Source organism: Mucilaginibacter sp. PAMC 26640 (genome assembly GCA_001596135.1).
GTDB lineage: Bacteria > Bacteroidota > Bacteroidia > Sphingobacteriales > Sphingobacteriaceae > Mucilaginibacter.
Genome location: CP014773.1, coordinates 5,132,761 through 5,363,446 on the forward strand (window position 1 = coordinate 5,132,761; position 230,686 = coordinate 5,363,446).

A 230,686-nucleotide genomic window follows, 5' to 3' on the forward strand; every position below is an offset into this window, starting at 1 on the left:
ATCATGTGCGTAATGAGCCGGATTACAAAGCTATGCGCCTAAATGGCCAATGTTTTGTTTGCGGTGACTATTTAATGAACGGATCCATCAATGCAGCGATGAAAAGCGGCAGGCTTGCAGCAGAAGCCATAATAAACACCAGGAGATAATGACAGATCAGTTAACTTTTAACGATGAACTATTAGACACAAAACGACTATCGGGCGATTTGCAGGCCGATGAGTTCATACGATATGTTTTTGAGGATGATGCGCGGAAGCTCCATCTGCAGCAATGGATGTCCGGCAAATCTGGAGGCGAACATTTTGATTTGTTGAAGTCCAGTTTTCCAGGTTTCGCTTTTATAGAAAAGGCCCGCGATTTGCCTTCCTGGGCGCAAGAGGGGCTAATGAAATCGGGCGCTGTTTTTTTTGCCAGACATGCTGAGATCATTATGAGTTTGCTTGGCTTATTATCACTGCCTTATTGTTACACCGCCTCCAACGGCGCCATGGTACTATATCTGTCAGAACTGATTCGAAAGCAAACCACAAAAAGGCTTTACGATACCGCTGTGTTTGTATGGGAAGTAATGGGTCCGGATGCATTTGGACAGGATGGGAATGCTTATGAAGAGATCTTAAAAGTACGTATCATGCATGCGGCGGTGCGCTATTATACGCTTAAAAGCGGCAAATGGAACGAAGCTTGGGGCCTACCTGTCAACCAGGAAGATATGGCCGGCACTAATCTGTCTTTTTCGCTTATCGTAATCCGGGGGCTGCGTATGCTTGGATACACGGTTAGCCACGCTGATCAAACGGCCTTTATGCACATCTGGGCAGTTGTTGGGTTCCTAAGCGGACTTGATGATACATTGATTCCCGAAAACCCTAAAATGGCGCAACAGATGGATGCCATTATTAAAAAAAGGCAGTTTAAAGTTTCTACACACGGGCAGGAGCTTACCCGCTCGCTAACAGATCATATCTTGTCTGTAAATAAAAGTAAAGCTACCGCAAATGATATATTGGGTTTAATGCGTTACCTGCTCGGAGCGGAAATTGCCGATATGCTCCTGATCGACGCGCCTGAATTGCCAGGTTATAAACTTACCCTAATTAAAACGCTGAACCTATTGAAAAGCTTTAAACCAAATGGTGATAGCAGAACCAATTATCGGACGGCTTACGCTGCCTTCAAATTGCAGAATCCTGAATACGCAAAAAGAAACTAGATTTGTGCGAGAAGCCGGTACCTGTAAATAAAAAAATATGAAATCATATCAACTCATTCACCAGTTAATAACCCTTGTAGAAGAACTTGAAACAGAAAACCAGGGGCAGGAAGCTTCTATGCAAGATTTTACTGGCTTTTTGCTAAATAAAGTAGGCGACGCTTCGGCACAAAGTATTAATAAGGAGGTGAGGTTTGGTGATAATGACGGCACAGCTTTGAATCTTGCATTTCAATTGGACAATAATATTGGACGGCTCTTTGTATTTATGAGCCGTTACGCTAAATCATATATTAAACGAGCTTTGGAAGGTACTCCCTTGCAAACCGCAGAGGACTTTACCGCATTAGCTATTTTACTTACGCACACCCACTTATCTAAAAGTGAATTGATTAACCATAACTTGCAGGAAAAAACGTCTGGTACCGAAGTGATCAGGCGCTTGATAGCTGCCGGGTTGGTAACGCAGTGGGACGACGTGAAGGACAAGAGAAGTAAACACATAGCTATTACCATTGAGGGTAAACAATTGCTGTATCAGGTATTTGAACACACAAACTATGTAGGTAAAATCATTACGGGCAAGTTAACCACTGCTGAGAAATTTACGCTGCAATATTTACTGCAAAAACTTGAAAACTTTCACCTGGAGCACTACGAAAAGAAAACTATCACTACAAAAGACGACCTTAAAATATTAGCAGAGGCTAACCTCGCAAGTTGAAAAATCAAACATCCTTAAGAATATGAATAATAATTGTACAAATATATTGAATTATTAAAAATATAGTTCAATATTATACTATATTTGATAGCTAGCAAAAGGCATTGGCCCCTAGCGAGATTTGTAAACCAACTGGCACTCTATACATATTTATCTATACTTTGCCGGTAAATTATGAATCTGACGAGTATCTACTGTAATTTCTGATCCTTCTTTTTTCTATCCCGGCATCACATTCACGCCACTTATTAAATACACCTTTTGTTGGTCGAGTAAAGGCAACAATATCATTCTTATTATAATTGCGTAAACCCTTTAACTAGTATTATGATGCTTACAATTTCCGTCTATGCCCAGCTAACCATAGCCGCCTCTATAGCTTATGTTTGGATTTTTCGTTATGATAATATTGTGAAAGAATTCGAGCAATACGGCATATCAAGCTTAGTGCGCAATATGGTTGGCGCCGCCAAAATAGCTTTATCTACCCTTTTAGTAGCCGGCATCTGGTACCCTGCATTGGTTTTGATACCCGCGCTGTTGATGGCTGGTTTAATGGCATGCGCACAGGCAGCTCATTTTAAAGTTAAAAACCCGTTGCTCAAGTTTATTCCTTCAGCAATTCTGTTGCTATTATCGCTATTTGTAGCCTGGGTTCATTCGGGCTTAATCTAGTTTCAATGGTATTAACTGTTTTAATTGTAATTTCCGCGGTTGCCTTCTTATTTTATGGCTTCTCCTTTTTCATCAACTCGGGTATGAAAGAAGAATTTGAACGCTATGGGCTAACCAAATTCAGGAAACTCACGGGCTGCCTTCAGTTACTTGGCGGGGCCGGGCTTTTGGCCGGTCTCATCTGTCAGCCCATTTTGGTACTGGCTTCTGGGGGGCTTTTTTTATTAATGCTGATAGGCTTTGGAGTAAGGGTAAAAATGAAAGATGGCTTTCTAGAATCCCTGCCTTCATTTATATTTATGCTTTTGAACGGGTATATTTGTTATGTGGTGCTGTTCAATTGATCGCTGCCATACCGGGGTATCCATAGATGTATTTGGCAGGTCTGATACCACCAGCTGATAATCATTTTTTAAAACTTTCTAGAGACCCTTTTCTCCGTTACCTGCAAATGTAAGATCAACTTCACAATTAATTGATTCTCGGGTATCCCTAAACCTGTGTCGGTCACCTTAAACTAAACACTCATTCTTCATAAATTAGTATCTATTTTATCTGGATAGCGTGTATAAAATTAATGCTGTGTTCATTAAAAGCAGAGCCGGCTGCATGATGGTAGTTATGTTTTGTAGCTTATCATTGCGGATAGCGCGCCTGTTTTGAGCCACATAAATGATGTCGTGATTTTGCAAAACCGACACGGGACTGGCCAATGAAGATACATCCCTTAGATTTACCACATAGGTTTGCGGATTTATGCTGCTGCCGCGAACTATTTTTATTTGCCGCTCATCGGCTTTGTCAGTAAGGCCCCCGGCCTGGCCTAAGATCTCTACGAGCGAATTTCGATCATTAACTAATTGATAGTTACCCGGCGAACGTACTTCACCAAACACCGTCACTTTTAAATTGATGAGTTTCACCTCTATAATAGGGTCTTTAATAACGCTTTTCCGATAAAGGTCTTCAATTTTCGCCGCTGCCTCTTCACGTGTCAGCCCCCCAACCACTATCCTGCCCAGCATTGGTAAGGCCACAGTGCCATTGCGCTGAACTTGGTAGCCTTGCCCCCCGGCAGCTTCTGATCCCGACGATCGCACACTGTTACCAGTACTTACTACATCATCTATAATGTATTTCATGCTTTGTAAATTGCGTATTTGCAATATATCCTGGGCTTGAATTTTATAGTCTATCGCAGCATCACCACCAGGCAGGTTATTTGTTTTACTACTTGAACCCTCAAATAAAACCTGGTTTTGTTTATATGAGCAAGCCCCCAAAAACATTGACAGCATCAGTAAGCCAATTATAATCTTGTTGACCTTAACTATAGCTTTTACAATCATCTATACAAGTTTAACGGAGTGAGATTTCTGTTTTTCCTAAATTGAACCTTTGTTGCTTTTGTGGCATACGCTTACAAACGATAGCTTCAAAATGACTGGCGTATGCATTTACAATATTTTCAACACTATAAATCTCCTTGATCTTGATACGATTGTTGAGCAGCAGTTTGTCGTAATCGCCGCTGTTTTTATGAGCAGTGAGCAGGTGACCGGCCACATCATTAGCTGTAGAAAAATATAACGCATCTGTACCGAGCACTGCAGAATTGAATTTATTTTGATGGGAGCATATTAAACTATTGCTTGCCATAGATTCCAGCAAAGAAGGATTAGTCCCCCCAACTGTATGCCCATGAAAATATAGGTTAGCGTAATATCTCAAATTGTTAAGCGTATCCATGTTATAAATGCCTTTGTGAAACATGATCTGGTTATAGCTTTTAAATTTGTTTTTTAAATAATTGGTAAATGCATTGTTAGCACAGCCTATAACTAAAAAAGGGCGGTTCAGCCCGGCCTTCACTACACCATCCAAAATAATTTCGATACTATTCTCCGGTTCCATGCGCGCAACGAGCATGTCGTAGTTAAATGCATTCAGTTCGTAGTCGGCAAGAATATCTGCGCAAGGTTTTTCAAATAATTCAGCACCGTACGGAATGTAATTAGCTTGCTTACCATATTTAATTTCCAGGTATCGCTTTATCTCTGGCGAATCGGCTATCAGATGATCACTGTATTTAACACCGAGCTTTTCTGCCTGACGCAAAAAACGTTGTACCGGTTTTGAATATTTAGTGCGGGTCCATTCAAGGCCATCCATATTAGTGGTTATCACTGCATTTTGTGGCATAAGCCATCCCCACACCGAACTACTGCAATAGCCAAGTTGTAGCACAACATCAACATTCCTTTTCCGAAGATCGCGGATGCAGTTTAAATCGTAAATGAACTGTCCGGCAGTTCCAATTTTATCTTCCGGATCAAATTGATGGCAAATCTCTACCCCCTGAAAACTATTTCCCTTGTAAGGATGGGTATGCGAATTATACACTACCACCTCGTAACCCTTTTTAACTAAACCTACCGCTAAGTATTCGGCACATTGCTCAAAGCCTCCGTAATGGTTTGGAATCCCTCTCGTTCCGATAATGGCTATTCGCATAATTTGAGAATTTTACTAGTATTTAAACACTGATTAATTTGATATGTATGTTATACTCAAAGCTTCAATTAATCGGGGTAACGCTTGCATTGACATGTTTAAATTAGCTATAAATCGAAGTAGACCAGCACTTTTTAGCTGTTTTGAACAGAGTGAACAGGCAAATAGAGAGGGAATAAAAAGGATGGTCGAGTGAATAGAAATGCACAAAAATTTTATGTTAATTCGATATGCAAATTTTGATTTAAACGAAAATACTTTATGCTTTTTAAGAAATGCCAGAGAGCCTAGCGTATGCCTTTTATACAAAGCATTAAGTTTTAATAGGGCTTTGTAATAAAGAAGGTTTAAATAATAATCTGTCTATCTATAATTTTCAAACCAATGAGTAAAGTATTAAAACTGATCCGGAGGGTAAACTTTAAGACTATAATTTTCAATTTCAAATACTTTCCCTTTAAAACAGCGGTTAAGCTACCGGTTTTAATATCACAAAATGTTTTCTTACATCAGCTTAAGGGCCGTGTAATCATCAACGGCCCAATCACGACAGCACAGGTACAAATCGGCTATGGTAAAGTCGGCATATCGGATTTTAAACGCTCGAGGGCAGTTTGGCAAGTTTATGGTGATGTAGTTTTTAATGGCCGGGCATTTATTATGCACGGCTGTAAACTTAATGTAGGCGCAGAGGCTACGCTTACCTTTGGCGATAGTTTCAATATGAGCACGGAATGTGCCATAGTAGCCGAGAAAAAAATAACCATCGGTAACAACAGCGGCATATCCTGGGAAAGCCTGGTTATGGACACAGATTTTCACCATATATTTAATGAAAAAGGGCAGAAATTCAATTACCCAAAGGAAGTCGTTATTGGTGACAACGTTTGGGTTGGCTGCAGGTGTACCATTTTAAAGGGAGCTGTTATTCCAAATGGGAGTATTGTTGCAGCAGGCTCACTTGTGACTAAAAAACTGGTAGGCGAAAAAAGCATCTTCGGCGGTAACCCTATCCAGGTGCTCAAAAATAATATTACCTGGAAATATTAGATCTATATAACTGGAAGTATTGCGTCCGCCAGATTGTAATTAAGAAATTGGTTCCGATCGGCTATTTTTTTTGCGGGCACCCCTCCTACCACCGTATAGGCCGCTACATCCCTGGTAACAACTGCCCCAGCGGCTACTACCGCCCCCTCCCCAATCGTAACCCCGGGTAAAATAATAGCGCGGGAGCACAGCCAAACGTAATCTTTTATAACTACGGGGCTGCCAACCGCAGCAAAACCGGCGTCGTTGTAATCATGGTGGAGCGTCCAGATCATTACTTCATTGCTGAGATTTACATTATCACCAATGGTTAAACCCATCCGAGCATCCAGCAAGGCATTATGACCGATCACAGTACTGTTACCAATGATTAATTTAGAGGGGCGGCGCACCTCAAAACCACGGTACACCCCGGCGTTTTTTCCAATGTTGGCTTTTAATAACCGAAGCAGAGCAATTCGAATACTATGAAATGGCAGTTTTCCAATAAATCCACAGATTATATAAAAACACGCCCCTATAATTTTTTCGCTTTGTTTTGTCATGAGAACTCTTCGCTGTTTAAAATATAACTCCTGCTTTTTATAAAACGGCCAGGAACGCCGCCAATGATTGCGTTAGCAGGCACAGACTTGGTGACTACACTACCAGCGGCTATCACACTACCCTCGCCGATCGTAACACCTGCTAAAATGGTCACGTTAGCACCCAACCAGCAATTATTATTGATGATAACGGCTTTCCGCGAAACACCCTGATCTTTAATGGCTACTGCCAGATCTCCAAAATTGTGATTCTCCGAAAAGATCTTAACTCCCGGGCCGATAATTACATTATTACCAATTTCAATACCGCCCTGCCCGGCCAGGTAAGCATTACAATTGATACCAGTATTATCGCCGATGATGATACCCTTACCCTTTTGTGCAATTACACCGGTACAAATCAGCGTACAGTTGCGCGCTATCGAAACATTATCTTTAAACATGATCCCATCCTCCGAAAGCGCATTTATATAGGTATTATCTTCCAGTATCAGATTTTTGCCGACGCTGATCAAGTATGTATGCTTGGTAACCACATTGTTGCCAATGAAAATTAATCCATTCGTGCTTTTAAAAAAAAAGCGCCGCAATTGGCCACGAAATAATTGAAAAAACCGGCCAGATGTTATAACGGCCAAATCGCGAAAGCTATAAATGCTTTCCCATCTATAATCTGGCTTACTTTTAAGCTTTGCTATAATTTTTGCGATTATCATAAGCATTTTTTACTAGCGCGAAGATCTCTCCGGCAGCTTTATTCCACGTAAAATTTTTACTGTGCGCTATACCGGCGGTAACCTTTTCCGTGTAATAGCACTGGTCATTTAACAGCAAGTTTATTTTAGCTGCAATATCTGATGGATCATCCGGGTTTACATATATTGCTGCATTGCCGCAAACCTCCGGCATTGCGGTACGCTCGGCTACTACAACAGGCACGCCGCATTGCATGGCCTCCAGTGGCGGCAAACCAAATCCCTCAGCATATGATGGGAAACAAAAAACGGTGGCGTTGGCGTAGATGAGATACAAATCAGCTTCGGGAACGTGGCCTGTAAATACAACTCTGTTTTTCAAATGGTAGCTCTGTATTAAACCGAGCAGTTTTGCAGTCAATGCACTTTCTTCGCCTACCACCATCAATTTTATGCTGGTGTCATTTAAATAGCACATGGCTTTAATTAGCGTAAAAAGGTTTTTGCGGATGTTTACCCGCCCTACAAAAAGCAGATACTTTTCCGGCAAATGGTATTTAATTGTCGTGATGTCCGCCTGCGCCTCAGGGTAATCTGCCAGCGGTTTAAATTTCTCGCTGATGCCATGGTATACTACAGCAATCGTTTTTTTCCGGGCGACAAAATGTTCCACCATGCGTTTTTTTTCACTTTCAGATATGGTGATAATCAGGTTGGCTTTGCTGGCACTGCTTTTCATATTGTTAAAATACCGCACCTCTGTTTTGGTATAATACTGGGGATAATCCAAAAAAAGCATATCGTGGATATAGGCGATCTTAAATAGTTTACGGGGCCAAAAACTGGTAAAATTTTGAAACAACACAGCATCAAGGCCGTGCATGCTGGCAGCAAAAGGTACCAGGAACATGTTCGACAACATATTGGGAACTACTGGCATGAAGATCATTTTGACATCTGCGGGAAAATAATTGAGTGCCTGTTTTTTATGCGGAGTTATTAAGATCAAGTAAAGATCAATTCCATTATGATTTCGAATCATTTGGTCAACTAAGTTTTTCACCACCATATTTCCGCTAGGTGGTCCATCAAAGTACCACTTGGCATCAATCCCCAGTTTGATGGAATCGGCTTTGTCTTTCATACTACAAGGCATTTTCTATTTGCGCCAATCCGGTTTGCCCTTTATGTGCATGGTGATTTATTATAGCCTGTTTGTATATATTATCAAGTTGCTCAAGCCTCCTGTCCCATTTAAATTTGCCAGCCTTTAATAGCGTATTATGCGCCATCACTTTTAGTAAATCAGTATTTGTTACCAAATGTGTTATGGCAGCAGCCATTTTTGATATCATGACCGAATTTTCGGCCACCCCGATCTTTACGCCGCTACAATCACCAATGGCATCAGCCATTCCGAAATGATTGATCGCTAAAGTTGGCACTCCAAAACTCATTGCCTCATATAATACATTAGGGTTATCTTCTGCTATGCTGGTTATGATATGCAGATGGGCTGCCTGCATTATCCGGAGTGCGGTTGTCCGGTCGGTTTGGCCACACCAAACAATATTTTGACTAATATTAAGATTTACCGATAGCGTTTTGAGCGACTCTGTTAAAGGGCCGCTGCCAATTATCGTTAGAACCCAGTTATTGGGTAATACCTTCGCCAGTGCACGCAGGCATAATTGTAAGTTTTTACGTTCGTTATGTGTGCCGCACCAAACCAGGCGCACCTGTTTATTAATGTTAACAAACTTTTCTTCGGCAAAACGGGCATCTGGCAGCAGCCAGGTTTCTGGTAAATGGATGCTTGCCCTCCCCATCTTTTCTTTGATGACTGCCTGGCCGTGTTTGGTTGCCGCAATTAAAACGTCGGCGTTTTCAAATGCTTTTTTAATGCGAGCCGAATATTTAAGCTGCAAATAATTAATGGCATTTTTAGCCGCAAATGCGAGTTTGGTAAAAAATGGTTTGCCCGCCATTAGTCTGCTATCTACTCTCATCATACCACCAATAGGGCCCCAAACGAGCGGCTTATCCAGTTGCCATAAAAATCCCGGTTCTCTGAATCCTATTGGGCCCAGTTGATGCACCACATCGATATCGATGGTTTCTAAAAGCTTCTGCGCCGCTAAAAGTGCTTGCTTTTGCCACAAGTAGTAGGCAAAATAAAAAAACCAGCCCGCCCCTGCTTTATTCAGCAAGTTTATTGTTTTAGCAATTCGTCCGCCGCCCACCTCAATAAATTTGACAGCCGGATTCGGGTTTTCTGAGATATATTTCCGCAGCGTTTGTGTATCTCCCATATGATCATCAGACATGCCATAGAGTACCCAAACATCGTGGTTCAGGGCAAGGTAGTTGACAGTATTCCATGCCGCTGCATACTCCGACCCTCTATATGGAGAAATAGCATATGCTGATAGAAGGATCTTCTTTCTCATTTATTTGGGAGGATTTGATTTGACCGGTTGAATACATCCTTATAAAAAAAATTCCAGCGAATAATATCCATGCGTTTATACAATAAAGAAACCAGGAAAGCCGGGTAACTTAAGTTACGACGCATAACCGACAGTTCTTCCTGGTGCATGCTGTCTACATCGGCGCTTGCGCCGCCGGCTCGCATGTAAGCAATAAGCGCATCCACATATTTGATTTTATACCCGGCCCGTTTCATGCGTAAAAACATGTCAAAGTCCATCGCTATCTTAAAAAAACAATCATATTGCCCAATCTGCTGGTAAACCTCACGTCTTACAAAGCAGGTAGGGTGCATAACGTACATACCAAAGTTGAGCCGGTTTACGCTGCTCCTTTTGATGCGCTGATAACCGTTGCCCGCTATCAACATAATGTTTCCGCAACAAATATTATCGCCGGGGTTAACAGCGCCCATCATTAGCTCAACGGCATTGGGCGCATACCAGTCGTCGCCATTAATCATTCCTATCCATTGGCCGGTAGCCCTCGCAATACCCCTGTTAAAGCCATCGGCAATACCTTGGTCAGGCTCACTTACAACCTGGGCAATCTTATTTTTATATTTATTGATCACATTCAGCGTACCGTCGGTAGATCCCCCGTCGATGATCACATATTCAATATTCGGATAGGTTTGATTGATAACACTACGAATAGTGGTTTCAATGGTATGTACCGCATTATAAACCGTTGTAACAATGGTGACTTTGGCTGGTATGCTATTTTGAGTATCCATAAAAGTTAAAAATTATCCCGGCAATAATTGGGTGGCTTTCTCCTGAGCCTTACTTAACTTAAAAAGCAATGATTTGTAGTTAAGATAACAGTAACCAAGGGTAATCATGAGGATGCTCATTTCCACGCTAAAAAAAGCGCTTACTACATAGTTTGTGAATAACAAGCTCAGGATACAACCTATAGCTATGGACGCAAAAAATCTGATGATAGGCCTGCCGCTTGTGTCTGCATAAGCCTTCCAATTGGTGATGATGAGTCCAAAAAAAACAAGCAGATAAATAAGTACACCGGTTAATCCTGTTTTAACTAGTATATACATCCAACCGTTATGCAATACCGGGATGTATTGAAAATCGGTATCTTTACCTAAGCGTATAAAAACCTTGAGGTCTATCAGCTTACCCAAACCACCAAAAACCTTTTCGGCTGTGCTGCCCTCCAGGTATCCGCGCAGGGCCATAAAAGATTCATACCCCCTGTAACGGGTATTGATATCCTGTTCTGTTTGATAATCGTTAATGCTCATCTCAGAAAAGGAGCTGAAAATCTTGGTCATGAAGGTACTGGAGGAATCTACTTTGAATGCATCAGCCGGAACAATGCTGAAAAGAAAAAAACACATAAATAGTGCAGGTGCAATCCATAGCTTTTTTACTTTATCGGCAACAATCAAAAAAACGAAGCAGCAGGTAATCACCAGGTAGGTACGCGAAGCAAACATATAGACGCCGAATAGATTGATTGCGGTTAAAACATTGAACCACTTACGGCTGTACAAGGTGATGTTAAATTTATGGCTAAGCAGTAAAATGGCTAGCGCCAAAGGCGGTGCAGGCGTACCCACAATGCCAATTGCATAATGAGCAGAGTAAGGATCAATAAGTGTGCTTGGGCCTACAAAATAGATAGACACAGCCGTTACCAGCAGCGAAGTGATAACACCGGCTACGATTATCGTTTTTAGGAAATCAGCAATAGCTAAGCGGCATGCCAAGACTATACCGCATAAAACAAACAGCACCGGCAGCGAGAAATAGTAAAAGTCTTTCATGATGTTGTAGTTCTGGTTACGATAGCCTACAACCAGGCCCAGCAATACCGGCAAAAGCAAAACAGCAAATAATCCGGCCGTTCTTATGGCTTTAAAGTGGTGATAAAGTGGCATTACTATAATTACAAGTACAATTGCAAGCACTAAAATTTGTATGTGAAAAAACGATGCCAATACAAGCACCAGCAGCATTAAAGGATATTTGCTGGATGTGCTCATGCCTGTAAAATTTGTTTGGGAGTTATGCTGTAGCTCTCTCTGATGCAGCGGGCGGGATTGCCGCACCAGATTTGCCCATCGGGCACACTCCGGCTCACTACCGATCCTGCCCCTACAATAGCATTTACGCCAATAGTTACGCCCTTTAAAATGGTGCAGTGGGCACCAATAAAGGCTCCCTCTTTAATTATAACCGGTCTGGTTTTAACGCCGGTTTTAGTTTCCGGATAACTGTTGCGATAGTGTGGGTTGAGCGAATGAAAATCGGTATCGTAAATAACCGTATTACCACCAATTTTTACATTTTTACCAATACTTATGTGGTTATGGCAAATAATAGCGGTAGCGCTGATGCCTACATTATCATCTATAGAAAGCAACGCGTTTTTGGCTACAATAAAATAGCAGGGCTGCTGCCGCCCGAGCATGTTAAAATACTTACCGCCTTGAAATGTAAACCCTTTCCCAATTTCAAACCGCCCCTGTAAATTGACGTTTACTACAGGTATGCCGTAACCCGTAAAATCGTTATTGAATTGTACGCCGTTAAGGTGAAACTTTAAAAAGGTGATCACCCACGAATAGCTTCTTGCCATTCTGTAGAAAACCACTCTCAGCGCCTTGTAAAATTTCCTGATCATATGCATAAGCTTTCATTACTGTATTCATATTCAACAAAATCTTCTATATCCCAAAAGCGGGAAATATGCTGCGCTATCCAGTCGGGGTCCTTCTCCCACCACTTAAATTGAAGCAGGTAATCTACCTGGTCATCGTTAAATCGCTTTTTAATTACCTTAGCCGGGTTGCCCCCTACAATTTCATACGGGCCAACGTTTTTTACGACTACCGAATTGGCTGCAATAATTGCCCCGTCGGCTATCGTAACGCCATCTATAATTATAGCGTTGGCCCCTATCCAAACGTCGTTTCCAATGCTTACCTCCTTATAGTTCTTAAAAACCGCCTTGTTCGCAAAATTTCTTACAAAATTGCCCTGGTTATTAAAAGTCGTGGGGTGCGTACTTACAAATACTGATGAGGGGTGCATCCCCGGCGCTATTTTAACATTTGGGCCTACCGAGCAATATTTGCCCATTTTGGTATGCATAATATAGGTGTAGCTGTTGGTATAACTAAAATCGCCCATTTCTGAGTTGATCAGAACGCAGTGCTCGCCTATCCAGTTATAACTCCCGAAAGCACAATTATTCACCACGCTTAGGTAACCGATGCGTAAATGTTTACCCCAGTATTTCAATTGCAATGCACACTTCAGTTTCACCCAGCTCGCGTGCTGCCCTAAAGGATTTTTAAATAAAGATCTGTCGAGGTAGGCTTTCATATACGCTATGCATTAAAGATTCCCTGAGCTTTACCACTTACTATCTTGTTAGCCTGAATAGAGAAAATAGCGCCCATAACAATAAAAAGCAAAGTGTTGGAAATTATCACTCCAGCTAATCCAATCAGCTTTCCAAGCCAAATGGCTAACGGTATATTAACCAGCGCGCTGCCCAAAACCAGGTATAACTGCAAACGAATTTTACCAATACCATTCAACAGGTACACGTGGATGGTTTGCCAGATAGAAGCAATAGTGTAAACGCACATAGCAATTGACAGGCTTAGCGGAACGCTCACTTGTTTGCCAAGCCATAACCGATATAAAAAGGGCGAAAAGGCCAGCATGAGTAAAGTTGCGCAGCTTAAAGCAGCCCAAACTTTATTTATTTTATGCAGAGTTGCTTTTATCCAGTTATAATCCTGCCTGGTATAAGCCTCTGTAAAAGCACTCCAAAACGGAGTAATAATAATTGTAAACAGCATCAGGATCACCGAAAACAGCTTATAGGCCACATTAAAGGTTGTTACGTGTTGTGGGCCAAACAGCTGGGTAATCACTATGTTATCTGTCTCGTACAGCACGAGGGCGCCTAACTGTATCAACAGAAAAGCGCTGCCGGCCCCAAGCATTTCCCTTGCATAGCCAAGGTTTACAGCACGCCAGGAAGGCGCAATAATTTTATAACTCCCATTGTAAAACCAAATACTTGCTATACTTAAAACCATTATTGGCGCACCGGCCATTACCAGCAGCAGGTAGGTAAGCGCTCCTTGCGTTACCCTGGTCAAAATAAAAATAGCGACCAGCATAATGGCCTGCCCTATAACATTAAGCAAAGCGCAAATGGCTGGCTGCTGGCTGGCTGTTAAAACAATATTGATAAGCTGCACAACAAATTGGAGGCAAAAGAAACCAAACATAATCAGTGCTAACCGGCCAAGACCCGCGCTTTGCGGAGCATTTAATATTTGCTGCCAGTTGATGTAAGCGTTCAAAAGGCTAAACAGCAAAAAAAGCGCAATAGAAATACCGCTCAATAAAACGTAAGTGGTACTAATATAGCTCCGGGCACGATCATTGTCTCCGAGTGCTATGGCTGCCGCCAGCTTATTCTTGAGGCCGTTACCCATTCCTATATCAAAAAATGCTGCCCATGCTATTACCGAACTCAGTGTGATCCAGATACCATATTGGGCCGGGCTTACATATTTGATAGTGAGTGGTACCAGTGCAAGCGATATAACCACACTGCCACCCTTTAGCAATAATGATCTTAAAATATTCTTCTTTACGTTAACAGACCGGCGGTGCCCGCTATTTAAAAAATTATAAAAATTGGTTTGTAGTGTGCTTATCATGACCGTTGCAATTTATCGGCTACCCGGCCTCAATTTGTTCATTACCGATGTGAACACATTAGTACTGCTCTTTTCCTCTTCCATTGCATACCCATACTTACCATAGCCATGCCCATAACCGGTTATATTATTTTTGCTGGTCTCTATACCATTAACAACCAGGTATAATTGTTTTACTTTTTTGGCTTTGTGTAGGTCGTTTACAATTCCCAGCTGCGATTTATAGGTGTAATTTTGTCTTACAACGTAACAGGTAATATCTGCATATTCTTCGATCAGTAACGCGTCAGAAACCAGGCCCACCGGTGCAGAATCAATGATGATATAATCAAATCTCTCCCGTAGTTCGTCAATCAATATTTTAATGCGGTCGCTCATCAGCAACTCTGCCGGGTTAGGTGGAATTGGGCCGGATGAAATAAAAAAGAAATTTTCATTGAAAGTAGATGGTTTGATTAATTCATCGAAACAATCTTTATCAGGCGATATCACAAAATTGGTAAAGCCATACTCTTCATTTAAACCCAGATTATACAACAATTTGGGCTTGCGCAGATCAAGTTCCAGCAGCACAACCTTTTTGCCGGATAGCGCAATAGAGTTTCCCAGGTTTAATGAAATAAAGGATTTTCCCTCACCACTCATGCTCGAAGTGAACAGTATCACATTAGATTTACTCTTATCTGTTACATATTTTAAACTGGTACGCAGTGCGCGGATCTCTTCTAAAATAATGGAGTGCGCACCATTATTTGCGAGCAGTTTACGGCTGTTATTTTGCAGTCCCCGGCTAATCTCACCTAATAATGGCACATCTGTATGCCTGTCAATATCGGCTTTAGTATTGATGCGGGTATTGAGCAATTCTTTGATACAAAGGGCTGTAACAGCCAGGAACAATCCTGCAAAACAGCCAATAAGGTATATAGTGGTTTTTTTGGGTGCGTAGGGAGATTCATCACTTTCAGCATTATCCAGAATGCTGCAATTAGAAATGGTAGCAGTCTGCGCAATTGCAGTTTCTTCGCGCTTTTGTAAAAGAAACAAGTACAGTTCCTGTTTAAGCGTTTGCTGGCGCGAATAATCCAGATAGATCCGCTCTTTAACGGGCGCTTCGGACACATTGCCGGCGATTACAGAATTTTGCTTTTTAATAGTGGATTGCGAAACCTGCAGACTGCTGCGATAGTTTTTCAAACTGGTTAGTAAAGATTTTCGGCTTAGTTCTATTTGCTCGTCCAGGTTTTTAATAACCGGGCTGGTTTCCAGTAAGTTTAGCTTTAGCTGCTCTTTGCGCAATAGCATTTCATTATACGCATTAATGGCCGTACCAAATGATACATCTTTAATAACCAGCGATGTAGGTACCATTTGGGGGTTACTCCCATCATTAACATACTTATACAGGTTATTCACTACATCCAGTTGCACCTGGTTACCATTTAATTTATCCTGGTAATCTTCGGCACCCGCAACCAGGGCCTTTGATTGTGCTCCAATGTCAGAGATCTTATTTCTCACTTTATATTGCTCCAGGTTCTTTTCAACCTTGTTTAATTCAGAACCTACAACCACCAGCCGGTTATCAATAAACTTCATGGTGCTGTCTGCAATCCGGATCTTTTTAGCCAGGTTGTTCGCCAAATATATTTCCATCATCTTTTGCAGGATCTGCTCACCCTTTTTGGGGTTATTATAACTCAATTGCAGGTCTATCACTGTTGTCTGCTTATCGTTCAATCCAACACTATAACTGTCTGCCAGGGCCTTTTCGGCTTTCTTCATAGTTTCAACAGCCAGCTTATAATCGCCTGTTGGCATAAACCTGCTTGTTTTACGAAGAGTAAGGGTGTAATTATTAAGTTTTAAAGGGCTGTCAAAAACTCCCTCAACATCAAAATCTTCTTTATTTGCTGATAAGCGAAACTTTTCATCATTCAGTATAGTCACTTTGTAAATACCGGATGCTGTCGGGTCTTCGTTTTTGCTAAGAGCGACTGTAAATGGAGCCATATCGTAGAGCTCGACGTCTTTGTAGGTGCTGGAATTGTAAATATGAACATTGAGCTGTAGTGCCGAAATGACCTTCTTGAGCAGGCTGCTCGATTTCAGGATCTTCACTTCATTATCCGCATTACTTTTGATGCTAAGCAGCGACGAGAGATCGGCATTATTTCCATTTACCAGGGATTTTGCCGGGCTGTTTTTATCATCTTCAACAATCACTTTACTTTGTACGTTCCACTTGTTTGGCAAGCTTTGTACATAAATGAAAGTAGTAAAAAGGCATATGGTTACACTAATTGCGAATACGTACCAATAATTTAGGCCGATAGCTAATATGCTTCTTAAATCGCCGGCGCTTTCTGCCTTTTTGTAGGTAAAATCAAGCTTATCCGCTAAAATATCCACTTTATTCATAAGCTAATAGATGTATAAATACCGGCCACACGGGTTTTTAAATGGTATCTAATTTTGCCCCAATTTTCAGTTTTGGAAAGTTAGGGAGCTTAAAGAGGTTTGTAGCTATCTGAACAGGTTTTGAATAAACTGAACATATTTGCGCCGAATGAACAGAATAGCTTTCGCACCTTGAAGTGGCCACAGCTTGAATGTGCTGAATCAGAAGAAGGCTAATAATTGCCGGTTTTAAGACCAATAAAACTGATGGCGCGGCAGCAGAATTTAAATCTGCTAACCGCGCCATCTACTTATCCAGTGATATATAAATTGTAAAGTATAAAATCAAATCCACCGCATTTCGGGTGCGAAACCCTCAATCACTGCGTATCGGTACTTTAAATATTGATTACTATCTATGATCCCATTGGTTCAAACTACCGCAATCTGAAAGGATAGTCAGCTTTTGACAAATACCAAAAGGATGCTCAGCAATTAGCGCCACCAGTGATCAGTTAGGCATGGTTACACTTTGAAACAACTGCACCTGGCAAAGGTAACAGACTACTGCTTCCATTTCCAATTCAATATTTCCGGCATATCCTTACCATGCATTCGGATATAATCTTTATGTTCGATCAATTTATCCTGCAGGTGCTGTTTAAGGTAAACCCCTTTACTGCCGGTTTGCGGTATACGGTCGATGACATCGATAACCAGATGAAACCGGTCCATTTGATTTAGCACGGTCATATCAAATGATGTGGTGATGGTACCCTCCTCGTTATAACCACGCACATGCATATTCACATTATTCGCACGATTATAGGTTAAACGGTGCACTAAATATGGGTAACCGTGAAAGGCAAAGATCACCGGCTTATCGGTAGTAAACAATTCATTGTAATCCTTATCAGAAAGCCCATGTGTATGTTCTGAACTTTTTTGCAGTTTGAAAAGGTCCACCACATTGATCACCCTGATCTTTAATTCGGGCATATGCTCATGTAATATGGATACTGCTGCGAGGGTTTCCAGGGTTGGCACATCACCGCAGCAGGCCATCACAACGTCCGGTTCATGATCCTGATCATTACTGGCGAAGTTCCATATACTGATGCCGCGCGTGCAGTGATCAACTGCTTCGGTCATATTAAGCCATTGTGGCGCGGCATGTTTAGCTGCTACAATTACGTTAACATAGTGGTAGCTGCGCAGGCAATGATCCATTACAGAAAGCAGGCAGTTAGCATCAGGCGGTAAATAAACCCGTACGATCGCCGCTTTTTTATTAACTACATGGTCGATAAATCCCGGGTCCTGGTGGGTAAAGCCATTATGATCCTGCCGCCACACGGTTGAGGTAAGCAATATATTTAATGAAGCGATCTTTCTCCTCCAGGGCAACTCTGCGCTTGTTTTCAACCATTTTGCATGCTGGTTAAACATGGAATCTACAATATGAATAAATGCCTCATAACAGTTGAAAAGGCCATGCCTGCCGGTCAGCAGATAACCTTCCAGCCAGCCCTCACACTGATGTTCGCTCAGCATTTCCATAACGCTGCCTTGGGGAGCCAAAAATTCATCGTGGGCCGCTACCGGGGCATCCCACTGGCGGCTGGAAGCCTCAAACACAGCATCCAGCCTGTTAGATACGGTTTCGTCCGGGCCAAAAATGCGAAAGTTCCTCTTCTCCTGGTTGTCTTTGATCACATCGCGCAGGAATCTGCCGCAAACATAGGTGTCGCCTTCGCCATTAACCCCGGGAGATGTTACATTGACTGCATAATTCCTAAAATCGGGCATACGCAGGTTGCGTAACAGTTGGCCGCCGTTGGCATGCGGATTAGCACCCATGCGGCGGTTGCCTTTAGGAGCCAGTTCAGCCAGTTCTTCTCTTAGTTTTCCATTTTCGTCAAAAAGCTCTTCCGGCTTATAGCTTTTTAGCCAATCTTCCAATAACTGCAGGTGTTCGGGCGGTGCCGATGCTGAGACAGAAAGCGGGATCTGGTGCGACCGGAAATTGCCTTCAATCTGGTAACCGTCAACTACTTTAGGGCCAGTCCAGCCTTTGGGCGACCGGAGGATGATCATTGGCCAGCACGGCCGCGCATTATTTTGATGTTCGGCTTCATATCTAATCTGTTTGATCCTGTCAACGGCATAATCAAGTGCCTTAGCCATATCCTGGTGCATTTTCTCCGGCTCATCTCCCTCCACAAATATGGGGTTCCAGCCGTAGCCGCTGAATAACTGGTACAGCTCCTCATGCGGTATACGGGCTAATATAGTTGGGTTAGAGATTTTATAACCGTTAAGGTGTAAAATGGGCAGAACAGTTCCATCGGTCAGCGGATTTAGAAATTTGTTGGAGTGCCAAGCCGTAGCCAATGGACCCGTTTCCGCTTCGCCATCACCCACTACACAGGCCACTATCAGGTCCGGATTATCCATCACGGCACCAAAGGAGTGGCTCAAAGAATAACCCAACTCTCCACCTTCATGAATGGAGCCCGGAACCTGCGGTGAAGCATGGCTGGAGATGCCACCCGGGTGAGAGAACTGGGTGAAAAGTTTTTTTAATCCGTCTTCATCCTGTGAAATATGCGGATAAACTTCGGTATAACTACCTTCCAGGTAAGTGCCCGCTACCACAGCTGGTCCACCATGCCCCGGCCCTGAAACGTATAGCATATTCAGGTTATACTTATTGATAATTCTATTGAGATGTGTGTAGATAAAATTCTGTCCGGGGGTGGTTCCCCAATGCCCAAGCAGCATATTTTTAACGTGTTCCAGTTTCAGCGGTTCTTTTAACAGCGGATTATCGCGCAGATAAAGCTGCCCTACTGAGAGATAATTAGCAGCACGCCAGTAAGCATCCATTTTCTGCAGCAGGTCCTGCGCTACGGTTTCGGTTTCTATGTTAATTAATTCAGTCTCCATCTTATTGATTTATAATAATTTGATTTAAAACCTGATGCGCCGCTTTGGCTATCATTAATTCTTCATTTGTGGGCAACACCCTAAGGCGTACCCGGCTAGTCTTCAATGAAATCGTTTGTTGCCCTGTATCGTTGGCTTGCTGGTTCAATTCGATACCCAGGAAGTTCATATTGCTGCAGATGTGTTCCCGTATAACCGGTGAATTTTCACCGATGCCCCCGGTAAAAACTAAAATATCCAAACCGCCCATAGCTGCCGCCAGCGCGCCAATTTGCTTTTTAGCATGGTAACAGAATATTTTAATGGCTTCCGCCGCTGTGCTATCCGTAATTTCGCGGGCTAACAGTTCCTGCATATCACCGGTGCCGGCAATAGCAATGAGGCCCGATCTTTTACTCAGCAACTCATCCAGTTCATTAATGCTCAACCCATATTGTTTGAGCAGGAACAGGATCACCCCCGGGTCCAGGTCACCTGAACGGGTAGCCATAACCAATCCGCCGATAGGGCTCATCCCCATCGTTGTGTCCATGCTTTTACCGTTTTGCACGGCGGCCATGCTTGCACCGTTACCCAAGTGCGCTATAATGATCTTTTTGCTGGCATTGTCAGCATCTTCTTCAGTAAGCTTTTGCATCACGTAGGCATAAGATAAACCATGAAAGCCATATTTGATCAACCCTTTGCCCTGGTAGGCTTCCGGAAGCGGGTAATGCTTAATGCTGGTTGGCAGATCTTTATGAAAGGCGGTATCAAAGCAAGCAATTTGCGGGATATTTGGGAATGCCGACCGGAAGGCTTCGATAGCACTTAGCTCGCCGGGCAAATGATTGGGGGCCAGGTAAACAAATTCGCGAAGACTTTTCAAAAGCCCGGCTGTGATCAATTCCGGTTCGCGGTGATCCGGACCGCCCTGTACCAGCCGGTGACCAATCGCAGTCAAATTAAATACAAAATGGCCCTCGCTCATTAAAGCAACCAACTCCTTAACCGCACCAGGCAAGTTTGTATATTTCTGTTCCTTGTTTTCAAGCGAGTGCCCCTGGCTGTTACTAATTTTTAAATGGCCGGAAGCTTCTCCTATCCCGCTCATCGTGCCGGTCATTTTCAACTCAAACGCCCCAAAATCATAGATGCTGAATTTGAGACTGGAAGACCCGCAATTGATTACTAAAATATGGTTGTTAGCGGGGTTTGTCATTAAAACAAACCTAAGGCCGGGCTTCCCATTTTTAAATGACCAGCACCGTAACGGATAGTGACGCTTATCATTAATTCACTTCGGCTGTAACAAATAAGCTTTCAATTGCTTATAGTGATGAGCATCATTAATTACCCTGCACCTCATCAGCTAAAACAATCACCATCTTTGCTGATATTTGCCTCGGCGATCAAACAGTCAGGTCCTCACCAATTATGGAAAACACCGCGCTTTTAATTGCCATGATACAAAATGCAATAGATGGTATCATTACCATCGATGATAAAGGCATAATAGAGTTGATCAATCCTGCCGCCTGCACACTATTTGATTACGAGCCGGATGAAGTTATTGGGCAAAATGTAAGGATGCTGATGCCCGACCCGGACAAAGACCAGCTGGATAATTTCATCTTCCGATACCAGGATACAGGCCAGTCCAACACGAAAAGAACCGGCCAGGAGGTATTGGGTTTAAGGAAGGATGGTACGATTTTCCCCTTTCGTTTAGGCTTAAGCGAAGTGCAATTTTCCGGGCGGCAAATTTACACCGGTTTTATTCATGACCTCACCAATGAAAAGGAAGCCCAGCGGCAGCTTACCAAATACGCAGCGCATTTAGAAGAGCAGGTAGAGCAACGCACAATTTCCCTTAAAAAAAGCGTACAGGCTTTAGAAACTGCGCAGAGCGAAATGAGTGTATTGCTGGGTAAAGAAAAAGAATTGAGCTTGTTAAAAAGCCGCTTTGTATCCATGGCTTCCCACGAATTCAGGACACCATTAACCTCTGTTAAGCTATCCGCATCGCTTATCGAAAAATATGCAGAGCCACTTAAATGCGAGCACGTTACCAAGCACGTGGGTAAAATAAAAAAAGCGGTTGGCAACCTTACTACCATATTGAACGATTTTCTTTCACTCGAAAAACTGGAAGCCGGTAAAGAAGAAGTGTCGTATACAGATTTCGACCTGGTCAAATTTTCTGAAGAAATTGTGGAAGAAATGCAGGTGATAGCTAAAAAAAATCAGAATATAATTTATTTACATGAAGGTGTTAACAGCATGGTTCGGCTCGATCAAAATTTGCTAAAAAACTGCATCAATAATCTCATCACCAATGCGATCAAATATTCGGGCGAAAACAGTTTCATAGATTTCAATACCGAGATCAATACAGATCATTGTATTATCACGGTAAAAGACAATGGTATCGGCATTCCGGAAGTTGATCAGAAACACCTGTTTGAAGCCTTTTTTAGGGCGCATAATACAGGAACTATCCCCGGAACAGGCCTGGGCCTCAACATCGTAACCCGGTATGCAGGTTTGATGAACGGGTCGGTCAACTTTAAAAGCGAAGTTGGGCAGGGTACATTATTTACAATTTCATTCCCAAATCATGAGTAAAACATTGCTGATTATTGAAGACAATGACGACATCCGCGATAACGTGGTGGAAATACTGGGTTTGGCAGGATTCAATGTTTATGAAGCATCTAACGGCAAAGCGGGCTTGCACCTTGCAAAACAGCACAAACCCGACCTGATACTTTGCGACATTATGATGCCGGAACTTGATGGATACATGGTTTTAAACCTATTGCATGAGAATCCAGAGACAGCCAGGATACCTTTCATCTTTCTGACGGCCAGGGCGGAACCACTTGACCTGCGCAAAGGCATAGAGATGGGTGCCGACGATTACCTCACCAAGCCTTTTGATGACTTAGAATTACTTAACGCGATAGATACCCGTTTTAAAAAGCAGGTTGAAAAGGAAAAAAATTAGAGCAAAGGAATTACCCTTATTAATGACCGACATAAAAACTGATCAATATCATGTTTCCAGGCAACCGAACACCGGTCTTACCAGCTAGATTAAGGCTAATTTTATACAACTAAATATAATACATATGAAGGTGGTTGCTTATAGTGTACGGGCATTTGAAACTGAATATTTTGCTAAAGCAAATAATAAGAAACATGACATCACACTTATAGCTAACCCGCTGGGACTTGATACGGTTCACTATGCAGAAGGGAAAGAGGCCATCATCATGCCGGAAGGCAGCATTCCAACAGAAGAAGTAACACGTAAATTATGTGAGATGGGAATCAAATTCATCATTAACCGTGGCACAAGTGATAATCCTGCAGACTTGCAGCTGATAGCAGAGCAAACAATAATAAACCTGGATATGGCCAATGAACATAACCGGCTTCTGCCGGTTTCATAAGTGTCACCCTATATTTAACTAAAATCAATTATGAAAACCATTGCAAATGTACAGCCGGTAAGCGCTGAAAAATTGTTCGACCTTTTAAAGAAAGAATTCCCGGATTATATCAATTCCAGTTTAGATTCCAGCCTGGCAATAGATTTTGCTCACGTGTATGACATCATCAATGTTATATTTCCGGAAGTAGAAGGGGGCGTTACTTTAACAATTACCGTTTCTGAAGATGAGATAATCGTTTCTGGTAACACAGAAAATATTGCTTATAATATTACATTGCTGGAAGAACAGCTCATTAATTTTGTCACGGAGAAATGCAGTTAAAGCCCGACCCGGTTGAGCTGCTCATCGCCTAAGTTAATAACCGTTAAGCGGACAACAGGAAAATAACACCAATAACTGCCGTTATTGGTGTTATTTATTTGAAGGAAACCCATTGTATTGCTTTTAAATGGTTATTTTCTGCATCACTATATTTGATAAACAAATCATTCACCATGAGTCCGCTAGCACGAAAAATGACTCCCAAATCCTAATTATGCCGAAACCACAAGCAGTGGGATAGCAACGCGGCTCACCATACGTTTTGTATGGCTGCCGTTGAAAAGGGAATCGAAAAAGCCATGCTGGCGGTGAAGCATTGCAAGCATATCTACCTGGCCATGTTCACAAAGCCATTTTAACCCTTTTTCAGTATTTTCACTGGTTACTACCCGATAAAAAATGTTGGGATAGTTTGCTTTATTGGAAAGATCGGTAAGATAGTTATCCATATGCTTTTTTAACGCTGGCGATGGCTCTTCGTCAGGCTGTTTATGCGCAATAAGGATTTCCGCGTTTAATGTTCTGGCCAGCGGAATGATTTTATGGATTTCCTCCAGATCCTTCTCCGCATTTGACATATCTACTGCAAAAGCGATCTTCTTAATTGGCATAAATTTGGCAGCCTGCGGAATAAGCAACAGCGATTTTAAGGAATTATCAATCATTTTACTACAATGGTCCCCTAAAAGAAAAGCACTCAGGCTGTCGCTTCCATGGGTAGCCATAACCACCAGTTCTGTATGCTGGGTCTTCACAATATCATTCACTACATCGGTTAACATACCAGCTTGCTCTATGTAGGTAATAGCAGGATGAAATTTATCGGAGTGATCATGCTGCTGCATACTTGTTTTTAGTTTTTTCAACTCAACTTCGCTATTGCGAAGCAACACGGTCGTTTCTTCCATTGGCCAAACCACCAGTCCGGCCTGCGGTGCCTCCGCCGGAATGATCACTGCATTGCAGAGCACTACATCTGCCTTTAACTGCTGGGCCAGCTGGTAGCCATATTCGGCGGCATGCGTTGCATTGGCCGAAAAATCTGTAGGGATAAGGATTTTTTTCATGATGTAAAATTGGCGCATTTGGATGGCAGGCGTAATGCCGGAGATCAGCCCAATTTATGCTCTTCGTCATTTTTGCGCCCGTGCAGGTTGCGCATATTTGTATCCATCCTCAACCGCTTGCTATGAAAACGCTGAAATTCAATTTTAATCACCCCTTTAAAGGCCGGGCCTGCCTGCTTCAGTTGGATACCACTGCGCCAAAAAAACAAATAATTCAGATTGACAATGACGGTTTGCTGGAAATTCCCATTGAAGAATGCCAGACCGGTAAATGGAGACTGATGCTGGATTGGCAATATGATGACAATTACTTTTGTTACCAGCAAAACTTCGAGTTTAACGATATTTAACTTCAATTCACTAAGCCAATGTTAAACCAGTGATTAAAAATATTTTACTGGTTAATAGTTGTACATTTGATATGCCCCTTTCCTGTAAGGTTCGATATCGCTTTTCTTAAACTCTAAAAAATCCTTTATTATGCAGAATATCGTTCCTCATCACATAATTGCCATTGGCGCATCTGCCGGCGGTATGGACGAGATCAATTTGTTTTTTGATCATACTCCTCTGGATGGGGTTGCTTATGTCATCGTCCAGCATTTATCCCCTGATTTTAAAAGCCGAATGGTAGAGCTTTTAGGCAAGCACAGCAAGCTGGAAGTTTTAGAAGCTGAAGATGGCTCTGAAATTAAGAGCAATCAGGTGTACCTTATTCCCAATGATAAATTCATGACCATTGAAGGCGGGCGTTTACGGTTAACCAATAAAGCAAAGGTTAAGGCCCCGCATTTAACAATAAATGCCTTTTTCAATTCACTGGCAGTGGATTGTGGAACTAAGGCGATCGGCGTAATTCTGTCCGGTTTAGGGTCTGATGGTACTGAAGGGGTTAAAAACATAAAGAAAGCCGGCGGCATGGTAATTGCCCGTAACCCGGAAACTACGGATTTTAGCAGCATGCCATCTCACGCGATAGCAACAGGCCTGGTTGATTTTATATTGGAACCTGCTGCGATGCCGGACACGATAGAAGATTATGTAAACAAAGAATTGACGGTAGATAAAGATGACCAAAATGATGAAAAATACATCAAGAAGATTGTAGACCTCATTAAAGAAAGGTCAACATTGGATTTTTCTGATTACAAACTACCAACCATTCTAAGACGAACCAAACGGCGGGCAGACCATGGAAATTTCTCGTCGCTGGAAAAATACCTGTTTTTTTTAAAGTCGAATACCGAAGAAGTGGAAGCCTTGGCGAAGGAATTTCTGATCAGTGTGACATCTTTTTTTAGAGACAAGGAAGCCTTCACTTTTATTGAAAAGAAAATAATACCGGTTGTATTAGCGCAAATAACACCGGGTGAAGAACTAAAAATGTGGGTGGCAGGCTGTGCGACAGGTGAAGAAGCCTATTCTATGGCTATTTTAGTTGCCGAACAACTTAGCGGGAAATATAAAGATATCGTTGTTAAGATCTTTGCGACAGATATTGACAGCGCAGCTATGGACTTTGCCGGTAAAGGCATTTACAACAAGGACATCGCGAAGCATGTTTCTGAAGCAAGGCTGAAAAAGTATTTCAATAAAGAAGGCGAATGTTACCGGGTTAACCCGGAGATCCGCAACATGGTGATTTTTGCCCAGCATGATCTGGTGAAAAACCCGCCTTATTGTAATATGAACTTTATAAGCTGCCGCAACCTGCTCATTTATATGAGCCCGGTTTTGCAGAAAAAAATCTTTTCCATGATGCTGTTCGGCTTAAAAATGAACGGCTACTTGTTCCTTGGATCCAGTGAAAACCCCATGCCAATAATTAAAAACCTGGAAGTAGTTCAAAAAAAATGGAAAATCTATAAAAATTTAAAAGCAAGGCGTGAAGTAAGCTTTGATGCCTTCACACTGCCGGAGTTACTTGACAGCAAGCGGATACCCGCTATACAACGGGAGGAAAATACCCTAAGTACTAATAACACCGTTTCTGAAGCTATGAATACGCAGTTGGCCGAGCAGCAGGATTACCTGGCCGTGTGTATAGATGAACACAATTTAGTTGTAAAATCTTACGGTAATACCAAATATCTGCTTAAGCAACATTTCAATTTAAACCTTGCAGAACTATTGCCTAAACCGCTTGCCGTTGCATTTAATGCGCTAAAGCAGAAAGTTGGCCAAACGGGTAAACCGGCCACGTTAACTGGTATAAAGATCAAACACGAAAGCTTGACGGTTAAGGTAACGCTGGTAATCAGTCTGCTTAAAGTGAACAAAAATGAGCAAAAACTACTCCTAGTAACCATTCGCCAGGATGAGCAGCAAGAAACCCCTATTGCCGATGATGCTATTTTTGATGAAAAGATATACCATGACAAATACACCCTGAATTTAGAAGAGGAACTGAAAGAACTACAGGTGAAACTGCATTCGGCATATGAAAGACTGGACGCTTCCAACGAAAATATGCAGTCGTTTAACGAGGAACTGATCTCCGCTAACGAGGAAATGCAAAGTACCAATGAGGAGATGCAATCGGTTAACGAAGAATTGCATACCATTAATGCCGACTATCAGCTAAAAAATAAAGAATTACTGGAGATCAATGACGACCTGAACAATTATTTCAGAAGCAATATTAATGGGCAATTATTTATTAACAATGATTTGTTGCTAATGAAATTTTCGCCGGGCACGGTAAAACAGATCAACTTGCTGGAAACCGATATTGGAAGGCCGCTAAGCAATATCTCCACCAATATTAAATTCGAAACTATTATTGAGGACATTAAGCAGGTTTTGGCCGAAGGCACGGTTATAACTAAGGAGATAGAGACCAATAATGGGAAGTGGTACCAGATCATGACGATGCCTTACGTGCAAATGGTTGATGAAAAAAGAAATGGGGCGATAGTTACCTTTAACGATATTACAGAATTAAAAGCCACCCAGGTAGAATTGAACCGTAAGAACAAAAGCCTGGAACGCATAAACGGCGATCTGGATAACTTTGTACACACAGCCTCACATGATTTGCTGGCACCGTTAGCCAACATTGAGACCAGCATTGGGGTAATGAACCTGATTAAAGTAACAGACCCGGGGCTATCCAAGTTCATCACGATCATAAATTCATCCGTTAAAAAATTCCGTACACTTATCAACGATATTTCGGTTGTAGCCCGAATTGAGGGCGATATGCTAAGCATGGAAATGGTGGATGTAGAAGAAATTATAGCTAATATTGAATGGAGCCTTGAAAGCAGGATTCAGCAAAGCGGTGCAGTGATCACTAAAAATCTGGAAATTAAAAAGGTAATGTTCTCAAAAAAGAATCTGAGAAGTATCCTTTACAACCTGATAGCTAACGGCATTAAATTCACTAACGGAAGCAGCCCGCTCATCCACATCGCTATCTTTAGGGATGCGGATCACATTACGCTTACCGTTAACGATAATGGCCTTGGCATAGCAAAAAACCAGGTGGACATTATTTTCAGCATGTACGGAAGGTTAAATAAAGAAGTTGAAGGCCAAGGCATTGGCCTGTACCTGGCTAAAAAAATTATAAATGCAGCCGACGGCAATATGACCGTTGAAAGTGAAGTAGGAATAGGAAGCACTTTCACGATATGCCTTCCAATACCGGTATTAGTAACAGATTAGGCTGTGAATTTCTCATTCGGTTATGATTGATAAACCGGCTAATGTCTCAAATTATAATGATATACTGGCAGCTTGCTCCCGGCGAAAATTGATCAAGGTGATAGAGAATACGAGAAGCAATAAAACCCTGCTGGTACATTTTGATTTCAGGAAATAAATCGCCCGCCTGAGATCAATTAAACCAATGGATAATTTGCCACACCGCAGCTAAGAATATCTTTCTGTTGCCACATGGTAGGCAGGATCTTCCAATATATTTACTTCGATCACATTACCAGCATTTTTAAGCAGCAAACGGCAATCTTCACTCAAGTGTTTCAGGTGCAACTTTTTCCCGGCCAGGCGATATCGTTCAGTCAGCTTGCTTAATGCGTCGATACCGGACATATCCGAAACCCGGCTCTCCTTAAAATCGATCACCACTTCCTCAGGGTCTGTCAACACGTCGAACTTTTCTACAAACGCGGTGACCGAACCAAAGAATAAAGGGCCAAAGATCTCGTAATGCTTAACACCAGTAACGTCTATAAATTTCCTTGCCCTTATGCGTTTCGCACTTTCCCAGGCGAATACTAAGGCTGATATAATTACGCCTATCAAAACGGCTAATGCCAGGTTATGCAGCCAAATGGTGATCAAAGCAACCAGTATCCCCACAAACACATCCTGTTTTGGCATTTTATTAATAATGCGAAAGCTGATCCATTCGAAAGTCCCGAAAGCTACCATCATCATTACGCCGGTTAATGCCGCCATTGGAATGCGCTCAATAATAGGCGCACCAAATAAGATAATGACTAATATTGTTAGCGAAGCGATGATCCCTGATAATCTGGCGCGGGCCCCCGCGGATAGGTTAACCAGGGTTTGCGCTATCATAGGGCAGCCACCCATTCCAAAAAAGAACCCGTTCAGGATATTGGCGCTGCCCTGGGCAATCGCTTCACGGTTGCCGTTACCGCGGGTAGCCGTCATTTCATCCACCAGGTTAAGCGTTAGTAACCCTTCCGTCAAACCAACACCGGCCATAATCAAGGCATAAGGAAAAATGGTTGTTAATGTATCCAGGTTAAGCGGGACAGACGGTATGTGGAATGGTGGGAAACTACCGCTTACCTCGGCAATATCCCTTACAATTTTGGTAGGAATTCCAAACCCAAGCACGATCAGGAATACGACGATAATAGCAACCAGAGATGGCGGTACCGCCTTGGTGATACGTGGCAATACAACTACGATACCGATGGTCAGCGCAACTAAACCCGCCATAATATAAAGCGGCGGACCTGACAACCAGGTTTCATGGCCACCCACCACGGTTTTAAACTGCTCGAGTTGCGCCACAAAAATAATAACAGCCAAACCGTTAACAAAACCATACATGACCGGCTGTGGCACAAGCCGTATGAATTTGCCCAGTTTAAACAAGCCAACTACTATTTGGATTAGGCCGGCCAAGGCTACCGCAGCAAATACATATTCAAGGCCGTTTGATTTCATCAGGGCGATCAATACAACAACAGTCGCACCTGCACCACCAGAAATCAACCCGGGCCGGCCACCAAATACGGAGGTAATTAAACCCATTATAAATGCGGCGTACAAACCAACCAGTGGCGGGAATCCGGCGAGGATGGCAAATGATAATGATTCAGGCATCATTGTCATGGCAACGGTTAAACCGGCTAATATTTCGTTTTTGTAATTGATTTTTTGAGAAAAGTCGAATAAATTAAGATATACCTTCATAGAATGACTGATGGAAGAACAAGAATAAAATTTAAAAAAATAAGGATACAGGCGCCATAAAGAATCATGGCGCTAAAAGTTCATTCCTTAAATATCAGGGTGGTGTAACGGGTGAAGATGAAATAATGCAAATCATTCTTCTGCGAAAATAAGAAAAAACTGCTTTAGTGGCAAATCATTAAAATGCAGCCGCTAATATTTATAGTATTTTAAAAAATGCTTACACACGATAAAAAAGTATTTCGCCTTTCAAAGTTCGTGAAAAGGCGTTGCTAAATCAATTGATTATTACAGGTGTCTGTTAGGACTTTAAAACATTTTGCTAACGGATAGAGAGTCTATACTTCTAACTCTGGCAGGCGCACCTGCCGCTGCCTTATTATCTGGAGGCTTACTGGCACTATTTTTCAATAAGTTACACAATTTAATTTTAACGGGTCACAAAAAGGTGACCGATATATTTTGATATTAAACGTACTATTCATGTCGTTTAAAGAACGAAAATTAACGTATGCAACGAGACCATTTAATCATTTAATGCTTTTATAAAAGTGCTTGGTTAAATTCTTTTCTTAAACAAATAGTTTAACTTAGAAGAATTATGATCTAATTCATATCGCATAGAGAACCATAAGGCAAAGTCAATTTCCTGTTTTGGGGTTGGCCTGTATCTTTCCTCCGAAATTATACAGCGGAATAATGGCAAGATATGGGTAAAAAGCTAAATTGATAAAGGTTCAACATTTTGCTTTCGCCTGCCACTTGATAAGTGCTTATACCTTCTACTTTAAAAATTATTTTATGGCTATATCAAGAAAACAAGATCAGATAAAGAAAGTGGTAGTTGTAGGAACGTCCGCAGGGGGGTTAAATGCCGTAAAATCGTTAGTTAGCCAGTTGCAGGAAAAGTTTGAAGCGCCAATATTGATCGTTCAGCATATTTCAGCTGATGCTACAGGGAATGTACTTTTAAACGCGCTGAATAAATTGGGTAGCCTAAAATGTGAACATGCGGTGAGCGGCACCAGTCTTCAAAATGGTCATATATATCTGGCACCTTCTGATCATCACATAATGATCGATGACGATGAAAAAATCTTAGTTACCAAAGGGGCGCAGGAAAACCGGTCAAGGCCAGCTATCGACCCACTTTTTCGTTCCGCCGCCGCAGTTTTTGCTAATAAGGTTATAGGCATACTTTTGACGGGCTATTTAGATGACGGTACAGCGGGTATGATAGCTATTAAAAGATGTGGCGGAACATGTATAGTTCAAGATCCTGCAGATGCTGAATATCCTGATATGCCCAACAACGCATTAAACCAAACAAAGGTTGACTACTGTTTGCCCCTTATGGAAATGGGCGGCCTACTCTACCAGCTTCTTTCTAAGAAAAGTGGTAAAAGCAAACCTATTCCCAAAGACATCTTAATAGAAACAAAAATCGCAAAAAGGGTATTGAGCGATCTGCCTTCAGTAAATGCTTTAGGCGAACAAGTGCCTTTCAATTGTCCTGGTTGTGGCGGAGTATTATGGAAAATAGATGAGAGTTCTGCGCTGCGTTACCGCTGCCATACCGGGCATGCCTATACCTCCGCATCTTTGCTTGCAGAGCAAACCATGAAAATAGAGGAAACGATGTGGACAGCGCTCAGGATGTTTGAAGAACGCAAAAACCTGCTCACGACCGTAGCTAAAGATCAACGGGGAGCTACTGCAAAATCATCATTAGAAAGGGCAAATATGTCTCAGGTTCATATTGACCGTATCAAAGCTATTCTCCTTGCAGGTGATAAAGAACCAACAAACAACATGCCCATTTAGACATTTAAAGGTTTACTTTCAGATCATTTATATCACGCCTGATACAGAAGAGATATTACACTTTTAAAATAATCTACACCAAAAGTTTTTTCAAAAAAATCAAGGACAGGACAAACTTGTGCAATATTTTTTAAGCCCGTCAGTCCATTTTAATTTCTGATACTATCTACACAACTCAACGGTTTACGTCCTATGGAATTGCATGATCAAGGTCCCGGAATATCCAACATTATTATTAGAGGAGTTAAACCGCGGTTTACTGATTCCTTCATAATCCGGGCCTTTTGCCATTTATTGTAGTTTCTTTGCTTACCTTATTTACATTTCATATTATTTACGATTTGAAATTTCAGGCAATTCCTCATCGGGCACAGTAAACCAAAACGTAGTTCCTTTACCTAATTCGCTTTCTACCCCCATCTCACCGCCATGTAATCTAATAATTTCAGCAGATATATATAGACCAAGCCCTAAACCTGATGCGTGGTTGTTATCTTTCGCTACTCTAAAATATCGGTCGAAAAGGTTACTTAAATTCTCAGGTCCAATTCCCTTGCCTTTGTCGCTGACTGATATTTTAGTCATTCCTTTTGGATGTTGCACATTTATGGTAATCTCTAAGGATTCGGATGCGTGTTTTACAGCATTATTAACCAAGTTTACAAGTACCTGGTCAATTTTCTCCCTGTCTGCAAATATGGAATAAGAAATACTACTCAGGTAATTGATATGATATTTTCCCTCCAAACGAATGTGGCTGCAACATTCATCAACCAATTCCTTCACATTAAATGTCGCTTTTTTTAAAGACAATTGCCCCTGCTCTATTTTTGTAGAACTCAACAAATCATTCACGAGGCAATTTAGCTTAATAACATTTCTTTCTGCAGTTTCTGTCATTTTAATAAGCCGTTCCGTTACTGTTGTTTCTGTCTGTAACATCCGGCTCATCAACTGCAGATTTGCCTTAAGGCTGGTGATAGGTGTTTTGAGTTCGTGGCTCGCCACACTTATAAATTCTTCTTTATGCACTTTTAACTGATGTTGCTCTGACACGTCAACAATAATTGTGTATCCAAGAAGTCCGGATTCATCCGGAAAAAGAATAGATGTTACCTGGCACCAGATCATCGTCCCATCCTTTTTGATTAGCCGGGTTTCTAAAGAAAAAAACGGAGTTTCTTTGTGCCAAAGTTGCTCCTGAAGAGCCTGCCAATGTGATTTATCTGCCGATGGGGAATAATCAAGGATATGCGCACCAATGATCTCTTCCTTGGTGTCATATCCCAGTAGTTTGACCAGGGCCATATTAACCTCAAGGATGTTTAAGTCGGGGGAGATCACCTTACTGGCTAATCTCGAACACTCAAAAATTGTTCTGAATAAGTTTTGACTGTTTCCGACTTTAAGCCGTTCGGTTTCAAGCGTCAATTCGATGTTTTTTTTCTTTAACGATTCTATAGTATCCATTGCCATGAGTACTATCCTTAAGTTCCGCTATGTGAATTTAGCAGATGTGGATGATCGCTCCGTTAAATAAGCTTAAAAAGGTGGGATTGTTTCAACTAGTTTGCGTGTCAGGATCAAAGAGTACTATGCGCTTTTTTTTATTGAAGATGTGTTAAATTGTAGATTATAAAGAAGTGAGGTTTACTATCGGCACAAGCGGCGTAAATACGGTTTTGTAATTAAATTCACATCATGATCATGTTGGTACGGGCTTTGATAACCCTTAAGCAATTATTGCCGTTCAACTATCAACCATATCAAAAATGAGAATACTTTTATTTTATGCTATTTTATTAATAGCCACCCCTTTTTATACAAAGGCGCAATCTACTGTCGATATAGTTCAAACCCTTGAAGAAAAATATAATTGGTCAAGGGCTAAGGTTATAGAAGAGAGCATTACTATCAATGGGCCAGCGGAGATGTTTACCAGGATTATGTCTGATAAGCGCTCCTTCGACATTTCAACATTTTCTTACTTAAGTTCCTACTTAGGTAAATATTTCGATAAGGTCTATGGTACTGATATATTAAACTCAGCAGAAAAAACTTCTGTAAATACAACAGCTCAACAAAAAGCTGCGTGTGCAAAAGAAATTGCCAAAATCTCTGGCAAATTGCATATCACATTAAATGCACGTAGTACAAAATTAACAGATAATAGCTACGAACTCAGCATGACGACTTTGACAACGATTGGAGAGTTTTTAAACCCTGAACGAGGCGTAGGGGTTGCAGCAGGATGGAGACCGATTGCGAATAAAGTTGCAATAACCATTAATACACTGAATAAAACCGGGCAGCCTATAGTTAGGTGGAGCAAGGATTTGAGCAATTGTACAATTGATTTGCTTGTAGGCGGCGACACTAATTATTCAAGTGTGATTATAGATGGTTTGAAAAAGGGCGGAAAAATGTAGTACATCTATCCTTGTGTGCTGATGATAAACTTCTGTGGATATCCCGCAAACGCTTCGCTAAGTTATGTTGCGCGCATGAGACCAAGGGTCGTTCGTTGACTCAACTTCTCAGCAATACGATTAAGCTATATTACAACCAAAAACCTATTATTTTGCTATCACTGCCGAATATTTTGCTGCTGAGAAGTATTTACGTACTGAGTGCTGCGTCTCCCACAGATTTGATTTGAACTATATCTTTTAAAAGAGTCACTTAAGTTATATATCGACTATAAATCAACAATTACTACAGGTATCCGTTAACTACACAAACTAATACCGTTCATGAAAAATATATTTGTCTTCGCTTTATTTACGCTTTCTTTATTTTCAGCAACAAGCACGTATGCACAAACTGATGAAAACAGAATAAAAATTCAATTAACAGTTCCTTTTAAAGGGAAAAATATTATAACAGATTTAAACGGCATAACTACGTCCCTATCCCGGACTTACGAAGATACGCCAGCCATAAAATCAGATAGGGATTCTACACTAAGCAAGATAGCCGGTTACAATCCAGCGCCACTCTACCTGACTATGGATGCCAAAAAAATCAACGAAGAATTACTGAGCGTGTTTGCCAAAAAACAAAACAAATTCGACGGTACGATTACCATTGTTGACACCTATGGCAAAAACCCGACAAGAATTATCAAGTTTAAACAAGCAAGCTTGTATAGCTATACAGACAATGTAGCTGCGGGCGGATACGGAGAAACATATGGCTCGGCAGCCATATCAATAAGCTGCCAAGAGGTTTCAGTAAATGGTATAATCATCGAGCAATAATATAAAGTCGAAACGTGAGCACGGTGGAGTACTTATTGCGCCTTAAAGTATCAATTTAAATGGCATATTGATTACTTCTTATTAATATTATGCTGAGTTGATCACTGGTACTTTTAAAAATGCTTAAACCGCTCCCAATTTACTTTTTCCTGTTACTTCTATTTTGCTTCATGTCCTGCCGTAGAGACAGGGTCATCAATACTTCCTTTTATTATTGGAAAACAGTTTACTATACCAATAAAACGGAACAAAAATATTTTGGCGCGCTCGACTGCAAAAAATTTTACGTGCGAATCATGGACGTAAACTACGGCGATAACGGTATTGTGCCTGTATCGCCGGTTACCTTTAAAACAGTTCTGCCAGATTCTGTACAGCTTATTCCAGTTGTATTTATTGTTAATGATGTACTTAAAAATCAAACTAACAAGCAACTGGACGACCTTGCCCGGAAGATCATCTACTATGTAAACGGCCGGATCAAACCGTCAGGCAAGACATCTTATAGCGAACTACAGCTTGACTGCGACTGGACACGCACAACCCGCGATAGCTACTTTTACCTGCTTAAGCGCATCAGAACTGACTCAGGCCTTAAAAACAAAAAACTATCTGCCACATTGCGCCTGCATCAACTTAAAAATCAAAAAAGCAGTGGCATACCACCGGTAGACCGCGTAATGCTTATGTGTTATAACATGGGCAACCTGCGCAAATATGGCCATCAAAATTCTATACTGGAACAAAGCGAACTGGAAAAATATGCGGGTAATAACTTAAGCGAATATCCTATGCCGATTGATATTGGACTACCTATTTTTAGCTGGGCAGTAGTTTTTAGGCAAAGGCAATAGGCAGGCATTGCCAAGAGATTACAAAGTGAAAGCTTCACCGACAGCCAAATTTTTAAAGCAAGCGGCAGCAACTTTTACACGTTGCAAAAAGACCTGCCTCAATATGGTTTACTACGCGGTGACGAAATTAGATGGGAAAACCTATCGGCGGATCAGTTACTGTCTACCGCCAACTATATTCAAAAATTCATATCGTCAGACACTGTAAATATCATCTATTTTCACCTAAACGAACAGACACTTAAACAATACACCTATGAAGACCTGGAAAAAACTGCTGCAGTATTCCGTTAGCATTACAGGCTTGTGCCTGATGAGTGTGGCTATCATAATGGCTTGCTCTGATGAGCCCGATCCTTACGATTACTATACTTCTTTTTTTCATCCCGATATTCAGGGTAAAAAAGATTTCGGTGCTTTTTATTTTACAGATTACCAGTTCACCTACGGCAATGACGAACCGGCAAGCGAAGCTGCCATCAACGCTGCCGAGTGGACGCAATATTTAGGGGGTCAGGTTAAAGCTGATGATGTAGAAAAAATCATGTATCACCTGGATACAGCAGGCAAAGAAAGAGCTTATCATTTTTTTGACCAAGACCCGCCGATAGCAGATAGTTTAGCCAGAAGCAACTTTTTATGGAGCCTGAAAGATCCGGCACACGCTTCCGCCAGAAAGTATTACCAGTTTGCCGTTCAGGCAGAGCTTTTAGGGCAATCTAACTATAACTACTGGGAACCTGCGCCGTTAGACACTGCCGGACTAAAAGAGGAAGCGGCAAAAGCGGTACAATCTGCAGTGGAAGAGAACGACAGTTTCTTGAAGTTGCGCTACTTTTACCAGGCACAGAAACTTAACCATTACGCAGGCAACTATGTAGAAGCGAAAAATATCTACGAACAGCACATTGCTAAAAACTCATCGTCCAGCCATGTAATGGGGTGGGCATTGGCGTTGAAAGCGGGAGAAGAGCGCCGCCTGGGTGATACCATTCAAGCGGCTTTTCTGTTCTCTAAAGTTTTTGCCCAGTATCCCGAGCGCAGGCTGCAAGCCTACCGCAATTATCACTACATCAATGCGCCATTTAACGACGTATTAAACTTAGCCCAAACCCCAGAGGAAAAAGCAAACCTATATGCTATTAAAGGTTTTGCCAATCCAGAAATTGAAACAGATGATCTTGAACAAGTTTACAATAACGCGCCTGCATCATCATTAATAGGCGTGCTGCTGGTACGGGAAATTAATAAACTGGAGCAATACTACCTTACCCCGGCACTTAATAACAATAACGATCAGTTTTACAGCAACCAATCACCAGTGAAAAATGAGGTTTTGGGGCAAAAAACAGTTGTTGGTAAAGGGCTTTTGTGGGCCGGGCTGGTTATTTTACTCTTTGGGATAATTGTGCTTGTCATAGGGTTTAACAAACAACCTGATAAGCCAGTTATTAAGATAGCAGGTGGCATCCTAACACTGGTGGGTGCTGTTTGCATGGTATGGTTTTTTACACACAAACCAAATAGCATAACACAAGCGCAGCAACTACCACAAGGCAGCTTTTTTGTTGCCATGCCCGACAGTGTTAAGACGAAATATGAAGCGCATATCAAAAAGCTTAGCAGCTTTTGCCAAAAGCTTACGAATGATGCTAAGTACAATGAGCCACAAATAGGGGCTCTGACAAACGCCTACCTATACTTTATGCAGAATAAACCAAAAGATGGCCTTGCTGCACTGAAAGAATTGGATGGTCAAAATCTTAATGCAAAATTTGGCGATCAAAAGCAGATCGTGAACCTTCTGTTATCCGCCCAACGCATAAAACAATTCAAAGCGGTTGAGGAAGCGTCTTTACTGCCATCCTTACAATGGCTTCGTGAAAAGGTAATAGCAGGCGGTAAACCCAAAACTGATGTGTACCCACCTACACCAAACGATAACAACCAATTTGCCATTACTCAGCGCAATTTTTATAACTATGTACTGGCTCCGGCTTACCTGCGTCAGGGCGATACTGCCCGTGCCGCCCTGACTATGTTAAACAGTAATAATAACAACATGGCCAGCAATAGTTGGTATATCGACAGAGACTTGCCCGACTTTTGGTTTAACTATCTGCATTCTGCCCAGCTTAAGCAAATTATCAATTGGAAAACACATCCCCCAGCAGACAAATATCTTTCATTTTTAAGCAGCGGCCTAAACCGTGTAAACACTGATAACCTGAATGAACTTTTAGGCACCATCGCCTTGCGGGAACATAATTACACGGAAGCTAAAACAGCGTTTAGTCGCATCAATAACAGAAAAATCATCAACGCTTCTTACAACGGAGACGATAATTATGGTAGTGGTGATAGCTTCCAGGGAGATCCATTTCTGGCCGAGATCAATGATTATCCTAAATATTTTGCAGGGCAGCGATACACAAAACTGACCTTTGCGCAACGAATGGCAGACCTGGAGAGCCAAATAAAAAAAGAGCCGAAAAATGCCGATGCCTATTATCAAATGGCTAATGGTTTATATAATACTTCTACTTACGGCAACTCATGGGGCCTTATTGCATACACATGGTCATCTTATGATTTTGGCCGCAAGCCGCTTTATTATTTTGACGGTGATTATATCAGGGCAGCAAAAGCAAAAGAGTATTACCTAAAAGCCCGTCAATTAACTACAGATAGGGAATTTAAAGCCAGATGTACCTTTATGGCGGCCAAGTGTGAGCAAAAAGAGCACGTGGCGCCATCTTTTATGGACAGCTATGATACTTATGAGAAACGACAAAAATTATATCTAAAACAGCTTAAGCAAAACAGCTACTTTAAAGAGATGCAACAGTATAAAACAACTACATTTTATCAGACTGCAGTAAACGAGTGTAGTTATCTGAGTGATTTTGTCAGATCGAATTAAAAAAATTAAACACAGCTTATTATTAACTACATATGGAATGGTTATTCAAAAACAAAATATTTAAACTTAACAAGCGGATAGCATTATGGCTTCTTGTTCTATGTTCGTCTGTAACAGCAGATGCGCAGAACGGCACTTACGAAAAGAAAGCTTCCCAAGGTGCATATGGAATAATTTCCTTCCAGAAAAATGGCAACCAGGTAACAGCAGAGATTTTTACCTGGTGGAATACAAAATCGGCCCAAACAGGCAGCTATTATGGAAAAGGTGTATTGAAGAACAACACGATTGTGTTACATAGTGACGAAAATGATCCTGAATGCAAAGTAACACTCAGTATTGTTCAAGGCAAAATTAAAGCATTATTTAATAGCTGCAGTACCGACCATTTAACGGACGACTTTAACGGCTTTTATAACAAGATCACTGATGCTGTGACCGGCGATTATGTAGTTACAGCGCCCAAAGCTTACTTCTATAGAAGCCCCAATTTAATCAGCAAACTTAAAACCTATGTACTTAAAGGCGATAAAGTAAGACTGGATATTGACAGAGTTGGTGCCAGCAAGCAAAATTGGCTATATGTATATTTCACCAATAAGGCAGGAAAGGAAACAGCCGGATTTATGCCAATGTCCAATCTTAGCAGGTTGGAATAATAGCCTCATCGTAAACTGCCTGTAATTGGCAAAGGTTTTTGGTTAACCTTATTAGATAAGGAAGTAGTTATAGCGTATTCATGAAGAGATCATTATCTGTTTGCAAAGCGTAAATACCCTGTTACTCCATTACACGGGTAACTCTGCCCTCGTAAACAAGTAAGCAACCTTAAAAAGATCCATAATTAATTAATATCGTTTATAAGTAACTATTCTGTACGGCCTAACTGATAATTATGCACCAGCTTACCGGCATCGTTTACCACCATAACGCCATGTACATAGTCAGCCTCCTCGTCTTTCCTGTATTCGATAGCGTACCCCTGTTTACATTTCGCTACCTGAGATAAATAAAATTTATCAGGTGGCAAGGCCCACAAAACTTTCCCTGTTTTAATATCTATCTTTTGAATACTCATGGGCGGATCCGGTGCAGCCGTGGTGTTAACTACAATAATAACGTTATCCTGATCCTGATAAATAATAGCAGGACTAAAGTATTTTCTGCCAGGGGTAACATTGCGTTTTACGAATTGCCCGGTCTCTTTAAGGTATTTTACCTCTAATAGCTGATTAGGCTTATCGTCATCGAAGTAATCGCCCATATAACCAAATTCAAAGTAACGACTGGTATTGTAGATCTGTTTCCAAATTGCATCAGCCTCTGCCTGATTGTTTGCCAACCTCTTAACGGAGGGGAAATAAAAAAAGGTTTCACCCTCATTATTCATCACGTCGATCATTGGCTTATAATAGTTGAATTCAAGTTTAGCCACTCCGGAACTTAATTCAGGATAATCTTTAAACGTGCTTTTAGTAACATCAGTAAGGCGATTGTTCCGGGTATCTAATTGTAACAATATGGTATTGCAGCCAATGGCGTATATCACATCGGGTGAGTAGATCTTAAATGTAAGCGAACAACGGTTATTCCGCATGGTTTCGTCGGTCATGATCCGATCGGCTATCAGTTTACCATCCATCGCATTGTTGAACTGTGCATGCAGCTCTTGTTCAGACGTATTGTTGCCTTTAGCAATATAGTCAACGCCCATGCGCAAATAAACAGGGTCGCCGGTGGCTGTGTTTGCGTAAACAAAGCTGCTATAGTATGACCGAGGGGTTTTGTAAGTAGCGTAGGTATTGGTGGCGTTTCTTTTTGGTTGCAACAGCATCGTCACTACATAAACAATTGCTATAAAAGCGATTACCCCAATAAGTACATAAACCGGCAATTTGGGGCTTACCGGAGGCGCGGAGCTTTGCAATGGGGGCACCTGCTCGTGATGGTGATAAATATGCGTATCATCACTATCCAGGAAATATTCTGTTTGGCAGTTTTGGCACCGGTAGAAATCGGGCTTTAATTCTTGCTTGAATGTACTGCCACATTTAGGGCATTGTATCGCTTTAATGTCTTTGGCCATTTAGTTAGCTAAACATTGGGAGGTGTTTTCTGTTTGAACGATAACTACATCGAGATGCGTTTTATATCTATTATCTTACTTTTTACAATTATGCCGGGTGTTGGCATTTTTGCCAGTGCGCAAGCACCTGAAAATTGGTACAGTTACCACGATGCAAAAAAAGATCTTTACGGTTTTAAGGATACCAAAGGATCGATCAAAGTTCCGGCACGCTTTAATGGGCTTACCCGGGCTGCCACCTTCCGAAACATTATCGCTGTTAGGGATGATAACAACAACAAGTCTTATTACCTTTTAAAAAACGGGCGAAAATTAGGGGCGGACAGTTTGTACGTATGGGATATGACCTACGATTGCGAGCAGGAAGAAACCATTAGGTTTAGGGACCAGGTTACAGATAAGGTAGGTTTTTTTGGCAAAAATGGCAGAATCGTTTTCCCGGCCGTTTATAATGATGCAAGGCCTTTTTACAACGGGCTTGCCTTGGTGGTGCATGACGGTAAACGTATTTGTGCCGATGGTACGCCATATAAAGCCGGTACATGCGAGCATTGGAGCTGGGAAGGCAAAACAGCGCTTATTAACATGAAAGGTGAAATAGTGGCCGACAATATAGATCTGATGGCTACCGATCATTTAAACTGGTATTCGTGCAAGATTACTGACATCCCGGCCGATACAGCCCTGCATACCTCGTTTAAGGCTAAAAACGATAAGTATTACACCTTTATCAGTTATCAAAAAGAATTTGAAAAGTGGTTTTACAAACAATTTTTAACCGGGTCGCAAACAGAGACGTTGGCATCGTATTGCTTTGATGAACTTGTGGTAGAAGGCCTATGGAAACAAACCGTTAGAAAGCAATACAACAAAGTAGCCTTTACGAAGCAGTATGGTGCTGTGTTGCGCAAAAAAATGGTTGCGATTAAGCAAAGAAAAGTGGAAGCGTTTATAGTGAGTGAAGCACTTAACCCTTACATCTATGAAGGTAAAAATTTTAAAGCTTTTTACACAGATTGTGGTGATGCTAACGAGGCAAGATTTCCATCGTTTGATGTGATAACCAACCATTTTACTGCTAGTCGTCAGCTAAATTACCAGGAGCACTTTTCGTTTTTAAGAACAACTACAGGTTACAAAATTATAGCTGTGTCGCTAAAATCCCTTAAGTAGTTTGTTTACATAGTTTCCAGCACATACTTATCCCATAGCTTACCTGCATATACTTTGAAACTGGTGGGTGACTTCTTAAAATCATCGCTGGTAATTACACCGCCATCGTGCTGAATAGCTTTGCCAACTTTAATTGTGCCAATACCTCTTTTGGCATATTTGGTAATTCCTTCATGCATAATGATCTTCATTTCGCTTGGGCTTATATCGCCCCGGCAGCTTAGCCGGTAGGCCACCCATACCTCGGCTTTTCCGTCTTTATCCAGGTCGGTAATGGTTAAAGAGCCCGGGATAAAGTTTGCTACCATATCTAAGTTGCAATCGGTGATCATATCATGTAGCTGCCATAATAGTAAAGGTGCTACTCCATCTTTTAACTGGTACACATAACCATAAAGATGAGCTTGTTTAAAGTCATCATCACCATTTTGCGGCTGTTCCCCGGTTTGTGTAGTTAAAGCTAAGTAATTGCCGGCATTATCCTGATATTTGATAGCCTGCACCGGTTTGCCCAAAAAACGTATATTTTTTGGCAAGCTTGCCCCCGCCACCTTTTGCGTTTTAATTTGGCCGTTAACGCAGGCACTGATAAAAAGGAATGTTAAAAAAAGAAGAGTACGCATGTTTTGATAGATTAATTACAATAGTGATAATACATTTAGTGCATACAACCAAACCAAATATAGGTGCGCTTGGCATAAGCATCGGGGTATAGTTTATTGATCTGAGCTAACTGGGCTTTCATATCCGCCGATTTAACATATGTTATGGCAGCAACTACAACGTAGAAATCTTTCGCAAACCCTTTGTAAGCATTGCTGTACTCAATAGAAATGTAGTTGTCATTAGAGGCGCTTCCATCTCCGCGTGCCTGGTAGCAAGGGTAACCCAAATCATCTCCTCCACCGCTTCCAATGCAATCGGCCTTACTCATAGTTAAGCCGATCATCTTGTTAGGTGTAAGCCCTCTTAGATCCAGTTTTTTATATAAGCGGGTAGCTGCTTGTTTGGCTGCAGCTAATGCAGTTTTATAATCTTTGGTGCTTCTTAATATAATGATGTCTTTTGGCACTTCGGTGTTAAAATTTTCCTGCGCAGATGTTTCCGTTAGGCAGCACATTAGCATAAGGAAACTCATTATGAAAAACGGGGTGATTTTATTAAACGTCATGATTTATATATTTGATTATTTCCACCATTGGCGCTTTTCTTCGGCTATGGCAGCTTTATTTGCAGGGCGTAAACCGTTGGGTATGGCATCCACAAAACTTTTCCATCCGTATTTTTCATACTCAGGCGGAACAGTAATTCCGTCAACATCGCTAAGATCCGAACCTGGAATATTGTAATCGCCGTACTGTAGTTTTTGCGCCGCTTTGGTAGTGTGATTGACAATGTTGCCTGTAAAATAGTTATTACTGTAACCATCTATCCCAAAATCCAGTGTATCGTACAAAAGCTGGTTTTGCGTATTGATGCAGAAATCGGTAGTTAGCTCGCCGTTAATAGTTCCGCTTCCGGGGGCAGGGGCCTCGGTAAGCACCACACGGCATACCAGCTTTCCACGTTTATAACCTTTGTAAGAATCAGGTGCATGAGGGTTGTTTTCGCCCGCCTTAAATATGCCGGCTTGTGATACCATTATGCTACCCGTAAATGGCCGTATCTGATTACCAATACGTGTTTTACCTTGTACCTGGTAACGGTACGGGTTTTCCGGATCTTTAACAACGGAGGTGTAATGAATATAAAACCGCTGATTGTTTTTTCCAAGTGTACCGTACGGCTCGGGGAATAGCTCGGATTGTTTAAGGCTAATTAATTTCAGGCGTTCTGCCCGCCATAACGGGGCCAGATTGTAACTTTTTATACTGCCATAAAAGTTAACGGTGCCGGCAGGCTGTGCATTTGTCGTGTTATTGGTTATCACCGTAACAACTATAACGCAAACCAAAGTTAGGAGCAAGCGCGTGAATCTTTTTATCATTGGTGATCTATTTATTTTTCTTTGTAGATATTGAATTTTGCGAAGGGCACCTTACCAAAGTTTTTAACTGTTTCAATATCTGATGTTACCTTATCGGGATTGGTGGCATCGAAATATTCATGGCCGTCTTTATGTAAAAACCAGCCAAGATCGGCTGGGGCGTACTTAAACGTTACAATGCGCGACCAGCGTTGGGCAGCACCGCCATAATGCTCAACAGAAAAATAACCGTTTTTAATTGTAACTCCTGTAAAAGGGTCGCCCATTTGCCCGCCGCAGTCTACGTAATAAACTGCGTTATCGCTCCGGGCAGCCAGCTTATACGTTTCATTGGCTCGGCCTAAAAATAATAGTAGCGGTCTTTTTTCGGGGTGGTTAATTACATCAGAGGTTTTTTCTTCGCCCTTTTTGTAGAGCACCATAGCAACATCAGGGTATGTATCGCGGTTCAGGTTGCCTTTGGTAAGGCTAAGTGCTATGTAGCCTTTAGGAATAAAACCTTTAAGATTAGCCGGAACAGCTACGGCTAACTTTGGTGTTTGGGCTGCACTTGGCAAACTCCAAACTATAAGCAGAAGTGAAAAAAGATGTTTAATACTTTTCAAAACACATTGGTTGACGCAGTTGTGGCACTATTAAAACAATTATTTCTTAAATAGTTTTCGCTGTAAACTGCAAATAAGCCAAACCACATTAAAGCTTTGCTGTTGATAACTGCAAATAAACTTTATATACAATGTCGTTAAAGAGCCTTTCAAAAACCCGCTGGCTGATTGAACCAAACAGCGTTTCGATATATCCTTATGGCGTATTTTATATTTTTACGATCGTCATCGCAATTCTATTCACCGGGTTACTATTAGTTTATATCAAATATCAAAACACAACTATCAGCGAGTCGCTCCCGTTCGTGCTTTTATTGTTGCTAATTATAGCGCTGTTTTGGGGTTTTGCTGCTACTCAAATCGAATTTGATAATAGTAAAGGGCGCATGCGCAAATTGTTGATGGGCTTTATTCCTGTTACTACCTTGCCATTTAGCAAGCTCCAGGGCATTAATGCAGTAAGCAACATGGCGGGAAGTTACAATTACCGCCTGTTTAAGAAAGATGCCAGGTACGGAAACGGTATTGTTGTATCCGCCGGTTACACAAAAAATGACGATCAAAATGCTGTTGCGTTTGTAGATGAAGCAGTATATGTAATCCACGGCTTTCTTGACTTACATGATTCCGAGGCTGATTCCATATCAGAACCAATCACTTCGTACCGTTTCTTTAACCAGGAAGGGCACTTGTATACCATTAAAAACAAAAAAATGGGGGCGCTTTTTTTTGGCCTGCTCTTGTTAGTGATCGGCTTCTTTTTAATGAGGATAGAAACTAATGGCGTCTTATCTAAAATCGTAATTGTTGCAGCCACTTTATTTCTGGCGCTCATTTTCTTTAATGCAGCCTATACAACCATAACTTTCGATAAAGTTGCTCAAACTGTTGAACGGACGGGAGTGGCCAAATTTCTAAATCGCAAGTACAATTTCGGAGCTTTTGCAGGTATTCAAACTCTCCGCAGATCCCTCAATTTTGTATATTTAGGAACCGATGTCAATATGTATTTTGATGTGCCCGACAAAATCGGGAAACAAGAATTTCTTACGATCATCTCTATTAAAAAGAGTGCCGATATTGAGCGATTTATACAGGAATTGAATCAAGTTATAGCAAACGAATAATGCCTGATAAAAGGTATTTACCGCATATGATTGCTACGCAATATTTCCTCAAGAATACTTCTTATTTACGCCCGCGGCTTAAAAGGATAAGCAAGTAACAATACCATAACTCACAGAATGCAACAGATTGTAAAACCGCACGACTGGCCTATTACCCCTATGCCGGAGACTATTGCAGAAACGGTAATTGATAGGAAATTATCTGCACGGGAGTGCTTTTTTTTAAGCCAGGGCTTTAAACCGCGAGAAATGGAGGAGCGGTGGTTTATGTATAGAGAAGCCGATTGGGTTTACTTACACCGCAGCTGGACTGGATTTTGTGTTTTTAAAGCAAAGGTGGAGGGTCAGGAAGATGGATGTAAGCTAACCATGCTGCTCATCAACAGAAACACTGACCAATATAAGTCAAACAATCTCGAATCGGATATCAATGAGTTCAATTCCATTATAGATTCTTTGATCCAAATAATCCGGCAAAGTGACAATGATTTTTTGCGCATTAGTTAAAGTAATTTAACCTCACAAGCTAATTGTCGAAACTAAAGTAGTAACATGCTGTTGAAAGATAAATAAACAATTAAAGATATGCTGTCATCTTTTTTAGGTAAAGACAATGGCGCTGAAAACAGCGACCAGAATAACAAAATCATGAATGCCATAGGGCCGGTAATGGCCGAACATTGGCCTAAAATAGAGCCCTATGCTGATAAGGCGTTAGCCGCTGCTCAGGATGACGATACTTTTGAAACCCTCGCCCGTAAAGTATATCCATGGCTTCCCATGATGGTGCGTTTAGCTATCAAAGAAGACAAATTTGTAGCCTTTACGCTGCAACACAAAGGCCCGCTTCTTGCTAAACTAGCAGAAGTGAAAGCCGCGAAATAAATAGAGGTTTTACTATAATGGATTAACATGCTCTTAGGATCAACAAGTAATAATGACACATCTCCGGGTACAGAGTTGCTGGTTCTTCAATTGATCTTGCAACAGCGCTACGCAGAAGTATATCAATTGCTCAATAAGCAACAATCACCGCAAGCCTCTACGCTCTACAACATGGCACTTTGCCTGCACTGGAGCGGTAATTACCAGGGGGCTCTAAATCGGTTGGAAAATATCCGGCTCGCTCAGCAAGTAAATGGTATAAGCCAATTAAATACTAATAGTGATTATCAGGAAATTAGGAATAGGCAAAATCAAACCGATGACTATTTGCATGGCATGAGCGAAGCCTACATCCAAAGCTTTCCTGTTTTAGTTAGTGATGCCATCCTCCGCCTTAAAACAGACTGTTGGTTGCAGCTTGGTAATTACGCCAAAGTAATTGCTGTAGCTACGCCTATTGCTCATAAAGGGTACAAGAATATTACCGAAGCACTAAAATTAGCCGAAACAAGCAAATGACCAAAGATTTTGATGAAATAAGGGATGCTTACCAACGCAACATGTTTGCACCAGAAGCGGATCGTGTTGATATGTTAAGCTTGTATAAGCAGTTGCCCGACCTTAACCTTACCAGTGATTATGAGGAGAACCTCTACCATCTTGCCGCTCGCTTTACCGATGCAGATGCTATTAGGTTTTTGAAAGAGGCCGGGCTCAAACCTGGTGCAGATAAATATGGCAATACTGCGCTTCACGCGCTTACCAACACCCGGTTTAATTTCGACGATGCGAACCTGGATGACAAAGCTGCAAAAATTTACGATACTGCTCAGGCGCTGCTTGATGCCGGAGTAAACCCCAAAAAGAAAAACGATTCGGGTAAGCTGGCTTATTTTGAAGCTGGATTGCTTTATATGTATCCATTCCTAGAGGCTATGGGCGAAGCCGGAGTCAGGATGGATGTTGCCGAATCTGGAGGGATGAACTTGCTTCATGTTATTTGTGATAAATTAGGTAACCGGAAAGATATAAAAGGTGCAATACCTGCGGTTATGAAAACCGTGCGGGTATTGCTGGAAAAAGGTGGTATCGATATTGAAGACAAAGATGTTTTTGGCACTACCCCACTTACTTATGCGCAGCGCACTGGTGTAAAAGAAGTAGCAGCTTTAATTTCTGGCGATGAAAGTGATGTGGCCACGGGCGGAATGACCATCCACGAGGCTGTATTAAACCGCGATCCTGCTGCAGTTGAAGCCTTGGTCAAAGCCGGAGTTGATCTGAACGAGATATCCGACCAGTACCGACGAACGCCGCTGATGCTTGTTTGTGAGTACGCTTCTGAGCCTTTGGTGAAACTATTGGCCGAGGGTGGTGCTGACGTGAATTTTAAGGCTGGCAATGGCGAAACAGCGGTGTATTATCTGCTTACCAAAGCGATGAGTAATTTGGGCCGTGGCATGAGCCAAAACAATAAAGATGTTGTTAAGATGTTACAGCTTTTGATAGCTAACGGACTTGATTTAGATACCGCTGTTGATAATGAAGGCAATACCGCCCTCAACCTGCTGTGCCAGGCTAATCACTACCTGGCTGATTTGAATACCAGCCTGGGCGAAGAGTTGATTGATGCCGGAGCCGATGTTAATCAGCCTAATCAATCAGGTAAAACACCTTTAATGTCATTTGCCGGGCGGGGCAACGAAATGAAATACGGTATTGCAGAATTGTTGCTGGACCATGATGCCGACGTTACTTATGTAGATCAAGCTGGTAATACATCTTTGATCTATGCCGCGGGAAATTCTGACCATATGTCGGGTAAAAGGATAGTCTCTTTGATCTTGGAGAAAGATAAATCAATTGTAGAACGTGTAAACAACGCCGGGCAAACCGCCATGGATATAGCCATTCAGCAAAACAATGAGGCTGTGGTTAAACAACTAATGAGTTAAATTGATAAATACGGCAAATGGATAACATGTTTTTAAATGCGTGTAAAAATGCACAAAAAGGAATTGTACAGGCTTTTTTAAAAAAGGGTGGCATTAACGTAGATAAGCGCGATAGCTTAGGCAATACACCGTTGTATTATGTTTGCAACAAAGGAGCTAAAGATATCGCCAAGCTGATCATCGATGCCGGCGCCGATGTTAACCTGGCAAACAATATCAGCGAGACACCAATGCATATAGCCGCGCGCAGGGGCAGCAAAGAACTTATCAAACTGCTTACCGATGCAGGTGCTGATGTAAATGCTGCCAACAACAGCGGGCAAACGCCCCTGTTTTATGCTGTTTTGGATAGCAAATCCGAAACTGCCCTGTACTTGATTAGCCTGAAGGCCGATTTTACCGTTAAAGACAATGCCGGTTATAACGTGCTGGACCATGCTACCGCCAACGGTTTGCGCGACCTTGTTACGGCTATATCAAACAGAACTGTAGCACAAAAAGATGATCATGGCAATACTCCGTTGCACCAGGCTGTGCACAATAACCGGAGCGAAACAGTGCAGGCGCTGCTTAAAACTGATGCCTCAAATGTAAATGAGTTGAACAACGACGGTGTCACCGCTTTGGTCCTGGCCGTAAACAATTCAAATATTCACCTTGCAGAGTTATTGTTGAAAAGTGGTGCCGATGTAAATCTGCATCTTTTGAACGGGAACTCAGCCCTGCATTACGCGGCTGGTATAGGCAACCACCATATAGGGAAAATACTGCTTGGTGCCGGTGCCGAAATCAACTCGCGCAACAGTTTCAGCGAAACCCCGCTGCTTGTGGCTGCACAGTGCGGTTTTAACGACTTTACGGCTCTGTTGATAGAAAAAGAGGCAGACGTAAATGCTGTTGACAACGAAAGCCGCAGCCCTTTGGATTTTGCAAGCGAGCGTGGTTATACCGAGATATTGGAACAACTCTTAACAGCCGGTGCTGACGGCAAGTAATGGAGTTGCTCTTAGATCTATTCGCTGTCAATATCGTATAATTTACATTTGCCTGGCTAAGCTTCATACTTGCGGCCATTCTTTCAATCACCAGATCACGGATCTTAGTAGATGGGTTTTAAGCTAAGTTGCTCTCCCCTTTACTGCTGTTTCCTTTTAATACGTTTTTGAGAGTAAGCCGGTTAATATGCGACTTCATATAGGCCTGCTGGCTGGCAGCGGCATTTTCCATATGAGCCCGGCCCATGTCCTTTCCTATAAAAATTATTGCCGTTATTATTAGGAAGGCCGTAAGTGTACCGTTTACTTTTTGCGCTTTCATAAATCAAAACTTATAGCTGCAGAAGTAATATCAGTGTTAACTTGTTTGTGCAGGGGTAAGCACAAATGCCGTATATTGGGTTATTCAACAAAGTTGCTACCGACCAATGAGCAATTGCCTTCATGATCACTTGGTACTGAGGGGCTATTATATGCTCATTATAATTTGGGGTGCGCGCGGTTGCCGGCGCTTTCATCATAAGCCTTTCGGTTGTTCTTAAAAAAACCGCCATAAATGATGATAAGCAATAAAGCGGTAACACCTAACACAATCAACGTTTTGCTGCTTCTTAAAATATTCTGAGGGCTAAGGAGCTCTATGTTCCAAATTCTTAAGACTATTAAGCTGATGAAGACAACTGTAATTAGCGCAGCCAATGTTCCGATCAAAGTTTTCATATATAATTATTTAAAGTTTATCAAGCCATTCCTTCTTTTTTGCAGCAAACTCTTCTTGTGTGATAATCTCTTCGTCGAGCAATAATTTTAGCTGCTTTAATTTTGCAACCGGGTCGGTAGCGCCTGCATTAAGTTGTTCATCTTTTGCAGCGTTGAAGGTTTTACCCAGATCCATACCAACGCCAAGCTGCAATCCCGCACCCGCCAGGCCACCCTCGTTTCGTGTAGCATCACGTAGTGCCCTTAATTTCTCCATTTCCACATAGGTCAGTCCCCCCTCGCCCGCTGCCATAACTTCCGAAGTTATATCGGCAACTTTGCCTATTCGCGCTTTAGTAGATTGGTCAAAAATGGTTCCGTTTAATTTAAAGTCAGTTAGTTCAAAACCAAGTTTTTTGAGCTCAGCATTAAGTTGGGTCTTAATGCTCACGGATAATGTAAGTAATTGTGCATCGATTTGCTGATAAGACACTCCGCTTTGCGCCAGTACGGATGACAGACTTTCGGGAAACCGGTTTTGAAGCAACTGACGGCCCTCTGCTACGGTATAAATGTCTTTTGCCCCAACAACATTTGAGAACAAATAAAGCGGATCGGCTATGCGAAATGAAAAAGTGCCATTAGCACCTAGCTCGACCGGAATTTTGTATACCGGGTCCATGTATTTGATCATTTGAGATGTACCCCAGCCCTGATTCAGCGTTTCTGCTGTCCGGTAAAACCAGATCTTTAATTTATGCTCGCTTTCGAAATTGGTTCGCAGCTTCAATAAGGTGGTTAAAAATGGGTGATTGTCAGTCTGCAGATCAAATATGCCCTCTTCTCTCAAATGGTCGGTCACCTTCCCCTCATACACTAATATCGCGCCCTGACCCGGCGAAATGATAAGCTTACTGGCATTCTTTATCTCATTCTTTTGAGAGGGGAATTTCCACACAAGTACTTCAGTTTGTTGATCCTTCCATTCAATTACCTGTGAAAGTTGATTTTTAATAAAGCTTCCGATACCCATATTAATTAATGATTTTAAATTCCTTGATTATTTTTCCGTTCATGTCAATGATAAACATGGACTCATATGTTTCCAATACAAAGCCATTTTTATACCGATAAGCTACGTGGTCTATCGATTTTCCTTTGGCAACAGGCATAGTAAAAACGATTCGCCCGTCGGGTACTGACAAACACTGGACACTGACATTTGAGTTTCCTGCCGCGGTGGCCTTGAACATAACCAGGACGTGATGGTTATCAAAATATAATATCTCAGGAGAAAAATAGGACCTGCCCGGAGTGAGGTCTTTATAGTTAATCACATAATCACCGCCTTGGCGGAAATCTGAAATCACTTTTTTGCCATAGAAAAAAGTAAAGTCTTTTTTCTGAAAGAACGGCCGGGTGTTAGGTCCTCCCTTGTTGTCTTTCTGAGTATACATCATCAGTTTAATTGGTTCATCCGGGAAATCATCACTTTTCTCGCTGAACAGAAAATAAGTCCGGGTTTTCGCATTGGGAGTTTTGATAGTCAGTTCCTTTTCCGCTGTATATGTACTTTTTTCCGTGTAAACCTTGTCAGCGATGGGGAAGAATTTCCGGCTTTTTCCATCATTCGTAACTAGTTTAAACCCGTCCCCCCATTCGCTTCCAATAAATTCTAATTGGGCGATGCCGGCCGCTAGTTCTTCGTGATGGGCAAAAAAGTCTGCTGGCACTTTAACCAAGCGGGTGTTAAGCTTGTCTATCTTGTAAAGAATATTTTTATTGCCAATGGCGTAAATTTCTTCGTTGTGGAATTTGCTGAAAGCAGCATTGTTTAAACGCTCCTGAGGAAGTTCAGTCAGTCTCTGCTTGTTTAACTCCTTTCCGTTCAAAGCATCGTAAAATATAATATAATTACCTGTTTCTTGCTTCTTTTCATCGTCCTCATATTCGCGATATCCCATTATTGCGATGACTAATTTGCCGGATTGATTCTCAAATGCAATCGCTTCCCGGTCACTCCAACGATAAGTGTCGGTAGGTATATTTATCGGAATATTAGTTACCGTCGATTTAGAACGATTGGCAGTAAAAATAATTGGCAAAATGATTCCAACCAGGATGAAGAACAACACTACTGCAACGATAATAACAATCGACCTACGGGTAGCAGCAGGTGCAGGCGGCGCACTATGGTTGTAATTGATATTATGATTGATGGTGATATCATCATTATCAAGGTAGTACTCGGTGTCGCAGTTCTGACATTTAAAGTATTCCGGCCTGATCTCTATTTTTTTAGTAGACCCGCATTTAGGACATTGTATCGCATTAATTTCTCTTGGCATGAAATGTTGCTCAGGTTTGTGAACATAACAGCATCCGGCTGCTAAAAGTTTGATTTTGATGCTATTATTAACTACGACCCAGTTAGTAGTTTTTGACCCCTATTACCTGCTTAATACTAACATGATTTCATCTGACCTGGTAGCCTACCTAGGCTTTAACGTTAATTTCCGCTCCATATACATAAGCATACCCATGAGCTCTGTCCTCTATAAACACTGGACACATAACTTATCATTCTCTACGGGACTGACATTGACCTCCCATGCCATACCGAATAAACGAAACAACCTTTTCGGAAGCAGCAACCTGCTCACAGGAATTGGCTTTAGAATAAATAACAGACTTCGCATAACTTCCGGAGTCGTATGGTTCAAAACCGTAGATAAAAATCCGGTATCCATCAACCACCCTGGTGGCAAAAAAGTGATCGTAGCAATGCTGAAGGGTACACAGGCCAAACAAATTATAACTGTGCTGGAACGTATACCTGTCCGCAAAAGGAATAAGGTAAAAGAGGTGACGATGGATATGGCTGCAAACATGATCAAAGCGATTCGGAGATGTTTCACTAACACCATCCGGGTGATTGATCGGTTCCATGTACAAATACTGGCCTATGATGCTGTACAGGAAGCAAGAATAAAATACAGGCGGGAAGCACTCGATGCAGAAAGCAGTTTGATTGAAGAGGCCAGGAAGAACAAACAAGTCTTTAAGCCTGAAGTATTTAGCAACGGAGATACGTTAAAGCAATTACTGGCCAGAAGTCGGTATCTGCTCTTTAAGCTTGAGTGTAAGTGGACCGCCTCACAAAAAGAAAGAGCCGAGCTTCTTTTCCCCCGGTATCCTGAATTGTTTAAAGCATATAACCTGGCTATCCGGATGGGCAATCTATTCACGATCTGCAAAAGCAAACAAGTGGCCTTTAAACGGCTGGCGATCTGATATAATGATGTAGAAGCTGCCGGAATCGATGCTTTTAGAACCGTGGCAAGGTCTGTTCAGCAACACTATGAATCTATCCTGAACTTTTTTGACAACAGAAGTACAAATGCGTCTGCTGAATCCTTTAATGCCAAGGTAAAAGCTTTCAGAGCTACTTCAAGAGGCGTTAGAGATACTACTTTTTTCCTGTTCAGACTTGCTAAAATCTATGCTTAATTATCCTTTCCCCCAACTTTTCGGACTGATCCTTAATAAAGGTTATCAATGGGGTAATTAATGAAAAACCCTCTAAACAAGCAGTTTAGAGGGTTTTCGATATCATCAGTTGATGACTTTGTGATCCCGCTGGGATTCGAACCCAGGACCACTACATTAAAAGTGTAATGCTCTACCAGCTGAGCTACGGAATCATACTTTAAAAGTTTTCGTTATTGTTAGCGCTTCGTTTTAAAGTGGTGCAAATATAGAGTTTCTACCTATTCCCTGCAAACCTATTTTAAAATATTTTTTAAGTAAAAAATAAGGGTTTCATTATCAGCCACTAAGGCGTATAAATACCTATTTTAGCTTTATCACCTGCCAATAAAACAAGGCTGCCATGCCTCGCTTTGCTACAAACGTTGTAACTATTGCTATCGATTTTGCGCCAGGTTTGCCCACCATCTGTTGTAATATTGCTCCCGGAAGTGCCTGTTGATAAGAAGATTTTGCCCGTAAGATGCTCAACACAAGACTGAAAGCCTGCCGGACCACCCTTCGGACTACCCATTTTCACACCGAACTTTCCAAATGGCAGCACGTACGCTACAGAATCTGCAACCGTATCTTTTGCATAGTTACCGCCAACCACGATGGTTTGCCTGCCCCCCCTTACAGATGAAAATGCGCCGCGGGAGGGTTTACCATTGGTAAGCGGCAGCGCCACGCTGGTCCAATCTTTAAGGGACAGATCAACAGATGTAAGCAATCTGCTTTGCGCTCCACCCGTTGCTATCACTACTTGGTTTGGGTAAACCCGCAGGCAGGTGCCACTGGCGGCAAAAGCCGCTTCATCCTTTACAGCAGTTGGCCCCTTTACCTGGTTCCAGGTACTACCGCCATCTTTGGTTTCCAAAAGCAGAAATTCATTCTTTATAGCGTCGCCCATAATATAGCCATGCCTGGCATCAGCAAAGTCCATCGCATCTAAAAAATAAACGCTATCCGCTTTTCGATATTTTTCCTGCCAGGTTTCGCCCCCATCGGTAGTTTTAAGTATAACTGCCGGCGAGCCGGAACTCATCACGATAGCTTCTTTATCAGAAAAGGCCTCTACATCTCTAAAATCAAATTTCTCGAAACCTTTAACCTGGTGCCAGGCCCAGTCTTTTCCGCCATTTGTGGTGATAGCAAAACTCCCCCTGCTTCCGCTTACCCAGGCTATTTTATCATCTAAAACCGAAAGGCCGCGAATGCTGGCGGTGGACGGCTGATGAAGCCTGGCTATTGCTTGTGCCTTTGTGATTGCAGGCAGGAAAGCCAACACCGGCATCAAAGCGCAAATTATTGTTTTTAATTTCATTTTATACGGGTCCAGTTTTCGCTCCTTCCAAATAAGGAAATGCCAATATAGCCACGAATTTTTAAAACGTCGCCGTTCAGCGTCATTTTACAGCTATAAGTTTTACCGGATTTTGGATCGTAAATAGTACCGTCTTCATACACATTCACGCCGTCGAAAGCAAAATTCTTTAAAAGCTCAATACCCAGTTCCGGTCGGCCTTGCAAACTTTTATCAGGATTATGTGCATCCAACTTCGCTTTGCCGGCAGCGTCGTTAGGAAACTTTAACCAGGCCAGCTTACCGAAGAACTTGTCACCTCGCTTATAGATCTGCACCTGCCCTTCACCGCTGGCATTAAGCCATTTGCCTAAAATTGCATCTGCGTTCTGTGCCGATACGGATAGCTTGCATGTCAACATAAACAGCAGCGCTAAAACACTATTTTTGAACATAACTTTATAATTGGTTAACATCGAAGTTAGCCTTTACCCGCCTATTTACAAAGCCAACTATATTTTTGTAATTATTTATAATCGGATACCTTAAAGGATTATATTTGCAGCCCGCAATAAGAGCTGCTTTAGGCAAATCAGATTGCGGGTAGTTCTATGCCCGGATGGCGAAATTGGTAAACGTTGCGGTCTCAGAAGCCGTTGAGAATTGTCTCTTGAGAGTTCGAGTCTCTCTTCGGGCACATCCTTTTTAAGATTTGAGATATTAGATATGAGATTTGAGACTTGTTCTCAGATCTCATTTTTCTAATCAGGTTGTTGATAAGTTCCGTTTTTAGTTCGGCCTCCAATCTAGAATCTCTCAAAAAATATTTAAGCAGGCCCAGGTGGCGAAATTGGTAGACGCACCATCTTGAGGGGGTGGCATTCGCAAGGATGTACGAGTTCGAATCTCGTTCTGGGCACTTATTTATTATCGGATGGTCGCTGATCTGCGATAACCAAAAAGAAAAACTTTTTAGCTTTCGGCAAGTGAGATAGATTGAATCGGAATTTGTGATTCATCTGATTCGCCAATTTGAATTGAAATTATGCTGTGGCAAGGTTTCTGCTAATATTTCTTGGTTGCTTAATTATATTTCCTGCTGATTATCTTTAAGTTATAATTTATTTATTTTCATAACAATTACAATTTCTGTTGGTTATAATCATAGTTCCTGCCTTAAGGGAATTTAAAACCAATGGATTACAACCTTTACGACTACCAGGAAAAAGATCTGAATACGATATTCAACCGGCTGGAAACTTGTGAACCTAATTACCGCCTATTATACCAGCTACCTACAGGCGGGGGTAAAACCCGCGTATTTTCGGCAATTGCAGACCGCTTTCTAAAAACTTACGGTAAAGAAGTAGTTGTGCTTACTCACCGGCTGGAGCTCTGCGGTCAAACCTCACTTACTTTAAAAAAGCTAGGGGTGAATAATAAGGTGATCAATAGCACTGTAAAATGCATTCCGCGCAAATCCGGCTTAAACTGTTACGTGGCCATGGTAGAAACCCTTAAAAATCGCATAAGGGACGGATTGATGCGCACTGAAGATGTAGGACTAGTGATCATTGATGAAGCTCATCATAACTCATTCCAAAAACTGTTGAGTAAATTTACGAATGCTCGGATCATCGGTGTTACAGCAACGCCGTTAAGCTCTGATGTTAACCTGCCTATGCGTAAGTATTACAACGAATTGTTGACTGGCCAAACCATAAGCGACTTGATAAGTGAAGGTTATTTGGCCAAGCCTAGCAATTGGCGTTATGACGTTGAATTGAATACTTTAAAAACCGGCATCCACGGCGATTTTACAGTGAGTACTTCCGATGAACTCTATTCTTCACCAGCCATGCTGGATCTGTTGCTTCACGCTTATGAAGCGCATTCGAAAAATAAAAAGACGCTAATCTTTAATAATGGAATATTTACGTCTAGAAACGTTTGTAAACTATTTAACGATTCGGGCTATAAAGCAAGGCATCTGGATAATCAAACGCCGGCAGCAGAGCGGGCAGAAATTCTGAAATGGTTTAAAACTACTAAAGGTGCAATCCTCAGTTCGGTTTCCATTTTAACTACCGGTTTTGACGAGCCAACTGTACAAACTATTATTTTAAACAGGGCTACCACTTCGCTTACACTGTACCACCAGATGATCGGACGTGGATCAAGACGGTTGCCCCAGAAAAAAACATTCTCTATTATCGACCTGGGTAATAATACGGACAGATTTGGCGAATGGAATAATCCGGTAGACTGGGCTCAGGTGTTTAACCATCCGGAGGCATTTTACGAAGTTTTTAGCGCAAGGGCAACACAGGAAGCGCATAGCATGCCTTCAGACTCACGTGCTAAATTCCCAAACAGCCTGGAAATTGCTTTCGATGTGCAACAGGCTTATGAGAAAGCATTGGCAGGCGGGCAAAAGGCTAAAACTGTTATTCGTGATTCTATCAAGCAACATGTATTAATGTGCGTGGAAAATGCAGGTACGGTTAGTGAAGCGCTTGAACTCACTGATGAGTTACAAAAAGAAATTGCTTGGCGTATAAAGCAATATTGCAAATGCCTGGGTAAGGTTACCAAAAATTATCGCGACTGGCTTGATGAAGATTATCGGTCTAAATTAAAGATTCTTGTAGAAAAAATAATGCAGCGACGGGGTTTGCAAAGAGTAGCCGTTTAACATCATGGTGCGCCGGAAGGCAATGCTTAGAAGCAGAACAAAATAATATGCTTGTATGTTAACAGTAGCGTAACTTGCAGATGCTAAATATTTCCCGTGCTTATGAGCTACAAAACCTTAATTATTGTAATTTCATTTATCTTTTCAACGTATATTGCTGCTGCCCAAAAAAACGCAGCCGGAGATAGTATCACTATTGTTGTTAATGATAAATTTGAAAAAGCCGGGAAGATTAAGAGGATTTTGCTAGGCACTAATTACCGCAAAGTTTGGGCGCAGCCAATTACTATCCCGATTATACACCTTGCTACAAAAAAAGGGGGCCTTAGAATAACCGACATAGGCGGCGGTAACCAAACCACCTCGTTGCAGTTAAAAGACCCTACAGGACGCCAGTGGGTACTTCGCTCAGTTAATAAAACCACCTCTCGAGACCAGCCCGCTATTTACAAACATACAATTGTTGAGGATCTGATGCTTGATGCCGGCTCTATCGGGCACCCTTATTCGGCTTTGTGCGTACCACCTATGGCCGATGCTTTAGGCTTACAGCACAGCAACCCTAGCATTGTATATGTAGGCGACGACCCCAACCTGGGCAAATATCATGATGAGTTTGCTAATCAGGTTTACCTTTTTGAGGAGCGCGGTGCCCCGGATGGTTCAAAGGCGATCAAAACTGAAGACTTACAAGAAAAGTTGGAGAAAAATAACGATAAAAAAGTAGATCAGAAACTGGTGCTTCGTGCCCGCTTATTTGATATGGTAGTGAACGACTGGGACCGCCATGGCGGGCAGTGGCGCTGGGAGAAAAACAAAATCGATGACGATGTTTACGAACCTATCCCACGCGACCGTGATAAAGTATTTTACAATACCGGCGGTATTTTCTTTACAGTGGGCTCGCTCATAAAACCAAATCTGCAGCCCTATACCGATCACATCAGGCGGGTGGACCTTTTCAATTACAATACGGTAACTTTTGACCTTTATTTTTTAAATGAGCTGAATCAAAAAGATTGGGAGGAGCAAATTGCGTATGTGCAAAACGCATTGAGCAACGAACTGATCACCCGCTCGGTGAAGCTGATGCCGGCAAATGTATATGCAGTCTCTGGCCCAGGCATCATTAAAACATTTAAAAAACGCCGGGACAACATGAAAAAAATTGGCCTCAGCTACTATCGCTTCTTAGCGCAGCTGGTAGAAGTGCCCGCATCCAACAAAGATGAGCGATTTGTAATCACCAGTAAGGAAGACGGTGATGTACAGGTGGTGATCAAAAAAATTAAAAAAGACAGCACCGAAAAAACTATTTACAAACGAACATTTAAACGTAAAAAGACGACAGAGATTCGTCTGTACGGTTTAGATGGAAATAATACTTTTGAAGTTAAGGGCAGCAAACCGCTCGCTATTAAGGTTAGAATGATCGGTGGCAACGATACCGACACTTACCAGATAGATACCGCCTTAAAAAGTCGCGGCAAGCTGTACATTTACGACCGTAAAGATCAACCCAACAATTTACCATCCCGCTCTGATGTTCATTTAAAACTTTCTGCAGATACTGCTATCAATCGGTACAAGCATCCCGAAAATAAATACAATACTATTACCCCATCGGGTGGACTAGGTTACAGTACAGAGGATGGCTTGCAACTAGTAGCCGGGTTAAACTACGTTAAATACGGTTTCCAAAAAGAACCCTACGCCAGTTTGCAACAATTAAAGGTAAATTATACTCTTGGACGACATTCGTTCATCTTCAATTACAACGGCGAGTTTAAACAGGGTATTGGTAAAACAGATTTGCTAATCAACGCTGTGTTACGCGGACCAAACAACACCAATAACTTTTTTGGCTTGGGCAATGTTGGGGAGTTTGTAAATGAGGGACAAAAAAAGTTCAGATATTACCGCAACCGCTATGATTATGCCGTGGCCGATGCAAGGCTGGCACACCAATACAAAAACTGGCAAATTAGCGGTGGCATAATAGCCCAATATTACACAGCAAACGCCGAAAACAATGAAGACCATTTTTTAAGCGAATATAATCAGCTGCACCCCGAACTTAATTTATTATCCAGCAAGTTGTACACCGGCCTTATTGCAGGTGCCACGCTTGATACCCGTAACAACAAGCAGTTTGCCAGCAAAGGCTTGGTGTGGAAAACAACCCTAACGGGTCTAACGGGCATCAATGTTGCCGACCATAGCACCGCTTCTGTCCTATCTACCTTTACATTTTTTGCACCGTTAAAAGATTCCACTATTGTGTTCGCCGACAGGATTGGAGCGGGCACCATGGTTGGCAAAGGAGAATTTTACCAAATGATGAATCTGGGTGGCCTGAGTCTTCGCGGATATCACACCAGCAGGTTTATAGGCAACAGTATGCTTTACAACAATGCCGAAGTTCGTGCCAAACTATTTGACTTCCACAATTACCTGCTGCCATCAGCAGTGGGTGTAATATTATTTGATGATACAGGCCGGGTTTGGCTTAAAGGAGAAAAATCAAACACTGTCCACAATACCTATGGGGGCGGCGTTTTCCTCACCCCTTACCATGCATTTCTTTTTGAAGCGGTGCTGGGGAAAAGTCCGGAGGGAACATTGGTATATTTTACTTTAGGCTTTAGGTACTAATACTTACTGTGCCTTATCCCAACTGCCTACATTATATTTTCCGTTCCAACGGGCCATGATGAATCGCGCCAGAATACCCGGACGTTTGATCTTGCGGGTTTGCAGGAGGTTTATTGCATACAGCAATTGCTCACCCATTTTATCATAACTCATGTCATCGATAATGTTCGATGATGCAGCCGACATTTTTTCCTTTTGGCTTAAAGGCAGCCGGATATATCTCAAAATAACATCTGCCATATCTTGCATATCCAATGGGTCAAAGCGGTATCCATTAACCCTTTCTTTTAACAATCCTTGCGCGGCGTTTACTTTATCGCTCAGCAGCATGGGTAATCCTGCAGCCATCCCTTCATTTACTACCAGGCCCCAGCTTTCCCAAAGGCTGGCCAGTATAAATGCATCAGACCGGTGATACCATTCCGGGATCTGATCATTATCCACGGCACCCAAAAACTTTACTGTAGTTAAACCTAGCTCATCCCGCAGACCGGCTAAACTGGCTTGTTCCGGTCCGTCACCAATGATCAGTAGTTCGTAGCTGGTGCCGGCGTTTTGTACCACCTGCCAGGCGCGCAAAAGGTTATCCAGGTTTTTAACGGGTACTAGTCTGGCTACACAAATAATGGTTTTATTATCCAGTTTTGGTTTGCCGGGATTTTTAAACAGTCGGTTGTTTACCGTATCGAAACCGTAAAAGATTATGGACGATTTTTGATGATAGGTGGTGTACTCATTATCATAATCAGGTGTTGGCAGCCATAAAGCGTCCGATTGGCCTATCAGGAGATCTTTAACAAACTGCACTACCGGGTTGCGCTTTATTTGCGATGTTTTGCCATCATCAAACATGATGAAACGCTTGTTGTGTCGCCTGGCCCAGCGTAAACCCAGGGCTCCGGCGTAAAACACAATGGATGGGCCAATGATCACATCGGCGTTCAGCTCGTCGGCTACTTTAAAGAGCCGTTCGGCGATAGTAGCCGGGGAAAGGTCTTCGGCGCTTTGATTGGGGAACAGGCAGGTCCACCACTCCTCTTTGTTATCGTAGCTGTCAAACGCATACGGCGAACCGGTACCAAAAAGCTCCACAGCGTAAAGGCTTATGTTATACCCTGCCAAATATTCCCGTAAAAAAACAAGCCTTCCTTTCCAGTAAACCCTAAAATCGTTATTGAGGATCAGTATTTTCAAATTATGCAAATTGGTTTGCGCTACTAAAATACAAAACTAAATTTTACAGATAGCCTGCTGTTCCATTCCGGAAATGTGGAACACCGAAAATGAACATCACTTTGATTATCAGCTATTTGGAAAATAAAATGGAACAGATTGGAACATCCCTGTTATTTAGTTAAATCACGTAAAAACCTATTAAACAGCACTTTATATAGATTTGTAATTTTTCCGGAAATTATGGTGGAACAGGTTTTTCGAACAGGCTTGAAACAAGCTTTTACTCTTTTCACCTTTCCAAACCTGCCGACTAATACAACCGAAATCAAAAAGACCGCATCCGAAATTATTGTATATTGCCGCACTAATCGACCAAAAATGAAAAGACGCTCATTTGTGAAAACGACCTTAATTAGCGGTGCAGCCGCAAGTATTATTCCTTCTGTAACCAAAGCCACTGACGCTACTGAACTGGCCGGTCGCGGTACCGACTTTTATGAACTGCGTACCTATACTTTGAAGAACGAAACGCAGCAAAAACTGGTGGAGGACTACCTTGAGCATGCCGCAATACCAGCCATGAACCGCAATGGCGTTACCAAAGTTGGTGTGTTCACCGAGCTAAAGCCGGAAGGCCAAACAAAAATTTACGTATTAACGGTATTCACCAGCCTCGATCAAATGGAATTGGTTGCTGAAAAAACCGAAAAGGATGAAGCTTTTAAAACCAAGGCGGCGGCTTACCTCAATGCTCCGGCATCGGCTCCAGCTTACGAACGTATAGAAAGCTCATTGATGAAGGCTTTTAAACACAGTCCTAATTTAGCCGTACCAGAAAAAGCGCCTCGCATTTTTGAATTAAGACAATACCAGAGCGCCAGCGAAGCTGCCGGTAAAAAGAAAATTGAGATGTTCAACGACCAGGGAGAGATTGACATTTTTAAACGACTGGGCTTTAAGCCGGTATTCTGGGGTGAAACCATCATCGGTCCGCTGCGGCCCAACCTAACCTATATGGTAACTTTTGACGACCTTGACGCAAAAAATGCGCACTGGAAAGCTTTTGGAGGTGATCCACAATGGAAAAAGATCAGCACCGTTCCAGAATATGCCGACGCGCTGTTGGTAAACAAGATCACTTCTACCCTGCTGGTGCCTACTGCTTACTCGCAGATATAAGTTTTGCAAGCCGGCGGCATTCGGGGTGAATTTACTTCGACTCTTTGAGATCTTGTCGCAGATTAACTCACCCCCTGCCCCCTCTCTGCTCCGCAAAGAGGGGAAACATGATTTTGATACAATTTTTACCTTCTTTCCGCGTAGCGGAGAGAGGGTCGAACAGCGATAGCGCATTCGGGGTGAGTCCGGCTGCCCCTTTGAGATCTTGTCGTAGGTTAACTCACCCCCTACCCCCTCTCTGCTCCGCAAAGAGGGGGGTTATGGCGATATTGGATTTGGAGTGCGTAAATTGCGACGAGGTTCTAAAATATCCCAAAATAGCGACACAAGTTTTGAAGGCGGTTCAATCGTATTTTTACATGTCCGCGGCATATTGCCATGGTAATTTTGGTAAATTTGCAGCTTTTAAAAAAGACGATAATTTATGCAAGAGCCATTTGACGTTTTGGTGGGTGGAGTAGTTTATTCTGTTTTCCCCGAAGAAGATAACGTATATACCATTTTTAAAGCCGGCACCGAGTTTGGCAAAATAGAGAAAGACACTGAAAACTTATGGCTAAAACTGGATCCCGATACAGAAACGCCCATGTTTGATAACGACGAGGAAACCAACCGCATTGGCCAGGCGATCACCGCTTACGTGCCCGAAGAGGATGACGAAGATGAAGACGATGATTTAGAATAGCACCTTCCTTCTCTCTTAACATTTTCCGCTTAGCTGCAAACGATATTATATTGCAACTGTTTAATAACCAGCCCCAAGGATTTCAATAATAGCGTTCCCGTTATATAGACTGATTCTTTTTAGCAGTTTAGGTAGCTGAATGGCCGCATTATTGGTAACTTGAATTCGCAAATCTAATTCCAATATTTATGTCCGAAAAAAAGCCGGAAACAGTCGCTGAGAGCGAGTGCCTTTCAAATGGAACGCGTCGAGATTTTATCAAGCAAACATCAATTATTACAGCGGCAGCCTTAACGCCCGCCACGGTTGTGCAAGCAGCTACGGGCCATATGGACGAGCAGTTAGCAGCCGTATTTGAAAAAATGCCGCTAAAAATGGAAGTGAATGGCGTACAGCAAAATCTCTCTGTAGAGCCCCGTTCCACCCTGTTGGATATCCTGCGCGAACAGCTTGACCTTACCGGAACCAAAAAAGGCTGTGACCATGGCCAATGTGGGGCCTGCACCGTTCATGTGGACGGGCAACGGGTAAACGCCTGCCTTACACTGGGGCTTATGGTAAACGGCAAAAAAGTAACTACTATAGAGGGACTGGCCAAAGGCGAAGAATTGCACCCTATGCAGGAAGCTTTTCTGAAACATGATGGTTTCCAGTGCGGATATTGCACACCGGGACAAATCATGTCGGCAGTGGCTTGTATCCGCGAGGGGCATGCCAATTCAGAAGGCGAAATAAGGGAATACATGAGCGGGAATTTATGCCGCTGTGGTGCTTACCCAAATATTGTAAATGCTATCCAGGAAGTTAAACAGGGAGGGTTAACCGTATGAAACAGTTCCAATTTTTACAACCAGGCACACAAAGCGCGGTGCTCGATGCTATCGTAAAACCGGGTGTGAAGATCATAGCCGGTGGTACCAACCTGGTAGACCTGATGAAACGCGGCGTTACCGCACCGGATAAACTGGTAGATATTAACCGGCTTCCTTTAAAAAGCATTAATACCATAGTTAACGGCTTGCATATCGGTACACTGGCGCTCAACAGCGAGGTAGCTGACAACACGCTGGTCACTACCAAACATCCGCTTTTAAGCATGGCCTTAAAAGCAGGTGCATCGCCGCAATTACGCAATATGGCAACCTTAGGTGGCAATATGATGCAGCGTACCCGCTGTGCTTACTTTTATGATACTGCAATGCCCTGCAATAAGCGCCAGCCTGGCACAGGCTGTGGTGCCATGGGTGGCTACAACCGTATGCATGCTATTTTTGGGACCAGTCCGCAATGTATAGCTGTACACCCAAGCGATATGTGTGTTGCCCTTGCTGCGCTGGATGCGGTAGTGATCATTAAAGGCAAGGCCGGTGAACGGCGTATGCCATTCACCTCCTTCCATCGCCTGCCGGATGCCAACCCCGAAAAAGATAATCAACTGGCACCTGGAGAAATGATCATTGGTGTAGATATACCTGATAACAATTTCGCAAAAAACAGCTATTATCTTAAAGTGCGGGACCGGCAATCTTACGCTTTCGCGCTGATCTCCGTTGCGGCGGCTTTAGAACTGGAAAACGGGGTCATTAAAAAGGCCCGCCTCGCAATGGGCGGAGTGGCCCATAAACCCTGGCGCTTATTTGATGCCGAAAAAGCCCTGGTAGGAAAAGCACCTACCGAAGAAAACTTTGCAGCTGCAGCTAAAATAGCCATGCAAGGCGCAAAAGGGCGCGAACATAATGCATTTAAATTAAAACTTGCCCCGGCTACTATTACCGAGGCTTTAAAACATGCGGGAGGCTTAGTATAACATGGAACAGGAATTAATTACAGCCATCCCTTCATCAGCCGATGGCATGAGCCGGGTAGATGGCCGCGCAAAAGTTACCGGTGCCGCCAAATATTCAGCAGAATACAAACTGCCGGGAATGACCTACGCCGTGCTGGTAGGCAGTACCATTACTAAAGGCTCTATTGCCAGTATAGACACCGTTGCCGCTCAAAAAGCACCTGGCGTGCTGGCAGTTGTCACTTATTTAAATTCGCCAAAGGTACCGGGCTTTCAAACCACCAAACCCAAAAAGCCAAATGCAAAAATTGGATCGCTTAAAGTATTTATAGATAACCAGGTACTTTTTAACGGCCACCCTATTGCCATGGTGGTTGCCGATACTTTTGAACGTGCCCAATATGGCGCATCGCTGGTAAAAGCCACTTATAATAAAGTAGCACATGACACCAAACCGCCTGCCGGTATGGACAGAGGCGAACAGCCCAAAGCTGTTGGCAAAGATTATGTACGCGGAACAGCAGATGCCTGGCAAACTGCCCCGGTAAAGCTGGAGCAGGAGTACATTATCCCTACAGAAGTGCATAATCCTATGGAGCTGCACGCTATTATTGCCCGCTGGGATGCGGCTGACAAACTCACCGTATGGGATAAAACCCAGGGCGTAAAAGCCACAAGCGGTGATATTGCCAAAGCTTTTGGGTTAAAACCAGAAAACGTGCAGGTGAATTCACAATTTGTAGGCGGTGCGTTCGGCAGCGCCTTACAGGTTTGGCCACACGAAATTGCCGCAATATTAGGTGCAATGGTAGTTAAACGCCCGGTAAAACTGGTGCTTAGCAGGCCGGATATGTTTACATCGGTAGGCTATCGCCCACATACCTGGCAAAAAATCGGGATTGGTGCTACAAAAGATGGTACACTGGTAGGCATAACGCATGAGGCCGCCGGGCAAACTTCCACATACGAGGATTTTTCTGAAGAGCCCATCAACTCTACCAAAGAATTATACGCCTGCGCTAATGTAAACACCAGTTACAAGCTGGTATCGGTAGATGTGAATACCCCAACGTGGATGCGCGGGCCGGGCCATGCTACCGGGGCGTTTGCCCTGGAATCTGCACTGGATGAATTATCTTACGCCTTGCGGATGGACCCAATAGAACTTAGACTAAAGAATTACGCCAAAACCGACCCGGATAGCAAAAAGGAGTTCTCCAGTAAATACCTGGATGAAGCCTACGCGATGGGAGCCAAACAAATTGGCTGGGCGGAGCGCAAAGCAGAAGCTGGTTCCGAAATGCAAAACGGCTGGCGGGTTGGCTATGGTATGGGCGGCGGCATGTTTGGAGCTTACCGTGATACTGCAGTGGTAAGAGCTGTATTTAAAGGCGACGGCACGTTGACACTGCAAACTGCTGTCAGCGATATTGGCCCGGGAACCGGTACTGCGGCAGTGGCCATAGCTGCAGAACAAATGAATATTGCCCCGGAAAAAATCAAATTTGAAATGGGCGATTCATCATTGCCCTATGCACCTATGCAGGGCGGATCTTCCATCACCTCAACCGTAGGCTCGGCTGTTTTTGATGCCTGTACGGTTTTGAAGGAAAAATTCCAGCAATTATTAGGCGCTGGTGGCACTGATAAACCTGATTATGTAAAGATTCTGAAGGATAAAAATCTGCCATCGCTGGAGGTGCTTACCAAATCACAAGGCGGTCCAAACAATCAAAAGTACTCTATGCAATCGTGGTCGGTGCATTTTGTTAAAGTACTGGTGCACCCAACTACCGGTGTGGTTAAAGTGGATAAAGTAGTTTGCGTTGCCGATTCGGGTAAAATCATTAGCCCTAAAACGGCCCGCAGCCAGGTTGTTGGCGGGGCAATTGGCGGTATTGGTATGGCATTGATGGAAGAAGGTGTGATCGATCATCGTTATGGCCGTTATGTAAACAACAATTTTGCCGATTACCACATCGCTGTAAGTGCAGATATTCCGCAAATTGAGGCCATGTTCGTCAACAAACCAGATCCGTATATCAATCCCATCGGTGCAAAAGGTATGGGGGAAATTGCGCTGATCGGTATGGCAGCGGCCGTTGCAAATGCAGTGTACAACGCAACAGGTAAACGGGTTCGCAATTTGCCTATCACGCCAGACAAACTTATATAATACAACCGTGTTACACTTCGGATGAAGGAGATCATAGATATAGTTGCAGCATACGATAAAGCTGCAAAGCAGGGCAAAGAAACGGCGCTGGCCACCGTAGTTTTGGTAGAGGGATCTGCCTATCGGCGCGCTGGTGCCCGCATGCTCATTACCGAAGACGGACAGCTTACCGGTGCCATAAGCGGCGGCTGCCTGGAAGGCGACGCTTTGCGTAAAGCCCGGTTGGTTATTTTGCAGCAGGAGCCAATGCTGGTTACTTATGATACCATGGATGATGACGATGCCAAACTGGGCGTTGGCCTGGGCTGCAACGGCATCATCCATATCCTGATAGAGCCTATCAGCGAAGACGCCAATAACCCGATCGCGTTTTTGAAAGCTGTTATCAGCAATCGTAAAAATGCGGTGCTGGTTACCTTATTCTCTTTGGCAAACCGCAAGGCGGCGCAACCCGGAACCTGCCTGTGCTTAACCGGCGAAGTATTGCTAGAGAACCGTATGGAGCATTACAGCCACCGGGACAACCTGATGGACGATACCAAAGCCGTGTATACATCTGGTCGGTCTGAAAATAAAACTTACCCGGGTGATATTGCCTATACCGCATTCATCGAGCTTGTAAAGCCTCAAATTGCATTGGTAATTATTGGGGCGGGTAATGATGCCATGCCGCTTGCCCAATTAGCAGGTGTTTTGGGTTGGGATGTTACGGTTATAGATGGCAGACCTAATTATGCCTTGCCGGAACGTTTCCCATCTGCACAAAAGGTGATTGTTGCCAGGCCCGAACAAGCTTTAGCCCACCTGTTTATAGATACTAACACCGCCTTTGTACTGATGACGCATAATTTCCTGTACGAGATGGCTTTGTTAAAGGACTTACTCCCTCTTAACCCCTCCTATCTCGGCATCCTGGGCCCCAAAAAGAAACTGCTGAGAATGCTGGATGAATTGGCGGACCAGGGTGTAACAGTATCCGATGAACAAATGACCAGGATCTTTGGTCCGGTCGGTTTGGATATAGGCTCGGAAGGGGCAGAAGAGATTGCCCTATCAGTAATGGCAGAAATAAAGGCGGTGCTATCAGCCCGTAAAGGCTATTCGTTAAAATATAAGCCGGTGCCTATTCATGCGCCACAGCCAATCGCCGTTAACAACTAGTATGGCGGGCCTGATCATTCTCGCTGCCGGCGCTTCAAGGCGGCTCGGGAAGCCGAAACAAAACCTGATCTACAAAGGAGAGACCCTATTGCAGCGGGCCGTCAACACCGCGATTGCGTCCGAATGCAGCCCGGTGGTGTTGGTATTAGGGGCAAATGCAGATGCGATTGAATCAACTCTTGTTCCCGGTAAGTTTACGATAGTTATTAATCCGGATTGGCAAAGCGGTATGGCATCATCCGTAAAACTCGGGATTAACGAAATTGCCAAAGATAAGACGATTGATGCTGCGGTCATTATGCTTTGCGATCAGCCGTTTGTTACTCCGGAACTGATTAATTCACTTCTTCACTACAGAGGAACAACTGGTAAAACCATCATTGGTTCGGCTTACAAAAACACGGTGGGAGTGCCTGCTTTATTTGACCGTTCGGTTTTTAACAAACTGGAAGAATTGCAGGGTGATGAGGGCGCCAGGCTGCTACTCAAAAACCAGGCACAGGATGTTTTCGCTGTTAAATTTGACGAAGGCATAATCGATATCGATACGGCTGAAGATTATAGCCAGCTGGATACGGATTAATTTAGGATCATTTTGAGGGGCTGTTAGACGAAGTTGGACTCACCCCGGGTTCACTAACGCTGCCCGACCCTCTCTGCTACGCAAAGAGGGTGAAGAAATTGTTCGCTCGAAGTTGGACTCACCCCGGGTTCGCTAGCGCTGCCCGACCCTCTCTGCTACGCAAAGAGGGTGGAGAGATTTTCATATTCAACAGAGGATTACCTGAAAACGCTTCGCAGATTGGTCCGCAATGCTTCGCGAAGAGGGTAGAAATTTAAGCATCTTACAGCCGCCGCGTATGCCCCCATTTTGGGAGCTGGCTCCTATTTCATAATGGTTACCGCACCGGATCTTACACCCTGGCTGTGTTTTAAATCGATAACATAGTAGTATACATCTGCTTGTAATGTGCGCCCGTTTAGGGTACCATCCCATGGGGTGCCGTAACCAACAGAGGAGAATATCATTTGCCCGCCGCGATTAAAGATCTTAACGGTACAATCAGGGAAGAGGTTTATATTGGGGATCACCCAGTAGTCGTTGACCCCATCCCCGTTTGGCGTAACTACACTTGGAAGGATTGCTGCAAGCACGGCTTTGCTGATGGCTACGGTGTAGGTTTGCGTTGTTACGCCATCGGCTGCCGTAACAACAATTGGTATTACCGGGTTAGTACCCGGCGCCAAAATGATCTCATCTGATGAGGACCCGCTTAATACTTCTGTTCCGTTGATTTTGATAGTAGCTCCGCCATTAGTGGTAATACCTGTTACAGTAACGGATTGCGTATTGGCATCAACAGTAACAACATAGTTTGTAGTAGTTGGGCTGAATGACGGACTGAGCTGCCCCGAGCTGGTTCTTAACGAAATTAGCGTTGCGTCTGTGGATACCGGAGGTGCCGCACGAATCACTTTTACCTGATAAGATTTGCTTTGCGCGCCACTGGCCGATGTTACGGTGACGGTTACCAGTGTTGATGCGGAGTTGATCGTAACGGAACCCGAAGCAATACCGTTTTGTGCGGCTGATCCGTTAATTTTTAAGCCAGCCCCCGGGTCGCTTGCTGTTGCAGTGACAGTTGTTTTAAACACATTATAAGGGACATGCAACTCATAGTTCAGATTCCCGGAAGTAAAGGCCGGGGTAAAGTTTCCTGCGCTTAGTACCAGGTTCGCAAGATCTGCATTGTCCGATAGTGTTCGAAAAATGTTTACTACATAAGTTTGAATCGTACCATCGGCTGCGGTTACTTTAACATTAAACGGATTAGCGCCTTGTTTAAGCGTTAGCGCCTGCGATACATTACCGCTTACAACCGCCTGCCCATTCACCTGTATCGTGGCACCTGCATCATTTGCCGTAGGCTTTAAAGTAGCAGTAGCTATCGAATTATCTACTGTGATCTGGTAAGCTAATACCGCCGGCGAGAACGCTGGATCCAAAACACCCGAAGCCGAGGTAAGATCGGCAAGGGAAGCATCCGGAGATTTTGATCTTGTAACATTTACCGTGTACGTTTTCAGTGTGCCGTCTTCCGCAGTTACCGTAATGTTAACCGGTGTAATGCCCACTGCCAAAGGAATATTGCCGGAACTGCCGCCGGCTGCTACAATTGCATTATTTACCCTCACCACTGCAGCTGCATCTACCGCTGTTGGAGTAACGCGGATTGTTTGCTCGGAGTTATTAACCGTGACGCTGTAGCTTGTGCCCGCGGCTGAGAAAACAGGAGATAGCGAGCCGGAACTTAGCGTAAGTGTTCCCAGGTCCGCGTTGGGCGATTTTGCTCTGGTAATGGTCACTGAATAGGTTTGGGTGGTGATACCATCCTGCGCCGTAACGGTGGTAAGTATGGTATTGCTACCCACTGTTAAAACAATACTTTGCGAGGCAGAGCCACTGGCAACCGCCGTACCATTCACTTTTACGGTAGCGGTTGCATCCTCTACAGTTGGTGTAATTTTAACGGAGCCAACGGCATTAAGTACCGTAGCTGCGTAGCTGGTCTTACCAATTGTAAAAGCGGGGCTCAGGGTACCAGCGCTTAAACTAAGATTCAACAGGTTAGCGTTTGAACCGGGATCCCGGTTAACGGTGATCGTATAAGTGTTGACCTCACTGTTTTGTGCGGTGACCACCACATTGATCATATTGGGGCCTACGTTCAGTCTTATTTCGGGCGATGCAGAGCCACTCGAAACAGCAACGCCGTTTACTTTTACCGAGGCAGCGGCGTCTGCTAAATAGGGTTTTACGTTAACACTGTTTACCGCATGTGCAACTGCTGCCGTATAATTATTCAAACCCGATTCAAATCCCGGTTTTAGGGTTCCGGAGCTTAGAACCAGGTTGGCCAGGTCGTTATCAGATGACAGTGCCCGGTTTGCGATGATGACGTAGGTTTTCTTGGTTTTACCATCCTCTGCGGTTACTATAATTGTTATGGGGTTATTCCCCACTTTTAAAGGTATGGCTGGAGATGGTGACCCGCTGGCAACCGGAATGCCGTTAATAACTACAGTGGCGGTTGCATCCTCCACCGTAGGTGTTACAATTGCACTGGTTACATCATTTTTCAACAGCATGGAATAACCGGTGATGAGCTTATTAAACGTAATATTTAACTGGTTTGGAACAACCGCAAGTTGGGCCAGTGTGGCATTTGTTGATGGTGCCCGGTTAATGGTAGCAATGTAGCTTTTAGTAGTAATGCCATCCTGTGCAGTAACAACTGTTGTTATGGTATTGTCGCCCACCTTTAAAGGAATGGCCGCCGATGGCGAACCACTGGTTACCGAAACGCCGTTTATTTTAACTGTGGCATCGGCTTGATTTACAATTGGCGTAAATGTGATGGTTTTAACTTCGTTGCCAACTGAGGCATTGTAGAGCAGGGAGCCCGAAGAAATTGCGGGGGTCAGGGTTTTACTGCTCAATTTTAAATCTGACAATGTAGCATCAGTAGATGGCATCCGGATAACGGTTATGCTGTAGGTTTGAGTGGTAACACCATCCTGTGCGGTCACAATGGTGTTGATCGTATTAGGACCAACAACCAGCGTGACGGGGGCGGATGCAGCGCCGCTGTTGACAACTCTGCCACCAATAGTAATGATGGCGTTGCTTTCGTTAGCTACTGGGATTACGCTTGCAGTGGTAACCGTGTTAAGCACCGAAGCCGTATAGGTAGTAATACCGGGTAAAAAATTCGGCGTTAAGGTACTACCATCGGTCAAAGTTATGTTGCTTAGCGTTGCGTCTGTTGATTTTTGCCGTATGACCGTCACTGTATACGTTTTGGTAGTTACGCCATCCTGAGCGGTGACGACGGTAGTAAATACAGAAGCACCTACGATCAGCGGGAAACTATTTGATGCAGTACCACTGGCAACGATGGTTCCGTTTACTTTTACACTCGCATTGGCCTCATTAACAGTGGGGCTTAACGTAATGGCGGTTACCGTGTTCGGCACCGTTACAGTGTAGGCTGTGGTGCCTTGGGTAAATAAAGGATCCAGCTTACCTGCGCCGGGTACCAGTGCAGCCAGGTTAGCATCGGCCGATGGCGGGCGTTTTACGGTTACCGTGTAAGTTTTTGTGGTAATGCCATCCTGGGCGGTAGCTACAATGGTGATAACGGTTTGCCCAACAGTCAGCGGGATATTGCCGGAGAATGAACCGGCAGCCACTGCATCCCCGTTTACCGTTATTGTGGCCGTGGCATCGCTTACAGTTGCTTTGATTTGGATACTGGCGTCGGTATTTAATACATCGGCTGAGTAATCTAACTTTCCTGAAGCAAACACTTCTTTTAACGAGCCGGTGCTCAACGCTATATTACTGAGGTCGGCATTTGACGATGGTTCGCGCGTTACGGTTACGGTGTAATTTTTAACGGTTATACCATCCTGGGCGGTAACCTTAACATTAATGATGTTAGGCCCTACGTTCAACGCAATGTTTCCTGAGGGCACCCCGCTGGCTACAGGGACACCATTGATGGCAACAGATGCATTGGCTTCGCTTAACGCAGGTGTGAGCTTAACTGCGGTTGTGGTGTTGCCTACTTTGGCACTGTATGCCGTAATACCGGGGTCGAAAACTTCTGTCAGGCTGCCGGGGTTTATTTCCAGGTTAGCCAGATCGGCATTGGAAGAGGCGGCACGGGTAACCGATACGCTATAGGTTTGCGTCGACACGCCATCCTGCGCAGTTACCTTTATCATGATGTTGGTAACGCCAATGTTTAAGGAGATATTCCCGGATGCACTGCCATTGCCTACCGATACGTTGTTTACGGTAACTGTTGCATTGGGCTCGTTTACCGTAGGTATTATTTTGATGGCCGTTGTAGCATTGCTCACCGCTATGCTGTAACTGGCAATGCCTGTTGCAAAGGTGGGTAATAAATCACCCTGGTTTGTTGCCAGGCCGGCAAGGCCGGCGTCTGAGGAGGGCAGTCTGCTTACGGTTAGTAGGTAATTTTTTATCGTAATGCCATCTTCGGCTGTAACCTGTACCGTTATTGGATTATTACCCACAATAAGCGGAATAGCCGTTGATGCTGTGCCGGAGGCAACTACTACCCCGTCTACGGTAATTATCTCGTTGACACCGCCACTAACCGGGGTGATATTGATGCTTGTTACGGTGTTAGGAACGCTGGTTCCATAGCTTGTTTTAGCCGGGTCAAAAGTGGGCGATAACGTACCGGAGCTTGGCGTAAGCGCCGACAAGTTTGCATTTGACGACGGCGCCCTGACTACGGTTATCTGGTAATTTTTTACGGTGACATTATCCTGCGCGGTAACTGCAGCGGTAATAACATTCGGGCCAACTGCCAATGGAAAGGTGCCCGAGGCAGCACCGCTTGCTACAATTGTGCCTTCAACCCGCACCGTTGCCGTGGCCTCTGCTGTGTATGGCGTTAGCGTAATGGCATCAACATTACCCGGAACTTCTGCGGAATACGTTAACCCGTTTGCTGAAAAGTTTGGCGTTAAATGGCCGGTACTAAGTGTTATTCCGCTAAGGTCTGCATTAGCTGATGCTTGCCTGATCACCGTGAGGGCATAAGTCTTAACGGTGACACCATCCTCGGCAGTAACCTTTATATGGATTGTATTTGACCCGTAATTGAGCGCAATTGTGCCTGATTCTGTGCCGCTGACAAGCGGAGTACCCTCTACTTCAATTACAGCATGTGATTCTAAACTTGAAGGCGTAACGGTTAACCCCGCTACCGTACCTGCAACGCTAGCACTGTAATTTAGCGTATTACTATTAAACGCCGGAAAAAATGTGGCATTGGTAGTAGTGAGCGAAGATAGCGATGCCTCTGTAGCGTATACGGGTGCTGAGCGGTTTACTGTTAGCTGATAAGTTTTTGTACTTATCCCATCGGTAGCAGTTACCACTATATCAAAAACATTAGCGCCTATAGCTAAAGGCAAATTTGCCGAAGCGGTGCCGCTCACTACGGTAGCACCATTAATTTTTATGCTTGCGCTCCCCTGGGTGCTGGTGGGCGTTAAGGTTATAAAATCTGCGTTGCCTGTATTATTTGTTGAATAGGAAAGCGTACCTGAACTGAATGCTGTAGAGAGTGTTCCCGAACTCAAATCCAAAGACTTTAGTGTCGCATCGTTATTGAGGCCGTTTACCCGGATGTTGACAATAGCAGAACTGGAACCGCCAAGGTTGTAAGCAGTAATAGTAAAGTTTGCCGGTCCAGCTGACGCCGTTGGGGTACCGGATATTTTACCGGTCGTGGCATCAAAAGTAAGCCCGGCAGGCAGTGTAGCAGGGCTGATGACATAGCCAGTGGTTTGGATCTTCCGGATCGCTTTATTGTTGCTATCGGAAATGTACAGCTGGCCATCGGCATCTGCTGCGATGCCGAGGGGGTAACTAAAAGCCGCCAGCGGGCCAATACCATCTGTAAAAAGATAATACCCGGAGCCGGCCAAACGCGTGGTAACCCCGGAAGGCGTAATCTTGCGGATCATACTGTTAGCTGCATCTAAAACATATACGTTTCCCAGCACATCGGTTGCTACACCTTTTGGGGATTCAAAAGCAGCCAGAGTTCCGGTGCCATTGGTTTGCCCCGCGGCACCGCTGCCTGCAAATGTTGTTGTTGCCCCTGAAGGTGTTATTTTTCTGATCTTGTTATTCTTAGAGTCGGCTACGTAAACATTACCGTTCAGATCTGTAGCCACCGCATACGGCTCATTAAAACTGGCGTTTGATCCGTTGGTATTATTGGCTGATCCTGCAGCATTGGTCCCCGCCAGGGTTGTTACCCGGCCCGTTATGCTTATTTTTCTGATGTCCGCATTCGCCAGATCGGCTACATAAAGGTTACCTGAGCCATCGGTAGCAACTCCTACAGGATACCTGTATTTTGCATCAAGATCTGCATCACCATTTGCAAAGTTATAGTCTCCGCTCTTGCCGGATACAATGCTAACCTCACCTGCTGCAGATACCTTTTTGATCATGTTAAACCCGGAATCACCTACGTATATATTACCAAAAGCATCAGCCGCCAATCCATAAGGGGTGCTAAATCCGCTTGCAAAGGTTGAAAGGTTTCCTCCAGGACTTACTTTTTGTATGATATTACTTACCACGTTAGTTACATAGATATTTCCGGATGGATCAACTGCTATGGCTGACACATCTTCCAGGCCCGACTTTACTGTGGTTACCCCACCGTAAGCCCTTGCAGGGACGGCACCGCCTGTATTTTGTGGAGACAAAGGCGGTATTGCAACGTTGACCGTATATTGCTGCGGACTGCTGTAACTAATATTTGGTGGATTAACTGCTTTTCGGGGCCGGATAAATGACACGGTGTAGGTGCTGATGGTTACCCCGTCTTCTGCAATAACCTGGATGGCTGTGGAATTGCCGCCTGTATTTAAAGGCATTGTAAACGGCGCACCGCTTGCCACCGGACTGCCATTTATTTTCAATGTAGCATTGATATCAGCCAGGGAAGGGGTAACATTAATGCCGGTTGTTGTTTCCGGCACCGTCATTACATAATTGCGCTGCGATGGCGAAAAAGACGGGCTAAGTGATACGCCGCCCGTTAACAGGCCACTAAGCGTTGCATCTGTTGAGATAAGTCTTGTTGTAATATTTACAATTGCCGATCCGGATCCTGACTTGTTATACGCAGTAATGGTGTAATCCTGCGCCGGGCTAACCGCTGTTGGCGTACCGTTGATGATACCCGTTGTGGCATCAAAACTGAGGCCGGGCGGTAAAGCAGGACTGATGTTGTATCCCGTTAAAAGTATTTTCCTGATCGTGCTGGAACCATTATCTGCCGTATATAAATTCCCGTCCTTATCTGCAACAATACCAACCGGAAACGAAAAGAGAGCATCTGTACCTACCGCGTTTACGGTGCCGAAATTACCTGCGTTTCCCGCAAGCGTGGTTACCACTCCCGCCGGTGTTATTTTACGAACCAGGCTGTTGTATGAATCGCTCACGTATAAATTGCCATTGGCGTCATTTGCAACACCGTAGGGCCCTTCAAATCGGGCAGCAGTACCAGTTCCGTTTGCCGCACCTGCAGTCCCATTTCCGGCTAACGTGCTTACTACTCCCGTAGGTGTAACCTTCCTGATAGCATTATTATATATATCGGCCACATATACATTTCCCGCAGCATCAGTAGCCACCCCAAACGGGCCATTAAATTTTGCTACTGTTTTGTCACCATCAGCATAACCAGTTGCTCCGGTACCTGCCAACACGCTAACCATGCCACCGGCAATTTTCCTGATCTGCTGGTTCCCATAATCGCTGACATAAATATTCCCTGCGCCATCTATCGCAATACCAGAGGGGGACTTAAACGAAGATAACAAGGCCGGACCAACTGCAAAGCCATAATCTCCGGTGCCTGCAACAATGCTGATCGCACCGGCTGGCGTAACTTTTTTCACCTGGTTGGTTCCAATATCAGCAATATACAGGTTGTCGCCGGCATCAAAGGCTAAGCCCGCAGGAAATGACAACCCGGCCGATTTAGGTACGAATGTTGATACCAGCCCTTCAGGTGTAATCTTCCGGATCACACTGTTAGCTTTATCGGCTACATAAATATTGCCTTTGGAATCGGCAGCAAGGCCTTTGGGATCATTAAATGTAGCAAGACTCCCGCTGCCGTCAGTACTGCCGTTTACACCGCTACCTGCAAGAGTAGCAACCTGACCATAGATGGCGGGCGGTACAGCCCCGCCGGCTTTTGCAGGCGCAAGGCTATTGATAGTTGTGCCTACAATATAATTCTGGGGACTTTGATAAGAAACTATGGGCGCCTGCGCAAAACACGCAGCAGTATACAATACAGGAATAAGGGCAAGTAACAGTTTCTTCATATTATCAAATTGTCGGGTTACTAAAATGACGATATGCCTCCATACGGATTTTCGTCACTATTAGTTATACCTGTGTGCTTATTTTAATAATACAGATCGCTACCTATTCAAAAAATTAACAAGCTATTGTTTAATACCAAACGCGCTATATTTTGGAAAGGCAAAGATGCTTGCGAGTATCAATTGGAGAAATTACAATATTTATTAATCAGGGTATTACTTGTAAAAGTAAATATTTTTGAATAGAATTCGAAATATTTACCATTTACATTACTTATTATACTGTTATAAGTACTTTAATCTTCATATCTAAAATTATTATTTCGATTCCAAAAGCCAATCGGATGGCAGATAGGATCTCCCTTGGGGTCAATATCCTATTTAATATGCTGCCTATGGCATATAATAGCCTGAAGCAATAAAAAAATATGGAAATATTGTTATCTATTGACTGGCAATTTTAACAAGCAGCGGATCTATAAAAATGCTCCAATGCTATATCAATGGGGTGTTTGCAAATATTGCCAGGGGTATTAACGGTAGCTGTACAAAAAAAGCCGCTCCGGATTTAATCCGGGCGGCTGTATTAAATTGATCAATGTAAATGGTATCTCAGTCGTTAATAAGGCTGGTGCCATGAATGCGCTCCAGCTTGCCATTTGCATTTATAGCATAATCAGCATCGTGGGTGTCGGTATTAACCGTTAAAGCGGATCTGGTTTTGGTTTTGGTTCGGCGGGGAAATAATGGCAATACAATTAGTGCCAGTAGTAAAATCACCCCTAAAAATTCAATTAACATGTTGTTTTAATTTAGTATTCAAATCGTTTGTACTTACATAGCTAAAAGAGTGCCGAAATCTGCAGCAAAAGGTAAAAGCAATGTTTAAACAATTTAAACGCAGCTATTTATTTTCCTGCTGTAAACGCTCGTTACTTTGCCTTCCCAAAACGGGAAAGTCTTTTCCAATTTGACTTATACTTAGCTGATTAGGTTTATTCTGCTTGAATTGGTTAGCTAATTTGTCGTCATCAAATTACTATGCATACATACGACTTTTTTGTGATTTAGTTATATTTTTTATTTAGTCAAAAAATCTGCTTCCGGATTGTGCAGCACACAATACATCATACTTTTTAATAGTTTAATATATCTGCTTACCCCTTCGCTCACTTCGTTTACATATACGAATTCGTTTGCCATGTGCGACCTTGCCGGGTCGCCTGGTCCAATTTTAACCGAGGATAATAATGGGTCACCAATAGAGTGCCCATTGTGCCATCCATCGGCTAAAGTGGTTTTAAACCGGTTAGCTATGGTTTTTTGAAATGAGCAGATAGCTGATATCGCTCCACCCCATTTTGAACAAGCAATATTCCATTTTGGAATGGTGGAGCCGGGCACTATGTTCAAAAACGTGGCATTCCGGACGCAGCTTATAACCGGAAAACCGGATTAAGCAGGTACGGCTATTTTGCCTGATTTGAGATGCAAATCCAGACCAAAAATATCAGTGCATCAAGATATTTAAAATACCGATGATACATTACGGATGATGAGGCACATCTGATGATAATTAACTAGACATCCATTTCTTTTATCTGGCTTTTGTATTCGGGTGGCAGGAAGGCTTCTTTCAAAAGCCCATGCAGTTTTACGATCCTGGAGAGTTTGTAAAGCCCGATCAACGGCCCGATATACAAGATGCTGTTGATGGGCAATAGTGATTTGGCCGCTTTCGGCACCATCAGCAGCTGCACTTGTTTCAGTAATTCATAACGCAATACACCTAAGTGCTTTTTGTATTGCTTAAACAAATCAATCGTAAAATCGCTGCACAACAGGTGCGTTTGCAAATGCTCCACACGAACTTTTAACCACTGCTGATAATTATAAGGCATATCCTTCAGGCTCATGCGCAAGCCTAGGCGGTAAAACACTTCAAAAACCTCTTCTTTTTCGTCATCACTTAAGTGCCGCTCCAGTAATTCAAAAGATCGGATGGTGTAGTCTATCAGCATAAATAATACGTCGCGGTAGGCCCAGTCCGGAATAGTTGCACCGCGTGCCTGCTCCACGCCCTGATGAATAGCATTGATCCGGTCAATGGCGGCCAGTGCACTGTTATACTCTGAAAAGATGATCATCCGGCTATATTGCACGGTAGAGAAGAGCCTGCCTAAAGGATCTGCCGGCAGCTGGCCGGTGTAGTAAAGCCAGTCTACTGCCTTATTTAAAGCAAATTCAGCAGCCGAACCGGCAAAAATGAACAGAATATTATCGGCCTTGCTCCAGATCTCACGGACGATAGACCCCTCAGGGACAAAATATTTTACTATATCCTTATCCATTTACTTTCCTTAATTCTACTCTTTTCAATACACTAAGCCAGCTTTCCAATAAGCCCACCAATATAATGCCTAAAGTGTAGGCCAGCATATCCAGCCATCTGAAAGTTGTTCCCAACAGGTTTCTTGCCAGGGCCGAATGCCCCCACCCCAATTGATCAATGAGATGAAAAAACTGAGTAATTTCCACAAGGTAAGCGAAAATAAGCGTGCCGATAGCCGTTTTCCATACGCCGGTTTTAATGAATGCTTTTACCATGCAGTAAACCAGTATAACCACTATAAAATCACCGCCATATGGCCTGATGATGGTATCGTGCATAAAATCGGCTATTAACACTTCGGCGTTGAAAAGCAGTACCGCTATCCCGAAATAGTATTTATTGAATTTGAACATATATTTAAGTTTATAAATATTTTACCCGGACCTTTCTCCGTGACGATGAGGGTGAAACGCACAATTCGCCCGCAGATTAACTCACCCCGGGTTCGCTCCGCTGCCCGACCCGCTCTCCGCTTTGCGGAAAGAGCTTGAAACTTATCTAATCAGCATCTGAACTCCCCTCTTTGCGAAGCAGAGAGGGGTTTGGGGTGAGTTAACTCTTCCCGCTGCCCCACCCGCTCTCCGCTTTGCGGAAACAGGGTGAAACTTATCTAATCAGCATAAGAACTCCCCCTCTTTGCGAAGCAGTGAGGGGTTGGTGGTGAGTTAACTCTTTCCGCACGCACTCATCGTTTTCAATTCACCCCACTAGCCGAATAAATTAGCGCTACAATCCTCTCTCATTAACGTCCTCTAATTTTTGAATATCCCGGTAGGCGATATACAAAGGCAAAATCCCGATAACTCCGAAAGAACTATCTACCAGGTTCCAGAAAAAAGGGATCCCGCGGATCGGCCCCATGATAAAGGTTAGCGGCAGGATAAGCGCACAGGCGATCATCCCGAATTGGATAACCCAGATATTCCTGACAGGATCGCGCAGGGGGCCAACAAACAGTATAGCCAGCATAATGTGGGCGAAGGCCAGCCAGTCGGTACCGTAACTTAAAAAAGGGTACGCCTGGTTGCTGGCTTTTACGGCATGATAAACGGTAGCCAGCCAGGCTTGTATGTACGCCGGCAAAGCACTGCGGTGGTTTACCAGCCAGTGCAGTTCAGTTTCTATGGGGAAAGCAGTGGCCCCGCTCAGGAATAGGCCGGCTATCATCACCCAAATGCAAATCTTAATGCGGCGGCTCAGCTTTTTATGGTTTACAGTTCTCATAATTTTTATAGGATAAGGTTGAGGAAAATCTTCTATATGGTGATTAAGGTAATTATTTGTATCGCGAGAGAGTGGTTGATGAAGCGTTTTCATTTTGCTTATATTTCTGTTTTAACTTATAGATTAATGGTTGGGCTGATGGACGTAATGCAAAGAACTCGAAGGAAAAACACAAAGGGTACAAAGCATTTATATCGCTCAAAAGGTGTATGACGATCTATCAAATCCTGGTGACTTCGCTTTCAAACTTATTCTTTGTGTCACTTTGCTCCCGTTTTTGTATTCTTTGTTATTCTAACCGGTAGTCTTTGTTATTTTCATTTTGTGTTCAATTTTTTAAATAGATCGCCCGTCAGCATCTCCACCGACTTTTTATGCAATTCCTCCGGAGATGCGGCATTCACATTCACTAAATAAAATTGGCCTTCGTTCCTTGCGGCGATCCATCGCCAGCTGAATTGGTTTACGGTTTTCACTTTGCCATTGTCAAACCACCAGGCCGCATAGATTTTATCCTGCTTTTTGGTGAGGATTGCGGTATAAATATCATAGCCGGCAACATTTTCCTGCCGGATGCTTTTAAAAACGTAGCCACTGCCCACCCAGCAGATCATCGGGTCATGTTCGGGAGCGTAAAAGGCCGTTGGCTTGAGGTAGATCAGTGCCTCTTTATTCTCGAACTTTAGAATGCCCCCTCCCAGTTGTTTTTTGTGATAGCCTGCAATTTGCATTGGGTTTGACGCACCTGCCAGGTGATCTGCTTTCGTTATGTGGGCGGCAACAAACAGTATCATCCCTAAAAGAAAGAGGTGGATTAGCAGGAAACGGCTATCAGTAACAACGGCATTATCCCTTGCCTGCTGTTTACCGGCCTTACCTAAACTGTGCACCAGCGGTTTGATGCCAAACAATAAAGGCAGCAGCACATAAATCGCCAGGCAGCAAATCCCAACCGCGTCATGCAGAAAGGTACCCGGCATTATCTTAAAACGGACGAGCAACAGGATGCGGAAGAAATTACAAACTACATTTAGCAATAGCGTAAATGCCGCCAGCAACCACAGGTATTTAAATGAAAGCGTGTTTCCGGATTGCCGCTGATACCAGGTCAGCACAAAAAGGCAGATGAGTAGCGACATGACCAGCATGTTCAGCCCGGCGCAGGCCTGGTCTACCGAGAATTCGAAATTGCCCATCATGATCTGGTTACCTGCGGCGCTTACCTCCATTCCGGTTAGTGCCAGCGTGTTCGCCACCTTTTCGGTTAGCCAAAGCCTTACCGGGAATTCGCCCATGCGGGTGATGTGGCCAAACACCGGTGAGATCAACAGCATGAGCAACAGAAAGATATTACTCACCCTGCCGATGGAATGCTCAATCAGCAACAGCACTACAAACAGCAGGGCCACGAAGAATAAAGTATTTACCGGGGCGATAATGGCTAAACCAACACCTAATAATGCTGGCAGCAAATAACGCAAAGATCGGTTGCCCTTTTCTATTGTACAAACGTACGGCACCAGTATTACCCCCATCACCAGGTTGGCATCCCATTTAAAGTAGGCCGGGATAAACCAAATGGCCAGCGCAAAGTATACCACACCAAATGCGATAAGTGGATGTGGCTTAACTGTTTTTAATGGGAGCGTTAACATATTGATCTTTTAAGTTGTAATAATGGGCCGATAATATCATTGGCAAGCGGGCCATGACGCGTGCTGCTACCAGCTCCGGATAACCCGGCACAACATATTCATTTTGAAATGCTACCATTGCGGCACGCCCCTTTTTCCCCGGTAAATAAACATACCTACGATGCTTGTTGCCAGGATGATCAGCATCCACTCCTGTGGTTCGGGGACGGCCCCGGATGATTTCATAGAGGCATTCTTCAGGCTGTCTTTATTCTCGTCTATACCAAAGCGCTTATAATCTTCCTGCGTTTCCAGTACGATCATGCTCGATACAGGAGAAACCACGTAGGCTTGTTCTGCCTCGCGGATGGTTTCGGGCTGAACATAATTATGGATAAAATAACCCGGACCAACCTTTTTCATGATATCGTTGTAGGCAAACAGGCGCAGCAGGTGATCAGGAGCATCCACGGCTTTCAGGCCCGGCGCTTTTTGAATGATGAGCCCGGCGTTGCTGATAACTATTGTACTATCATTTTCCTGATCGCGCTGAAACTGTTTGCTGGTCAGCATCGTCAGCAATTTTTCCTCCGTGCCACCGGCACAATTAAAAACACGCAGTTCTTTTAAGGTTTTTAAGTAAGGCGTTAAGCCATCGCCGATATTGTACATACGGATATGCCTGGGCGTTTTTAAATAGCGGCTCAAATCAACCGCAAAACCACTGCCCTCCAGTTCGTTCAGGTTTGGCGATTCGCCTTTGCCTTTCGTGATGAGCAGTGCCAGTTCGGGCTGGGCAATCTCGTTAACCGGGAAAAGACTGAAGTTTTGCTTACGCAGCAATTCATACAGTTCATCTATATTTTCCTGCTTCAATCGCAGCAGCTTGTTGTAATAAACATATACAGGTGCATCCATTGCTGCACTATAAACAGCGTGGAATTCATCTTTGGTCCAGGCGCTGTTTACATCCAGGTATACGGCTGCCGGGTTAAATGCTTCATATTGCGGCTCAAAGTTTTTTACCATATAGGTGCTATCCGCAAAAGCAAAGGCAGTTTTTGCCAGTTCGGGTGCCTCGCAGCTGATCTCCCAACCGGGCTGATAGTTCCGGTCGGCAGTGTAAACATCCGCACCGCTTTGTTTAAATATGGCGGGTAGCTGTAGTTTAGCCAGTTTATTGCTGAAGCTCAGCTGCAGGGTTTCCAAAGCAGACGTGGCTTGCGGCCCATCAAAATAAGCATTCTCATAAACCAAACGCTTGCCGTTTAGCCTTAACGGACTGGTGATACCCAACCTGAATTTGCGGTTTTCATCGGTTGTACAAGGAAAAACCCGCACGCTGATGGTATTGCCTTCCTGCCAATGCACAACAGATGGATCGTGCTGCTCTACCCCTACTATTTGATGGTAGGCAGAGTCGGCTTTGGCTTTGGTGGTTAACCTTGATTTGGCTTCCTTGCCCTTGATCCAAAGTGATAATGAACTTACTACGGATCCCTCAAGCAGATGAAAGGTGTAGATGGCTTCCTGGTTGCTCCAGCCATACCGGCTATTGTTCCGCACGGTGAGCGTTTTTTCGGTATATGCCATCCGGTACTCGGGGTATAGTTTTACGTTACTGATAACGCTGATAGTTTGCAGTTCATCGCCGCTCCAAAGCCTTTCCTGCGCCTGGTGGCGGGAATTGTATATGGCTTTAAGAATGTTGATGCGCTCGGTCTCATTTAAATTTGGCCGCTCAAAAAACAGGGTGGCCAGCACCACCAGCGGGTCGTGCACCTTTTTCTCATCAAAAGAACGATTGGGCATGCCTCCGAAAAAGAAGTTATCCCTTGCGGTAACCTCGTGGTAAACCAGCCCTGCCTTCAGTATGCGCTCGGTAACGGGTGTTGGCGCTAGCTGCTGACTCACCGCCACCCAGGCCGGCAGTTTGCCCTCGTTTAATGTATTTTGGTTAATGATAAGGTTGATCCGGCTATTGGTATTATTCCAGCTGACCAGGAAAAATACCGCAGCAATAATAGGGACCGTAAAGCCAGCAAGGGCAGTGTACAGGGCAATCTTATCTTGCCGGCCTGCTTTGATAATGATCCCGGCGGTAAGGATGGCGAGGCAAAGCGGCACATAACTATGCAGCGAGATCCCAAGGGCCAGTAAGCCGATAATGCTGATGATATACAGCTGCATTAAATAAAAGGAATAGTAGGTAAACAGCAGCAGGGCCGCGCCTAAAAAAAAGAAGGTAAAGTACCGGGGAACACCACTGAGCAAACGATAATTACCTGCCAGCAAAACAGCAATGCTGGATGCTACCACCCAAATGCTGAGCCAGTCGGCACTGTCATCAAATACGTTCATCTCGCGGTTGAGGGCAAAAGCACTGATGAACCACAGCACCAGTAATAAGGCCGTATGTTCGGTTTTACCTGCAGATAATTTCCCGCGATGGCGTTTAAATGTGACGATAAATACGGCGATAAGATACCCCACCGACATTAAATAATTAATTACAAAGGCGCCAAAAGGATCCTTTCCCAGTTTAAAACTGTCCATCAGCACAAACAGTGCGGTGGACAGTATCACCATAATAAACCCAACAAGCGTAAGCTTGTCTGAGAGATAGTTAACAATTATTTTTTTCATATTTTGCTTAATTTAAAAGTACTTTGTATTTCAAAGTTAACGGATAAAAAAAATTAGATCTTCTGCTGTTTTATTAAATTTTCAAGTGCTTGCAGGTGCTTTTTAAATGCCTGTACACCCAAAGCCGAAGCCATATACTTTGTATTTGGCTTTCGCCCCAAAAAAGATTTGTTCACGGTGATATACTCCTCCTTCTCCAGTGCCTTAAGGTGCGACGCCAGATTACCGTCGGTTACATCCAGCAGTTCTTTTAGTGAATTAAAGTCATAGCTCTCGTTGGCCACCAGTACGCTCATGATCTGTAAGCGGATGCGGTTCTCAAAAGCCTTATCAAAATTAGTTAACGTTACTTTCACCTATCGTATTTAAAATGCATAATGGTACCGTACAATATGTGCAGTACACCGAAGCCAAAGGCCCAAAAAAACAAACCATAACCCGGGAAAATCGCGGCTAATAAACCCAGCGCAATATCAAATATGCCCAGCCATTTTACATCGCCAAAGGTATATTTACTTGCGGCAACAAGGGCAAGGCCATAAAATATTAAGGTACAGGGCGCAACAACAACATAATAACCCCGCTCCAGCATAATCAATGAAAATATCCCCCCGGTTACCAACGGGATAGCCCCGTTTATTAACAAAGACTGGCTGCTTTGGTTCCAAACGCGCTGCCCTTTTTTATGGGCCTTACGCACAGTGAGCAACAAACCGGTAGCTACCGAGAGTATCAGCACCACGGCGGCCAGCAAAAATAGCTGCCCGGTTAAAATTTCATCATAACCCACATTGGTAGCAGAATCATCTCCCATGTAGATCAGTTTATAAGCTAGCCATGCCCCTATCATCGCGTAGATGCCGGCCAGAATACCGGATAAACCGCTGAGCGAAATAAACCGGGTGCTCCGTTCCATGATGTTGCGGATGGAGCTGATCTCGGCGATTAAATCTTTATCTTCCATTGTAAAGTACTTTGTGATCCAAAGTAAGTTAATGGAAATGGATTTTGCAAGAAATATTATAAATTTTATTGGTTTGTATTAAAATAAACAGGGATAACCACGCAAAACTGAGGTATTAGTATTGCATGGGCATATATGTGGGTGTGGCTACCGAGGTAGAAACACTTACTAATAAATAAAGTTATGCCGCTTTTAAAACGGGTTGTAACATATCCTGCATATCAATTTCCAATGCTTTGCAAAGTTCTACAAAACGAACCAGCGTAATGTTTGTAAACCCCAATTCAAATTTGCTGTATGCATTTTGTGAAATATGCAATTGAGAAGCCACATACTCTTGTGTATAGTTCAATTTCAGGCGCCTCTCGCGGATAGCCTGGGCAAGTACTTTTCCGTTGTATCTCATCTTAATATTGGTTATAATTATCTTACCACCCGGGGGGATGAGCAGTAGTTAAATAACATACGCAATAAAATAACCTACGGATTTGTAAAAAGAAATGCAAACGTTCGTTAAACCGCGATAGCGGCAACCCGTGGTGGTGAAAATGGCCGCAGCAACTCTAAGGCATCTATTTCCAGCGCCTCACACAGTTCAAAGAGGCGGCTAACACTAATAGTAGTATTACCCAACTCAAGTTTGCTGTAAGCATTTTGCGACAAATTCAATTTAAAGGCAACATACTCCTGCGTATAATTGAGTTGCAGTCGCCTGGCGCGCACCACCATTGCTAAAGCTTTTTCGTTAAACATGAAATTATAATTGGTATATTAATAAGCACGAACAAAGATGTAACAGGATATGTTTTAGCGCTTTATTAATATTATTAATCATTAGTAATATTAATATCGTAAAACTTATTCGCCGGGCAGATGCAGTCGATCTGTATACAACCCAATCAATTCGCCAGGGTGTAATTCTAACGCTTGGCATATCACCAGAAATTTGCCGATGGTAATACCGGTGTGCCCAAGTTCCAGCTTGCTATACGCATTTTGCGACATTCCCAACTTCCCCGCAATATAATCCTGTGAGTAATTCAAATCTAATCTGCGCATGCGAATGACCATCGCCAGCACTTTGCCATTGTACCTCATAAAATCGTAGATCCATTTATTTTGAGGTATAATTTGCCCCAATAGTGTATACCCACTTACGATTTTAACTATTGGATAGATTTTTTTTTCTTAAAACATCATAATAATACAAGCGCAACGAAACACCATTCTAAGTAATTAGCAAGGCTGATCAGGAAAAAAATAACCTGAAAGGAATGATGGGCATACCCTCCGGGTCAGGCTATGCGTTCATACGGCGCAGGCATTAAGCGCTGGGCCGGTATCCACTTCTATCCCTATGCCGGGAAAATTTGGCTGATATTTGGAAGGGGGGCTAAACCGCAGGGTCACCTGCGTGAGGAAGTGCGGAAACTTAAAATTCTAATTAATCTTATAAATCAGCGTCATCCCGGTTACATTTGCACTATGCCCGTTTCCCAAAATATAAAAGTAGCTGTAGATGCTGTAGTTTTTGGATATACATCCAAAGAGGGCTTATCTGTACTGTCGATAAAACGCAACATCAATTAATCATAAGTGCTCAATGATTTTCAAAAAACTAATGGATAGAACGAAAATAAGCGCGTTTTAAGTGATCCCATTGGCTTTAATACATATTCAATACACTCAACATTCTGATTTCTCCTAACTAGAGTATAGCTTCAACCAACCTTAAAAACTAATGGCTATGAAACGCGAAAATTTGATCCTCCTGGCTGATGCCTACAAATACGCTCACCATAAATTATACATGCCCGGCACTACCAATATTTACAGCTACCTGGAAAGCCGCGGCGGAATGTTTGACGAAACCGTTTTCTTCGGTCTGCAATATTTTTTAATGGAATACCTGCAGGGGCCGGCATTTAACCAAATAGATTTGGACGAAGCGGCAGAATTTTTACCGCAGGTATTTGGCCGTGATGATGTGTTTGATAAAAGCAAATTCCAATACATCCTTGACAAATACAATGGTCACCTGCCCGTGGTAATAAAAGCCGTAGCCGAGGGTACCGCTGTACCCACCGGTAATGCCCTCATGACCATTGAAAACACCGACCCGGAATGCTACTGGCTCACCAATTTTTTAGAAACCCTGTTGATGCAGATCTGGTACCCCTGCACTGTGGCTACGCTAAGCAATGAGGTGCGCAAAGTAATAACCCAATTTTATGCCGAAACCGCTACGGAAGGCAGCCTGGCCGGGATCGATTTTATACTGAACGATTTTGGCTTTAGGGGTGTAAGCAGTGTGGAGAGCGCAAAATTGGGTGGGGCAGCACACCTGCTCAGTTTTAATGGCAGCGATAATTTGGCTGCATCTTTAATGGCCAGCAACTATTACAGCGCCGAAAAGGTTTATGGCCTTAGCATCCCGGCAACCGAACATAGTATTTGCACCCTGCTGGGCCAGGCCGGCGAGCTGGAGGTTTTTAAACATGTGCTCAATACCTTCCCAACCGGTACGATTGCCTGCGTTAGCGATAGCTATAATATTTTCCGTGCCTGCGAGGAATACTGGGGTACCGAATTGAAGGACCAGATCCTTAACCGCAAGGGTACACTTGTGATCCGCCCGGACAGCGGCGACCCGGTAATGACCCTGCTCAGGGTTTTCGAAATTCTATTCGAGAAATTCGGTTACACGGTTAATGATAAGGGTTACAAGGTTCTCCCTCCGCAGATCAGGGTTATACAAGGCGACGGTGTTAATTACGATGCCATTAAAGTAATGTACCAAAGCTTGAAGGCCCGCCAGATCAGCGCCGAAAACCTGGTACTGGGTATGGGCGGTGCGCTATTACAAAAGGTAGATAGAGATACGCAGAAGTTTGCCCTGAAATGCAGCAGCGCTGTGATTAATGGCAAACAAATAAATGTAGAAAAACACCCAACCGAGCTGGACGCGGAGGGCAACATCACACAAAGTTTTAAAAAGAGCAAAGGTGGCAGGCTGAAACTGGTGAAAATTAATGGCATCTTTAAAACCGTAAACCAGCATGATAACCCGGAACTGGCGGACGAGCTGCAAACCGTTTTTGAGAATGGTACACTCATCAAACCGGTTACTTTTGAGCAGGTGAAAGCCAATTTGAAAAATTAAACGATGAAAAAGATCTTATTCCATATCAAAGCATATGCATACCTGGCAGAAAAGATGCTGGCTTACAGCGAGCTGGAACGCGGCGAAGTTGAGGTAAGCACTTTTACAGATGGTGAACGCTACCAGCGCATCATCAGCGACATTGCCAATCGCGAAGTGATACTTTTAGGAGGAACCGTTAGTGATGAAGCAACACTGGAACTGTTTGACCTTGCTTCCTCGCTGGTGAGTTATGGCGCCAATTCGCTTACACTTGTGGTGCCCTATTTCGGCTACTCTACTATGGAGCGGGCGGTGCTATCCCGCGAGATTGTTACCGCAAAAACCCGGGCAAGGCTGTTCAGCGCTATTCCGCGGAGTAATAAGGGTAACCGGATATACCTGTTCGATCTGCATTCCGAAGGAATCCAGTATTATTTTGAGCACGACCTTTACCCCGTACACGTTTATTGTAAAGACCTGATAATTGAGGCTGCACGGCAATACGGCGGCGATAATTTTGTTATGGCCAGCACAGATGCCGGCAGGGCCAAATGGGTGGAATCGCTGGCGAATGATATGGGGGTAAATGCGGCTTTTATCCTGAAACGCCGCATGAAAGGCGACCATACTGAGGTAAGCGCCATCAACGCAGATGTAGCCGGCAAAACGGTGATCATTTATGATGATATGATCCGCTCGGGAGGCAGCATTATCAATGCGGCCAAAACCTACAAAGAAGCCGGTGCTGATGATATTATTGTTATTTGCACCCACGGGCTGTTTGTGAACGATGGGCTGCAGAAGCTAAAGAATTGCAATTACATCAAAAAGCTCATCTGCACCGATTCGCATGTAAACACGCAGTTGCTAAAGGATGATTTTGTAGAGGTGAAGAGTTTGGCGGCGTTGATTTGCGGGGTGGTATAGCAATGATGCCTAACCTTTTCTGCGTCGTTTTGCAACCAGGCTTCTAACGGTTTTTTTTCTAAAACTATGTGATGGGTTGAGAACGGCAGATTCAGGTAAAACGCTTTCTATTTTGATTGTAGTAGCCTTTTTCACCTCTCTGTAGGCCTCCGGCACCCACTCCGGTTTAATTTGCTTTAGTTCATCCATTGTTATTGCAATTTTAAATAGGTAGGTGGCACCACATCGGTTAGCCAAACGCCGTTTGCTGACAAGTAAAAAACGTGGCCATTTTGATGCAGGGACAGGGCATCCACCTCAAATATTACCGGCTTACCGTGGCGTTTGCCTACCACCAGCGCGGTTTCGATCTCGGCGCTTAGGTGCACGTGTTGGCGGCTGCGCTTTTCTAACCCGGTTTGCAATATACTATTAACCGATTGACTCGCTGTACCGTGGTATAGCATGGCGGGTGGTTTTTGCGGCTGCAGGCCTAATTCAATGTCAACCGAATGGCCCTGACTGGCGCGGATCATATCGCCGGCCCCGTTAAACGCAAAACGTTTTTTGGCATTAGTAGCAACAACATGGCTCAGTATCTCCGGCGTTAGCAATTTACCGTGCGCATTTTCCTGATGTATAAGTTCCACAACGGCTACCCATCCCTGTTCGTCAAGCCGGATGCCAATGGCTTCCGGCTGATGGCGAAGCACAAGGCTTAATAACTTACTCAGCGCGGTAGTTTCTTTTTCAGTGATCATGATAAGTAAAGTTAAGCATTGCCGTTTAGAAAAACAGCCTCCGGTGAATTTGGCGTGCCCGGCACAAACTCCCCGACTAGCTACGCACAAGCCTTGCCCAACTAAACCCGATTGAAGGAAAAGCACGGCGCGTAAGACCGCGCGAAAGGCCGGCCGGGCTTGTACGGAAAGCGGGACTACCGCACCCGATATTCACTGCACTTGCTTTTTAAAATAATCAGCGGCTAAAGGAAATACGCAAATAATTAATCGATAAGTTTTTGGGGCAGGATCGTCTCTTTTATTTTGGCGTTGAAAATATTTGTGCTCCAGCCTGAAGTTTTGCTGCAGTTGCCCTGGTTCCAGCCGGGGTTGTTTTCTCCTTTGGCGCTGGTCCACCGTATTTTGTTACCGCTTATGGTATTGAGCGAGCAACCTGCAGCATGCTGGTTCCAGATGTATATGCCCACGTTGGTGAAGGGTTGCCGCCTGCCATAAATGGTATTGTTGATCATGCTGATGTTATTGCCGCCAGCTATGGCCATACCGTACTGCCCGGGGTTAACCAGTATATTATTTGTTGCTAAAATGTACCCGCCGCCATAATCCCCCAACATGATGCCACCTCCGGTTTTGCTTGGTCCTCCGCCCCTGATGCGGTTACCAGTTACCTGTACCGGGCTCCCTTCAGTTCCATAGGTTTTATAAAGGTTTATAGCATCTTCAGGATGGCTCTGCCCGGGTAAATTCTCACAGGTATTATAATTAATTTGATTGTCGGGGCCGCTTACGCTATCAAATTGCACAAATTGACCGCGTGGGAATGGCCCGCACATATTTTTAAATTGATTGTGATTTACAAGAACGGCTTTGCTACTTAATGCATAAACGCCGGTAGCCACTTTTTCAAAATAGCAGTCGACAATTGTGACGTTACTACAGTTTAAAACACTGACGCCATTTTTTACCGAATAACGCAGCCTGCAGCTTTTGATGGTGATGTTGCGGCAATTGCTCAGCTTTATACAATCCACTGTTTTACCGGTGATATCAAGGTTGCTAATAACCCTGTCGTGAACGTTTTGCATTACGAGCGGTTTGGCTATTCTTAGCTGTGACTTTACCAGTGGCTTGCCAAAGGAAAAGGCGTATACAGCAACGGGCAACAGCATCGTAATTAAATATAAAAGGCGCCTGTTTATCATAGTTATTGTAATAGCCGTATTGCTTTATAACCAACAAACTGAGAAAAAGATTATAGTAATAGCAGGGATTTCAAATCTGGGATTGGCCGGGGGAGAACCAATCCTTTTCAGTACAACAGGCTGGGCACCTGTATTTTTGCTAGTCGGCCAATTGTTTTTGCCCGATAAAAACAAGCTTCATCTTCTCTTTCAACACAACGTATATAAATACAGGGCCGTATAACAAGTAACGGCGCCAAAGGTGATTGGGTTCATGCAAGAGGCGGATGAACCATTCTAAACCAAGGTTGATCCAAAACTTACTGGGCCGTTTAACGGTTTCAGAATAAAAATCGAAAACCGCACCTATCGAGCATATTACTTTAGCATTAAGCTGATTTTTATTTTCATAAACCCACTTTTCTTGTTTGGGGGCCGTCATCCCTACAAACAACACATCTGGCTTAAACTCATTGATACGGGACACCATATCGGCATTTTCGGCATCCGTAAATTTTTCACTGAATGGCGGAGAATAGATTTCTACCGTAATATTTGGGTACTCTACTGATAGTCGCGTTTTTATACCATCCAGCGTTTCGTCCGACGACCCTAAATAAAAGCACTTTCCGCATTCTGTATTCATTAAATTGAGCAAGTAATTATGCATATCTGCACCGGCGATTTTTTTGATGTTCGCTTTCTTCAAGATCCGGGCTGCACCAACTATACCTACACCATCAGGCAATAATAAATCTGACTCAATTAATGCTTTTTTGTAAACGGGATCTTGCTCTGCAATAATATAGCAATATTGGTTAAGGGTGTTGATGATGAACTTAGCATCCCGGTTGATGTCAAGTTGATCTAAATTTGAGGTAAAAACAGAATAGTCGAATAATTTTAAAGTCTGGTATTTATCCATTTTTCTTTAAAAATTTGTAACGGAAATATATGGAGTAATACTAGTTTGGGTTAAAATACTTTCTCTAAACATATAAAAAATGCTGCGTATATCGTTAATAAAATTCAATCGCTTGCGTATCTTGTGTCAACCATGCTAAAGAGCAATCTGCAAAAAAAACTAACTTACGCTTTTACATCTATCTGACCGCATCCAAAAATACAAATTTATTCCACATAGCTTATTTCTATATCGTGTTTGCCCAAAAACACTCGTCAACAAAATTTCCGACAATGTGCGGGAAAATATCGTTTCGTTTAATTAATTAAAGCACTTAAACCGGGCACAGCTAATCAGCTATGCGTAATGCAGAAAATCGCCAAAACATCGGGATGCTTTACCACAATACGTATTTAAATACTATACGGTTGCCCTGATGTAGTTGATCCAATTGACCATCGTATCCGCATCATAATGGTCTGTAAGTATGCCATGTTCATCAAACGAAGGATGGAGCATCACCTCTGTAATACTTTTTGATGTTTTATGCTGCTGATTTGCTAAAAAAAAAGCCACTGTTTCAAATCTATACGTGTAATTGAGGCAGGCGGTAATTATCCTGTTATTTATATACATCCGATACCAAAACTTGAGATAACTCTTTTCGCGATAGGTTTGGGCCAGCCTTAATTTTAAATTAAAATATTTAGCTGCATCCAAAAATATATTAAATAAGCCGGGAAGGGTATGTAAATGATAATGAGAATCGATATGGTTAATAGCAACACCTTGCGACAGTGCCTTGTTTATTTGGGCAAACAGTTCGTTTTTAAGATCAACTTTTTGCGATTTGGATAAGATAATACCTGCCTTGCCGGTAACTTTTAAATTCCAGTTACCATTTGCAGTTAACAAACCGGCATGAACAGGGGTGAGCGGCTTGCCCTCAGCAAAATTGATATGGACCCCTATGTTTTTGATATATACGTGTTGCTTTATCATTTGCACAGCTTCATCAAAACCCGGTGTATTAGTAAGTAAAGACGCACTATTGATATACCCCTGCTGGAAACAAAATGCTATCGCTTTATTTACGGAAGGATTGAGACCAAAATCGTCTGCATTTGCAAGTATGTGATCGGCATTTAACATATGGCCATGTGATAAAATTGATCTGGGATTATATAAATTCAAGAATTTGCAAATATAACAGGCAACAACCTATAATGTAAGCAAAAAATATGTTTAAAAATTCATCATTTCATATTTTTTGCTATTTTCGCATATTATATATGATCAAAGTAACAAATATAGACGCACAGCTAAACGGCATAATGTTTAATAATTTATACTTGTTCCCTCTGCTTTGAATCAATTTAACTTTTAGTACATAAACCAAAACCTTTTAATCTTCATTCACGTATAGTTTCCAAAAAAATAAAAAACTTTAACTCAAGGCATTTTTAATAAAAATCACTGAAGTTTACCTGAAAGATTTATTGACATTTTAGCTATTGAAAATTATAAAATATGAAATTTAAAAACCTTATTACAATTTTTTTAGGGGTTATGCTTTTTGTTAACTTTTCCTGCACATCCTACAAAAACATACCCTACCTGCAAGATTTAAACCGCGATTCTATTACGCGTGAAAAAATCACTAATTACACTCCTCTTACCATTCAGAACGGTGACCTGCTAGCCATTCACGTTAACAGTTTAAGTCCCGAGGCATCATCCATTTTCAATTATAACCTGGAGCGGCCTTTTGGGTCTGGCGGAAATTTGAGCACAGCCCAGGAAAATGCGGTTATCGGCTATTATGTGAAACAAGATGGTGCAATTAATTTGCCGCTTATCGGAAGCGTTAAAGCAAGTGGTTATACCACATCAGAGTTTTCAAGGGTTCTCGAGGAAAAGTTGGTTACCGTATTAACAAAGCCAAATGTTAACGTTCGTATACAAAATTTCAAAATATCAATTTTAGGCGATGTTAAGTCTCCGGGTACGTTTGTTATTCAAAACGAAAAGGTGACGCTTACAGAAGCGCTAAGTCTTGCAGGCGATCTAAACATTACGGGTGTAAGGAAAATAACGCTGATAAGAGAAACTGATGGTGAAAGACTGTTTGTACCTATCGATCTTAAATCAAAAAGCTTCTTTAATTCGCCGTATTATTATTTGAAAAAGAACGATGTAATTTATGTTACACCAAACGAGCAGCGTGCTGCCAATGATGGCTCTACCTTTCAGCGCGCAGGGTTGTTAGTTTCTGTTTTATCAATTATCGCCATTCTCTTAACCAGATAATATTTTTATATGAGCAAGCAAAAAACGCAACTTACCACCTTTACACTTCCTGTAGGAGAAACTGATACATCGGCATCCGGGGATATTGTAAAGAAATATCTTTTTCACTGGCCGTTGTTTGTGTTAGGCGTAATCTTATGCATCGTAGGCGCTTACTTTTATTTAAAGGCAACAAAACCTACTTATCCTATAGTTGCAACGCTGGAGTTTAAAGGGCCCACAAGTTCAGAAGGTACCGTAATAAATAAAAGTGGCAGCGACCAGCAGCTGGACCCGATCAGTACACCGGTTATCGTTGAAAACGAAATTGAAGTGATGCAATCGAAAAAGCTGATGTATAAAGTGGTTAACGATCTGCAACTCTGGGTGTCATACCAGGCTAAAGTGGGTGGCAGTAAAACGGATTTATATAAACAAACACCGGTAACCTTTTCTTATATAAAAAGTGTTGGGACAATTGACGGTAAAGGCCAGAAAATAAACATTGTAATTAAGAATGCAAAAACCTTCACACTTGTTGATGATGAATTGGGGGATAAAGATTATGCATTCGGTAGCCCTGTAAAAAGCGAATTTGGTATCTGGAAGTTAACGCCTACTCTTAACCTCAACAATTTTACGGGAGAAACTATCAACATCATCGTAAGTGACCCAGACCAAACTGCCGACGATTACCAGGCGAAAGTAAAGGTAGAACTGGAAAACAAAGACGCTCCCTTTGTAAACATATCCACCTCCGACCAAATACCGGCACGGGGAAAAGATATTTTAAACTCGCTGATGGCTCAGTATAAAGATGATGCCATGGCATCAAAAAACAAGGATGCACAAAAAGCGATCGACTTCATCACCTTAAGGCTCGATTCCTTAGATAAAAACTTATCTATTGACGAAAAAGCGATACAGCGATTCAAAAGCAGCCAGGGCATGACGGATATCAGCTCTCAAAGCCAAGGCTTTAGAGATATTAGCCAGGCTAACATCAAGGCGACAAATGAGGCTAATGTGCAGTTGAAAATTTTGGATGGCCTGGAAAAGAATATCAATTCTCCGACAAATGCCGGTGCCTTACCCCCTACCAGTGCGTATTTATCAGACCCGAGCTTAATGGGCTTGTATGATAAGATCACAGATGTGCAATTGAAAAAAGCGCAGATGCTCTCTACCATGCCTGAGACCAATCCCATGTTTGATCCAATCAACGAGCAGCTAGCAACCCTCCGGAAGGCATTTAAAGAGAAAATTGCTACCATGAAAGCTTCGCAATTGGCCATACGGCAGCAAGTTGGTCAGTTTCAATCCGGTATCGTATCCGGCCTGAAGAAAATACCGGAGCAAGACATGGAGTATACGACCATGAAACGCAAAACCGAGAGTAAAGAAAAAATATATGCTTTCCTGCTTGAAAAGCGTGAAGCGGTTTCATTGAGATATGCATCAACCGTATCAGATTCTGAAATTGTGGATGACGCACATGCCGGTAAAGCCAAGTGGCCTAAACCGGCGATAGTTTACGCCATTGCCTTGTTAATGGGCTTAGCCGCCCCTATTGGCCTGCTCTACGCCCGTGAAAGCCTAAACGAACGTATCAGCAACCGCAGACAAATTGAAGATGCTGTTAAAGTCCCTATCCTGGGTGAGCTTTCTTACCAGGAGGACACTACCCCAATTGTGGTAACGCAGGGCCGGGGCAAGTTTGCCATTGGTGAGCAGTTCCGCGTACTACGTACAAACCTGTCGCACCTGCATGGTAACAGCGAAACGGGCAGGGTGACCCTGTTTACCTCAAGTATTGGCAGTGAGGGCAAGAGTTTTGTAAGTTCTAACCTTGCGGTTACATTGGCGTACGCATCCAGAAAAACCATTATTTTGGAAATGGACCTGCGTAAACCTAAAATATCTGGTGTATTCAACCTATCTCCGGAGCATCCCGGTATCAGTGATTACCTATCAGAAACAGCAAGCGATATCTCCAAACTTATACAGCCTTCAGGCATCCCGGGTTTAGATGTTTTAGGTTGCGGCCCTATTCAGCCAAATCCATCTGAATTACTGGAAAAAGATAAACTGGATGAACTGATCAATAAACTAAAGGAAACTTATGACGATATCCTGATCGATTCGCCGCCGATTCACCTGGTGACCGATGCCTATATTATTGCCCGGACAGCCAACGCAGTAGTATACATGATCAGGCAGGGCCATACCCTTAAAGACGAACTTCAATTTATCAACGATGTGGATTCTGCGGAAAGATTCCCTAAATTCACACTTGTATTTAACGGTATTAAACGCGATCAGTTTAATTACGGATACGGTTATACCAATAGCTATTACAGCTCTTACAATACGGCCAGCGAATCAGAAAAGGAAACTTTTGGATCAAAGATCAGGACATTCGTAAGAAGATTTTAACAATTAAATAAAACCGGATAAGTTTAAACGGCTTTATATATAATATTTACAGGTTATCAGATAAAGCGCACCCGGTTGGGAGCATTCTATTTGGTAACAAAAACATAACTTTTCATTTCTAAAGTCAGTATAATGAGCAAAATCATCACTAAAATTTGTTGTATCGGTGCGGGTTACGTGGGTGGCCCTACAATGTCAGTAATTGCACAAAAATGCCCTGGCATCAAGGTTACAGTTGTTGACCTTAACCAGGCACGCATTGATGCCTGGAACGATGAAGATACCAATAACATCCCGGTTTATGAGCCTGGATTACCGGAAGTAGTTGCAGAAGCACGTGGTAGAAATTTATTTTTCTCTACCAATGTTGATGAAGCTATTGCCGAAGCGGAAATGATATTTATATCCGTAAATACCCCGACAAAAACCTATGGAACAGGCAAGGGTATGGCTGCAGATTTAAAGTACATAGAACTTTGTGCACGCCAAATTGCAAGGGTATCAAAAACAGACAAGATCATCGTTGAAAAATCAACCCTTCCCGTTAGGACCGCCGAGGCTGTAAAAAGCATTCTGCAAAACACCGGTAATGGCGTTCAATTTCAAATACTATCTAACCCGGAATTTTTAGCAGAGGGTACCGCAATAGAAGATTTGCACGCGCCAGACAGGATCTTAATTGGTGGCGACCCTACCGATGATGGCCAGGCGGCTGTACAAGCACTGGTGGATATTTATGCTAACTGGGTGCCGCGCGAGCGAATCCTTACTACTAACCTATGGTCCTCAGAATTATCCAAACTTACTGCTAATGCATTTTTGGCGCAAAGAGTATCTTCGATAAACGCCCTTTCTGAACTATGCGAGCATACCGGTGCAGATATATCCGAAGTTGCCCGCTCTATCGGTACCGATAGCCGCATTGGCCCTAAATTTTTAAATGCTTCTGTAGGTTTCGGTGGCTCATGCTTTCAGAAAGACATTCTTAACCTGGTTTATATTGCCCGCTCTTATGGCTTACAACAAGTTGCTGATTACTGGGAGCAGGTGATCATCATGAACGATCATCAGAAACGTCGTTTCGGTAATAAGATCGTAAAAACGCTTTACAACACCGTATCCGGTAAGAAAATCGCGTTCCTGGGTTGGGCATTTAAAAAGGACACAAACGATACCAGGGAATCTCCTGCCATATTTGTTGCTGATGATCTTTTAAACGAAGAGGCCAAAATTTCTGTATACGATCCAAAAGTATCTGAAAAACAGATCCAGGGTGATCTTAACTATCTCCACACACGCAGCGAAGCTAAAAACGCGGAACTGGTTACCGTGTTAACCGATCCGTATGAAAACTGCAAAGACGCTCACGCCATAGCGATCATGACCGAATGGGACGAATTTAAAGCCTATGATTGGGAGAAGATCTATCAGAACATGACCAAACCGGCTTTTGTATTTGACGGGCGGAACGTAGTTGACAGAAAGAAGCTGTTGGATATTGGATTTAAAGTGTATACGATAGGAAAATAAAACAACACACTGCCGGCGAATAAACCCTGTAAAATAAATCATTAAACAGTTGGCCATGAATTACACTTGCAGCCTGGTTATCAGATCTTTTAATGAAGAGCGGCACATTGGCCGCTTATTAGAAGGCATAAAGAAACAAACTTTATACCCTGAAACCGAGGTAATACTAGTTGATTCCGGCTCTACAGATGATACGGTTAAAATAGCTTTAGAGCACGGTGCCAAAGTAGTTTCAATCAAACCGGAGGAATTTTCCTTTGGCCGTGCGCTAAACAGGGGATGCGAAATGGCAACCGGTAAGTATTTATTATTTGCAAGCGCCCATGTTTACCCGGTTTATACCGATTGGATAAAAAAAATGGTTCAGCCGTTTGATAATAAAAGCGTTGCATTGGTTTACGGCAAACAGATAGGCAACGAAATTACCAAATATTCGGAAAGTCAAATTTTCAAGAAGTGGTTCCCGGATGATTCTAACTATAGTCAGGATCATCCGTTTTGTAACAATGCCAATGCCGTTGTGAGAAAAGAGCTATGGTTAAACCAACCATACGACGAAACCCTCACCGGATTGGAAGATTTGGACTGGGCCAGGAAAATTGAGCAGAAAGGCTTTGTTATTGCTTACGAAGCCGATGCCCCTATCGTTCATGTTCACGAAGAATCGATTTCCAAAATAAAAAACCGCTATATGCGCGAAGCTATAGCACTGAAAAGGATCTTCCCGAAGCAACGGATGAGCTTGCTTGATTTTGCAAGATTGTACCTGGCAAACACTTTTAGCGATATGGTACATGCCAGGCATGATGGTGTGCTGCTCAAAAACATTTCGGAAATAGTACGCTTCAGATACATGCAGTTTTGGGGAACGTACAAAGGATTTAAGCAAGGGGAAGTGAATACGCGTTTGAGGCAGCGTTTTTATTACCCCAATGGCCTGCGTAAAAGCACCATAGAAGAAAGAGAAAATGCCGAAAAGATTGTGTATTTAAAGGGCAACCACGCCAGTTAACCGCACTATCCGTACTGATCCTAATTACCTATTACAAATAAAAAAATGACAGATAAATATAAACTTGTTGCCATTGTACCTATGCGCCATTCCAGCGAACGGGTACCGGGCAAAAATTACCGGGATTTTGCCGGCAAGCCGCTTTTTCATCATGTTGTTGGCACCTTGCTGGAGTGCGAACTAATTGATAAGGTAATTATAGATACCGATAGCCCGATCGTTATCGAGCAAACAAAAGAAGCTTTCCCGGACGTAATTGTACTAGAGCGCCCGGAACATCTGAGAGATGGCAGCATCCCCATGAATGATGTGCTGATGAATTCCATCAACCAGGTGCCTTCCGAATTTTATCTGCAAACGCATAGCACCAACCCAATTCTCTCCGCAAAAACAGTGGCTGCAGGAATTAAGAAGTTTTTTGAAGTCTACCCGATGTATGATTCCCTCTTCTCGGTAACGCGTAAAAATGTAAGGTATTGGGATAGCCTTGCCAGGCCAATTAACCACAACCCAAATATCCTGCTCCGCACTCAGGACCTCCCCCCTATTTTTGAGGAGAACTCCTGCATGTACCTTTTTACAAAAGAGATCTTAGCTAAAAAGCACAACCGTATCGGCGACAGGCCCTTTCTGTTTGAAATGATGGAAGAGGAAGCGCAGGATATCGATGTGGAGCTTAATTTTATCATGGCCGAATTACTTTACAAACAATTAAATAATATTCAATGATGAAGGTTTTAGTAACATGCCCGCCAATGCTTAGGGCGATTGACCAGTTAAGGCATCATTTTGAAGAAAAAGGAATAGAGCTGGTTACGCCAAACGTAGTACAGGTATTAACAGAAGAGGAGCTGATTGAACTGGTCCCTACCGTTGATGCCTGGATAATTGGCGATGACCCCGCTACCGAAAAAGTATTTACCGCCGGCAAAGCTGGTAAGCTGGTAGCCGCCGTGAAATGGGGCGTTGGCGTAGATAACGTAGATTTTAAAGCTTGCGAAAAGCTGGGCATCCCAATTGCAAATACACCACGGATGTTTGGCAACGAGGTAGCAGATATGGCCCTCGCCTACTTTACGGGCCTGGCACGCGAAAGCTACAAGGTTGATAGGGAAGTACGCGCCGGCAACTGGATAAAACCTGCCGGCATGAGCCTGACAGGCAAAACCGTTGCGCTGGTTGGCCTGGGCGATATTGGCCTCGCCACCGCAAAAAGGCTGAAAGCATTCGATGTGATCATCAACGCGTATGACCCGTTTACCAGGTTAACTGCAGCAGAAGCCGGTGTTGACACAATTGTGCCATTCCCCGAAAAATTGCAGGATGCCGATTTTGTGGTGATCACCTGCGCATTAACCCCTTCCAGCTATCATTTAATCAACCAAACCAGCATCAGCCAGATGAAAGATGGTGTGATCATTATCAACGTATCCCGCGGTGGGCTGATAGATGAAAGCGCCTTAATTGCTGCATTGCAAAGCGGTAAAGTTAAATCGGCCGGTTTAGATGTGTTTGAGGTTGAACCGCTGCCGGCTGATAGTCCGCTGCGCCAGTTTGACCAGTGCATTTTTGGCACACACAATGGCTCAAATACCAAAGAAGCCGTGATCAGGGCCAGTTTGCGCGCCATTGAAATATTGTTTGGCTACCTAAATATCAAATAAGGTGGAAAACAAAAAAACAGTTGTTATAACGGGCGTTCTGGGCGGCATTGGCACCCAGATTGCCCAAACTTTTGCAGAGAACAACTACAACGTGATCGGATTTGATGTAAGAGACGAAAAATCGCCTTACTGCAATAAATTCTTCAGGTTTGATTTACACAAATACTGCTCAGACCCTGCCTACAAACAAGAGGCGGAAGAAACTTTCGACAGAGAGATCCCCGAACTGTTTGTATTGATCAACAATGCGGCAGTGCAGATTTTAAGCAGCCTGGCCGAAGTTCGCTTACAGGACTGGACCCAAACGCTCAACGTAAATTTAACAGGCCCGTTGATGCTGAGCCAGTACTTTCTAAACCGTTTAGAGGCCTCTAAAGGCTCTATCATCAACATAGCGAGCATACACCACCAGCTTACCAAAAAACGGTTTGTATCGTATGCCAGCTCCAAAAGCGCGCTTGTTGGGCTCACCAAGGCCCTATCGGTAGATCTGCAGGGCCGCGTAAGGGTAAATGCCATCAGTCCGGCGGCAATAGATACACAGATGCTGAGAGACGGCTTTGATAATAACGAAGCCAAAGTACAAATGCTGAACGAACTACACCCCAGCCAGCGCATAGGCAAACCGCAGGAAGTTTCGCAACTGGCACTCCTGCTTGCCGAAGATAAACTGGGCTTCATCAACGGGGCTAATTTAAATATCGACGGTGGGATCAGTAACGTACTTAAAGATTTGGATTAATCCCGGTTCAAATTAACGCTCCGCCTGTTATCTAATCAATTAACGATTAAAATGTTCAAAAAAGCCTGGAATTCGCCTACCCTTATGACATGGATGAGCTACTCAACAAAAGCTCTTACGTTATTTGGCGTGCTTCCGCTTGTGTTAAAGCAATTCTCTTCAGGCGATGTTGTGCTATGGTACCTCTTTTCTACCATAATTACACTCCAAAGCATTGCAGACTTTGGTTTTAGGCAAACGTTTTCCCGAATAATCTCTTACGCATTCAGCGGTGCTAAAGATATTGATACATTTAAATCAACCAAGAATACAGATACAACAGCCGACGACCGCCCCAACCTACCATTGTTAAATAATATTATCTCAACTCAAAATGGTATATACGTTTGGCTAACAGCTGTTGTATTCATATTGATGCTTTTGTTCGGTACATGGTCAATGATTAAGCCCGTAGCCGATAGTTCAAACACGCAGCAGGCCTGGGTCAGTTGGGCAATTGTACTAATCGTATCGTGTATTGGATTTTACGGAAAAATCTACATGAACTTCCTCGAGGGTTTATTTAAGATAGCCTTAGTGCGCCGTATAGAAACATTTACATCTGTGGGCAGCATATTAACCAGTATAATAGTGCTGTATGTTGCGCCTTCGTTACTCAACTTAGTTATAGTAAATCAGTTTTGGGTGTTAGTAGTCACCATACGCGATTGGTACTTGTGCAAAACCGTAGAAGACGATATATATAGCCAAGTATCTGCCAGGTTACCCTTCAATAAGCAAATTTTTAATAAAATATGGCAGCCAGCTTGGCGAAGTGGAATTTCAGGATTTATGTCGGTTGGGCTTACAAATTTAACAGGCTTAATTTATGCCCAGGTAGGAACTACAGCAGGGGTTGCCTCGTACTTGCTCGCTTTGCGGATCATCAATCAAGTAAGGGATATTTCAATGGCTCCATTTTACAGCAAAATCCCGTTGCTAGCAATGTTAAGGGTTAAAAACGACATTGCTAAACTTACTGAAACGGTAAAAAGGGGGATGTTTCTAAGTCACATGGTATTTCTTGTTGGGTTTATTGGAGTTGGTATATTTATTAATCCACTATTACAGGCAATTCATAGCCATGTAGAATTTGTTGATCAAAAACTTTGGATGCTGTTAGGTATTGCCTTTTTCGTTCACCGTTTTGGAGCAATGCATATGCAGGTTTATCTATCTACTAATCATATCATTTCGCATATCGCCGATGGGGTCTCAGGATTATTGTATATTGTGTCCAGTTTGATATTGATCCGATACGTTGGGATATATGCAATTCCTGTAGGCATGCTCGTAGGCTATCTTGGATTTTATGCATGGTATGCGGCAAAGTATTCATATAGGTCCTTAAATGTTACATTTTGGGCTTTTGAGCGCACTACATCATTGATTCCCCTGGGTTGTAATGTCATTTATATAGTGATAATATTTTTAAGCAAGAGATAAGTTCAATCATATGATTTATAGGTCTATAGCAATTCTTTTACTATTACTATCAACAAATTTTCCGAGTCCGGTTCTAAAGGTAATTACAGCCGTAATGCTTTGCGTGTTTATATTTAAATATTTAAAACTACCATCAATTAGTCTAAAAAGAATTGCAAAGATTAATGCACTATTAGTATCATATTTTATCATACTAATTATTGCGTGGTTGCGTAATAATGATCCCAAAATAGAACTTCAATCAGCGATATTCATACTTCTGCTGGTTGTGCTATGCTTCATTTTCTTTTCAAGTTTAAGTATTAATTATTTATCGAATGCCCCAAGCGATAGCAATAAATTTATCACAAATTTTATTCTCCTCCCGTACTTTTTATTTGCATTGATCAATTTGCTGATGTATCTATTAAATATAAACCCTACAGTTCAGGTACTTGCAGAAGATGAGCGCGGTATGGCAGTAATGTTTTCGTCGTTGGGATTTTCAGTTCGACGCGTAATTTTTCCGCTGGCCAGCGGATTGAACGAATACTCAAGCTACATAGGTGGTGTATTATGCCTGTCATTCTGGTATCTGTTGACATACAAAAAAGGCAAAATTATTATGCTTGCCGTTTGTGGTATGATGTTGCTCAGCTTACTCTTCGTTGATTCGCGGGCCGCGTTGATATATCCTATTCTGATATCACTTGTCATTTTCATTTTATATAAATTTGATATAAATATAAATGTGAAATTTATATCTTTTTTAGTGGTCGTAGGGCCGTTGGTATTTGTCTATTTGCTCCCACTCTTGGCTAGTGATTCAGCGCTGAGTTCTGCTTTATCAAGGCACAATAATGATATTGCTACGGGAAATACTCGCTTTACAATTTGGGAAATTGCCTTAAAAAAATTCGAATCTTTTGAACCCATACATCTGGTTGGCTGGGGTTCTACAGGACACTTCGCTTCGGGTGCTTCTTTAAGGTGGGCCTACCTATTTGGCGGATGGAAAAACGCCAATATGAAAAGTCCTCATAGCACGGTGTTCTCGATCTTATTTGACGAAGGATATTTGGGCCTGATAATATATGTTGCCTTGCTTTTTCAATCTTTTAACAGAGCAAGTAAATTATGGCGCTACAAACCTATCACAGCCTCCGCTTTTATTATTTTTTTGATTTATAATATAATGGCAGGTTTTAGCGAGTCTCTCGGTGGTCTTTACTTGATCAACTACGCCTACTTGTTTTTTATAGTTATAATTACCCTTAACACAGAATATTATTTTATTGACAAACGGCAATATTACGTTGTAACAACCTTACCATCATGACAGAACAAGAACATCCAATACTACAGAACAACAGTTCTATTAATGTTTATAAGCAATCAGCATTTTTAATCGCTAATAGATTGAAATGGGATCTAAACCCTCTATCATGGAGCTCCAGAAAAAGGCTGAAAAAAATAAAAAACAGTCATTTGGGTGAAAAAGCCGTGATTGTTTGCAATGGTCCAAGTTTACTTCAAACCGACTTTTCGTTGTTGGAAGGGGTCTACACATTTGGGCTTAACAAAATCAATTTATTATTTGATCGGGAAGATTTTAGGCCAAATGCTATTGTGTCGGTGAATCCATTAGTGATTGAGCAAAATAAAAGTTTTTATGAAGAAACTTCGATCCCATTATATTTAGATTCAGATGCATCAAAAGTTATAACAAAAGGTAAAGATGTGACTTTTCTACATTCAAGTCATCAAGTTAAGTTTGCTCGAGATGTTTCAATGAGCATATGGCAGGGAGCAACAGTTACAAATGTGGCTTTACAATTAGCTTTTCATATGGGATTCAAACACGTAGCCGTTATAGGGTGTGATCATAATTTTGCAGAAAGTGGATCAGCAAATAAAGTTGTCACGTCTACGGAAAAAGATAATTCACATTTTGATCCACGCTATTTCGCCGGCGGCGTAAAGTGGCAGTTACCGGATTTACCTACAAGTGAGTTTGGATACAACTTGGCAAAGGAGAACTTTGAGGCCAGCGGGAGATTTGTATACAATTGTACCGTTGGAGGTAAATTGGAAGTTTTTAGTAGAATAAGCTTAAACGATTTTGTTAAGCTTTAAAACATCAGCGCAAGACATGCCATTATTCTCAATAATCACTGCAACTTTTAATTCGGAGCACTTTCTTAAGAAAAGTATCGATTGTTTAAAGCAACAAACTTATACTGATTTTGAATATATTGTTATTGATGGAAATTCTACTGATAGCACAACCAGCATAATTAAAAGTAACCTGGATGTTATTACTAAATGGATAAGCGAACCGGATCAAGGAATTTACGATGCCTGGAACAAAGGCTTAAGTTTAGCAACGGGCAGCTGGATTATGTTTGTTGGCGCCGACGATTATCTACGTCCCGATGCACTTAGCAGCTATGCTGATTTTATTAAATTGAATCAAACCGAAGATGTACTTTATATTTCATCAAAGAATCAAATAATTTCGGCAGAGCAAAAAAACATCAGAGTGTTTGGCTGGCCATGGAATTGGAATTCCTTCCGCAGGTTTAATACAATAGCACATCCCGGATCATTACAATCAAAAAAATTGTATGAGAAATATGGCAAATACGATACTAGTTATAAAATAGTTGGAGACTATGAACTATTGCTTAGGCCAAGGGAAAAACTGAACGCCTTATTTTACAACAATATAACTATTGACGTTACTGAAGGCGGCGTGAGCAACCAGGCAAAAATGTTTTACGAAATAAAAAAAGCGGTTGTTTCAACAGCCGGGGTAAGTCCTTTGCAGGGCTCTGTTGATTGTTTCGTGAGTATATTAAAAATCAACCTAAAAAAGGCCGCCAGGAAATTGGGGCTAAACCTTTACCTTAAAAAAAGTCACTAAAAAGTATGCAATCAAAAAAGATCTTAGTATTTGAATCCTATCCTTTCTTTTCTGGTGCCCAGCGCGTATCATTAAATTTCTGTAAAGCTTTAAAAGCTGATGGTTTTACCATCACCCTGTTGCTGGCAGATGACCCTAATCAAATTCATCACCAAATGTTCGGGCCATATGTAGATGAAATTTTAACAGTTAACACTAGCGACAATCTGAAGCAATACGGCAATTCAGACCGTTGGTTTAAACCTTCAAACTTTTTCAATTCGGTTTTCAAGGGGCTGTTACCGTTTTACTCCCAGTGCTTTAAAATATTGAAAAAGGGAAAGTTCGACAGTATGTACTTCTGCGACCCGCGTGGAGCCGTAATGATGCTGTATTTATGCATGTTTTTTAAAGGAAAAAAGATTTGCTACCTGCAGGGAAAAAACAAGCTGAGGCCTATTTTAGCCAAACTGATATATTTAACCTTTACAGATCATTTGATGTGCCCTAGCACAGATGTTTTGGAAAGCCTGCCCCCATCGCCTAAAAAGATGGTCCTTAACTACGGGATAGATTTCTCGCAGTATGGCTCAATTAACGCCGATGCGGTGAAGGCCGAAATAAGCACGCTGCTAAAACCAAACCAAGCTGACCGAATCAAGCTACTTTACGCAGGCCTGATAAGGCCACATAAAGGCGTACACCATTTAGTGTATGCAATGAAGGCTGTTAAAGATGCCTTTACTCCGGAGCAAATGCCCGTTCTATTTTTATTAGGCAACGCGAAAAACGAAGCCGAAGAAAAATTCAGGGATCACCTTGTAGCATACTGCCACGAAAATGGACTGGATGAGTACGTTTACTGGATAGGCTGGAGAGACAATGTGCTCGAGTGGATGAAAAATTGCGACTATTTCATTTTCCCAACAATTGATAAAGAAGCGTGCGATTTTGAAGGATTTGACAAGGTTATAGAGTCCTCCGAAGGGTCACCGGTTGTATTAATAGAAAGTGCACTATGCGGACTGTTTACAATAGCTGCAAAAGTAACGGGAGTAAATGAAACCATTACAAATGGGCATAATGGTATTATGTACAACCCTAACGATAACCAGGCACTGGCGAACTTATTAATAAACACTTTAAAAACTAAACCTAAGTTTATAGATTTCCCTAATGAGGAACGGTTTTCGCCTAAAACCTTCAGCGATAAAATCCTGAAATTATTTACTAATTAAGCTACTGGCCTAATTCACATTAACCACACAGGCGCCGCGAAGGTAAATTGCAGGAACCGCAAAGCTAACGGTTCCGTTAACTACCTTTGCGGTAGTTTGGTAAGAGGTTTTAGGCGTGCCAAGCACCTCTTCGCCAGTGTCGGGGATATCTAATACAGAAATGTTTACCACATCTTTACCGGCAAATGAAGCCAGGGAATTTACGCTGTTTAAACTTACATTGACACTGGTATTGGCGGCCACGCTGTTTTTATTGCCATAATACCCCAGAAGCACCTGTATCTTACTGGTTTGATAATTTGCAAAGCAAACCACATGGCTGTTATTTGATGAATATTTTAAACGGTTAGTTAAGCTTTCGTTATAAAATTTATAAGCCCACCACGCCGCGCGCGGTTGCTTGGAATCTGCATCAACCAGGCCATCTAATGAATTGTTAAAACAATTACTTTTTCCGCCCGATTCCACCCAACAAGCCTTGCAGGCACCATCAGCCCCTCCCTTTTCCAGATATACAAAGTAGGCTAAAATACTACCCGGCGCAAATTGATCCGATTGGGGGATGATTTCATTTATCTGAACCGATTTAATGTGCAATGCTGCATATTTAGGGTTATTAACAAACCGCGATTTCACCAGCAATATATCGTCTGCAACTTTTGGGATATCATCACCGCCCTTAAATTCGTGCCAGCTGAGGATGTCTAATGTAATTTTATTGGCCAAACAGTAATCCAGAAACTTTTCAATAAAATAGATGTCGAAATTAGAAATTGATGGTCCGGATATCTGGGCCTTGCTTCCGTTGGCAGATGCTCGTATTTGATCATATCCGGATTTAAAGGTGGAAAAAAAATCCGCCTCAGAACCATGCCAAAACTGTTTACCGTTGGGCTCATTCCAGATATCGTAAATAGCCGCCACCCGTTCTACCCTATGCTGTTTCATTACACTGGCTACCGTATCTTTCCATTGCCGCGGTAAAAGCGAAGGTGTTTTCCTGAAACCATCGGCAGCACTTCCGTATTTGAAAATATCACTTACTAAAAAAATAGGCTTCGCACCAAATGATTTCACCCTGGAAAGTACCCTGGGATTGCGAGAACTTAGCCGCCAATACCTGGGGTGCAACGGCTCTATCAAATCATCTGAAGGTTGCTGGGCATTGGCTGAAAGCAAAAATCCGATCATTGATTTTGCGGCAGATACCCTTGGATTTGCACAATCTACGGATATATTGATGGGACCCGGATCTGAAGGTGCGAGGTGGCAAAACAAATTGACGGCCCATAAAACAAACAGGGTCATCGTTATAAGTAAATAAGATTTATACTTTTTCATGCATGTACCACTTTTAAGTTTACAAACTATGTTCTGTATAGAATTGTTCCAAAATTTTAATATTCTTTTTAATATCAAACAACTGGCTAACACGTTCCCTACCCAATTTTACCATCGTTCGGGTTTTCTCTTTGTTGTCAATTACCGATAATATTTTTTCGGCCATCAACGCATCATCATCCACCCCGATCAGATAGCCTGTCACATCATTACGGATGATTTCGTTTAATCCATCTACATCAGTTGCCACTACAGGCACCTCCAGCATTTGCGCCTCTGCTATCACATACCCGAATGACTCAAAATTTGACGTCATCACAAACACATTAGTTTCTCTGATCGTCTGCAATAATTCCGGCCGGGATTTCCAGGAAAGGATGCTTACTTTATTTTCCAAATGGTTCTCGGCAATGTATCGCTCGAGTTCGTCTTTCCATTTATCATCAAAACCCGCCCCTACTATTTGAAAACGTATATCATCACGTAAACCGGTAACTATTTTGCAAACCCTTAAAAACATCATCGGGTTTTTTTGGTCAACCAGGCGCCCAACCATTGTGATCATTTTAAACGCTTTGGGCGGAAGCTCCTGAATTTCATTCTGTGGTAATATCTCGATACTGTTGGGGTAAACAACAACTTTCTTATCCGGAAAACCTACATCAATTTTCGATCGCCGCGCTTCTGATTCGGACGCTGCAAGTAAAAAATCAGTAAACGGAATAGCCATTCTTTCTATCCATAGCAGTATTTTGCGCTTAAGTCCTTTTTGCCCCAGGTATGCATAAGCATTAGGAGTATACAAAACTTTAGGCTTAAAAAACATTGCTGCGAGCCTGGTCGTCATGCCAGCTTTGGAACTGTGTGCATGGATAATGTCTGGCTTAAGGCGCTTTACTAACTTTACTGTATCATAAATACTCTTCAAATCTCCCAAAGGTGAGATCTCTATTTTTATTTCAAGATTAATATAAGGCACCTTATACCTGTTCACCATTTTTATAATTGACTCCCGTTGCGCAGGGCAGGCAAGCATAATTTCAAAACGAGACTGGTCGATATTATTGATGATTTGTTCAATATAAGTTTCTATTCCGCCTTGCACCTGCGAAATATGCAATACCCTGATTTTTTCGGATTTTATCATGTTAATAAAAAAGATTTATGATTGTAATTTTAGATATAAAATGTCAGAATCATTTATATTTTTGTAAAAAAATAAACCTATCATAATAAAACTCATATTATATTAATTTAAATATGAATGCAACCCTTTTATATCAAACCAACGCCTTACTAGGCGAGGGCGCTATTTGGGATCACGTAGAAAACAAACTCTACTGGGTTGATATCGAAGGCTGCACATTTAATATTTACGACGTCGGCCGCAACAAAAACAAGGTATATAACGTACAAAAAACGGTTGGTACGGTGGTACCTGTAAACAGCAACACCGTTCTACTGGCACTTGAAGACGGACTAGCCTTTTTAAATTTAACAGACGGAACTATCGCCTACCAATTAAGTTGGCCCCTGCACGAAGAAAACAAAAGGTTTAACGATGGCAAGTGCGACGGGCAAGGCAGATTTTGGGTAGGGTCGTTAACAAAAGGCCAGGGAACCGGCAGCAATAAATTGTACTGTGTTACCCCCAACTTCACCATAACGGAAAAATTAAACAACCTGACAATTTCAAACGGCATCGCCTGGTCTGTTTGTGGTAATTATATGTATCATATAGATACGCCTACGAGCCAGGTTATTAAATATGATTTTGACTATCATACGGGTGCAATAAGCAATCCGCAAATTATTATTAAGGTGCCGCCGGAAGATGGCTATCCCGACGGAATGACGATTGACGCGAATGGTAAGCTATGGATTGCGTTATGGGACGGGTTTTGCGTAGCGCAGTACAACCCGGAAACCGGCCAGCTTTTGCAGAAGGTTATGGTACCGGCCCCAAAGGTAACCTCTTGCGCATTTGGGGGTGAAAAACTGGATAAACTGTTTATAACAACAGCCAGTTGCGAAATGACAAGCGAAGAATTAGCCCAGTACCCCCTGAGCGGGTCTCTGTTTGTGGCCGATACAGGGGTTACTGGTGTACGGAGCAATTTCTTTGGCCTTGATGATATATCAGCGTAAAAATGCTTAGTCCCCCCCTGGTCATTTCAAATGCTGTGGTTGTGAAACTTATTGATTAATTTAACGCTATGCAATATTTATTCAAAACAAAACAGCCTATTATTTGCATAATTTTCATTGCAAAAGCATAAATTATATTATATTTGAAATTTAATAATAAAACCTTATGACGAAAAAAATCGCCTTAGTAACTGGTATCACAGGACAGGACGGAGCTTATTTAGCTGACTTATTATTATCTAAAGGATACGAAGTACATGGTATTAAACGCCGTAGTTCTTTATTTAATACTGATCGTATAGATCATATCTATCATGACCCACATGATGAAGATCAGCGTTTTGTACTCCACTACGGCGATTTATCCGATTCAACCAACCTGATCCGCATTATACAGCAGGTACAGCCAGATGAGATCTATAATCTGGGGGCTATGTCTCACGTAAAAGTGAGTTTTGATACCCCCGAGTATACAGCCAACGCTGATGGTATTGGTACGCTAAGAATACTGGAGGCGGTAAGGCTTTTAAACCTCACCAAAAAAACAAAGATATACCAGGCGTCAACGTCAGAGTTATACGGTTTGGTGCAGGCGGTTCCACAATCAGAAACCACTCCGTTTTACCCACGGTCGCCTTATGCTGTAGCTAAACTATATGCCTACTGGATCACCGTAAATTATCGCGAAGCTTATAACATGTTCGCCTGTAACGGCATATTGTTCAACCACGAAAGCCCGTTAAGGGGTGAAACCTTTGTTACCCGCAAAATTACCCGTGCCGTAGCCAAAATAGCGATGAAACTGCAGGATAAAATGTTTTTAGGGAATTTAGATGCACAGCGCGACTGGGGACATGCTAAAGATTACGTAGAAGCAATGTATCTTATTTTGCAGCAGGACGTAGCAGAAGATTTTGTAATTGCTACCGGCGTAACCACAACTGTACGCGAATTTGTTCGGTTGGCGTTTGGCGAAGTTGGCGTTGAGGTAGAATTTAAGGGAACCGGCGAAAACGAAAAGGGATTTGTAGTAAAATGTAACAATCCGGAATTTCAGTTAGAAACAGGCGCTGAAGTTGTATGTGTTGACTCCGCATATTTCAGACCAACAGAGGTGGAATTATTAATTGGCGACCCTACCAAATCTAACGAAAAATTGGGTTGGAAGCCTAAATATGATTTGAAAGCGCTGATTGAGGAAATGGTTGCTGCTGATGTTGAACTTTTCCAGCGCGAGAAATTGCTTAAAGACTCTGGGTACAAGATCAAAAATCAATTCGAATAATTTATACGAATGGAAAAAACAGACAAGGTTTACGTTGCCGGCCATCGGGGCATGGTTGGATCTGCAATTTTACAGCAATTAAAAAAAGAGGGATTCACCAACCTGGTAACGCGGACCTCTGCTGAGTTAGATCTGCGTAACCAGCAGCAGGTAGCAGATTTTTTTGAGTCGGAAAAGCCTGAATATGTGTTTTTGGCAGCTGCCAAAGTTGGTGGTATCATGGCTAACAACACCTATCGTGCTGATTTCTTATATGAGAATTTACAAATACAAAACAACGTAATCCATTCATCCTATCTGTATGAGGTTAAAAAGCTCATGTTTTTGGGGTCAAGCTGTATTTATCCAAAAATGGCCCCACAGCCGCTAAAGGAAGAATACCTGCTCACCGGCTTGCTCGAACCCACCAATGAGCCCTACGCTATTGCAAAAATTGCGGGCATCAAAATGTGTGATGCCTACGTTGCTCAATATGGCTGCAATTTTGTTTCAGTTATGCCAACAAACTTATATGGCTATAACGATAACTATCACCCGCAGAACTCGCATGTGTTGCCAGCATTGATCAGAAGGTTCCATGAGGCCAAATTACAACAGTCGCCATCGGTAACCATATGGGGCACAGGCACACCAAAAAGAGAGTTTTTATTTGCGGAAGATCTTGCCGAAGCCTGTTACTACCTAATGCAAAATCATGACGAAACCGGCTTAATTAACATAGGCACCGGCGAAGATATATCGATAAAAGATTTGGCTTTATTGATTAAAAACGTAGTTGGATATCAAGGCGAAATTTTATTTGACCACACCAAACCAGATGGCACGCCGCGGAAGTTAATGGATGTAAGTAAACTACGCAGTTTGGGCTGGGTGTATAAAACCAGCCTGGAGAACGGCATAGCTTTAGCCTATGCAGATTTTCTTAAAAGCAGTAATTAAATTGGGTATTAAGTTAATTTATCCCAAATCATCGTTCCCCAGTAGGTATTTAACTAAAGGTTAAAATTGCGTTATTATTAATGATTGGCGAAAATTATTCCGATATTAGTAATCCCTAACGCAGTTGGCTAACATTAGCATAATTTAATTTTGTTTGGTTATCACACACTTATCTATTTGTATTTTATATGGAGTTAAGATATAAATACCGGTTTAACTTTTTTCGTTTCGTAAATGAAGTGATATTGCTAACCATCAGTTTTGTACTTGCATTTATTATACTTACAAAATTTTATCATAGAAATTTCTTTTTGATAAACGTATGGATGCTGCCGTTACTAATTATAGGTTGGTATTTCTCTTCAAGGTCAACAAAATCTTCAGATGATCTTAACAATAAAACATTTACTGCTAATCTTTATAAAACGGCAAATAGCATATTTATACAGTTTTGCCTGGTAATCCTGTTCTTTTTTACATCTCATCAAACCTACAATAGTAAGCGCTTTTTATTGTTTTACATTATACTTTTAAGTATTCTAATCCCTTTAGAAAAGCTTATATATAAGCGCACGATGCTCTTTTTGCAGAAAAAAGGAGTCAATGTGAAACGCATATTAATAGTTGGGGCAGGCCGCACCGGAACAGAATTTTCAGACATCATCAGCAAAAACACTCACCTGGGCTACGAGATTATCGGCTTTTTGGACGATCAACACAAACCGCATTTAAATGGTAACTATTTAGGTGGCACCGATAAGATAGATGAATTTATTATCAATAATACACTAGAGTTAGATGAGATTGTGGTTGCTCTGCCGAATAATGCACATAATAAAATCAAGCATATTGCAAATTTAGTTGGCAGAAACACAATTAAGTTGCGAATAATCCCTGCGTACCACGAATTGATAAATTCGCAATATAATGTAAGCATCTTTAATGGTTTCCCAATGATAACGCTCCGCCATGAGCCGTTGGACGAAATCCATTTGCGTTCCATAAAACGTGTATTTGATATTATATTTAGCTTTTTTGTTTTAGTACTTGTTTGCTCCTGGCTGTTTCCCATAATTGCTATTGCTATTAAACTCACATCAAAGGGGCCGGTATTTTTTGTGCAGGAGCGATGGGGTAAAAAGAATGCCAAGATTAAATGCTACAAGTTTAGATCAATGGTGGTGCAAACAGCAGATGCCGATCAAAAAAACAGCAAATATCAGCAAGCCAAAAGGAATGATTCGAGGATCACTAAAGTTGGTGCATTTTTGCGAAAAACGAGCCTTGATGAATTCCCTCAATTTATCAACGTATTCTTGGGGAGCATGTCTGTAGTGGGCCCGCGCCCCCACCCTACACCCTTAAATTTAGAATCCAAAGAAATTATTGATAATTACCTGGTTCGACACTCCATAAAACCTGGTATCACCGGATGGGCGCAGGTTAATGGATTTAGAGGGGAAACAAGTGATTCCTCCATGATGAAGGCCAGAGTTAACTATGATATCTGGTACATAGAAAATTGGAGTTTGCTTCTTGATCTGAAAATCATCTTTCTTACATTTTGGAAGACGATGGTAGGCGATAAAAATGCTTTCTGATTAGTAGATTCCCGGCGGTAGAATTGCTTAAATATAAATTGCGTAAGCTACAAATTTCCCCCTATTTGACTTAATGCAATATTGATATTCAATAACTGTAATTATCAAACCACAAAATAAAGGCTTAAACTGCCGTTATTTTTTACTAAAATTGTATATTTACGCCCTCAATATTAAAATTTTTTAATTTTAATTAATATGCCGACCATAAATGATTTTGTCGGCAGGGGGAATATACAAGTTAATTAGTTAAGATAGTCTTCTTACCTATTCATAACGCACCTCTTAAAACCGGGTAAGTGTTTATAGGGAAACATCAATGGTGAAATTGAAGAAATGGCTATATTAGCTCCATTTAAGTCACTTAATTGTTTTTAATGGTTCATCGCTACGCTACATTTGTTAAAACCATCAATCTGGCTGTTGATTACCTGGTGTTAAACCTTGCCATGATCACTGCCTATTGTTTAACGACGTACGAAACCAGTGTGTTGTGGCCGCCCAATAGAAACTACCTGCCTATAGTTTTAATATTTAATCTTACCTGGCTGCTATCGGCCAATCTCACGCGGCTGTATGATGAAGTACTGAATAAGGATTCAATAAATACCTTCAGGAAGGTAATTAAAACCTACATTATTTTTCTGACACTAATAACCATCATCGTAGTGGTAATTGGTATAAAAGCCTACTCCATTACTTACACTTATTTAATATATGCGTGCCTCCTTATCGGCGCTTTTTTATGGATATGGAAACTGATATTCCTGAGTATCAGGAAAAGCACCCGTGCAAAACTGTTCGACGCGAGAAGTGTGATTATCGTAGGCAGCGGAAGGATCAGTATCGATCTTCAAAAGTTTTTTATCGGCAATCCCGACAGAGGGTACAAACTGGTAGGCTTTTTTGATGATGATCATCAAAAAATAAAGCAGAATGATTTATATCTGGGGCCTATTGACCATTGTATCGCATATGTATTAGAAAACAAAATAGATGAATTATTTTGTGCGTTGCCTGTGTCGGAAACACAAAAAATAGAAAAATTATTGTCCGACGCAGAAAAGAATCTTATTCGATTCCGGATAATACCAGAGTATTATAATTTCGGCATTAAACCTGTACTCATCCAAAGCTTCGGACATATTCCTGTTATTTCTGTGCGATCTGAACCATTAGAAAATATGCTGAACAGATTTGTAAAAAGAATTTTTGATATCTTCTTTTCAATGTTTGTTATAATATTCTTCTTTAGCTGGGCATTTCCTGTTCTTGCGCTGTTAATTAAATTAGAATCTAAAGGACCGGTATTATTTAAACAACTCAGATCAGGAAAGGACAACCATCCGTTTTGGTGCTATAAGTTTCGGAGTATGCGCGTTAATGATGACAGTGATAGCAAGCAAGCGGTAAGAAACGATCGCCGAATTACTAAACTTGGTGCATTTATGCGCCGAACAAGTATAGACGAGTTACCACAATTTTTTAATGTATTGAGGGGCAATATGTCCGTGGTAGGCCCCAGGCCACATATGTTAAGCCATACCTTACAATACTCCCAGCTGATAGACAGGTTTATGGTAAGGCATTTTTTAAAGCCGGGCATTACCGGCTGGGCGCAGGTTACCGGGCTGCGGGGCGAAACGCGCACCACTGAGGCAATGCTACAGCGTGTTGAGGCCGATGTATGGTATTTAGAAAATTGGTCGTTCCTGTTTGATCTTAAGATCATTTTCTTAACCGTGTGGAACAGCCTTAAGGGAGACGATAACGCGTTTTAATGCTTCAGCGCAAACCTGGCTAGGCTACAGCACGTTTGTAAGCAGCTGGAGGGGAATCGTTCGGCCGTTCGCGCCCAGGTGCATTCAATGGCTTCTGAACACGCTTAAGAAACAAAAATATCATCACGATAGGCAGAAAAAGTATAGGCTCGCCAAAACTTAAAATCAATAAAATCACTACGCAATACACCACGTTTTCCCATCTCAGCACAAAAGCAAAACAAAACCTTGCATATCTGTAAATAAGATAGATGAGTCCTATAAAACCAAATTTAGCCACAAAATCAAACACCCCGTTTGATATGTTGACGGTATAGGACCTGTTTAATACATCATTATACTTATTGCTGACCCCCATGATCAGTTTGGAACCGAAAGAATCCAGGATGAACCACATGCTCGAAAACCTGTTAAGGGGTATTTGCATCCGGTTATGGTGATACCATTTTTCGAGTACCTTAAGGTGGTTAAGATCGCGCATATCCTCCTTATAGGTGTCAACAATTTTATCTCCCAAAAAGGGTATAAATATAAATGCCAATATTACCGTAGGTATAAACATCAGCAAATAGATATTAATTTTAGGGATGCGGTAACGATAGGCTAAAAAAAACAGCACCATCAATCCAAGGTAATTGGTAGTGGCAAAGGTGGTGATATTACCAATGATCAGGGTAATGGCTGTCGAATCAAATTTAAACTTGTTTAAAAATAAATGGAACATCAGTGTAATGACCAAAAAACAGCCAAATGCGCCCGGTTCCCAAACAAAGCCTGCGTTAGCAAAATCATGAAACCCCTGGGTATAAGTAAACAGAAACACATTATGGTACCCCGGCACATCATTCCCGGTTGGGAAATTAATGCTCGAGAACGTCTTGGCCATAAACTCGCCGGCCAACAATTGCACTGCAAAAAAAACAAACGATAGCAGGGTTAAGTGTGTAACAACCTTTACAACATTAGCCAGTAACTTATCACCCAACAATAAGCAAAACAAGAAGCTTACCAGGATATACTTAAATAAAAAAGTAAAATCGCTTAACAAATAATCAGTTGCCAAATCATTGATAAAGTAGAACCGTACCAGGATATAAGCCACAAAGACTCCCGAAAAGATAAGCAGCCTGTTTACCTCTTCTTTATTGATCGCTTTACGTACAATAGCTACAATTACCATCAATGAGATCACTAAAACAAAGCCAACTGTACTACTGGAAAGCACGTTGGCATTGGCCGACAGCAATAAAAATAATAGGGTTAAAAAATAATTGGAGTCGAAGTTTTTAAATTTCATTCGAATAAAATTTTAATTTGTAGCGACGTTTTTATGCACCGCTATTTATACTTTAAGTAGTAACCGTATTTGCGGATGCTATAAATTTTTCAATATCAGTAAAAAGATAGCTCTTCGCTTTTATCGTTTCGACATCCCAGTTCCACCATTTGATTGCTAAAAGCTTGGCGGCTTGCTCTGGAGTAAAACGAAGACGTATGGCTTTTGCCGGCAGGCCACCAACTATACTATAAGGTGCAACATCTTTGGTTACCACTGCGCCGGCGGCAATAATGGCGCCATCACCTACCGTTACGCCGTCCATGATGATGCAATTGTTTCCGATCCAAACATCGTTGCCAATTAAAACTACGTGTTTCTTTTCGGCACCGATAAAAATGTGCTCAGCAAAAATTGTTTCGCCCACAAAAGAAAAGCCTGCATGTTTTTCAGCAGAAAAAAAAGCAGGGTGGCTGGCTACAAATTGTTTTGATGGATGCGTGCCGATACCGGTTGATACATTGCTGCCTATAGAGGAAAACCTGCCAATGGAGGTTTTGTTAATCGTTGATCTGTCGCCAATGTAAGAACCTAAGCCCAACAGTGAGCTGGTAAAAATAGCATCGTTCCCTAAAGCATTAAGGCCTTCGAAGCGGTTATGCATATCAAACTCTACCCGCTTACCAATTTTGATCCGGCTTAGGTTGCTTAGTTTATAGTAATTTCGCTTAGCCCAGTTTCTCATTTTTGCTACCGTAAACATAAATATTAAAACACATTTATCAGAAATAAAGATAAATTGTTGGATCAATTAATATGACTATGATACTATTTATCAATTATTATTACCACATTTAAATAAAAACACCCATCGCACTTTCTAAAACAAGCCTAAACAGCTACTTTTAACAAATACTAAGAAAATGATTTCAGCCTTTCATGAGCACAAAAAATAAACAAAGGAAGTTGTCCCTTTTTGATAAAATTGTTTTGGGATTAAATATTATTGCAGCTTTATTTTTATTGCTAAGCTATCTTTCCCCCAGTGTTGATCCGAGGGATTCAGTTTTCATATCATTACTCGGCTTTCTGTATATCTACCTGGTATTGGGCAATATTTTGTTTATTCTATACTGGCCCTTCCGCAAACCCGTGTTTGCTATAATTTCTGCCTTGGCTATATTACTGGGATTCGGCACTTTTTTTAAATATGTAAGCTTTAACGGTACAGAGGCCAAGAGTTCAAAAAACGCTCCATCCGAAATCCGCATACTCCAATATAACGTGCGTAAATTCGAGGGGATTGATAGGTTTTTAAATATGCCCATCCAAAACGAAATTGTTAAGGTGATAGATGATAATCAGCCGGATATTGTTACAATGGTTGAATTTAGAAAAGCTAAAATAAACCATGATTCAGTTAGTACCAGTTTGCGAAACGTTAGTAAACTCGGGTACAATTATTTTAAATCATTTTACCTGGACAAGCAAGACTCTACAGGTAATGTTGTTTTTTCCAAGTACCCAATTTTGGCTGCAGGTTCGGTAGATACCTCCTCCATGTTGAATACTAAAGCTATTTATGCGGATATACTGTATAAAACCAGAAAAATCAGAATTTATAGTTTACACCTTGCAGCCGTAACTATGAACGATAAGAAGAAAAAAAGGGTACTTGGCGGACAAGTTGGATTTGCCCAGGCCTTCTATTTAAAAGATAGGGTATCAGCAGCGTTTATAGCCAGAAGCTACCAGGTTGATCGTATAAAACGACATATCGAATCATGCCAGTATCCTTATATTATAACCGGTGATTTTAACGATACCCCTAATTCATACGCCGTAAATGAACTGGGTGAAGGCTTAAACAATGCCTTTGTAGAAAAAGGTTCAGGTTTTCAAACAACTTATTTCAGTAGTTTCCCACTTCAAATAGATTATATCCTGACTACTAAAGACTTCGATATTGTAAATTATAATGTTTTAAACAAAAAGATCTCAGATCATAAACCTGTCATCAGCGACGTGCGTCTGAACTAAGTTTACCCAAGAAAGTCCGCAACGAAATTATTCATTACCTTATCAACGTTAAGATATTGTACGGCATAGTTGCGGGCATTTTCTCTTTTAGCCTCCAGGTGTTCATCAAGTTTTATTTGCAGAATCTGGCCAGTAAGCAAATCTTGCTCATTTTTATCTTGCGGCTCTACCACGTAGCCAAAATCATAATCATGTACCATATCATACAACGAGGTACCTTTGGCTGCTGTTATGATACTGGCGCCCCCCACTGCTAAAATAGTGGTCAGTTTGGATGGCATCACCAAGTCGCCGGCATCAGCAATTTGCAAAACCAAGTGAATATCTGCCATATTTAAAAGTTCGTTAAATACTTCTTTTGCCTGCACTGGCAGAAATGAAATATTGGTCAAACCCTTGAGGACGGCCTGCTCATGCAATTGGTCTTTATATGGGCCTGAGGAGCAAATAACAAATTTGATATGGTCATGACCCATTAGGGCTTCCGCCGTTACCAGGATGCGTTCAAGCCGTTGCTTTACACCTACCGCGCCCGAATACAAGCATACGATATCAGCCTCCCTGTAGCCCCACTTTGTTTTAAGCTTATTGCGGTTGGGTAATGGATAATAATAATCTGTATCAACCCAATTAGGAAAAAAAAAGATCTTTCTATCAACTTTAGCTTTTATCTTATTAATCATTCCATAAGAAATACTGCTAACAAAATCTGCTTTTTCTAATATATTGTGTTCCACCTTAAAAAGGCCTGCCAACACCTGTTTCCTCGAAAACAATTTCAAGTCACGAGCGGCTTCGATTTGCATATCCTGGATATGATACAGTAATTTACCACCATTCATTTTCCTCAAAAACAAGCCAAGGTAGGCAAGGTGAAACGGCGGGGCAATAGTGATGATCAAATCGAACTTTGTTTGGGCAACCATGAATTTAAATACCATAAAAAACTTGGTAACCCAATACGAAAAATCTTGCACTGCGCGCTGTTTACCGGTAGGGTCACTTGGGATGTAAGATGGGCACCGGTAAACTGTTAAAGTTGCTTTATTACGGGGATTTAAAATGACTTCTTTTTTATACCACCGATTAGTATAAGGTGCCTGAACCTTCCAAAAAGGATAATACGGAAAAGTTGTAATTACGGTACAATCATAGCCACGGTTAACAAGCCAGCTAATCATTTCACCGTTATACTTACCAATACCAATTGGCTCGGGAGAGAAATTATGACTTATTAAAAGTATTTTCTTCTTATCCATTTATATCCTAAACCTTCGGCTAATAATATTTATAACTTCAGTAATCGCAAAGAATAATATCTAAATATAAGAGATTTTTGGAGGAAAATTCTAAAGACCTTATCACCTTTTTAGCAAATGCCAGGATTAAAAACTTAATATCCATCTTAACATCGGCAGAACTAGTGAGTTAGGGAATCTAATACCGGTTATTTATAAAACACCCGGTATCATTTAGTTTTACTCTCTTTTGTTTTTAGTACAATAAAGTACTCGTAGATGGATTGCATTGTAGCATAAGTAATGCCGGTTGCTCCATCCAAAAAAGCTCTTCTCGCAACCACCATATACAACCACTTCACTAAAGGCCTGCCAGGTAGCTTGTAAAAAATACCTTTTTGGTGATACCTGCGTTGCGTAAAATCAGTGCTAAATAAGGCTTTTCGCACCGAAAATCTTTCACTTTTATCAATTTGCTGCAATCTCATCTGGGCTTCCATATCGGCATAGCCTAAATGCCTTGTAAACCAAAATTTAAACCCTTTGCTAAAAGGATAGTGATCCAGGTAACCCTCAATTTTTGAAGTCGACCCATCCGGCACCGATAGTGGGTTCACCAAACGTTCATAACGCATTTTTTCCGGCCTGAATAACCTCAAATAAAACGGCGAAACCTGCGCATGTTTCAGCCATTTACCGTTCCATGCAAAATCCCTGCGGCGTACTTCATAAGCTGCATGCTTATTATCTGTATCAAATGAGTTTAACGCGGCCAGCAAAGATGGTGATACACGCTCATCTGCATCGATATATAAAACCCAATTGTACTTAAATTTGATATTGCTTAAACCCCAATTTTGATGGGCGGACCAATTGTCAAAACTACGCTGAGTAATTTGGGCTCCCGCGCTGCTGGCAATCTCAATGGTACGATCACTACTAAAAGAATCGAAAACATGGATATCATCGCACCACTTCACCGATTCCAGGCAGCCGGGCAAATCTTGTTCTTCGTTCCTGGTAAGTATTAAAACCGATATCATTATTTTACTGGCAAAATCTAATCAACCATTACCCTCGCCTTGATTGGTTTGCACGGATGCCCCGCACATACCATCCACTCGGGCATATTACTTACAACCACTGCACGCGCCCCTATAACACACCCATTGCCAATATGCACACCGGGATGTACAAATGCTTCGGCGGCAATCCATGCACTGTCGCCAATATAAATTGGTCTGGTTATTAAAGGAGAACCAACCCGTGTATAATCATGGGTCCCCGCACACAGGTTGACTCCCTGCGATATTACCGCCCGCCTTCCGATGGTAATTTTTCCCTGGGAATACAAGATAGCTCCACTGCCAATACCGCAACCGTCACCCAAATCCAGATTCCAGGGGGCCCAGATTCGCACCCCGGGATAAACATGTACGCCTTTACCCACCTTGGCACCAAAGCAGCGCAACAAGAACGAACGCCAGGGATGAAATGGCTTGGGTGAAAACCTAAATAAAAACAACGCGATCAAATTCCATATAACCCTGGCCATACGGTTGGAAAGAGAAAATGATGGCCCGGTATGGGTATCCTTATTGATCATTTAACAAAAATAACGGTGATTACCCGGCTAACAGAATTGAAAACTTGTTTCCTAATGTTGATTGAATGCTATGGCGATTTTATACGCAACTTCCCTGTTTAAACAATGATACTAAACTTATGCTTTTTTTTCAAAATATTATTTGTTTGTTACCAGGGAAACAACAGTTTAAAAAAATCAGAAATTTAAACACGTACTTCAATTGCTTTAAAAATCTCGTTTTATAAAAATATTGATCCCCGAACCCAAAATCACTTCCTATTGCACGTGATCCGAGATGGCATTTATAAAGTGTTTAGCAACAAGGCTTATATCAAAGTTAGAACGGAACACATTCAGGGCTTTGTTGCTCATCTCCACTTTTGCATCCTCCGAAAGACTCATCCAGGTATTTAATAAATGGCTCGTACCGGCAAGTGTATCATCGGCAATTACCCCACCGCCACCTTCTTCAATTTCCTTCCATATATTAACCTGCCGTGATACAAGGACGGCTTTCTTGCAAGCCATAGCCTCAACAACCGCAATCCCAAAATTCTCCTGATGGCTTGGGAGCACAAACGCATCGCATGTGTAAAGCGCTCCCCATTTTGCGTCTCCGGTTATCATTCCGGTGAACAACACATGTTTTTTAATATGCGGGTAAGTTGCTACGAGCCGCTGTATTTCATGCCCATAAGCCGAGCTTGCACCGGGACCTGCTAATACTAATTTGTAACTTGGCTTATTGTGCTCAAGCGCATTTTCCATTGCCCCGGCATAGGCCTTTACCAAAGTACCTACTCCCTTTTTCTGATGAATGCGACTAAAAAACAACAGGAACGGATGTCCGTTCAAATCCGGGCATAGTTGCATAAAGGCCTTTTTCATCTCCGGTGTATAATCCGGGGGTGCTATTATTCCATAACCCACATTCACTTCTTTTTTGGGGTGGTATGGCTTAAATGCCTGCCTGGCCAGCTCCAGTTCGGTTTGGCAGGTAAAAAATAGCCCATCGGCATCGTTAACTACCCGGCTTTCTATAACCTTCCAGTAAAGCCAATTCCTGATCGCTTTAAGTCTGCGGTCTTTAGCACGCTGAAAATAGGGATCCAACATCCCATGTGGCATTACATAAAGTTTGAGTGGCAGCGGTGAGGCTCCTTTTTTCTTCGCCTGTTTAATGAGCGTTGTCCTCGCGCTCCAGCCGGCATAGCTTGAATACAGCCATAACCCATTAATAATTATAACATCAAAACGCGCCATATTTGCCAGGAGCCATGGCATCAGCTTAGCCGAGTATTGCCATGGGCCAACCGCAGGCCCTAGTGCGTGTATCACAAAATCATCCATCCCTAAAAACGGACTGTTAGGATCATCCAAACTTACTACCTCGCGGTTAATGCCAATGCGCATCAACTCGGGATTGGTATTTCTGATTCCCTGGCAGGGACCGCCGCTTGCAGGATTCATGCTTGCAATTATGTGCAATAGCTTCATTTAAGCAATGTTAACGTTTGAATTTTTATCTAATAGTTCCAGCACCGCCATTTTAACTTCTACCGGGGAGATGGAAAGGATACATTTTTTTTTCTCCTTGATGCATATATCTAAATTGCACCCTGCACAGTCTGTTTTATGATAGATAATTTTATTAAAGTTGCCCCGGGGATACCACTGGCGGGGAAAATGCCGGGCAGAAAAAACCGCTGCACAGGGGGTACCAACCGCTGCTGCCAAATGCATAGGCCCGCTATCGTGCCCAATAAAAACCCGGGCCAGTTTTAATATCGCACCCGATACCCGCGGAGATGTTTTACCGCACAGATTTAATGCCTTGCCACCCCATGCTTTAATACAATTATCGGCTTGCTCAAATTCATCAGCGCCACCTATCATAACAAGGTGGTGCCCGGGAAGCGCTGGCCCCAGCTGTTTAAAAAGATTAAGCCAATTATACTCCTCCCAGTGATTTACCTGGTTTTTGGTTCCTGTACTAGCTACTATGACCGCTTCGCCAGGCAAAATTTCTTTAAGCTCGACTGCCGCGGCTGCTTTTTCCTGCGGTGTTAAGCGCAAGTCCCAGTAGCGATCATCCTGAAGGTTAATATAGCCAAGGGCCTTCACTCTGCGGGCCAGTCGCTTTGCCTCCCACTCCAGATCGCCGGTCTCGCCGTCGGTCACCAATTCAAAATCTTCCCGAAGAGCTGGAAAGCCTATCATTTGCTTAATACCCGCTGCTTTAAAAAACCACCAGTCTCTCCGCACCACAACTTTAGTTTTAAAAGTATTGCTCAACGTTCTGACTCCGGCCAGATAGATCAGCGTATCTATCTTCAAGGCGCGAATTTGCATGATCAGATTAAATAAGGTGGTAACGCTGCGTGTACCTACCGGATAAGCGAGTACCCTGTCGAAAAAATAATCATTGCCTAACACGCTTTGTAACGGGGCCGCTTTGTTAGCCACGGGGCTATTCGTTAGCAAGGTAATGTCGGCATCCGGATAAACTAACCTGATCTGGTGAAAAACAGGCAGCACCATAATTGTATCGCCAAGGCTGCCCAAGCGGTATATCAATATTCTTTGAGGAGCTGCGGCCATCTCTGAAACGGATTAAATACGCCCGGGGGTTCGATAGTTCAGTCCAGCTATAGTTAAGCCCCCCATCATTATTCCGAAACCAAGAGCCGTTGGCTGTGCCCACTGACCTTGTACAACAGCCTGGAAACTAACACTTACCATTAGCCAGGGCAATAAATTATTAAACTTTAACCGCTTGTACGATTCCCTGAGCAGTTTTAAGCTTAAATGCATTCTAAAAATAATTGCGGCGATGCCAAAAACAGCCCCCATTTCTCCAATCATTCTTCCCCATTCACCTTCGGACACCAGGAAAATATCAGAACGCCCTATTAACAATTTTGCGCCCGCATTGGTACCAATTCCAACTCCCAAACCAAAAAACGGCAACTCTCCACTATCAAACGGTTCCATAATACCGGCCCCGATCCGGTTCAGGATGGAATTATCAATGGTACCCTCGCTATTACTGGCTTCCGTAAAACGGCTGGTTAACACCGTTATGGCATTGTTGAAAAACTGTAAATTACTTAATAATGCAACAATTACTGTTAATCCAATTACCGCACTTAATATTCTGCCTAAAAGCTTTGGCGTATTTATTACCGAAGCCAGCGCAAAAACTACGGTCAAAACAGTTTGTACCAATAGTGCCCTACTGATGGAGATAGGAATAGCAGATATTAAAGCTATAGTTGCACAAATGAGCAAAACGCGGTTCACCTGCTTCAGGTTCAACCAAAAATACACTACAAATACACCAACAAGAGAGAAAAACTGGGTGTTACCGGTGGTAAAGGAAAAGGTACCCGGAGGCCTGAAATAACCCAATGAGCCGCTAAAACCTCCTCCCAATGAATCGGCACCAATGCCTTTATTTACAAATGCGCTTTGGGGGCTGTAAAATTGCAGGGTGATCAGCAAAAACATAGGGATGGACATCCAGAGTACAACTCGCCCCATTTTAAGAACGTCCTCCAAATCAAATATCTTGCCTATGACAAATATTAACGGAAAGTGAAACAACAAAATACGCGCACCGTAACAGGCTACCAGCAAGTTATGATGCCCTACCAGCAACGCTGTAAACAAGGCGAATACACCAATAAACCACATTACGTTTACATAGCGCGACACCGGCAACAGGCCGTTTCGAAATGAAATTATCAGAATATAAATAGCAACCGGGTCGCGCACAACAAGTAATGGCGTGGCCAAACCGGGGAGTACCCATTTGCGCAACGAACCTTCAAAAATAAGCAAGACAAAGTAAAACCAGATACCCTTTTTAAGTGACACAATTGCTGATAATTCTGTAAAACGTTTTATACTAAGGGTCCGTTTTAGGTAACCATCCGCTTTGCTTTTGTCTACTAATATATTTTCATCAGAATAGGTCATTTTAAAAAATTTCTACCTCGTTATTAATTGTTAATACCCTCAACAAGTTCCTGTCCGTATTTAGCCCAGGGCCTTTTCCGGGCGGCAGCCATTGCAGCTGTCCCCGTTTTTTTGATAAGTGCCGGGTTACTCAATATTCTTTCTATTGCTGCTTTTAGCTGATCTGCAGCCCCGGCCTCAATCAGCCAGCCATCTTCCCCGTCAGTGATAATATCAGGGCCTGCAGTTCTTTCCGTTGTAATTACCGGGGTTCCCTGTGCCATAGCTTCTGTAATTACCAATCCAAACCCCTCAAATAAAGATGGGAAGATCAACACATCGCTTTCACGCATTAATTTTAAAACCTCGGCATGTGCAAGGCTGGGAATCCATTTGTGCCTGGCCAGCGCTTCATTCAATACGGCACAATCAACCGCCATTTTTCGGCCTACAACCGTTAATGACACCCTTTTACCAAAATCTTCAACAGCCTCAAACAGATCTGCTATCCCTTTCCGTTGAGATAAGCCGCCTACAAAAAGAATTTTTAAAGGCCCGGTTTTTCCGGCCGATTGATATATCCTGCCCTGCGCAACGGCGGGAAACGCATAGGGGATAACCTGTATTTTAGCTAATTGACCGGGGAAATAATCAAGGGTCTTGGCCGTAAAGCTGCTTGCTACAAAAATTTTATCTGCAAGTTTAAGCTCTTCGTCTTTCCGGGCAAGTTTCGAATCAGAATCCTTTAAGCCGGTTAAGGTTACAGCCCAATCGGGCCAACGTTCGGCCTCTGCTGTGAGCATTTCCCTGGCAGCGCGCCAGTAACCTATGGGTAAATCATACAGGCATTGTAATCCTAAATTTTTCGCCTGTTTAAATGTTGCCAAAGCACCGTCTTCGTAGGCGTAAATTGCATCGATAGGGTTCCCCTGCTGCAGGCCTTTTAAGCGATGCGCAATTTTACTGTCTAAATCCCGATAGACAGCGTCAACACTTGCCCAACCCTGTTCGTGCCTTACGGGCTTTGATAAACCTAACCGTGGCATGATCAATCTTGCCAGTTCTCGTGTGGGGTGTGATCTGATTATATTTTGCGGTATTGGATAGGTGCGGCGCAGCCATTCTTGCTTTAACGCTGATGGCAAAAAATTAAGCCACGCAGAATTAGCATTTGCAGCAACGGTAGTATCAAATTCCGCCAGCATGCCATTGTTATGCAATGCCAGCAACAATGCCCTAACAAATTCATTACCTGTTGCATGCGACAGCATTACCTTCATACCTATTAAAAATCTTCTGAAATAGCCGAAACATTTGTTTCAACTCTAAAGTAAAAAAAATGTAGCGAAATCGGCCACACAACTCTGGTAATAATTAGTAACGCTGCCAAAGACGGTCATCTAATTTTTTGCGGATTAAAACTGCACCTGTTATCGACACCATCACGACGTCTATTTTCCTCTAAAATAGCAAATTACCTGTCTATTTTCTTTGCAATATCCTCTGCCACCAGTCGGGTACGAATAGCTACCCCCTGCCTTGTTAAATGATAGGGCGAATCGTTACAGTAAATATCCTTAGCTATGTAACGTTCTGGCCTTGCCGAAAATGGCACATCAATGCTTTTTAACTGAGCTTCAATTTTTTTTATAATAAACTGTTGGTTCCGGAATGACTGGGCCTGTAAAGTAGGCGGCAAAACTATCAACTTCGCCCCTTTTGATTTTACAAATCCATTAAAATCTTTTAAAAAACGCATGGCTTCAGGATTTACCTGCTCCCTGCCGTTACATTTTTCTTCGGGCGCAAAAGGGATTTTAACTTGCTGCCAATGCGCGGATAGATCACCATAGCCATTAAAACTTCTTCGTACCGAAATATCGTTGAACATTCCTTTTGGATGCCCGGCAATTGACGTATTAATTTCCGACACGGTGTAGTGTGGCAGAAACTTAGCCAAGTGGATTATTTGGCCCATATCCAGATACGCGTTTCCACTTGGATAAATATCAAATAAAATGGCCAGTAGTTCGCGCGAGCCGTTCCACCCTTTTTCATCCAAACTTTCATCGTAACAAGTGTACTCGGCTGCAATAACTACAATATCACCTTTCTTTACATAAGGCTTAACATCATTCAACATAAATTTAAGCCCGAGCCAAATTGCTATAGCGGTATTTACAACCGGCATCTGGCAGGAATCAGCAACTAATTTGCTGTCTATCCCCATGCTTACATTAGAGCCGCCTACAAATATTATTTTAGGTTGCGTTGTTTGCTGTAGTAATTTGTGCTTATCGGGCAATACCGCCATGATGCTGTTTTCGTAAGTAATGTTGCGCAAAAGAATTGGAGGCAACATAAAAAGCACAATGGTGAGAACAAGAAAGGCGCTAAGCTTGATTAAAAATTTCAACATTATTCATCAAAATTTAACGTACATAAATCCAGCTTCTTTTGAATCTTCATTTGAAATTATGATAAGTATCGTGCAGAAAATCATCAGATAAATACCCCAGCGCAAAATGCCATATTTTAAATTCTGAATTTGTAAAACATGCTGTTTACTCCGCTGAAACCATTCAACTACCAAAAATAATAAAACAGGCGCAACTAAATATGGCTTTGCATCCACCGGGTATAGCCTAATGGATGTTGTAAAAATGCGGGCAAAAAATTGAGCCGCATCCGTAACCGAGTTTGATCTGAACAGTATAAACGAAAAACTAACCAATGTAAATGTTTGGAGCATGTTGGCTAGCTCAGGCAAGGTGGGCAGCTTCTTTGTAGTATCTGTTTTAAATTTTTTGTTAATGGTACCACGCAGTATAGCGGGTATATAATATAAGCCATGCAATATCCCGAAAAGAATAAAAGTCCAGTTGGCACCATGCCAGATACCGATTACGGTAAAATTGATCATTACGGCCATCACCTGGCCCCAGGTTTCGTAGTCTCTAAAACTAATACTCAGTGGCGTGAACACATACTCGGTAAGCCAGCTGGTGAGCGACATGTGCCATTTTCGCCAAAACTGTGAGATGCTTTGGGCAAAAAATGGAAAATCAAAATTTTTAGTAATGCTGAAACCCAAAAGGCGGGCTATCCCTATCGCCATATCTGAATAGCCGGAAAAATCAGTATAAAGCTGGATAGCAAAATAAAATGTACCTAATAATAAGGTACTCCCGGGCAGCGTATGGTAGTTGCTGTATATATTATTGCAGATACCGGCTAACTGGTCTGCAATCACTATTTTTTTAAACAATCCCCACAATATCTGCCGCAGGGCATCAACAGCGGTATCGTAATCAAATGTTCGGCTTTTTTCCAGTTGGGGCACCAGGGTTTTAACCTTATCAATTGGCCCGGATAAAAGTGAAGGGAAGAATGCCACGTACGAAAAGAACACTACCCAATCGGTAACGGGTTTTATTTTATTCTTATGCACGTCAAACAAATAACTGAGCGTTCTGAAGGTATAAAAGCTAATGCCCAGCGGTAATACAAGATTCAACAACCCGATGTGCAGGCCAGGGAACACAGCAAGGAACGACTCAATAAAAAAATTGCTGTACTTGAAATAAATCAGGATACCAATACTGATAATGCTTCCGAGATACATCATCAGGTCTTTCTTTTGCTTATCGGGAGCCTTAGCTATCCGGATACCTAAAAGGTAATTGATCAGCGATTGGATAATTAGTAACGACAGAAAACGCCAATCCCACCAGGCATAAAAAAAATAGCTGCCCGCTAAGATGAGGATATTTTGAAGCCGGAGGCTGTTGCCCACCACAAACCAGTACAGGAAGAAAAACACAACAAAGAAAGCTACAAATGGTAATGAGTTAAAAACCATGTTTGTTACTTAATATTTGTAGCAGCATTAATCAATATATCTATACCATTGACCTGAGCGGTGGTATTGGCCAAAAAATAAATCGTTTCTGCAACCTCTTCTGTAGTGAGCAGGGTTTTTAGCGGATGGTTCTGTCTGATCTGCTCTACCATTCGCTCGTCTATATCGCCTGTAAATTTTGTTTGCATAAAATTAGGCGATACCGTATTGGAAGTGATATTAAACCTGCCATTTTCTGCCGCCCAAACTTTGGCCATTTGTTGCAGATAAGCTTTGTTGGCAACATAAATGGCAGCACCTGCCGGCGGTGTATTTACCAAAGCAGCCGTTAAAACAGTGATAATTTTGCCCGCTTTTTTCTTGCGAAAACTGCTGATTGCAGCCTGCGTAACGGCTAGGGTAGGCAGCACGGAATCTTTAAACTCCGCCAAAAAGTCTGCAGGCTGGGTTTTGTGGAAATGAGTTTTTAAAAAACTGCCGGAATAGGCATTGTTAATCAGCACATCTGGGTTAATAGCTGCTATTTGCAGCTTTAAGCTGTCAACACTTTCCTGATCACTGAAATCACACCGGATGCCTGACGTATTAGGGAAAGCGCCCTCGATAGCTTTTGCCTTTGCTACTGATTGATTGTAAGTAAAATACACTTTAAATTCAGCACTACGGGCCATACGAGTTGTGATTGCCGCTCCCAAGCCTGACGCGCCTCCTGTAATTAAAATGATCATACCAGTATCCCTATTTGTATTTTACCTTTTGCAACTATTTTAGCATCGCAATTTTTGAATTGATATTTAAACTCAACTGCTTTAACAGCTTCATAAATATTGGTTACAGTTGCAGTAAATGCCAGCACATCGTTTAAATAAACCGGGTTTCTAAACTGAATTACCTGGTCATGTATGATCACTTTTTTATCGGGCAGGCATTCACCCACAAAGACAGATAAAAAACCATTTAAAATATTGCCGTGCATTACCCGACCCTTAAAGCCAAATGATCTGGCAAAATCATCATCGGTGTGCAGCGGATTGCGGTCATTAAAAATGTCAATAAATCCTTCGTATACCGCTGCTGTAACTGCAAAGGTCTTTTCAAACGTATCGTTTATTTCGAAATTAAACATTTTTAGAAATGATACAGTCCAGCATTTCACCCACGTTTGCCCAGGTTTGGATCTCGTACGACGTAAATTTTATTTTAAAAGCCTTTTCAACTGCCACTACCAGGTGAATGTGGTTTAATGAATCCCAATCCTCTACATCAGCAGCAGTAGTTTCATAGGATAGTACGATGCTTTCATCATCCAGTATGTCTATAAAAACATCATTTACCTTTTTCAGCATTTCACTTTTTTCCATCTTGCATCTATTTAGTACTTATGTAACATTCTTTTGGTTGGTAGCTGTCCAGATCCAGGTACCAATAACCGTCTTGTTCAGCAAAACCAAGATTTTTATAATGATCTTTCACCAATTCATTTTTTGCGGTTGGTATATATTCGGCCTTAATACGCGTATAATTATTTTGCATGGCTACAGCTGCAATTTTATTTAACACGAAGCTTTCCATACCGCGTTTTAGCACCCTGCAACTCATAAACCAGGTATCTATAAATAGATCTGTTGCATCTTTTTTCAGCACAATGGCACTGATTAAACCGTTATCGCCAAATTTATCTTCCAGCGTAAAAGACAAGGTAAAGGTATCTTCGTTACTAATCAGTTCCTCCAGATCTTGCTCTGTATGCCTAACCGTTCTGAGATTAAACTGATTAGACCTTTGCGACAACTGGGCAACCCTCGGCAACGTAAATTTATTAAAAGCCTGTACAATTGAAATCATATCCAGGCTTTTTAAAAAATCACTTTCGTTGGTAAAGCTGGTTTGTTGGGCAACCCTTTTTGCTGCTACCTGGTAAAGTTTGGTACGCTCCAGATCCTCACTAGAAAACGAGATGGTTTCGAACAGGTTCAAATTGTATAAGTGTTCCAGGTACTCGGCAGGATCTACCGGTAATTCGGGTATGATGATACCAGGAATGTTTTCGCGAACGATGTTTCTTTCAAAAGGGTTATCATCTAAGAACACCATAGAGTCGAAACCGATGTTCAAAACAGCCTGGATCTTGCGGATGTTTTCCACCTTGGTATCCCAATTGGCCATAAATACAGTGATATCCTCCAGCCGCAACACCATATCCGGGTGTTTTTCAAATGGCTCTTTGGCTACTGATTCGGTATTTTTACTACATACCGCTAAAATTATTCCTCTGTTTTTTAGCTTTTTTGCCCAATACTGAAACTCGGTAAAAGCCTTACCTATCCCCAAACCACCGATCTCTATATTTTCTAAACCGTCATCACCTATTACACCGCCCCAAATTGTATTATCCAGATCAAGGATGAGGCACTTAATTACCTTGCCATACATAGCGGCTATCACGTCAACGGTACGGGTAGCAATCAGTGGTAATACATCTATACTCAAAACCATTTCGCTATTTACATACACCGACGGTTGAAAAGTTGCGGCACGACCTACTTCATTTTGAACGGCTGCCATATCGCAAAGATAAAAACCAGGGTTGGCGGCAGTGTAAACCATTAATTCATAGTTCAGTTTACGCAGTTGATAAGTAAACGAAGCCGGTACCTTGTTGGCATAGCTGCCAAATACCGAATCGTTGATCTCCGGATAATTATAAAATATAACCTTTGCAGTTGAAATTTGCCCAATAGTTTGGGTTAATGTAGCTATCAGCGATAACTGCTGATCAGCAAACAGGTGGTATTGTTGCGGCTGTAACTGGCTATATTTATTTAAAACCTTATGGGTTGATTGGAAAATAATGATGAGCTCGGGTGCAGCATTATACAGATCTGATGTGGGATCAAAAATCTGCCGCTCCACCTGGCTAAAATCAGCCTCCCAGATATCTAAATTAAGCTGGTATTCATAACCAACCGCGCGGATTGCCTGGGTTAAGAATTGTGTTGCGCTATCACCTAGCAGAGCGATTTTTACAGCCTTTAAATTTGAAAAGTCTTTTTTTAAATTTTTTTTGAGCTGAGAAAAGGCCTTCATAGATTATTTAGGTGCGCAATAATTTAGGATAAAAATATAAAATTTATATGATAAGCTGCTGTAATTTGTGTTGCCGGCGGATATTTATAAAATGGGCAGGTACTAAAATATTGGGGTGTTTTGCATTGCCTTCGATATCACCTGTAGGTTTTTTTCACCAAAATATTGCCGGCGGGCGTCCTGCCAATCTGCCCCGGTGGTTTTTAGAGCCATTATATTTTCAAGGGCCGTAAAGCCTGCCTTTTTACCTTGTGTACTCCACATCGCACCCAGTTTTGTGGTATTAAGAAATTCCGCCAGCGTGCTATCGTCAGGGCCGTGACCAAAAACGGGCCGCGCAGCCTGTAAATAGCTGGTCAGCTTGGTTGGCAGGCTGGTTTTAGAAAACGTATGCAGCGTTTTTGTCAGCGGATACATACAATATACAAAATCGCAGGCGGCAAGGCGGGAAATCACTTTTTCTTCGGGCAGGGTCTCAAAAAATTCAATGTATTCTCTCAGGTGCCTGGGAACATCTTTCAGGCTTAAGTGACATCCCCACATTTGTAATAGTGCGGGTTTGCCTTTTTCAGTAAAAAACGATTTTAGCAATTCAAGAAATTTAAAAAGATCTTTTTTATCATAAATAGAGCCGATATGGCCTATCCGTATTCCATCCTTTTCTTTAGTCTCACCGTTTATACAGATCGAACGCTCCGGCAGGTAACGATGACAAATTTCTCCCCTGCGGGCGGTTAAAGTGCGGTAATAATCGCGCATCCCGCTGCTGATCACATCAAAGGAGGCAACCGCTTTCAGCGTTTTAATTGTTAACTTTTGGGCCAATCTATTCATCACCCGGTATCGTACAGAGCGTGCGCAAAGTGCACCTGCCCAATCATCATGCACCGTCATGTGTACAGGGCGCCACTGTTGGCGGATGCTCAGCTCCAGTGCAATGCGTAAACCTTCGTTATGCGAAACAACCCAATACGCATCGCAGTCCACGGCCAAAAGTTGATCAATGATGTTATCCAGGTAAACAACCTTGTTACCAGCCAGCATTTTCCGGGTTTGTAAAATATCCTGCAATATTGCCCCCCCCATGAGCGGTTGCCCCAGGTAGCCTTGCTCATAGCCCGGCACAGTTTGCGGGTTAAGATAATACCAGGTGATATCCAGTTGCGGTAAATTGGGCACTAAACTTCTTAATATAGCGCCACCACCACCAACAACCGGCGAATGGGCGGTAAAAAGGGCTATCTTTTGTTTTTTCATCAATTACTTTAAGTGCTTAATAAGGCTTTAACAAATATATCAGCAACTTGAAAAACGTTGTTGGGATAGGCATCATTCCGCCCGGCTGCCACGCATGTTTCAAAGTTACCCGGGCGATATTCAAGAACGCCGGCCGGCGCTGCGGGCAGAGCCACACCGGTTGGTGTCCATTTTTTTGCTACCGATAGTACTGGTAAGCCATGTTCGCGCATGGCTGCGTACGAACCGCTTTTTTCAATCACCGCAAGGGCCGTTGCCGATAAGCCAAATGTTGCCCCTGATAATATGGTTGAAATATGTTCGGCAGACTGCTCTCCCAAAATAACAGCCGGTAATCCTTCGCTTTTAAAAGCATTAGCCCAGCGGTGCTGCTCGCTGTTGCCCCGGCCTAAAATGGTTAAAGTTACCTGCCTGCCGCTTTGTTTTGAATAGGCTGCAGCCTCAGCAGCAAATTGCGTTATCGGTGCACGATCATGAATAGCTCCAAAAACCACTAGCGCGATCCCTTCTGTTAATCTATTCGCACGCGTTGCTGCCACAACCGGGATATTAGCAAAAAGGGGTAAATACGCCGCTTCAACGTCCATTTTACCTAGTAATTGCTGGTAAAGATGCGTTTGGGTATTTACCATCTTCGGCTGCAGTTTTTTTAATAGTGACCTGATCAATACCCGCTGGCCCCGGCCCCATAGTTTAAGCTTGGGTGATTCTTCATCTGCCATGCCTACCCATAACTCATGAAACATCACATGCCAGTTAGCCGTGTTGTTTAATGACGACAGTAAGACACCCAAACCTATTTTTAACCCTTTGGGATGGTACCCAAAAGGCACAAACTGTAAACTGATCCATTGCGGATCGAAAGCGCTTATCCAGGCTTTTGCCCGGGCCATCCGTTGCTTCATCTCTAAAAAAGCAGGCAGCCTTAATACCGGTATGTTGATGCCTTCAGCCTGTTGCGATTCTTCAATGTCCACAGTAGCATCCCGGTCATTTAACGAAACTATTGCGCAGCTATGGCCTGCTTTGATCAAGGCAGCAGACAGGCGCCGGGTATAGTCGCCTACACCATCCTTCCCTGGCTGCAGCGAGCTGCAGATAAACACGATGCTCAAATATTTAGGGCCTGATGACGGCATTATGCTCTATATTTTTTGAATGTTTTTACAAAATACGATAAAAATATCGCTCGTTATTTTGTACACATAAATTACTCCTTTATAGTGGATTGCGAAATATTATGCAGATATTAGCAAGTTTAACAAACGATCCATAACCTATTTTTTTATTTCACACCAGCTACTTGTTTCCAACAATGGGAAAACCATTTTTATACTGTAAATCCTGCAATCAACCTTATCATTATCGTAAACCTTTACCTTTTTTGGTAAAACCTTTGCAATTTTTCATACCACTGCAGCGGCTGTTTTGTGCAAGATGCCTTACATCACACTACAAGATTATGACTGCAGCCAACTTAAACAAGTACTATATATAGCTAGTACTACTGTAGCAACCGCCTGTATGATAGCTGGTAACTTAAATCTTTACTGCGCATCCGCAATAGTTTAGCAGGAATTCCGCCTACAATTTGATAAGGCAGTACATCATTGGTAACAACGGCGCCTGCAGCAACTATTGCCCCCTTTCCTAACCTTACGCCGGGCATAATGGTTGCCCGCGAGCCAATCCAAACGTAATCTTCTATTTCAACTGGCCGGTCGCGGCCTTTAAAGTCGGCCGCATCCGGATCATGGTCGGCAGATAAGATCATCACTTCCTGCGATATGGATACGTTATCGCCAATGGTGATGCGGCTTTTATTATCCATCCTACACTTTGCATTAATGACCGAATTTTTGCCGATACTGAAAAAACAGGTACAGTCAAACGTGCAATCCATAAATATGGCAGCGTTTTGGCCGATGCTGTATTTCATTATTTTACGATAATAAAATTGCCTGATGGTATGGCTGGGTATAACCGCCACCCACCGGTTACAAATATAGATCCTCAATTCAGCTAGGAAACGCCTCATCCTTTACGGTGTTGTTAAGCCTTTATACTGCCAAAACTGTTGCTGAATGTGCTCAAGATCAAACTTTTGGCGAGCCAGCATTTTGGCATTTTCAGAAATACTGCTTTTATCGGCTATCAAATTTAAAATATCTTTTGATAGTTTCTCTACATCCTTTTCGCCGCAGCAAACGGCGGCATTGGCCGATCGCAGCAATTTAGCAGCTGCAGCATTTGCGGGCCCGTGATATAAAATGGCACCTGAAGCGCCCAGGTAACCTATCATTTTTGTAGACAGGCTGTACAGGTAAAAATCGGGCCGGGTAAATTTGATAGGGAGATATAGCATAGTGCTGCTATCCAGCTCGCTTTTCAGCTCAGCATCATCTATTGATACCTGCCGGTATTCGGTATCAAAAGTACGGTTCTCCAAAAACGGAATGTATTGTGTGCCACGCAGCACTAGTTTAAATTGATGCCCGTCCTTACGCAGCAGATCCAGCGCATCTGCCAGGATCCTAAACAGTGGGATATAATCAATGTGCAGGAGGCCCGCAAAATAGACTACCATAGGTGAGGTATGGCCTTTTGCAGGTGTGCTCAATTCTGCGGCTGCCACTCCATCTGTTATCAGTTCAAATTCAGCAGCGCCAAACAAGCGGCTGTACTCGTTGCCCAATTCCTCCGAAATAACCAAACGCCTGGTGGCTCGTTTCCATAGCGCGTTTGAGTTTGCATACGATCCAAATGTGGTAGAAAAATGATCGTGAAAGGATACCCAAACTTCTTTATTGATGCAAAACTCATCGGTACATAAAGCTGCACCGAACGGCCCGTGATCTACCACATGCAGCACATCGTAATCAATTTTTGAGGCCGCCTGCCGGATCTTGTTGATGGTATTTGACTTAAACACACCATGCCTTAACCAGGTAAGCCATTTACGCACTTTCCAGCGCGCCCATTTCCGCACAGTGGGCGAGGCATATACAATTGTTTCTTCAATCGTTCCGTGCTGGCCCATCAGCGGTTTTTCTTCCACCACTAATGAAATCACCTCCTTTTCCCGGCCTTTAAACAGGCGGCGAAGAATGCGGTTCCCTCCGCCATTGGAGTACAAAGAAAAGGGCTGAAAAGTTAAAAGTTTCAATGGGGTCTTACTTTTAGGTGCGCCTTATACTCTGCCACTTTGTGCCACCACTATTTGCCTGATGGTTTCCGCTAACGAGATGGTAATATCCCAGCTTGGATAGTGCTTGCGCATCTTGTCGAGATTGGAAATGTAGCACATATGATCACCGATGCGGTTCTCATCTATATAAGTATATACCTGTTCTTTCCCTGTAAATTTCTCGGCCAGTTTAAACGCCTCCCATATCGAGCAGGAGTTAGCCCTGCCCCCGCCAATGTTATACACCTCGGCAACGCGCGGTGCAGCGATGAAAGCATCTATAAAGCTGGCCACATCATAGGAGTGGATATTATCCCTTACCTGTTTGCCTTTGTAACCAAATACCTTGTACTCGCGGCCTTCCACATTACATTTAACCAGGTAGCTTAAAAAACCATGGAGCTCTACACCTGAGTGGTTTGGCCCGGTTAAGCAGCCGCCCCGCAGGCAGCAGGTCGGGATACCGAAGTAACGCCCATATTCCTGCACCATGATATCTGCCGCCACTTTGGATGCACCAAAAAGAGAATGTTTGCTTTGGTCTATCGAAAATTCTTCGGTGATGCCATTGGCATAATACTCATCTGCATAATCCCAGCGGGTTTCTTTTTCAACCAATGCGATGGTGTTGGGCCGGTCGCCGTATACTTTGTTGGTAGACATGTGCGCGAAGGGAGATTCCGGGCAAACCTGCCTTACAGCCTCCAGCAAATTTAGCGTACCTACCGCATTAGTATCAAAATCATCAAATGGAATGGCCGCTGCGCGGTCATGTGATGGCTGCGCCGCGGTATGCACTATCGCATCTGGCTTAATTTCTTTTAACAATTTCAGCACCCCTGCCCTATCACGGATATCAACTTCATGGTGAATAAATTTGGCACCCAGATCTGTTTGTATGCGGTTTTGGTTCCAGCGGGTATCCCCTTGTGCACCAAAAAATACAGCGCGCTGGTTATTATCCACACCGTGAATTTCCCAGCCAAGACCGGCAAAATGGTAACAAACTTCTGATCCTATTAACCCGGAAGAACCGGTGACCAATAATTTTTTTGCTGTATTTGGCATGGTTGTAAGCAATGGTTTTAATGTTTTGTTAAATCAATTAAATTCGGGCAAAGCGTTCATTGCCGCTTGCCAAATTGAACGCATAGGGTTGGCACCTACCTGCTGCTGCACCAGTTTTTGGGCGTTTTGCAATATTGTGGCAATCAGCTGCGGGTTGTGCAGCGCCGTAAAAGCCCCGCGAATATCATCTTCTTTATCCGATGGGACAGTTATCGCCGCTTTGTTACGCTCAAGATACGTAATCATAGCGGAATATGCAGGGCCGACAGCTAAAATAGGTACGCCGCTGGCCAAATACTCGCTCATTTTAGTGGCGATATTAAACTGTGACATATTCCGCATGTTTTGCTGAAAACTGACCGGTAATAATACCGCATCATAGCTTTGCATCATGGCAAGCACCTGGCTTGGCGGCAAGCTGCCTTTAAAATGAATATTATCGGTAACCAGCTCTGCTGGCAACCTATCTATGCCGGTATATATATCCAGCTGCGTAGCAGTGCCGTTCAGTGCACGCGCAAATGCGCTTAGCGCATCTATTTGCCACGCTGCAACAGCGCCAAAATATCCGATGCGCAAAACACCGGCATTTTTCTTCACACCGGTAACTTTGGCATCTGCCATTGCCGAAGAGCCAAAGAGAACGGTGGATGCAATACCGAAGCGGTCTTTGTAAAACTGCTGCATAGCAGGGCTGATTACAAATACCTGCCGGGCATTTGCCAAATGCTTCGCAAAAGTGAGTTCCATACCCGGCGGGTACTGCCATTCTGTGCCGTTATAACCTGCCAGGTGGTCATCCATCATCCAGGTAACATAGCTTACCTTCCTCAGCTTCATCAGTGCTTCCAGCGTCAAAATAGCATTCGCCCCCTGCGGGCATACCAAACAGGTTAGCTCCTGCCTCCCCTCAAACAACTTACTGATTTTTTTTGCAGCAGCACCGGCCTGCATCTTCATCAGCAGCAGCGTTTTGCCAAGCCTTGCCGATAAGGATCTGCCTATTACTTTCCTTACCAAATCAGTTTCCCAAAATGCTAACAGATCAGTGCTTCGGGCTAAAAAATCCCCTTTAGCTGGCAGATCTGCCGCAAAGCGGTTAACGTGGATAAAATGACTTATACTGTTGAGGTCTTCTCCAAGAATCCGTTGCAAGGTTAAGCCTCCGCCGTGTTTATCCGATACCGACATTTCTGACAGGTAAAAATCAAACTTCATCAGCCGGTCCTTTCCTTATCAGGTTACCCATATTAATGTAGTCTTTCCAAAAAGCAGGATGCTTTGCCCAGGCGTGGCAACCTAAGGGCAACTTGCCGCCGTTTAATTGGAGACTTTCGGGCAAATTATATTCAAAGCTAAATTTCAGCGCACTCATCCCGCCGGCAACCGTAAATGAAGGCACCAGCTGTGGAATGACTTCCGACCACACCAAATCTTCGTTCAGGTGGAATTTGGCAAAACTGAAAGCAAAACGACCGGTTACAAAAACCTCATATTTGCCCTTTGTTAATTTATTAACCGATCTTCTTAAACGGGATGACTGGCCCAACGTAAATTTATACAGCAGCCATCCTAATTTATACTTTGATAAGGACCGAAGCGCATTGATGCACGCATGGATATTGCGCACCGAAAACCCGGAATTGCAGCCATTTGTAAAAGGCGCCCCAGGTTTGGCGGCCCAGTAGCCCTCAAAAAAAGGGGCGCCAATATAATCGAACTTATAGGCATTCGCCTGCTCAAAATCATCATCAAAAATATAAGCATCAAGCTCGTAGGTAAGCATATAAGCATACTTTACAAACAGCTGGTAAAAATTGATGCTGAGCTTCATTTTGTTATAATTCTCGATAGAGGATAACCATTCACCTGGAACAGGCTTAAGCAACAAACCAGGATAGATGCTGGTATAAGCGCTTACATCCATCCCTTCCGGATATAGCAGATAACAATCGTACGCGGTTAAATGTGCCTTGCAGGCCAGTAAAGATAGTTCTTCTGCTGCCGCAATAACCGGTTGGTGTACCGGGATAATCACACACATTTTATTGGTTATAGGCATAGGTTAGCCTAGTATCCTTTCCATTATTTTACCGAGCCGGTTCCTTACCTTTTCTTTCAAGGGCCGCGCGGCAAAGTCTTTTATCTGCTGCTGCAGGCGCTGTTGCTGGTACCAGGCAGGGGCGTTCATCACTATGTCTGCACCGGCTGTTTTTAAAGCGGCATGATAAGCATCAACAACAGCGGCAATATCCGGCCTGTTATCCCTGTTAAACCGGGTGTTGTATTTGCAAAGCACCGATGGCACCGCATATTGGTAACTGCTAAAATGAAAAAATACCAGTGGGTACTGCTCATTAACCAGCCAGCCCTTGCCTGGGTTTACAAGCGTGCGCTCGTGCCAGTTCCAATTGGCTACATTGTATCCGTAATGTTTAAGTATCAAATAATTCGTAAACATCACGGGGATATAGTTGGCCCAAATCTGGTCGTAAAACATGCCGTTATCCCAATCGGAGTACCCGTAAACCAATAAGCGCTGGCCCCACCATATTAAAAACTTATGCAGTTCCTCACCTTCTGCGAGCCCTAAAAAACCAAGGTTGAAAATCCCGGTACGCAGTGTATACAAGTCGCTTGGCTTTTTACCATCGTCAACCGGGTTCATCAGGTGCGGGGTTAACACAAACGTGTGTTTATTTAGCGCTTCCCAGCAATCTGTCAACGGTGCATAAATGCAAATATCAGGGTCCAGGTAAACCACCTGTTGATATTGCTTAAAAAAGTATTGGAAAACAAAGGGCTTTACTGTTGTACAAAGCTCGGCTATGCTGAAGCGTTTGCTTAGCCCGGTTATATCCAGCTGTACTATATCATCGATAAAAAGAATGTTTTCTTTACAAAAATCTTCGTAGCGGATATCAGGATCTTTCCGATCAACCAAAACAATAAAAAAGGAGATGCCCGGATGATGTTTTGTAAAACTCTCCGTTAACACCTTTGCGGCGGCCAGGTAATTATTAGCACAAATAGTGTAGGCTGCCTTCATTCAAATAGCTGGTTTGATGTTATGCTTCACGCCTCTATGATCTTTATTATTTTAGCCGGCACACCTGCCACAACCGCATTGGCAGGCACATTCCTGGTTACTACGGCATTGGCACCAATTACTGCGTTTTTACCAATATGCACATTTGGCATGATACAGGCACCCTCGCCTATCCAAACATTATCTTCAATGGTTACGGGGCCCTTGGAAATCAGTTCCCGTTTTAAAGGTGGCAATGCAATGGATGCGGCTGTGGTATCCCCGTGCGAATGATCGCTGATGTAAATGCGGCTCCCCATTAAAACATGGCTGCCTATGGTAACCTTGTTGATACAGCCTATGTGCACATCTGTACCCATGCTTACATAGTCGCCGATAACAATTTCCGGGGTAAAAACCTGTTTTTCGTAGCTGTCCCAGGCTTCCAGCCGCAAATTATAAAGGGCCGAAAAATGATTACCTATAGATATATATTTTGGATTTCTTACAATGGCCTGGTTAGGCAGGGTTGATTCTTTGCCCCTGAATTTAAGATCGCCATACAGGCTTTTTTGGTCAGCATCGTCCTTACGCCCGGTATAAGAACCAGACTGTAAAATTTTGTAGAATAATTGGCCGATTAAATTATTAAACACTGACATTTTTAAATAACTGTTTCTTGATCAATACCGGGAATATTTTAAGCCAAAACGATTTATAATTCCAAAACACGGGCACCATTACTTTAAAGGGTTTCTCCTTATTGAAACCTTTTCCCGGCTTATTAATAAACATCGGGAAAAACGAATGCAATAGGTTAGAATTGATTACCCGCTTTATTCGCTTATCTACAAGTCCCCGGCTTATCAATTTGTCCATTATGTTATTAAAGTTTTTAGAAAACACCGTTAACAACTGGTAGCCCCCGGTATTATCGGCCCTGCAGGCCAGCACTTTATCATTCACAACGGCACTGGGTTTCCCCTTAAACAATGCAGGTAATGTCCAGCTGAGTTGTACCAGGCAGGTATCAAAAAATTCCGGGATAAAATCCAGATCTGCGTAAAGCGATTTATTAATAATGTTGCCGGTTATAAAAGTGGCCCAATAGCTTATACGGGCCATATACGCCATCGGTTCTGTATAACTATCATAACTAATGCCGGCTGGCAACGGCGGGTTCAGATCAAAAGTATCACTGTACCAAAGCGTATTAAGATGTACAGCACCCCATTCGTTTTTAGCCAGCAGGTCAACAATGAATTTTAAATATCCCGGCAGCAAAAAGTCATCATCAGAAAAAATCCACACATATTTGCCGGTGGCATTGGTAAAGCAGGATGCAATGTTTCTGTCCGGCCCAAGATTTTGCTGGTTTTTGTGGTATTTAATGAGATAGCCCGACTTGATGTGCTGCTCAACCACCTGCATCGTATGATCAGTAGAGTGGTTGTCAGATACGATCAGCTCGATGCGCGATCTTAAATCCGTACTAAGCTGGGACAATAGCGCGTTAAGGCACTGATCTAAAAGCAGCGCCCTGTTGTAAGTGGGTATAGCTATAGTAAGTAACGGATGCATCATCTAATTGTCGCTTAATAATTTACAGGCTACACCTTACTGCCGTTTAAACAGGCTCGGTAGCCCATGCCAATTTAGGGCGCACAACGCCCCACCAGTCACCGGTATATTCTTTACGCATATCGCCGGTTTCTATTACCGAGAACGACAACACATTTTCGGCAACCGCCATATCGGCCATATCCCCGGGCACCAGGAATGCGTTGATCTTATAGTTTTTATCGTTCAGATAATTACCCGGAATAATACACGTTGCTTTGTATCTGCCTTTTTGCAGCGGCTTATTTGCCAACGGATCCGGTGCTACACTGGCCGATGGACCGTTGAAGGTTGCAAAAATGCAGGTGTCAAGCATATCCAGCAAGTGTATGCTGGGTTGTATCACCGTGCCATTCTCGTAAACATCGTATTCTATCTCAATAATAATATCTTCGGTTATCGCGAAATCAGCGGTGATGCCTTTGCTTCGCGATAACAGTCTTAATGCAAAGAAACCTGCCCGGGTAGATGACTGCTTTAAAATAATATCATCAAAGTTCGCCTGCCCATCGCTATTTTCACCCGTGCGGATGTATCTATCAATAACGGTATGGGTAAAATCCATGGTTTGCATCTGTCCATGCTTAAGCAAAATGGATTTTGTACACAAATTGTTTATTGCTGCCATATTATGGCTTACAAACAGTACCGTTCGCCCTTCGCCTTTACTTACCTCGCCCATTTTGCCAAGGCATTTCTTCTGAAACTCGGCATCGCCAACGGCAAGCACCTCGTCTACAATCATTATCTCGCTCTCCAGGTGGGCAGCTACCGCAAAGGCCAGCCTTACGTACATACCGCTGGAATAGCGCTTTACCGGTGTATCAATATATCGTTCAACCCCGGCAAAATCTACTATAGCATCAAATTGTCTTTTTATTTCATGCTTGCGCATGCCGAGTATGGCACCATTCAGGAATATATTTTCCCGACCGGAAAGCTCCGGATGAAAACCCGTACCTACCTCCAGTAAACTCGCCACCCGACCCATAATTTTCACCGAACCCCGGGTGGGTACCGTTACCCGGCTCAATACTTTCAGCAGCGTACTTTTACCTGCACCATTGCGGCCTATTACCCCAACGGCATCGCCTTTTTTAATATCAAAGCTGATATCCTTTAAGCTCCAAACAATATCACTTGTACCGGCTGTGGCCCGGTCGTTAGTTTCACCTATTTTCAAAAAAGGATCTTCCTTACCTCTTAGCAGGGCCCATTTACGTTCAATATCGCGGCTGAGTGTACCTGTACCAAAATCGCCTAATTGGTACGCTTTTGATAAATTTTCAACTTTTATGGCAATGTCACCCATGCTGTAATATACACATTATATCATACAGTATCAACAAAGTCTTTTTCTACCCTGTTAAATACCACTAAACCTAAAAAGAATAAAACAAGGCTAACTGCAACGCTGTAAAAAAACACCGCCGGGTAAAACTGTCCGCCGCCTGTGAAGCCATATCTCAGGGTTTCTATCAAACCACTCATCGGGTTAAATGCCACAAATTCATGGTGTTTTTTATAAGCTTCGGATAGTGGATAGATGATAGGTGTAGCATACATCATCAGTTGCATACCAAAGGTTACCACAAAAGTTAAATCGCGGTATTTGGTTGTCATGGCAGTAACCATAAGGCCAAGGCCGAGGCCCTGAATGGCCATTAAAACCATAATAAAAGGAAACAGCAATGCGTACCAGTTTGGATTTACCGGATCGCCGCCGCTGTAGTGATATTTGATGATGTAGTAAGTAAAGTAGCATAGAAACAGTACAAATTGCACCGCAAACTTTACCAGGTTGGAGAAAACAATACTTAGTGGCATGATAAGCCTTGGGAAATACACCTTACCGAAAATCCCTGCATTATCCCTGAAAACCGTTGACGTTTTTGTAAGGCAATCTGAAAAGTAGTTCCAGGCAATGGTTCCCGACATATAAAATAAAGGAGCCGGAACGTTGCCCGTAGGTATTTTAGCCAGGTTACCAAATACAAAGGTAAAAACCAGGGTTGTAAATATTGGCTGGATAAAAAACCACAGCGGCCCCAGCACCGTTTGCTTATAAAATGATACAAAATCACGCCGCACCAAAAGCCAGAGCAGGTCGCGATAGTTCCAAACATCTTTCAGGTGAAGGTTAAAAACGGTATCATGAGGCTTAATTTCTAAATCCCATTGCTGATCTGACGTATCTAACTCCATTATTATTTATTTTGATTTGTGCCTGAACAAGCGTTCAGCAATTGTAACTTAATTATTTGTACGTTTCTTTTTTGTTTTTTGATTCGATTTTTTGGAGAGCTTGTTGAATAACCCTCTTAAACCCTGCTTACTAGTATCGGCTTCCTGCGTATAACCGTAACTGTAACCGTTACCATAACCGTAGCCATACCCATAACCGTAGCCATAGCCGTAACCATACCCCTGGCCATAGCTGCCAAGAACACCCCTTAATTTCAATCCGTTAAAAATGATATTTAAGTTGGTCAACTCGTTGTTGGAGTAAATGTGATCAATCAGGTTCAAATAATACTTAGGCGTATATTTATGGCGTACCATGTACAAGCTGGCATCAACGTACTTGTTTAAGATTTTGGCATCAGTTACCAGGCCAATTGGCGGCGAATCTATCAGGATATAATCAAATTCATCTTTTAACCTGGCCATAAGCAGATCAAGGCGGCCGTTCAGCATAAGTTCCGTTGGGTTTGGCGGAATGGTACCAGCGGGCAATATCACTAATCCCGGCAATTCCTTATCTACCATAGACAAGTTTATTTCTTCATAAGTTGCCAGGCCCGCCATATAATTACTTATACCAGGCTCCTGCGCAATCTCCAACATCTTACTGATCTTCGGCTTACGTAAATCGAACTCTAAAACTGCAACTTTTTTGCCTGTCAATGCTAAACTTACTGCCAGGTTTATGGCCGTGAAGCTTTTACCTTCGCCGGATATAGAAGAGGTTACCAGGATGGTTTTTTTATCTCCCTGGATGCCGATAAAACTTAGTGAAGTACGCAAGGCCCTAAATTGTTCTGCAACAACTGTTCGGCTGCCATCCTTAATAACCAGCGTTTCTCCGCTGTCGTCATGCAAAAGCTCTGCAAGTACGGTAGCATCGGTTTTACGCTCAATTTCCGATCGGAAAAGCACTTCCTGGTTATATTGCTCCCTTACCAGCACAAACAATATCCCGATAATGATCCCTACTGATAACCCAACCAGATATATATTAAGCGGAATAGGCTTAACCGGAGTACTTTTTACCTCTGCAAAATTAATGATACGGCTATCGGCAACCGCAGCCGCGCGGGAGAGTTGAACTTCTTCGCGTTTGGTAAGCAATAAGGTGTAGATGTTATTTTTAATGGCTTGCTGCCGGCTGATCTCTAAAAACTTACGTTCCTTTTGCGGCACAGTTCTTAGCTGCGAAGAATTGCTGCTGCCTTCGGCCCTTAAAGTTTTTTGTGTGGTAATTAAGTTTTGGCGCAGCGCGTTTAAGTTTTCGAGTAATCCGGGTTTTATCTGGTTGATGCGTTCCTGCACTGCAGCAACCGGCGGCGAGTTCTCGCCTGCTGTTTGCTTAAGATTTGTTAACTCTAACTCCGCGGTATACAGCCTGTCCAGCAATTGCAGCAATATAGGATCTGTAATGCCAAGCGTAGAAGGTACTGTGCCAACATTGGTGCCTTTACGAACGATGTATTTTTCTATTTGGTTCAGTACATCCATCTGGAGCTGGATGCCGGCAAGTTTATCTAGATTGTTCTGAGCGTTTTCCATGTAAACCCTGCCTTCTGCAGAAAGGTCAACAATGCCATTGCTGGTACGGTAATCCTGCATCTCTGTTTCAACACCCGAGAGCTCCTTGCTCACATTAACCAGGCGTTCGTTAATAAAGGCAAGCGTATTTTCCGCAGTTTGGTTTTTTTCGGTGATGCCAGACTGATTGTAAACCCTAACCAGGTTATTTACAAGATCCTCTGCCCTCGCCGGTGCCTGGTCCATAAAGCGCAATGCGATCAGGGAAGATTGCCGCCCCCCAGGTGCTACCGATAAGCTACTCCCGGCATACCCGGCAGCAGTATTCAGCGTGCGGATCTGTAAAAAATACTCTCCCTTAAATGCCTCGTTGGGCACATTCGCATTTTGTGGTGTTGGATTAATAATAAAATCGCCATAGGGTGTATGAACCGGCCGGCCAAGTGGATACTTTACACCAGAAATAATCACTATTTTCTTGGTGGGAACAAACTCAAAGGATATGGGTAAATTTGGAGAATTTTTTAAGTCTGCTGAATTTAAAGCAATGAATTTAACAGGCCCCGGATAGATAAGCACGTCTCTCAGCGCGCCTTTGTGGTATAAAATGGTATACAAACCCATTTCCTTTACTACCTGCTGCATCAGCACCCGCGATTTCAATACTTCGATCTCATTATCCACCGTTTTTTGAGACCCCGAAATACCCAATGCTTCTAAAACGGTTCCGTCGGCACCACCACCTTTCTGATCTTTCAGCAAAATAGTGCCCGCCGCCTCATATATCGGCGTTTGATATTTGATGTAAAAGTTGCTTACCAACAATGAAACCACAATTGTTAGTACAAATATTGGCCAAAAAGGCAAATACCTGAAAGCTATATTGCCTAAAGCATTTTTTTGAGAGGCACCCTCAAAAGGATTGGTGACATTGGTAGACGGGGCATTGCTTTTCATTAACCGAAAAAGTAATTAATTCTTGATAAATTGGACATAGATCACCAACAGCAGAGAGATGGCACTAAATGCATAAGGGATGAGCTGCGTGCTTCTATCTGAAGCTGCGGCCCTTGCATTATTTGGTTCAATGTAAATAATATCCTGGTTTTGAAGATTATAAATATCCTTATCAAACAGCTCGCTGTTATTGAGGTTAAACCGCTTCCAGGTGCGTTTGCCATCTACTTCTCTTATTAAAAGCACGTTGTTACGCTTACCATAAACGGTAAGGTCCCCGGCATTTCCTATTGCTTCGGGCAAAGTTATCCGCTCGTTGGCTACCTGAATTACGCCCGGCCGGTTAACCTCCCCCAGTACGGTTACTTTAAAGTTCAGGATCCGCACGTTAACGATAGGGTTTTTTGCTATTTGTTTATCTAACAGCACTTTGGTGATGGCATCAGACAATTGAATTTTTGTTAAACCAACTGCCTTGACAGCGCCGATCAGTGGAATTTTGATGTCACCAGACTGATCAACCAAATAACCGCTTACGCCATTGCCGCCCGAACTTACAGCTGTATTTGCATTCAGTATCCCGGTAGTTAAATTATCTGGCGTAGATATATTGATCTGCAGGATATCTGCTACCGCTATTTTTGTCTCCAGCCGCTGAACATCAATTACTGCCGTACTATCGTGTTGAATATTATTAAAGTAAGCTAGTTTGCGGGAAGATATGCAGGAATTTAATGAGGATAACGCCACCACGGCAAGTAAAATGGCAAAAAAAGCAGACGTAGTTTTTTTCATAAATTTAACAGCAAAGCAGCTATTTTATACTTTTTTAATCAATGGGGATTTTACAAACTTAAATATTATACCGCAATATAATTTTACTATTTCCACCTAAGATACTTATTTGATAAATATATTAAAACAAATCAACTTATTGATGGTATAAATCAAATTTTCGGATGACTACTCGTTGTTACAACCAAGCGTTTCCTAACAGGTAATTACCGCAAAACTTTACGCTTTATCCTATTTTTAAACAGCTTGAGCCTACGGATAGCGTAGTGAGATTTTGATAAGATATAGTTAGCTATATACTCTAAAATGTTTTGAGCAGTTACATGCTGCGGTATCAGCGCTTTGGTTAAATAACCCTGAAAATGTAAGGTATAGAATTTTGCGTGCTTCTGCTCATTAAACGGGCCTGCTACCCTGCCGTATAAACTACCACCGCGGCGATGCAATTTTTTAATTTTTGTATCGGCCGTGCAAATGAACTGATGTTTCCAGCCGTTGTAAGCTACATTTACATTAAAATCTACACTGATGCCCTCATCCTCCAAAGAAAGTAAATTCAGCGCATTGGGCTTTGTTTCAGTACGGAAAACATCCAGCAATATCATATCAGAAACGTTGCGATTATCAAGAAACTTGCCGGCCACTGTATCTTTCAATATAATATCAAAAACTTTTTTATCCTTATAAACGCCGGTAACGAAATTGCAAAAATCATTGATTAACCTGGTATTCCAGAAAGAGGTATGGCCGGATGTTACGCTTTCGCCGTCGCGCTCAAAAAACATCACGGTACCATCATACCTGCCTTTGATATATTTTTGATACAGCGGTTTAAGATCCTCCATGATCAGTACATCGCAATCGGCATGTACAAATTGGCCGAAACCCAAATCCGCCGCCAAATCTTTCATAATGAACCATCTGTCGAAACAGGCCTTCTCGAAAAAGTAGGGATTGGTGGAATGGTGCTGGTAAAAATGATCGAATTCCCGTTCGCCATTAATAAAAGGCGCAACATCAATGCAGTTATAGGCGGTGTAAAGCTGGAAGTTAGTGTCTGTCAGGATAAATACATTCTCTTTTCCGTTGGACAAAGCTGCCTGTTTTAAAACCTGATCAAAAAACAAATTAGTTTTACTGCCGAGCTGCAAAAAGAAAATGGGTAGTTCCGGCTGATTGGATTTAACAATCTGCCGTTCACTTGGTATCGCCATGCAATAAGTTTTGCCAGCAAAAATAAGATTTAACCGTGTTTATACAAGCAGGCAAATATGATAACCCCGCAATGAAGCAGCCCAGGTTTAAATGGGAACCAACAACACCAGCTTTTATTTTGCAGGCTCCGCCACGATCCATTTATTTACGGTGTTATATTGGCCTTCAACGGCTATTTTATAATAGGCGGATGGCAGATCTTTTACCGAAATAAGGGCATGCTCTTTGGCTGCCGGAAAAGTACCTAAAAGCCGATAATCATCAGGCTGGCCTTCTTTCACATTATTGGTTGCCGACACCCAGATTTTGAGGTTCTCGGGCTTGCCCATTGCTTTCCAGCTTACATCGATAGCACCTTGTACCAGGTTTACTTTTAGCTCGCTTACAGATACAGGGCCGGCCAGCGGGGTGCCATCTATTTCACGCGCAAATTTAGCCGGGATATTGATGTTCATAAAACGGGCTATGGCAGGCATGATATCTACTATACCGGGATAATAATATTTGCTGTAATTGTTTAAGCCTTTAGCGTTGGTAACCATCCAGGTTGATCGTTGCCTGGTACTTTGGCCACCGTGGTTGCGGCCATTGTCTTCGCTCCTGCCATGATCTGTTGTGATAAAGATCAGCCACTCCTCGTTAAAATTCTTTTCGCGGTATTGAATGGCCTGCCATATTTTCCCTACCTGCGTATCCATCATTTCTATAGCCTTGTAATATTCGGGGCTATCGCCATGCCGGTGTCCCATATCATCCGTATATTCCAAATAAACCCATGAAAGATCCGGCGCCTTGGTTTTAACGCAATTAACGGCTTCGGCAACCACCTGCTCGTCAATGCGATGCATATAGGCCGACTGCTTATCGTGCTTAAAGTTCATCGTATCCAACTCATACCCATCAGCATGGTAGTCAACATGCAGGTTGCCGGTTTCGGCCATGCCATCGCCAACCAGTTTGGTGCGGTTATCCAGCCAGCTGGAAAAAACAGCTATTTTTTTGTTGGGGTACTGATCTTTAAACAGCCTGAAGATGGTTGGGTAGTGATAATTGGGTGCCTTGATATCGTTATCCCAAACGTTATGCTTATTTACCCAGGTACCGGTTAGCAAACTATTGTAACCCACGGCGGAGATGGTAGGTGTTTGGCTGTATGTGCCTTTATCACCGCCTACATGTGCACGTAAATACGCACCTTGTTTAGCAATGAGGTTAAGGTTTGGGGTGGCAAGTTTCTCTATCACATCTGCAGGGATGCCATCTGCGATAATAAAAAGCGACTTTTTTACTTTGGACTGTGCAGAAACAATTGTTGAAGCCAGCACAAAGACCAAAATCAGCTTGCTTATTTTTATAACCTGTTGCATATACAAATATATTTGCCGCGAAGCTATGATGCAAAAGGAACAATGGTGTAAAGGCGGTGTTAATTTATTGTGATCAATAGCAGCGTATTACCGGGCCTAAGATTCCGTTTATGATAGCTGAAATCAAAGTGTAAACCTATAACAGGATCAACCATCAAAAGTGTCAACTTTATCCAGGACGATCCAGCCTAAAAGTTCGCTCCGGGGCTGTTCCAAAAACCTGTTCCATCTATTTTTTCTGCAACATTTACTTTTTTACTTACTTATTTATAATGAGCAACTTACAGTGTTTATCTCAATAACAGGGATGTTCCAATCTGTTCCATAATTTTTATCTAACTACCTGTAAATCAATATAAAGCAACAATAAGGTGTTCCACATTTACAAAGTGGAACACCCGGCAAAACCAGCGATCAATTGGTTACGTTTAACCTGATCGTATCCGCCTGCATGGCTGTAAAAATACCATACCCATTGGTGATATTGCCCGGCGGGTTGTTCAATTGCTGCGAGCTGGTGTTGGTATTGGTGGTAAGTATGTCGATATACTCCTTATTTACGGTGTACAAAATGGCACTGTAGGGCCCGGCGTATCTAAAGCGGCGATAGGTTACATCGTAAAACTTGGCCTGCTTGGTATCGATAGAAAAGTTTGTGGGGATGTTCCCGGTTGCCGAAGTATAAGTTTGCGATACATCGCTTCTAAAAACCAGCATGTTGTACAAAGAGTCGGGATTGTTCCAGGTAAACCGCACCGCTGTTGAATCAAATTCGGCCGCTGTTACGCCCACCTTTATCGCAAATTTATTCTTAGATGCGGCATAACCCGTAGCAGCAACCGGCATAAGGGTTGAAGCGGTAACGTTGGCGCCGTTATAGGTAAACTGCAACGTATAGGTTTTGCCGGTTTGCAAAAAAGTGGAGTCGGTATAGGTGTAAACACCGGCAGTGCGCTCGGCCAGCTTGATGGTTTGGCTGCCATCAGATACCTGCACTGCCATCCCGGTAATGCGTGCACCAAAAGTAACCGTGTCGCTAAAGCCTTTCTGCTGGTACAGGTTCACTCTTATGGGGTGCCCCATCACCAGGTAACTGATGATCACGGGTTGGGATCCGACATCTGTTGTTGCCTCTTTTTTACAGGCAGAAAGCACCATTACCGATAACAGGAGAATATATATTGTACGCATTTTAATTATTTTAATTTGAGGCTAAGGGTTACATTTGGTGTAAAGCCGAGGTATTTAACGGTAGTGGTTATGACCTGGTTACCCCGGATGTAGTACTCATTATACCAGGTGTTGCGGTGATTGTAAACGTTGAAAAGCGAAAAGCTGATGCTGCCGATTTTGGTGGCATCGGTTTTTAATAAATCATAGGTGGCCGACAGATCCAGGCGGTGATAAGCTGGCAAGCGTTCGCCGTTTTTGGTACTTACCGACAGGTAGCTGATCTTATTACCATCGAGCGAGTTGATATTGTATACTGCCGCAGGCGCGGTATACGGATGCCCTGTGCTGAATATAAAGGTGGCTGCGAAGCTCCAGCGTTGCAGGTGATACATGTTTACCGATTTAAACTCGTGGCGGATATCCTGTGCTGCAGAAAAATAATCGGTGCCGTACACATCAAACTTGTTCTTGGCTTCTGCCAGGGTGTAACTGATCCAGCCGGTATAGATACCGGTCTTTTTCTGCAGCAGGAATTCTATCCCCTTTGCATAGCCCGATCCATTGTAAAAGTTCTCGGTAATTGAGGTAGCCGTAGTGCTGCCACCGCCACCCATTGGCCCGCCGAAGCCGCCGCCACCAAAACCACCCCCGCCGCCACCCTGGCCACCGCCAAGCTGGCGGATAGAATACTCGGTAAGGCCGTTGAGGTTTTTGTAGTATGCTTCCACATCAAACAAGTACTTACCGGTTTCATAACTGGTACCCAAAATAAAATGGTCCGATACACCTACCGGGATATTGCTGCTATTGGCCAGCACCCAAAAATTGCGGTCGCCCCCGCTTACATCTTCACGAATCACCCTGTTGGTGAACTGGTAGAACCTGCCCGTTGCACCCTTCAGATTAATATTGTCGGTAAGGTGATAAATAGCGGAAAGACGGGGCTCGTAATAAAACTTACCGGTAGGAGAAAAGTAAGTGGTACGAAAACCGGGCTGAATATGCCAGCTGCTGTTCGGATCGTATTCTATCTCGGTGTAAGCGCCGGCAGTTGAACCGGAGTTATGCTGATTGATGAGCTGGGTTGTATCGTTTTGGGTATAGGTGTAATCTATCTTCACATTGCTGTTGAAGCCCCCAAAGAGCACCTTCACTTTAGATGCGGCATTCCATTCCCAATCGGATTTTAGCCCGAAATCACGCAATTTATTGTTTTCAAGAATGCCGCTGTTAATGTTCGTGGTTGTAGCAGAATCGGTTATCGTACCGGTTGTTCCGCGGTCCCGGTCGCTAAAAAAGCTGGAGTAGCTTAGCACCGTACTGCCAAATAATTTTTGGCTCGGCGATGTATTCCATTTAACACTGGTACCCAGGTTACCATAATGGGTCTTATCGGCAATGTTCAGCGTTCCGCCCGACGAGGTAAGGAATGAGGGCAGCGTCATTTCGCGGCTATTATCCAGCTTATCGGTACCGTTATAGAGGCTCCAGGTAAAATTATTCTGAGTGCTTGGGGCGTAGGTAAACTTGGTATTGAGGTCATAAAAGTACGATGAAGGCGTTGTTTGATTGTTAAAGCCGCCACCACCGCCGCCGCCGCCAAAGCCGCCACCACCACCCGGGCCACCGCCGCCGCCAGCAGGGGCACCAGTTGCTGCGCTGGTATTAAACTGACCAAAAATTTTGCTATACAAAGGCCCCTGGTACGACCGGCGGAAAGCCACCAGGGCCGATGCTTTTGTACCTATAGGTGTTTCGGCATAAATATTTGTACTGAGTAAACTGATATCACCGCCAATGTTGGCTTCTTTTTTATTGCCATCCTTACCCCGCACCTCGGTAACGCTGGAGAGCCGGCCGCCAAATTTGGAGGAGAAGCCGCCTTTGTATAATTCAACATCGCGCACTGCGTTGGCGTTAAAGGCGCTAAAGAATCCGTACAAGTGATCTACCTGGTAAATAGTAAAACCATCAAAGGTTACCAGGTTCTGATCGGGCGTACCACCCCGCACGTAAATTCCCGAAGATGATTCGTTGGTTGCTGCAACCCCGGGCATGAGCTGGAAGGCGCGCATGATATCTTTTTCGCCAATATTGGGCAGTTTATCCAGCAGTGCCGGGGTTAATTGGATTACGCTTACTTTCTTACTATCCGTGTTCAACACCCCTTTCTTTTTGCCGATAACGGTTACCTGGTTAAGTGTGTTCAATGATGGATAAAGCGAAAAGCTCACATTACCAATTATGCTGGTACTATCCAGCCTAAACACGTCTGGCTGGTAACCGGTAAATGAAACTTCTGCCACAGCAGTATCAGACGGGATGCCCAGGATGGTAAAATTACCGCTGGTGTTGGTAAGGCTGCTCAGATCAGTACCCCTGATCCTGACGTTGGCACCCGGCAACGCCTCCCCCGTCTTCTGATCGGTTACCCTGCCGGATAATGTATACAGAAAATGGGTGGGCAAATGGGCCGGCGGCGCCAGGAACTTGGGCTTAAAGTTACGTGCCGTTTGGTTGAGCTCGTATTGGCGTTTCAACCGGGGAAGATCATCCGGTTGCTGTAAAATGTATATTGTGCCGTCGTTCTCTATCCAAAATTGTAAATGATTTTCGCTGCAGGCAAATTTTATTACCTTACCCAAAGGTTCATCAAAAAAGTGCTCGGTAATATCCATCTGCATCAGCGAATCGCGCTCGTAAACTATCGGGATATCGTAGGCCGCTGAAAGGGTATCCATTAATTGATCCAGCGTGCAGGTGAAAAAATGATCGACCTTTATTTTCTTGAGTTTTTCCCGGGTAGTTTGGCCGTAGGAAACAGCACTTATTAAAACCAGCAATAAGGTGTAACGTAGTTTTTTATCCATCAAATTAGCTTAACAATGCTAATTTGCACTATGAGCAAGGCACTTTCAAATAAATGAGATGAACACCACCTATGTGTAGACGAAGCCCCTTCTGGCCGGCAATTTTAAAAAGCCTTGCCCGTCATCCGGCTTATCACATCTCTATAGTTATCTGTATAAGGCACCTCCACATCCTGTAATTTAATGCGGCCCTTACGTACCGATTGTACATAACCCAGGTTAACTATATAGGATTTATGCGTTCGGAAAAATTGGTCCGGAGGCAGTTGTTCCTCCAGTGCTTTGATCGTAATACGGGATAGCAGGGGCTTATCTGTACCTTTCCGGTGAAGTTTTACATAATCCTTCAAACCTTCAATATAGGTGATCTCACCGTGATTGATTCTTACCAGGTTATAATCAGCATAAACAAAAAGATGATCTCGGGTCTTAGGGACACCGAAGGTCGGTAGCTGGTTTTGCGTATCAAATAAGTGCAGTGCCTTATTACATGCTTTTAGAAAACGCTCAACCGGGACAGGCTTTAGCAAGTAGTCTACCACGTCCAGTTCAAACCCATCTACCGCAAACTCATTATAGGCGGTAATAAAAATGATCAATGGTTTGTGCGCAAGGCTTTTTACCAGTTGCAGCCCGGTAATTCCCGGCATCTGAATATCGCAAAAGATCAGGTCGATTTGTTCGGTTTGTAACACCTGGAGCGCCTGGGCGGCCGAGCGGCAGCTTGCCACCAGCTGCAGGCGTTCAACCTGTTTAATATTATCTGCTAAAAGCTCCAGCGCCAGGGGTTCATCATCAACTATTATACACCGCATATTTGCCGCGCAACCATTAGGGGATTGCCAGCTCAAAGAAACACCATGTTAGGGCATTATTATTTTTTTTAACATTATTTAACGCGTTTGGTCTCGTCAATTAGGGCATTGGTCGACTGTTTTTGCGCATCATTGTATTTTAAACCTTATTTGTTTTATGAGTAAGCGAACCTATCGTTCCTGGTTTTACAATTTGACGCCGCTATTGATTTGGCTGTTACTACAGCTATTTATACTTGTGAGTTTCCCGGGCAACATTCCCGGCAGCCTTCGCTACCGCATACTTATGCATATGGTAACCTCCAATACCTTATTGCTCGGGCTGTTTTACGCGCATACCTATTTACTTTACCCATTGCTGAAAAATCGGCGATGGCTGGCTTATTTGCCGCTGTTACTGGCTTTATTAGCTGGCTACTTGCTTTGCTGGTGGCTCATGAGAGACTTTAAACCGCACCCGCAGGGTTTCACGTTGCCAAACGGGGGCACTTTGCCCGGTACAACACCTCCTCCTTTCAGAGAAGGTCCAGCATTATTTTTCCCGGTATTTCCGCCTTTTATAGCGTTGCTTAGTAGTTTTTGCTTTCGGATTATTTTGGATAACCAGGCACGATTGCACGCTGCAAAAGAAAGAGAAACAGTCCATTTGAGAACCGAGCTAAATTTCCTTCGTTCGCAAATTAACCCGCATTTTTTGTTCAACGTGTTAAATAATCTTACAGCCCTTGCCCGGAGACGATCTGACAAGGTGGAAACGGCTATCGTTAATCTGTCGCAGTTAATGCGCTATATGCTTTATGAAAGTGACGATAACCTGGTGCCGCTGGATAAAGAACTGGCCTATTTGAATAGCTATATCCAACTGCAATTGTTACGTTTTGGCGATGAAGTAACCGTAAAAGTGAATTTTGAAGATGACTATAAAGACTTTTCTATAGGACCCATGCTATTGATATCGCTGGTGGAGAACGCGTTTAAACATGGCACCGACACCAGCGGCGAAACCACCATTTATATCAGCCTTAAAAAGATTCAGGATTCTAACACGTTTTCATTCAGTGTAATTAATGATGTAGTGCATTACACAAGAGCAACAGAAGAACAAACCGGTATCGGACTTAAAAATTTAAAAAGAAGGCTGGATATATTGTATCCCGGTCTTCATAACTTAATTATTGATAACAATGGAAAAGTATTTTCCTCGGAATTAAATATCGAGTTGGCATAGCAGGCATATTGACACAGCCTTACATTGTCAGCAGAATAACAAAATAAGCCTTAGTTTACCCGTAAACCAGCAGATCTAAGCTTTGCAGATTTATTCGCCTTAAATAATTGTAAATTGCGTAAAAACGCTGCAACTGTTTGGTAAAACGCTGAAATAATAGCTCCAATCGCAATTGACTGAATTTATATAATGGAAAAACGCTATTTATATCTACTGAGTAAATCCATTATTGCTGGCGCGTTTTTACTTGGCTTTACCTCAGCGGTAAATGCGCAGACAGCATCGGTTGGTAAGTATAAAACGGTTACTGATTCACTGGATCTTCATACCGGTTACTCCGAGGCCCAATTAATGAGATTAGCATCAGCCGCACCGATGTTATCGGAGATGCAACTGGAAGATGTTGCCACCCAAAAAAGTCTGCAGCTAACGATCAGTAAAGCTAAAGACAGAAAGGCGTTGATGCAGCGCCTCCGCAATATAGAGTTTAGGGAGGATGCCGCTACCAATCATGCAAAACGAAAGTTCTTTTTTAACCTGGGTAATACCTTCGCCCGTTTAAGGCTTTACTCCCTTGCCATGAAATGCTACTTTAAAACGCTGCAGTACAAAGCCGCAGATACAACGGGCAATGATCAAGCCACTCTTACGCGGATAGATTCTTTAAATGTAACGGACAGGCTTGTAGCTGATACCACTTTACTCGATCCAAAATACCTGGGCTTTAATATAAAAGATGATTCCCTCCTTAACGAACCCGGCGGAACATTTGCAACCCCTCCTGTAAAAGAGATCAGAAGCCCAAAGATCACTTACACCTATATTTCCGAGGCTTTTAAAGATGGCAAGAAGGCTGTAGCATACGCTATGCTGATGCATGTAAAGCAGCCGGTTGCGGGAAAACGCAAGGTGTACCGATACACCGATTCGGGCCATTCATTTATCACGCTGATTAAGTATAACAGCGACTCTACTTATATCTCCGTTTCCTTTGGATTCTATCCCGATAAGAATCATCTGCTGGCTGGCACGCCGCTGTTCCCTTCATCCCCCTCTGTGTTTAGGGATGATGCCCGCCATAACTGGGATGAAGTTGCAGGCAAGTTTATCTCGAAAAGGCGCTTTGAAAGGATCATTGCGCTCACCAAAAAATACGACGGCGTGAAATATAACCTCAATTCAAAAAACTGTACAGATTTTAGCCTGGATGCGGCCTTCCTTGCAGATGTTACTGTTGGTGAAACTACGGGCAAATGGCCGCTGGGGCATGGCAACAATCCCGGTATCACCGGCCTGAGCATCCTCAACGGCAAAGTATTTGACGGTGGGCGGAGACCTAAAAACGATCTATTCGTCAGCCACGATCTATCCATCACTACAATAGATAAATAAGATCTGCTATTGGATACCAGTTATCTTCTTAAAGTGCCCATATTTTAGGCTGTTCGGGCTTGCGCTACTCTGAAATTTGAGAAGCGAACAAATACTGACGGCCAACCGGTCAGATTTGCTAAATTCATTAAAGTCTGTAGAAGCTCATTGCTCAATTAAAAAGGGCCGCAAAATTTTAGACTTTGCGGCCCCTGCGGCAGCCCTTTATTCCGTTTTAAAAATTCAAAATTGATCTATTTTTTGGTAGCAGGTTTCAAACTTCTATCGTACAGCACTTTCATAAAATATCCACCTACCACACTCCTCGCCTGGAAGCCAACCATTTTCCCGTCTTTAGTTTCGTGCCAATCGCTTAGCGGAACTCTTGATGAGGTTTCTGATGCATATTTATAAACCGGTTCTACCAGTTCTTTAAAATCTTTGGCATTGCTGGTCATGGTTGCCGTCCACAGGATCCAGTCGGATTTGGTGTAAGTTTTGCGGCTATCCAACGGCAGGCCAAATTTGTTTTGATGATCCAGGTAATACTTTATCTCCGTATCGTAAACGCGCTGCGGAAAAAGATCAAGCTTTAAAACTTTATCCCAAACCATGTTATATTTCTGGCTCCAGGTATCCTTATTATCAAAAACCAGCGAGTAATGATTGCCCGCGTTGGCTTTATCCATCCATTTAATGGTAAGGTCCTTAGCCAGTTTGCCGTATTTAGCCGCCACTGCAGTCTGGCCCATCATGCCAGCCATTTTTGCATAAGCACCAATGGCCACAATGGCTTTTACGGAGAGATTGGTGTTATGCGCCAGGTGACCGGCAAAATCATCGGTGCAAAGTTGATTCTCCGGATCAAAGCCTGCCTTAGCCAGGTAGTTGGTCCAGGTGGTTAAGGTTTTCCAATGCTTTTTGGCGTATGCAGGGCTGTTCTCAACCGAAGTAATAGCCCCTGCCAGTACAATCATGTTGCCGCATTCTTCCACCGGCATATCTTCGCCATAGGTTTGCCCATTGGCCAGCGGGTAAGTGCCCAGGTCATGCGCTGCAAACGGTTTGGCCCATTTACCGCTTTCGCTGTAGTAGAAAATACCGTTCAGCATCCCCTTCATCAATTCGGGATTGTACAATAAGTATAGTGGCGCAGAAGGATAAGTTACATCCACCGTGTTGATAGATCCATTGCTGAAATTCTCTTTCGATAAAAACAGCAGCTCGCCCTGCGGACTTTTAACCACCTGATGAGCGGCAATACTTTGCCGGTAAGCCATTACGCATAGTTTTGCATACTCCTCACCCCCGGCAGCCACAGCATCGCCATAAACCTGTGCATCCGTTTTTTTGCATAGATTGATAACGGTCAGGTAGTTCCTGTTTGCTTTTGCCAACTCGGCATCCATACTTGCGCCGGGCTGATTGCGCCACCAGGGCTTTAAATTGGTTTTAAAATACTGTACGGAGTACAGATCGTCATAACCAAGCATCATATATTTTGTAACCGGCTTCGTATCCACACTGCCAAGCAAAAAAACAGTATTCAGCATCAGCCTTTTCCCGTTGGTGATCGCATTACCTTTCATGTTACTTTTATAAAATGAGGCGATGGCATTGTCTTCGGTAGTGGTGTATTGTGTGGAGCCGCTGGCTGCCGCATAAAGATAACCCCAATCTATCCGGATATTATCCCCGCTTTTTTTCAAAACCGGTTGCTCCACGGTGCCGGCCTTTAAAATTTGCATTCCGCCTTTTTGGTAGGCCGATACTTTAACTGCCTGCGCAGGCTGATTTACCGCCAGGTTTGATGAAACGCCCTGGTAAAGGCTCACATTGTGTTTTTCACCATCATTCGCCCTTACACTGTAGGTTATGTAGGATACAGGCGAAGTGAGCACCGCCAGATTATTGAGCACCAATGGCGATGTAAACCTCACCGCCAGATCGGCATCACCACACCTGAACTGGTAGGTGGTTTGCGTTGCGGTAACCTTAACCGATAACTGTTTAGCTACTTTGATCTTGTCATCGGTGGTATTTACCAACTCTTCTACAATGCCGGCATCTATCCAGGTGCCGCCACCTGTATTATTGCAATGGATAGCCATTAGGTTGTCTCCAACAACCAGGTTAGAGCGGATCTCATCCGATAGCGGATACAGGTCATAATCGCCATTGGCACCCGCTTTTTTAAAGAGGCTTTTCCCGTTCAGGAAAACTTCGGCGGCATCATCATGAAAAAGTTTGAGCAGCAATTTTCCTGACGGAATTTGTTTCAGGTTGAATTTACGCCTTATCCAAACGTCTTTCCCTATCCATTTGGTACCCGCTTTGCTGCGGTCATCACCAAACGGGGTTAAGCCTGCTTTCCAGGCTGCATCATTAAAGCCCGTCTTTTCCCAGCCGTCGGCTACCGTACCCTCCGTTTGGTATTTAACCTTTGCGGCGGTTTCATCCCCGGTGGCCACAATGGTTTTGTATTGCGGGGACGACTCGCCCATGAAGCGGTAAAACTTATCGTCGACTTTCAATATCCCTATCATCGACTGCTCTTTACCGGTCCAATGCCGGGTAACCGATTCATTAAGCTTGTCAGAATTACTCCAGATGCTGAAATAAGCGTTGTGTGTGATAAGCGGGTATGCCGGCAATTTATCCTGCGACCAGCCTTGCGCCGAGCTTAGGCCCAGCACAAAAATGCCAAGCGTTTTAAATATGTTTTTCATTCAGAAGTTTTAGGCGGACAGATTTACAAATGAATCTATTCCCGTTTTGTTTATCGTTTTAGCTTTTCTGCTTCACCGATGGATCACCTGCAAACTTGTAAATTTTTTGGGGGATAATCATGTAAAATTTTTGTACCTAAAAGAAAAAAAGTCACCGATTCCGGTGACTTGATAAAATTTAGCGCTATCGTTTTTTCTTAGGTTTCATTCAATTTCTTCAGCTCGAAAAGAAGTCGCATGTCAAAATAGAGGCATCATGGCCACAACTTAAGCAATTGCTGCTGCCTTTATTTAGTATGGTAAATCGGCATCAGCGCGCTGGGGTAATTAAAACCCGCTATCATCTAAAGCAAATTTATTCTTCCGCCCTTTCCATTGACCTTTGGTAAAGTCGGGAAACTGTTGCACAGCATTTCCTTCTTTCAGTGATTTGGTAGAAAGCGGGGTGATCACACTCATCGTAACCGAATCATAAACATCAATTGGTGTCTGCCGCTTTTGCTTTACCGATTCGATAAAGGCATTAAACACAAACCAATCCATACCGCCGTGGCCTGCGCCACTGGCTTCTTTCTCATATTTTTTCCACAGCGGGTGGTCGTATTTAGCAAACCATTCCTGTGCCGGATCCCATGCATCGTCGTTTTTTGACTGATGATCGATGTAAACGCTTTTGGCAACATCCATCCACAAGCCTTTTGTTCCCTGCACCCTAAAGCCCAGAGAGTAGGGTCTTGGCAAATGTGTATCATGGCTCAATAGCACGGTTTCACCATTTGCGCAATTGATCATGGTTTGGATCACGTCGCCATTTTTATAATTGATCTTAGCGCCAGGGTTGCCCGGAGCTTTTTCTTCCACATAAGCCGCCAAGCCGCGCGCTTTAGAACTGAATGACGACATGGACGTGAAACGGTTGCCCCGGTTAATATCCAAATACTGCATGCAGGGGCCAGAACCATGGCTTGGGTAAATATCGCCATCCACATCTATATTGAATTGGGTACGCCATTGCGCTTCGCTGGTAGCATCCGGCCCGAATGTTACCCCATCTTTGCCGTTGAACAACACATCCCGCAGGTTGTGCTGATACCCACCCTCTACGTGCACCAATTCGCCAAACAAACCCTGGCGCGACATATTCAATGCGGCCATTACATCGCGGCGGTAGCAAACATTCTCCAGCGTCATGTAGGGCATACCGGTTTTTTCTGAGGTGTTTACAATATCCCAATGATCCTCAACCGTTAAGCCTGCTACTACTTCGCAGCCAACATATTTGCCGGCTTTCATTGCATCAATAGCCTGCGGATGGTGGAACTGCCATGGTGTCGCAATGATCACTGCATCAATATCCTTTCGTTCCAGCAGCTTTTTGTATGCATCAATTCCGCCTGTATATTCTTTAGCCGCAGGCCTGCCTTTTTGCGCGATGAATTCCCGGCAGCGTTTCAGGGAGCTTTCCTGCGTATCACATATGGCTACAACTTCTATATCCTCCCTCAGGCAACCTTCGGAGATATGGCTCATGCCGCGGGCACCAACGCCAATATAACCCAGTCTAACTTTGGTAGCCGACGCTGCAAACAAACTACCCGAGGGCAGAATAGTTAAACCTGCCGCGGCAATTGCGCCGTTTTTTATAAAATCTCTTCTTTCCATATCAATGCGTTTTTAATATTGAGGTTTCGTAATTTATTATTCCGTTGGCAATGAACTAATATCAATCACGGGCTTTATGCCCGTTGCCGGCCTGGTAAAAGAGGTGTTCAATGGTACAAATCCGTCAAAAAAACCGCAGTTTTTCAGAAAGAACTTACCGTTCTGCATGCCGCCCGCGTAATCTTTTCGGTATTTGGCTTTCGCAGTGGCATCTCCGGTATAGGTTACCCCGGTAAGTTGCTCCCAGCTACCTTTGCTATCAGTCACACACTGGTTGCCATAATAAGCCATACGTGTAATATTTCCTTCTTCAGGCTCAAAGTTCTCCAGAAAAGAATACAAACTGGTTAAGTAAGTAGCCTTTTGCGGGCGCCTAAAACTCGCTATGAGATACCATCTATTGGCAGTTATATCTTTAAAATAAGCAGTATAGGTGGTGGTTCTATGAGTTGAATCCGGCTCGGCGCCCAATAAAAAAGCATAAGTTTTACCGGCCTGCCACATCAGTTGTTTATAGCTTTGCCCGCCCGAGCCTTCGTTACCGAACTCACCGCCGTGTACACCAGCACCCTTCTTCAGCAGTTTGATCTTCATGCTATCGGGTATGGCCTTAGGATCTTCGGTATTGAAAGGGCTCCAAACCGAGAACAGCACACGGCGTTCGGTTTTGCTGTTTACCTGCATGCCAAAATAGCCTTCACCAAAACCATCGGCCATAAAATAAGAGCCAACCAAATCATTACCCACCGGCACGGTGATCTCGTTATAAAACCAGCGCACATCCGTTTTAACATCCGCAGGAATATGATAACGCAAATGCACCGACGGCCCCCTCCTGCCAAAATGGAATGAACTGCCCTGCTTTACGAACTCGATATCGTTATCCGGTTTGGTGTAATTGATAATGAGGTCGGTAATCTCCGCATATACTTTACCTGTTTTGCTGATGCCCTTTATAGCAACCTCAACATGACCAGGCTTGATGATATCCACCTGGCTAATAGCGATCGTATCGTACTCTGAATTAGTAATTTGCCTGGTAAATACGCTTTTGCCAATGGTAACGCTGAGGGTACTTTTCCCTGATGGCACACGCAGCCGGAGCGAAAGATTGAGCTGCTGCGGCACAGATACCCTAAAATACACCTTGGCGGTAGACTTTGGACTGGTCCATTTTGTTAAGCCGGTGTCTGTGATTGCTGCCGGAGCATTTACCCAGGCATTGCCACCAAATGGCACTACGGCCTTAAAAGACTGGGCCAGGCATACAGTTTGCAGCATCAGCAAGCAAATCAACAGCAAGAAAATAAGGTTAAGCTTATTTACGGTAATCTGATGAGGTGTACCAGCATTTGATCCACCCAAATTACTACGGGAAACAGCTATGCCATTTCCGGTTTGCACATGATGCAATTGAACATCTTCCTTATCTGCATTTTGCCAATAACTTGCCGCTATATCACTAGCCAAATCCATCATTCTGCTAATTTGTTGGTTTTGATGCCCACAAAGTAGGAAAAATGACTTTAATGACTGCGAAAAAATACTACGCAAACGTTTGTTCATTTTTTATCTATTGAGCATTTAACAGATACTACAAAAGACTAATGCCGCTAAGGCAAATGCAAACGTTTGTACTGACAACTAGCGGGCCATCCGCTTATGTATTAATTTAAAGATCATAGCGATGATTTTACTGCCGCATATTTTATCTTTTTAATCTTAACAGGCCCTTTGGTTGTGATGTGCAACAAATTCAGCGGCTCTTTCGGGAAGAAAATATCAGTCAATACCGATAAACCACCATCTGCAAAAACCTCTGCCGAAGCTGCATCAACCAACAACTTTATGGATAAGCTTTCCCCCCCAGCTATGCGTGGCGCTATCGTTTTACGGGCAAAACTTTTCTCAAAACTCAAATCGCCAGCTTTGGTACGGTCGGTGTAATAGGTGTTACTGGCTTTATCATAGCCTATTATTACCTCATCTCCACTAGCATTGGTTAAATGCAATGCAATATCTTCCCTGACAGGTAGTTCCAGGTCTACCATATATTTGCCGCCAAAAGTGCTTACAGATTTAGAAAGATCGAGCTTGCCATTTACTGTTTGCTCCGGCAGTGTGCCCGCAGATGAAGTAATAGCGGCAAGCTCCTTTACCGGCATGGCAACTAAATAGGCCTGGCCATTTACATCCCGCAACTTTAGTTCACGAGGTATCGTATTGGCGCTGCGCCAGTTTTGAGTAGGCACTACATTGGCATATTGCCAGTTACTCATCCACCCTATAAATACCTTGCGGCTGCCGGTGTTAGAGAAAGTAACCCCTGCATAGTTATCGGCCCCGTAATCTATCCAACGCGTAGTAACATTATCCGGTGTAAAGGTTTTACCATCGAAGCTACCGGTAAAGTATTGTGTTGCCGAACCGCCGCTTGGCCCGCCGGGATTGATGCTGACCAGCAATACCCATTTTTGTTTACCGTTATCATCCAAACTAAACAGGTCGGGGCATTCCCAAACGCCGCCGTGTGCACCCAATGTGGCGCCAAAATCGCTTTCCTTGGTCCATTTTTTTAAATCGGGAGATGAGTAAAAAGTTATCCTGTCCTTAGTGGCCAGCGTCATCACCCACTTTTTCCCGGCTTGGTACCATTGTACTTTCGGGTCGCGAAAATCAGGAATGCCGGGATTGGGCAGTACCGGGTTTCCATGGTACTTGGTCCATGTTTTACCTTCATCGGTACTATAGGCAATTCCCTGGTACTGGTGTCGGCCAGTTTTAGCATCTTCTAATTTTTGGTTGTGATAGGTGAAAATGGCTACCATCGCATTTTTGCCAAAACCGGCGGTGTTATCCTTATCGATAACCGCACTGCCCGAAAATATTGTCCCCAGGCTATCAGGGTAAAGCGCAATAGGCTGTTCGGTCCAGTGCATCAGGTCAGGACTGGTGGCGTGCCCCCAATGCATCGGCCCCCAGGTGGTGCCGCCCGGATGGTATTGAAAAAAGAGATGATAAGTACCATTAAGGAAAACCATACCGTTAGGATCGTTCATCCAGTGCGCCTTTGGCGAAAAGTGAAATTGAGGGCGGTATTTTTCAGTTGCGAATGACTGCATCGTTTTCTGGGCGCTGCAATAGGAGGCGGCAAGTACACCGAGGCTGATCACAGTTGCTTTTATATAGTTGCTCATGTTATGGCGGGTTTAAAATCAACACCTAAGGTCACAAATGTAAACGCATATTCATAATTCTTTAGTGAGGAATTATCGTTTAACAAATAAAATATTAACCAACCACCACCCAACGTATATTTGCACCCGTAATTTAGCCGCTATGCAATCCACCATCCTCATTATCGACGACGAAAAGAAACTCAACGACCTGCTGTCGCGCATCATCAGTCTGGAAGGTTTCCGGGTAGTGCAGGCCTATAATGGCAAGGACGGTTTAAAATTGCTAGAGCAGGAAGATGTGCTGGTTGTACTAAGTGATGTAAAACTGCCCGATGCCAATGGGGTGGAACTGGTTAAAACCATCAAAACCAAGAAGCCTTATGTGGAGGTAATAAATCTTACGGCGTACGGCACCATCAATGATGGCGTGCAATCCATCAAGAACGGCGCTTTTAATTATATTGTTAAGGGCGATGATAACGACAAGATCATCCCGCTGCTTAACCAGGCAGTAGAGAAAGCCCGGTTACATCAAAGCATTTTCAATGCCGAAAAAAAGGTAAGCAGCAAGCACAGTTTTGCACAGATCATCGGGCAATCAAAAGCGATAGTGGAAGCTGTAAATCTGGCCCGCAAGGTTGCCGCTACCGATACCACCGTTTTGCTTTTGGGCGATACCGGCACAGGTAAGGAAGTTTTCGCATCTGCTATCCATTATGAGAGCCAGCGCCGTTTAATGCCCTTTGTGGCTATTAACTGTAGCAGCTTTAGCGGTGAGTTATTGGAAAGTGAGCTATTTGGCTACAAAGCGGGTGCATTTACCGGGGCCACTAAAGACAAGAAAGGTTTGTTTGAAGAGGCGCACCATGGCAGCATATTTTTAGATGAGATAGGCGAAATGAGCCTGGAGCTACAGGCTAAGTTGTTGCGTGTGCTGGAAAGCAAAACTTTCATTAAACTCGGCGATACACAAACCACCAAGGTAAATATCCGCATTATGGCGGCCACCAACCGCGATCTGCAAAAAGAAGCCGATGAGGGCAAGTTCCGGCTCGATCTCTATTACCGCCTTTCGGTGTTCACCATCGCGCTGCCATCATTAAATGAGCGAACGGATGATATCGGCCTGCTGGCCAAATATTACCTTAAACAGTTTAATGATAAAGCCGGCCGTAACGTAAAAATGCCCGACGACTTTTTAACCCTATTAAAAAGCCACCAGTGGAAAGGTAATATCCGGGAATTGAAAAATGTAATGGAACGGGCTGTGATCCTTTCTGATGATACCCTGACCGCCGCTTCCCTTCCTCCGCAATTCAGCGCGCAAACCATTCAGAGCAACAACAATTCACTGGATCTGCAAAGCATTGAAAAACATCATATTATAAAGGTATTGGCTTACACCCGGGGAAACAAAACCGAAGCTGCACGCCTGCTTGGAATAGGCCTGACAACACTGTACAGGAAATTAGATGAGTACGCCCTGTAACATGATGCATATTTAACTGCAAAGCACTCCAAGATTTGCAGGTCTTTAGCGCAAAAATTCACAATGCAGCTTAGCGTTTTACCTTGCTAAAAAATCTTTTTATACAATTTAACCGCTGTGTGTACTGTCGCTATCTCAAACCATAATTACGGCTGAGGCACCAGATTTTGCGCCCGCATTAAATTATCTGTGGCTTGCAAAATCTTAGCCTTCAGCCTGGGGTTATATGCAGGATGGTTATTTAAAAAGACTTGCACATCATCAGCCGCCTCTTTGCTTTGATAACTGCCAAAAATGGCGCCCAGCCACGATTGCGGGAAAAATATATCCCCAGTTTGCTGAATTTCCCCCAACAACTGCAGGCTTTGGGGCAGATACTTTACCGAAGTTGATTGCCTCAACGGATGATTTAAGTAGGCCAGCGCAGCTCCAACCCAGGCTTCTTTTGCGCGGTTCTTACGCCCGGATAAACCTTTGAAAAAAGCATCGCGCTCCGCAGCTTCGGGAGATAATGCCGGGGCTAAAAACTGCAGTCTTATTTTTCGGTCCGCATTGGTAATGCGCTCTTCCTGCTGCTTTAGAGTTTCGCGGGGAGAATCACCTCTAAGGGCCAGCGATAGCGCAATGCCGGTGTAATCATCCTCGTTAAGCTTTATACCTTCCGGCGGTTGCTGATCCTGCCAGATCCGGTGCATTTTCGCCACAGCATCCTTACTTGTAAAAACAGACTGGTATGTACGGAACAAGATCTTTTTATTATTAACCGCAGTTTGTTTCTGCAATGCATCCCAAACCGATGTTTCGAGCGCCAAACTCAAACCCTGGCGAACCTGCTGGGATAAAAATTCCCAGTAAATAGTACTGATGTATCCATTAATTAATCTCAGGTTCATTTCGTTGGTTTCGGCCGTCAGGCCGTCGGTAAACATACTAAGCAACTCCACGGGTTGATAAGATCTGCCGGCCAGCATATTTTCATAAGCAGAAATGTAAGCCGCTGCGCGTTGCAAGGGGCTTTTAAGGTTGTATAGTTTAATGCTTTTATCAGATGGAAATAAGCCATAACCCATTCCATCAGAGTTGAACAGCATGTATAAGGGTCTATCCATCCCAATAGCTGCTTTCAAACTAATCTGCTGTGCATTCATATCTACCGGGATAGTTTTAATGCCAGAGGGATAAAATAAAGTAATACTGAATGCCTGGGGCCAGATACGTTGCGTACCACTTTCGGGATGTTGCGAAATAACCAAACTTCTAATTTTAGAGCCATTGTAAGCAATGCTGTAATCAAACACCGGCCTGCCCGGTTCGTTCACCCACACTTTGTTCCATCTGTATAAATCGGCCGTAGTGTGCTTGCTCAGGATAGCGATCAGATCGGTCCATGTGGCATTGCCGTAGGCATATTTTTTCAGGTATTGTCTGATTCCCATTTGGAAGTTTTCCTGCCCCATCAATTGCTCCAGTTGCCTCATCATAATGGGTGCTTTGTTGTAAATAATATCGCCATAAAGCGAGCCTGCTTCCTGCAGGTTATCCAGCGGCTGGCGAATGGGGTTGGCACCTGCAGTCCGGTCGACGTTATAAGCCGCAGGATAATGATCCTGCAAAAACTTGAGGTTGAAAGTTTCTTCCCCCATCATTTTTTGGGTAACCTTATCTGCCATAAAGTTGGCAAACACCTCTTTCATCCATACATCGTTAAACCATTGCATGGTTACCAGGTCGCCAAACCACATATGTGCCGTTTCGTGCGAGATGAGGTTTGCCCGGCTGATGAACTGATCTTTGGTTGCTCCATCATCCAAAAACAAGGCTGAAGCTTTGTACTGCACTTCACCGGGATGTTCCATACCGCCAAACTGAAAATCGGGAATGGCCACAAAACCTACTTTTTGAAAAGGATAGGCAATGCCCGTCCACTCTTGTAAAAAGCTGATAGCATTTTGATGCGCAATAAAAACCGAATCGAGACTAAGTTCGATCTTCTTCTGATCTGTTTCGCGGTATAGGAACTCCGCTGACCTTGCATTTAATTGCTGGCTTGCATAGGTGTATTTACCAGCTGTAAAAGAAAACAGGTAGGTAGGCAGCTTATCCGAATTGGCAAACTCATACACCGTTTTATCCCCTTCTATTTTACTGCCTTTTTGCTGGCCGTTGGCCATAACCTGCCAGCCGGTGGGTACCGATAAAGTGAGTAAAAATCTTGCCTTCAAGTCGGGTTGATCGAAGCAGGGGAAGGTATTGCGCGCATGATCCGGCACAAACAGGCAGTACATATAGTCGTCATTCCGGTTGAGGGATTCGCTGCCTGCAATAAAGCGAATCGCTATCTTATTGACACCCGTACGCAGGGATTTGGGATCAATAATAAGATGCTCCTTTTGCAGCTCCACCGTAACAGCTTTGCCATTAACCGCTAGTGCCTGCACATTGATTGCCGCTTGCTTAAAATCTATTTGTAGGGGCTGCCCTATTGCCGATAGATTAAACTCAATGACTTCCGATGCTGTAACGGCATCAGCTTTCTTGGCAGGAATAGCAAAGTTTAAGGTGTATTGGATATCGCTGATCACCTGGTGCCGGTAGGTTGCCAATTGCAGCGCCACGCCGGTTTCAACGGGCAATGTTTTTGGAGATGGCTGCGCTTTAATTGCAAGGCAGACGATGCAAAACACAAAAGATATTTTAGTCTTCAAATTCATTTGAGGTAGCAGGTAAGATCAAAACACGAACTCCGGACAGCTCAAGACTATGCCCGGAGCATAGACGGGGATAAGATATAAATTTTTAGTGCCGCCCGGATGGGTTTCCAAAATAAATCGATTTAAATTAACTATGCCCAATTGAAAAATAGCACCCCAAAATGGAAATCCAGTCAAAATGGAAGTATTGGCAAAAGATCGTTACAACTCATTTTCCACTCCAAAATGAAAATCACCACACCAAAATGGCATGGTTCATTTTATTGCCATCAAAAAAAAAAATTACAAAACACTCATTTATAATTAGATATAAAGAAAGCAGGCTGTTGGCACATGGTTAGTTGGGCGGCTGACAGCATGACTTTACATTTAAAGAAATTATCAGCAGCCGGGATGCTGGTAACCCTCGGAATAATTTTTGGCGATATCGGTACCTCGCCCTTGTATGTTTTTCAAACCTTATTGATAGAAGGAGGTAAAGTTGACGAGAGCCTGGTACTTGGCGCTATCTCCTGTATCTTCTGGACCTTAACCCTTCAAACAACCTTTAAATACATTTTTATAACCCTGCAGGCAGATAACAAGGGCGAGGGCGGCATCTTTTCGCTTTATGCCTTGGTGAGGCGATACGGCAAATGGCTGGCCATCCCCGCAATTATAGGGGCGGGCACTTTACTGGCCGATGGGATCATTACTCCTCCTATCTCCGTAACGTCTGCCATAGAAGGCCTTAACCTGGTACCAGCCTTTGCCGAACACATTGTGCCTGGCAATAACCTGGTACTGTTTATTGTTATCGGCATTATGTTGCTGCTTTTCTTCATTCAGCAGTTTGGCACAAAGGTGGTAGGATCGGCATTTGGCCCGGTGATGCTGCTTTGGTTTTTAATGTTGGCCGTGTTGGGTGGCATCCAACTTACACACTATCCACAAATCATCAAAGCTTTAAATCCTTATTACGGTGCAAAATTACTAATGGATCACCCGAGCGGATTTTGGCTCCTGGGCGCTGTATTTTTATGTACTACGGGTGCCGAAGCCTTGTATTCAGATTTGGGGCATTGCGGCCGCAAGAATATCCAGGTTACTTGGATCTATGTAAAAACGGCTTTAATGCTCAACTACCTTGGGCAGGGAGCCTGGGTTTTAACCCGGCCTGCGGGGATGAACTTTAAGGGAGTTAATCCTTTTTTTGAGATCGTACCACACTTTTTCCTGCTGCCCAGCATCGCCCTGGCAACCCTGGCTACTATTATTGCCAGCCAGGCACTCATCAGCGGATCGTTCACCCTCATCAGCGAGGCCATCAGCATGAATTTCTGGCCTAAGATCACGGTCAAATATCCGTCAAACATCCGCGGACAGATCTACATCCCCAGCATCAACTGGATCCTGTGTATCGGTTGTATTGCCGTATCGCTTTACTTCCGTACTTCTGCCGCCATGACAGCTGCTTATGGCTTTTCTATCACCATCGCCATGCTCAGCACCACCATTTTAATGTATTACTTTATGCGCTATGTAAAGCACTGGCCGCTGTGGCTGGTTACCATTATATTGTGTGTATTTTTAACGGTAGAGTTTTCCTTCTTCGTTGCAAATGCGGTAAAGATCCTCAAACGGTTATTCTTCCTGGTGTTTGAATTCGGGCTGATATTTACCATGTACATCTGGTTCAGGGCGCGAAAGATCAATAACCGTTTCCTGCATTTTATTGATCTTAAGGACCAGATCCCCTTGCTAACCGCTCTAAGTAATGATCAGGGTGTATCTAAATTTGCCACGCACCTTATTTACCTCACCAAGGCCAATAACAGTAAGCAGATTGAACAAAAGATCATGTATTCTATCCTGAGCCGCAAGCCTAAAAGAGCCGATGTTTACTGGTTTATACACATAGAACGCACCGACGAACCTTTTACCATGGAATACACGGTAGATGAGGTGGCAAATGATAAGGTAATCAGGGTGGAATTCCGGCTTGGCTTCCGCATCCAGCCGCGCATCAACGTGCTGTTTAGAAAAGTAGTAGAAGATATGGTAAAACGGCAGGAGATCAACATCACCAGCCGGTACGAATCGTTGAACCAGTACAACCTGGCGGCAGACTTTCAGTTTGTGATCATGGAGAAATTCCTATCGTACAATAACGAGTTCAGCGTACGCGAAGGCTTCATCCTCAACAGCTATTTCGCCATCAAAAAACTGGCCCAAACCGAGGCGAAGGCCTTTGGCCTGGATACCAGCGAAACCCGGATTGAGAAGATCCCAATGGTGGTTAATCCATTAGGGAACATCAACCTGCGCAGGGTGGACTTAACCAACTAAACAACTAACGTGTATTCAACCGCAAAGTTAACGGGGTTTTCGCAGAGCTACGCAGAATTGTATGACTGTTTAAATTAATAAAAAATTAAATTACCGGGCACTGTGTGTCTCTGCGTTTTTAACCTCCGCAACCTCTGCCGGTAAAAACAAGTTTTAACTATACGGCTATACCCCCTTCTCCACTTTGATAACCAACCCTTCCAAAACGGAAGGGTTTTTTGTTATCAAATATTTTCAAAAACGAAAAAAATATAATTAACTTATTATAAATCAAATACTTAATGTAGATACTGCAGAAAGCGGCATTGCTATTGGCATAGGCGTATCAAATATATATAGCATGATTACTATTATTCTCTTACTTACCCTGCTGCTGATCAGTTGGGTAATTTTTAAATCCATCGACTGGTTCGAAAAAATCTAATCATCATGATCGCATTATTCATCATCTCTATCGCAGTTTTCTTATACATGGTATATGTACTGCTTAAACCCGAAAATTTTTAACCTAAAAACACAATGAACACAGAACTATTAGGAATCGCAGTCTCCTTTGTGCTGATGCTGGTTATCGGCATCCCACTGGGCAAGTACCTGGCAAAAATGTTTGCCGGCGAAAAAGTCTGGACCGATTTTATGAAACCGCTGGAGAACGGCATCTATAAACTATCGGGCATCAACCCTAATGAGCCAATGGACTGGAAACAGTTCCTGAAAGCCATGATGTGCATCAACATCCTGTGGCTGGTATACGGCTTTTTTGTTTTGATGTACCAGGACAAGCTTCCCCTCAATCCAGACGGCAACCCGGGCATGACCGCTGATTTGTCATTTAATACCATCATCAGTTTTGTAGTGAACTGTAATCTGCAGCACTACAGCGGCGAAAGCGGCGTAAGCTATCTGGTGCAGCATTTTATTATCATGTTCCTGCAGTTTGTGAGTGCTGCCACCGGGATAGCCTGCGCAGTAGCTTTCTTTAAGGCCTTCCGCGATAAAACAACCAATAACCTGGGCAACTTTTGGAATTATTTTGTAAAAGCCATCACCCGTTTGTTATTGCCACTGTCTATCGTAGTTGCACTTATCTTAACTTTCAATGGCACACCGAGCAGCTATGCGGGTAAAGACCAGTTCATTTCGCTACAGGGCGATACGGTACACGTATCACGTGGACCAGCTGCACAAATGATCGCTATCAAACACTTAGGCACCAATGGCGGTGGCTGGTTTGGCGCCAACTCTGCACATCCGTTGGAAAATCCTAACTACTTAACCAATATCACCGAGATCGTTTCGCAAATGATCATTCCTATCGCAATGGTGCTTTGCTTTGGTTACTTTATCGGTCGCAAAAAACTGGGCTGGATTATATTTGGTGTCATGATGATCGGCGCATTGATGCTCCTCATCCCCAGTATCAGCAGCGAAACGGGCGGCAGCTCTGCAATCGCGAAAATGGGTATAGCCCAGCCAACCGGCGCGATGGAAGGCAAGGAGGTACGCATTGGCCCAACCGCTACCGCATACTGGAGCACCTTTACCACTATCGTATCAACAGGATCTGTTAACGGCATGCACGACAGCACCATGGCTCTTACCGGTTTATGGCAATTGCTGGGTATGATGATCAACGGGTTCTTTGGTGGCTGCGGTGTAGGTGTATTGAATTACTTTATTTACCTCATCATCGCCGTGTTCATATCCGGACTGATGGTGGGCCGGACCCCGGAATTCTTAGGCCACAAAGTAGAGGCAAGGGAAGTGAAGATAGCTGCATTGATCACCTTGCTGAGTCCTTTCCTTATTATGGCAGGTACAGCTATAGCGGCATTTGTTTTCACCAACCATGGCAATGCCGACTGGGCAGTTAAACCATCGGCTTGGCTAAATAACCCAAGCTATCACGGTTTCAGCGAAATGCTGTACGAGATGACTTCATCCAATGCCAACAACGGTTCGGGCTTTGAAGGCCTGGGCGATAACAATATTTTCTGGAACGTAAGTACCGGCATCCTGATGATACTCGGCAGGTTCCTGCCAATTATTGGTCCGGTGGCTATAGCCGGCTTACTTGCTCAAAAGAAATATATCCCCGAATCTGCCGGTACCTTGAAAACTGATACCGTAACCTTCGGCTTGATGACCTTCGCTGTAATACTTGTTTTAAACGCATTATCCTACTTCCCTGCCCTGGCCCTTGGCCCTATTGCAGAGTTCTTTTCAATGCCTAAGTAATCTATATCATGACAACTAAATCAAATAAATTGTTCGAACCGGCCCTGGTGCAAACTGCACTGAAAGAGTCGTTCATTAAGTTGAATCCTAAAATAATGATGCGCAACCCGGTAATGTTTACCGTGGAAGTGGGTACCGTTATTATGGCCTACATGTGTGTATACAGCCTCCTGCACACCGGTCAGGGTTCATTTGCGTACAACCTCATCATTTTTATTGTGCTGTTCCTGACCTTGCTATTTGCCAACTTTGCTGAAGCAATAGCGGAAGCACGCGGTAAAGCGCAGGCCGACAGCCTGCGCAAAACGCGGGAGGAAACACCTGCTAATGTATTAATGCCTGATGGCAGCATTGTTAGCAAATCATCTAACGAGTTAAGAAAAGGCGATGTTTTTGTATGCGAAAGCGGCGACACCATCCCAACCGATGGTGAGATCATAGAAGGTCTGGCTACGATAGATGAATCGGCCATTACCGGCGAATCCGCCCCGGTTATCCGCGAAGCCGGCGGTGACAAATCCTCCGTAACAGGTGGCACCAAAGTATTGTCGGACAAGATCAAGGTAATGGTATCAACCGAACCGGGCGAAAGTTTCCTGGATAAGATGATCGCCCTGGTAGAAGGTGCATCGCGCCAGAAAACGCCAAACGAGATCGCATTGACCATCCTGCTGGCCAGTTTTACCCTGATCTTTATCATCGTATGTGTTACGCTGAAACCCTTTGCAGATTACGCCAATACGCCTATTACCATAGCCGCATTGATCTCTTTATTCGTTTGTTTGATCCCTACCACTATCGGTGGCCTTTTATCGGCCATCGGTATTGCGGGGATGGACAGGGCGCTGCGTGCCAACGTTATTACCAAATCTGGTAAAGCGGTAGAAACTGCAGGTGATATCGACGTATTGCTACTTGATAAAACAGGTACCATTACTATTGGTAACCGTAAAGCTACCCAGTTTTGGCCTGCACCCGGGGTACTGCCAGAGGAACTGGTGAAAGCGGCTGTATTATCGTCATTAGCTGATGAAACGCCCGAAGGAAAATCTATTGTAGAGCTGGCTGGCCAAAGTAACATGAGCATCCCGCTCACCGCTCCGGAAGGTGCTGAGTTTATCAAATTTACTGCCGAAACCCGCTCCAGCGGTATCAATACCAAAGATGGTTTACGCATTCGTAAAGGTGCCTTTGATTCCATCCGTAATATGTCTGTTGCTGCGGGTAACCAGTTCTCGGCTGATGTGGAAGAACGTGTAAAGGCCATTGCCAGCAATGGTGGTACACCACTGGTAGTTTCCCAAAACGAAAAGGTTTTGGGTACGATAGAGCTGCAGGACATCATTAAGCCAGGCATTGCAGAGCGTTTTGAACGCCTGCGCAAAATGGGGATCAAAACGGTAATGGTTACCGGTGATAACCCTTTAACCGCCAAGTTTATTGCTGAAAAGGCTGGCGTGGACGATTTTATTGCCGAGGCCAAGCCGGAAGATAAAATGAACTACATTAAGCAGGAACAAGCCAGCGGCCGTTTAGTGGCCATGATGGGCGATGGTACCAATGATGCCCCTGCCCTGGCGCAGGCCGATGTAGGTGTAGCCATGAATAGCGGCACGCAAGCCGCCAAGGAAGCCGGTAACATGGTGGATCTGGATAACGACCCAACCAAGCTGATAGAGATCGTGGAGATTGGCAAGCAATTGCTGATCACCCGTGGTACACTCACTACCTTCTCCATCGCCAATGACGTAGCCAAATACTTTGCTATTGTTCCGGCCTTGTTTATCGCCTCTATCCCGGCTTTGCAGGCCATTAATATTATGCGGCTGCACAGCCCGGAAAGTGCCATACTTTCTGCTGTGATCTTCAACGCCATTATCATCCCGATGCTGATACCTTTAGCCCTTAAAGGTGTGGAATACAAACCTATTGGTGCCAGTGCCTTGCTTCGCCGTAACCTGCTGATCTACGGCTTAGGTGGCGTAATCGCACCATTTATCGGCATCAAATTAATCGACTTAGTTATCTCCCTGTTCTTCTAATTAATTATTGTTATGAAAACTAATATCATCAAATCCATCCGCTTAACACTGGTACTCATTGTAGTATTATGCGTCATATACCCGGTGCTTATTTCCTTCGCCGGGAAGCTGTCTAAAGGAAACGGCGGTGGTGAAACCATTACCGTAAACGGCAAAGTAGTTGGTTATGCCAACGAAGGCCAAAGCTTTACCCAGCCAAAATACTTCTGGGGCAGGCCATCGGCTGTTGCCTATAATGCAGCAGGTTCTGCGGGCAGCAACAAAGGCCCCAGCAACCCGGATTACCTGAAGGATGTAAGCAGCCGGATAGATACCCTGCTGAAATATCACCCGTACCTTAAACGTAGCGACATTCCGGCTGAAATGGTTACTGCATCGGGTAGCGGGCTGGATCCGGATATTTCACCGGATGCGGCGAAGATCCAAATCAAGAGGGTGGCAGATAACCGTGGCCTTACCGTACAACAGGTAACCGAGCTAGTATCTACACACACCGAAGCGCCGCTGTTAGGCTTATTTGGCCCTGCGAAAGTGAACGTGTTAAAATTGAATGTTGCCCTGGATGGCTTAAAGAGATAAATAAGATGCTCGTCATGCTGAACTTGTTTCAACACCCCACATGCAACGCTGCGACATGCAATTGTCAATTGCATGTGGGCTCCCGAAATAAATTCGGGATGATGAAAATGAATTAAAAAAATAAAACACGTCATGCTGAACTGGTTTCAGCACCCCACACGCAAGGCTGCGACATGCAATTGCCAATTGCATGTGGGATCCCGAAATAAATTCGGGATGATGGATTAACAACAAACATCAACATGAACAAATTTCTAATATCAGCTGCACTTATATTATCAGCAGCTTTCGCAAAAGCACAGGACACTACCAAAACAGTAGCCAACCCATTGGTGATCTACGGATCGGTAGACGCTTACTATAAATATGATTTTTCCGGCTTACGCAATGCGGCCGGCAGCTCCAATATTCCCACCAGCTTTGCCACTGATCAAAATTCAGTTTCATTAGGAATGTTAGATCTGGGTTTAAAGAAAAAAGTCAATAAAGCATCATTTGTAGGGGAACTGTCTTTTGGCCCGCGTGGCGAAGGGCAGTCTATTGCAAATGCTGGCAGCAATGGCCAATCGTTCCATATCCAGAATTTGTACGTGGGATACGACCTTACCGACAAGCTAAACGTTACGGCGGGCTTCATGTCTACATTTGTTGGTTACGAGGTTATATCGCCGGTGGGCAACTTTAACTATTCTACCTCTTACCTTTTCACAAACGGTCCGTTCCAAAACGCAGGATTAAAAGCTACGTACAGCTTTTCAGATAAGTTCAGCCTGATGGCTGGTGTCTTTAACGACACCTGGAATTCCTACTCCTCTGTAAGGGATGTATCTACCTTTGGCGCACAGCTATTCGTAAGCCCGGTAAAAGGCTGGACGGCTTACCTTAACCTGTTAACCGGGCCTATTTCGGGCACTATTGTGGATTTAACCACTGCATACCAAATTACCGATGCCTTCAAACTGGGCTTAAATGGTGCTGATTTTTCCGCATCTGATGCTGTAGGCGGGGGCTTTAAAGGCGCAGCACTTTATCCGCAGTTATCCGTATCAAAAGTGGTAACTTTAGGGTTGCGCGGTGAGTATTTCAAAACCAAAGATGGCGGATTTGTAACGTCCGGCCCACCGGTAGGGAAATCAATTACGGCATTTACCTTAACAGCAAATTTAAAAGCAGGACCGCTAACGGTGATACCGGAAGTAAGGCTGGATAACGGCTCAACCAGCCAGTTCTTAAAAAATAGCGGGGCGGCAACAAAATCTGCCTCACAATTTTTAATAGCCGCGGTGTATGCATTTTAAGTGATTGAATAGTTTATAATTTAGCCAAAGCGAGTGCAAAAAACACCCGCAGATACACAAAGTTGCATGATTAACCACCAGACAACTTTGTGACCTTTTGGCTAAGAAAGCTGCAAATCTCCGCGCACGCTGCGGTAAAAAAATTGATGGAAGAGCAAGAACATAAAGACAACTCTGTAAAAAACTTCATCGAACTGGTGAAGAAAAGCAGGCGCGGTAAGCTGAAGATCTATATCGGCATGAGCGCCGGAGTGGGTAAAACCTACCGGATGCTGCAGGAAGCGCATTCCCTGCTCAAAAACAACATCGATATACAGATAGGTTATATCGAAACCCACAACCGGGCCGAAACACATGCGCTGCTGGCCGGTCTGCCGGTGATTGCCCGCCGTAAAACATTTTACAAAGGCAAAGAGCTGGAAGAAATGGACTTGCAATCTATCCTTAACCGCCATCCTGAGGTTGTGATTGTAGATGAGTTGGCTCACAGCAACATAGAGGGCAGCAAGAATGGCAAACGCTGGCAGGACGTACGGGATATTCTGGAGGCCGGGATCAGCGTGATCACAGCTGTAAACATTCAGCACCTGGAGAGCCTCAATGAGGATATCCAGGACATAACAGGCATTGCTATCACCGAACGTGTGCCGGATAAAGTGTTGGAGATTGCCGATGAAATTGTAAACATAGATTTGACTGCCGATGAACTGATAGACCGGCTGAAGGATGGCAAGATCTACGATAAGGCAAAAGTAGAAACCGCCCTTCAAAATTTCTTTCGCACGGAAAAGATCCTGCAGCTGCGGGAGATAGCGCTAAAGGAAGTGGCCCATCACCTGGAACGGAAGATCAGTGTAGAAGTACCAAAGCAGATCAAACTACGGCCGGAGAAGTTCCTCGCCTGCATCTCGTCTAACGCCGAAACGGCAAAGATAGTGATCCGCAAAACAGCTAGACTGGCTTCCTACTACCGCTCGCCCTGGATCGTATTATATGTACAAAGTAGCGGCGAGAGCTTGGATAAGATCAAACTGGATAAACAAAGACACCTCATCAACAACTTTAAACTGGCAACAGAACTGGGTGCTGAATTGCTAAAAATTAAGAGCGATGCCATTACCCAAACCATTATGAAGGTAGCCGACGAAAAAGAAGTAACCACTATTTGTATCGGCAAGCCGCATTTAAACCTGTGGCAGGTGATACTGAGAACAGCTATATTTAACGAATTGCTCAATAAAATTGCATTAACAGAGACCGACCTGGTCATATTATCATGAAAGTAAAAACCAAACTCCGCTTAGGCTTCGGCTTTTTATTTGTAGTAGTACTATTTTTTGGCGCTACCGCATTGTTCTACATCCGCGATATTTCGGAAAATTCAAAGAACATTCTCAAGAATAATTACGAAACATTAAGCTTTGCCCGCGAAATGCGAACGGTTTTGGATGATAATGATATACCCTTAAGCGCCTCCCCCACTGCAAAATTTAACAGGGAACTGGTAAACCAGGAACACAATATAACCGAACCCGGTGAAAAAGAGTTGACTACTCAGCTGCGCGCTAACTTTGAAGCCCTGCGAAATACATCATCCAGCACAGCTTTAAAGCAACAGTCGCAGCGTAAGATACGGTATGACCTGCGGGAGATAGAGCGGTTAAATATGCAGGGCATCGTTCGCAAGGATAGCAATGCCCGCAAAGCCGTGAGCCGGGCTACCCTTTTCCTGGGGCTGGTAGGCAGCTTTACTTTCTTGGTATTGTTCAGTTTTAGTGTAAACTTCCCAGGTTTTATCGCTAACCCATTACGGGCCTTACTGGATGGGATCCGCGAGATTGGGCAAAAAAACTACAGCGCCCGGTTAAATTTTAACCAGGATGACGAGTTCGCCGAAGTAGCAAATGCCTTTAACCAGATGGCTACACGCTTAAACGAATGGGAAAACAGCAACCTGGCAACGGTTATTTCAGAAAAGAGGCGGATCGAAACCATTATAGAGCAGATGCAGGATGCCATTATAGGTGTTAACGAAAAACAGGAAGTACTATTTATGAACGATGCCGCCCGCAAAACATTGAGCATAAATGATGATAAGGTAATAGGCAAAAACACACAGTCGATGGTTAAAAGTAACGATCTGCTGAAAACTATTTTAACCGATGAGGCATCTATCAAACCTTTTAAGATTGTTCTGGATGGCCGGGAATCCTATTTCCAGCTGCAAACCAGCGACATTGTGGTGCCAAATTTAAACGACCAGGCCGAAACGCTGCGGATAGCCAACCGCTCGGCAGGTAAACTTTTCATCCTCAGAAATATTACCGAATTTAAGGAACGCGACGAAGCAAAAACCAATTTTATCGCCACTATATCGCATGAGTTGAAAACACCGATCTCGTCTATCAAAATGAGCCTTAAGCTCCTTAACGACAAGCGGGTAGGCAGCATAAATACCGAGCAGGAACAACTGATAAATCACATTAAAGATGATAACGATAGGCTGCTGAAGATAACCAGCGAGTTGCTGGAGTTATCGCAGGTAGAAACCGGCAATATCCAGCTTAACTTTGTACCGGTAGACCCGATGCAGATTGTTGACTACGCTGTAACATCGATCAAATTCCAGGCAGAGCAAAAACAAGTGACGCTGGAGATCCAAAAGGATAAGGATTTACCCAAGGTACATGCCGACGTAGAGAAAACTGCCTGGGTACTGGTTAATTTCCTGTCCAACGCCCTACGCTATAGCGCGGAGCGGTCCAAAATCGTGATCCAAATATCTGTGAAAAACATGCAGGTAGAATTTGCAGTAAAAGACTTTGGCAAAGGGATAGAAGAAGCTTACCAAAAACGCCTTTTCGACCGGTATTTCCAGGTGCCTACAGATGGGCAGAACAAGTCCGGATCTGGTTTAGGACTGGCGATATCAAAAGATTTTATAAATGCGCAAGGAGGCACCATTGGCGTGGAGAGCGAAATTGGAGATGGAAGCAGGTTCCATTTTGGCTTACCGGTGGCCGGCTAACCTAGGGTAATTGGGGAGCCCTGGTGGTAGTTGTAGTATGTTCGATGTAAAAAATCTGCGGGTGGCAAACATTAAAAAACACGCAAAAACAGCCCGAACAAGCCCGAACAAGCCCGAACAAAGTACAAACTTCGCAATTGGGGCTTTACAGGTAATAGGGATTTAGTTATCCTGTAAAATGCTATTTGATTTTTTGGTGATCTCTCTGATCACTGTATCTAATTCTGTTGATGACAACCGAAGGAACTGTAAAATTTCATTTCTATCAGTATCGATATCTGCAGTGCCTAGCAAATCGGTAAGCCCCATAATACGGGCCAGGGGAGCTCTTACCAAGTGCGATTGCATCCAGGAGATCTCCCTAAACCGTTTGTTTTGCTCCTCTATAGTTTTCAAATAGCGTTTACTGTCTGTAGTATCCCTGCCGGATATACAAATCCCGCAAACCAGGCTATTTTCATAAACTGGCGTAACCGTAAAATCCACGTAGGTAATTTCTCCAAGGGAATTGGTATATGTTCTGCCATATTTGATCACCTCTCCGTTGTACACCTGCTGTAATATCCCCCTGAAAGAATCATAATTCGACCGCTGTACAAAATCAAAAACCAGCCTGTCCGGTTCAAAATGCAGGTCTATTTCATTTAATCTTACGAAATTATTGGCATTGGCATTATATGCTTTTACCCGGTAATTTCCATCTAATAATACAAAGCCATCAACACTACTCTCAAAAATAGCCCGCAAGTTGCTTTCCGATTGCCTTATTTTAAGACCAACCTCAAAAATCTCCATCTCGTTGATTAGCTGCGCAGTAATATCGGTGGCTAAAACAAGCCTAACGCTGCGCCCATCTAAATTGAGCATATTACTTTCAATGCTGACATAAATAATTTCGCCATTCTTTTTTGTATGCTGTGCTTTACCACTATAAAAATCTCCCGAAAGCTTGTTTTTTTCTACAATCTGTTCCACATCGGCAACAAACTCAGGAGGGCGGATATCTTTAATCGTCATCGATAAAAACTCCTCTTTGTTATAGCCGTAGTTTTTAATAGCGGCTCCGTTAACTTCTAAAAAACTAAGTGAGGTAGTATCGAAAAGCCACATCGGAATTGGGCTTTTTTCGAAGATGCTTTTGTAGCGTTCCTGCAGCTGGTCTTTATGAAGGATGATATCATACAAGCTTTTAAAAACATAGTTGATCAGCGCCACCAATACCAGGCTTAAAAAAATTAAGTTAGAGCTGCAAACCAGCCAGCTGGCAGGCGAATGCATTTTGATCAGGGTGGAATTAAATAATCGATAGTGAATTACAGCCGAAAAGAAGATCAGTATAAGAGCGTTAATTAAAATGGTTTTGTAGGCATAACTTACCGGAAATATGAGCGCGGATAATATAGTTATGGCGAAGAGATAAAAAACGCCAGGGCCAACGTACCCAACCAAATCGATCAAAACGATGGCCAAAATGTAGACAGTGCCTATAATTATAAATTTCCTGAGTTTAATAGCGATGCGGGCAAATGTTGCAAAAACGATGAGTAAAAAACTAAGGATATCAATAATGGCAATAAGCGGTAGCCCGGCTTTCAACGATAAGATGACGCCCGGAATGAGTGCTATAAGACTAAAAGGTGAGCAGTATTTTAAAAACACAAAGAAAAGCCTGTCGTGCCAGTAGGCCAGCGACTCGTGTTCGTCAATGATATCAGCAAAGGGCTCGCCGGCTATTGCGGATTCGTATTTAACTAACCACTTATCCATCAACATAGTTACCTGTAATTATTTGCTCAGTTTAGATTTACAATATCATAAAGCTAAGCAAACCAATTAATAACTAGTACAATAATTGCTTAATAATAAACAAACGACAATAACTTTGCTGTAAAGGATATTATAGGTATAAATGGCCTTCCAAACTAATCTTGCTAACTTCTAGGGCCCTACCCTTTGTCTTCGAAAAAATAAATAACCAGCATGCTTGCTTTTGCTGTTCCGCTGTTTTTTGGGGTATGGGGCATTCGGCCGTCAAACAGCATCGAGTCGCCTTGGTGCAGCGTATGTGTCTGCTCACCAAAAACGTATTCAATTGTGCCTTGCAAAATATATTTGTATTCGTAGGCTTCTGTTTCTACCTGCGGGCGGCTTGCATTCGGTTCCAGTTCCAATATAACAATATCAACCGTGGAGTTTTTAATAGATTGCGTAAAAACGCGCTGGTAATGAAAACCACTGGCATCTTCTTTCTCAAAATGCTCATATTCCTCTTTCCGGCGAATTATCAGTGGGAAATGGTTCCCGGCAGCATGTATGTCTTTAAAAAATACATTCATATCAATTTCCAGCGCTTTAATAATATCTATCAAAACAATCAGCGAAGGAATTGTACGGCTGTTCTCTATCTGCGAAATAAGGCCCTTACTTACATTAGCTCTGGTGGCTAGTTCCTGTACCGTAATATTTTTTTCGCGGCGGCGATCTTTTATCCGGTTACTGATCTGTATCAGTACATCATCTTCCATTATAATCCAGTTGGTTTAGCAGTGGGCAAAGTAGATAAATATATTAAATGAGGCAAGGTATTTAGCTTTAATTAACATTTTAAGAATAGGGCAAGTGAAAAATTTGCCCTATTTTGCAACAAGCTTATGACCCAAACAGATACCGCCCAACTGAAAAGCAAACAACATTTCGATATTCTCGACGGACTGAGGGGCGTTGCCGCCCTGGCTGTGGTAACCTTTCATTTTATGGAAGTGGTGTACACGCCCGACCGGAACTTTATTGGTCATGGTTTTTTGGCGGTCGATTTTTTTTTCTGCCTTTCGGGGTTTGTTATCGGCTATGCTTACGATGACAGGATTGGCAAAATAGGCATACTGGAGTTTTTAAAATCCCGGCTCATCCGTTTGCATCCACTGGTGGTTCTAGGGTCGGTGCTGGGTTTGCTGTCCTTTTTGTTCGATCCGTTTGGCAATCAAGCCGCAGCTTACAGCGCAGGTAAATTGGCTGTGTTTTTTATCACTTCCGTTTTGTTGATTCCCTACCCCCAAATGCCGGAGCGTTATTTTAACTTGTTTAATTTAAATGCACCGGCCTGGTCGCTGTTTTGGGAATATGTAGCAAACGTGGTATATGCTTTACTCATATGGCGGGTTAATCGTAATTTGCTACTCGTTTTAACCATGCTTTCGGCAATAGCGGTATTTTTTGTTGCCTACCGTGCGGGTTCCATCCTTGGTGGGTGGGACGGCAAAAGCTTTTGGGACGGTTGCGCGCGGATCTGTTACTCCTTCTTGGCTGGCTTGTTTGTCTATCGGTCCAACTGGATCATTAAAAATAAGATCGGATTTATTGGGCTGGCTATACTGCTATTTTTAACCTTCGTGATGCCTTTTTCCAGGTTTAACTGGCTCACCGAACCAATAGTAGTGGTGCTTTATTTCCCCTTGCTTATTTCACTTGGTGCGGGTGCCGTACTATCGCCGGGCTTAAAAAAACTTTGTGTATTTGCAGGTAATATCTCCTACCCTTTGTATATGACGCACTACGCCGTAATATGGGCATTTGCCAATTACTACGCTATCTATAAACCATTACCGGGTCAACTGGCAATTATCATCGGCGTAAGCCTGGTGCTGTTGGTGGCGCTGGCCTGGTTGGTAATGGTGTTGTTTGATATGCCGATAAGAAAATACTTAACCGATAGGCGCAAACAAGCGCTCAAATAAAAAAAACGACCGGTATTAGCGGTCGTTCTTTATTCATCTCAATTTTTTCTCTTTCAAATATTTGACCAATGCCGCAGGGTGATCAGTCTGCAATCCTGTGAGCCCTTTTTGCAGCGCTTTGTCCCAATCGGCGGGGCCTTCGCCAGCGCTTTGAATATCGGGCCAAACCGGCGCATTTAAGCTACTTGCCAATCCCAGCATTTCTTTTGTGTAGTTATTATAGCTGCCATCCAGCAAATCGGGGTGATAATGATCTATAAACCCCTGCATGCCCGCCACGCTCTTGACCGTATCAGGCAAACTAAGCATCAGCGGCATTTTGGGAGCCACTTTTCGCCAGCCAATCATTTGCGCTTCGCTGTTGATATACACCAGCACCTGTTTTTCCATACCGTAGGCTTTTATCATTTGATAAGCCGCAGCCGGATCGGCATTTTTAAAATCAAGATAGATATTGATCTTATTTTTGCAGAGCCTCAGGATCTCCTTAAAGGTTGGAATGGTATAAGTTTGGGTGGAAGCAGTATCGCGACTTTTAATTTTGAGCGCGAGCAGTTCGGTAAGCGTAAAGTTGTTCAGTGGCCCTTTTGCCCCGGTCATCCGGTTTACGTTACCATCGTGCATACTCACTAACTGGCTGTCCCTGGTTGTTCGCAGATCAATCTCGATGTAATCACACTCATTTTTTATTGCTTCGCGATAGGCTTCCAGCGTATTCTCGGGATAGATAACATGATCGCCCCGGTGAGCTATTACAATAAATTTATGCTTAGCCACCGGCACCGGGTTGGGTGTATAACCATGCCAGATGCCGGCAAATACCGCTGCTTTAATGATTAATAAGCGCATATTACTTGATCACCGTTTTAATCGCATCGCCAACCTCATGGCCTGCATTCGCTTTGAAATCAAAGCCCAGCAGTTGCGCCATAGTTTGCGCTAATTGTTTGTGGTAGGTGATCACCGGCGATTTCATTTCGCCTGCCGGAGCGGTATCCGGACCAATCACTGCAAACCAGGTTTGCTCGGAACCAACCACGTCTGAACCGTGATCGCGCCATTTATCGAGTGGCACTTCACCTCGGCCATGATCGCAAGTGATGAGCAAGGTAGTATTATCTTTATAAAAAGGATCCGCTTGTACCATATCCCAAAGTGATTTGATGTAGCCATCTTCCTGTTTAGCCCTATCCAAATAGAATTTATAATTACCCGCGTGCGCCATATCATCGGTTTCGTCAAAAGCCATGTACAATACGCGTGGTTTGTACTGCTTAATATATTCCTTGCTGAATTCATAGGTAATAAAATCTAAACGGGTAGAATCGCCCAGGTATGGCGGCACATTGTGCTGCAACTCGTTCAGGTATTTTAAGCGCGGGTTGGCATCTGTATTTTTGAGATCAGCATAACCTGAGTAGACCGGCACACCGGACCGGTGCATGTTCAGGATCTGCGGAAAACGCTCCCATGATGAAAAGGCGATCACCTTGCCTGCAAACCCTTTTTGCTTGTTGATGTACTCCAGCACGTTCATGTTTGGGTTGGTGATAGCGTCATTGGTATTCATCCGGGGATCAGGGAAACCGGTAAAGATCTCGTTATAGCCCGGGTACGAAAAATGGTAGGGGTTGCTCAGCTCATCCTTACTTCCAGCATCGCGGTTACCGTAAAGCTGCCCCTGCTTGTTTATAACCGACCATAAGAACGGAAACAGGATCTGGCGACGTTCGTTGGGAGTTGCCGCCCAGTATTTTTTCTTCACCTCGTCTTTATCACTGGTAAAGCTGGAGTTGATAAGGGTTGAATCCGCGCCGCGGTAAACCTCCTGCCAGCGCATTCCATCAAGCGTAACAATGATGAGGTTTTTGGTTTTCCGCTGGGCTAGTGCGGGCGTTACCGCCAATGCTGCAAACAGTACAAATAATAACTTTTTCATAGCAAAATAAAGTTTAAACAAAGAGGGCCGCTATTGCTAACGGCCCTGCTTTACAATTATATAGATTATTTAAGTATGTACATCACACCGTTTATATCATCATTACCGCCATACTGGCTTTGTAATGCTTTGTTATAATTATCAGTGTTTGAAGTACGCTCTGATGATGGATATTGGAAGCGTTGGGCAATACGGCCACCGTTACCAGTACCCGGGCCAGTTGTAAAGGCCGGCACACCAGTTCTGCGATAGGTGAAATATGGCTCCAGACCCGATTGACGGAATTGCGCCAGGTATTTCTGCTGCAGAATTTTGGTTAAACCTGCTGCATCAGCAGTGTATTTAACACCAGACTGATTGTAGTAAGTATTCCAGTCTACACTGATAGGGTAAGTATCATAGTTGGCAATGTTTGCCGTGCTTGTAGAACCTGGGCGGTAAAAATAAGCGGTAAAGGTACCGGTACCTGTCGGGATGCCATAATAAGCAAATGATGCCTGGATACCTTTGGTGTAATACGCTTCCGCATCGCCCGCTACCCAGCCGCGGTTAATACCTTCAGCAATGTTAAACATTAATTCAGCATAGCCAATTTGGATGCTTGGCTCACCTGTGTAGGTTGAGTAAAAACGTTTACGGTTAATGAAAGAGTATTTCTGCAACGCTGCATTGTTATACATCACACCCAAATCCAAACCTGGGTCTGCGCCAACGAATGATGAAAACGCAGTAGCGCTCTGTTTTAAGTTATCCACGTTATCGCGGGCAGGCTCAGCGGTAACAAATACACGCGGATCTTTCAGGCTGGTAAGCAAACCAATATAAGTAGCAGACGAGTTTTGGCGACCACCGTTCTGTCCAAAGTTATCCGGGTTTTGCGGGTAGTAGTTGCTTGGCGCAACAAAGGTAAATTGCAGGTTATCATCTGCGCTTTGCATAACCGGGTATTTGGTAGGATTGTTCACAATGGCAGCAAATTGGCTCACCACACCCAAATCAGCATCACCGGTTTTTTTGCTCAACTCCAGTAATAAGCGGATGTGGAAAGTATTGATCACTTTACGCCATTTGGTTAAATCACCATTCAAATAAATGTCACCTGTCAAAGTGCTTCCGCCGGTAGCTATTACCGCAGTCATATCGGTATTGGCTTCTTCTAACCAAGTTAAAGATTGTTTCATTACATCCTTCTGGGCATCATAAGCTGGGGTTAAATTTGTTAGCCCTTTAAGTGCGTTGGTCATAGGGATATCACCCATTTCCAAACTCATTTTACTAAAGAAATAAGCTCTGAAAAATTTGCCAACTGCACTATATTGGTTTACGGCAGGCAAACCGGCTTTCGTAGCCTGATCTTCCATAGCTAATACGTTTTTCAGGGTAGCATAGTAGTTATCGCCACCACCAAAATCGTAACGGTTATTCCCGTAATAATCGTAATTGTAAATATAGTACTGGGCGTAGATTTCGCTTTCATTATCCGGATAATCAACCATACTGTTCAAAATACCATTAAATAAAAGCGATGCCGGTACACTGGTAGGTACGTTGGTATTTACGGTAAGCTCCTCGAAGCTTTTTTTACAACTGCTCACCACCAATAACATACATATGGGCAGTAAGTAAAATTTAAATATCTTTTTCATATAAATCCTTGTAATTAGAATGATAAATTCAGGTTAAAGCCATAGCTGCGAACGGTTGGCGATTGCAATACCGTTTGTGCAACAGCACCATTGTACTGGTCCAGATCCACATCTTTAAAGCGTTTATCTTTGTAGAAGTACAACAGGTTACGGCCGTAAAGTGATGCGGAGATCTTTTGGATAAAGCTCTTCTCTAACCATTTTTTAGGCACATCATAAGAGAAGGTAACCTCGCGCAGTTTGGAGAAGGTTTTGCTCATCAGGTTACTTTCATCAACGTTGTAATATTTACTTACGTAATCCTGTACAAAAGCTGTTTTGGTATTCGGTGTAAACTGTAAAGCGCTGTAGTTTAATATAGCACCGGTTTTTGAATCGTAGTTGATTGCTGCACCGTTTGAGATAACAACACCGGAACCAACGTAGCTACCATTATAAGTAGTTACGCCGAAGTTTTGCCAATCTTTGTAACGGGCATCACCCAACGCGCCGGTAGCAGTTTCGATATTGGCACCACCACGCATGGTTTTATTGTGCATATAATCGATGATTACACCACCTACCGAACCATCAAATTGGAAACCCATGCTGAAGCTTTTGTAACGGATCTTATTGTAAACACTCCAGCTGTATTTTGCATTTTCGTTACCCAAAAACTGGTTACCGATAGACAATGGTTTGCCGGCAGCATCATTAATGATCTGGCCATCTTGCGTCCTCACAAATTTGCTTCCGTATAATTTATCGGTACGGTCGCCTGCATAGAAGTTGGTATTGTAAACATCCTGGCCCGGAGGCAGTTCTTTAAATACTTCTTTGTTGGTAGCAACGTTTACCAGGATATTCCAGGTAAAGCCACTCATATCCCTTATCGGTGTACCTTCTATCGAACCTTCATAACCTGTTCTTTTGGTTTTTAAGGCATTCAGATATAAAATAGTATATCCTGTTGAAGTGGAGATAGGGTTAGCCAAAACACGCGGACCATCGATGTATTGAAAAGCTGTACCGCTAAATCCTAAGCGATTTTGCAGGAATTTAATGTCGATACCTTCCTCATAGTTCAAACGTTTTAAGGTTACTATGTTTTGCTGATACAGGTTATTGGTAGCATAACCTGCAGCCTGGCCATTGTATGGTTTGTTGATATTGTAAGATGTATTCAAAGAATAGTCTGGACCATTATACGGTGATGTATAAGTTGAACCGTAACCAAGCGGGTTATTGAATAATGATGCACCCGTACTGCCACCAAAAGCGGTGATAGAGCTAAACGGAGCAGGGCCGATGGTTGAACTGGAAGCATCAGTACGGATGCTTGCGAATGAACCACGTGCTTTCAGGAAAGAGATCACTTCAGGCATTTTGATATAATCTGATATCACTGTTGCTAATGAAGCGCTTGGATAATAATAAGTGGTAGGATGTTGGAAAGCACTTGATTTATCGCTACGGAAAGTACCGGATAACGTTGCGTACTTGCCAAATGATGCATCCAAAGAGCCGTAGTAGCTAAACACCCGCTCGGCAGAATTGAAACTGGTAGCCTGGATAGGGTTTTTAGAGTTACTGAAAGAATAAACTTCCGGCACGTTCAGGTAATCTGTAGATGCCCAGTTGCTGTTATAACTAAAGCTACGGTAATTAGAACCCACTAAACCCGATAAGTTCAGAAAGTTTTTAATAGTGTAGTTATAGTTTAAGAATAGTTGCGTGTTGTTATCAAACAGGTCACGGCGATCTTCGCGGTAATCACCCTGGTTACCTTCACGGCCGTAGGGGTGAGCCGAGTATGGCAAACTTTCGGTACGCAGAATGTTGTAGGTATTGATAGAAGATTTTAAGGTAACATCTAAATTGTTATTAAGCTTGTAGTTACCGCTTAAATAACCATAAGTATCATTTTTGTAATGACCCCTGGTCCATTTTTGAGTTAGCAGATAAGGGTTGTGGTAACGCTGATACTCAGCAAACTGCGATTGAACGCCGGTTTTACCAGGCTGCCAAATGGCTTTGATATCCGGTGCGTTAACATCCCAGTCGGCACCTGTCCATACAGCAATATTGTAAATGATACTGTTTGGCCCGTATTGTACATCCGGGAAATTATCTGTGCTCTGTCTGTTAAAGTTTACGTTACCCTCAAATTTTAGTTTTGTAGTTGGGTTGAACGAAGCATACAAATTGGCGTTAGCAATATTCAAATACTGCGAAGGGATATAGCTGGTTTGGTGTTGTTGTGAAACCGACAAGCGGGTTACATAGTTATCACCCACAGCGCCTAATGCAATGTTATTGTTGGTTTGATAACCGGTTTGTAAAAAGTTTTTCAGGTTATCTTTACCACGGGCCAACCATGGGGTACCCTGCCTAACACCGTTTATAACCGGGCTATCATACTGCGGGATCAGCTGACCGTTGAAGTAAGGGCCCCAAACGTCATAATCACCATCTACACCACCCGGTGCACCACCTTTACCATCAACAAATTGGTAGTAAGTATTCTCACCAGGTCCGTATGTGTTTTGGGTACGCGGAAAAGCCAGGAAGCCTGAATTAGCAACCGTGCTCGTATTGAAATCAACAGTAAGACCTTTTTTGTTCTTGTCACCTTTTTTGGTGGTAATTAAAATAGCACCATAAGAAGCACGGTTTCCGTAAAGGGCTGCGGCAGCAGGGCCTTTCAATACGGTGTAAGTTTCGATATCATCCGGGCTGATATTGTAGGTATCGGTATTGATTGGGATACCATCCACCACATAAAGTGATACCTGGTTACCACGAATCAATACGTTAGGGTTACCTAATAACTCGGCAGACGGGCCAACCGATACACCTGCCACTTTACCGATCAAACCGGTAATAGGGTTAGGATCGCGGGCGGTGGTTAAGGCATCACCTTTTACCGTTTGAATAGCGTAACCGATACGGCGCGCATCTTTTTTAACACCAAGGGCGGTTACTACTACCTCTCTCAGCGCCTTGCTATCGCCGGCAAGCGTTACATTAATACTGGTTGTTGTACCAACGGTAACTTCCCTATCGGCAAAACCAATAAAACGGAAAGTAAGCACCGCACCCTGGCGTGCGTTGATGGCAAACTTACCATCAATATCTGTAATGGTACCCTGGGTGGTACCTTTTAACATTACGCTCACGCCCGCTAGGGGCTGGCGTTGTTCATCGTTAACAATACCTGATATTTTTGTTTGGGCAAACAAAAATAGCGGGGAGAGGCAGCACATCATTATAATGGCGAGCCGTTTAAAGTTGGGGTAAAATTGTTCCATTTGCTAAAAACTTAGTGAAAGATTACTGGATTAATTATTCAGCAATACTAAACTTTGTTTATTATTTGTAAACTAATTTTACATTAAGGAAACTTTAAGAGTATGTGTACTTAAAATTAAGTGACAAGTGAGATGGTAACTCAAATTTGACATCTGCATAATACTGACTTAACATGGTTTAGTTGAGGGCCAACTAGTTATGCTGCAGATGCTTTAAAGCAATCGCTTTTAAAAAGGCAATATTATCAACCGCAATATTTTGCAGTTTGGCTTCATCGTCCCAGTAACGCATTCTAACGATCAAATCTGCATCGGGATGGTTTTCAAATTCCGCAGCCTCGGCAGCACTCATTACTCCGCCCTGGAAGTTGAGTGTTACCCTGCTAGCGGGTGAAAGCTTTTCATAATACTCCGGATGCTTAAAAGTAAGGTAGCGCTTGGCAATCACATGGCCATTCACCAAGTTGGCCAGCCGGTGAGAAAAACCGCGACTGATCAGATATTCGGCCCCTAACTTCTCATGATCTACGTTGCCCATACCGTCCATACTTTCAGAACTTGCGCAAAGATGGCCGATATCGTGAAAGAACGCAGCCAGTATCACTTCATCATCATATCCCTCTGCTTGGGCCAGCGCAGCAGCCTGCGACATATGCTCCAGCTGAGAAACCGGCTCGCCAATATAGTCGTCATCGCCATGCCGTTCATACAAAGCAAAAACTTCGACTACGATTTCTTCAGGCTGGTGTAAGGATGATGGCATAGGGGCATTAAATTTATATCAAAGAAAAGCGTTTTAATGTTATCATAAAATTAAGTATTTATGATAAAATCTACATCGGCTAATTCTGATGTATATTACACAAATAATTGAAGTTAAAAATTTCTTAACACAAAATTAGTTTAATTTTAATAAACAAAGTTTAATATTGCTAAACATTTATTTTCAATGGTTCATAAGTGTTGAGGTGCAAAGTAGTCGACTAAGTTCAGCTGCGTTTCGCTGCTTGACCTGTATTCGTTCTGCGAAAAAAGGATAAAAAAATTACTAGGCTTGCTCCAGGATCCCCCTCCTAACCTAACAGAGAGGGATTGCAAGAGCGTGAACCGCCAAGAGAAATACACGGAATTAAAACATATGCGTTTTACTCAATATATTAACTAATATTATGGCGCTAACAGCCAAATTAAGAATACAAACTGCACGATTGCCTTATTGGCTGGTGTCTGTTTTAGCAGCTGTTGCGGCCTTTGGCGCCTATACCTCCATGTATGCTTTCAGGAAGGCATTTGCGGCTGGTACCTATCCCGGCCAGCAATTTTTACATATCGACTATAAAGTATGGCTTGTTATTGCGCAGATCATCGGTTACACGCTCAGTAAGTTCTATGGTATCCGTTTTATTGCCGAAGTAAAAGGTGCCAAACGCGGTGTAACCATACTCCTGCTGGTTGGCATATCCTGGCTGGCACTGCTGGGTTTTGCCCTGATACCAGCACCTTATAATATTATCTGTTTATTCATCAATGGCTTTCCGCTTGGTTTGATCTGGGGATTGGTATTCGGTTATCTTGAGGGCCGCAGGTCTACCGAGTTTATGGCGGCGGTGTTATCCATTAGTCTGATATTTGGTTCGGGTTTTGTTAAAACGATCGGCCAAACGCTTATTCATGTTTACCATATCAGCGAATACAATATGCCCTTTATAACTGGTGGACTATTCGCCATTCCCCTTATATTGTTTGTTTGTATGCTGGAGTTGATGCCTCCGCAAACTGCCGAAGATAAGCTGGCCCGTACCGAACGCGCGCCCATGAACGCACAGGAGCGTAAGCAATTTATCATGCGTTTTTTGCCGGGAATTATATTAACACTGGTTATTTATGTGCTGCTCACCATAATGCGCGATATCCGCGATAATTTCGAAGTAGAGATCTGGAACAGTCTCGGTATAAAAGACCGCACCATCTACACTAAAATAGATACAAAGATCTCCATTATCGTATTGGTGGCTATGAGTTTGCTCATCCTTGTGCGTAAAAATTTACGCGCGTTTAGTATCATCCACTTGTTTATTATTGGCGGCTGTGTGCTGGTGGGCGCATCCACCCTAATGTTCTCGCTAAAAATGATTGGCCCGGTGAGCTGGATGACGATGGCAGGCCTTGGGCTGTACCTGGGTTATGTGCCCTATAACGCTATATTTTTCGAACGGATGATCGCTACCTTTCATTATAAAAGCAATGTAGGATTTGTAATGTACGTAGCCGACTCGATGGGCTACCTCGGCAGCGTAAGCATATTGCTGATCAAAGAATTTGGCCGCCCCAATATCAGCTGGGGCACCTTTTTTAAAGAAGGTGTAATGATAGTTGCCATAGTTGGCGGCATTTGCGGCATTTTATCATTAATATATTTTGTGCAATCCGCAAAGCGGCAGCCGGCGCCTCAACCGGCTGCGGACTTAAATTTTTCTACCGTATGAGCAAACCATCTGCAATAGTAATTGGCGCAGGCATTGTTGGCCTGGCAACCGCCCGCGCACTAGCCATAAGAGGCTATGACGTAACCGTTTTTGAACGTAATGAAAGAGCCGTTGGCGCATCCATCCGCAATTTTGGGATGGTATGGCCAATAGGGCAGCCTACTGGTCCGCTATTTGAACGGGCCATGTTGTCGCGCAGCATCTGGAAACAAACTTGTGAAGACGCAGGCATCTGGCATGATGAGGTGGGCTCGCTCCACCTGGCCTACCATGATGATGAGTTGCAGGTGATAGAGGAATATGCCAGCATCAACAAATCATTGAGAGATGTGGCAGCGCTTACCCCGCAGCAAGCGTTGGATAAATCACCGGGAATCAATACTGCAGGTTTAAAAGGAGCCCTATGGAGCGGTACCGAAATGATCCTGGAAGCCCGGGCGGCCATCGGCAGTGTGGCGGCTTACCTCGCAGAAAAATACGATCTAACATTTCACTGGAACACCGCTATCAGCGATGTTGCGCAAAATTCCGTAACCTCCGGTAAAAGAAAATGGAAGGCAGACGAGATCTTTATTTGCGGGGGTGTAGAATTTGAAACCTTGTACCCGGAACTGTTTGCGTCTTTTGAAATCACCAAATGTAAACTGCAAATGATGCGTTTGGCAGCCCAGCCTAACGACTGGCGGATTGGCCCCGCTTTGTGTGGCGGCCTCAGCATGATCCACTACCCCGGTTTCCAGGCGGCCCCTTCCCTGCCGCACCTGAGAAAACGATATGAAGCGCAATATGCCGAATACCTTAAATGGGGCATCCACGTAATGGCCTGTCAAAACCATACCGGCGAAATAACCGTTGGCGATTCGCATGAGTACGGCCTGGTGCATGATCCTTTCGATAAAGATTTCATTAACCAGATGATTTTAAAATACCTGGACACCTTTACTAGTTTTAAAGATAGCCGCGTGGTACAAACCTGGAACGGCATCCTGCCCAAAATGACCGGCGGACAAACGGAACTGATCGTAGATGCGGAACCCGGTGTAACCATCATCAACGGACTCGGCGGCAATGGGATGACCTTATCCTTCGGGCTGTGCGAGCAGGCTATTGCGGCAAGGTTTTAAATTACCGTTACTTAAATTACAGGAGTGTGAGATGGAAACGCCGTCTCACGCTCCTTTTTTTTGTTGACTATTGCCATAAGTAAAATTGCTTTGTTTCCAAGTTACACATCGGTCACTTACAGCCAAGAGACGGATGGTTGAGCAGGCGATGAACACCCCAGTTAAAATTCACATTAAGATGGTGTTAACTCTCGACACAATTATGCGGAGACTACCTACATCTGATTACAAATGTTATCAATATGCTAACAGATGGGTGATATTTTGATAACAAAGGCCGCGTTACTTTGCATTTAATTTAAACGCGTTTTTTAACTACTCCAAATCCCATTCATTTATGAAACAAATTTACCTGCGCTTTATTAATGGTAACAAATATCATTCAAGGCAATGGGCAATGTTACTGTTCGCCATGCTGATGAGCATTGCGCCAGCCTTTGCACAAACCGGGCGTACCATAAAAGGTACCATAACCGACGAAAAAAACCAGCCGCTTCCCGGCGTTTCCGTATCTGTTACAGGTAGCTCTACAGGTGTTATGACAGATGTTAACGGTAAATACACCGTAAACGTATCGGGTAATATCGTAACTTTAAGGTTTAGCTTTATTGGCTACAACACCCGCGATGTAAAAGTTGGGGCCGATAATACAGTTAACGTAAGTCTTTCTCCCGATGCCAGGCAACTAAAAGATGTTGTGGTGATCGGTTACGGTACATCCAGCAAAAAGGATGTTACAGGTGCCATTACTTCGGTAAAGGCCGAAGAGTTTAACGCTGGTGTTTTAACCACCCCCGCAGAACTTTTGCAGGGTAAAGTTGCAGGTTTAAACATCACCAAAAGCGGTGACCCTAACAAACAGGCTGCTACAATCCTCCGTGGCCCGTCAACCCTGCGTGAAGGTGCTGCACAGCAGCCATTTTATGTGATAGATGGTGTACCAGGCGCTTCCATCGACCTGCTCGCCCCTGCTGATATCGAAAGTATCGACGTTTTGAAAGATGCGTCATCAACCGCTATCTACGGTTCGCGTGCCGCTAACGGTGTAATTATTGTTACCACGCGCAAAGCCAGGGCAGGCCAAACCAGGCTTGCTTACAGTGCCTATGCAGCTGTTGAAAACGTATCAAAGCAAATTGATGTGCTAAGTGGTGACGAACTACGTAAGTATTTGTCAGATAATGGTGTTACGCCTTTAGCTAAACCCCTTGATGACGATGGATCAAACACCAACTGGCAAAAATTAGCCACCAAAACCAGCTACTCTCAAAATCACAATTTATCTTACAGTGGTGCCGGCAACAATGCTGATTATGGCGTAAGTGTCAATTACTTTAAAAACAACGGTATCCTTAAAAATACCGGCTTAGAACGTACCATTTTTAAGGGCTACATTAACCAGCGCTTTTTTAACGACAGGTTGAAACTGGGCATCACCCTTACCAACAGCGGTACTAAAAGCGATGACATTATACAAAGCCAGGTGTTACCGGGCGTATTATTTTACCTGCCAACTGTTAGCCCGTTTAACCCGGATGGCAGTTATAAAGAAAACTTTGCCCGTACAGGCAGCGGTACTTTAAACCCGCTATCGTTGATAGATAATAACTTTATCAAAACTGATAACAACAAAACGCTTATCAATGGTTTTGCTTCAGTTGATATCTTGAAAGGCTTAAAGTTTACGCTGAACGGTTCTACTCAGAAAGATCAGAATAACGTTAATACTTATTACAACAGTAAATCCGGCATTGCAGTTGGTTTAGGTGGCGTGGCTAACCGCAGTGCTTACAAAAACACCAGTGATGTTGTTGAAGCCTTCTTAAACTACGACCGCGACTTTGGCCTGCACTCCATTAAATTATTAGGTGGTTACTCTTACCAGCAGGATCGTACCAATGATGGTTTTGGTGTACAAACCCAAAACTTCTCTAACGATAACCTAACTTTTAACAACCTTTATTTATCTAATCCAACCAATCTTTCACAGATCGCTTTCAACCAAAACTACATTTCAACTTTAAGATTGATATCGTACTATGGCCGTGCACAATACCAGTACAATGACAAATACCTTTTCCAGGCCTCATTAAGGGAAGATGGTTCATCGGCGTTCGGTTTAAACCAGCGCCATGGTTACTTCCCCGCTGTATCTGCCGGATGGAGGATCATCAGCGAAAAGTTCATGGAAAGAATGCCTGTGTTTAGCGATTTGAAACTGCGTGCAGGTTACGGTGTATCTGGTAACAGCCTTGGTTTTGACGCCTTTACCGCTCAGCTGATCTACGGTATTCCTCCGGGTGGTGGTAAGTTCCTGAGCAATGGTGTTATTACCAACCCTATCGGCCCGGTACGTAATGACAATCCCGATCTTAAATGGGAAAGCACCGCTACCACTAACATCGGTTTGGATTTTGGTTTGTTCGGCAACCGTTTAACCGGTTCGGTAGATTATTACGTCAAAAGAACATCAGATCTGATCACCAACTACAACGTATCAACCACACAGTATTTTGTGCCAACCTTAACCGCCAACGTGGGTAAGATCAAGAATAGTGGTGTTGAGGTAGTGATCAGCGCAGTTCCTGTAAGATCTAACAGCTTTACCTGGCGCACGTCCATCAATGCCGCACATAACAAAAACGTGGTAGAAAGCCTGTCTAACGCACAATTTACCGTCAACAACTTTTACACTGCACAACTAGGCGGTAAAGGCCAATCGGGTAATTACAGCCAGATCGTGCAGCCGGGTTATGCTATCGGTACCTATTATTTATGGCACTACCTGGGTAAAAACGCTAACGGCGTAAGTACCTATCAAAAAGCAGATGGTTCAACAACTGCCGCGCAGCCGCTTACAACAGATCAGGTGATCACCGGCAGTGCACAGCCAAAAATCATCTACGGCTGGAGCAATACCTTCACCTACAAAAGCTTCGACTTGAACTTCCTGGTGCGTGGTGTTTACGGCAACCAGATTCTGAATGCTACCCTGGCAGGGCTTAACAACCCGGCCGATGCAAAATTCCAGAACATCCCGAGATTTACTTTAGGAGAATCATATAAAGATATCAACGCTTACCTGATCTCAGATCGTTACCTGGAAAGCGGTTCATACCTCCGTTTGGATAACGCCACATTAGGTTATACCATCAGGCCTAAATTTAAAGGTGTTAAAAGCATCCGTCTGTATTTATCGGGTAACAACATCTTTATTATCACCAAATACCGCGGTGTAGATCCGGAAGTTAACATTGGTGGTTTAACCCCGGGTATAGATAACAAAGATTTTTATCCTAAAACCCGCACGTTCAGCGCAGGTGTAACCGCAACATTTTAATAACATCCAACAAACCATACAGATGAAAAAGATATTTATCCTATTTGCCACCGTAGCACTGCTGGTTAGCAACTACTCGTGCACGAAGTTAGATGTACCTGTTGAATCACAGTACGTAAAATCAAACTTCCCGGTTACCGATGCCGATTATAACGCACTCATCGGTACCATTTACTCCAACTTGTCGTCACAATTTGCAGTGCCTTACTGGCGCATGCAGGAGCTTGCCACTGATGAAGCTATCCTGCCCGCCCGCGATGGCAACTTTGATGATGGTGGCCAGTACCGCCAGTTGCACTACCACACCTGGACGTTTGATCATCCAAACGTTTCCACTATATGGCAGTGGGGTTTTGGTGGCGTAAACACCTGTAACCGTATCATCAGCGTAATTAACGCAGGCCCTTCGTCTGATGCTAAAAAAGCTTCATCCGTAGCCGAGGTTAAAGCAATGCGTGCCCTTTACATGTACTTCATGATGGATCTTTACGGTAACGTACCCATCATCACCGAGTTCCCGGTAACTACCCAACCGGCTACCCAACCCCGCGCTAAAGTATACCAGTTTATCGAAAGCGAGTTACAAGCCGTGCTACCTTTGCTGCCTGCCAAAACCAGCGCAAACGCTACATTATATTATGGCCGCCCCACAAAGGCGCTGGTATTTGCTTTGCTGGAAAAAATGTATCTAAATGCCCAGGTTTATACCGGCACCGCTAAATACACCGAAACCGTTGCCATGGCTGATAGTGTTTTAAAGAATAACAACTATAGTCTGGATGCCAAATACCGCGATATATTTTTACCAACCAACGGACCGCAGATCAACGAGACCATCTTTGCGATCCCTTACGATCAACAGATTCCGGGCAACCAGTTTACCCGTTTTGGTTTCTTTTACTACCTGGTAAATGCATACGGTTTTAACGTTGGTTTAAGTATTGCCATGAGTACCACGCCTGAATTTTACAACCGATTTAATTTACCGGGTGATGTGCGTACCAAGACCTGGTTGGCAGGCCCGCAGTTTTTCCCTGATGGCAACGGCGGTTTCACCAGCCAGCCGGTGTATTACCCAAGCACTACCACACAGATCTACATTGAGCCAAAATTAACGCTGGTTCCCGGCAAGCCGATGGATTTAGGCAATACCATCGCCAGTCAATCTGAAGGTGTGCGTTCCTTAAAATACTACCCGGACCCAACCATCATCCAGGCAACCCGCTTAAATGGTAACGATGTACCGGTTTTCCGCCTGGCCGATGTGATGATGATGAAAGCTGAGGCTATTTTACGCGGTGCGCAAGCTACCAGCGTTAATGGTGAATTGCAGACCGCAGATGTATTGGTTAACAAGATCCGTGCACGTGCAGGCGCACCAACCGTTTCTGGTATCGACCTGTCAGGTTTATTAGACGAACGCGCCCGCGAGTTTTCATGGGAAGCCTGGCGCCGTAATGACCTGATCCGTTTTGGCCAGTTTGAGACGGAATATCCGCTGCCTAACGACGTGTTAACGATGAATAAAGACGTTAACCGCAGGCTTTACCCTATCCCTGCACAGGAGATAAAACTAAACCCAAACCTGGTACAAAACCCCGGTTATTAATTTTAATAAACTAAACACCCAAACAGCCCCAACTTTACCCGGTCGGGGCTGTTTGTAATTTACAACACTATGAAAACTACATTAGGAGGTTTATTACTAATCGCAGCCTGTTCGTTCACAGGCATCAGCACCCCTGGCGATAACACGCCCATTAACCACGTGCAGGTGATAGGATCGCACAATAGCTACAAAAAAGCTATCGATCCAAAACTGTTTAAAATGCTGCAGGGCCGCGATTCGGTTGCCATGAGCAAGATAGATTACGAGCACAGCACCCTTACCGAACAATTAGATATGGGTTTGCTGGACCTGGAAATAGATGTGTACGCAGATACCCTGGGCGGCAAGTATGCCCAGCCAAAGGGCCTGGTTTGGGTACCCGGCCAACCGGCTTTTGATACGGAAGGCGTAATGAAACAACCTGGCTTTAAAGTGTTCCACATTCAGGATATTGATTTCAGGAGCCAGTGTGCTACCTTTAAACAATGCCTGCAGGAGCTCAGAAAATGGTCAGACGCGCACCCGGATCATAACCCGATATATGTGACCATGAACGCTAAAGATGAAGCGATGAAAAATCCGGGCTTTACCGTTCCGGATAAATTCGACTCCCGCATTTACGATAAATTGGACAAGGAAATTGCTGATAACCTGGGCATGAATCATGTGTTAACCCCGGATAAAGTTCGTGGCAAATACAAAACTTTAGAAGAAGCGGTTTTACACCAAAACTGGCCGACTTTAAAGCAGGCGCAAGGTAAATTCATTTTTTTACTGGATGAGCCAAAAGCCAAAGCAGATATCTATATCGCGGGCCACCCGTCTTTAAAAGGCAGAGTATTGTTCACTAATACCGCACCGGGTGCACCTGAAGCTGCCATTTATGTAATGAATGATGCCAAAAAGCAACAGGCAGAAATTACCGAACTGGTTAAAAAAGGGTATATCATCCGTACACGGGCCGATAGCGACACCCAGGAAGCAAGGGCAAACGACAAAAGCAGCTTTGTGGCAGCGCAAGCGTCTGGTGCGCAGATCATCTCCACCGATTATTACAAACCCAGCACCCATTTCAAATCTGATTATAAGATCAGCTTTGCGGATGGTGGTTATTTGCGGATGAACCCGCTATTTGCAGTACAGAAGTAGCTACAAAACATATTAAACAGCAACGGGGCAATCATCAGCTATTGATGTTGCCCCGTTTTTTGTTTTCCTGAATGGAAGGGTTTATTTAAAAATGTTTAGTATGAAAGTACTCAAGAATATACAATAACTATTTTTTTAACATTACTATAAAAATAAAAGTAAAAATCTATTGATTTAAAAAATACATTTGCAGTCCCTTTGACACCAATTTCCTGACACCAATCGGACACCGTTAAAATGAGCACCAATTTAAAAGTCAGACTTTTTAAAGGCAAAACACATGCTGACGGAACTCACCCAATACAGCTCCAGTTTTATATTGATGGCAAGCTGCACAGAAAAGGAATCTATAAGTGCTTAGAATCTGATTGGGACTTTAAGACAAACCGGGTAAAAAGCAAAGTAAGTAATTCCTCATACGTGAATAACTTGATATCTGAGAAGTATGCAGAGCACGAAAGGGAACTGCTAAAGATTCTGAATGGTTCAGGTGGGGGCAATTCATTTTTTGATAAAAAAGAGATTCTAACCCTGGACAATGTCATGGATCAGGAATGCAATCGGTTTAAAAATGAGAATAAACCAGGCTCATTCGATTCGCTAAGTTCATATAAAAAAGATCTACTGCTATTTACCGATTCTAAAGCTTTAAACATATCAGATATTGATCTAAAATGGTTTAAGAGATACGTCATTTATTTGGGTTCAGAAATCAAAATAGGCGATAAGGTAATTAAGAAGCCGAACAAAAGTTCTACCATTCAAAAAAAGCTTAAAACAATACGAAGGATAGTTGAGCGGTACACCGGCAAGGTATCTGATATTGACGTTAAAGAATATAAGGTAGCAACCAAAAAGCCTGTTAAGCAAAAGTTAACCTCACAAGAACTATTAATGATTGAGGGCTTGGAACTCAAAGAAGATTCGGTACTTGATTGCGTCAGGGACATTTTTTTGCTGCAAGTTTATCTTCGCGGAGCAAGGATTGGCTCCTTACTTCAAGCGTATAGCGAGCAATTTAAAAATGGCCGGTACGAAGCTAATAACTCATCAGGTAAAAACAATGTTGGCTCGCGGCTTATCCCAAAGGCCCAAGTTATTGTCAATAAGTACAGCGGAAAGTCTGAAAGGCTATTTCCATTATACAATTTTAAATTTAACCCCAAACTATCTGAGTTCGAAAATAAAGCCATTGCCCATAATGAAAAGAAGGGATGTACTGCGCTGGTAAATAAATATCTTAAACAACTTGCAATCAAAGCTGGCATAACCAAACCCCTGTCATCTCACATCGCCCGGCATACCTTTGCACGTATGGCCATAGATAAGATCAACAATCCGATGGTTACAATGGAGCTATTAGGGCATAGTTCGCTTGCGGTGCATCAGCAATACCTTAATGATATCCGAAATGAAGACGCGCTGGATGCGGCTGCGGATGATATATTTGGTTGATACCGCTCCGCCCCCGGGTGCCTAAAACCTCACCAAATCATAACTAGCATTAATGCTTTTTGACCATCCGGGAGTATTTACATATTTGGTTAACCGGCCCTGGATGCTAAAGCGCCCAATATCCAAACGTGCAGCCGGTCCGAAGCCTGCCTCTCCTGTTTCAAAGTTGTATGATGAATTACCTTGTAGGCGCAAACCGAATGTTGGCTGCTTCTGCTCAAACTCTACATAGTCTGCACCATTGATCTTAAACATCGGGTTGTCGGAAGTCACAGATAGTATAGACTTTTTAGCACCCAATATCCAGCTTCTTTTCCAATATTGGGTTGCTTTGATATTAACGTTAGCGGTAAAGTCTGCAGTTGCTACGCTATTGCTGTCAAGTGCGTTTGGTGGGGTGAACTTTAATTTCAGGCCGTTACCGTTGTAGGTATAAAAGACTCGCTTACTGCTATCTAATTGCCTGCGTAGCTGTAGGTTATTTGCTTCCAGTGTTGACTTAATAACCAGCACTTCTTTAAGTTGCTTTGTCCGAAGATCCAGCGCCATTGCTGTGGTATCAATGATCCCCTTGGTGCCCTCATTAGACATCAGCTGATCTATCGTGCCTTTATTACCGGTGATGTCAAACAGCACTGATTCAATGCCCTTCTTATCCACCTGGCGTTTAATTTCGGTAGCCTCTTTTTGAATAGCCTTTTTAACCGACTTTTCCGTTTGCTCCTTATCGGCTAGTTTTTGAGTGTTCTCAACAAACTTGTAACCAAAGTAACTTAATAATATAAGAGCGCATACCCCTATAGCGTAGTACTTGATATTTTTCATCCTATTTTTCTTTAACTATTTTCTTTGCTTTTTGCCCAACTTTTGTCCGTATGGTACTATCCAAATTTGCTTGTTCTTGTGCTTGCTGTAGAATAATACCGTTCTTTACCAGCAGCGCGGTAGTGAGGGCATCTTTATCCGCCCGGGCCTGCACCAACTCCTTCCGCAATTCAGTCTTCTCAGTCTCGCAGTTTACATTTACCTGATCAGATGTATTGCCAAATTTGTTCACAAAAAACATTACCAATGCCACGGCAACCATCAGCATATATGTTGTTGGTGACTTTGTGACCTGGCTAAATGTTACCCTGTTAATATCGTTCAGTGCCATTATATCCCCCCTACGCTTCGCTTACGTTGGCTATTGAGCCGTCCAAATTTTTGTAATAATGTTTCTTAACTCCTAATGGTTGAACCGTAAACGGCGCGCGCCTGCAATCGGTAAAACTTGACTTTAGGATCCATGCCGGGCAAACAGAATCGGACTGATTTCCGCCGAAGCAGCGGAAGTGAGTATCATTTTCCCCGATGTAATAGGTTACGTGCCCGCCGCCTTCGCGCTCTTTAATTAGGGTGTCACCAACACAAGCATCTTTGAGAGGTATAACCTTCCCCCACTTACGCCATGAGAGGGATGATAGAACGCTGGGGGCAGGTAGCTTTAACCAACCGGCCCTGTAGGCACATACACCCTTGAACAATCCGCACCACGCCGTAGCATCTGATGGGTACCACCCAATAACACCAAGCTCTTTAGCCCACTTCATTATATCAACCGTATTACCGGACCCTTTCGTTTCCAATATCCCGTTGTGAGTTAACGCCTGCTGAAGTTCTTTGGGTAGATTTGGTTCGTTATTAAGCCACGAATCTATTCCCGTTAGTATTTTACCCATACAATAATTATCGTATTGCAAAAATACTTCCTATGCTCACGCGCGGGTGGTAAGCGTAGTTACTGGCGGGGGATAGTAAGTGCCTGTAAATTAATTTTATACAACTATTGGTTAGAATATTATTTTTTGTATTTTTAAAATATAATCCTAAACCAATGAAAAAGATATTCATAATCTGCATAGTAGTAACCTTATCATCTTGCATTAAAGAACAAATACCAGTTGTGGTAGGTAATCCTTTACTTGGATACTGGAAATCAGGAACTTCATCTTTCTCAGTAAATAATCTCGAAGGGAAGTCTGATCCATACTCAGTTACAAAAAACAGCGACAGTTTAACTGTTATTTTATTGCCTGCAATCAACTACCACTATAAAATAATATCGGTTGATAAAAAACAATTAGTGGTAACCTCCCGAAATGAAAGGATCGTTTACGAAAGAGTTACCTCTGATTGGGAGAAATAATTACGAGATAGCGGTTATAAGTCCGTTTGTTACCCTTAACAATGCAGACGACCCGTCTATTTTCATGTACCCCACATTGCCTGTATAAGTAAGCACACCATTGGTGATTATCTTTCCACCTGAGTGATACAAATCACCTTCTAATTCGGCCGCAATATTTCCTGTAGTGCCTGCTAGCATTGGAGTCTTCCAGGTACCACCAGTTACAGAAACGCTTATTCCCTTATTGGCTCCGGCTGAATTTGGTTTGTGATTTATAAACTCACCAACAAGAGTATTAATATTAATTGCAGTACCCATTGCAGCACGAACTTCAACTGTGCCGCTTGAATTTGTTTTTTCCTGAACAATGTAAGCATCGGTATTGGATGTGTTTTTTAACCCCATTGAGTCAATTGTCCAGTTCGCTATCTTGCCGGCCACCGCATTGATCAACCCGGTTATTTGCGCTGATGTCATCACCACATCCCCAGCATCCGTTACCCTAAAAGGCGCGGTAGCCCTGTTCGCATACGTAGCACCTGCCCACTGCCGGATACTATTAACACCATTATCGGTTACCCCGGTCAACCCTGCGTTAATGTGGGTAGCATCACCAACGATAACCGTACCTGTCGCAACGATGTTGCCATCGATAATTGTAAACAACCCATCAGTAACCGTAGCCGCCCTATTGGCTGTGCTCTGGGCATTGCTAGCGTTAGCTATAGCAGAGGCCGCATCCAATGAAGCTTGGTAAGCAAGTGTATCATCCGTGTATTTGGTGGCTAAATCCCAATCAGCAGCGTTATAAGCACCGCTAGCCCTTGATACAATACACCTCTTTAAGTCAGCACCCGATCCACCAGCCCATAGGTCCCCGGCATCATAAGGAGTTACGGGAGTTGTAACAAATACGCGCCTTTTACCGTCGGCCGTGTCCTTGGCAGCATTGGCTGTTGTTAAGGCTAAAACTACATCCGTGTCAGATATTTGCATCCAACTATAAACGCTTCCTACTTTAGCAAACCTATAAGCGTAACCCTTCGAAGTCCAGTAGAATAAATCACCTAAATGAATATCCTTAGTGCCGTCTGTTGTCCATGAGTTGGTTGGGGCATTTGATAGCGTTGGTTGATAATCGTAAAACCAACTTGTAATTTGACCGTCGATCTGATTTTGAAGGCTATCTCTTACAGCAATTACAAAGTTGTTAGCATCGGCGGCAGCGGCTAATGCAGCATTCGCGGTTGTGTCGTCGGTATATTTTGTAGCAAGTGGCCAATCAGCGCTATTGAACCCATAACCCGCTGCCCTGGCAGTAACACATACTTTCAGATCTGAACTGGTACCGCCCGCCCATAAATCGCCTGGATCATAAGGTGCTACAGGAGTTGTTGTAAATACCCGGCGTTTTCCGTCAGCAGTATCTTGCGCGGTAGCCGCTCTTTGCAAAGCAAGTATTATGTCAACGTTTGTAATAGCAATCCAGCTATAAGCGCCGGTTCCCGCGTCTTTAGCAAATCTGTAGGCATAGCCCTTTGAGGTCCAGTAAAAAAGATCTCCTAAGTGCGTATTTCGTATATCGTCAGTTGTCCAAGAATTAGCCGGCGCATTTGATAAGCTCGGCTCATAATCATAAAACCAGTTTGTCAGCTGCCCATCTATCTGATTTTGTAATTCATCTTTGATGGCATCGATATATGAGAAGTCAGCATAATGGCTTAAGTCAGGTTTGTCAGTTAATTGATTATAGCCAGAAGAACCGGAAGCGAACTGAATGCGCCCGGTAATTGTACCGGTATTTAAATTGAATTTAGTAACTCCATCAATACTGGATATTTCCCCTGTCTTTATGCGATCCCCAACTATTGTTGTTATACCTTTTGTTAAATCAAAGTCTCTAAATCCATCTTTTACTTCATATAATAGGCCCAAATTGAAAGCGTAATATCCTGCTATATCGTTTACGCCAACCGGTGAGATAGATATTCCCCATGTGCCGGTAAGGGCAGCTTTGTTACACTTTGCATAAATAAAGTAGAACTTAGCAGGGTCAAGTCCGGTAAAGCTTGCATTTGAAGGAATATTCCATACATAACCCAAGCCATCTACCTTATAGATATAATGTGTCAGGGAACCCAATGAGATATTCAGTGTGTTTGGGTTCCCGCCGGCATTGGGTACAATAAGGACGTTATTGAGATTGAAATTTTGAGAGTCATATCCAAATGTTCCCATACCAGCCACCAAGCTATTTACCCCGGTGAACAGCGAACCATCAGGATTGAATATCCTTGTTTGCAGTGATTTTAAATTGTATGACGCACGCCTCGCCCTCTCCGCATTGGTACGGTCAACCAATTTTATATCCTGCTTGTTATCGATGGCAGATGATATAAGCCGTTCGGTGGTAGTGTATGGAATGAAATTGGCAATCTGTACGGTGATCTTTGTTTCCGGAGTAATTGTTTCAGGAAAGTTGATAGGATAGTTGATCGATGTTACCCGTATCAAACTATTAATCCCCAAAGCTGTATCCTTTACAGTTACCTTATCGCCGGGCTGCAGCATGATCCCATTATCACGGGCATACAGCGGATCCATCTCCAGACTATACAATACGCGCGGCACGCTATTTTCATCAAGCCAGGCTTGTGTGGCTACTCGTAACTCATTCTCTGCCGCAGTGACACGCTCTGTTGGTAAGAACATATCAAATAGTGTATAGGTATCGTTAGCCGCCGCTTGGAATACGGAGTTAGGTTGTTTGTTATTGCTACTGTCAGTAAATACCTTAACCTTGATGGTTTTGGTATCCGGCGCATAATCCAATATATCAAACTCCTGGCCCTCAAGTTCACCGGTGAGGAAAGATATTTTTGGCGTTTCGCTGCTGAAGTAATCTTTCAGATTAAAATTAAGCGTACTATCGGTAATGAAAAAGTATTCAGCATTCGCATCAAAGGCGCTTACACCAGTAACTAGCCCATTTATTTTAGGGTAGATGTCTTCATTGATATAATCACCCTCTTTAACCCGGTACAGGCTGGTATTTTTATCCAGCGACAGTTCGCTGAACATCAACTCCGTTGCGCCGCTCCGGTAGTCCTGCGGCAGATTCCTTTTGGATCCGTAACCGAATGCCCGAGTGACTATGTTTTTATCGTTCTGGTACTCATAGCCTAACGAGTATAGGCCCTTACCCATGCCGCGCTCAAATACGTGCGTGGTGAGGTTTCCTACCTGCTTAACGAATGATATAACCTTCCCATCTTCCGGCCATTCAAATCCGAAAGCTTCTGCCACTGTATCCATTGCAGTTCTGCAGGTATGCCCGTCAAAATTGATTGCTTTTTCAGCAGCGGCATCACACGCGCCAACGGTCCATCCAGAATCAATCTCGTTTACATTGTCAACAATCAGCTGGGCAAAATCGGCCGGGCTGCCGTAATACTGAAATGTTTTATTTTTGAGATGCTTAAGTTTTTTATCATAAAGCCTATAGAAATCAGACTCAAAAGTAATGGTGTACTTGTACGCATCTACCCCGGTACCAGCGGTAACACTCGGAATGGTATTAACGGTATATTGCTTGCCCTTGTAAAAGATGTAAGATCCGATTGGGCATACCAATACACCGGGCAACTCAATATCCGCCTTTATCTCCTTAGCCCCCATCAGCTGCCAATCAATAGGTAGGCTAGGGTAAACAGGTAGCTGAGATAAAATTTCGCCGTTAAAATAGATGGGTAGGTACATGCGATTAAATTATAATGTAATTGCCTGATGCATCGATAGCCTGTAATCTCACTGGAGCCTTACCGGATAACACAAGTGTTGTAGTGCCGTCAATTGAAGTGGCTGATAGTGTAATAGTACCCGCTCCGCTATTCTTGATCACGAATACTGTATTTACAGGAGCCGCAGGCAATGGTTGTGTAAATGTTCCGCTAGAAATATTGATAGTATAATCTGATAGCGGGTTGATCGTTGTAGCTACTGCTGAAATTGATCTTAATCCTAATTTTTGAGCTTTTGAAATCAAGGCCCCGGCAGCTGTAAAGTTACCAATGTCGTCACCCTCAAACATAACATTGTTATTTACCCTATACCTTAAAATATCATAGATACCACTTCCTTTTGTTGTTTCGGTAATGTCAATAGCGTGACCGATCAAACCAGCGCTACCGCTTTGAGCGGCATTAACATTTATCGATGAGGCTGTTTGAACTGCGTTTGATGAGGTTAGCCCACTAGAATATACCGCATGCAATACCCCAATTCCGGAACCATTCCTACCAAACTGAAAAGCGGCACCGGTACTATTTGCACCACCAGCACTTTGTGTAAATTGAGATACACCCGCATTTACAATTATATCAGGAATAGTCCAGGCCGCAAACGTTGTACCGGCCGTATTGGTATAAGTTACGCCGTCGCGGTTAGTCAGGTCTAAATCTACAACCACCGGCGTTAAACCAGTGAAAACTTTAATATCATCAAAATTAATCGTTCCGGATGTTGCTGGGGTAACACTACTACCAAATGAGCCTGTAACTTCATTTGCAAACGACATTGATATTGCCTCGGTAGATTTCAAAGAGGCGTTCATATCCGGCTTAAGCAAAACGCAATATTTATTGTACCCGCTTGTTATTGGGATAAAGTGAGTGATGCCGTTTCGGGTGATATTTATTATCCCAATACTAGCAGATTTCGCATAAAACGAAAGCCTAAGTGACTTATTTATTAGGCTATTATCCGCATTTGCTACATTGAGGATTATTAAATTTGTGCTACCTGTTACAGATACATCGATAGAGGCGCCGCCATTGTAACCGTTCGCGCCTGCGGCTACTGTAGCGGCTACCGCCGAAGCAATTACACCAACACCCGAAGTGATCGAGTTTAAAGGGTTGGTAACCTTAAAACAGTTTTTGTCTAAAAAAGAGCCAGAGAATAAAGACCTTATCTCACTATCGCCAAGCACATCATTAAAGTATCTGAACCGCTTAATGCTATATGTGCTTATAGTGTTTGATAACCCACCAATGTAAGGTTTTATTGTCCCGCCAGATGCGATATCAGTATTTGGGCTTGCGCTGCTATTAGGGGTTAATTTTACTCCATTAATGTACACAGACCATACGTAGGCCATATCACGTGTTACCGTAATGTCGTAAGGCGTTAAATTAGCAAGCGCCCCTGATGCCGAAGTAAATACAGCAGATCCGCCTACATATATAACGATGCCCGTAGTTGATGAAAGGCGCTTTATGCTTAAGCGCCCAGCATCAGTCTGTGAAGCATCTGTTTGATCGAATAATGTTATATCAGCGTTGCTATTATCAAAATAAAGATCGTTGAAGTTAAGCGTAAAATCTTTATCAAGTATTATCGGTACGGTATGGCTTACACTACTTGCCCCCGCTGCAAAAATATACCCCCTTCTATTGTTAAGAGAATAATCAAGCGATCTTTGCCTCCAGATATAAGTGTTGTCACCAATGTTAGAGTAAATATTTTGGTTATCAGATGTACCTACGTAATCATCGTAAACATCAATTTGCTTAGCCCCCCAAGATGATAATCCAGAAAATACATTGTGTCCCGAATACTTATCAATGTTTATCGATACACCTATTTTATCAATTGTTGTGGTCTGGTACCTATTGGTGATCGCTCCTGAAAATGTATTGTAAGAAGATCCATATTCTAAAGACAGCCCAACAATCAAACCAGTTGAAACACTACCCTTTGTGATGGTATTGCCGGTGAACACATTTTGATATGCCCCCCGAAGCTGAACCCCAATATTATAGATGTCTTCAAATTTATTACTTGAAAAGGTGTTATTGTACGAGTTTCGGCCAATAAGAGCAAGAACTGATTGCGGAGATTGAACAAAAACATTGCTCACACCTGTGGTGGCAGCCAGTGGCACCGACCAGATGTTATTGGTATAATTATAGTATGAGCTCGCTAACCTAAATGTGGTATTACTTACCCATTTAATATAGTACGCCTCTGACGATGTGAACGCATTACGAATATTGGTACTAGCGGCCGGGTCAATGCTTATCGTTACCGGCAATTTATTCATCCCGGTTCCGATTGAATTATTAACCATTTTCAGGTTACTAATAACAAATACGTCATTACCAGAACTTGCGGCGGCAATAAATTTTAACTTTACCGGGTTTGTTAAGGATGGGTTTGATGGGTTATAAGTAAACGTAACATTTATATTAACAGTATTGCCATTAGTAGCGGTAGAAGTACCGTAACTTTGAGATTCATTACCAGGTATAAAGCTTAGTATTCTGCTAGCATTAACAGAACTTGGATCCATGTAAATCGTCCCTGTGATCGTATAACTGTCACCAACATTTAGCGACGGAAGATCGGTTACTATTTTATAATCAGGCGTGTTTGCCGCCGTAACGTTTAAAACATTTGTGCTCTTGTTATAAGTAAACGAGCCTGTACCGGTGTTAAATGTCCAGCCAGGGTTTCCGGTTAAAACATTTGGCGCAATGGTTGTAAATAAACCTCCGGCATCTACAGCGCTGATTGGAAAGTTTGAATAATATGAACCCTGATAAGGAGATAAGTAAATTTTATTGTTAGTGTTAACTCCGTTACTTTGCTGAACGGCGGTATAAGCCGGTAACAACCTGTTACCAAGCACCTCATTATTCAGAAAGTTATAATCTGCATTACTAATTGATAAGTAATCATTTATCATGCAGTTTGAAATATCAAAATTGTTATTATCAAATAGGCTCAACGAGTACTGAACCGCATTTAAAAACCTGCAGTTATCAATCTTAAAACCCCATGATTCTTTTATCTCTAAAGTGGTTAACGCCTTATAAACGCCATCAAAAACAATGTTTTTAATAGTGAGGTTAGGGTTTGACTTTGCCAACAAAGTTTCCTCACCGTTTTGTGTTGGGTATGTGCCATCCCTGGGATAACCTACCATTACAAGGCCGGAAGTACTTGCAACGAACCGGGTAGCAATATCTATATTTGCAGTGTTAGATGGGTATAATGCCGCACCGATTAACGAAACATTTCGCTTTAAGTCGATATGCGATATTAAGTAATTGGCAGCCTTGAACATAACGCGCGTTATTTTATTGCCGCTTGAATAATTGATTGCAGCCTGAATTGCTGCGGTATCATCGGTAGTGCCATTACCTACAGCACCGAACCATTCTGCAAAAACCTGCGTGTTATCAAATATCCTTTTAAACCTCTTAGTGCCACTAACTATAATTGTACCGCTGTTATCTGCACTTGTGGTGTCAGACGGGTCATAATACCACTGGCCGCCCCCGTAATCAATAGTCTGATAAATAGCATCTGCTTTGATAGAAGCCATCGATCTCAGTCCTGATAAGTTTGTATTAAGAGATGACGTTTTTGATGTGGCTGCTAAGCCAGTAGCTGTAAGGTCGTTAATATCAGGCCAGAAGAATTCTTCAACTACCCCATTCGTTATAACACCGATCGTGCGGGTATGCCTGAGCGCATATGGAATTATAGCAACAGCAGAATCTTTGCTAGCAAATGGCCCATACCAATAATCTAGAACGCCCGGAGTGGTCATTCTAAATCGGCCAGGATATTCAAATGTATTATCAGCCATTTTGAAGTGTTATTTTATGTATGTGATTAACCAAGTATGGTGTATATTGGGATAGTGAGTATATCACGTAAGATTTTCCATTAACCGTTAACGAGGCAGGTGTATAGTTAAGCGAGGCGGATATAGTCTGATCCACTATTGATAAAACATTTATGTAGGCAGGTATCGCAAATACAAAAGTTGCTAGCGTTGTGCCGGTATTTATATTTATTATTGGGTTGCTCGAATCCTGACTAGAAAGTGCGGTTACCTGTTCTGATGTTGTAGGAACGGTCGAAACTAAGCCAAAGTAAATCAAATAGGCATCACCCTTGAATGGAACGCTCTGTTTAACCTCATCAAACTGCCATGTGAAGCTGGCTAATATTTTATCATTGTCCAGGTTTGTTAACCTATGCCAAACAATATCTCCATCCTTAACCCTTGCATTTACTTTGATGCCTGACTCTATCTGAGTAAGGGTAACATAGTTTTGGTGAAGTAGGCTGGCGATCAGTGATGTATTCGCATAATATTCGGTTAACGAGCTAGCAACCAGCGTGCCTTTGATCGTAAATACCCGTGGCTTTATAGCCGGATTTGTAGTCAGATCATACTCAACAACACCGTTACCCCAATCCTTCGAAAACACGGGCATGGTTCCGCTAGGGCCTTCAAATGAATCAGCGGTTGCCCTGTCCTGATCTATTATAATACCTAACGCGCTTTGTAGATCATACCCATTGATTTTATATCCGGCCATGTTGTATTGCAAATTTACCCCACCTATACTTGTTATAGGCGGGGATGCGTTTACTAACTGGTTGTGGTAAGCTTATACACCTAGTCCGCTACCCCTTACAGAACCGGCTTTGGTATTCTTATCGATGCTTTCCAAAGAGGCGTTACCCTTTTTGATCTCAACTATTGAGTTTTGAAGTTCAATCACCGTATTGGCAGTATTAACCTGGATCAACTCTAAGTTTTGCAGCTTTGTAATTCCCATGGTATACATCTTGCCGGAGATGTCATTAAATTTATCAGTGTTTACCAATATCCTTTTTTGGATATCGTAGCTGCCCCGCAATAGTCCGTCCAGTGCCGAAGCCTGATCGGTGGTGATGGCTGCAATGTTCTTAGCAGAATTGGTAATATTTGAAGCTGCTGAACTGCTTGCCGGGCCGCCGGTGATCTTATCGATAGCTGCTACCTGATCTAATCCGTTTTGAACGATGTTATTGTAGTCTTTTTGCAGATCAGTATACTCCTGCTCTGTTAAGCCACCTCTTGAAGCCTCAGTAAATCGTTTGTAGAAGTCAGCAATAGCAACATCAAGGTATTGTGTTTTAAGTGCTGCTAATAGCGCGTCTTCCATCAACCCTTTAAAGCTGTCCGCAAAGTCGGCAACGCTTCGTTTACCGTCCTTAAAGCCCTGGATAATGGCATCGGTGATTCCCTTAGCTGTTGTCCCGGTCAACGCCTCGTTCATAGCATTGGTAATATCCCTTATCTTATCAGGAATCTCAGCTATCTGCTCATTATAATCATCTATCTTGCTTTGATCGGCTTTCTTCTTGGTAGCCTCTGCATCGCGCATTTTTATAATCTCTTCCTGCTGTTTTTTCAGGTTGTCGATCTGAGCTTGCTGCGCATTACTTATGGCTGCCCCGACCGCATTTTTAATATCACGCTCCAGTTGATTGTAAGCTGTGCTTAACTGCTTAACCTGCTCTTTATGCGTTTGAATTGACTTTTCAATATCCTTATCGTGTTTAGCGAATATGGATTTGAACACGCTAGCAATTGCCTGCACAACAACCAAGGCGGCCGATATAACCGCAAGTATCACCGATGCCTTTTCTGCTGCTTTGATAGCGGCGGACGCGGTTGACGCAACTGCTGATGCGGCTTTAGCTGCTGCGGCTGCCGCGATACCGGCTTGAGCTATAGCAGACAATGATGATAATGCCGTAGTTCCCACCTCCCCAATAGCATCTTTAAGGACCTCGCATGAGTCTACAGCATCACTTACGAATTTAAATGAACCGGCGGTAGCTGCTGCAAGGTTATTCCAATCAGCTTTTATTTCACCGGCAGACTTCTTTGCACCATCCGCGCCATCTGAAAATATGGTTTGGATAGCGGCCCCCAAAGCCCTGAATGGATTGTCCTTAATCAATACATCTTTTGCCTCCTGTAATTTCTTACGTACGCTGGCCAGATCAATAGGTGAAAGTTTTTTACTAAGTGCTCCGAACTGGCCTTGAATTGAAGTCAATAACCTTTCGATTTCACTAACGGCAAGATCATCAAGATTTGAAAATAGATTTTTCCAATCTACACTATCGGTCAATTCGCTAACAGATATTTCACTAATTGACTTAGTATAGTTTTCTTCCAGCTTTTTATACTGCTCAGCGATTTGATCTGCATTCAGGTTATCCGGATTGGAAGCAATTCTCTTTTTGTCTGCCTCATAGTTTTCAGCAGCAATGGTAGCTTTATCCTGGTAGGTTAATAACTGCTTGAGCAAATCATCATACTTCGCTTTCTCCGCTTCGGTTTCGGCAGCGATACGCTTTTTCAATTCAGCTAACCTTAACGCATTGCCGGCAGTATTTTCATCGGATCCACCTTTGCTTTTTTGATCAGCACCCAATATCTCATCTTGCTTTGCTTTCAAGCTTTGCAGATAAGTCTTATCGGTATCAATCAATCCGGCGTAACGCTTCTTTGCGCTGTCTTGCCCTACTTGGTCTTTATAGTTCTCGTAATCATCATACAGCTTCTTTTGGGCATCAAGAGCAACTTTCAAAGCTTCGGTGCCTTGCTTATCCTTTAGCCTGTCAGTTTCGTTTGCTTCTGCTTTAACAAGGCCCCCGGCATCTACGCGCAACCCTTTACGTTTATTAGCCGGATCGTTGTTAAACTTAACAGCGGCCTCCTGCATTTTCTTGTACTTGTCTTTTACAGACTCCAGCTCCTGGTCGTCGGCGGATAGTTGCTTATCAACTCCTTTTTTGGTCAGCTCATTAATTTTTGCCTGAAGAGAGTTACGGGCATTCAATTCCGAATCAACACTCTCCTTTATAGGACCGTTTAACTCCTTAAGTCTCTTTTTCAGTTCATCTATACGGATGATATCACCACTCCTTTTTGTTGGATTGGATAAAGCATCGTTTTTTAACTCAAGGATCCTTTTATTAATCTCCTTAACAGTTTTAAGATCTTCATCTGACACTTCAGGAACCAGCTTAACTTTCTTCTGGTTCTTGGCCACTTCAGCATAAGCCGTATTAACCATGGCTAAATTAGCCTGCAGCACTTTGAAATTATTTTCAGCTGCCTTTACACTAATTTTACCAGATTCGGTCAGGCTTTCATTTTTGATACCTTTTTTATAGATATTGACAGCCTGTTCAGCTTCTTTTGTAGCTTTTACATATCCCGCGCGCAGCTTTTCCAGATCCGATAGTGATTGAGTTGCCAAAGCTGATATCACATTCTTGTTACTCGTTCCGGTTGGGTTCAGTGTGTTTTTTGAAAGGAACTTATTGCTTGATGTATAATTATCAGTAACAGCGTTTTGCTTATCAAAATTGGAAGCATCCGGAGTAAGTATCCTTGCACTTAATTCGTTAAAAGACCGGCTGCCTAATAGCTTATCCAATGCATTGATACCGGCGGCGGCTCCATCTACAATCTGCTTAAAGAATTTACCGGCACCGTCGCTTTTAAGTGCATTATCAAAGGCTGTAGATAACCGGTTAGTTGATGCAGTTAAGCTATCAATTTTAGTTGCACCATCCAGGTTGAAGGTTTTATCCAGTTCAGCTGATAACTTAGGCAATAAGTCAGAAGCTAAGACCTGGCCTGTTTGCAGTAGTTTACCTAATTCCTTCTCACTCACACCCATGGCCCTTGCAGCAATGCTGAACGCACCAGGTAAACGCTCACCTAACTGACCGCGTAACTCTTCGCTTTGCACAGTGCCCTTGCTGATCATTTGCTGAATAGCAAGTAATGAACCCGCTAGCTGATCACTGGTTAAGTGGAACCTAGCAGCGGCACCCGATACTGAATTAAATATTTTATCAGTATCAGCAAGTGAGAAGTTAGCAGCCCGGGCAGCACCCGCGAATGATGCGTAAGTTGTAGCCAAAGGCGTAAACGATAAACCCAGCCTATCAGCAGTATTCTTTAATTCTTTAAGTTTATCTGTAGCGGCATCGGCTGACCCTAATGTGAAGGCAAGTGATGTTTTTATAGCATCGCTTTTCAGTGCAACATCGAAAGATTGATTAACTAATGAAAGCGCACCCTGTAGAGATACGTAACCCAATACCAAAGACTTCAACCCTTCCAGTGCGCCGCCTAATGCGCCCTTATAGTCACCGACATTACGCTGATGGTTGCCCATCCTTGCGTCGAAATCTTTTAGTGACTGGTTAAGTTTATTGTATTCGGTGATTTGCTCTCTGATAACGGGATTGGTGGAATCGAATCCACCCTGGGCAGATCTTATCGAACGACCCAATTCTTTTAACCTGGCAGATGCTTCATCATAGCTACCGGAAGCGGCTCTTTGCGCAGTACGGGCCTCGCGCGCAGCGGCAGCAAGTTGTTTCTGCTGTAAGTTATATTCCCGTAAAGCGGTTGATGCTTTTTTATCGTTTATAACGGACTGCGTTAATTCAGCATTCAGCGCCTGTTGAGCTATTTTATTTTGCTCAATTTGCTGAGTAAATTGCTGGATAGAAAGACGGCCAGCGTTAAACTGGTTTTTAAGTTCCTGCTCAGAAACTTTTAGCGCGTCAACCTGCGTTTTAAACGATTGAGCCTCGGATCTGCTTTTAGCTATCTCAACTTCTAATTCACGTTGTGCTTTGATTAGGTTTTGAGTTTCTAATCGGGCATCCCGCAAAGCTGACTGCATGGCCAGGCTCCCGGCTTTGTTACTATTGGCGGCTTCGGCAGCGGCACGCTTAATATCCAGCAATCCTTTTTGGTAGTCGCTCAATGGCTTGGCATCGAAAGCCTTTCCACCTCCGGCCATGCTTACACCAGGCACATCCCGTATTAGTTTTTTTAGCTCAGCGAGTTGCGCTTTAGCTTCATCTATATTAACCTTCGCTTTTAAATTTATACCGGCCATTAGTAAGTTTCTTTGTTTTTGTTAACTACTTTGATGAATGAACTATCGTTTATTGTTGTGGTGACCTTTGCCGATCCGTAAACATTGATGATTACCCTACTATTACCGGATGCTGCGACGGTCACCTGCGCGCTATCAAAGCAATCAATCATAATAAAGGCGTTATCGGCTGCCGACACATTACATGCGCTATTGTGCTTTACAAATAGCTGACTGGCGCCGTAACCCGAGTACTCAATGGCTGCATGGCTTTTACCGAGCAGTACTGTAAAATCAGAATTGGACAAGTGGACCGTAGCATCAATGTAAATCCCAGCCTGCACCAATAACGGGCCTCCAAGCCTAACTAAATCATCGTTGGTGGGGAAGTTATGCTCCAGGCAAAAGTCAATGCCTTCACGGTATAGCTTTAGCAACTGTCCAGCACTCATGCCCTGAGCGATCATGTCCGCCCAGGGCTTACATATACCCGCTTCTTTGGCTTTTCTGAGAATGTATTCGTGTAGTTCCATAATTTAAAAAATGTCGTCAGAATCTTTAACCTCTGGTTTCTTTTCCCGCTCCTTGCCGTCGTACTTGGGAATGCTGGTCAGGTAAAGCATATAATTGCTCCAACTCAATTTCCATTTAACATCCCACTCGTTAAAGCCGCCTTCCGCGTACTTTAAAAATGACATTATGCTTCTATGTGGGAGGCTATCGACTCGCTCCCGTCTTCTGGACTCATCAGAATGTTGACCATTGGTCTCATCAAAATGATAGTATTTGTAAAAGCCTCCATGTTCAGCGCCTGAAAGCTCGCCATTAAACAATTTTGCAACTGTTCGCCGGTCATGTTACACTCAATGAACTGGATGAGGGCCGAATCAGGCTCCAGGTGGTTGTTTTGAATAGCAGATGCCACAATGTATACTATGCGCGGTTGATGCGCTAAGACAAGCGCTATGTTCATGCTTTGATCCTCGTATATTTCAGTTGGCAGCAAAGCGCATTCACCAGCAATACGGTATTGGTTAGCAACTACGCAAGGGTAAAACGTTAATATACGGTGCGTTTCGGGTTCAGCGGCTACTGGCCGGCGTAACAAGCGATCCCATATTGAGCGCGGTTTAGGAGCTGGCAGGTTTCTTATAGGCACGTTTATTTCATAAATCGGCTTATCTGTGAATGTATCGGCTACCGATTTGAATAATTGATTGTCTTGCATGGGTTATTATTTAAAAAGCCCTGCCTATTTTTTAAGCAGGGCTTTTAGTTGTTATTTGCTGGGCTTCTTCTTTGGTGCGGCCTTCTCCGGCTCTTCCTGTACGAAGACAACTTCTGGTAAGATGGTATCTTCGGGAAGTAACTCAAGCAGGCCTGTACCTTCTGCCCCGTGCCTATCGGCTACATATTGAGGCACCGCAACTTCAGTACCCTTTAAGTATGTCGTGCTATTCTGCTCAACATGCAGCGATTCTAAAAACCTAACTTTTACGTTATTCATTAAAATAACCCCCCTTCGATTATGGTGTAGTTGAATCAATTACAGCGCCTGCATCTGTGATCCAAGTTTTGATGCTGATCGCGTCCAGGTTAGTAGTGGTTGTTTTGAATGAACCTACTTTACCGGTAAGCAATAACTGCTGCAAAGCTGTTTTTGAAAGGTTATTAACGATCGATGTTGTGATATTAACGTTCGGCATAACGATAGTTTGCTTTCTCGAATCCTTCATTGATCGGGTAGTGATCTTAATAGCCAGATTCGCTACTTTACGCTTTGCAAGCATTGTGGTTTTTGAAGTAGTTGCCACATATTCCTGATTGAACAGCATGGCCATGATTGTTGGGTGATGCTGCAGCAACCCGAATACGATAGTATCCGCTTCGCCTGGAGTGTAAAAGGTAAGGAAAGCTACATCTTTATCCTCCGGAACCAGATCTGATTCAGTATCGGCGTTTTTAGTATAAACCACTGAATCCGGCGCCACAAATTCCGCTTGTGTCCAAACTGCCGTTGACACGCCAGCCTCTGTAAAAAATGCGGGTGCAAGTTCAATTTTTTCCACCCCGCCTACTGCATAAGTTGCCATAATTTATTGTTGTTTAATGCCTTCCGGCGGTTGTTTAAATATTTTTAAAATTGTCCTGTATTGATTGGTACTTAAATGGCATGTTCAGGAAATACGAACCATCTGTATCTTGCATAATTGTTGAGCTATCCTCAATCCAAGTTTGAAATGTTGGCTTATATTGAGCATCTACCAGCGGCATCACTGCGCGGGATATATTCATTAACTTAACCTGGTCAGCTAGTTTAGCGGTTCCGCTTGTAATAGCCGGGGCGTAAATATTGATGTTACCGGATCCTCTCTGAATGGTTTCGTTAGTGATACCAAGCGCATTGATAACGACATCTGTAAAAGCTACCCTACCTGACGGACGTTCTGTCTGAAAGATTGCACCACCGGTCCCTAATAGGCTTGTAACAGAAGTTACATTCAACATGGCGCGAACATCGATGGTTATATCAAAACAATCTTTCATTAGTCAATTAGTTCCCTTAGTTCAGATTCCAGACTGTTACCTATAACGTGCTCAATCACATCTTTACCTTTTGCCTGCACGAATGTTGCGTACTCTTCCGCTGCCACAAAAACCATTGAGATATCGTTGATTTCCCTGGCATATATAGCTAGCTTCGCAGCCAATTCCCGCCCTATCATATCACCGTGAGCACCTTTGCCAATTGCAGGGAAGTACGTTTCAACGATAATACCCTTTTCATCAACTAGGCACATTCCTATCGAGCTGCGAAGATTCCAGGTGATGTTATTGAAGCCGTCAGGAGTTGCGGTTTTAGCACGGGCTTTATCTACAAGGGATTGACCTTTCTTACGAAGCGAATCAACAATCTCATCATAGAATAAATTTTCCTGCTGAAAGATGTAAGCCTCAACCTCATCGATGTTATCAATTTCTACCGTAATCATACTTCAACCCTCCCTGATAACTGCGCTTCGTAACGTTCGCGAACCGGGCCGGTAAATTGTACCTCACCGGTATCATTAGTAACCGTTACAATAGTTCCAACTGCTGGTACTATATCACCGGGGTTTAATCTGATCCGCCCAACCTGGTCAACCTCAGTACTATCCTCATTTTTGAAGACCTTGCTAGAGTCAGCATGGAACCGGCAGGGAATCTGCACAAGTTCGCCGGGCTGATCTGGCAACGGGAAGCCGCTGGCATCGATACCGCCGGGAATGCCTGGCAATCTATAGGTTAAGGTATGTGGTTTGAACTCCATGTTACCAGAAATTTACTTGTCTAACGGTTGGCTTAACCGGCGCAAATGGATCCAATAAGCCCCACTTCCGCATAATCCAGCTGTATATACCCTTCAGGTCAGTTGAGAACTTTACGCTGACGTCATCCTCTTTCTGCTCAGTAACTTGGATCGTAGTTAAAAGAAGCCCTGCCCAAACAAGATCTACCGCTTTGCCATTGTCGGTTGGATCATAGTCGGATATACCGATCAATCCTGCCTCTATTATGGCTAAGTCAAGTACCGCGCTGCTGATTGACAGACTGGCGGTTTTGGTGGTTAGGGCTTCTTTTATAGTCATTATGCTTCGGTGATGTAACCCTGCGCATGCAGGCGTTTAAGCGTTTCGGCATCCAAGTGCATTACGTCGTCGCCTTCGGTATATTCCTTTGAGAAATCTTTAGGATCTCTAAAGGACTTACCGGCTGCTACTTCATAATCTTCGTACTCGTCGAATTCATCTTCTGCAAATACTCTCGCTGTTTCAGTATCAGTTTTTGAGATATGTTTCAAAAAGCCCAATACTTCCTCTTTGTAATCAAGTATGCATTGTTTCATATCTGCGTTAGAATCAACCACCGCCTGATTGGATGCAATTAACTGTTCAACCCACTCCGGATTTTCGCTTATAACGACCGGATCTTGTGCCTGTTGAACTGTGCCCTCAGCACCTTGTGCCGGGGTCAGTTCTTTGTCTTCAATTGTGGTTTGCTTTGCCATTATGCCTGAACAGTCGTTGAGTCAATCAAATAGATCTGGTTACCGTTATTGATAACCGGTACTACTCTTGCCTGAATTGACGAGAACTGAGCCAGGTAAGGCTTATTCTGTCCCCAGTTAGAAAGCAACATATAGTCATCAACCAGGTTATAAGATACACCTGCAACCTGATGCGATGGGTTTGATTCAGCTAACGGAGCGTATGTTAATGTACCTACTTCTTCCTGAGTTAAGAATACAACGGCCCCGGTTGCCCAAGGTGTAACGGTAGTTTGAACGCCGTTTTTTTCGTAGCGGAACGACTTAGTTACAATCTCAAATGTAAACCTGTAACGATCAGATGTAAAGCTGTTCAACTGGCTCAGTGAAGGAGTTGGAATACTACCACCAACAAACCCGGCGCTGAATGCGAACAATTGCTTAGCCTGATCAGTTTTAGCCATGTTGTTAAAGGCCGAACGATCAAGCATTACTTTAGTGATAGTATTACCATCTAAAGCAGCCTTATCTAATACCCGTTGGATATCATCAAATGGCTTAGAAGCAGTATTGCTCCACAAAGTGGTTACACCGAATTTGTTTGCAGATGGATAGCCGTAATCTAAACGGATACCGGTACCTGTATTCTCATCATCATTGATGATAGCGAATCCGGTAGATAAACCTTTCAAGAATATCTCTTCATCCCTTTCAGGCACCGCTTTGATTAATTTGGCAGGATCTGACAACAGAATTGCAGATATTTTTGCACCTACTACGCCTGTAGTGATCATGTAATCCAGGTCGGTTAACTGCTGCTCATCTAAAGCGTACTGCAAACCCATTTTAGGGATTTTGCCTGATGCAACAGACATTGAGTCGCGCTTAGCCAAAGGCAAATCTGAGTTCATAGCTACCACATGAGCCATGATCTGGGTGTTGTTTACGGTGATGCTTTCCCAATTACCACTGATTGATAAAACCTTACGCAACATACGTAAATGGTAATATGGGGTTGGAACCGCGCCGGTGCCGTTTACTGTTTCTACCGTTCTCTGAATAACGCCGTTCAACTGACCGCCGTCTTCGATATATTTTTTGTAATCCATAATTAGTCGGCTCGCTGGTCAATTAATGGAACGGCTGTTTTGAACGCTGCTGCGATTGTAGCAAAGTCATAGTAGGCCGCTGTTGGGTTAATGGTTCCTTGCGTCAGTATACCGGCGAAAGGCTTAGTTTTAAGGATGGAACCATCAAGTACACCTGTGTAAGTGTGGCCTGCTGGCAATGTTCCATATGCTGTTGCTCCACCGTTTAATGGCAGTGGCTTATGTACACCTGTAGCTGTCTCTACGATGATCGGATGACCAGCATAAATAACATCGGGGGTAAACCCGGTTACGTCAAGTGTACGTCCGCCCCTGATGGTAGCAAAGCGATCAACGATAATAACACTGTCTTTTGACGTGTCTATCGTTACTTGCGCGTTGTTTAAATCTACGTACATAACTTTTTTTTGTTGTTTTTTAAATTGATTGCATTATTGCATCTATTTCTTCTTTGGTGGCAACTTTTACCTTTTTGTCATTACCACCGGCCCCACCTGTCGGCCTGTCACCGCCCAAACCACCATTTGCAGCTTCTTGAACAAAACCTTTCGCGTCTTCAGTAGCATCAGCCAGGTACGAGGTGAAATCCTCATCGTCTTTAAATGCCATGCGGTCAAAGTCTTTAAGCGCTTTAGCTTTGAAAGTATCAGATGTGCCTTCAAGTGCTTTAGCGTATTGTTCGCGGCGGGTGGTGGTCACCTTTTCCTTATTGAATCCAGCAATAACGGCATCCTGCTTCTCTTGCTTTTCCATGATAAGACGGAGCATTTTCTCCACGTTGCTTTCATTTGGATCAACCTCGATAGGTGCCGGTTTACCTTCTTCAATAGCTTTCAATCTCGCGGCCTCTTTATCATCCGCTATCTTTTTAGCTTTTGCACGTTCATGGTCATCAAATGATGCGATCTCTTTAAAAGGAGTCAGATCGTTAATGGTGTCCAGGTTGGCATCAATGGCTGCATCGTCCGATTCGTCCGTTAAGCCTTTTTCTGCACGCGCTACAATAGCTTCGATACGTTTTTGAGATAGGTTCACTCCTGCTGCTTTTGCTTTCAGTCGTGCTGCGATCTTAATTTTAAGTGACATTTATTTGGGATTTGTTTAATCGGTGTGACCCGGTTCGTTGTTTTTTGCTAAGTTGCATCCGTTAATTACTCGTACTACACCTTGCAGGTATGATTAGATCACCTTTCGGTTATCCTTTCCTTTGCACGAAAATACCCTTAAGTAGTGTGGTGGTAAAGTTTGTGGGTTTACTTAGTGTGGTTAATAAGACTTATTGAATTTATTCTTATGGGAATAGAAAAACCCCGCAGATGTTGATCTACGGGGTTGGTATTTATGGGGGGGGGGGCGGGTGGCCTTAGGCCTGTATGTTATCGAACAAATCCTTAACAGCCAGCATCAGTGGCTTTGGGTTGAATTTATCATCGAAGAAACCAAAGTGTGCCTCACGGCCGGGTCTCTCGGGGCGGTCTATCAGTTCATAAAAATAAGTGTCGATGTTATTTGCAAATATCTGCCTAACAAAAGGCTCACCTACTTTAAGCTGCTCAGCATCGGTATAAGGGATAGTTTTAGACGGCATGTAGCCAGCTTCACCAATTTCAAATACAGCTTTACCATATTTCGAGCGCGCTGCTTGTAAGGCATCCATCCCTAAAAAGGCAGGCTGATTCTTTACATTGTTGAAGCCGTCAGAATAAGAGTGTATGGAAATTTTAGGGTTACATCCAAGGCTACGCAAGTAATCAATGTAGTAATAGTGTATCCAAGTAGCTGAAACGATAGAATCAACCGGCCATTGTAGTAGCGCACGAACAGCATCATTTATGTAAATGCAATCCTTTTTCAGTTTTGCCATATCGTATTCTTCCGGAAGGAGGCCGGAACCAGTGGTTAACGAGCGCAAAGCGTTCTCGTTTCCTACCTCGATCTCATCAAAGTACGGATAAAGGGTTTTTATCTTTGTGAATACGCTGTAACCATCAGTGCCGCGCAGGTAGAACATCGCACGGGTATGTATGCCGGCAGCATCTAGTTTGGGCTTTACCTTGTTTGTCCATTTATCGTGCTCAAGCATTTTGCCGGTCGCCGGGTTGTAATCAAAAGATACCCTTATAAATTTAATGTTGATGCTTAATAGGGTATCAATTACTTTATCTATGTCAGCGTATGCCGGTGAGCTTAACGCGCCGATATTAAACCCGATCCTTTGCGTTACCTTTCCTTTTGGCTGGCCAAGTTCTACCGACATGCTCTGCATTTTCTGCTCTGCCGCCTGGCATGCATCAATAGCGTTTTGTTTGGCTTGTTGTGCTTCGGCTAGGCTCTGTGTAGCTGTGGCCAAGTCACTTGCTAGGCTCGTCTGGCTGGTTTCAAGCTGCTGAATGTAATTGTCTGCATCTTTAAATGCTGATTGTACTCTGTCTGTTAAGTTCATATAGTTTGTTTAGTTTGTTGTTTGTTGATTCTTTGTTGGTGGGGTTGGTAGTGGTTGCCAGTGAGTAATTAAACTTCCGTAAAGGTTCCATGTTTTCCATGGTTTTGCGAACATTACAGTATCAACGAATGAATCGCTACCATTTTGTATGACTACATTGTATTTTCCTGATTGTTCCGGCAACCCATATTCAACCCTTATCCAGCTATCCTTACTTACTGGCTGATTGCGATATTCTTGCATGGCAGAAATGATATCAGATATGCACCCAACAGATAATAGTGAATGTTTATTGATATGCCTTGCCAATATCTTTTCGGCAATAATCAAATCTGACGAACACGAACCCTTACAGCTTCCCCGGTCACACTTACAGCCAATGCACTTTTCTTCGGTAGTTGTAGTTTGTGGGATGACTGCGCGGAAGATGCGGCGGGTTTCAAAATAAGTAATCCCTATTTGTTGTCGGTTATCAAACTGATCTTTAGATATGTCAATCCATAATTTAAATTGGCCGTAATTATAACGATATCTAAATCTTATTTGCCATACCTCCACCGCATCCCATTCACCTAAGCCAAGCTTTTCACATGTTGGGGTGTATGCGGGGGTGGTTCTGTTGTAGTATTCCCATTCGTAATATAACTGGCCTGGTCTATGAGGATTCTTTTCGTCCCTTGCCTCTCCCGGCGTGGTGACGTAGATTTTAAATGTTTTCATGGGTTGGTTAAATGTCAATTCTTACTACCAGTGTATTTGTCGAACAATGTTCGCTCGTGTATAAAAATAATGTTTTGCATACCCAACAAGAGGGGCCGCCATGCAAGCAGGTTAATTCTCTACCAATATATGGCAATAGCTTATCATGTTGAAAGTATACCCCTTCAAACTTTACTCTGCCACCTTTTTTTACTATTCGATTTGCTTTGTAGATATTTCCTGAACCGCTGAGCTGGTCTTTCATCATCTTTTTTTTTACTTTACAACCGCCCAACCTAATTGTACAATGTCGGCGGGGGTTAGGGTTATTGGGTTATTGTTTTCGTCCAGGTAGGTGAAGGGAATAAGTATGCCGATTGCGCGGAGGTAGTCTGATACAGTGGCTGATAGTCTATAATGCCCTTTAGGGATATCATTTAATAATGAATGTTTACCACATGTAGCAGTTGAAAGGTTGCTATTATAAGTCAGTTGAGCAACGTTTTCATATTCCTGCTCTGTTAATTCAGTTGTGCTGCGCAACTCAACATGATCTCCCGGCATCGGGGATTCAAATGCTGCTGTTTTTAATTTTGATAGGCCTTCAAGTCTGAATATACGCTGACATCTGTATAAATTAAAGAATAAATACTTCACTTTATCCCCCGGCTGTTGTAGTTTGTTAGTACTCATCGGATCTGCCCTCCTTGGTGAATGGGTAATAAACGGATAAACCCATGTATAAAATTGACATTAAGCCAATTACTGAATGCGTCCATCCTTGCAGCTGGCTTGCATTTATGCTGAAAAGCATTCCGATAATAAAATAATACTGATCTTTTTTCATGATGTTAACCGATTTTAAATAAAATATCTGTTACAAGGCCCATGTACTCGCCCGTACTATAGGGATGTTTTACGGTAACCTTTTGGGCCGTTACTTTTGTTAAGATACCCTGTAGTCCATGACTATCTTTTACACGGTCGCCCACGCTAAATGCGGCGCCTAGTCTGCTTTTGTTTTGTAATTTCATGATGTTAATTAATTTACGGTCTATTTTCATTTTAATCCTCGTAAGCTAAATCGTATTTATGAACGATGGCAGATATTGAGGCCTTGGCCTTAAATGAGCACATATCTCCTTCCCACTTACCGGATGTTGATTTGTAAACCTCACCAACCTTTATTTTAAAGTCACCTTCGCAGTAAGCCTCCAGCTCAGCGATATCCTCTTCGCTCATGCTTAAGTCCAAACACTCGGCGCGGTTAACAGACCACTTTTTGGTGGCGTTATCTCTATTGATGATGTTTGATGCATCCAAATGCTCAAACCAGTCGCAGCTATGCTCTTTGCGCGCTACTACTTCTTTTGTTGTACTAAAATCCCAGCTCATGATGTTAATTTATATAGTTGATAATTTACACCATATCATCCCCGCAGCTACCACCAAAACAACCACAGCAACCGCTAGGTAAACTTTAAAATACTTCACGACCGTTCACCCCTCCTGATGTCTTTAATCACGTAGGTAATGCTTAGAATACCAATTAAGCCAACTAAGGCGAAGGCGTGTTCAATGATTTTAAATAGAGTGCTCATCGTATATTGATTTAAAGATTAGT

Annotated in this window: 195 protein-coding genes, 3 tRNA genes and 1 pseudogene (1 of these 199 cut by a window edge); 77 read left to right on the forward strand and 122 right to left on the reverse strand. The window is 43.2% G+C overall.

Annotated features, from left to right (window positions below):
• From A0256_22205 to A0256_22225, 5 genes are all read left to right on the forward strand, one after another.
• On the forward strand, nucleotides 1–149 hold the final stretch of the coding sequence (locus A0256_22205) for a hypothetical protein (GenBank protein AMR33965.1). It extends 1,099 nt beyond the left edge of the window; only the last 149 of its 1,248 coding nucleotides appear in the window; its start codon lies beyond the left edge, outside the window; it ends in the stop codon at nucleotides 147–149.
• On the forward strand, nucleotides 149–1,216 hold the full coding sequence (locus A0256_22210) for a hypothetical protein (GenBank protein ID AMR33966.1): 1,068 nt from the start codon (nucleotides 149–151) through the stop codon (nucleotides 1,214–1,216). Before A0256_22205 ends, A0256_22210 begins: the two co-directional genes overlap by 1 nt.
• A 37-nt stretch (nucleotides 1,217–1,253) precedes the next feature.
• The gene (locus tag A0256_22215; protein AMR33967.1) at nucleotides 1,254–1,940 is read left to right on the forward strand and encodes a hypothetical protein; all 687 of its coding nucleotides are present in this window, start codon (nucleotides 1,254–1,256) and stop codon (nucleotides 1,938–1,940) included.
• A gap of 330 nt (nucleotides 1,941–2,270) precedes the next feature.
• Nucleotides 2,271–2,615, forward strand: coding sequence for a hypothetical protein (locus tag A0256_22220; GenBank protein ID AMR34647.1), 345 nt, complete (start codon nucleotides 2,271–2,273; stop codon nucleotides 2,613–2,615).
• Between the two features lie 5 nt (nucleotides 2,616–2,620).
• Nucleotides 2,621–2,959 (forward strand): hypothetical protein, encoded by a 339-nt coding sequence (locus tag A0256_22225; protein AMR33968.1) that lies wholly within the window; start codon nucleotides 2,621–2,623, stop codon nucleotides 2,957–2,959.
• 207 nt (nucleotides 2,960–3,166) lie between these two features.
• Here A0256_22225 and A0256_22230 read toward each other — a convergent pair whose 3' ends face one another.
• Together A0256_22230 and A0256_22235 are read right to left on the reverse strand one after the other, a co-directional pair.
• Nucleotides 3,167–3,964: a hypothetical protein gene (locus A0256_22230; protein AMR33969.1), complete on the reverse strand. Its 798-nt coding sequence runs from the start codon at nucleotides 3,962–3,964 to the stop codon at nucleotides 3,167–3,169.
• Between the two features lie 10 nt (nucleotides 3,965–3,974).
• Entirely contained in the window at nucleotides 3,975–5,129 is a 1,155-nt protein-coding gene (locus A0256_22235) for a glycosyl transferase family 1 (protein ID AMR33970.1), read from the reverse strand.
• Between the two features lie 384 nt (nucleotides 5,130–5,513).
• Here A0256_22235 and A0256_22240 point away from each other — a divergent pair, with 384 nt between their 5' ends.
• Complete coding sequence (locus tag A0256_22240) at nucleotides 5,514–6,179, forward strand: hypothetical protein (GenBank protein AMR33971.1); 666 nt, start codon at nucleotides 5,514–5,516, stop codon at nucleotides 6,177–6,179.
• 2 nt (nucleotides 6,180–6,181) lie between these two features.
• Here A0256_22240 and A0256_22245 read toward each other — a convergent pair whose 3' ends face one another.
• The 13 genes from A0256_22245 to A0256_22305 all read right to left on the reverse strand — a co-directional run bounded on the left by A0256_22245 (nucleotide 6,182) and on the right by A0256_22305 (nucleotide 21,173).
• Nucleotides 6,182–6,631, reverse strand: a complete 450-nt coding sequence (locus tag A0256_22245) for an acetyltransferase (GenBank protein ID AMR34648.1) — start codon at nucleotides 6,629–6,631, stop codon at nucleotides 6,182–6,184.
• 89 nt (nucleotides 6,632–6,720) lie between these two features.
• Entirely contained in the window at nucleotides 6,721–7,440 is a 720-nt protein-coding gene (locus A0256_22250) for a hypothetical protein (protein ID AMR33972.1), read from the reverse strand.
• Nucleotides 7,409–8,563, reverse strand: a complete 1,155-nt coding sequence (locus tag A0256_22255) for a hypothetical protein (protein ID AMR33973.1) — start codon at nucleotides 8,561–8,563, stop codon at nucleotides 7,409–7,411. Before A0256_22255 ends, A0256_22250 begins: the two co-directional genes overlap by 32 nt.
• A 1-nt stretch (nucleotide 8,564) precedes the next feature.
• Entirely contained in the window at nucleotides 8,565–9,746 is a 1,182-nt protein-coding gene (locus tag A0256_22260; GenBank protein ID AMR33974.1) for a hypothetical protein, read from the reverse strand.
• Between the two features lie 119 nt (nucleotides 9,747–9,865).
• Nucleotides 9,866–10,645, reverse strand: coding sequence for a hypothetical protein (locus A0256_22265; GenBank protein ID AMR33975.1), 780 nt, complete (start codon nucleotides 10,643–10,645; stop codon nucleotides 9,866–9,868).
• Between the two features lie 12 nt (nucleotides 10,646–10,657).
• Entirely contained in the window at nucleotides 10,658–11,917 is a 1,260-nt protein-coding gene (locus tag A0256_22270; protein ID AMR33976.1) for a hypothetical protein, read from the reverse strand.
• A complete protein-coding gene (locus A0256_22275) occupies nucleotides 11,914–12,558 on the reverse strand; it encodes a hypothetical protein (GenBank protein AMR33977.1) in 645 nt (214 codons plus the stop codon). Before A0256_22275 ends, A0256_22270 begins: the two co-directional genes overlap by 4 nt.
• Complete coding sequence (locus tag A0256_22280) at nucleotides 12,555–13,262, reverse strand: hypothetical protein (GenBank protein ID AMR33978.1); 708 nt, start codon at nucleotides 13,260–13,262, stop codon at nucleotides 12,555–12,557. The genes A0256_22275 and A0256_22280 overlap by 4 nt, the downstream gene beginning before the upstream one ends.
• A gap of 5 nt (nucleotides 13,263–13,267) precedes the next feature.
• Nucleotides 13,268–14,623, reverse strand: a complete 1,356-nt coding sequence (locus A0256_22285; protein AMR33979.1) for a hypothetical protein — start codon at nucleotides 14,621–14,623, stop codon at nucleotides 13,268–13,270.
• A gap of 12 nt (nucleotides 14,624–14,635) precedes the next feature.
• Nucleotides 14,636–17,044, reverse strand: a complete 2,409-nt coding sequence (locus tag A0256_22290; protein AMR33980.1) for a hypothetical protein — start codon at nucleotides 17,042–17,044, stop codon at nucleotides 14,636–14,638.
• A gap of 37 nt (nucleotides 17,045–17,081) precedes the next feature.
• Nucleotides 17,082–17,330, reverse strand: a complete 249-nt coding sequence (locus tag A0256_22295; protein ID AMR33981.1) for a hypothetical protein — start codon at nucleotides 17,328–17,330, stop codon at nucleotides 17,082–17,084.
• 257 nt (nucleotides 17,331–17,587) lie between these two features.
• Nucleotides 17,588–19,972 (reverse strand): phosphoketolase, encoded by a 2,385-nt coding sequence (locus A0256_22300; protein ID AMR33982.1) that lies wholly within the window; start codon nucleotides 19,970–19,972, stop codon nucleotides 17,588–17,590.
• Between the two features lies 1 nt (nucleotide 19,973).
• A complete protein-coding gene (locus A0256_22305) occupies nucleotides 19,974–21,173 on the reverse strand; it encodes an acetate kinase (protein AMR33983.1) in 1,200 nt (399 codons plus the stop codon).
• A gap of 215 nt (nucleotides 21,174–21,388) precedes the next feature.
• On the opposite strand from A0256_22305, the gene A0256_22310 reads away from it, so the two are divergent.
• The 4 genes from A0256_22310 to A0256_22325 all read left to right on the forward strand — a co-directional run bounded on the left by A0256_22310 (nucleotide 21,389) and on the right by A0256_22325 (nucleotide 23,733).
• Nucleotides 21,389–22,579 (forward strand): PAS domain-containing sensor histidine kinase, encoded by a 1,191-nt coding sequence (locus A0256_22310; protein AMR33984.1) that lies wholly within the window; start codon nucleotides 21,389–21,391, stop codon nucleotides 22,577–22,579.
• Nucleotides 22,572–22,961 carry a hypothetical protein gene (locus tag A0256_22315; protein ID AMR33985.1) on the forward strand — a complete coding sequence of 130 codons (390 nt, stop codon included), beginning with the start codon at nucleotides 22,572–22,574 and terminating at the stop codon, nucleotides 22,959–22,961. Before A0256_22310 ends, A0256_22315 begins: the two co-directional genes overlap by 8 nt.
• A 124-nt stretch (nucleotides 22,962–23,085) precedes the next feature.
• Nucleotides 23,086–23,409, forward strand: coding sequence for a hypothetical protein (locus A0256_22320; GenBank protein ID AMR33986.1), 324 nt, complete (start codon nucleotides 23,086–23,088; stop codon nucleotides 23,407–23,409).
• A gap of 30 nt (nucleotides 23,410–23,439) precedes the next feature.
• On the forward strand, nucleotides 23,440–23,733 hold the full coding sequence (locus tag A0256_22325; GenBank protein AMR33987.1) for a hypothetical protein: 294 nt from the start codon (nucleotides 23,440–23,442) through the stop codon (nucleotides 23,731–23,733).
• Nucleotides 23,734–23,945: 212 nt separating this feature from the next.
• On the opposite strand, the gene A0256_22330 is transcribed toward A0256_22325, so the two are convergent.
• Complete coding sequence (locus tag A0256_22330) at nucleotides 23,946–24,800, reverse strand: hypothetical protein (protein ID AMR33988.1); 855 nt, start codon at nucleotides 24,798–24,800, stop codon at nucleotides 23,946–23,948.
• Nucleotides 24,801–24,844: 44 nt separating this feature from the next.
• Complete coding sequence (locus tag A0256_22335; protein AMR33989.1) at nucleotides 24,845–25,156, reverse strand: hypothetical protein; 312 nt, start codon at nucleotides 25,154–25,156, stop codon at nucleotides 24,845–24,847.
• A gap of 124 nt (nucleotides 25,157–25,280) precedes the next feature.
• On the opposite strand from A0256_22335, the gene A0256_22340 reads away from it, so the two are divergent.
• On the forward strand, nucleotides 25,281–28,469 hold the full coding sequence (locus A0256_22340; GenBank protein AMR33990.1) for a chemotaxis protein CheR: 3,189 nt from the start codon (nucleotides 25,281–25,283) through the stop codon (nucleotides 28,467–28,469).
• Between the two features lie 207 nt (nucleotides 28,470–28,676).
• On the opposite strand, the gene A0256_22345 is transcribed toward A0256_22340, so the two are convergent.
• Nucleotides 28,677–30,218 (reverse strand): sodium-independent anion transporter, encoded by a 1,542-nt coding sequence (locus A0256_22345; protein ID AMR33991.1) that lies wholly within the window; start codon nucleotides 30,216–30,218, stop codon nucleotides 28,677–28,679.
• 807 nt (nucleotides 30,219–31,025) lie between these two features.
• On the opposite strand from A0256_22345, the gene A0256_22350 reads away from it, so the two are divergent.
• A complete protein-coding gene (locus A0256_22350; protein AMR34649.1) occupies nucleotides 31,026–32,042 on the forward strand; it encodes a chemotaxis protein CheB in 1,017 nt (338 codons plus the stop codon).
• 330 nt (nucleotides 32,043–32,372) lie between these two features.
• Here the strand turns inward: A0256_22350 and A0256_22355 are convergent, their stop codons facing one another.
• Nucleotides 32,373–33,518, reverse strand: a complete 1,146-nt coding sequence (locus tag A0256_22355; GenBank protein AMR33992.1) for a hypothetical protein — start codon at nucleotides 33,516–33,518, stop codon at nucleotides 32,373–32,375.
• Nucleotides 33,519–33,814: 296 nt separating this feature from the next.
• On the opposite strand from A0256_22355, the gene A0256_22360 reads away from it, so the two are divergent.
• From A0256_22360 to A0256_22385, 6 genes are all read left to right on the forward strand, one after another.
• Nucleotides 33,815–34,471, forward strand: a complete 657-nt coding sequence (locus A0256_22360; GenBank protein AMR33993.1) for a hypothetical protein — start codon at nucleotides 33,815–33,817, stop codon at nucleotides 34,469–34,471.
• Between the two features lie 324 nt (nucleotides 34,472–34,795).
• Entirely contained in the window at nucleotides 34,796–35,302 is a 507-nt protein-coding gene (locus A0256_22365) for a hypothetical protein (protein AMR33994.1), read from the forward strand.
• A 170-nt stretch (nucleotides 35,303–35,472) separates the two neighbouring features.
• Nucleotides 35,473–36,156 carry a hypothetical protein gene (locus A0256_22370; protein AMR33995.1) on the forward strand — a complete coding sequence of 228 codons (684 nt, stop codon included), beginning with the start codon at nucleotides 35,473–35,475 and terminating at the stop codon, nucleotides 36,154–36,156.
• Nucleotides 36,157–36,237: 81 nt separating this feature from the next.
• Complete coding sequence (locus tag A0256_22375) at nucleotides 36,238–36,450, forward strand: hypothetical protein (GenBank protein AMR33996.1); 213 nt, start codon at nucleotides 36,238–36,240, stop codon at nucleotides 36,448–36,450.
• Between the two features lie 19 nt (nucleotides 36,451–36,469).
• Nucleotides 36,470–39,079 carry a hypothetical protein gene (locus A0256_22380; protein ID AMR33997.1) on the forward strand — a complete coding sequence of 870 codons (2,610 nt, stop codon included), beginning with the start codon at nucleotides 36,470–36,472 and terminating at the stop codon, nucleotides 39,077–39,079.
• A gap of 32 nt (nucleotides 39,080–39,111) precedes the next feature.
• Entirely contained in the window at nucleotides 39,112–39,738 is a 627-nt protein-coding gene (locus tag A0256_22385) for a hypothetical protein (GenBank protein ID AMR33998.1), read from the forward strand.
• Nucleotides 39,739–39,947: 209 nt separating this feature from the next.
• On the opposite strand, the gene A0256_22390 is transcribed toward A0256_22385, so the two are convergent.
• The gene (locus tag A0256_22390) at nucleotides 39,948–41,165 is read right to left on the reverse strand and encodes a hypothetical protein (GenBank protein AMR33999.1); all 1,218 of its coding nucleotides are present in this window, start codon (nucleotides 41,163–41,165) and stop codon (nucleotides 39,948–39,950) included.
• Nucleotides 41,166–41,219: 54 nt separating this feature from the next.
• On the opposite strand from A0256_22390, the gene A0256_22395 reads away from it, so the two are divergent.
• On the forward strand, nucleotides 41,220–42,338 hold the full coding sequence (locus tag A0256_22395) for a hypothetical protein (GenBank protein AMR34000.1): 1,119 nt from the start codon (nucleotides 41,220–41,222) through the stop codon (nucleotides 42,336–42,338).
• Between the two features lie 5 nt (nucleotides 42,339–42,343).
• Here A0256_22395 and A0256_22400 read toward each other — a convergent pair whose 3' ends face one another.
• Genes A0256_22400 through A0256_22415 form a run of 4 tightly spaced genes read right to left on the reverse strand, consistent with a single transcriptional unit; the run spans nucleotide 42,344 to nucleotide 44,930 of the window.
• Nucleotides 42,344–42,961, reverse strand: coding sequence for a hypothetical protein (locus A0256_22400; GenBank protein ID AMR34001.1), 618 nt, complete (start codon nucleotides 42,959–42,961; stop codon nucleotides 42,344–42,346).
• 35 nt (nucleotides 42,962–42,996) lie between these two features.
• On the reverse strand, nucleotides 42,997–43,476 hold the full coding sequence (locus A0256_22405) for a hypothetical protein (protein AMR34002.1): 480 nt from the start codon (nucleotides 43,474–43,476) through the stop codon (nucleotides 42,997–42,999).
• 48 nt (nucleotides 43,477–43,524) lie between these two features.
• Nucleotides 43,525–44,325 (reverse strand): hypothetical protein, encoded by an 801-nt coding sequence (locus A0256_22410; GenBank protein ID AMR34003.1) that lies wholly within the window; start codon nucleotides 44,323–44,325, stop codon nucleotides 43,525–43,527.
• Between the two features lie 11 nt (nucleotides 44,326–44,336).
• The gene (locus A0256_22415) at nucleotides 44,337–44,930 is read right to left on the reverse strand and encodes a hypothetical protein (protein ID AMR34004.1); all 594 of its coding nucleotides are present in this window, start codon (nucleotides 44,928–44,930) and stop codon (nucleotides 44,337–44,339) included.
• Nucleotides 44,931–45,061: 131 nt separating this feature from the next.
• Between A0256_22415 and A0256_22420 the strand changes: the two genes are divergently transcribed.
• From A0256_22420 to A0256_22445, 6 genes are all read left to right on the forward strand, one after another.
• Complete coding sequence (locus A0256_22420; GenBank protein AMR34005.1) at nucleotides 45,062–46,057, forward strand: hypothetical protein; 996 nt, start codon at nucleotides 45,062–45,064, stop codon at nucleotides 46,055–46,057.
• A 117-nt stretch (nucleotides 46,058–46,174) separates the two neighbouring features.
• Nucleotides 46,175–46,564 (forward strand): hypothetical protein, encoded by a 390-nt coding sequence (locus A0256_22425; GenBank protein ID AMR34006.1) that lies wholly within the window; start codon nucleotides 46,175–46,177, stop codon nucleotides 46,562–46,564.
• A 78-nt stretch (nucleotides 46,565–46,642) separates the two neighbouring features.
• Entirely contained in the window at nucleotides 46,643–46,942 is a 300-nt protein-coding gene (locus A0256_22430) for a hypothetical protein (GenBank protein AMR34007.1), read from the forward strand.
• Nucleotides 46,943–46,969: 27 nt separating this feature from the next.
• Nucleotides 46,970–47,461: a hypothetical protein gene (locus A0256_22435; GenBank protein AMR34008.1), complete on the forward strand. Its 492-nt coding sequence runs from the start codon at nucleotides 46,970–46,972 to the stop codon at nucleotides 47,459–47,461.
• A complete protein-coding gene (locus A0256_22440) occupies nucleotides 47,458–48,897 on the forward strand; it encodes a hypothetical protein (GenBank protein ID AMR34009.1) in 1,440 nt (479 codons plus the stop codon). The genes A0256_22435 and A0256_22440 overlap by 4 nt, the downstream gene beginning before the upstream one ends.
• Before the next feature lie 17 nt (nucleotides 48,898–48,914).
• Nucleotides 48,915–49,892 carry a hypothetical protein gene (locus tag A0256_22445; GenBank protein AMR34010.1) on the forward strand — a complete coding sequence of 326 codons (978 nt, stop codon included), beginning with the start codon at nucleotides 48,915–48,917 and terminating at the stop codon, nucleotides 49,890–49,892.
• Between the two features lie 118 nt (nucleotides 49,893–50,010).
• Here the strand turns inward: A0256_22445 and A0256_22450 are convergent, their stop codons facing one another.
• From A0256_22450 to A0256_22465, 4 genes are all read right to left on the reverse strand, one after another.
• Nucleotides 50,011–50,214, reverse strand: coding sequence for a hypothetical protein (locus A0256_22450; protein AMR34011.1), 204 nt, complete (start codon nucleotides 50,212–50,214; stop codon nucleotides 50,011–50,013).
• Nucleotides 50,215–50,372: 158 nt separating this feature from the next.
• On the reverse strand, nucleotides 50,373–50,612 hold the full coding sequence (locus A0256_22455) for a hypothetical protein (GenBank protein AMR34012.1): 240 nt from the start codon (nucleotides 50,610–50,612) through the stop codon (nucleotides 50,373–50,375).
• Between the two features lie 10 nt (nucleotides 50,613–50,622).
• Nucleotides 50,623–51,624 (reverse strand): hypothetical protein, encoded by a 1,002-nt coding sequence (locus A0256_22460; GenBank protein ID AMR34013.1) that lies wholly within the window; start codon nucleotides 51,622–51,624, stop codon nucleotides 50,623–50,625.
• Nucleotide 51,625: 1 nt separating this feature from the next.
• Nucleotides 51,626–52,939 (reverse strand): hypothetical protein, encoded by a 1,314-nt coding sequence (locus A0256_22465; protein AMR34014.1) that lies wholly within the window; start codon nucleotides 52,937–52,939, stop codon nucleotides 51,626–51,628.
• Between the two features lie 58 nt (nucleotides 52,940–52,997).
• On the opposite strand from A0256_22465, the gene A0256_22470 reads away from it, so the two are divergent.
• Nucleotides 52,998–53,885 carry a hypothetical protein gene (locus A0256_22470; protein AMR34015.1) on the forward strand — a complete coding sequence of 296 codons (888 nt, stop codon included), beginning with the start codon at nucleotides 52,998–53,000 and terminating at the stop codon, nucleotides 53,883–53,885.
• Between the two features lie 334 nt (nucleotides 53,886–54,219).
• On the opposite strand, the gene A0256_22475 is transcribed toward A0256_22470, so the two are convergent.
• The 3 genes from A0256_22475 to A0256_22485 form a co-directional block, all read right to left on the reverse strand.
• Nucleotides 54,220–54,295 (reverse strand) — tRNA-Lys (locus tag A0256_22475).
• A 131-nt stretch (nucleotides 54,296–54,426) separates the two neighbouring features.
• Nucleotides 54,427–55,446 carry a hypothetical protein gene (locus A0256_22480; protein ID AMR34016.1) on the reverse strand — a complete coding sequence of 340 codons (1,020 nt, stop codon included), beginning with the start codon at nucleotides 55,444–55,446 and terminating at the stop codon, nucleotides 54,427–54,429.
• Nucleotides 55,443–55,880, reverse strand: coding sequence for an SIGNAL peptide protein (locus tag A0256_22485; protein AMR34650.1), 438 nt, complete (start codon nucleotides 55,878–55,880; stop codon nucleotides 55,443–55,445). The genes A0256_22480 and A0256_22485 overlap by 4 nt, the downstream gene beginning before the upstream one ends.
• Nucleotides 55,881–56,038: 158 nt before the next feature.
• On the opposite strand from A0256_22485, the gene A0256_22490 reads away from it, so the two are divergent.
• The 4 genes from A0256_22490 to A0256_22505 all read left to right on the forward strand — a co-directional run bounded on the left by A0256_22490 (nucleotide 56,039) and on the right by A0256_22505 (nucleotide 60,775).
• Nucleotides 56,039–56,122 (forward strand) — tRNA-Leu (locus A0256_22490).
• 138 nt (nucleotides 56,123–56,260) lie between these two features.
• A tRNA-Leu gene (locus A0256_22495) sits at nucleotides 56,261–56,344 on the forward strand.
• Between the two features lie 276 nt (nucleotides 56,345–56,620).
• Nucleotides 56,621–58,120, forward strand: coding sequence for a DEAD/DEAH box helicase (locus A0256_22500; protein AMR34017.1), 1,500 nt, complete (start codon nucleotides 56,621–56,623; stop codon nucleotides 58,118–58,120).
• A gap of 102 nt (nucleotides 58,121–58,222) precedes the next feature.
• Nucleotides 58,223–60,775 (forward strand): hypothetical protein, encoded by a 2,553-nt coding sequence (locus tag A0256_22505; GenBank protein AMR34018.1) that lies wholly within the window; start codon nucleotides 58,223–58,225, stop codon nucleotides 60,773–60,775.
• 3 nt (nucleotides 60,776–60,778) lie between these two features.
• Here the strand turns inward: A0256_22505 and A0256_22510 are convergent, their stop codons facing one another.
• Nucleotides 60,779–61,969 (reverse strand): hypothetical protein, encoded by a 1,191-nt coding sequence (locus A0256_22510; protein ID AMR34019.1) that lies wholly within the window; start codon nucleotides 61,967–61,969, stop codon nucleotides 60,779–60,781.
• A 360-nt stretch (nucleotides 61,970–62,329) separates the two neighbouring features.
• Here A0256_22510 and A0256_22515 point away from each other — a divergent pair, with 360 nt between their 5' ends.
• The 7 genes from A0256_22515 (at nucleotide 62,330) to A0256_22545 (ending at nucleotide 69,521) form a co-directional block, all read left to right on the forward strand.
• Entirely contained in the window at nucleotides 62,330–63,130 is an 801-nt protein-coding gene (locus tag A0256_22515) for an NIPSNAP family containing protein (GenBank protein ID AMR34651.1), read from the forward strand.
• A gap of 424 nt (nucleotides 63,131–63,554) precedes the next feature.
• Nucleotides 63,555–63,815, forward strand: coding sequence for a hypothetical protein (locus A0256_22520; GenBank protein AMR34020.1), 261 nt, complete (start codon nucleotides 63,555–63,557; stop codon nucleotides 63,813–63,815).
• A 188-nt stretch (nucleotides 63,816–64,003) separates the two neighbouring features.
• Nucleotides 64,004–64,645, forward strand: coding sequence for a 2Fe-2S ferredoxin (locus A0256_22525; GenBank protein AMR34021.1), 642 nt, complete (start codon nucleotides 64,004–64,006; stop codon nucleotides 64,643–64,645).
• Complete coding sequence (locus A0256_22530) at nucleotides 64,642–65,622, forward strand: FAD-binding molybdopterin dehydrogenase (GenBank protein AMR34022.1); 981 nt, start codon at nucleotides 64,642–64,644, stop codon at nucleotides 65,620–65,622. Before A0256_22525 ends, A0256_22530 begins: the two co-directional genes overlap by 4 nt.
• A 1-nt stretch (nucleotide 65,623) precedes the next feature.
• Nucleotides 65,624–67,777, forward strand: coding sequence for an aldehyde oxidase (locus A0256_22535; protein AMR34023.1), 2,154 nt, complete (start codon nucleotides 65,624–65,626; stop codon nucleotides 67,775–67,777).
• A 21-nt stretch (nucleotides 67,778–67,798) separates the two neighbouring features.
• Nucleotides 67,799–68,938, forward strand: a complete 1,140-nt coding sequence (locus A0256_22540) for an alanine dehydrogenase (protein AMR34024.1) — start codon at nucleotides 67,799–67,801, stop codon at nucleotides 68,936–68,938.
• 1 nt (nucleotide 68,939) lies between these two features.
• The gene (locus A0256_22545; protein ID AMR34025.1) at nucleotides 68,940–69,521 is read left to right on the forward strand and encodes a hypothetical protein; all 582 of its coding nucleotides are present in this window, start codon (nucleotides 68,940–68,942) and stop codon (nucleotides 69,519–69,521) included.
• A 302-nt stretch (nucleotides 69,522–69,823) separates the two neighbouring features.
• Here the strand turns inward: A0256_22545 and A0256_22550 are convergent, their stop codons facing one another.
• From A0256_22550 to A0256_22610, 13 genes are all read right to left on the reverse strand, one after another.
• The gene (locus tag A0256_22550; GenBank protein ID AMR34026.1) at nucleotides 69,824–77,905 is read right to left on the reverse strand and encodes a hypothetical protein; all 8,082 of its coding nucleotides are present in this window, start codon (nucleotides 77,903–77,905) and stop codon (nucleotides 69,824–69,826) included.
• 612 nt (nucleotides 77,906–78,517) lie between these two features.
• Nucleotides 78,518–78,706 carry a hypothetical protein gene (locus tag A0256_22555; protein ID AMR34027.1) on the reverse strand — a complete coding sequence of 63 codons (189 nt, stop codon included), beginning with the start codon at nucleotides 78,704–78,706 and terminating at the stop codon, nucleotides 78,518–78,520.
• Between the two features lie 279 nt (nucleotides 78,707–78,985).
• Complete coding sequence (locus tag A0256_22560) at nucleotides 78,986–79,309, reverse strand: hypothetical protein (protein AMR34028.1); 324 nt, start codon at nucleotides 79,307–79,309, stop codon at nucleotides 78,986–78,988.
• A 176-nt stretch (nucleotides 79,310–79,485) separates the two neighbouring features.
• The gene (locus tag A0256_22565; protein AMR34029.1) at nucleotides 79,486–80,256 is read right to left on the reverse strand and encodes a hypothetical protein; all 771 of its coding nucleotides are present in this window, start codon (nucleotides 80,254–80,256) and stop codon (nucleotides 79,486–79,488) included.
• Entirely contained in the window at nucleotides 80,249–80,650 is a 402-nt protein-coding gene (locus tag A0256_22570) for a hypothetical protein (GenBank protein AMR34030.1), read from the reverse strand. Before A0256_22570 ends, A0256_22565 begins: the two co-directional genes overlap by 8 nt.
• Before the next feature lie 373 nt (nucleotides 80,651–81,023).
• Nucleotides 81,024–81,521: a hypothetical protein gene (locus A0256_22575; GenBank protein ID AMR34652.1), complete on the reverse strand. Its 498-nt coding sequence runs from the start codon at nucleotides 81,519–81,521 to the stop codon at nucleotides 81,024–81,026.
• 317 nt (nucleotides 81,522–81,838) lie between these two features.
• Nucleotides 81,839–83,176 carry a hypothetical protein gene (locus tag A0256_22580; GenBank protein ID AMR34031.1) on the reverse strand — a complete coding sequence of 446 codons (1,338 nt, stop codon included), beginning with the start codon at nucleotides 83,174–83,176 and terminating at the stop codon, nucleotides 81,839–81,841.
• Between the two features lie 111 nt (nucleotides 83,177–83,287).
• On the reverse strand, nucleotides 83,288–85,801 hold the full coding sequence (locus A0256_22585; protein ID AMR34032.1) for a hypothetical protein: 2,514 nt from the start codon (nucleotides 85,799–85,801) through the stop codon (nucleotides 83,288–83,290).
• A 53-nt stretch (nucleotides 85,802–85,854) separates the two neighbouring features.
• Nucleotides 85,855–86,157 carry a transcriptional regulator gene (locus A0256_22590; protein ID AMR34033.1) on the reverse strand — a complete coding sequence of 101 codons (303 nt, stop codon included), beginning with the start codon at nucleotides 86,155–86,157 and terminating at the stop codon, nucleotides 85,855–85,857.
• The gene (locus A0256_22595; GenBank protein AMR34034.1) at nucleotides 86,154–86,765 is read right to left on the reverse strand and encodes a hypothetical protein; all 612 of its coding nucleotides are present in this window, start codon (nucleotides 86,763–86,765) and stop codon (nucleotides 86,154–86,156) included. Before A0256_22595 ends, A0256_22590 begins: the two co-directional genes overlap by 4 nt.
• A 181-nt stretch (nucleotides 86,766–86,946) precedes the next feature.
• Complete coding sequence (locus A0256_22600) at nucleotides 86,947–87,171, reverse strand: hypothetical protein (protein ID AMR34035.1); 225 nt, start codon at nucleotides 87,169–87,171, stop codon at nucleotides 86,947–86,949.
• A 107-nt stretch (nucleotides 87,172–87,278) separates the two neighbouring features.
• Complete coding sequence (locus A0256_22605) at nucleotides 87,279–87,518, reverse strand: hypothetical protein (protein ID AMR34036.1); 240 nt, start codon at nucleotides 87,516–87,518, stop codon at nucleotides 87,279–87,281.
• Between the two features lie 105 nt (nucleotides 87,519–87,623).
• Nucleotides 87,624–87,863 (reverse strand): hypothetical protein, encoded by a 240-nt coding sequence (locus tag A0256_22610; protein AMR34037.1) that lies wholly within the window; start codon nucleotides 87,861–87,863, stop codon nucleotides 87,624–87,626.
• Nucleotides 87,864–88,067: 204 nt separating this feature from the next.
• Between A0256_22610 and A0256_22615 the strand changes: the two genes are divergently transcribed.
• The 3 genes from A0256_22615 to A0256_22625 all read left to right on the forward strand — a co-directional run bounded on the left by A0256_22615 (nucleotide 88,068) and on the right by A0256_22625 (nucleotide 90,837).
• The gene (locus A0256_22615; GenBank protein ID AMR34038.1) at nucleotides 88,068–88,355 is read left to right on the forward strand and encodes a hypothetical protein; all 288 of its coding nucleotides are present in this window, start codon (nucleotides 88,068–88,070) and stop codon (nucleotides 88,353–88,355) included.
• Nucleotides 88,356–88,512: 157 nt separating this feature from the next.
• Nucleotides 88,513–89,928 (forward strand): nicotinate phosphoribosyltransferase, encoded by a 1,416-nt coding sequence (locus A0256_22620; protein AMR34653.1) that lies wholly within the window; start codon nucleotides 88,513–88,515, stop codon nucleotides 89,926–89,928.
• A 3-nt stretch (nucleotides 89,929–89,931) separates the two neighbouring features.
• On the forward strand, nucleotides 89,932–90,837 hold the full coding sequence (locus tag A0256_22625; protein ID AMR34039.1) for a ribose-phosphate pyrophosphokinase: 906 nt from the start codon (nucleotides 89,932–89,934) through the stop codon (nucleotides 90,835–90,837).
• 9 nt (nucleotides 90,838–90,846) lie between these two features.
• On the opposite strand, the gene A0256_22630 is transcribed toward A0256_22625, so the two are convergent.
• From A0256_22630 to A0256_22650, 5 genes are all read right to left on the reverse strand, one after another.
• Nucleotides 90,847–91,026: a hypothetical protein gene (locus tag A0256_22630; GenBank protein AMR34040.1), complete on the reverse strand. Its 180-nt coding sequence runs from the start codon at nucleotides 91,024–91,026 to the stop codon at nucleotides 90,847–90,849.
• A gap of 2 nt (nucleotides 91,027–91,028) precedes the next feature.
• Complete coding sequence (locus tag A0256_22635; GenBank protein AMR34041.1) at nucleotides 91,029–91,577, reverse strand: RNA 2'-phosphotransferase; 549 nt, start codon at nucleotides 91,575–91,577, stop codon at nucleotides 91,029–91,031.
• 245 nt (nucleotides 91,578–91,822) lie between these two features.
• Nucleotides 91,823–92,761: a hypothetical protein gene (locus A0256_22640; GenBank protein AMR34042.1), complete on the reverse strand. Its 939-nt coding sequence runs from the start codon at nucleotides 92,759–92,761 to the stop codon at nucleotides 91,823–91,825.
• A 139-nt stretch (nucleotides 92,762–92,900) separates the two neighbouring features.
• On the reverse strand, nucleotides 92,901–93,665 hold the full coding sequence (locus A0256_22645) for an N-acetylglucosaminyldiphospho-UDP N-acetyl-beta-D-mannosaminyltransferase (protein ID AMR34043.1): 765 nt from the start codon (nucleotides 93,663–93,665) through the stop codon (nucleotides 92,901–92,903).
• 399 nt (nucleotides 93,666–94,064) lie between these two features.
• Complete coding sequence (locus A0256_22650) at nucleotides 94,065–94,796, reverse strand: hypothetical protein (GenBank protein AMR34044.1); 732 nt, start codon at nucleotides 94,794–94,796, stop codon at nucleotides 94,065–94,067.
• Nucleotides 94,797–95,174: 378 nt separating this feature from the next.
• Here A0256_22650 and A0256_22655 point away from each other — a divergent pair, with 378 nt between their 5' ends.
• From A0256_22655 to A0256_22710, 12 genes are all read left to right on the forward strand, one after another.
• Nucleotides 95,175–95,954 carry a hypothetical protein gene (locus tag A0256_22655; GenBank protein AMR34045.1) on the forward strand — a complete coding sequence of 260 codons (780 nt, stop codon included), beginning with the start codon at nucleotides 95,175–95,177 and terminating at the stop codon, nucleotides 95,952–95,954.
• A gap of 9 nt (nucleotides 95,955–95,963) precedes the next feature.
• Nucleotides 95,964–98,369 carry a hypothetical protein gene (locus A0256_22660; GenBank protein AMR34046.1) on the forward strand — a complete coding sequence of 802 codons (2,406 nt, stop codon included), beginning with the start codon at nucleotides 95,964–95,966 and terminating at the stop codon, nucleotides 98,367–98,369.
• A gap of 132 nt (nucleotides 98,370–98,501) precedes the next feature.
• A complete protein-coding gene (locus A0256_22665; protein ID AMR34047.1) occupies nucleotides 98,502–99,899 on the forward strand; it encodes a UDP-glucose 6-dehydrogenase in 1,398 nt (465 codons plus the stop codon).
• Nucleotides 99,900–99,954: 55 nt separating this feature from the next.
• Nucleotides 99,955–100,911, forward strand: a complete 957-nt coding sequence (locus tag A0256_22670) for a family 2 glycosyl transferase (GenBank protein AMR34048.1) — start codon at nucleotides 99,955–99,957, stop codon at nucleotides 100,909–100,911.
• Between the two features lie 45 nt (nucleotides 100,912–100,956).
• Nucleotides 100,957–101,640 (forward strand): acylneuraminate cytidylyltransferase, encoded by a 684-nt coding sequence (locus A0256_22675; protein ID AMR34049.1) that lies wholly within the window; start codon nucleotides 100,957–100,959, stop codon nucleotides 101,638–101,640.
• Nucleotides 101,640–102,575, forward strand: coding sequence for a phosphoglycerate dehydrogenase (locus A0256_22680; GenBank protein ID AMR34050.1), 936 nt, complete (start codon nucleotides 101,640–101,642; stop codon nucleotides 102,573–102,575). Before A0256_22675 ends, A0256_22680 begins: the two co-directional genes overlap by 1 nt.
• 1 nt (nucleotide 102,576) lies before the next feature.
• A complete protein-coding gene (locus A0256_22685) occupies nucleotides 102,577–103,317 on the forward strand; it encodes a hypothetical protein (GenBank protein AMR34051.1) in 741 nt (246 codons plus the stop codon).
• A 51-nt stretch (nucleotides 103,318–103,368) separates the two neighbouring features.
• Complete coding sequence (locus A0256_22690) at nucleotides 103,369–104,802, forward strand: hypothetical protein (protein ID AMR34052.1); 1,434 nt, start codon at nucleotides 103,369–103,371, stop codon at nucleotides 104,800–104,802.
• Nucleotides 104,803–105,010: 208 nt separating this feature from the next.
• Nucleotides 105,011–106,120: a hypothetical protein gene (locus A0256_22695; GenBank protein ID AMR34053.1), complete on the forward strand. Its 1,110-nt coding sequence runs from the start codon at nucleotides 105,011–105,013 to the stop codon at nucleotides 106,118–106,120.
• The gene (locus tag A0256_22700) at nucleotides 106,117–106,917 is read left to right on the forward strand and encodes a hypothetical protein (GenBank protein AMR34054.1); all 801 of its coding nucleotides are present in this window, start codon (nucleotides 106,117–106,119) and stop codon (nucleotides 106,915–106,917) included. Before A0256_22695 ends, A0256_22700 begins: the two co-directional genes overlap by 4 nt.
• The gene (locus A0256_22705; GenBank protein AMR34055.1) at nucleotides 106,904–107,707 is read left to right on the forward strand and encodes a hypothetical protein; all 804 of its coding nucleotides are present in this window, start codon (nucleotides 106,904–106,906) and stop codon (nucleotides 107,705–107,707) included. The genes A0256_22700 and A0256_22705 overlap by 14 nt, the downstream gene beginning before the upstream one ends.
• 5 nt (nucleotides 107,708–107,712) lie before the next feature.
• Nucleotides 107,713–108,924, forward strand: a complete 1,212-nt coding sequence (locus A0256_22710; protein AMR34056.1) for a hypothetical protein — start codon at nucleotides 107,713–107,715, stop codon at nucleotides 108,922–108,924.
• Between the two features lie 9 nt (nucleotides 108,925–108,933).
• On the opposite strand, the gene A0256_22715 is transcribed toward A0256_22710, so the two are convergent.
• The gene (locus tag A0256_22715) at nucleotides 108,934–110,265 is read right to left on the reverse strand and encodes a hypothetical protein (GenBank protein ID AMR34057.1); all 1,332 of its coding nucleotides are present in this window, start codon (nucleotides 110,263–110,265) and stop codon (nucleotides 108,934–108,936) included.
• Between the two features lie 19 nt (nucleotides 110,266–110,284).
• Nucleotides 110,285–111,412, reverse strand: a complete 1,128-nt coding sequence (locus tag A0256_22720) for a hypothetical protein (GenBank protein ID AMR34058.1) — start codon at nucleotides 111,410–111,412, stop codon at nucleotides 110,285–110,287.
• Nucleotides 111,413–111,525: 113 nt separating this feature from the next.
• Between A0256_22720 and A0256_22725 the strand changes: the two genes are divergently transcribed.
• From A0256_22725 to A0256_22745, 5 genes are all read left to right on the forward strand, one after another.
• A complete protein-coding gene (locus tag A0256_22725) occupies nucleotides 111,526–112,413 on the forward strand; it encodes a hypothetical protein (GenBank protein ID AMR34059.1) in 888 nt (295 codons plus the stop codon).
• A gap of 166 nt (nucleotides 112,414–112,579) precedes the next feature.
• Nucleotides 112,580–113,698: a GDP-mannose 4,6-dehydratase gene (locus tag A0256_22730; protein AMR34060.1), complete on the forward strand. Its 1,119-nt coding sequence runs from the start codon at nucleotides 112,580–112,582 to the stop codon at nucleotides 113,696–113,698.
• 9 nt (nucleotides 113,699–113,707) lie between these two features.
• Nucleotides 113,708–114,637: a GDP-fucose synthetase gene (locus A0256_22735; GenBank protein AMR34061.1), complete on the forward strand. Its 930-nt coding sequence runs from the start codon at nucleotides 113,708–113,710 to the stop codon at nucleotides 114,635–114,637.
• A 188-nt stretch (nucleotides 114,638–114,825) separates the two neighbouring features.
• Nucleotides 114,826–116,238, forward strand: coding sequence for a hypothetical protein (locus A0256_22740; GenBank protein AMR34062.1), 1,413 nt, complete (start codon nucleotides 114,826–114,828; stop codon nucleotides 116,236–116,238).
• A gap of 377 nt (nucleotides 116,239–116,615) precedes the next feature.
• Nucleotides 116,616–118,019, forward strand: coding sequence for an undecaprenyl-phosphate glucose phosphotransferase (locus A0256_22745; GenBank protein AMR34063.1), 1,404 nt, complete (start codon nucleotides 116,616–116,618; stop codon nucleotides 118,017–118,019).
• A gap of 19 nt (nucleotides 118,020–118,038) precedes the next feature.
• Here A0256_22745 and A0256_22750 read toward each other — a convergent pair whose 3' ends face one another.
• Entirely contained in the window at nucleotides 118,039–119,316 is a 1,278-nt protein-coding gene (locus tag A0256_22750) for a hypothetical protein (GenBank protein ID AMR34064.1), read from the reverse strand.
• A 52-nt stretch (nucleotides 119,317–119,368) separates the two neighbouring features.
• On the reverse strand, nucleotides 119,369–119,878 hold the full coding sequence (locus A0256_22755) for a hypothetical protein (protein AMR34654.1): 510 nt from the start codon (nucleotides 119,876–119,878) through the stop codon (nucleotides 119,369–119,371).
• A gap of 356 nt (nucleotides 119,879–120,234) precedes the next feature.
• Between A0256_22755 and A0256_22760 the strand changes: the two genes are divergently transcribed.
• Nucleotides 120,235–121,335 (forward strand): hypothetical protein, encoded by a 1,101-nt coding sequence (locus A0256_22760; GenBank protein ID AMR34065.1) that lies wholly within the window; start codon nucleotides 120,235–120,237, stop codon nucleotides 121,333–121,335.
• A 2-nt stretch (nucleotides 121,336–121,337) separates the two neighbouring features.
• On the opposite strand, the gene A0256_22765 is transcribed toward A0256_22760, so the two are convergent.
• From A0256_22765 to A0256_22920, 32 genes are all read right to left on the reverse strand, one after another.
• A complete protein-coding gene (locus A0256_22765) occupies nucleotides 121,338–122,594 on the reverse strand; it encodes a glycosyltransferase WbuB (protein ID AMR34066.1) in 1,257 nt (418 codons plus the stop codon).
• 209 nt (nucleotides 122,595–122,803) lie between these two features.
• The gene (locus A0256_22770) at nucleotides 122,804–123,616 is read right to left on the reverse strand and encodes a glycosyl transferase family 2 (protein ID AMR34067.1); all 813 of its coding nucleotides are present in this window, start codon (nucleotides 123,614–123,616) and stop codon (nucleotides 122,804–122,806) included.
• Between the two features lie 17 nt (nucleotides 123,617–123,633).
• Nucleotides 123,634–124,179, reverse strand: coding sequence for an acetyltransferase (locus A0256_22775; protein ID AMR34068.1), 546 nt, complete (start codon nucleotides 124,177–124,179; stop codon nucleotides 123,634–123,636).
• A gap of 258 nt (nucleotides 124,180–124,437) precedes the next feature.
• A complete protein-coding gene (locus A0256_22780) occupies nucleotides 124,438–125,658 on the reverse strand; it encodes a glycosyl transferase family 1 (protein ID AMR34069.1) in 1,221 nt (406 codons plus the stop codon).
• Nucleotides 125,659–126,762: a hypothetical protein gene (locus tag A0256_22785; GenBank protein ID AMR34070.1), complete on the reverse strand. Its 1,104-nt coding sequence runs from the start codon at nucleotides 126,760–126,762 to the stop codon at nucleotides 125,659–125,661.
• A gap of 12 nt (nucleotides 126,763–126,774) precedes the next feature.
• Entirely contained in the window at nucleotides 126,775–128,070 is a 1,296-nt protein-coding gene (locus tag A0256_22790; GenBank protein ID AMR34655.1) for a hypothetical protein, read from the reverse strand.
• Between the two features lie 95 nt (nucleotides 128,071–128,165).
• Entirely contained in the window at nucleotides 128,166–129,401 is a 1,236-nt protein-coding gene (locus A0256_22795) for a glycosyl transferase family 1 (protein ID AMR34071.1), read from the reverse strand.
• 194 nt (nucleotides 129,402–129,595) lie between these two features.
• Nucleotides 129,596–130,540 (reverse strand): hypothetical protein, encoded by a 945-nt coding sequence (locus A0256_22800; GenBank protein AMR34072.1) that lies wholly within the window; start codon nucleotides 130,538–130,540, stop codon nucleotides 129,596–129,598.
• A 6-nt stretch (nucleotides 130,541–130,546) separates the two neighbouring features.
• Nucleotides 130,547–131,983, reverse strand: a complete 1,437-nt coding sequence (locus A0256_22805) for a hypothetical protein (protein ID AMR34073.1) — start codon at nucleotides 131,981–131,983, stop codon at nucleotides 130,547–130,549.
• A gap of 5 nt (nucleotides 131,984–131,988) precedes the next feature.
• Complete coding sequence (locus A0256_22810) at nucleotides 131,989–132,711, reverse strand: hypothetical protein (protein AMR34074.1); 723 nt, start codon at nucleotides 132,709–132,711, stop codon at nucleotides 131,989–131,991.
• On the reverse strand, nucleotides 132,708–133,109 hold the full coding sequence (locus tag A0256_22815; GenBank protein ID AMR34075.1) for a hypothetical protein: 402 nt from the start codon (nucleotides 133,107–133,109) through the stop codon (nucleotides 132,708–132,710). Before A0256_22815 ends, A0256_22810 begins: the two co-directional genes overlap by 4 nt.
• Nucleotides 133,102–133,344 (reverse strand): acyl carrier protein, encoded by a 243-nt coding sequence (locus A0256_22820; GenBank protein ID AMR34076.1) that lies wholly within the window; start codon nucleotides 133,342–133,344, stop codon nucleotides 133,102–133,104. Before A0256_22820 ends, A0256_22815 begins: the two co-directional genes overlap by 8 nt.
• A 7-nt stretch (nucleotides 133,345–133,351) precedes the next feature.
• Nucleotides 133,352–135,070: a hypothetical protein gene (locus A0256_22825; protein AMR34077.1), complete on the reverse strand. Its 1,719-nt coding sequence runs from the start codon at nucleotides 135,068–135,070 to the stop codon at nucleotides 133,352–133,354.
• 102 nt (nucleotides 135,071–135,172) lie between these two features.
• On the reverse strand, nucleotides 135,173–136,327 hold the full coding sequence (locus tag A0256_22830) for a hypothetical protein (protein ID AMR34078.1): 1,155 nt from the start codon (nucleotides 136,325–136,327) through the stop codon (nucleotides 135,173–135,175).
• Nucleotides 136,328–136,335: 8 nt separating this feature from the next.
• Entirely contained in the window at nucleotides 136,336–137,466 is a 1,131-nt protein-coding gene (locus A0256_22835; GenBank protein AMR34079.1) for a hypothetical protein, read from the reverse strand.
• 365 nt (nucleotides 137,467–137,831) lie between these two features.
• Nucleotides 137,832–138,365: an acetyltransferase gene (locus tag A0256_22840; GenBank protein AMR34080.1), complete on the reverse strand. Its 534-nt coding sequence runs from the start codon at nucleotides 138,363–138,365 to the stop codon at nucleotides 137,832–137,834.
• 3 nt (nucleotides 138,366–138,368) lie between these two features.
• On the reverse strand, nucleotides 138,369–139,463 hold the full coding sequence (locus A0256_22845) for a hypothetical protein (protein AMR34081.1): 1,095 nt from the start codon (nucleotides 139,461–139,463) through the stop codon (nucleotides 138,369–138,371).
• A 54-nt stretch (nucleotides 139,464–139,517) separates the two neighbouring features.
• Entirely contained in the window at nucleotides 139,518–140,582 is a 1,065-nt protein-coding gene (locus A0256_22850) for an NAD-dependent epimerase (GenBank protein AMR34082.1), read from the reverse strand.
• A gap of 33 nt (nucleotides 140,583–140,615) precedes the next feature.
• Entirely contained in the window at nucleotides 140,616–141,800 is a 1,185-nt protein-coding gene (locus tag A0256_22855) for a hypothetical protein (protein ID AMR34083.1), read from the reverse strand.
• Nucleotides 141,790–142,644 carry a hypothetical protein gene (locus A0256_22860; protein ID AMR34084.1) on the reverse strand — a complete coding sequence of 285 codons (855 nt, stop codon included), beginning with the start codon at nucleotides 142,642–142,644 and terminating at the stop codon, nucleotides 141,790–141,792. The genes A0256_22855 and A0256_22860 overlap by 11 nt, the downstream gene beginning before the upstream one ends.
• Before the next feature lie 3 nt (nucleotides 142,645–142,647).
• Entirely contained in the window at nucleotides 142,648–143,631 is a 984-nt protein-coding gene (locus tag A0256_22865) for a hypothetical protein (protein ID AMR34085.1), read from the reverse strand.
• 26 nt (nucleotides 143,632–143,657) lie between these two features.
• Nucleotides 143,658–144,272, reverse strand: a complete 615-nt coding sequence (locus A0256_22870; GenBank protein AMR34086.1) for a hypothetical protein — start codon at nucleotides 144,270–144,272, stop codon at nucleotides 143,658–143,660.
• A complete protein-coding gene (locus A0256_22875) occupies nucleotides 144,259–145,194 on the reverse strand; it encodes a hypothetical protein (protein ID AMR34087.1) in 936 nt (311 codons plus the stop codon). The genes A0256_22870 and A0256_22875 overlap by 14 nt, the downstream gene beginning before the upstream one ends.
• A gap of 43 nt (nucleotides 145,195–145,237) precedes the next feature.
• Nucleotides 145,238–146,542, reverse strand: a complete 1,305-nt coding sequence (locus A0256_22880) for an ABC transporter ATP-binding protein (GenBank protein AMR34088.1) — start codon at nucleotides 146,540–146,542, stop codon at nucleotides 145,238–145,240.
• A 20-nt stretch (nucleotides 146,543–146,562) separates the two neighbouring features.
• Nucleotides 146,563–147,435 (reverse strand): ABC transporter permease, encoded by an 873-nt coding sequence (locus A0256_22885; protein AMR34089.1) that lies wholly within the window; start codon nucleotides 147,433–147,435, stop codon nucleotides 146,563–146,565.
• A 48-nt stretch (nucleotides 147,436–147,483) separates the two neighbouring features.
• On the reverse strand, nucleotides 147,484–149,955 hold the full coding sequence (locus A0256_22890; GenBank protein AMR34090.1) for a hypothetical protein: 2,472 nt from the start codon (nucleotides 149,953–149,955) through the stop codon (nucleotides 147,484–147,486).
• A gap of 15 nt (nucleotides 149,956–149,970) precedes the next feature.
• Nucleotides 149,971–150,750: a hypothetical protein gene (locus A0256_22895; protein ID AMR34091.1), complete on the reverse strand. Its 780-nt coding sequence runs from the start codon at nucleotides 150,748–150,750 to the stop codon at nucleotides 149,971–149,973.
• Between the two features lie 206 nt (nucleotides 150,751–150,956).
• The gene (locus A0256_22900) at nucleotides 150,957–151,964 is read right to left on the reverse strand and encodes a hypothetical protein (protein ID AMR34092.1); all 1,008 of its coding nucleotides are present in this window, start codon (nucleotides 151,962–151,964) and stop codon (nucleotides 150,957–150,959) included.
• A 114-nt stretch (nucleotides 151,965–152,078) separates the two neighbouring features.
• On the reverse strand, nucleotides 152,079–153,332 hold the full coding sequence (locus tag A0256_22905; protein AMR34093.1) for a nucleotide pyrophosphatase: 1,254 nt from the start codon (nucleotides 153,330–153,332) through the stop codon (nucleotides 152,079–152,081).
• A gap of 414 nt (nucleotides 153,333–153,746) precedes the next feature.
• Nucleotides 153,747–154,490 carry a hypothetical protein gene (locus A0256_22910; GenBank protein ID AMR34094.1) on the reverse strand — a complete coding sequence of 248 codons (744 nt, stop codon included), beginning with the start codon at nucleotides 154,488–154,490 and terminating at the stop codon, nucleotides 153,747–153,749.
• A gap of 38 nt (nucleotides 154,491–154,528) precedes the next feature.
• Nucleotides 154,529–157,375: a hypothetical protein gene (locus A0256_22915; GenBank protein ID AMR34095.1), complete on the reverse strand. Its 2,847-nt coding sequence runs from the start codon at nucleotides 157,373–157,375 to the stop codon at nucleotides 154,529–154,531.
• 104 nt (nucleotides 157,376–157,479) lie between these two features.
• The gene (locus A0256_22920; protein AMR34096.1) at nucleotides 157,480–158,190 is read right to left on the reverse strand and encodes a DNA-binding response regulator; all 711 of its coding nucleotides are present in this window, start codon (nucleotides 158,188–158,190) and stop codon (nucleotides 157,480–157,482) included.
• A gap of 157 nt (nucleotides 158,191–158,347) precedes the next feature.
• Between A0256_22920 and A0256_22925 the strand changes: the two genes are divergently transcribed.
• The gene (locus tag A0256_22925) at nucleotides 158,348–159,418 is read left to right on the forward strand and encodes a hypothetical protein (GenBank protein ID AMR34097.1); all 1,071 of its coding nucleotides are present in this window, start codon (nucleotides 158,348–158,350) and stop codon (nucleotides 159,416–159,418) included.
• Nucleotides 159,419–159,607: 189 nt separating this feature from the next.
• Nucleotides 159,608–160,810, forward strand: coding sequence for a hypothetical protein (locus tag A0256_22930; protein ID AMR34098.1), 1,203 nt, complete (start codon nucleotides 159,608–159,610; stop codon nucleotides 160,808–160,810).
• Between the two features lie 233 nt (nucleotides 160,811–161,043).
• On the opposite strand, the gene A0256_22935 is transcribed toward A0256_22930, so the two are convergent.
• From A0256_22935 to A0256_22950, 4 genes are all read right to left on the reverse strand, one after another.
• Nucleotides 161,044–163,518, reverse strand: a complete 2,475-nt coding sequence (locus A0256_22935; GenBank protein ID AMR34099.1) for a glutaminase — start codon at nucleotides 163,516–163,518, stop codon at nucleotides 161,044–161,046.
• Between the two features lie 327 nt (nucleotides 163,519–163,845).
• Nucleotides 163,846–165,180: a glycosyl hydrolase gene (locus A0256_22940; protein ID AMR34100.1), complete on the reverse strand. Its 1,335-nt coding sequence runs from the start codon at nucleotides 165,178–165,180 to the stop codon at nucleotides 163,846–163,848.
• Between the two features lie 36 nt (nucleotides 165,181–165,216).
• Nucleotides 165,217–166,461, reverse strand: a complete 1,245-nt coding sequence (locus A0256_22945; GenBank protein AMR34656.1) for a hypothetical protein — start codon at nucleotides 166,459–166,461, stop codon at nucleotides 165,217–165,219.
• 398 nt (nucleotides 166,462–166,859) lie between these two features.
• Entirely contained in the window at nucleotides 166,860–168,377 is a 1,518-nt protein-coding gene (locus A0256_22950; protein ID AMR34101.1) for a glycosyl hydrolase family 32, read from the reverse strand.
• Nucleotides 168,378–168,519: 142 nt separating this feature from the next.
• Here A0256_22950 and A0256_22955 point away from each other — a divergent pair, with 142 nt between their 5' ends.
• On the forward strand, nucleotides 168,520–169,848 hold the full coding sequence (locus A0256_22955; protein AMR34102.1) for a sigma-54-dependent Fis family transcriptional regulator: 1,329 nt from the start codon (nucleotides 168,520–168,522) through the stop codon (nucleotides 169,846–169,848).
• A gap of 146 nt (nucleotides 169,849–169,994) precedes the next feature.
• Here A0256_22955 and A0256_22960 read toward each other — a convergent pair whose 3' ends face one another.
• On the reverse strand, nucleotides 169,995–172,559 hold the full coding sequence (locus A0256_22960; protein AMR34103.1) for an aminopeptidase: 2,565 nt from the start codon (nucleotides 172,557–172,559) through the stop codon (nucleotides 169,995–169,997).
• A gap of 161 nt (nucleotides 172,560–172,720) precedes the next feature.
• On the opposite strand from A0256_22960, the gene A0256_22965 reads away from it, so the two are divergent.
• From A0256_22965 to A0256_23000, 8 genes are all read left to right on the forward strand, one after another.
• The gene (locus A0256_22965; GenBank protein ID AMR34104.1) at nucleotides 172,721–172,900 is read left to right on the forward strand and encodes a hypothetical protein; all 180 of its coding nucleotides are present in this window, start codon (nucleotides 172,721–172,723) and stop codon (nucleotides 172,898–172,900) included.
• A gap of 16 nt (nucleotides 172,901–172,916) precedes the next feature.
• Nucleotides 172,917–174,887, forward strand: a complete 1,971-nt coding sequence (locus tag A0256_22970; protein ID AMR34657.1) for a potassium transporter Kup — start codon at nucleotides 172,917–172,919, stop codon at nucleotides 174,885–174,887.
• 519 nt (nucleotides 174,888–175,406) lie between these two features.
• The gene (locus tag A0256_22975) at nucleotides 175,407–177,125 is read left to right on the forward strand and encodes a potassium-transporting ATPase subunit KdpA (protein ID AMR34105.1); all 1,719 of its coding nucleotides are present in this window, start codon (nucleotides 175,407–175,409) and stop codon (nucleotides 177,123–177,125) included.
• 8 nt (nucleotides 177,126–177,133) lie between these two features.
• Nucleotides 177,134–179,167 carry a potassium transporter KtrB gene (locus tag A0256_22980; GenBank protein AMR34106.1) on the forward strand — a complete coding sequence of 678 codons (2,034 nt, stop codon included), beginning with the start codon at nucleotides 177,134–177,136 and terminating at the stop codon, nucleotides 179,165–179,167.
• 12 nt (nucleotides 179,168–179,179) lie between these two features.
• The gene (locus tag A0256_22985) at nucleotides 179,180–179,746 is read left to right on the forward strand and encodes a potassium-transporting ATPase subunit C (GenBank protein AMR34107.1); all 567 of its coding nucleotides are present in this window, start codon (nucleotides 179,180–179,182) and stop codon (nucleotides 179,744–179,746) included.
• A gap of 242 nt (nucleotides 179,747–179,988) precedes the next feature.
• Nucleotides 179,989–181,044: a hypothetical protein gene (locus A0256_22990; protein AMR34108.1), complete on the forward strand. Its 1,056-nt coding sequence runs from the start codon at nucleotides 179,989–179,991 to the stop codon at nucleotides 181,042–181,044.
• Between the two features lie 146 nt (nucleotides 181,045–181,190).
• Nucleotides 181,191–182,324 (forward strand): histidine kinase, encoded by a 1,134-nt coding sequence (locus A0256_22995; protein ID AMR34658.1) that lies wholly within the window; start codon nucleotides 181,191–181,193, stop codon nucleotides 182,322–182,324.
• Nucleotides 182,321–184,072, forward strand: a complete 1,752-nt coding sequence (locus tag A0256_23000) for a PAS domain-containing sensor histidine kinase (GenBank protein ID AMR34109.1) — start codon at nucleotides 182,321–182,323, stop codon at nucleotides 184,070–184,072. Before A0256_22995 ends, A0256_23000 begins: the two co-directional genes overlap by 4 nt.
• A gap of 162 nt (nucleotides 184,073–184,234) precedes the next feature.
• Here the strand turns inward: A0256_23000 and A0256_23005 are convergent, their stop codons facing one another.
• Nucleotides 184,235–185,845, reverse strand: coding sequence for a hypothetical protein (locus tag A0256_23005; protein AMR34110.1), 1,611 nt, complete (start codon nucleotides 185,843–185,845; stop codon nucleotides 184,235–184,237).
• Nucleotides 185,846–186,018: 173 nt separating this feature from the next.
• On the reverse strand, nucleotides 186,019–186,597 hold the full coding sequence (locus A0256_23010; GenBank protein ID AMR34111.1) for an XRE family transcriptional regulator: 579 nt from the start codon (nucleotides 186,595–186,597) through the stop codon (nucleotides 186,019–186,021).
• Between the two features lie 126 nt (nucleotides 186,598–186,723).
• Here A0256_23010 and A0256_23015 point away from each other — a divergent pair, with 126 nt between their 5' ends.
• The gene (locus A0256_23015; GenBank protein ID AMR34112.1) at nucleotides 186,724–187,806 is read left to right on the forward strand and encodes an acyltransferase; all 1,083 of its coding nucleotides are present in this window, start codon (nucleotides 186,724–186,726) and stop codon (nucleotides 187,804–187,806) included.
• A 33-nt stretch (nucleotides 187,807–187,839) separates the two neighbouring features.
• Here the strand turns inward: A0256_23015 and A0256_23020 are convergent, their stop codons facing one another.
• The 5 genes from A0256_23020 to A0256_23040 form a co-directional block, all read right to left on the reverse strand.
• Nucleotides 187,840–188,655 carry a hypothetical protein gene (locus A0256_23020; GenBank protein ID AMR34113.1) on the reverse strand — a complete coding sequence of 272 codons (816 nt, stop codon included), beginning with the start codon at nucleotides 188,653–188,655 and terminating at the stop codon, nucleotides 187,840–187,842.
• Between the two features lies 1 nt (nucleotide 188,656).
• Nucleotides 188,657–189,745 carry a hypothetical protein gene (locus tag A0256_23025; protein ID AMR34114.1) on the reverse strand — a complete coding sequence of 363 codons (1,089 nt, stop codon included), beginning with the start codon at nucleotides 189,743–189,745 and terminating at the stop codon, nucleotides 188,657–188,659.
• 65 nt (nucleotides 189,746–189,810) lie between these two features.
• The gene (locus A0256_23030; GenBank protein ID AMR34115.1) at nucleotides 189,811–191,391 is read right to left on the reverse strand and encodes a hypothetical protein; all 1,581 of its coding nucleotides are present in this window, start codon (nucleotides 191,389–191,391) and stop codon (nucleotides 189,811–189,813) included.
• Nucleotides 191,392–191,405: 14 nt separating this feature from the next.
• A complete protein-coding gene (locus A0256_23035; GenBank protein AMR34116.1) occupies nucleotides 191,406–194,681 on the reverse strand; it encodes a SusC/RagA family TonB-linked outer membrane protein in 3,276 nt (1,091 codons plus the stop codon).
• Between the two features lie 193 nt (nucleotides 194,682–194,874).
• Nucleotides 194,875–195,444 (reverse strand): phosphohydrolase, encoded by a 570-nt coding sequence (locus A0256_23040; protein ID AMR34117.1) that lies wholly within the window; start codon nucleotides 195,442–195,444, stop codon nucleotides 194,875–194,877.
• Nucleotides 195,445–195,850: 406 nt separating this feature from the next.
• On the opposite strand from A0256_23040, the pseudogene A0256_23045 reads away from it, so the two are divergent.
• The 6 genes and pseudogenes from A0256_23045 (at nucleotide 195,851) to A0256_23070 (ending at nucleotide 205,844) form a co-directional block, all read left to right on the forward strand.
• Nucleotides 195,851–197,101 (forward strand): annotated as a pseudogene (locus A0256_23045) (hypothetical protein).
• Between the two features lie 62 nt (nucleotides 197,102–197,163).
• Complete coding sequence (locus tag A0256_23050; GenBank protein AMR34118.1) at nucleotides 197,164–198,291, forward strand: oxidoreductase; 1,128 nt, start codon at nucleotides 197,164–197,166, stop codon at nucleotides 198,289–198,291.
• A gap of 337 nt (nucleotides 198,292–198,628) precedes the next feature.
• Nucleotides 198,629–201,631, forward strand: coding sequence for a SusC/RagA family TonB-linked outer membrane protein (locus A0256_23055; GenBank protein ID AMR34119.1), 3,003 nt, complete (start codon nucleotides 198,629–198,631; stop codon nucleotides 201,629–201,631).
• 22 nt (nucleotides 201,632–201,653) lie between these two features.
• Nucleotides 201,654–203,240 carry a hypothetical protein gene (locus A0256_23060; protein ID AMR34120.1) on the forward strand — a complete coding sequence of 529 codons (1,587 nt, stop codon included), beginning with the start codon at nucleotides 201,654–201,656 and terminating at the stop codon, nucleotides 203,238–203,240.
• Nucleotides 203,241–203,309: 69 nt separating this feature from the next.
• On the forward strand, nucleotides 203,310–204,389 hold the full coding sequence (locus A0256_23065; GenBank protein AMR34121.1) for a hypothetical protein: 1,080 nt from the start codon (nucleotides 203,310–203,312) through the stop codon (nucleotides 204,387–204,389).
• Between the two features lie 237 nt (nucleotides 204,390–204,626).
• A complete protein-coding gene (locus A0256_23070; protein AMR34122.1) occupies nucleotides 204,627–205,844 on the forward strand; it encodes a hypothetical protein in 1,218 nt (405 codons plus the stop codon).
• Between the two features lie 21 nt (nucleotides 205,845–205,865).
• Here A0256_23070 and A0256_23075 read toward each other — a convergent pair whose 3' ends face one another.
• The 3 genes from A0256_23075 to A0256_23085 all read right to left on the reverse strand — a co-directional run bounded on the left by A0256_23075 (nucleotide 205,866) and on the right by A0256_23085 (nucleotide 207,565).
• Nucleotides 205,866–206,669: a hypothetical protein gene (locus tag A0256_23075; GenBank protein ID AMR34123.1), complete on the reverse strand. Its 804-nt coding sequence runs from the start codon at nucleotides 206,667–206,669 to the stop codon at nucleotides 205,866–205,868.
• Between the two features lies 1 nt (nucleotide 206,670).
• A complete protein-coding gene (locus A0256_23080) occupies nucleotides 206,671–206,937 on the reverse strand; it encodes a hypothetical protein (GenBank protein ID AMR34124.1) in 267 nt (88 codons plus the stop codon).
• A 73-nt stretch (nucleotides 206,938–207,010) separates the two neighbouring features.
• Nucleotides 207,011–207,565: a hypothetical protein gene (locus A0256_23085; protein ID AMR34125.1), complete on the reverse strand. Its 555-nt coding sequence runs from the start codon at nucleotides 207,563–207,565 to the stop codon at nucleotides 207,011–207,013.
• A 155-nt stretch (nucleotides 207,566–207,720) separates the two neighbouring features.
• On the opposite strand from A0256_23085, the gene A0256_23090 reads away from it, so the two are divergent.
• Entirely contained in the window at nucleotides 207,721–208,032 is a 312-nt protein-coding gene (locus A0256_23090) for a hypothetical protein (GenBank protein AMR34126.1), read from the forward strand.
• Here A0256_23090 and A0256_23095 read toward each other — a convergent pair whose 3' ends face one another.
• The 21 genes from A0256_23095 to A0256_23195 all read right to left on the reverse strand — a co-directional run bounded on the left by A0256_23095 (nucleotide 208,033) and on the right by A0256_23195 (nucleotide 230,457).
• Nucleotides 208,033–211,773, reverse strand: coding sequence for a hypothetical protein (locus A0256_23095; GenBank protein AMR34127.1), 3,741 nt, complete (start codon nucleotides 211,771–211,773; stop codon nucleotides 208,033–208,035).
• A gap of 4 nt (nucleotides 211,774–211,777) precedes the next feature.
• Nucleotides 211,778–215,632, reverse strand: coding sequence for a hypothetical protein (locus A0256_23100; GenBank protein ID AMR34128.1), 3,855 nt, complete (start codon nucleotides 215,630–215,632; stop codon nucleotides 211,778–211,780).
• 31 nt (nucleotides 215,633–215,663) lie between these two features.
• Entirely contained in the window at nucleotides 215,664–216,413 is a 750-nt protein-coding gene (locus A0256_23105; GenBank protein AMR34129.1) for a hypothetical protein, read from the reverse strand.
• 72 nt (nucleotides 216,414–216,485) lie between these two features.
• Nucleotides 216,486–220,805, reverse strand: coding sequence for a hypothetical protein (locus tag A0256_23110; GenBank protein ID AMR34130.1), 4,320 nt, complete (start codon nucleotides 220,803–220,805; stop codon nucleotides 216,486–216,488).
• On the reverse strand, nucleotides 220,805–221,317 hold the full coding sequence (locus A0256_23115; GenBank protein AMR34131.1) for a hypothetical protein: 513 nt from the start codon (nucleotides 221,315–221,317) through the stop codon (nucleotides 220,805–220,807). The genes A0256_23110 and A0256_23115 overlap by 1 nt, the downstream gene beginning before the upstream one ends.
• Nucleotides 221,318–221,481: 164 nt before the next feature.
• Nucleotides 221,482–222,012, reverse strand: a complete 531-nt coding sequence (locus A0256_23120) for a hypothetical protein (GenBank protein ID AMR34132.1) — start codon at nucleotides 222,010–222,012, stop codon at nucleotides 221,482–221,484.
• A gap of 51 nt (nucleotides 222,013–222,063) precedes the next feature.
• Nucleotides 222,064–222,291, reverse strand: coding sequence for a hypothetical protein (locus A0256_23125; protein AMR34133.1), 228 nt, complete (start codon nucleotides 222,289–222,291; stop codon nucleotides 222,064–222,066).
• A gap of 19 nt (nucleotides 222,292–222,310) precedes the next feature.
• A complete protein-coding gene (locus tag A0256_23130) occupies nucleotides 222,311–222,877 on the reverse strand; it encodes a hypothetical protein (GenBank protein ID AMR34134.1) in 567 nt (188 codons plus the stop codon).
• A gap of 34 nt (nucleotides 222,878–222,911) precedes the next feature.
• Complete coding sequence (locus A0256_23135; GenBank protein AMR34135.1) at nucleotides 222,912–223,331, reverse strand: hypothetical protein; 420 nt, start codon at nucleotides 223,329–223,331, stop codon at nucleotides 222,912–222,914.
• Nucleotides 223,331–223,777, reverse strand: coding sequence for a hypothetical protein (locus A0256_23140; GenBank protein AMR34136.1), 447 nt, complete (start codon nucleotides 223,775–223,777; stop codon nucleotides 223,331–223,333). Before A0256_23140 ends, A0256_23135 begins: the two co-directional genes overlap by 1 nt.
• Nucleotides 223,774–224,094, reverse strand: a complete 321-nt coding sequence (locus tag A0256_23145; GenBank protein AMR34137.1) for a hypothetical protein — start codon at nucleotides 224,092–224,094, stop codon at nucleotides 223,774–223,776. The genes A0256_23140 and A0256_23145 overlap by 4 nt, the downstream gene beginning before the upstream one ends.
• A 1-nt stretch (nucleotide 224,095) precedes the next feature.
• Entirely contained in the window at nucleotides 224,096–224,413 is a 318-nt protein-coding gene (locus tag A0256_23150) for a hypothetical protein (protein ID AMR34138.1), read from the reverse strand.
• On the reverse strand, nucleotides 224,413–224,832 hold the full coding sequence (locus tag A0256_23155) for a hypothetical protein (GenBank protein AMR34139.1): 420 nt from the start codon (nucleotides 224,830–224,832) through the stop codon (nucleotides 224,413–224,415). Before A0256_23155 ends, A0256_23150 begins: the two co-directional genes overlap by 1 nt.
• Nucleotides 224,832–225,920: a hypothetical protein gene (locus tag A0256_23160; GenBank protein ID AMR34140.1), complete on the reverse strand. Its 1,089-nt coding sequence runs from the start codon at nucleotides 225,918–225,920 to the stop codon at nucleotides 224,832–224,834. The genes A0256_23155 and A0256_23160 overlap by 1 nt, the downstream gene beginning before the upstream one ends.
• 2 nt (nucleotides 225,921–225,922) lie before the next feature.
• A complete protein-coding gene (locus A0256_23165; GenBank protein AMR34141.1) occupies nucleotides 225,923–226,318 on the reverse strand; it encodes a hypothetical protein in 396 nt (131 codons plus the stop codon).
• A 19-nt stretch (nucleotides 226,319–226,337) separates the two neighbouring features.
• Nucleotides 226,338–227,006 (reverse strand): hypothetical protein, encoded by a 669-nt coding sequence (locus A0256_23170; protein AMR34142.1) that lies wholly within the window; start codon nucleotides 227,004–227,006, stop codon nucleotides 226,338–226,340.
• A gap of 277 nt (nucleotides 227,007–227,283) precedes the next feature.
• A complete protein-coding gene (locus A0256_23175; GenBank protein ID AMR34143.1) occupies nucleotides 227,284–228,363 on the reverse strand; it encodes a hypothetical protein in 1,080 nt (359 codons plus the stop codon).
• Nucleotides 228,364–228,372: 9 nt separating this feature from the next.
• A complete protein-coding gene (locus A0256_23180) occupies nucleotides 228,373–229,083 on the reverse strand; it encodes a hypothetical protein (GenBank protein AMR34144.1) in 711 nt (236 codons plus the stop codon).
• Between the two features lie 255 nt (nucleotides 229,084–229,338).
• Complete coding sequence (locus tag A0256_23185) at nucleotides 229,339–229,755, reverse strand: hypothetical protein (protein ID AMR34145.1); 417 nt, start codon at nucleotides 229,753–229,755, stop codon at nucleotides 229,339–229,341.
• A 158-nt stretch (nucleotides 229,756–229,913) separates the two neighbouring features.
• Nucleotides 229,914–230,126 carry a hypothetical protein gene (locus tag A0256_23190; GenBank protein ID AMR34146.1) on the reverse strand — a complete coding sequence of 71 codons (213 nt, stop codon included), beginning with the start codon at nucleotides 230,124–230,126 and terminating at the stop codon, nucleotides 229,914–229,916.
• Between the two features lies 1 nt (nucleotide 230,127).
• A complete protein-coding gene (locus A0256_23195; GenBank protein ID AMR34147.1) occupies nucleotides 230,128–230,457 on the reverse strand; it encodes a hypothetical protein in 330 nt (109 codons plus the stop codon).
• Nucleotides 230,458–230,686 lie beyond the last annotated feature (229 nt).

Excerpts from the sequence above, each read along its gene's own strand:
- A0256_22785 (AMR34070.1), bottom strand. The coding sequence starts at position 126,762 with ATGGCCGCAGCTCCTCAAAGAATATTGATATACCGCTTGGGCAGCCTT.
- A0256_23035 (AMR34116.1), bottom strand. The coding sequence starts at position 194,681 with ATGGAACAATTTTACCCCAACTTTAAACGGCTCGCCATTATAATGATG.
- A0256_23020 (AMR34113.1), bottom strand. The coding sequence starts at position 188,655 with ATGCGCTTATTAATCATTAAAGCAGCGGTATTTGCCGGCATCTGGCAT.
- A0256_22535 (AMR34023.1), top strand. The coding sequence starts at position 65,624 with ATGGAACAGGAATTAATTACAGCCATCCCTTCATCAGCCGATGGCATG.
- A0256_22445 (AMR34010.1), top strand. The coding sequence starts at position 48,915 with ATGGATAACATGTTTTTAAATGCGTGTAAAAATGCACAAAAAGGAATT.
- A0256_22410 (AMR34003.1), bottom strand. The coding sequence starts at position 44,325 with ATGATAAAAAGATTCACGCGCTTGCTCCTAACTTTGGTTTGCGTTATA.
- A0256_23195 (AMR34147.1), bottom strand. The coding sequence starts at position 230,457 with ATGAGCTGGGATTTTAGTACAACAAAAGAAGTAGTAGCGCGCAAAGAG.
- A0256_22925 (AMR34097.1), top strand. The coding sequence starts at position 158,348 with ATGAGTAAGCGAACCTATCGTTCCTGGTTTTACAATTTGACGCCGCTA.
- A0256_22935 (AMR34099.1), bottom strand. The coding sequence starts at position 163,518 with ATGAAAAACATATTTAAAACGCTTGGCATTTTTGTGCTGGGCCTAAGC.
- A0256_22920 (AMR34096.1), bottom strand. The coding sequence starts at position 158,190 with ATGCGGTGTATAATAGTTGATGATGAACCCCTGGCGCTGGAGCTTTTA.
- A0256_22780 (AMR34069.1), bottom strand. The coding sequence starts at position 125,658 with ATGAAGCTATTGCACATAATTGCAAGCATGAATCCTGCAAGCGGCGGT.
- A0256_22700 (AMR34054.1), top strand. The coding sequence starts at position 106,117 with ATGACAGAACAAGAACATCCAATACTACAGAACAACAGTTCTATTAAT.
- A0256_22640 (AMR34042.1), bottom strand. The coding sequence starts at position 92,761 with ATGATAAACAGGCGCCTTTTATATTTAATTACGATGCTGTTGCCCGTT.
- A0256_22620 (AMR34653.1), top strand. The coding sequence starts at position 88,513 with ATGAAACGCGAAAATTTGATCCTCCTGGCTGATGCCTACAAATACGCT.
- A0256_22550 (AMR34026.1), bottom strand. The coding sequence starts at position 77,905 with ATGAAGAAACTGTTACTTGCCCTTATTCCTGTATTGTATACTGCTGCG.
- A0256_22265 (AMR33975.1), bottom strand. The coding sequence starts at position 10,645 with ATGGATACTCAAAATAGCATACCAGCCAAAGTCACCATTGTTACAACG.
- A0256_22770 (AMR34067.1), bottom strand. The coding sequence starts at position 123,616 with ATGATATCGGTTTTAATACTTACCAGGAACGAAGAACAAGATTTGCCC.
- A0256_22360 (AMR33993.1), top strand. The coding sequence starts at position 33,815 with ATGAGAATACTTTTATTTTATGCTATTTTATTAATAGCCACCCCTTTT.
- A0256_22390 (AMR33999.1), bottom strand. The coding sequence starts at position 41,165 with ATGGCCAAAGACATTAAAGCGATACAATGCCCTAAATGTGGCAGTACA.
- A0256_22955 (AMR34102.1), top strand. The coding sequence starts at position 168,520 with ATGCAATCCACCATCCTCATTATCGACGACGAAAAGAAACTCAACGAC.
- A0256_22905 (AMR34093.1), bottom strand. The coding sequence starts at position 153,332 with ATGCAACAGGTTATAAAAATAAGCAAGCTGATTTTGGTCTTTGTGCTG.
- A0256_22635 (AMR34041.1), bottom strand. The coding sequence starts at position 91,577 with ATGATCACTGAAAAAGAAACTACCGCGCTGAGTAAGTTATTAAGCCTT.
- A0256_22995 (AMR34658.1), top strand. The coding sequence starts at position 181,191 with ATGGAAGAGCAAGAACATAAAGACAACTCTGTAAAAAACTTCATCGAA.
- A0256_22420 (AMR34005.1), top strand. The coding sequence starts at position 45,062 with ATGTCGTTAAAGAGCCTTTCAAAAACCCGCTGGCTGATTGAACCAAAC.
- A0256_22965 (AMR34104.1), top strand. The coding sequence starts at position 172,721 with ATGGAAATCCAGTCAAAATGGAAGTATTGGCAAAAGATCGTTACAACT.
- A0256_23110 (AMR34130.1), bottom strand. The coding sequence starts at position 220,805 with ATGGCCGGTATAAATTTAAAAGCGAAGGTTAATATAGATGAAGCTAAA.
- A0256_22945 (AMR34656.1), bottom strand. The coding sequence starts at position 166,461 with ATGCTGCAAACTGTATGCCTGGCCCAGTCTTTTAAGGCCGTAGTGCCA.
- A0256_23055 (AMR34119.1), top strand. The coding sequence starts at position 198,629 with ATGAAACAAATTTACCTGCGCTTTATTAATGGTAACAAATATCATTCA.
- A0256_22810 (AMR34074.1), bottom strand. The coding sequence starts at position 132,711 with ATGATCATTTTAATTACAGGAGGCGCGTCAGGCTTGGGAGCGGCAATC.
- A0256_22505 (AMR34018.1), top strand. The coding sequence starts at position 58,223 with ATGAGCTACAAAACCTTAATTATTGTAATTTCATTTATCTTTTCAACG.
- A0256_22250 (AMR33972.1), bottom strand. The coding sequence starts at position 7,440 with ATGATAATCGCAAAAATTATAGCAAAGCTTAAAAGTAAGCCAGATTAT.
- A0256_23150 (AMR34138.1), bottom strand. The coding sequence starts at position 224,413 with ATGACTATAAAAGAAGCCCTAACCACCAAAACCGCCAGTCTGTCAATC.
- A0256_22765 (AMR34066.1), bottom strand. The coding sequence starts at position 122,594 with ATGGATAAGAAGAAAATACTTTTAATAAGTCATAATTTCTCTCCCGAG.
- A0256_23155 (AMR34139.1), bottom strand. The coding sequence starts at position 224,832 with ATGGCAAAGCAAACCACAATTGAAGACAAAGAACTGACCCCGGCACAA.
- A0256_22740 (AMR34062.1), top strand. The coding sequence starts at position 114,826 with ATGGAGTTAAGATATAAATACCGGTTTAACTTTTTTCGTTTCGTAAAT.
- A0256_22370 (AMR33995.1), top strand. The coding sequence starts at position 35,473 with ATGTCCTGCCGTAGAGACAGGGTCATCAATACTTCCTTTTATTATTGG.
- A0256_22850 (AMR34082.1), bottom strand. The coding sequence starts at position 140,582 with ATGCCAAATACAGCAAAAAAATTATTGGTCACCGGTTCTTCCGGGTTA.
- A0256_22290 (AMR33980.1), bottom strand. The coding sequence starts at position 17,044 with ATGAATAAAGTGGATATTTTAGCGGATAAGCTTGATTTTACCTACAAA.
- A0256_22710 (AMR34056.1), top strand. The coding sequence starts at position 107,713 with ATGCAATCAAAAAAGATCTTAGTATTTGAATCCTATCCTTTCTTTTCT.
- A0256_23100 (AMR34128.1), bottom strand. The coding sequence starts at position 215,632 with ATGACCACTCCGGGCGTTCTAGATTATTGGTATGGGCCATTTGCTAGC.
- A0256_23185 (AMR34145.1), bottom strand. The coding sequence starts at position 229,755 with ATGAGTACTAACAAACTACAACAGCCGGGGGATAAAGTGAAGTATTTA.
- A0256_22825 (AMR34077.1), bottom strand. The coding sequence starts at position 135,070 with ATGAAGGCCTTTTCTCAGCTCAAAAAAAATTTAAAAAAAGACTTTTCA.
- A0256_22305 (AMR33983.1), bottom strand. The coding sequence starts at position 21,173 with ATGACAAACCCCGCTAACAACCATATTTTAGTAATCAATTGCGGGTCT.
- A0256_22595 (AMR34034.1), bottom strand. The coding sequence starts at position 86,765 with ATGGAAGATAAAGATTTAATCGCCGAGATCAGCTCCATCCGCAACATC.
- A0256_22315 (AMR33985.1), top strand. The coding sequence starts at position 22,572 with ATGAGTAAAACATTGCTGATTATTGAAGACAATGACGACATCCGCGAT.
- A0256_22460 (AMR34013.1), bottom strand. The coding sequence starts at position 51,624 with ATGGGTATCGGAAGCTTTATTAAAAATCAACTTTCACAGGTAATTGAA.
- A0256_23090 (AMR34126.1), top strand. The coding sequence starts at position 207,721 with ATGAAAAAGATATTCATAATCTGCATAGTAGTAACCTTATCATCTTGC.
- A0256_22365 (AMR33994.1), top strand. The coding sequence starts at position 34,796 with ATGAAAAATATATTTGTCTTCGCTTTATTTACGCTTTCTTTATTTTCA.
- A0256_23140 (AMR34136.1), bottom strand. The coding sequence starts at position 223,777 with ATGATTACGGTAGAAATTGATAACATCGATGAGGTTGAGGCTTACATC.
- A0256_23070 (AMR34122.1), top strand. The coding sequence starts at position 204,627 with ATGAGCACCAATTTAAAAGTCAGACTTTTTAAAGGCAAAACACATGCT.
- A0256_22730 (AMR34060.1), top strand. The coding sequence starts at position 112,580 with ATGACGAAAAAAATCGCCTTAGTAACTGGTATCACAGGACAGGACGGA.
- A0256_22485 (AMR34650.1), bottom strand. The coding sequence starts at position 55,880 with ATGTTCAAAAATAGTGTTTTAGCGCTGCTGTTTATGTTGACATGCAAG.
- A0256_22575 (AMR34652.1), bottom strand. The coding sequence starts at position 81,521 with ATGAGAACTGTAAACCATAAAAAGCTGAGCCGCCGCATTAAGATTTGC.
- A0256_22615 (AMR34038.1), top strand. The coding sequence starts at position 88,068 with ATGCGTTCATACGGCGCAGGCATTAAGCGCTGGGCCGGTATCCACTTC.
- A0256_22655 (AMR34045.1), top strand. The coding sequence starts at position 95,175 with ATGAAATTTAAAAACCTTATTACAATTTTTTTAGGGGTTATGCTTTTT.
- A0256_23075 (AMR34123.1), bottom strand. The coding sequence starts at position 206,669 with ATGAAAAATATCAAGTACTACGCTATAGGGGTATGCGCTCTTATATTA.
- A0256_22540 (AMR34024.1), top strand. The coding sequence starts at position 67,799 with ATGAAGGAGATCATAGATATAGTTGCAGCATACGATAAAGCTGCAAAG.
- A0256_22340 (AMR33990.1), top strand. The coding sequence starts at position 25,281 with ATGCAGAATATCGTTCCTCATCACATAATTGCCATTGGCGCATCTGCC.
- A0256_23135 (AMR34135.1), bottom strand. The coding sequence starts at position 223,331 with ATGAAAGATTGTTTTGATATAACCATCGATGTTCGCGCCATGTTGAAT.
- A0256_23130 (AMR34134.1), bottom strand. The coding sequence starts at position 222,877 with ATGGCAACTTATGCAGTAGGCGGGGTGGAAAAAATTGAACTTGCACCC.
- A0256_22870 (AMR34086.1), bottom strand. The coding sequence starts at position 144,272 with ATGTCAGTGTTTAATAATTTAATCGGCCAATTATTCTACAAAATTTTA.
- A0256_23040 (AMR34117.1), bottom strand. The coding sequence starts at position 195,444 with ATGCCATCATCCTTACACCAGCCTGAAGAAATCGTAGTCGAAGTTTTT.
- A0256_22960 (AMR34103.1), bottom strand. The coding sequence starts at position 172,559 with ATGAATTTGAAGACTAAAATATCTTTTGTGTTTTGCATCGTCTGCCTT.
- A0256_22500 (AMR34017.1), top strand. The coding sequence starts at position 56,621 with ATGGATTACAACCTTTACGACTACCAGGAAAAAGATCTGAATACGATA.
- A0256_22930 (AMR34098.1), top strand. The coding sequence starts at position 159,608 with ATGGAAAAACGCTATTTATATCTACTGAGTAAATCCATTATTGCTGGC.
- A0256_22630 (AMR34040.1), bottom strand. The coding sequence starts at position 91,026 with ATGGATGAACTAAAGCAAATTAAACCGGAGTGGGTGCCGGAGGCCTAC.
- A0256_22625 (AMR34039.1), top strand. The coding sequence starts at position 89,932 with ATGAAAAAGATCTTATTCCATATCAAAGCATATGCATACCTGGCAGAA.
- A0256_22430 (AMR34007.1), top strand. The coding sequence starts at position 46,643 with ATGCTGTCATCTTTTTTAGGTAAAGACAATGGCGCTGAAAACAGCGAC.
- A0256_22680 (AMR34050.1), top strand. The coding sequence starts at position 101,640 with ATGAAGGTTTTAGTAACATGCCCGCCAATGCTTAGGGCGATTGACCAG.
- A0256_23085 (AMR34125.1), bottom strand. The coding sequence starts at position 207,565 with ATGGGTAAAATACTAACGGGAATAGATTCGTGGCTTAATAACGAACCA.
- A0256_22670 (AMR34048.1), top strand. The coding sequence starts at position 99,955 with ATGAATTACACTTGCAGCCTGGTTATCAGATCTTTTAATGAAGAGCGG.
- A0256_22300 (AMR33982.1), bottom strand. The coding sequence starts at position 19,972 with ATGGAGACTGAATTAATTAACATAGAAACCGAAACCGTAGCGCAGGAC.
- A0256_22665 (AMR34047.1), top strand. The coding sequence starts at position 98,502 with ATGAGCAAAATCATCACTAAAATTTGTTGTATCGGTGCGGGTTACGTG.
- A0256_22450 (AMR34011.1), bottom strand. The coding sequence starts at position 50,214 with ATGAAAGCGCAAAAAGTAAACGGTACACTTACGGCCTTCCTAATAATA.
- A0256_23105 (AMR34129.1), bottom strand. The coding sequence starts at position 216,413 with ATGGCCGGATATAAAATCAATGGGTATGATCTACAAAGCGCGTTAGGT.
- A0256_22840 (AMR34080.1), bottom strand. The coding sequence starts at position 138,365 with ATGAGGCGTTTCCTAGCTGAATTGAGGATCTATATTTGTAACCGGTGG.
- A0256_22325 (AMR33987.1), top strand. The coding sequence starts at position 23,440 with ATGAAAACCATTGCAAATGTACAGCCGGTAAGCGCTGAAAAATTGTTC.
- A0256_23180 (AMR34144.1), bottom strand. The coding sequence starts at position 229,083 with ATGAAAACATTTAAAATCTACGTCACCACGCCGGGAGAGGCAAGGGAC.
- A0256_22225 (AMR33968.1), top strand. The coding sequence starts at position 2,621 with ATGGTATTAACTGTTTTAATTGTAATTTCCGCGGTTGCCTTCTTATTT.
- A0256_22470 (AMR34015.1), top strand. The coding sequence starts at position 52,998 with ATGCTATTATTAACTACGACCCAGTTAGTAGTTTTTGACCCCTATTAC.
- A0256_22425 (AMR34006.1), top strand. The coding sequence starts at position 46,175 with ATGCAACAGATTGTAAAACCGCACGACTGGCCTATTACCCCTATGCCG.
- A0256_23170 (AMR34142.1), bottom strand. The coding sequence starts at position 227,006 with ATGTCACTTAAAATTAAGATCGCAGCACGACTGAAAGCAAAAGCAGCA.
- A0256_22805 (AMR34073.1), bottom strand. The coding sequence starts at position 131,983 with ATGGTTTTTAACTCATTACCATTTGTAGCTTTCTTTGTTGTGTTTTTC.
- A0256_22320 (AMR33986.1), top strand. The coding sequence starts at position 23,086 with ATGAAGGTGGTTGCTTATAGTGTACGGGCATTTGAAACTGAATATTTT.
- A0256_23095 (AMR34127.1), bottom strand. The coding sequence starts at position 211,773 with ATGTACCTACCCATCTATTTTAACGGCGAAATTTTATCTCAGCTACCT.
- A0256_23030 (AMR34115.1), bottom strand. The coding sequence starts at position 191,391 with ATGAAAAAGATATTTAAATTTTACTTACTGCCCATATGTATGTTATTG.
- A0256_22270 (AMR33976.1), bottom strand. The coding sequence starts at position 11,917 with ATGAGCACATCCAGCAAATATCCTTTAATGCTGCTGGTGCTTGTATTG.
- A0256_22690 (AMR34052.1), top strand. The coding sequence starts at position 103,369 with ATGTTCAAAAAAGCCTGGAATTCGCCTACCCTTATGACATGGATGAGC.
- A0256_22985 (AMR34107.1), top strand. The coding sequence starts at position 179,180 with ATGAAAACTAATATCATCAAATCCATCCGCTTAACACTGGTACTCATT.
- A0256_23190 (AMR34146.1), bottom strand. The coding sequence starts at position 230,126 with ATGAAAATAGACCGTAAATTAATTAACATCATGAAATTACAAAACAAA.
- A0256_22650 (AMR34044.1), bottom strand. The coding sequence starts at position 94,796 with ATGTTAAATGCCGATCACATACTTGCAAATGCAGACGATTTTGGTCTC.
- A0256_23015 (AMR34112.1), top strand. The coding sequence starts at position 186,724 with ATGACCCAAACAGATACCGCCCAACTGAAAAGCAAACAACATTTCGAT.
- A0256_23010 (AMR34111.1), bottom strand. The coding sequence starts at position 186,597 with ATGGAAGATGATGTACTGATACAGATCAGTAACCGGATAAAAGATCGC.
- A0256_23145 (AMR34137.1), bottom strand. The coding sequence starts at position 224,094 with ATGGAGTTCAAACCACATACCTTAACCTATAGATTGCCAGGCATTCCC.
- A0256_23080 (AMR34124.1), bottom strand. The coding sequence starts at position 206,937 with ATGCTGATGGTTGCCGTGGCATTGGTAATGTTTTTTGTGAACAAATTT.
- A0256_22355 (AMR33992.1), bottom strand. The coding sequence starts at position 33,518 with ATGGCAATGGATACTATAGAATCGTTAAAGAAAAAAAACATCGAATTG.
- A0256_22285 (AMR33979.1), bottom strand. The coding sequence starts at position 14,623 with ATGATAAGCACACTACAAACCAATTTTTATAATTTTTTAAATAGCGGG.
- A0256_22570 (AMR34030.1), bottom strand. The coding sequence starts at position 80,650 with ATGTTCAAATTCAATAAATACTATTTCGGGATAGCGGTACTGCTTTTC.
- A0256_22330 (AMR33988.1), bottom strand. The coding sequence starts at position 24,800 with ATGAAAAAAATCCTTATCCCTACAGATTTTTCGGCCAATGCAACGCAT.
- A0256_22580 (AMR34031.1), bottom strand. The coding sequence starts at position 83,176 with ATGTTAACGCTCCCATTAAAAACAGTTAAGCCACATCCACTTATCGCA.
- A0256_23050 (AMR34118.1), top strand. The coding sequence starts at position 197,164 with ATGAGCAAACCATCTGCAATAGTAATTGGCGCAGGCATTGTTGGCCTG.
- A0256_23165 (AMR34141.1), bottom strand. The coding sequence starts at position 226,318 with ATGTACGTAGATTTAAACAACGCGCAAGTAACGATAGACACGTCAAAA.
- A0256_22380 (AMR33997.1), top strand. The coding sequence starts at position 36,470 with ATGAGTGTGGCTATCATAATGGCTTGCTCTGATGAGCCCGATCCTTAC.
- A0256_23125 (AMR34133.1), bottom strand. The coding sequence starts at position 222,291 with ATGAATAACGTAAAAGTTAGGTTTTTAGAATCGCTGCATGTTGAGCAG.
- A0256_22400 (AMR34001.1), bottom strand. The coding sequence starts at position 42,961 with ATGCGTACTCTTCTTTTTTTAACATTCCTTTTTATCAGTGCCTGCGTT.
- A0256_22280 (AMR33978.1), bottom strand. The coding sequence starts at position 13,262 with ATGAAAGCCTACCTCGACAGATCTTTATTTAAAAATCCTTTAGGGCAG.
- A0256_22875 (AMR34087.1), bottom strand. The coding sequence starts at position 145,194 with ATGATGCATCCGTTACTTACTATAGCTATACCCACTTACAACAGGGCG.
- A0256_22900 (AMR34092.1), bottom strand. The coding sequence starts at position 151,964 with ATGGCGATACCAAGTGAACGGCAGATTGTTAAATCCAATCAGCCGGAA.
- A0256_22885 (AMR34089.1), bottom strand. The coding sequence starts at position 147,435 with ATGGAGTTAGATACGTCAGATCAGCAATGGGATTTAGAAATTAAGCCT.
- A0256_22555 (AMR34027.1), bottom strand. The coding sequence starts at position 78,706 with ATGTTAATTGAATTTTTAGGGGTGATTTTACTACTGGCACTAATTGTA.
- A0256_22760 (AMR34065.1), top strand. The coding sequence starts at position 120,235 with ATGAGCACAAAAAATAAACAAAGGAAGTTGTCCCTTTTTGATAAAATT.
- A0256_22990 (AMR34108.1), top strand. The coding sequence starts at position 179,989 with ATGAACAAATTTCTAATATCAGCTGCACTTATATTATCAGCAGCTTTC.
- A0256_22800 (AMR34072.1), bottom strand. The coding sequence starts at position 130,540 with ATGTTGAAATTTTTAATCAAGCTTAGCGCCTTTCTTGTTCTCACCATT.
- A0256_22835 (AMR34079.1), bottom strand. The coding sequence starts at position 137,466 with ATGCCGTCATCAGGCCCTAAATATTTGAGCATCGTGTTTATCTGCAGC.
- A0256_22310 (AMR33984.1), top strand. The coding sequence starts at position 21,389 with ATGGAAAACACCGCGCTTTTAATTGCCATGATACAAAATGCAATAGAT.
- A0256_22480 (AMR34016.1), bottom strand. The coding sequence starts at position 55,446 with ATGAAATTAAAAACAATAATTTGCGCTTTGATGCCGGTGTTGGCTTTC.
- A0256_22515 (AMR34651.1), top strand. The coding sequence starts at position 62,330 with ATGAAAAGACGCTCATTTGTGAAAACGACCTTAATTAGCGGTGCAGCC.
- A0256_22950 (AMR34101.1), bottom strand. The coding sequence starts at position 168,377 with ATGAGCAACTATATAAAAGCAACTGTGATCAGCCTCGGTGTACTTGCC.
- A0256_22275 (AMR33977.1), bottom strand. The coding sequence starts at position 12,558 with ATGATCAGGAAATTTTACAAGGCGCTGAGAGTGGTTTTCTACAGAATG.
- A0256_22775 (AMR34068.1), bottom strand. The coding sequence starts at position 124,179 with ATGATCAATAAGGATACCCATACCGGGCCATCATTTTCTCTTTCCAAC.
- A0256_22970 (AMR34657.1), top strand. The coding sequence starts at position 172,917 with ATGACTTTACATTTAAAGAAATTATCAGCAGCCGGGATGCTGGTAACC.
- A0256_22735 (AMR34061.1), top strand. The coding sequence starts at position 113,708 with ATGGAAAAAACAGACAAGGTTTACGTTGCCGGCCATCGGGGCATGGTT.
- A0256_22600 (AMR34035.1), bottom strand. The coding sequence starts at position 87,171 with ATGAGATACAACGGAAAAGTACTTGCCCAGGCTATCCGCGAGAGGCGC.
- A0256_22520 (AMR34020.1), top strand. The coding sequence starts at position 63,555 with ATGCAAGAGCCATTTGACGTTTTGGTGGGTGGAGTAGTTTATTCTGTT.
- A0256_23120 (AMR34132.1), bottom strand. The coding sequence starts at position 222,012 with ATGCAAGACAATCAATTATTCAAATCGGTAGCCGATACATTCACAGAT.
- A0256_22530 (AMR34022.1), top strand. The coding sequence starts at position 64,642 with ATGAAACAGTTCCAATTTTTACAACCAGGCACACAAAGCGCGGTGCTC.
- A0256_22260 (AMR33974.1), bottom strand. The coding sequence starts at position 9,746 with ATGTCTGATGATCATATGGGAGATACACAAACGCTGCGGAAATATATC.
- A0256_22395 (AMR34000.1), top strand. The coding sequence starts at position 41,220 with ATGCGTTTTATATCTATTATCTTACTTTTTACAATTATGCCGGGTGTT.
- A0256_22565 (AMR34029.1), bottom strand. The coding sequence starts at position 80,256 with ATGGATAAGGATATAGTAAAATATTTTGTCCCTGAGGGGTCTATCGTC.
- A0256_22295 (AMR33981.1), bottom strand. The coding sequence starts at position 17,330 with ATGGCGCGGTTAGCAGATTTAAATTCTGCTGCCGCGCCATCAGTTTTA.
- A0256_22720 (AMR34058.1), bottom strand. The coding sequence starts at position 111,412 with ATGATAAAATCCGAAAAAATCAGGGTATTGCATATTTCGCAGGTGCAA.
- A0256_22855 (AMR34083.1), bottom strand. The coding sequence starts at position 141,800 with ATGAAGTTTGATTTTTACCTGTCAGAAATGTCGGTATCGGATAAACAC.
- A0256_22610 (AMR34037.1), bottom strand. The coding sequence starts at position 87,863 with ATGAGGTACAATGGCAAAGTGCTGGCGATGGTCATTCGCATGCGCAGA.
- A0256_22215 (AMR33967.1), top strand. The coding sequence starts at position 1,254 with ATGAAATCATATCAACTCATTCACCAGTTAATAACCCTTGTAGAAGAA.
- A0256_22645 (AMR34043.1), bottom strand. The coding sequence starts at position 93,665 with ATGGATAAATACCAGACTTTAAAATTATTCGACTATTCTGTTTTTACC.
- A0256_22660 (AMR34046.1), top strand. The coding sequence starts at position 95,964 with ATGAGCAAGCAAAAAACGCAACTTACCACCTTTACACTTCCTGTAGGA.
- A0256_22715 (AMR34057.1), bottom strand. The coding sequence starts at position 110,265 with ATGAAAAAGTATAAATCTTATTTACTTATAACGATGACCCTGTTTGTT.
- A0256_22440 (AMR34009.1), top strand. The coding sequence starts at position 47,458 with ATGACCAAAGATTTTGATGAAATAAGGGATGCTTACCAACGCAACATG.
- A0256_22830 (AMR34078.1), bottom strand. The coding sequence starts at position 136,327 with ATGAAAAAACAAAAGATAGCCCTTTTTACCGCCCATTCGCCGGTTGTT.
- A0256_22585 (AMR34032.1), bottom strand. The coding sequence starts at position 85,801 with ATGAAAAAAATAATTGTTAACTATCTCTCAGACAAGCTTACGCTTGTT.
- A0256_22890 (AMR34090.1), bottom strand. The coding sequence starts at position 149,955 with ATGAAAAGCAATGCCCCGTCTACCAATGTCACCAATCCTTTTGAGGGT.
- A0256_22210 (AMR33966.1), top strand. The coding sequence starts at position 149 with ATGACAGATCAGTTAACTTTTAACGATGAACTATTAGACACAAAACGA.
- A0256_22980 (AMR34106.1), top strand. The coding sequence starts at position 177,134 with ATGACAACTAAATCAAATAAATTGTTCGAACCGGCCCTGGTGCAAACT.
- A0256_22385 (AMR33998.1), top strand. The coding sequence starts at position 39,112 with ATGGAATGGTTATTCAAAAACAAAATATTTAAACTTAACAAGCGGATA.
- A0256_22725 (AMR34059.1), top strand. The coding sequence starts at position 111,526 with ATGAATGCAACCCTTTTATATCAAACCAACGCCTTACTAGGCGAGGGC.
- A0256_22255 (AMR33973.1), bottom strand. The coding sequence starts at position 8,563 with ATGAAAGACAAAGCCGATTCCATCAAACTGGGGATTGATGCCAAGTGG.
- A0256_22880 (AMR34088.1), bottom strand. The coding sequence starts at position 146,542 with ATGGGTGACATTGCCATAAAAGTTGAAAATTTATCAAAAGCGTACCAA.
- A0256_22405 (AMR34002.1), bottom strand. The coding sequence starts at position 43,476 with ATGAGTTTCCTTATGCTAATGTGCTGCCTAACGGAAACATCTGCGCAG.
- A0256_22815 (AMR34075.1), bottom strand. The coding sequence starts at position 133,109 with ATGTTTAATTTCGAAATAAACGATACGTTTGAAAAGACCTTTGCAGTT.
- A0256_23115 (AMR34131.1), bottom strand. The coding sequence starts at position 221,317 with ATGGAACTACACGAATACATTCTCAGAAAAGCCAAAGAAGCGGGTATA.
- A0256_22745 (AMR34063.1), top strand. The coding sequence starts at position 116,616 with ATGGTTCATCGCTACGCTACATTTGTTAAAACCATCAATCTGGCTGTT.
- A0256_22220 (AMR34647.1), top strand. The coding sequence starts at position 2,271 with ATGCTTACAATTTCCGTCTATGCCCAGCTAACCATAGCCGCCTCTATA.
- A0256_22240 (AMR33971.1), top strand. The coding sequence starts at position 5,514 with ATGAGTAAAGTATTAAAACTGATCCGGAGGGTAAACTTTAAGACTATA.
- A0256_22675 (AMR34049.1), top strand. The coding sequence starts at position 100,957 with ATGACAGATAAATATAAACTTGTTGCCATTGTACCTATGCGCCATTCC.
- A0256_22465 (AMR34014.1), bottom strand. The coding sequence starts at position 52,939 with ATGCCAAGAGAAATTAATGCGATACAATGTCCTAAATGCGGGTCTACT.
- A0256_22820 (AMR34076.1), bottom strand. The coding sequence starts at position 133,344 with ATGGAAAAAAGTGAAATGCTGAAAAAGGTAAATGATGTTTTTATAGAC.
- A0256_22455 (AMR34012.1), bottom strand. The coding sequence starts at position 50,612 with ATGAAAACTTTGATCGGAACATTGGCTGCGCTAATTACAGTTGTCTTC.
- A0256_22545 (AMR34025.1), top strand. The coding sequence starts at position 68,940 with ATGGCGGGCCTGATCATTCTCGCTGCCGGCGCTTCAAGGCGGCTCGGG.
- A0256_23025 (AMR34114.1), bottom strand. The coding sequence starts at position 189,745 with ATGAAAAAGTTATTATTTGTACTGTTTGCAGCATTGGCGGTAACGCCC.
- A0256_23175 (AMR34143.1), bottom strand. The coding sequence starts at position 228,363 with ATGAACTTAACAGACAGAGTACAATCAGCATTTAAAGATGCAGACAAT.
- A0256_22940 (AMR34100.1), bottom strand. The coding sequence starts at position 165,180 with ATGGAAAGAAGAGATTTTATAAAAAACGGCGCAATTGCCGCGGCAGGT.
- A0256_22910 (AMR34094.1), bottom strand. The coding sequence starts at position 154,490 with ATGGTGCTTTCTGCCTGTAAAAAAGAGGCAACAACAGATGTCGGATCC.
- A0256_22750 (AMR34064.1), bottom strand. The coding sequence starts at position 119,316 with ATGAAATTTAAAAACTTCGACTCCAATTATTTTTTAACCCTATTATTT.
- A0256_22235 (AMR33970.1), bottom strand. The coding sequence starts at position 5,129 with ATGCGAATAGCCATTATCGGAACGAGAGGGATTCCAAACCATTACGGA.
- A0256_22975 (AMR34105.1), top strand. The coding sequence starts at position 175,407 with ATGAACACAGAACTATTAGGAATCGCAGTCTCCTTTGTGCTGATGCTG.
- A0256_23000 (AMR34109.1), top strand. The coding sequence starts at position 182,321 with ATGAAAGTAAAAACCAAACTCCGCTTAGGCTTCGGCTTTTTATTTGTA.
- A0256_22525 (AMR34021.1), top strand. The coding sequence starts at position 64,004 with ATGTCCGAAAAAAAGCCGGAAACAGTCGCTGAGAGCGAGTGCCTTTCA.
- A0256_23060 (AMR34120.1), top strand. The coding sequence starts at position 201,654 with ATGAAAAAGATATTTATCCTATTTGCCACCGTAGCACTGCTGGTTAGC.
- A0256_22435 (AMR34008.1), top strand. The coding sequence starts at position 46,970 with ATGCTCTTAGGATCAACAAGTAATAATGACACATCTCCGGGTACAGAG.
- A0256_22915 (AMR34095.1), bottom strand. The coding sequence starts at position 157,375 with ATGGATAAAAAACTACGTTACACCTTATTGCTGGTTTTAATAAGTGCT.
- A0256_22345 (AMR33991.1), bottom strand. The coding sequence starts at position 30,218 with ATGAAGGTATATCTTAATTTATTCGACTTTTCTCAAAAAATCAATTAC.
- A0256_22865 (AMR34085.1), bottom strand. The coding sequence starts at position 143,631 with ATGAAGGCAGCCTACACTATTTGTGCTAATAATTACCTGGCCGCCGCA.
- A0256_22605 (AMR34036.1), bottom strand. The coding sequence starts at position 87,518 with ATGTTTAACGAAAAAGCTTTAGCAATGGTGGTGCGCGCCAGGCGACTG.
- A0256_23065 (AMR34121.1), top strand. The coding sequence starts at position 203,310 with ATGAAAACTACATTAGGAGGTTTATTACTAATCGCAGCCTGTTCGTTC.
- A0256_22795 (AMR34071.1), bottom strand. The coding sequence starts at position 129,401 with ATGAAGGTAATGCTGTCGCATGCAACAGGTAATGAATTTGTTAGGGCA.
- A0256_22860 (AMR34084.1), bottom strand. The coding sequence starts at position 142,644 with ATGCCTATAACCAATAAAATGTGTGTGATTATCCCGGTACACCAACCG.
- A0256_22895 (AMR34091.1), bottom strand. The coding sequence starts at position 150,750 with ATGAAAAAAACTACGTCTGCTTTTTTTGCCATTTTACTTGCCGTGGTG.
- A0256_22230 (AMR33969.1), bottom strand. The coding sequence starts at position 3,964 with ATGATTGTAAAAGCTATAGTTAAGGTCAACAAGATTATAATTGGCTTA.
- A0256_23160 (AMR34140.1), bottom strand. The coding sequence starts at position 225,920 with ATGGATTACAAAAAATATATCGAAGACGGCGGTCAGTTGAACGGCGTT.
- A0256_23005 (AMR34110.1), bottom strand. The coding sequence starts at position 185,845 with ATGTTGATGGATAAGTGGTTAGTTAAATACGAATCCGCAATAGCCGGC.